General features: G+C 57.4%; 233 protein-coding genes, 6 tRNA genes, 1 other RNA gene and 4 pseudogenes (1 of these 244 only partly in view). 122 read left to right on the plus strand and 122 right to left on the minus strand.

The genetic code is table 11. From position 1 onward, the window contains the following. Nucleotides 1–259: 259 nt before the first annotated feature. The gene (locus MPAL_RS12785; RefSeq protein ID WP_012619147.1) at nt 260–778 is read left to right on the plus strand and encodes a type 1 glutamine amidotransferase domain-containing protein; all 519 of its coding nucleotides are present in this window, start codon (nt 260–262) and stop codon (nt 776–778) included. Nucleotides 779–907: 129 nt separating this feature from the next. Here the strand turns inward: MPAL_RS12785 and lon are convergent, their stop codons facing one another. From lon to MPAL_RS12810, 5 genes are all read right to left on the minus strand, one after another. Next, nucleotides 908–3,292 carry an endopeptidase La gene (gene lon / locus MPAL_RS12790; RefSeq protein WP_012619148.1) on the minus strand — a complete coding sequence of 795 codons (2,385 nt, stop codon included), beginning with the start codon at nt 3,290–3,292 and terminating at the stop codon, nt 908–910. A gap of 55 nt (nt 3,293–3,347) precedes the next feature. Then, nucleotides 3,348–3,767, minus strand: coding sequence for a MarR family winged helix-turn-helix transcriptional regulator (locus tag MPAL_RS12795; protein ID WP_012619149.1), 420 nt, complete (start codon nt 3,765–3,767; stop codon nt 3,348–3,350). A 183-nt stretch (nt 3,768–3,950) separates the two neighbouring features. After that, on the minus strand, nt 3,951–4,700 hold the full coding sequence (locus MPAL_RS12800) for an ABC transporter permease (RefSeq protein WP_012619150.1): 750 nt from the start codon (nt 4,698–4,700) through the stop codon (nt 3,951–3,953). 2 nt (nt 4,701–4,702) lie between these two features. After that, nucleotides 4,703–5,689 (minus strand): ATP-binding cassette domain-containing protein, encoded by a 987-nt coding sequence (locus MPAL_RS12805; protein ID WP_012619151.1) that lies wholly within the window; start codon nt 5,687–5,689, stop codon nt 4,703–4,705. Between the two features lie 217 nt (nt 5,690–5,906). Beyond that, nucleotides 5,907–6,476: a cache domain-containing protein gene (locus MPAL_RS12810; RefSeq protein WP_012619152.1), complete on the minus strand. Its 570-nt coding sequence runs from the start codon at nt 6,474–6,476 to the stop codon at nt 5,907–5,909. A 173-nt stretch (nt 6,477–6,649) separates the two neighbouring features. Between MPAL_RS12810 and MPAL_RS12815 the strand changes: the two genes are divergently transcribed. Beyond that, nucleotides 6,650–7,285 (plus strand): type 1 glutamine amidotransferase family protein, encoded by a 636-nt coding sequence (locus MPAL_RS12815; RefSeq protein WP_236610396.1) that lies wholly within the window; start codon nt 6,650–6,652, stop codon nt 7,283–7,285. 72 nt (nt 7,286–7,357) lie between these two features. On the opposite strand, the gene MPAL_RS12820 is transcribed toward MPAL_RS12815, so the two are convergent. Continuing rightward, a complete protein-coding gene (locus MPAL_RS12820) occupies nt 7,358–7,798 on the minus strand; it encodes an MFS transporter (RefSeq protein ID WP_012619154.1) in 441 nt (146 codons plus the stop codon). Nucleotides 7,799–8,143: 345 nt separating this feature from the next. Between MPAL_RS12820 and MPAL_RS12825 the strand changes: the two genes are divergently transcribed. The 7 genes from MPAL_RS12825 to MPAL_RS14825 all read left to right on the plus strand — a co-directional run bounded on the left by MPAL_RS12825 (nt 8,144) and on the right by MPAL_RS14825 (nt 12,542). Further along, the gene (locus MPAL_RS12825) at nt 8,144–9,118 is read left to right on the plus strand and encodes a permease (RefSeq protein ID WP_012619155.1); all 975 of its coding nucleotides are present in this window, start codon (nt 8,144–8,146) and stop codon (nt 9,116–9,118) included. A 95-nt stretch (nt 9,119–9,213) separates the two neighbouring features. Next, nucleotides 9,214–9,456 carry a thioredoxin family protein gene (locus MPAL_RS12830; protein ID WP_012619156.1) on the plus strand — a complete coding sequence of 81 codons (243 nt, stop codon included), beginning with the start codon at nt 9,214–9,216 and terminating at the stop codon, nt 9,454–9,456. A gap of 2 nt (nt 9,457–9,458) precedes the next feature. Then, a complete protein-coding gene (locus tag MPAL_RS12835; RefSeq protein ID WP_012619157.1) occupies nt 9,459–9,911 on the plus strand; it encodes a putative zinc-binding protein in 453 nt (150 codons plus the stop codon). 4 nt (nt 9,912–9,915) lie between these two features. Continuing rightward, nucleotides 9,916–10,251 carry a putative zinc-binding protein gene (locus MPAL_RS12840; RefSeq protein WP_012619158.1) on the plus strand — a complete coding sequence of 112 codons (336 nt, stop codon included), beginning with the start codon at nt 9,916–9,918 and terminating at the stop codon, nt 10,249–10,251. A gap of 42 nt (nt 10,252–10,293) precedes the next feature. Further along, nucleotides 10,294–11,379 (plus strand): ACR3 family arsenite efflux transporter, encoded by a 1,086-nt coding sequence (gene arsB, locus MPAL_RS12845; RefSeq protein WP_012619159.1) that lies wholly within the window; start codon nt 10,294–10,296, stop codon nt 11,377–11,379. 60 nt (nt 11,380–11,439) lie between these two features. Next, nucleotides 11,440–11,853 carry an arsenate reductase ArsC gene (locus tag MPAL_RS12850; protein ID WP_012619160.1) on the plus strand — a complete coding sequence of 138 codons (414 nt, stop codon included), beginning with the start codon at nt 11,440–11,442 and terminating at the stop codon, nt 11,851–11,853. A gap of 5 nt (nt 11,854–11,858) precedes the next feature. After that, the gene (locus MPAL_RS14825) at nt 11,859–12,542 is read left to right on the plus strand and encodes a tetrahydromethanopterin S-methyltransferase subunit A (protein ID WP_012619161.1); all 684 of its coding nucleotides are present in this window, start codon (nt 11,859–11,861) and stop codon (nt 12,540–12,542) included. A 19-nt stretch (nt 12,543–12,561) separates the two neighbouring features. Here MPAL_RS14825 and MPAL_RS16375 read toward each other — a convergent pair whose 3' ends face one another. Then, nucleotides 12,562–12,720, minus strand: a complete 159-nt coding sequence (locus MPAL_RS16375) for a hypothetical protein (protein WP_158303686.1) — start codon at nt 12,718–12,720, stop codon at nt 12,562–12,564. An 84-nt stretch (nt 12,721–12,804) separates the two neighbouring features. Here MPAL_RS16375 and MPAL_RS12865 point away from each other — a divergent pair, with 84 nt between their 5' ends. Beyond that, complete coding sequence (locus tag MPAL_RS12865) at nt 12,805–13,587, plus strand: DODA-type extradiol aromatic ring-opening family dioxygenase (protein WP_012619163.1); 783 nt, start codon at nt 12,805–12,807, stop codon at nt 13,585–13,587. A gap of 49 nt (nt 13,588–13,636) precedes the next feature. Next, entirely contained in the window at nt 13,637–14,278 is a 642-nt protein-coding gene (locus MPAL_RS12870) for a type 1 glutamine amidotransferase (protein ID WP_012619164.1), read from the plus strand. On the opposite strand, the gene MPAL_RS12875 is transcribed toward MPAL_RS12870, so the two are convergent. Together MPAL_RS12875 and MPAL_RS12880 are read right to left on the minus strand one after the other, a co-directional pair. Continuing rightward, nucleotides 14,275–14,859 (minus strand): HVO_0476 family zinc finger protein, encoded by a 585-nt coding sequence (locus MPAL_RS12875; protein WP_012619165.1) that lies wholly within the window; start codon nt 14,857–14,859, stop codon nt 14,275–14,277. The genes MPAL_RS12870 and MPAL_RS12875 overlap by 4 nt on opposite strands. A gap of 57 nt (nt 14,860–14,916) precedes the next feature. Beyond that, entirely contained in the window at nt 14,917–16,125 is a 1,209-nt protein-coding gene (locus tag MPAL_RS12880; RefSeq protein ID WP_012619166.1) for an HD domain-containing protein, read from the minus strand. Nucleotides 16,126–16,169: 44 nt separating this feature from the next. Between MPAL_RS12880 and cofD the strand changes: the two genes are divergently transcribed. From cofD to MPAL_RS12895, 3 genes are read left to right on the plus strand one after another with little or no spacing between them, the layout of a single operon-like run. Continuing rightward, entirely contained in the window at nt 16,170–17,072 is a 903-nt protein-coding gene (cofD, locus tag MPAL_RS12885; RefSeq protein ID WP_012619167.1) for a 2-phospho-L-lactate transferase, read from the plus strand. Between the two features lie 46 nt (nt 17,073–17,118). Next, complete coding sequence (locus MPAL_RS12890) at nt 17,119–17,793, plus strand: molybdopterin-dependent oxidoreductase (RefSeq protein WP_012619168.1); 675 nt, start codon at nt 17,119–17,121, stop codon at nt 17,791–17,793. 5 nt (nt 17,794–17,798) lie between these two features. Continuing rightward, on the plus strand, nt 17,799–18,041 hold the full coding sequence (locus MPAL_RS12895) for a hypothetical protein (protein ID WP_012619169.1): 243 nt from the start codon (nt 17,799–17,801) through the stop codon (nt 18,039–18,041). 20 nt (nt 18,042–18,061) lie between these two features. Here the strand turns inward: MPAL_RS12895 and MPAL_RS12900 are convergent, their stop codons facing one another. The 5 genes from MPAL_RS12900 to MPAL_RS12920 form a co-directional block, all read right to left on the minus strand. Beyond that, nucleotides 18,062–18,334: a DNA-directed RNA polymerase subunit L gene (locus MPAL_RS12900; protein WP_012619170.1), complete on the minus strand. Its 273-nt coding sequence runs from the start codon at nt 18,332–18,334 to the stop codon at nt 18,062–18,064. Nucleotides 18,335–18,381: 47 nt separating this feature from the next. Then, nucleotides 18,382–19,101, minus strand: coding sequence for an MBL fold metallo-hydrolase (locus tag MPAL_RS12905; RefSeq protein WP_012619171.1), 720 nt, complete (start codon nt 19,099–19,101; stop codon nt 18,382–18,384). 1 nt (nt 19,102) lies between these two features. After that, nucleotides 19,103–20,362, minus strand: a complete 1,260-nt coding sequence (locus tag MPAL_RS12910) for an ATP-binding protein (RefSeq protein WP_012619172.1) — start codon at nt 20,360–20,362, stop codon at nt 19,103–19,105. A gap of 66 nt (nt 20,363–20,428) precedes the next feature. Next, the gene (gene map / locus MPAL_RS12915) at nt 20,429–21,304 is read right to left on the minus strand and encodes a type II methionyl aminopeptidase (RefSeq protein ID WP_012619173.1); all 876 of its coding nucleotides are present in this window, start codon (nt 21,302–21,304) and stop codon (nt 20,429–20,431) included. Next, nucleotides 21,301–22,428: a M24 family metallopeptidase gene (locus MPAL_RS12920; RefSeq protein ID WP_012619174.1), complete on the minus strand. Its 1,128-nt coding sequence runs from the start codon at nt 22,426–22,428 to the stop codon at nt 21,301–21,303. The genes map and MPAL_RS12920 overlap by 4 nt, the downstream gene beginning before the upstream one ends. Nucleotides 22,429–22,489: 61 nt before the next feature. Between MPAL_RS12920 and MPAL_RS12925 the strand changes: the two genes are divergently transcribed. Both MPAL_RS12925 and MPAL_RS12930 read left to right on the plus strand, forming a co-directional pair. Next, a complete protein-coding gene (locus tag MPAL_RS12925; protein ID WP_012619175.1) occupies nt 22,490–22,717 on the plus strand; it encodes a hypothetical protein in 228 nt (75 codons plus the stop codon). 12 nt (nt 22,718–22,729) lie between these two features. Then, entirely contained in the window at nt 22,730–23,011 is a 282-nt protein-coding gene (locus MPAL_RS12930) for a hypothetical protein (protein ID WP_012619176.1), read from the plus strand. 26 nt (nt 23,012–23,037) lie between these two features. Here MPAL_RS12930 and MPAL_RS14830 read toward each other — a convergent pair whose 3' ends face one another. Further along, a complete protein-coding gene (locus tag MPAL_RS14830; protein ID WP_012619177.1) occupies nt 23,038–25,278 on the minus strand; it encodes a CHASE4 domain-containing protein in 2,241 nt (746 codons plus the stop codon). A gap of 223 nt (nt 25,279–25,501) precedes the next feature. Between MPAL_RS14830 and MPAL_RS12940 the strand changes: the two genes are divergently transcribed. The 5 genes from MPAL_RS12940 (at nt 25,502) to MPAL_RS12955 (ending at nt 28,057) form a co-directional block, all read left to right on the plus strand. Beyond that, nucleotides 25,502–25,574: transfer RNA gene (locus MPAL_RS12940), tRNA-Asn, on the plus strand. Between the two features lie 16 nt (nt 25,575–25,590). Further along, nucleotides 25,591–25,665 (plus strand) — tRNA-Ile (locus MPAL_RS12945). Nucleotides 25,666–25,731: 66 nt separating this feature from the next. Continuing rightward, nucleotides 25,732–26,763 carry a hypothetical protein gene (locus tag MPAL_RS12950; protein WP_012619178.1) on the plus strand — a complete coding sequence of 344 codons (1,032 nt, stop codon included), beginning with the start codon at nt 25,732–25,734 and terminating at the stop codon, nt 26,761–26,763. A gap of 14 nt (nt 26,764–26,777) precedes the next feature. Beyond that, nucleotides 26,778–27,088: signal recognition particle sRNA (ffs, locus tag MPAL_RS15415), an RNA gene on the plus strand. A 12-nt stretch (nt 27,089–27,100) separates the two neighbouring features. Further along, nucleotides 27,101–28,057: a malate dehydrogenase gene (locus MPAL_RS12955; protein WP_012619179.1), complete on the plus strand. Its 957-nt coding sequence runs from the start codon at nt 27,101–27,103 to the stop codon at nt 28,055–28,057. An 11-nt stretch (nt 28,058–28,068) separates the two neighbouring features. Here the strand turns inward: MPAL_RS12955 and MPAL_RS12960 are convergent, their stop codons facing one another. The 3 genes from MPAL_RS12960 to MPAL_RS12965 are packed head-to-tail and all read right to left on the minus strand — an operon-like array spanning nt 28,069 to nt 29,138. Beyond that, nucleotides 28,069–28,326: an elongation factor 1-beta gene (locus MPAL_RS12960; RefSeq protein WP_012619180.1), complete on the minus strand. Its 258-nt coding sequence runs from the start codon at nt 28,324–28,326 to the stop codon at nt 28,069–28,071. Nucleotides 28,327–28,329: 3 nt separating this feature from the next. Further along, the gene (locus MPAL_RS15420) at nt 28,330–28,491 is read right to left on the minus strand and encodes a zinc finger domain-containing protein (RefSeq protein WP_012619181.1); all 162 of its coding nucleotides are present in this window, start codon (nt 28,489–28,491) and stop codon (nt 28,330–28,332) included. 41 nt (nt 28,492–28,532) lie between these two features. Beyond that, nucleotides 28,533–29,138 (minus strand): amino acid kinase family protein, encoded by a 606-nt coding sequence (locus MPAL_RS12965; RefSeq protein ID WP_174255662.1) that lies wholly within the window; start codon nt 29,136–29,138, stop codon nt 28,533–28,535. Between the two features lie 233 nt (nt 29,139–29,371). Here MPAL_RS12965 and MPAL_RS12970 point away from each other — a divergent pair, with 233 nt between their 5' ends. Both MPAL_RS12970 and MPAL_RS12975 read left to right on the plus strand, forming a co-directional pair. Further along, nucleotides 29,372–31,564: an adenosylcobalamin-dependent ribonucleoside-diphosphate reductase gene (locus tag MPAL_RS12970; protein WP_012619183.1), complete on the plus strand. Its 2,193-nt coding sequence runs from the start codon at nt 29,372–29,374 to the stop codon at nt 31,562–31,564. A gap of 91 nt (nt 31,565–31,655) precedes the next feature. Then, on the plus strand, nt 31,656–33,338 hold the full coding sequence (locus tag MPAL_RS12975) for a phospholipase D-like domain-containing protein (protein ID WP_012619184.1): 1,683 nt from the start codon (nt 31,656–31,658) through the stop codon (nt 33,336–33,338). 10 nt (nt 33,339–33,348) lie between these two features. On the opposite strand, the gene MPAL_RS12980 is transcribed toward MPAL_RS12975, so the two are convergent. Both MPAL_RS12980 and MPAL_RS12985 read right to left on the minus strand, forming a co-directional pair. Continuing rightward, nucleotides 33,349–33,693 (minus strand): transcriptional regulator, encoded by a 345-nt coding sequence (locus MPAL_RS12980; protein WP_012619185.1) that lies wholly within the window; start codon nt 33,691–33,693, stop codon nt 33,349–33,351. Continuing rightward, entirely contained in the window at nt 33,690–33,920 is a 231-nt protein-coding gene (locus MPAL_RS12985) for a MarR family transcriptional regulator (RefSeq protein WP_012619186.1), read from the minus strand. The genes MPAL_RS12980 and MPAL_RS12985 overlap by 4 nt, the downstream gene beginning before the upstream one ends. Before the next feature lie 68 nt (nt 33,921–33,988). Here MPAL_RS12985 and MPAL_RS12990 point away from each other — a divergent pair, with 68 nt between their 5' ends. Then, nucleotides 33,989–34,378, plus strand: coding sequence for a nucleic acid-binding protein (locus MPAL_RS12990; protein ID WP_012619187.1), 390 nt, complete (start codon nt 33,989–33,991; stop codon nt 34,376–34,378). On the opposite strand, the gene MPAL_RS12995 is transcribed toward MPAL_RS12990, so the two are convergent. The 3 genes from MPAL_RS12995 to MPAL_RS13005 all read right to left on the minus strand — a co-directional run bounded on the left by MPAL_RS12995 (nt 34,338) and on the right by MPAL_RS13005 (nt 37,728). Next, entirely contained in the window at nt 34,338–36,359 is a 2,022-nt protein-coding gene (locus tag MPAL_RS12995; protein WP_012619188.1) for a GAF domain-containing protein, read from the minus strand. The two genes, MPAL_RS12990 and MPAL_RS12995, sit on opposite strands and share 41 nt — an antisense overlap. Before the next feature lie 103 nt (nt 36,360–36,462). Beyond that, the gene (locus MPAL_RS13000) at nt 36,463–36,768 is read right to left on the minus strand and encodes an MscL family protein (RefSeq protein WP_012619189.1); all 306 of its coding nucleotides are present in this window, start codon (nt 36,766–36,768) and stop codon (nt 36,463–36,465) included. 159 nt (nt 36,769–36,927) lie between these two features. Further along, nucleotides 36,928–37,728 carry a cohesin domain-containing protein gene (locus tag MPAL_RS13005; RefSeq protein ID WP_048145416.1) on the minus strand — a complete coding sequence of 267 codons (801 nt, stop codon included), beginning with the start codon at nt 37,726–37,728 and terminating at the stop codon, nt 36,928–36,930. Between the two features lie 311 nt (nt 37,729–38,039). Between MPAL_RS13005 and MPAL_RS13010 the strand changes: the two genes are divergently transcribed. Further along, complete coding sequence (locus tag MPAL_RS13010; protein ID WP_048146102.1) at nt 38,040–38,333, plus strand: DUF3467 domain-containing protein; 294 nt, start codon at nt 38,040–38,042, stop codon at nt 38,331–38,333. Nucleotide 38,334: 1 nt separating this feature from the next. Beyond that, complete coding sequence (locus MPAL_RS13015) at nt 38,335–38,967, plus strand: type I 3-dehydroquinate dehydratase (protein WP_052292281.1); 633 nt, start codon at nt 38,335–38,337, stop codon at nt 38,965–38,967. On the opposite strand, the gene MPAL_RS13020 is transcribed toward MPAL_RS13015, so the two are convergent. Genes MPAL_RS13020 through MPAL_RS13055 form a run of 8 tightly spaced genes read right to left on the minus strand, consistent with a single transcriptional unit; the run spans nt 38,960 to nt 46,796 of the window. After that, nucleotides 38,960–39,955, minus strand: a complete 996-nt coding sequence (locus MPAL_RS13020) for a chorismate synthase (protein WP_012619193.1) — start codon at nt 39,953–39,955, stop codon at nt 38,960–38,962. The two genes, MPAL_RS13015 and MPAL_RS13020, sit on opposite strands and share 8 nt — an antisense overlap. Next, entirely contained in the window at nt 39,952–41,325 is a 1,374-nt protein-coding gene (gene aroE / locus MPAL_RS13025) for a shikimate dehydrogenase (RefSeq protein ID WP_012619194.1), read from the minus strand. Before aroE ends, MPAL_RS13020 begins: the two co-directional genes overlap by 4 nt. Beyond that, on the minus strand, nt 41,322–42,593 hold the full coding sequence (gene aroA, locus MPAL_RS13030) for a 3-phosphoshikimate 1-carboxyvinyltransferase (RefSeq protein WP_012619195.1): 1,272 nt from the start codon (nt 42,591–42,593) through the stop codon (nt 41,322–41,324). Before aroA ends, aroE begins: the two co-directional genes overlap by 4 nt. After that, complete coding sequence (locus tag MPAL_RS13035) at nt 42,593–43,399, minus strand: prephenate dehydratase (protein WP_012619196.1); 807 nt, start codon at nt 43,397–43,399, stop codon at nt 42,593–42,595. The genes aroA and MPAL_RS13035 overlap by 1 nt, the downstream gene beginning before the upstream one ends. After that, on the minus strand, nt 43,396–44,247 hold the full coding sequence (locus MPAL_RS13040; protein WP_012619197.1) for a prephenate dehydrogenase/arogenate dehydrogenase family protein: 852 nt from the start codon (nt 44,245–44,247) through the stop codon (nt 43,396–43,398). The genes MPAL_RS13035 and MPAL_RS13040 overlap by 4 nt, the downstream gene beginning before the upstream one ends. Next, nucleotides 44,237–45,223: a 3-dehydroquinate synthase II gene (locus MPAL_RS13045; RefSeq protein ID WP_012619198.1), complete on the minus strand. Its 987-nt coding sequence runs from the start codon at nt 45,221–45,223 to the stop codon at nt 44,237–44,239. The genes MPAL_RS13040 and MPAL_RS13045 overlap by 11 nt, the downstream gene beginning before the upstream one ends. Beyond that, complete coding sequence (locus tag MPAL_RS13050) at nt 45,220–46,002, minus strand: 2-amino-3,7-dideoxy-D-threo-hept-6-ulosonate synthase (protein WP_012619199.1); 783 nt, start codon at nt 46,000–46,002, stop codon at nt 45,220–45,222. The genes MPAL_RS13045 and MPAL_RS13050 overlap by 4 nt, the downstream gene beginning before the upstream one ends. Continuing rightward, nucleotides 45,999–46,796, minus strand: a complete 798-nt coding sequence (locus MPAL_RS13055; RefSeq protein ID WP_012619200.1) for a 2-amino-3,7-dideoxy-D-threo-hept-6-ulosonate synthase — start codon at nt 46,794–46,796, stop codon at nt 45,999–46,001. The genes MPAL_RS13050 and MPAL_RS13055 overlap by 4 nt, the downstream gene beginning before the upstream one ends. Before the next feature lie 325 nt (nt 46,797–47,121). Here MPAL_RS13055 and MPAL_RS13060 point away from each other — a divergent pair, with 325 nt between their 5' ends. The 3 genes from MPAL_RS13060 to MPAL_RS16380 all read left to right on the plus strand — a co-directional run bounded on the left by MPAL_RS13060 (nt 47,122) and on the right by MPAL_RS16380 (nt 48,688). Beyond that, on the plus strand, nt 47,122–48,162 hold the full coding sequence (locus MPAL_RS13060; protein WP_158303687.1) for an AI-2E family transporter: 1,041 nt from the start codon (nt 47,122–47,124) through the stop codon (nt 48,160–48,162). Between the two features lie 18 nt (nt 48,163–48,180). Continuing rightward, nucleotides 48,181–48,265 (plus strand) — tRNA-Leu (locus MPAL_RS13065). 75 nt (nt 48,266–48,340) lie between these two features. After that, nucleotides 48,341–48,688 carry a hypothetical protein gene (locus MPAL_RS16380; protein ID WP_158303688.1) on the plus strand — a complete coding sequence of 116 codons (348 nt, stop codon included), beginning with the start codon at nt 48,341–48,343 and terminating at the stop codon, nt 48,686–48,688. A gap of 249 nt (nt 48,689–48,937) precedes the next feature. On the opposite strand, the gene MPAL_RS13075 is transcribed toward MPAL_RS16380, so the two are convergent. Further along, nucleotides 48,938–49,702, minus strand: a complete 765-nt coding sequence (locus tag MPAL_RS13075) for a TrmB family transcriptional regulator (protein WP_012619202.1) — start codon at nt 49,700–49,702, stop codon at nt 48,938–48,940. A 63-nt stretch (nt 49,703–49,765) separates the two neighbouring features. Between MPAL_RS13075 and MPAL_RS13080 the strand changes: the two genes are divergently transcribed. Both MPAL_RS13080 and MPAL_RS13085 read left to right on the plus strand, forming a co-directional pair. Beyond that, complete coding sequence (locus MPAL_RS13080) at nt 49,766–51,010, plus strand: MFS transporter (RefSeq protein ID WP_012619203.1); 1,245 nt, start codon at nt 49,766–49,768, stop codon at nt 51,008–51,010. Nucleotides 51,011–51,304: 294 nt separating this feature from the next. Then, nucleotides 51,305–51,967, plus strand: coding sequence for an SOS response-associated peptidase (locus tag MPAL_RS13085; RefSeq protein WP_012619204.1), 663 nt, complete (start codon nt 51,305–51,307; stop codon nt 51,965–51,967). 554 nt (nt 51,968–52,521) lie between these two features. Here MPAL_RS13085 and MPAL_RS14835 read toward each other — a convergent pair. Further along, nucleotides 52,522–54,090 (minus strand): carbohydrate-binding protein, encoded by a 1,569-nt coding sequence (locus MPAL_RS14835; protein ID WP_012619206.1) that lies wholly within the window; start codon nt 54,088–54,090, stop codon nt 52,522–52,524. Nucleotides 54,091–54,858: 768 nt separating this feature from the next. Between MPAL_RS14835 and MPAL_RS16385 the strand changes: the two genes are divergently transcribed. Then, nucleotides 54,859–55,065: a TIR domain-containing protein gene (locus MPAL_RS16385; RefSeq protein ID WP_012619207.1), complete on the plus strand. Its 207-nt coding sequence runs from the start codon at nt 54,859–54,861 to the stop codon at nt 55,063–55,065. Continuing rightward, the gene (locus MPAL_RS13095) at nt 55,062–55,973 is read left to right on the plus strand and encodes a tetratricopeptide repeat protein (protein ID WP_012619208.1); all 912 of its coding nucleotides are present in this window, start codon (nt 55,062–55,064) and stop codon (nt 55,971–55,973) included. The genes MPAL_RS16385 and MPAL_RS13095 overlap by 4 nt, the downstream gene beginning before the upstream one ends. Nucleotides 55,974–56,075: 102 nt before the next feature. Here the strand turns inward: MPAL_RS13095 and MPAL_RS16390 are convergent, their stop codons facing one another. Then, the gene (locus MPAL_RS16390) at nt 56,076–56,243 is read right to left on the minus strand and encodes a hypothetical protein (protein ID WP_158303690.1); all 168 of its coding nucleotides are present in this window, start codon (nt 56,241–56,243) and stop codon (nt 56,076–56,078) included. A 191-nt stretch (nt 56,244–56,434) separates the two neighbouring features. Between MPAL_RS16390 and cbiM the strand changes: the two genes are divergently transcribed. Next, nucleotides 56,435–57,079 (plus strand): cobalt transporter CbiM, encoded by a 645-nt coding sequence (cbiM, locus tag MPAL_RS13100; protein WP_012619209.1) that lies wholly within the window; start codon nt 56,435–56,437, stop codon nt 57,077–57,079. Further along, on the plus strand, nt 57,072–57,404 hold the full coding sequence (locus tag MPAL_RS13105; protein ID WP_012619210.1) for a PDGLE domain-containing protein: 333 nt from the start codon (nt 57,072–57,074) through the stop codon (nt 57,402–57,404). The genes cbiM and MPAL_RS13105 overlap by 8 nt, the downstream gene beginning before the upstream one ends. Before the next feature lie 117 nt (nt 57,405–57,521). Here the strand turns inward: MPAL_RS13105 and MPAL_RS16010 are convergent, their stop codons facing one another. Next, the gene (locus MPAL_RS16010; protein ID WP_174255663.1) at nt 57,522–58,007 is read right to left on the minus strand and encodes a hypothetical protein; all 486 of its coding nucleotides are present in this window, start codon (nt 58,005–58,007) and stop codon (nt 57,522–57,524) included. Between the two features lie 334 nt (nt 58,008–58,341). Continuing rightward, on the minus strand, nt 58,342–59,058 hold the full coding sequence (locus MPAL_RS13115; protein ID WP_148208248.1) for a hypothetical protein: 717 nt from the start codon (nt 59,056–59,058) through the stop codon (nt 58,342–58,344). Nucleotides 59,059–59,110: 52 nt separating this feature from the next. Between MPAL_RS13115 and MPAL_RS13120 the strand changes: the two genes are divergently transcribed. The 9 genes from MPAL_RS13120 to MPAL_RS13155 all read left to right on the plus strand — a co-directional run bounded on the left by MPAL_RS13120 (nt 59,111) and on the right by MPAL_RS13155 (nt 69,821). After that, the gene (locus MPAL_RS13120; protein ID WP_012619211.1) at nt 59,111–59,554 is read left to right on the plus strand and encodes a hypothetical protein; all 444 of its coding nucleotides are present in this window, start codon (nt 59,111–59,113) and stop codon (nt 59,552–59,554) included. Between the two features lie 27 nt (nt 59,555–59,581). Next, entirely contained in the window at nt 59,582–61,783 is a 2,202-nt protein-coding gene (gene katG / locus MPAL_RS13125; RefSeq protein ID WP_048146108.1) for a catalase/peroxidase HPI, read from the plus strand. Between the two features lie 14 nt (nt 61,784–61,797). Continuing rightward, nucleotides 61,798–62,943: a radical SAM/SPASM domain-containing protein gene (locus MPAL_RS13130; RefSeq protein WP_012619213.1), complete on the plus strand. Its 1,146-nt coding sequence runs from the start codon at nt 61,798–61,800 to the stop codon at nt 62,941–62,943. Then, entirely contained in the window at nt 62,940–63,452 is a 513-nt protein-coding gene (locus MPAL_RS13135; RefSeq protein WP_012619214.1) for an AsnC family transcriptional regulator, read from the plus strand. The genes MPAL_RS13130 and MPAL_RS13135 overlap by 4 nt, the downstream gene beginning before the upstream one ends. Then, complete coding sequence (gene ahbB, locus MPAL_RS13140; RefSeq protein ID WP_012619215.1) at nt 63,439–63,927, plus strand: siroheme decarboxylase subunit beta; 489 nt, start codon at nt 63,439–63,441, stop codon at nt 63,925–63,927. Before MPAL_RS13135 ends, ahbB begins: the two co-directional genes overlap by 14 nt. Beyond that, nucleotides 63,924–65,123, plus strand: a complete 1,200-nt coding sequence (locus MPAL_RS13145) for a radical SAM/SPASM domain-containing protein (RefSeq protein WP_012619216.1) — start codon at nt 63,924–63,926, stop codon at nt 65,121–65,123. The genes ahbB and MPAL_RS13145 overlap by 4 nt, the downstream gene beginning before the upstream one ends. A 125-nt stretch (nt 65,124–65,248) precedes the next feature. Next, nucleotides 65,249–65,581 (plus strand): hypothetical protein, encoded by a 333-nt coding sequence (locus MPAL_RS16015; RefSeq protein ID WP_148208249.1) that lies wholly within the window; start codon nt 65,249–65,251, stop codon nt 65,579–65,581. 41 nt (nt 65,582–65,622) lie between these two features. Continuing rightward, nucleotides 65,623–68,415 carry a 6-bladed beta-propeller gene (locus tag MPAL_RS17130; protein ID WP_012619217.1) on the plus strand — a complete coding sequence of 931 codons (2,793 nt, stop codon included), beginning with the start codon at nt 65,623–65,625 and terminating at the stop codon, nt 68,413–68,415. A 374-nt stretch (nt 68,416–68,789) separates the two neighbouring features. Then, nucleotides 68,790–69,821 (plus strand): SMP-30/gluconolactonase/LRE family protein, encoded by a 1,032-nt coding sequence (locus MPAL_RS13155; protein WP_012619218.1) that lies wholly within the window; start codon nt 68,790–68,792, stop codon nt 69,819–69,821. A gap of 214 nt (nt 69,822–70,035) precedes the next feature. Here the strand turns inward: MPAL_RS13155 and MPAL_RS13160 are convergent, their stop codons facing one another. Beyond that, nucleotides 70,036–71,547, minus strand: coding sequence for a serine hydrolase (locus MPAL_RS13160; RefSeq protein ID WP_012619219.1), 1,512 nt, complete (start codon nt 71,545–71,547; stop codon nt 70,036–70,038). 1,021 nt (nt 71,548–72,568) lie between these two features. Between MPAL_RS13160 and MPAL_RS13165 the strand changes: the two genes are divergently transcribed. The 3 genes from MPAL_RS13165 (at nt 72,569) to MPAL_RS16395 (ending at nt 75,795) form a co-directional block, all read left to right on the plus strand. Beyond that, on the plus strand, nt 72,569–74,989 hold the full coding sequence (locus tag MPAL_RS13165; RefSeq protein ID WP_012619220.1) for a methyl-accepting chemotaxis protein: 2,421 nt from the start codon (nt 72,569–72,571) through the stop codon (nt 74,987–74,989). Between the two features lie 12 nt (nt 74,990–75,001). Continuing rightward, a complete protein-coding gene (locus MPAL_RS13170; RefSeq protein ID WP_012619221.1) occupies nt 75,002–75,556 on the plus strand; it encodes a chemotaxis protein CheW in 555 nt (184 codons plus the stop codon). An 89-nt stretch (nt 75,557–75,645) separates the two neighbouring features. Further along, nucleotides 75,646–75,795 (plus strand): hypothetical protein, encoded by a 150-nt coding sequence (locus MPAL_RS16395; RefSeq protein WP_012619222.1) that lies wholly within the window; start codon nt 75,646–75,648, stop codon nt 75,793–75,795. Nucleotides 75,796–75,917: 122 nt separating this feature from the next. Here MPAL_RS16395 and MPAL_RS13175 read toward each other — a convergent pair whose 3' ends face one another. Next, nucleotides 75,918–76,229, minus strand: a complete 312-nt coding sequence (locus tag MPAL_RS13175) for a winged helix-turn-helix transcriptional regulator (protein WP_236610397.1) — start codon at nt 76,227–76,229, stop codon at nt 75,918–75,920. 160 nt (nt 76,230–76,389) lie between these two features. Here MPAL_RS13175 and MPAL_RS13180 point away from each other — a divergent pair, with 160 nt between their 5' ends. The 3 genes from MPAL_RS13180 (at nt 76,390) to MPAL_RS17395 (ending at nt 79,319) form a co-directional block, all read left to right on the plus strand. Next, nucleotides 76,390–78,303 carry a heavy metal translocating P-type ATPase gene (locus MPAL_RS13180; protein WP_012619224.1) on the plus strand — a complete coding sequence of 638 codons (1,914 nt, stop codon included), beginning with the start codon at nt 76,390–76,392 and terminating at the stop codon, nt 78,301–78,303. Between the two features lie 144 nt (nt 78,304–78,447). Next, the gene (locus tag MPAL_RS17390; protein ID WP_330217433.1) at nt 78,448–78,918 is read left to right on the plus strand and encodes a DUF63 family protein; all 471 of its coding nucleotides are present in this window, start codon (nt 78,448–78,450) and stop codon (nt 78,916–78,918) included. Continuing rightward, nucleotides 78,852–79,319 carry a DUF63 family protein gene (locus tag MPAL_RS17395; protein ID WP_330217451.1) on the plus strand — a complete coding sequence of 156 codons (468 nt, stop codon included), beginning with the start codon at nt 78,852–78,854 and terminating at the stop codon, nt 79,317–79,319. The genes MPAL_RS17390 and MPAL_RS17395 overlap by 67 nt, the downstream gene beginning before the upstream one ends. 71 nt (nt 79,320–79,390) lie before the next feature. On the opposite strand, the pseudogene MPAL_RS13190 reads toward MPAL_RS17395, so the two are convergent. Together MPAL_RS13190 and MPAL_RS13195 are read right to left on the minus strand one after the other, a co-directional pair. Beyond that, a pseudogene (locus MPAL_RS13190) lies at nt 79,391–80,504 on the minus strand (IS256 family transposase). A gap of 223 nt (nt 80,505–80,727) precedes the next feature. Then, entirely contained in the window at nt 80,728–81,063 is a 336-nt protein-coding gene (locus MPAL_RS13195) for a winged helix-turn-helix transcriptional regulator (protein WP_012619225.1), read from the minus strand. 539 nt (nt 81,064–81,602) lie between these two features. Here MPAL_RS13195 and acgM point away from each other — a divergent pair. The 3 genes from acgM (at nt 81,603) to MPAL_RS13205 (ending at nt 83,621) form a co-directional block, all read left to right on the plus strand. Further along, the gene (gene acgM / locus MPAL_RS13200; protein ID WP_201763850.1) at nt 81,603–82,646 is read left to right on the plus strand and encodes a radical SAM/SPASM domain protein, ACGX system; all 1,044 of its coding nucleotides are present in this window, start codon (nt 81,603–81,605) and stop codon (nt 82,644–82,646) included. Between the two features lie 131 nt (nt 82,647–82,777). Then, entirely contained in the window at nt 82,778–82,873 is a 96-nt protein-coding gene (locus MPAL_RS17660) for a hypothetical protein (RefSeq protein ID WP_394295851.1), read from the plus strand. Then, nucleotides 82,842–83,621, plus strand: a complete 780-nt coding sequence (locus MPAL_RS13205; protein WP_201763851.1) for a zinc-binding dehydrogenase — start codon at nt 82,842–82,844, stop codon at nt 83,619–83,621. Before MPAL_RS17660 ends, MPAL_RS13205 begins: the two co-directional genes overlap by 32 nt. A 296-nt stretch (nt 83,622–83,917) precedes the next feature. Here MPAL_RS13205 and MPAL_RS15425 read toward each other — a convergent pair. From MPAL_RS15425 to MPAL_RS13220, 3 genes and pseudogenes are all read right to left on the minus strand, one after another. After that, a pseudogene (locus tag MPAL_RS15425) lies at nt 83,918–84,813 on the minus strand (IS5 family transposase). A 218-nt stretch (nt 84,814–85,031) separates the two neighbouring features. After that, nucleotides 85,032–85,583, minus strand: coding sequence for a hypothetical protein (locus MPAL_RS13215; RefSeq protein WP_158303691.1), 552 nt, complete (start codon nt 85,581–85,583; stop codon nt 85,032–85,034). 65 nt (nt 85,584–85,648) lie between these two features. After that, nucleotides 85,649–86,596: a class I SAM-dependent methyltransferase gene (locus tag MPAL_RS13220; RefSeq protein WP_012619229.1), complete on the minus strand. Its 948-nt coding sequence runs from the start codon at nt 86,594–86,596 to the stop codon at nt 85,649–85,651. A gap of 25 nt (nt 86,597–86,621) precedes the next feature. Here MPAL_RS13220 and hmgA point away from each other — a divergent pair, with 25 nt between their 5' ends. Next, nucleotides 86,622–87,845, plus strand: a complete 1,224-nt coding sequence (gene hmgA, locus MPAL_RS13225; RefSeq protein ID WP_012619230.1) for a hydroxymethylglutaryl-CoA reductase (NADPH) — start codon at nt 86,622–86,624, stop codon at nt 87,843–87,845. Here hmgA and rimI read toward each other — a convergent pair. Continuing rightward, entirely contained in the window at nt 87,835–88,299 is a 465-nt protein-coding gene (rimI, locus tag MPAL_RS13230) for a ribosomal protein S18-alanine N-acetyltransferase (protein ID WP_012619231.1), read from the minus strand. The two genes, hmgA and rimI, sit on opposite strands and share 11 nt — an antisense overlap. 98 nt (nt 88,300–88,397) lie before the next feature. On the opposite strand from rimI, the gene MPAL_RS13235 reads away from it, so the two are divergent. The 5 genes from MPAL_RS13235 to argB all read left to right on the plus strand — a co-directional run bounded on the left by MPAL_RS13235 (nt 88,398) and on the right by argB (nt 93,234). Further along, nucleotides 88,398–89,654 carry a DUF1015 domain-containing protein gene (locus tag MPAL_RS13235; protein ID WP_012619232.1) on the plus strand — a complete coding sequence of 419 codons (1,257 nt, stop codon included), beginning with the start codon at nt 88,398–88,400 and terminating at the stop codon, nt 89,652–89,654. An 85-nt stretch (nt 89,655–89,739) separates the two neighbouring features. Further along, nucleotides 89,740–90,726 carry an N-acetyl-gamma-glutamyl-phosphate reductase gene (gene argC, locus MPAL_RS13240; protein WP_012619233.1) on the plus strand — a complete coding sequence of 329 codons (987 nt, stop codon included), beginning with the start codon at nt 89,740–89,742 and terminating at the stop codon, nt 90,724–90,726. Nucleotides 90,727–90,734: 8 nt separating this feature from the next. Beyond that, complete coding sequence (locus MPAL_RS13245; RefSeq protein ID WP_012619234.1) at nt 90,735–91,220, plus strand: CBS domain-containing protein; 486 nt, start codon at nt 90,735–90,737, stop codon at nt 91,218–91,220. Next, complete coding sequence (gene argJ / locus MPAL_RS13250) at nt 91,217–92,368, plus strand: bifunctional glutamate N-acetyltransferase/amino-acid acetyltransferase ArgJ (protein ID WP_012619235.1); 1,152 nt, start codon at nt 91,217–91,219, stop codon at nt 92,366–92,368. Before MPAL_RS13245 ends, argJ begins: the two co-directional genes overlap by 4 nt. After that, nucleotides 92,365–93,234 (plus strand): acetylglutamate kinase, encoded by an 870-nt coding sequence (argB, locus tag MPAL_RS13255; RefSeq protein ID WP_012619236.1) that lies wholly within the window; start codon nt 92,365–92,367, stop codon nt 93,232–93,234. The genes argJ and argB overlap by 4 nt, the downstream gene beginning before the upstream one ends. Nucleotides 93,235–93,256: 22 nt before the next feature. Here the strand turns inward: argB and MPAL_RS13260 are convergent, their stop codons facing one another. The 11 genes from MPAL_RS13260 to MPAL_RS13310 all read right to left on the minus strand — a co-directional run bounded on the left by MPAL_RS13260 (nt 93,257) and on the right by MPAL_RS13310 (nt 102,257). Next, the gene (locus MPAL_RS13260) at nt 93,257–94,102 is read right to left on the minus strand and encodes a hypothetical protein (protein WP_012619237.1); all 846 of its coding nucleotides are present in this window, start codon (nt 94,100–94,102) and stop codon (nt 93,257–93,259) included. After that, the gene (locus MPAL_RS13265) at nt 94,099–95,094 is read right to left on the minus strand and encodes a polymer-forming cytoskeletal protein (protein WP_012619238.1); all 996 of its coding nucleotides are present in this window, start codon (nt 95,092–95,094) and stop codon (nt 94,099–94,101) included. The genes MPAL_RS13260 and MPAL_RS13265 overlap by 4 nt, the downstream gene beginning before the upstream one ends. 18 nt (nt 95,095–95,112) lie before the next feature. Further along, nucleotides 95,113–96,348, minus strand: coding sequence for a 2,3-bisphosphoglycerate-independent phosphoglycerate mutase (locus tag MPAL_RS13270; RefSeq protein WP_012619239.1), 1,236 nt, complete (start codon nt 96,346–96,348; stop codon nt 95,113–95,115). A gap of 138 nt (nt 96,349–96,486) precedes the next feature. After that, entirely contained in the window at nt 96,487–97,083 is a 597-nt protein-coding gene (locus MPAL_RS13275) for a 30S ribosomal protein S3ae (RefSeq protein WP_012619240.1), read from the minus strand. A gap of 18 nt (nt 97,084–97,101) precedes the next feature. Further along, entirely contained in the window at nt 97,102–98,622 is a 1,521-nt protein-coding gene (locus MPAL_RS13280; RefSeq protein WP_012619241.1) for a serine--tRNA ligase, read from the minus strand. Next, nucleotides 98,601–98,825, minus strand: a complete 225-nt coding sequence (locus MPAL_RS13285; RefSeq protein WP_012619242.1) for a KEOPS complex subunit Pcc1 — start codon at nt 98,823–98,825, stop codon at nt 98,601–98,603. Before MPAL_RS13285 ends, MPAL_RS13280 begins: the two co-directional genes overlap by 22 nt. Continuing rightward, nucleotides 98,822–100,030 carry a DHHA1 domain-containing protein gene (locus MPAL_RS13290; RefSeq protein WP_012619243.1) on the minus strand — a complete coding sequence of 403 codons (1,209 nt, stop codon included), beginning with the start codon at nt 100,028–100,030 and terminating at the stop codon, nt 98,822–98,824. The genes MPAL_RS13285 and MPAL_RS13290 overlap by 4 nt, the downstream gene beginning before the upstream one ends. Nucleotides 100,031–100,045: 15 nt before the next feature. Next, on the minus strand, nt 100,046–100,504 hold the full coding sequence (locus tag MPAL_RS13295; protein ID WP_012619244.1) for a 30S ribosomal protein S15: 459 nt from the start codon (nt 100,502–100,504) through the stop codon (nt 100,046–100,048). Between the two features lie 304 nt (nt 100,505–100,808). Further along, nucleotides 100,809–101,228, minus strand: coding sequence for a Zn-ribbon domain-containing protein (locus tag MPAL_RS13300; RefSeq protein ID WP_012619245.1), 420 nt, complete (start codon nt 101,226–101,228; stop codon nt 100,809–100,811). 15 nt (nt 101,229–101,243) lie between these two features. Beyond that, nucleotides 101,244–101,609, minus strand: coding sequence for a DUF2073 domain-containing protein (locus MPAL_RS13305; protein WP_012619246.1), 366 nt, complete (start codon nt 101,607–101,609; stop codon nt 101,244–101,246). Nucleotides 101,610–101,618: 9 nt separating this feature from the next. Beyond that, the gene (locus MPAL_RS13310; protein ID WP_012619247.1) at nt 101,619–102,257 is read right to left on the minus strand and encodes an Era-like GTP-binding protein; all 639 of its coding nucleotides are present in this window, start codon (nt 102,255–102,257) and stop codon (nt 101,619–101,621) included. A 167-nt stretch (nt 102,258–102,424) separates the two neighbouring features. Here MPAL_RS13310 and MPAL_RS13315 point away from each other — a divergent pair, with 167 nt between their 5' ends. Genes MPAL_RS13315 through MPAL_RS13335 form a run of 5 tightly spaced genes read left to right on the plus strand, consistent with a single transcriptional unit; the run spans nt 102,425 to nt 106,310 of the window. Next, nucleotides 102,425–102,988 carry a CBS domain-containing protein gene (locus MPAL_RS13315; RefSeq protein WP_012619248.1) on the plus strand — a complete coding sequence of 188 codons (564 nt, stop codon included), beginning with the start codon at nt 102,425–102,427 and terminating at the stop codon, nt 102,986–102,988. An 8-nt stretch (nt 102,989–102,996) separates the two neighbouring features. Continuing rightward, nucleotides 102,997–103,755: a CBS domain-containing protein gene (locus tag MPAL_RS13320; RefSeq protein WP_012619249.1), complete on the plus strand. Its 759-nt coding sequence runs from the start codon at nt 102,997–102,999 to the stop codon at nt 103,753–103,755. 1 nt (nt 103,756) lies between these two features. After that, entirely contained in the window at nt 103,757–104,698 is a 942-nt protein-coding gene (locus MPAL_RS13325) for a CBS domain-containing protein (RefSeq protein ID WP_012619250.1), read from the plus strand. Between the two features lie 5 nt (nt 104,699–104,703). Beyond that, on the plus strand, nt 104,704–105,537 hold the full coding sequence (locus MPAL_RS13330; protein ID WP_012619251.1) for a CBS domain-containing protein: 834 nt from the start codon (nt 104,704–104,706) through the stop codon (nt 105,535–105,537). Then, nucleotides 105,534–106,310: a CBS domain-containing protein gene (locus MPAL_RS13335; RefSeq protein WP_012619252.1), complete on the plus strand. Its 777-nt coding sequence runs from the start codon at nt 105,534–105,536 to the stop codon at nt 106,308–106,310. The genes MPAL_RS13330 and MPAL_RS13335 overlap by 4 nt, the downstream gene beginning before the upstream one ends. Nucleotides 106,311–106,736: 426 nt before the next feature. Here the strand turns inward: MPAL_RS13335 and MPAL_RS14845 are convergent, their stop codons facing one another. From MPAL_RS14845 to MPAL_RS13420, 18 genes are all read right to left on the minus strand, one after another. Continuing rightward, complete coding sequence (locus MPAL_RS14845) at nt 106,737–110,900, minus strand: PKD domain-containing protein (protein ID WP_012619253.1); 4,164 nt, start codon at nt 110,898–110,900, stop codon at nt 106,737–106,739. Nucleotides 110,901–111,357: 457 nt separating this feature from the next. After that, the gene (locus tag MPAL_RS14850) at nt 111,358–113,103 is read right to left on the minus strand and encodes a carbohydrate-binding protein (RefSeq protein ID WP_012619254.1); all 1,746 of its coding nucleotides are present in this window, start codon (nt 113,101–113,103) and stop codon (nt 111,358–111,360) included. A gap of 195 nt (nt 113,104–113,298) precedes the next feature. Then, nucleotides 113,299–115,428, minus strand: a complete 2,130-nt coding sequence (locus tag MPAL_RS13350) for a DUF2298 domain-containing protein (protein ID WP_148208250.1) — start codon at nt 115,426–115,428, stop codon at nt 113,299–113,301. Next, on the minus strand, nt 115,392–116,570 hold the full coding sequence (locus MPAL_RS13355) for a tubulin/FtsZ family protein (RefSeq protein WP_148208251.1): 1,179 nt from the start codon (nt 116,568–116,570) through the stop codon (nt 115,392–115,394). The genes MPAL_RS13350 and MPAL_RS13355 overlap by 37 nt, the downstream gene beginning before the upstream one ends. Before the next feature lie 105 nt (nt 116,571–116,675). Further along, complete coding sequence (locus tag MPAL_RS13360) at nt 116,676–117,899, minus strand: phosphoglycerate kinase (protein WP_012619257.1); 1,224 nt, start codon at nt 117,897–117,899, stop codon at nt 116,676–116,678. Then, complete coding sequence (locus tag MPAL_RS13365; protein WP_012619258.1) at nt 117,896–118,537, minus strand: V-type ATP synthase subunit D; 642 nt, start codon at nt 118,535–118,537, stop codon at nt 117,896–117,898. Before MPAL_RS13365 ends, MPAL_RS13360 begins: the two co-directional genes overlap by 4 nt. 7 nt (nt 118,538–118,544) lie before the next feature. Then, nucleotides 118,545–119,939, minus strand: a complete 1,395-nt coding sequence (locus tag MPAL_RS13370) for an ATP synthase subunit B (RefSeq protein WP_012619259.1) — start codon at nt 119,937–119,939, stop codon at nt 118,545–118,547. Beyond that, the gene (locus MPAL_RS13375) at nt 119,936–121,702 is read right to left on the minus strand and encodes an ATP synthase subunit A (RefSeq protein ID WP_012619260.1); all 1,767 of its coding nucleotides are present in this window, start codon (nt 121,700–121,702) and stop codon (nt 119,936–119,938) included. Before MPAL_RS13375 ends, MPAL_RS13370 begins: the two co-directional genes overlap by 4 nt. Continuing rightward, nucleotides 121,693–121,995, minus strand: coding sequence for a V-type ATP synthase subunit F (locus MPAL_RS13380; RefSeq protein ID WP_012619261.1), 303 nt, complete (start codon nt 121,993–121,995; stop codon nt 121,693–121,695). Before MPAL_RS13380 ends, MPAL_RS13375 begins: the two co-directional genes overlap by 10 nt. Further along, entirely contained in the window at nt 121,995–123,050 is a 1,056-nt protein-coding gene (locus MPAL_RS13385; RefSeq protein WP_012619262.1) for a V-type ATP synthase subunit C, read from the minus strand. Before MPAL_RS13385 ends, MPAL_RS13380 begins: the two co-directional genes overlap by 1 nt. A gap of 12 nt (nt 123,051–123,062) precedes the next feature. Continuing rightward, nucleotides 123,063–123,638, minus strand: coding sequence for a V-type ATP synthase subunit E (locus tag MPAL_RS13390; protein ID WP_012619263.1), 576 nt, complete (start codon nt 123,636–123,638; stop codon nt 123,063–123,065). Nucleotides 123,639–123,649: 11 nt separating this feature from the next. Further along, entirely contained in the window at nt 123,650–123,931 is a 282-nt protein-coding gene (locus tag MPAL_RS13395; protein WP_012619264.1) for a H+transporting two-sector ATPase subunit C, read from the minus strand. 2 nt (nt 123,932–123,933) lie between these two features. Beyond that, the gene (locus tag MPAL_RS13400) at nt 123,934–125,883 is read right to left on the minus strand and encodes a V-type ATP synthase subunit I (RefSeq protein ID WP_236610399.1); all 1,950 of its coding nucleotides are present in this window, start codon (nt 125,881–125,883) and stop codon (nt 123,934–123,936) included. 4 nt (nt 125,884–125,887) lie between these two features. After that, nucleotides 125,888–126,217, minus strand: a complete 330-nt coding sequence (locus MPAL_RS13405) for an ATPase (RefSeq protein WP_012619266.1) — start codon at nt 126,215–126,217, stop codon at nt 125,888–125,890. 43 nt (nt 126,218–126,260) lie between these two features. After that, on the minus strand, nt 126,261–126,779 hold the full coding sequence (locus MPAL_RS13410; protein WP_012619267.1) for a hypothetical protein: 519 nt from the start codon (nt 126,777–126,779) through the stop codon (nt 126,261–126,263). Beyond that, nucleotides 126,776–126,907, minus strand: a complete 132-nt coding sequence (locus MPAL_RS17135; protein ID WP_012619268.1) for a hypothetical protein — start codon at nt 126,905–126,907, stop codon at nt 126,776–126,778. Before MPAL_RS17135 ends, MPAL_RS13410 begins: the two co-directional genes overlap by 4 nt. A gap of 74 nt (nt 126,908–126,981) precedes the next feature. Continuing rightward, the gene (locus MPAL_RS13415; RefSeq protein ID WP_012619269.1) at nt 126,982–128,916 is read right to left on the minus strand and encodes a type II secretion system F family protein; all 1,935 of its coding nucleotides are present in this window, start codon (nt 128,914–128,916) and stop codon (nt 126,982–126,984) included. Then, nucleotides 128,913–130,562 (minus strand): type II/IV secretion system ATPase subunit, encoded by a 1,650-nt coding sequence (locus MPAL_RS13420; RefSeq protein ID WP_012619270.1) that lies wholly within the window; start codon nt 130,560–130,562, stop codon nt 128,913–128,915. Before MPAL_RS13420 ends, MPAL_RS13415 begins: the two co-directional genes overlap by 4 nt. 136 nt (nt 130,563–130,698) lie before the next feature. On the opposite strand from MPAL_RS13420, the gene MPAL_RS13425 reads away from it, so the two are divergent. Both MPAL_RS13425 and MPAL_RS13430 read left to right on the plus strand, forming a co-directional pair. Next, nucleotides 130,699–131,592 carry an RAD55 family ATPase gene (locus MPAL_RS13425; protein ID WP_012619271.1) on the plus strand — a complete coding sequence of 298 codons (894 nt, stop codon included), beginning with the start codon at nt 130,699–130,701 and terminating at the stop codon, nt 131,590–131,592. Beyond that, nucleotides 131,589–132,293, plus strand: coding sequence for a KaiC domain-containing protein (locus tag MPAL_RS13430; RefSeq protein ID WP_012619272.1), 705 nt, complete (start codon nt 131,589–131,591; stop codon nt 132,291–132,293). Before MPAL_RS13425 ends, MPAL_RS13430 begins: the two co-directional genes overlap by 4 nt. Before the next feature lie 201 nt (nt 132,294–132,494). Here the strand turns inward: MPAL_RS13430 and MPAL_RS13435 are convergent, their stop codons facing one another. Genes MPAL_RS13435 through lonB form a run of 5 tightly spaced genes read right to left on the minus strand, consistent with a single transcriptional unit; the run spans nt 132,495 to nt 137,547 of the window. Then, on the minus strand, nt 132,495–132,740 hold the full coding sequence (locus MPAL_RS13435) for a pro-sigmaK processing inhibitor BofA family protein (protein ID WP_012619273.1): 246 nt from the start codon (nt 132,738–132,740) through the stop codon (nt 132,495–132,497). A gap of 39 nt (nt 132,741–132,779) precedes the next feature. Beyond that, a complete protein-coding gene (locus MPAL_RS13440; protein WP_012619274.1) occupies nt 132,780–133,031 on the minus strand; it encodes a pro-sigmaK processing inhibitor BofA family protein in 252 nt (83 codons plus the stop codon). A 1-nt stretch (nt 133,032) separates the two neighbouring features. Further along, nucleotides 133,033–134,316 carry a TldD/PmbA family protein gene (locus tag MPAL_RS13445; RefSeq protein ID WP_236610401.1) on the minus strand — a complete coding sequence of 428 codons (1,284 nt, stop codon included), beginning with the start codon at nt 134,314–134,316 and terminating at the stop codon, nt 133,033–133,035. Then, nucleotides 134,303–135,631, minus strand: coding sequence for a TldD/PmbA family protein (locus MPAL_RS13450; RefSeq protein WP_012619276.1), 1,329 nt, complete (start codon nt 135,629–135,631; stop codon nt 134,303–134,305). The genes MPAL_RS13445 and MPAL_RS13450 overlap by 14 nt, the downstream gene beginning before the upstream one ends. Beyond that, nucleotides 135,631–137,547: an ATP-dependent protease LonB gene (gene lonB / locus MPAL_RS13455; RefSeq protein WP_012619277.1), complete on the minus strand. Its 1,917-nt coding sequence runs from the start codon at nt 137,545–137,547 to the stop codon at nt 135,631–135,633. The genes MPAL_RS13450 and lonB overlap by 1 nt, the downstream gene beginning before the upstream one ends. Nucleotides 137,548–137,630: 83 nt before the next feature. On the opposite strand from lonB, the gene MPAL_RS13460 reads away from it, so the two are divergent. The 9 genes from MPAL_RS13460 to MPAL_RS13500 all read left to right on the plus strand — a co-directional run bounded on the left by MPAL_RS13460 (nt 137,631) and on the right by MPAL_RS13500 (nt 146,146). Further along, nucleotides 137,631–138,476, plus strand: a complete 846-nt coding sequence (locus MPAL_RS13460) for a ribose-phosphate diphosphokinase (RefSeq protein WP_012619278.1) — start codon at nt 137,631–137,633, stop codon at nt 138,474–138,476. Next, nucleotides 138,425–139,462: an RNA 3'-terminal phosphate cyclase gene (gene rtcA, locus MPAL_RS13465; RefSeq protein WP_236610402.1), complete on the plus strand. Its 1,038-nt coding sequence runs from the start codon at nt 138,425–138,427 to the stop codon at nt 139,460–139,462. The genes MPAL_RS13460 and rtcA overlap by 52 nt, the downstream gene beginning before the upstream one ends. Then, nucleotides 139,459–139,941: an NOB1 family endonuclease gene (locus tag MPAL_RS13470; RefSeq protein ID WP_012619280.1), complete on the plus strand. Its 483-nt coding sequence runs from the start codon at nt 139,459–139,461 to the stop codon at nt 139,939–139,941. The genes rtcA and MPAL_RS13470 overlap by 4 nt, the downstream gene beginning before the upstream one ends. Before the next feature lie 22 nt (nt 139,942–139,963). Then, nucleotides 139,964–140,584, plus strand: a complete 621-nt coding sequence (locus tag MPAL_RS13475) for an orotate phosphoribosyltransferase-like protein (protein ID WP_012619281.1) — start codon at nt 139,964–139,966, stop codon at nt 140,582–140,584. A gap of 83 nt (nt 140,585–140,667) precedes the next feature. Further along, a complete protein-coding gene (gene thsA, locus MPAL_RS13480; protein WP_012619282.1) occupies nt 140,668–142,251 on the plus strand; it encodes a thermosome subunit alpha in 1,584 nt (527 codons plus the stop codon). Nucleotides 142,252–142,375: 124 nt separating this feature from the next. Next, nucleotides 142,376–142,460, plus strand: a tRNA-Ser gene (locus tag MPAL_RS13485). 117 nt (nt 142,461–142,577) lie between these two features. Further along, the gene (locus MPAL_RS14855) at nt 142,578–144,359 is read left to right on the plus strand and encodes a hybrid sensor histidine kinase/response regulator (protein ID WP_012619283.1); all 1,782 of its coding nucleotides are present in this window, start codon (nt 142,578–142,580) and stop codon (nt 144,357–144,359) included. 4 nt (nt 144,360–144,363) lie between these two features. Next, nucleotides 144,364–144,933: a flavin reductase family protein gene (locus tag MPAL_RS13495; protein ID WP_012619284.1), complete on the plus strand. Its 570-nt coding sequence runs from the start codon at nt 144,364–144,366 to the stop codon at nt 144,931–144,933. Between the two features lie 7 nt (nt 144,934–144,940). Beyond that, on the plus strand, nt 144,941–146,146 hold the full coding sequence (locus tag MPAL_RS13500; RefSeq protein WP_012619285.1) for an NAD(P)/FAD-dependent oxidoreductase: 1,206 nt from the start codon (nt 144,941–144,943) through the stop codon (nt 146,144–146,146). On the opposite strand, the gene MPAL_RS13505 is transcribed toward MPAL_RS13500, so the two are convergent. The 8 genes from MPAL_RS13505 to MPAL_RS13540 form a co-directional block, all read right to left on the minus strand. After that, a complete protein-coding gene (locus MPAL_RS13505) occupies nt 146,147–146,854 on the minus strand; it encodes an ABC transporter permease subunit (protein WP_012619286.1) in 708 nt (235 codons plus the stop codon). Further along, nucleotides 146,851–147,789 (minus strand): ABC transporter ATP-binding protein, encoded by a 939-nt coding sequence (locus MPAL_RS13510; protein WP_012619287.1) that lies wholly within the window; start codon nt 147,787–147,789, stop codon nt 146,851–146,853. Before MPAL_RS13510 ends, MPAL_RS13505 begins: the two co-directional genes overlap by 4 nt. Nucleotides 147,790–147,833: 44 nt before the next feature. Then, nucleotides 147,834–148,133 carry a DMT family transporter gene (locus tag MPAL_RS13515; RefSeq protein ID WP_012619288.1) on the minus strand — a complete coding sequence of 100 codons (300 nt, stop codon included), beginning with the start codon at nt 148,131–148,133 and terminating at the stop codon, nt 147,834–147,836. Between the two features lie 28 nt (nt 148,134–148,161). Beyond that, nucleotides 148,162–149,154 (minus strand): hybrid sensor histidine kinase/response regulator, encoded by a 993-nt coding sequence (locus MPAL_RS13520; protein ID WP_012619289.1) that lies wholly within the window; start codon nt 149,152–149,154, stop codon nt 148,162–148,164. A 96-nt stretch (nt 149,155–149,250) separates the two neighbouring features. Then, complete coding sequence (locus MPAL_RS13525) at nt 149,251–150,276, minus strand: Coenzyme F420 hydrogenase/dehydrogenase, beta subunit C-terminal domain (protein WP_012619290.1); 1,026 nt, start codon at nt 150,274–150,276, stop codon at nt 149,251–149,253. A gap of 5 nt (nt 150,277–150,281) precedes the next feature. Continuing rightward, the gene (locus tag MPAL_RS13530; protein ID WP_012619291.1) at nt 150,282–151,028 is read right to left on the minus strand and encodes a GltB/FmdC/FwdC-like GXGXG domain-containing protein; all 747 of its coding nucleotides are present in this window, start codon (nt 151,026–151,028) and stop codon (nt 150,282–150,284) included. Beyond that, a complete protein-coding gene (locus MPAL_RS13535; protein ID WP_012619292.1) occupies nt 151,028–152,536 on the minus strand; it encodes a glutamate synthase-related protein in 1,509 nt (502 codons plus the stop codon). Before MPAL_RS13535 ends, MPAL_RS13530 begins: the two co-directional genes overlap by 1 nt. Next, nucleotides 152,533–153,585: a class II glutamine amidotransferase gene (locus tag MPAL_RS13540; protein ID WP_012619293.1), complete on the minus strand. Its 1,053-nt coding sequence runs from the start codon at nt 153,583–153,585 to the stop codon at nt 152,533–152,535. The genes MPAL_RS13535 and MPAL_RS13540 overlap by 4 nt, the downstream gene beginning before the upstream one ends. A 104-nt stretch (nt 153,586–153,689) precedes the next feature. Here MPAL_RS13540 and glnA point away from each other — a divergent pair, with 104 nt between their 5' ends. Continuing rightward, on the plus strand, nt 153,690–155,018 hold the full coding sequence (glnA, locus tag MPAL_RS13545) for a type I glutamate--ammonia ligase (protein WP_012619294.1): 1,329 nt from the start codon (nt 153,690–153,692) through the stop codon (nt 155,016–155,018). Between the two features lie 173 nt (nt 155,019–155,191). On the opposite strand, the gene MPAL_RS13550 is transcribed toward glnA, so the two are convergent. After that, nucleotides 155,192–156,607 (minus strand): DUF4346 domain-containing protein, encoded by a 1,416-nt coding sequence (locus MPAL_RS13550; RefSeq protein WP_012619295.1) that lies wholly within the window; start codon nt 156,605–156,607, stop codon nt 155,192–155,194. A gap of 43 nt (nt 156,608–156,650) precedes the next feature. Between MPAL_RS13550 and MPAL_RS13555 the strand changes: the two genes are divergently transcribed. Together MPAL_RS13555 and truA are read left to right on the plus strand one after the other, a co-directional pair. After that, nucleotides 156,651–157,316, plus strand: a complete 666-nt coding sequence (locus MPAL_RS13555) for a PHP domain-containing protein (RefSeq protein WP_012619296.1) — start codon at nt 156,651–156,653, stop codon at nt 157,314–157,316. Beyond that, complete coding sequence (gene truA / locus MPAL_RS13560; protein ID WP_012619297.1) at nt 157,313–158,155, plus strand: tRNA pseudouridine(38-40) synthase TruA; 843 nt, start codon at nt 157,313–157,315, stop codon at nt 158,153–158,155. The genes MPAL_RS13555 and truA overlap by 4 nt, the downstream gene beginning before the upstream one ends. Here truA and MPAL_RS13565 read toward each other — a convergent pair. Next, a complete protein-coding gene (locus tag MPAL_RS13565; protein WP_148208252.1) occupies nt 158,087–158,614 on the minus strand; it encodes a hypothetical protein in 528 nt (175 codons plus the stop codon). The genes truA and MPAL_RS13565 overlap by 69 nt on opposite strands. Before the next feature lie 219 nt (nt 158,615–158,833). Here MPAL_RS13565 and MPAL_RS13570 point away from each other — a divergent pair, with 219 nt between their 5' ends. From MPAL_RS13570 to MPAL_RS13630, 14 genes are all read left to right on the plus strand, one after another. Next, nucleotides 158,834–159,715 (plus strand): thiamine pyrophosphate-dependent enzyme, encoded by an 882-nt coding sequence (locus MPAL_RS13570; protein ID WP_012619299.1) that lies wholly within the window; start codon nt 158,834–158,836, stop codon nt 159,713–159,715. Continuing rightward, on the plus strand, nt 159,709–160,821 hold the full coding sequence (locus MPAL_RS13575) for a transketolase C-terminal domain-containing protein (protein WP_012619300.1): 1,113 nt from the start codon (nt 159,709–159,711) through the stop codon (nt 160,819–160,821). Before MPAL_RS13570 ends, MPAL_RS13575 begins: the two co-directional genes overlap by 7 nt. Next, entirely contained in the window at nt 160,814–161,341 is a 528-nt protein-coding gene (locus tag MPAL_RS13580; RefSeq protein ID WP_012619301.1) for a 2-oxoacid:acceptor oxidoreductase family protein, read from the plus strand. Before MPAL_RS13575 ends, MPAL_RS13580 begins: the two co-directional genes overlap by 8 nt. Next, a complete protein-coding gene (locus MPAL_RS13585) occupies nt 161,338–161,583 on the plus strand; it encodes a 4Fe-4S binding protein (RefSeq protein ID WP_012619302.1) in 246 nt (81 codons plus the stop codon). The genes MPAL_RS13580 and MPAL_RS13585 overlap by 4 nt, the downstream gene beginning before the upstream one ends. 145 nt (nt 161,584–161,728) lie before the next feature. Next, nucleotides 161,729–162,604: a substrate-binding domain-containing protein gene (locus tag MPAL_RS13590; RefSeq protein WP_012619303.1), complete on the plus strand. Its 876-nt coding sequence runs from the start codon at nt 161,729–161,731 to the stop codon at nt 162,602–162,604. A gap of 4 nt (nt 162,605–162,608) precedes the next feature. Beyond that, nucleotides 162,609–163,412 carry a HAMP domain-containing protein gene (locus MPAL_RS13595; RefSeq protein WP_048145440.1) on the plus strand — a complete coding sequence of 268 codons (804 nt, stop codon included), beginning with the start codon at nt 162,609–162,611 and terminating at the stop codon, nt 163,410–163,412. Further along, entirely contained in the window at nt 163,409–163,636 is a 228-nt protein-coding gene (locus MPAL_RS13600) for a hypothetical protein (protein WP_012619305.1), read from the plus strand. The genes MPAL_RS13595 and MPAL_RS13600 overlap by 4 nt, the downstream gene beginning before the upstream one ends. 322 nt (nt 163,637–163,958) lie before the next feature. Next, nucleotides 163,959–164,099, plus strand: coding sequence for a hypothetical protein (locus tag MPAL_RS16400; RefSeq protein WP_158303692.1), 141 nt, complete (start codon nt 163,959–163,961; stop codon nt 164,097–164,099). A gap of 181 nt (nt 164,100–164,280) precedes the next feature. Then, complete coding sequence (locus tag MPAL_RS13605; protein WP_012619306.1) at nt 164,281–166,140, plus strand: NADH-quinone oxidoreductase subunit 5 family protein; 1,860 nt, start codon at nt 164,281–164,283, stop codon at nt 166,138–166,140. Then, a complete protein-coding gene (locus MPAL_RS13610) occupies nt 166,137–166,994 on the plus strand; it encodes a respiratory chain complex I subunit 1 family protein (protein WP_012619307.1) in 858 nt (285 codons plus the stop codon). The genes MPAL_RS13605 and MPAL_RS13610 overlap by 4 nt, the downstream gene beginning before the upstream one ends. After that, nucleotides 166,991–167,434, plus strand: coding sequence for an NADH-quinone oxidoreductase subunit B family protein (locus MPAL_RS13615; protein ID WP_012619308.1), 444 nt, complete (start codon nt 166,991–166,993; stop codon nt 167,432–167,434). Before MPAL_RS13610 ends, MPAL_RS13615 begins: the two co-directional genes overlap by 4 nt. Continuing rightward, nucleotides 167,431–167,796 carry an NADH-quinone oxidoreductase subunit C gene (locus tag MPAL_RS13620; protein ID WP_012619309.1) on the plus strand — a complete coding sequence of 122 codons (366 nt, stop codon included), beginning with the start codon at nt 167,431–167,433 and terminating at the stop codon, nt 167,794–167,796. The genes MPAL_RS13615 and MPAL_RS13620 overlap by 4 nt, the downstream gene beginning before the upstream one ends. Before the next feature lie 2 nt (nt 167,797–167,798). Next, nucleotides 167,799–168,878 carry a hydrogenase large subunit gene (locus MPAL_RS13625; RefSeq protein WP_012619310.1) on the plus strand — a complete coding sequence of 360 codons (1,080 nt, stop codon included), beginning with the start codon at nt 167,799–167,801 and terminating at the stop codon, nt 168,876–168,878. Nucleotides 168,879–168,890: 12 nt separating this feature from the next. After that, nucleotides 168,891–169,268 (plus strand): 4Fe-4S binding protein, encoded by a 378-nt coding sequence (locus MPAL_RS13630; RefSeq protein WP_012619311.1) that lies wholly within the window; start codon nt 168,891–168,893, stop codon nt 169,266–169,268. A gap of 40 nt (nt 169,269–169,308) precedes the next feature. On the opposite strand, the gene MPAL_RS13635 is transcribed toward MPAL_RS13630, so the two are convergent. From MPAL_RS13635 to MPAL_RS13675, 9 genes are all read right to left on the minus strand, one after another. Beyond that, nucleotides 169,309–170,568 (minus strand): amidohydrolase, encoded by a 1,260-nt coding sequence (locus tag MPAL_RS13635; protein WP_012619312.1) that lies wholly within the window; start codon nt 170,566–170,568, stop codon nt 169,309–169,311. Nucleotides 170,569–170,656: 88 nt separating this feature from the next. Next, nucleotides 170,657–171,934, minus strand: a complete 1,278-nt coding sequence (locus tag MPAL_RS13640; RefSeq protein ID WP_236610403.1) for a DNA methyltransferase — start codon at nt 171,932–171,934, stop codon at nt 170,657–170,659. A 65-nt stretch (nt 171,935–171,999) separates the two neighbouring features. Beyond that, nucleotides 172,000–175,401 (minus strand): HEAT repeat domain-containing protein, encoded by a 3,402-nt coding sequence (locus MPAL_RS13645; RefSeq protein ID WP_012619314.1) that lies wholly within the window; start codon nt 175,399–175,401, stop codon nt 172,000–172,002. 67 nt (nt 175,402–175,468) lie between these two features. Continuing rightward, complete coding sequence (comD, locus tag MPAL_RS13650; protein ID WP_012619315.1) at nt 175,469–176,581, minus strand: sulfopyruvate decarboxylase subunit alpha; 1,113 nt, start codon at nt 176,579–176,581, stop codon at nt 175,469–175,471. After that, entirely contained in the window at nt 176,574–177,851 is a 1,278-nt protein-coding gene (locus MPAL_RS13655) for a cysteate synthase (RefSeq protein ID WP_012619316.1), read from the minus strand. The genes comD and MPAL_RS13655 overlap by 8 nt, the downstream gene beginning before the upstream one ends. Further along, on the minus strand, nt 177,848–179,092 hold the full coding sequence (locus tag MPAL_RS13660) for a methanogenesis marker 16 metalloprotein (RefSeq protein WP_012619317.1): 1,245 nt from the start codon (nt 179,090–179,092) through the stop codon (nt 177,848–177,850). Before MPAL_RS13660 ends, MPAL_RS13655 begins: the two co-directional genes overlap by 4 nt. Beyond that, a complete protein-coding gene (locus tag MPAL_RS13665; RefSeq protein WP_012619318.1) occupies nt 179,089–179,724 on the minus strand; it encodes a (Fe-S)-binding protein in 636 nt (211 codons plus the stop codon). Before MPAL_RS13665 ends, MPAL_RS13660 begins: the two co-directional genes overlap by 4 nt. Continuing rightward, entirely contained in the window at nt 179,725–180,432 is a 708-nt protein-coding gene (locus tag MPAL_RS13670) for a GTP-binding protein (RefSeq protein ID WP_012619319.1), read from the minus strand. It abuts the gene before it with no gap. Continuing rightward, nucleotides 180,429–181,211, minus strand: a complete 783-nt coding sequence (locus MPAL_RS13675; RefSeq protein WP_012619320.1) for an ATP-binding cassette domain-containing protein — start codon at nt 181,209–181,211, stop codon at nt 180,429–180,431. Before MPAL_RS13675 ends, MPAL_RS13670 begins: the two co-directional genes overlap by 4 nt. A 103-nt stretch (nt 181,212–181,314) precedes the next feature. Here MPAL_RS13675 and MPAL_RS13680 point away from each other — a divergent pair, with 103 nt between their 5' ends. Continuing rightward, nucleotides 181,315–181,803: a helix-turn-helix domain-containing protein gene (locus tag MPAL_RS13680; protein ID WP_012619321.1), complete on the plus strand. Its 489-nt coding sequence runs from the start codon at nt 181,315–181,317 to the stop codon at nt 181,801–181,803. A 10-nt stretch (nt 181,804–181,813) separates the two neighbouring features. Here the strand turns inward: MPAL_RS13680 and MPAL_RS17275 are convergent, their stop codons facing one another. From MPAL_RS17275 to MPAL_RS13705, 6 genes are all read right to left on the minus strand, one after another. Continuing rightward, the gene (locus tag MPAL_RS17275; protein WP_012619322.1) at nt 181,814–181,936 is read right to left on the minus strand and encodes a PQ-loop repeat-containing protein; all 123 of its coding nucleotides are present in this window, start codon (nt 181,934–181,936) and stop codon (nt 181,814–181,816) included. Nucleotides 181,937–182,121: 185 nt separating this feature from the next. Then, complete coding sequence (locus tag MPAL_RS13685) at nt 182,122–182,916, minus strand: TIM barrel protein (protein ID WP_012619324.1); 795 nt, start codon at nt 182,914–182,916, stop codon at nt 182,122–182,124. A gap of 78 nt (nt 182,917–182,994) precedes the next feature. Continuing rightward, the gene (locus MPAL_RS13690) at nt 182,995–183,711 is read right to left on the minus strand and encodes a DUF1614 domain-containing protein (RefSeq protein ID WP_012619325.1); all 717 of its coding nucleotides are present in this window, start codon (nt 183,709–183,711) and stop codon (nt 182,995–182,997) included. Nucleotides 183,712–183,737: 26 nt separating this feature from the next. Then, nucleotides 183,738–184,361: a fibrillarin-like rRNA/tRNA 2'-O-methyltransferase gene (locus MPAL_RS13695; protein WP_012619326.1), complete on the minus strand. Its 624-nt coding sequence runs from the start codon at nt 184,359–184,361 to the stop codon at nt 183,738–183,740. Then, entirely contained in the window at nt 184,358–185,221 is an 864-nt protein-coding gene (locus MPAL_RS13700) for an NOP5/NOP56 family protein (RefSeq protein WP_012619327.1), read from the minus strand. The genes MPAL_RS13695 and MPAL_RS13700 overlap by 4 nt, the downstream gene beginning before the upstream one ends. Before the next feature lie 36 nt (nt 185,222–185,257). Then, the gene (locus tag MPAL_RS13705; RefSeq protein WP_012619328.1) at nt 185,258–186,469 is read right to left on the minus strand and encodes a tripartite tricarboxylate transporter permease; all 1,212 of its coding nucleotides are present in this window, start codon (nt 186,467–186,469) and stop codon (nt 185,258–185,260) included. A 115-nt stretch (nt 186,470–186,584) separates the two neighbouring features. On the opposite strand from MPAL_RS13705, the gene MPAL_RS14860 reads away from it, so the two are divergent. Genes MPAL_RS14860 through MPAL_RS14865 form a run of 3 tightly spaced genes read left to right on the plus strand, consistent with a single transcriptional unit; the run spans nt 186,585 to nt 187,304 of the window. Beyond that, the gene (locus MPAL_RS14860; protein WP_052292286.1) at nt 186,585–186,824 is read left to right on the plus strand and encodes an NHL repeat-containing protein; all 240 of its coding nucleotides are present in this window, start codon (nt 186,585–186,587) and stop codon (nt 186,822–186,824) included. A gap of 3 nt (nt 186,825–186,827) precedes the next feature. After that, a complete protein-coding gene (locus MPAL_RS15430) occupies nt 186,828–186,965 on the plus strand; it encodes a hypothetical protein (protein ID WP_083767082.1) in 138 nt (45 codons plus the stop codon). A gap of 33 nt (nt 186,966–186,998) precedes the next feature. Beyond that, on the plus strand, nt 186,999–187,304 hold the full coding sequence (locus tag MPAL_RS14865; RefSeq protein ID WP_148208253.1) for a hypothetical protein: 306 nt from the start codon (nt 186,999–187,001) through the stop codon (nt 187,302–187,304). A gap of 138 nt (nt 187,305–187,442) precedes the next feature. Here MPAL_RS14865 and MPAL_RS13715 read toward each other — a convergent pair whose 3' ends face one another. Then, nucleotides 187,443–187,763 (minus strand): DUF2769 domain-containing protein, encoded by a 321-nt coding sequence (locus tag MPAL_RS13715; RefSeq protein ID WP_012619329.1) that lies wholly within the window; start codon nt 187,761–187,763, stop codon nt 187,443–187,445. A gap of 522 nt (nt 187,764–188,285) precedes the next feature. Here MPAL_RS13715 and MPAL_RS13720 point away from each other — a divergent pair. The 10 genes from MPAL_RS13720 (at nt 188,286) to MPAL_RS13755 (ending at nt 194,243) form a co-directional block, all read left to right on the plus strand. Continuing rightward, on the plus strand, nt 188,286–188,969 hold the full coding sequence (locus MPAL_RS13720; protein ID WP_012619330.1) for a uroporphyrinogen-III synthase: 684 nt from the start codon (nt 188,286–188,288) through the stop codon (nt 188,967–188,969). Further along, nucleotides 188,966–189,865 (plus strand): RNA-guided pseudouridylation complex pseudouridine synthase subunit Cbf5, encoded by a 900-nt coding sequence (locus MPAL_RS13725; protein WP_012619331.1) that lies wholly within the window; start codon nt 188,966–188,968, stop codon nt 189,863–189,865. The genes MPAL_RS13720 and MPAL_RS13725 overlap by 4 nt, the downstream gene beginning before the upstream one ends. A gap of 71 nt (nt 189,866–189,936) precedes the next feature. Beyond that, nucleotides 189,937–190,179 (plus strand): hypothetical protein, encoded by a 243-nt coding sequence (locus MPAL_RS13730; protein WP_048145445.1) that lies wholly within the window; start codon nt 189,937–189,939, stop codon nt 190,177–190,179. Nucleotides 190,180–190,462: 283 nt separating this feature from the next. Further along, entirely contained in the window at nt 190,463–190,645 is a 183-nt protein-coding gene (locus MPAL_RS13735; RefSeq protein WP_048145446.1) for a hypothetical protein, read from the plus strand. Nucleotides 190,646–190,704: 59 nt separating this feature from the next. Next, nucleotides 190,705–191,271 carry a C1 family peptidase gene (locus tag MPAL_RS13740; protein ID WP_048145449.1) on the plus strand — a complete coding sequence of 189 codons (567 nt, stop codon included), beginning with the start codon at nt 190,705–190,707 and terminating at the stop codon, nt 191,269–191,271. 201 nt (nt 191,272–191,472) lie between these two features. Further along, a complete protein-coding gene (locus tag MPAL_RS17280) occupies nt 191,473–191,607 on the plus strand; it encodes a hypothetical protein (protein WP_269078468.1) in 135 nt (44 codons plus the stop codon). Then, complete coding sequence (locus MPAL_RS13745) at nt 191,600–191,830, plus strand: hypothetical protein (protein WP_048145452.1); 231 nt, start codon at nt 191,600–191,602, stop codon at nt 191,828–191,830. Before MPAL_RS17280 ends, MPAL_RS13745 begins: the two co-directional genes overlap by 8 nt. Before the next feature lie 28 nt (nt 191,831–191,858). Further along, nucleotides 191,859–191,981: a hypothetical protein gene (locus MPAL_RS17285; RefSeq protein WP_269078469.1), complete on the plus strand. Its 123-nt coding sequence runs from the start codon at nt 191,859–191,861 to the stop codon at nt 191,979–191,981. Between the two features lie 295 nt (nt 191,982–192,276). Beyond that, nucleotides 192,277–193,962, plus strand: a complete 1,686-nt coding sequence (locus MPAL_RS14870; RefSeq protein ID WP_012619332.1) for a C1 family peptidase — start codon at nt 192,277–192,279, stop codon at nt 193,960–193,962. Nucleotides 193,963–194,157: 195 nt separating this feature from the next. Continuing rightward, nucleotides 194,158–194,243 (plus strand) — tRNA-Ser (locus MPAL_RS13755). Between the two features lie 145 nt (nt 194,244–194,388). Here the strand turns inward: MPAL_RS13755 and MPAL_RS13760 are convergent. Both MPAL_RS13760 and MPAL_RS13765 read right to left on the minus strand, forming a co-directional pair. Continuing rightward, entirely contained in the window at nt 194,389–195,039 is a 651-nt protein-coding gene (locus MPAL_RS13760) for a TMEM175 family protein (protein ID WP_012619333.1), read from the minus strand. A gap of 1,012 nt (nt 195,040–196,051) precedes the next feature. Beyond that, nucleotides 196,052–197,260, minus strand: a complete 1,209-nt coding sequence (locus MPAL_RS13765; RefSeq protein ID WP_012619334.1) for a response regulator — start codon at nt 197,258–197,260, stop codon at nt 196,052–196,054. Nucleotides 197,261–197,384: 124 nt separating this feature from the next. Here MPAL_RS13765 and MPAL_RS13770 point away from each other — a divergent pair, with 124 nt between their 5' ends. Continuing rightward, entirely contained in the window at nt 197,385–198,614 is a 1,230-nt protein-coding gene (locus tag MPAL_RS13770) for an MFS transporter (protein WP_012619335.1), read from the plus strand. A 19-nt stretch (nt 198,615–198,633) separates the two neighbouring features. On the opposite strand, the gene MPAL_RS13775 is transcribed toward MPAL_RS13770, so the two are convergent. After that, on the minus strand, nt 198,634–199,224 hold the full coding sequence (locus MPAL_RS13775; RefSeq protein WP_012619336.1) for an indolepyruvate oxidoreductase subunit beta: 591 nt from the start codon (nt 199,222–199,224) through the stop codon (nt 198,634–198,636). Further along, nucleotides 199,221–200,990, minus strand: a complete 1,770-nt coding sequence (iorA, locus tag MPAL_RS13780; RefSeq protein WP_012619337.1) for an indolepyruvate ferredoxin oxidoreductase subunit alpha — start codon at nt 200,988–200,990, stop codon at nt 199,221–199,223. The genes MPAL_RS13775 and iorA overlap by 4 nt, the downstream gene beginning before the upstream one ends. Nucleotides 200,991–201,114: 124 nt before the next feature. On the opposite strand from iorA, the gene MPAL_RS13785 reads away from it, so the two are divergent. Together MPAL_RS13785 and MPAL_RS13790 are read left to right on the plus strand one after the other, a co-directional pair. Continuing rightward, a tRNA-Ile gene (locus MPAL_RS13785) sits at nt 201,115–201,188 on the plus strand. A 41-nt stretch (nt 201,189–201,229) separates the two neighbouring features. After that, nucleotides 201,230–201,685 carry a hypothetical protein gene (locus tag MPAL_RS13790; RefSeq protein WP_048145456.1) on the plus strand — a complete coding sequence of 152 codons (456 nt, stop codon included), beginning with the start codon at nt 201,230–201,232 and terminating at the stop codon, nt 201,683–201,685. On the opposite strand, the gene MPAL_RS13795 is transcribed toward MPAL_RS13790, so the two are convergent. From MPAL_RS13795 to MPAL_RS13805, 3 genes and pseudogenes are all read right to left on the minus strand, one after another. Next, nucleotides 201,686–202,255, minus strand: coding sequence for a hypothetical protein (locus tag MPAL_RS13795; RefSeq protein ID WP_012619339.1), 570 nt, complete (start codon nt 202,253–202,255; stop codon nt 201,686–201,688). A gap of 36 nt (nt 202,256–202,291) precedes the next feature. Further along, nucleotides 202,292–203,554 (minus strand): tRNA (N(6)-L-threonylcarbamoyladenosine(37)-C(2))-methylthiotransferase, encoded by a 1,263-nt coding sequence (locus MPAL_RS13800; RefSeq protein ID WP_012619340.1) that lies wholly within the window; start codon nt 203,552–203,554, stop codon nt 202,292–202,294. A gap of 122 nt (nt 203,555–203,676) precedes the next feature. Next, a pseudogene (locus MPAL_RS13805) lies at nt 203,677–204,573 on the minus strand (IS481 family transposase). 424 nt (nt 204,574–204,997) lie between these two features. On the opposite strand from MPAL_RS13805, the gene MPAL_RS14875 reads away from it, so the two are divergent. Together MPAL_RS14875 and MPAL_RS16405 are read left to right on the plus strand one after the other, a co-directional pair. Beyond that, nucleotides 204,998–206,779, plus strand: coding sequence for a PAS domain S-box protein (locus tag MPAL_RS14875; protein ID WP_012619341.1), 1,782 nt, complete (start codon nt 204,998–205,000; stop codon nt 206,777–206,779). Beyond that, complete coding sequence (locus MPAL_RS16405) at nt 206,776–206,964, plus strand: hypothetical protein (protein ID WP_048145458.1); 189 nt, start codon at nt 206,776–206,778, stop codon at nt 206,962–206,964. The genes MPAL_RS14875 and MPAL_RS16405 overlap by 4 nt, the downstream gene beginning before the upstream one ends. Before the next feature lie 7 nt (nt 206,965–206,971). On the opposite strand, the gene MPAL_RS13825 is transcribed toward MPAL_RS16405, so the two are convergent. Then, a complete protein-coding gene (locus MPAL_RS13825) occupies nt 206,972–207,268 on the minus strand; it encodes a hypothetical protein (RefSeq protein ID WP_048145461.1) in 297 nt (98 codons plus the stop codon). A 92-nt stretch (nt 207,269–207,360) separates the two neighbouring features. Between MPAL_RS13825 and MPAL_RS13830 the strand changes: the two genes are divergently transcribed. Next, nucleotides 207,361–207,648: a putative quinol monooxygenase gene (locus tag MPAL_RS13830; RefSeq protein ID WP_012619342.1), complete on the plus strand. Its 288-nt coding sequence runs from the start codon at nt 207,361–207,363 to the stop codon at nt 207,646–207,648. 589 nt (nt 207,649–208,237) lie between these two features. On the opposite strand, the gene MPAL_RS16410 is transcribed toward MPAL_RS13830, so the two are convergent. Beyond that, a complete protein-coding gene (locus MPAL_RS16410; RefSeq protein WP_158303693.1) occupies nt 208,238–208,408 on the minus strand; it encodes a hypothetical protein in 171 nt (56 codons plus the stop codon). 619 nt (nt 208,409–209,027) lie between these two features. Here MPAL_RS16410 and npdG point away from each other — a divergent pair. Beyond that, nucleotides 209,028–209,717 carry an NADPH-dependent F420 reductase gene (gene npdG / locus MPAL_RS13840; RefSeq protein WP_394295840.1) on the plus strand — a complete coding sequence of 230 codons (690 nt, stop codon included), beginning with the start codon at nt 209,028–209,030 and terminating at the stop codon, nt 209,715–209,717. A gap of 9 nt (nt 209,718–209,726) precedes the next feature. On the opposite strand, the gene MPAL_RS16415 is transcribed toward npdG, so the two are convergent. Continuing rightward, nucleotides 209,727–210,065, minus strand: coding sequence for a hypothetical protein (locus MPAL_RS16415; protein WP_158303694.1), 339 nt, complete (start codon nt 210,063–210,065; stop codon nt 209,727–209,729). On the opposite strand from MPAL_RS16415, the gene MPAL_RS13850 reads away from it, so the two are divergent. The 5 genes from MPAL_RS13850 (at nt 210,064) to MPAL_RS13870 (ending at nt 215,142) form a co-directional block, all read left to right on the plus strand. Next, nucleotides 210,064–211,134 carry an NAD(P)-dependent alcohol dehydrogenase gene (locus MPAL_RS13850; protein ID WP_012619345.1) on the plus strand — a complete coding sequence of 357 codons (1,071 nt, stop codon included), beginning with the start codon at nt 210,064–210,066 and terminating at the stop codon, nt 211,132–211,134. The two genes, MPAL_RS16415 and MPAL_RS13850, sit on opposite strands and share 2 nt — an antisense overlap. Before the next feature lie 72 nt (nt 211,135–211,206). Continuing rightward, nucleotides 211,207–211,353 carry a hypothetical protein gene (locus MPAL_RS16420; protein ID WP_012619346.1) on the plus strand — a complete coding sequence of 49 codons (147 nt, stop codon included), beginning with the start codon at nt 211,207–211,209 and terminating at the stop codon, nt 211,351–211,353. 335 nt (nt 211,354–211,688) lie between these two features. Then, on the plus strand, nt 211,689–212,282 hold the full coding sequence (locus MPAL_RS13855) for an acetate uptake transporter (RefSeq protein ID WP_048146143.1): 594 nt from the start codon (nt 211,689–211,691) through the stop codon (nt 212,280–212,282). Between the two features lie 993 nt (nt 212,283–213,275). Beyond that, on the plus strand, nt 213,276–213,851 hold the full coding sequence (locus MPAL_RS16035; RefSeq protein ID WP_012619349.1) for a hypothetical protein: 576 nt from the start codon (nt 213,276–213,278) through the stop codon (nt 213,849–213,851). Between the two features lie 916 nt (nt 213,852–214,767). After that, complete coding sequence (locus MPAL_RS13870; RefSeq protein WP_148208256.1) at nt 214,768–215,142, plus strand: hypothetical protein; 375 nt, start codon at nt 214,768–214,770, stop codon at nt 215,140–215,142. A 62-nt stretch (nt 215,143–215,204) separates the two neighbouring features. Here MPAL_RS13870 and MPAL_RS16425 read toward each other — a convergent pair whose 3' ends face one another. Then, on the minus strand, nt 215,205–215,351 hold the full coding sequence (locus tag MPAL_RS16425) for a hypothetical protein (protein ID WP_158303695.1): 147 nt from the start codon (nt 215,349–215,351) through the stop codon (nt 215,205–215,207). 133 nt (nt 215,352–215,484) lie between these two features. After that, nucleotides 215,485–216,401, minus strand: a pseudogene (locus MPAL_RS13875) (IS481 family transposase). Between the two features lie 109 nt (nt 216,402–216,510). On the opposite strand from MPAL_RS13875, the gene nadX reads away from it, so the two are divergent. From nadX to MPAL_RS13895, 4 genes are read left to right on the plus strand one after another with little or no spacing between them, the layout of a single operon-like run. Then, entirely contained in the window at nt 216,511–217,269 is a 759-nt protein-coding gene (nadX, locus tag MPAL_RS13880) for an aspartate dehydrogenase (protein ID WP_048146145.1), read from the plus strand. After that, on the plus strand, nt 217,266–218,114 hold the full coding sequence (gene nadC / locus MPAL_RS13885; protein WP_201763852.1) for a carboxylating nicotinate-nucleotide diphosphorylase: 849 nt from the start codon (nt 217,266–217,268) through the stop codon (nt 218,112–218,114). Before nadX ends, nadC begins: the two co-directional genes overlap by 4 nt. A gap of 26 nt (nt 218,115–218,140) precedes the next feature. Then, complete coding sequence (locus MPAL_RS13890) at nt 218,141–218,338, plus strand: hypothetical protein (RefSeq protein WP_012619353.1); 198 nt, start codon at nt 218,141–218,143, stop codon at nt 218,336–218,338. Next, a complete protein-coding gene (locus MPAL_RS13895; RefSeq protein WP_012619354.1) occupies nt 218,322–219,494 on the plus strand; it encodes an Nre family DNA repair protein in 1,173 nt (390 codons plus the stop codon). Before MPAL_RS13890 ends, MPAL_RS13895 begins: the two co-directional genes overlap by 17 nt. Before the next feature lie 183 nt (nt 219,495–219,677). On the opposite strand, the gene MPAL_RS13900 is transcribed toward MPAL_RS13895, so the two are convergent. The 6 genes from MPAL_RS13900 to MPAL_RS13925 form a co-directional block, all read right to left on the minus strand. Then, a complete protein-coding gene (locus tag MPAL_RS13900; RefSeq protein ID WP_012619355.1) occupies nt 219,678–221,348 on the minus strand; it encodes an ATP-dependent DNA ligase in 1,671 nt (556 codons plus the stop codon). A 2-nt stretch (nt 221,349–221,350) separates the two neighbouring features. Further along, on the minus strand, nt 221,351–222,127 hold the full coding sequence (locus MPAL_RS13905) for an MBL fold metallo-hydrolase (protein ID WP_012619356.1): 777 nt from the start codon (nt 222,125–222,127) through the stop codon (nt 221,351–221,353). Nucleotides 222,128–222,263: 136 nt separating this feature from the next. Continuing rightward, the gene (locus tag MPAL_RS13910) at nt 222,264–222,593 is read right to left on the minus strand and encodes a P-II family nitrogen regulator (RefSeq protein ID WP_012619357.1); all 330 of its coding nucleotides are present in this window, start codon (nt 222,591–222,593) and stop codon (nt 222,264–222,266) included. Nucleotides 222,594–222,605: 12 nt separating this feature from the next. Beyond that, nucleotides 222,606–223,808: an ammonium transporter gene (locus MPAL_RS13915; RefSeq protein WP_012619358.1), complete on the minus strand. Its 1,203-nt coding sequence runs from the start codon at nt 223,806–223,808 to the stop codon at nt 222,606–222,608. Between the two features lie 299 nt (nt 223,809–224,107). After that, nucleotides 224,108–224,515, minus strand: coding sequence for a hypothetical protein (locus tag MPAL_RS13920; RefSeq protein WP_048145472.1), 408 nt, complete (start codon nt 224,513–224,515; stop codon nt 224,108–224,110). 240 nt (nt 224,516–224,755) lie between these two features. Continuing rightward, on the minus strand, nt 224,756–225,802 hold the 3' portion of the coding sequence (locus MPAL_RS13925) for an ammonium transporter (RefSeq protein WP_012619360.1). The gene runs 150 nt beyond the window's last position; 1,047 of the gene's 1,197 nt are visible here — the last part of the coding sequence; its start codon lies off the right edge, out of view; it ends in the stop codon at nt 224,756–224,758.

Here is a 225,802-nt window from a genome sequence, read left to right on the forward strand (position 1 = left end):
GACACTTACAAGAGCCGGTCCAACGGGTTAGAAAAAATTGGACAGGAGAGTGAAAGATCCGCCGGGGATACAAATTATGGATCCTATCATCGCCCAGTGAACAGGGGGATTGACGCTGTGTGACCCGCACGGGGACCCGGGCGACTCTGATCACGGTCTGTTGAGCAGGAACAGATGAATCCGATTGATGTCTTTATATGCCTGAAAGAACACCCGTTCACCTGTTCTGGTCTCCATGGATCGGAACAGGTTTGGTGAAATGATGAGCAGAATTGCGGTAATAATCACTGATATGTTCGAGGATGTGGAATACCAGCAGCCCGCGGAGGCGTTTCGAAAAGCAGGGCACGAACTCATCCTTGTGGGGCTCAGTGCAGGATCGATCGTGAAAGGAGAGCATGGGGCCGTCGCAATGATCGACAGGGCGGTTCATGATCTCCCGGCAGATGACTTTGACGCCCTCTTCATCCCGGGGGGTTACTCCCCTGACAGACTCCGGATCGACCCCGACGCGGTCCGGTTCGTGAAGGAGTTCTTTACCGGCAACAAGCCGGTCTTTGCGATCTGCCATGCACCCCAACTCCTCATCACGGCGCAGGTGCTGAAAGGCCGGCGCCTGACCGGTTGGATGTCGATCGTGCAGGATATCAAGAACGCCGGCGCAGAATACGTTGATGAGGAGGTGGTCGTCGACAACAACCTCGTCTCAAGTAGGAAGCCGGCAGACATCCCTGCATTCATCCGCGAAGCACTCGCGATGCTTGCAAAGCAGGGGTGATCCCCGTATCTGGTTCGACATGAAACCGGGTGGGATCCGGTGGCTTGAGGGAAGTCCCCCAATCCGCCCCGGAGATCCCGGCCCGTCCTCTCTGCCTCGGTTCCGGGTCCCTGGATCTTCAGAAGACCTTTACAGGTTCTCTATCGGGGCGAAACTGTTTCCGGGGTGGAGCACAACCGTCCGGGGGAGTTCGATACCGAGCGCCTCCCGCAGCACCTCCTCGACGGTCTCCACCGGCACGAAGGCCAGTTCGCTCCGGACATCCTCAGGGACGTCCGCAAGATCCCGCTCGTTCTCCTTCGGCAGGATCACCTTCCTGATCCCTGCCCGGTGTGCGGCCAGGATCTTCTCCTTGATCCCGCCGACTGGCAGCACCGCCCCGCTCAGGGTGATCTCACCGGTCATGGCCAGGTTCGGGTCGACCGTCCTGCCAGTGATCAGGGACGAGAGGGCCGTGAAGAGGGTCACCCCCGCAGACGGCCCGTCCTTCGGCGTTGCCCCCGATGGCACGTGGACGTGGATGTCGCTCGTCATGAAGTTGAACCCGTTCTGCGTGTTCGCCAGCCGTGAGCGTATGAGGCTGAGCGAGATCGTCGCCGACTCCTTCATCACGTCCCCAAGCTGACCGGTGAGGGTGAGCTTGCCGGTGCCGGGCATGAACGTCCCCTCGATGAAGAGGATCTCCCCGCCGACCGGCGTCCATGCCAGACCGGTCACGACACCCGGGACCGGTTCCTTGCGAGCCACCTCCTGCCGGATGATCTCCTTTCCGAGGATCTCCTGGAGATTGTCCACCGTCACGATGAACGGCAGTTCGGCGGTGCCGGAGACGATCTTCTCGGAGACGTACCGTGCGGTCTTCGCCAGTTGTTTCCCGAGCCATCGGACACCCGCCTCACGGGTGTACTTTTCGATGATCACCTTCAGAGCTTCGTCGTCGATCTGGAGCATATCGGCATCGAGACCGTGCTCCTTCAGGGTCTCGGGGATCAGATGATCTTTTGCGATGGCGAACTTCTCGTTCTTGGTGTAGCCCGAGATCTCGATCAGTTCCATCCTGTCGAGCAGGGGTGGAGGGATGGTGGCGAGGGAGTTGGCCGTGGCGATGAAGAGAACATCCGAGAGATCATACGGAACCTCCAGGTAGTGGTCCGAGAACGAGTTGTTCTGTTCCGGGTCGAGGACCTCGAGCAGAGCACTCGCCGGGTCGCCGGCGTAGGACGATGCCAACTTGTCGATCTCGTCCAGAATGAAGACTGGATTCTTCGTGCCGGCTTTCTTCATACCCTGGATGATTCTCCCGGGCAGCGCCCCGACATAGGTCCTCCGATGTCCCCGGATCTCGGCCTCGTCCTTGATCCCGCCGAGGCTGATCCTGATGTACTTCCGTCCGAGCGCCTCGGCGATGCTCTTCCCGAGGCTCGTCTTGCCAGTACCGGGCGAGCCGGCGAAGAGGAGGATCGAGCCCTGCTTCTCATGCTTCAGTTTCATCACCGCGAGGTGCTGGATGATCCGCTCTTTCACCTTCTCGAGGCCGTTATGGTGGCTCTCGAGGACGCGGCGAGCCTCGCCGATATCGATGCTCTTCTTCTCCTCGGTGACCCAGGGGAGGTCGAGCAGGAGGTCGAGGTAATTCCGGATGATGGAACTCTCATGGTTCTGGCTACCACCGGTCTCCAGTTTCTTCACCTCGGTCAGTGCCTTTTTGCGCACATCATCCGGCATCCGTGCCTTCTCGATCCGGTCCCGATAGTTTCCATCACCGCCGGCACCGTCACTCTCGCCCAGTTCCTCCTGAATGACCTTCATCTGCTCACGCAGCATCGCCTCCCGGTTCGATCTGTTCACCCGTTCGGAGACCTTTTTGGCCATCTCGATCCGGATGGCGATCTCCTCCCGCGCCCGAACCAGGATCTCAAGGAACGTGACGTACCTCTCCCGGACCGAGACGATCTCTAAGAGTGCCTGCTTCTCGGCGAGGCCGACCGGTATGAAGGGCATGACGAAACCGATGATCTGGTCGATGGAGTCCATCCGGTCGATCGGCTGAACGAACTGTTCAGAGCCGTTGAAGTGGCTGCTGATCTCGTGGATCGTGGATTTTATCTCCGCCAGGATCTGGTCTTTTTGATCCTCTTCGAGATCCAAGCGATTGGAGACCAGTTCGTAGATGGCGTAGAACCGCCCGTCTCTCTCTGACAGGGAATGAACATTCACCCGGTGGACGACCTGGGCACAGACCAGGTACCCGTCCTCAGCTGGCTGCATATGCAGGACCCGGAACAGGTTGCCGATCGTATACAGCGAATCGGTGTTCACTTCTGCAGGGGATATGCCGCTCTTCACGGTCAGCCCAACTGCATACGCGACCTGTTCGTCCTTCATTGCTTTTTGCAGGAGGTCTCCGGTGGCCCGGTCGACCGGGAATTTTGTCCGGCTGTCCGGGTAGACGACGATCTCAAAGAGGGGTATGACCGGTTTTTCTAATGTATCATCAGTTCTTTCTGAGTGCATGATTTCCTCATTCATTTAGTTTTAGTTTACCTAACTAATTGGCAGGAAAAAAAAATTACCTGACCTTCCGCAGGATCTCTATCAGGAGTTCCTGTTCGTGTTCATCCAGCGAATGCACCAGCCGTTCAATCATCCGGCGCAGTGCGTTCTGCTCGGCCTCGGCAATCTTCCGTCCTTTGTCGGTCAGACGGATGTACAGGATCCTGCCGTCACTCGGGCAGGATTCCCGGTACACACACTCCATCCGGACGAATTTGTTGATCATCTCGGTGATCGTGGGTTTTGAGTTCCTCGTGATCTCAGCAAGCCTGCTGAAGGTGACATCCCCCTGTTCATCGATGACTTTCAGATAGGCGATCTGTTTCACCGTTATATCTGACAGTCCGCATTCGGAGAAGATAGAGCAGGAGCATTCGTTCCTCATTCGGTGTAGGTTTTCAAATACTTCAAGCAGATGCTCTTCTCTCTCCACCATACTCTGATCCTCAGTTAGTTAGGTTTTACCTAATTATAAAGGTGACGGTAAGGGATCTCTGTTCAGTGCTGATCTCCTTTATCATGTTCTCGAAGTTATTTCCCCGAAAAAGAGGGATCATCTGACTTCAGTGCTCAGAGAAAAAGGGAGAAGAAGACTCGGTTAACCGATCTTTTCTCTTGGTTATATTTTGATCTTCCGGAAGAGGAACGCTCCGATCACCGTCATGACCAGGGAGAAACCACCGATCACCGCAAGACAGACCACCGGGTTGATCTGGGACACCCCGGTCAGGCCGTACCGGATCCCTTCCACACCATAGGTCAGGGGATCGATGAGGATGATCGGCGTTATCCATGAGGGGAGCGAACTGATCGGGAAGAGCGCCCCTGATAGCCCGAATATCGGGAAGATGACGAAGTTCATGATCAGCTGGAAACCGGTCATATCCTCCATCCTCGACGCGATGGCGATACCAAAGGCCGTGAAGGAGATGCCGATCAGCACCATAAAGACGAGTGCGACCAGGAATCCGAGCGGGTTTGAGAGGTGAAGCCCGATGAAGAGGGAGAGGACGAGGATGATGAATCCCTGCAGGACGGCGGTCGACGCCCCGCCGGCGGTCTGGCCCAGCATGATCTCCAGCCGTGAGACCGGTGCGACGAGGGTCTCCTTCAGAAAGCCGAACTGCTTATCCCAGATGACCTGGATGCCGGAGAAGACAGAGGTGAACATCACGCTCATCGCGACCATCCCCGGGATCAGAAATCCCATATAGTCGCCGTTCATCCCAGGCAACTGCACCACGGAGTTCAGGCCGAAGCCGAGGAAGAGGAGGAAGAAGAGCGGCATGCTGATACTGCCGATGATTCGGCTCTTTGAGCGAACGTACCGCTTCATGTTCCGGAGCCAGATGGTATAGATGATATCCATGATCAGTGCCTCCCCATTCTCTGGTGTGTCCGCATCTGCTCCTTATGGTCTGCTTCCTGCTCCCGAATGGTCTTCCCGGTGAAGGAGAGGAAGACATCCTCGAGGGTGGGCTTGTGGATCGCGATCGAGGTGATCGGCACCTCCCTCTCGTTGAGGAGCGTGACGATCGTGCTGACGAACTGCTCGGCATTCTTCAGACTGACGACCACGTCATCGTTGTGGGTCTCCACCCGAATCACCCAGGGTTGCTTGAGGGCTTCGACTGCAGCTGCCGGCTGGGGGGACCTGATGGTGATCAGATCCCCGCCGAGACCGTTCTTCAGATTCTCCGGGGTGTCGATGGCGATGATCTTACCATGATCGATGATGGCAATCCGGTGACATAACCGGTCCGCCTCCTCCATGTAATGGGTCGTGAGGATGATAGTGATCCCTTTCTCCCTGGCGAGCGTGTCGATGTACTGCCAGAGATGATTGCGGGTCTGGGGGTCGAGGCCGAGGGTCGGTTCGTCGAGGAAGAGGACCGAAGGGTGATGGAGGAGGCCGCGAGCGATCTCCAGCCGGCGTCTCATCCCCCCGGAGAAGGTTTTGACGATATCGTCCCTGCGATCGTTCAGTTCGACGAGCGTGAGGAGTTCGGTGATCCGCTGGTGACGGGTCTCTGCCGGGATGCGATAGAGTCGGCCATGGAAGTCCATATTCTCCCATGCGGTCAGTTCTTCATCGAGGCTCTGGTCCTGGAAGACGATACCGATGGCTCTCCTGACCCCGTCCGGGTCCCGTTCGATATCGATGCCGTTGATCGTGGCTGAACCGGATGTGGGGGTGAGCATGGTGGAGAGCATCGAAAGAGTCGTTGTCTTTCCGGCGCCGTTGGGTCCCAGCAGGCCGAAGATCTCCCCCTGATCGATATCGAAGGAGATATTGTCGACGGCGACCAGATCGTTGAAACGCCGGGTCAGGTTCTGGATATGCAATGCAACTGTCATGAGATCGTCTCCTCTCTGTCAATATCGGAAAGTAGTATGCTATATTACTACTCTGTTCTGTTAATATGCTTTTTATAGAAGTCCCGAGAGAGCTGAACGGGCCGGGTGCATCTCTTTGGGATGGTGACCATCAGTTCCATCCCCCGATACCATCCTCTTCGTCCCGGGTGACAGTCAAGGGTGTGCACCTGGTTCAGCGCCAGGGAAGGAAAAAAAGTTATTGCTGTTGTTTCATAGTCTTCTTTGCGATCGTGTTTACCGGCCCGTTATAGATTCCGGAGCCGAGGTACCAGGTATCGTCCACCTTCTCCACATACCCCAGTTTGGATTCGACCGAATTGTTATGTGCTGGGTTGATGTAGGCAAACTGGACAAAACCAGTTCCATTCAAGGCCATATCAGTCAGGTTCTTGATGAAGAGCCCTCCCTGTGCATCGGTCTCGTTCATACGGTTGATGCCGATCTTCTCAGGGTTGAATGGATGGGCGATGGTGGTGCCATTGAAATCATAGGCATAGATATAGAGTTCCCCTTTGACAAACGAGCCGTTCGGATTGTTAAATTCTGCAAGGGCTCTCTCTTTGCCGTTGGTCTTAGCATAGGCAACGGCGCTGTCGACGAAGGAGACGAGCGAGGTATTTGAGGTGGCGTTCGCCTGCTGCAGGAGGGTGCTGGTAGGTGCCGGTGTCGTGGTGTTGACAACGGGCTGGTTCTGTACGCAGCCGGCGACGAGGAGGGATGCGCCGATGACGAGCAAAATGAGGAACGAAAGTGATTGTTTTTTCATTCGGTTATATTGGATATATCTGCTGATAAATCTGGCAGATTTATTCCAGATGACGATGAAACCGGTCACTTGAGGTATAACAGATGCGTGTGCATACAAACCGGTTTCTCTTTTCCTGCGCTATCTATCCCATCGGGATTACTTTAATCTGGTCAGCACGAGAGAAGGTATCCATGATGCGTTCACTCTACCTTTATATCCTGGATTCGCTGGCTGACTGGGAACCCGGGTATGTTCTTGCCGAGCTTCGATCCGGTCGGTACCTCAGGGATCCCTCGTATCAGTATGACGTTATATTATGCGGCCGCTCAATGGATGCCGTCACAACCATGGGTGGATTGTATCTATCTCCTGATGTACTGATCTCTGATATCCACCCATCTGCCGGCGACGTGCTTCTCTTGCCTGGAGCGGATACCTGGCTGGACCCGTCACAGCAGCAGACCCTCGCCACCGTGGGTCGGTTGCTGGGCGAGGGGATGACTGTTGCCGCGATCTGCGGAGCCACGCTCGGGCTTGCCAGTGCCGGGTTGCTGGACAACCGTCCCCACACCAGCAACGATCTCGCGGTGCTCACCATGTTCTGCCCGGCCTACCACGGGAAAGAATACTATGTCGACGAACCTGCGGTCACTGATGGCAATCTGATCACCGCGAGCGGGCTCGCACCGGTGGAGTTCGCGTATCACCTGTTCAAGAAACTGGAGGTGATGAACCCTACGACGCTCGAAGCATGGCATGGGCTCTATTCTGTGCGGAAACCCGAATATTTCTACGCACTTATGGGGTCTCTCCCGGGTCCGCGGTAACGGCTTTCCCCTGGAGGGATCAGGCCGGGGATTTTCAGGATCAAAAAAAGTGAGATCAGGTACATCTCCTGATTAATAAGGAGTTACTGGCTCCCCTTCGGTACTGTACCCTGTATCATGTTCCTTTACGAGGAGCATCAGCACGATCCCAAGCACGACAGTGCACATCAGGAAGAAAAAAACCAGATCAAACGCCCTGGCCATCTCTGTCGAGGAGAGCATGTGGACCGCTGTCTGTGCCATCTTTGATTCGGCCGCTACTGTCGTGACCAGCATGACAAGTGCGACTCCGAGTGATGAACCCAGGTTGGACATCATTTTGATAAGGCCGGATGTTGCTCCCCGGTCTTTCAATGGCGCCTCACCCATGACGGCACTGTTCAGCGGGGCATAGGCAAACCCGGTGCCGGCCGTCGTGCCTCCGACGGTGTGGGTTGCCTCCGGCGTGGAGGAGATAGAAACCGGGGCCGATATGGCGGTGATTGTTGTCTGTGTCGTATTCGGGGATGACATACAGCCTGCGATCAGTAATAGGGATAATAAAGTATATATATAAAAATATTTGATATTCTGATAAGGTTTTTAGTAGTAATCTTAAGGCTTCTATTTCTTTCTATTAAGCCTCTCTCGTCCTCGAGAATAGTTCAATTTTTTCTGAAATAGAAAATTATATACCCCACCCAATTATATTCAATAAATGTTGAAATAATCTCCTGGACGGCACCATTCCATCCAGGCCGGCGGGAAACGATCGTTTGATGAATAATGAGGTGGACAATGCCCCCCTGCATGGGGATGAGAGAGAAAGGTGAAGATCAAAGATGAACGATACCACGATGATGATCGAGGGTGAAACCAGTGGTCTTTGAAGTGGTGCAGACGGCCGCCGACTGGCTGGCCTATACCGTCTTCGGTCTCGCCCCGACCTCGCAGGCCGGCAGCGCCCTGAACTTCTTCATCTATGACACGGTGAAGATCTTCATCCTGCTGCTGGTGATCATCTATGGGATCACCTTTCTGCGGAGTTTCTTTACCCCTGAAAAGACCCGGGCCTGGCTGGCCAAGCGGAAGGGATCGACCTTCGTCGGCAACATCCTCGCAGCCCTGCTCGGGATCGTGACCCCATTCTGCTCATGTTCTGCCGTTCCGCTCTTCATCGGCTTCGTCGAGGCCGGCATCCCGCTCGGGGTCACCTTCTCGTTCCTGATCGCGGCACCGATGGTGAACGAGGTGGCACTCGGGTTGCTCTACAGCCTCTTCGGCTGGCAGATCGCCCTGACCTACATCGCAGCCGGTGAGATCATCGCGATCGTCGCCGGGGTCGTGATCAGCCGGCTCGGGCTCGAGCGGTACGTTGAGGAGTACGTCTACCAGATCAAGGTCGGGTCGCTCGGGGCGGCTGGAGCAGCACCGACCCTCCCCGAACGGCTGAAGGAGGCTTGGGTTGGTTCGGTCGATATCATCAGGAGGATCTGGATCTACGTGGTGATAGGGATCGCCATCGGCGCCTTGATGCACGGTTGGGTGCCGGCCGGAGCGCTCGCCGCCTATGCCGGCAGGGACAACCCGTTCGCGGTGATCGTTGCGGTGCTGATCGGCATCCCGCTCTACTCCAACGCAGCGGGCGTGATCCCGCTCGTCTCGGAACTGACCCGAGCCGGAGTCGCGATGGGCACTGCCCTCGCATTCATGATGGCCGTCACCGCCCTCTCGATCCCCGAGATGATCCTCCTCCGGAAGGTCCTCAAACCGCAGCTCCTGGCCATCTTCATCGGCGTGGTTGGGATCGGAATCATCTTCGTCGGCTACCTCTTCAACTTCCTGATGGGGTGACCAGTGGGAAGACCCCGGATAGGACCATACCTGACGAACAATCGGAAGAATTGATGCAACGAAAAAAGAAACAGCGACAACAACAGGTGATTACCATGACAACGATTGAAGTGATTGGAACCGGGTGTGCGAAGTGCCACCAGCTCGAAAAGAATGTGCTGGAGACGGTGAAAGAACTGGGGCTTACGGCCGAGGTCGTCAAGGTCAGCGACATCGCCGAGATCATGAAACGCGGGGTCATCTTCACTCCGGCCCTGATGGTCGACGGGGAATTGAAGGTCTCTGGCCGTGTCCCCTCGGTGAAGGAACTGAGCGGGATGCTCACGAAGGGGAAATGAGCATGGCTGAGACGTCATGTACCTGTGGCGAGGGGAAGCGGACTGTACTCTATGGATGCTCCGATGTATCGAATACCGGGCAGCTCGCGAATGCGGCTACCGTCCGGCTGACCCAAGAGGGTAAGGGCCGGATCGGCTGTCTTGCCGGCATCGGGAGTCAGCAGAAAAGGTTCATCGCGGCCGCCAAAGCGGCAGACGAGGTGGTCGCGATCGATGGCTGTGAGGTTGCCTGCGTAAAGAAGACCCTCGAACTGGCCGGGATCATCCCTGACAGGCATATCATGGTGACCTATTTCGGGATCACGAAGTCCGGGGACCTGACCCTCCACGACGAGGAGAGCGAGCGGGTGGTCGGAGCCGTTGCAACCGACCGGAAGCAGCCGCCAACCGGTGACCTGAATGAAAAGAGCAGCGAGGGAGGCTGTGGTTGCGGCGGGGGCTGCAACTGCGGATGAACCGATGCCGATTGTGCTGATCACCTGCTCGGGCCTCTCAAACGTCGGCCGGCTCACCGAACAGGTCGGCCGCCAGATCCTCACCCGCCGGCCGGGCCGGGTCGAATGGGTCCGGGCCCAGGCAGGTCCAAAGGCGATCGCCGACGCGGTCGCTGAAGCCTCCTGCGTTTTCGTGCTCGACGGATGCAAAGACTGCTGCGGGAGCAAAAAGGCGGACGAGGCCGGTGTGAAACCCTCGATCCGGCTCATGGCCACCAAACTTGGCATCGTCAAGGACAGCCGGGCCGAGGTCCGGTACGACGAGATCGAGGCGATCCAGAACGCAACGGACCTGTTGTAGAAGTCACCCCCAAGGATCGGCATCACACCACGGAGCATTACTATGTCAAAAACCACGAAACATCTCTCATTCCTGGACCGATACCTGACCCTCTGGATCTTTCTCGCGATGGCGATTGGGATCGGTCTGGGCTATTGTATCCCCTCTGTACCGAAGGTGATCACCGGCTTCTCGGTCGGCACCACCTCGATCCCGATCGCGATCGGGCTGATCGTGATGATGTATCCGCCACTCGTGAAAGTCCGGTACGAGGAGCTCGGCACGGTCTTCCGGGACAGAAAGGTGCTCGGCCTCTCGCTCTTCCAGAACTGGATCGTCGGGCCGGTGCTGATGTTCGCGCTCGCGGTCCTCTTCCTCTCTGACCGGCCCGAGTTGATGTACGGGCTGATCCTGGTCGGGCTCGCCAGGTGCATCGCGATGGTGATCGTCTGGAACGACCTGGCCGGCGGCAGCTGTGACTACTGCGCTGCGGTAGTCGGGTTGAACTCGGTCTTCCAGGTCTTCCTCTACTCGGTGTACGCCTGGATCTTCATCACGGTCCTGCCGCCCCTGCTCGGTGTCGGCGCCGGCACGGCCGTCGTCATCACAATCGGAGAGATCGCCGTCTCGGTCTTCATCTATCTCGGTATCCCGTTCATCGCCGGCGCCGTGACCCGGTTCGCCCTGCTCCGGGTGAAGTCCCGCGAGTGGTACGAGACCCGGTTCATCCCGCGGATCTCACCGCTCACCCTCGTCGCGCTGCTCTTCACGATCATTGTGATGTTCTCCCTGAAAGGGGAGTACATCGTGCAGATGCCGCTCGATGTGGTCAGGATCGCGATCCCACTGCTCTGTTACTTCCTGGTGATGTTCCTTGTCTCCTTCTGGATGGCGCACCGACTCGACGTCGACTACGCCCGGTCGGCCACCCTCTCGTTCACGGCGGCCTCCAACAACTTCGAGCTGGCGATCGCCGTGGCTGTGGCCGTCTTCGGGATCGGTTCCACCGTGGCGTTCGCGACCGTCATCGGCCCCCTCGTCGAGGTGCCGGTGATGATCGGGCTGGTCAATGTGGCGCTGTACATCCGGAAGCGGTGGTATCACAGCGAGGGGGATGGGATCTGTCCGATCCGAAGGAGTGTACCCTGACATGATCTCGATCTCACGATCGAAAGGTATCTCAAAGGCAGCGATCCATGGAGGATCATCATGAAAAAGCGTATTCTCTTCATCTGTTCCCACAATGCGGCCCGCTCCCAGATGGCCGAGGGCTACCTGCGGGAGAAGTACGGCGACCGGTACGAGGCGTTCAGCGCCGGCACGACCGCGACCGCGGTCCATCCGCTCGCCATCCTGGTGATGGCCGAGATCGGGATCGATATATCAGGCCACCGGTCCAAGGACCTCGGCGGGTTCATCGGCCAGGAGATGGATGTCGTGGTTACAGTCTGCGATGCGGCGCAGGGGATCTGTCCGATGTTTCCCTGGGCGAAGGAGACGATCCATGCCGGCTTCTCCGATCCGGCCGCGGTAGCCGGAACCTCAGATGAACAGGTGACTGCGTTCCGGTCGATCCGCGACGAGATCACCGGCTGGATCGATACCACCTTCGGTGGGGCGTAGGGAGGATGCTGAAGGTCCGGCCGCACCCGGAGTACCCTCCCGAGGAGGGGAGGTACCTGCGGGGCAACGACTTCTCGCCGGTGGCGGTCGCGATCGTGCTGAACACCGACGAGGACAAGATCCCGCCCGAGATCGAGCATCTGGTCAGGGTCGGCGTCGAGACCGGGGCCGCCCTCTCGGGGACGGTCCAGACCCCGAACATCGGGTTTGAGAAACTGATCTGGAACATCGTTGGCAACCCGAACATCCGATTCCTGGTGCTCGGCGGCCCTGAGTCAGAGGGGCACGCCACCGGAGCCGCCCTGAAGGAACTCTTTAAGAACGGCATCGACGAGCAGTCCCGTATCGTCGGGTCCGATGCTCCGTTTCCGTTTCTCTACAACATCCCCCGTCCGGTCGTCAACCGGTTCCTTGATCAGGTCACACTCGTCGACTGCCAGTTTCAGGACGCGGCGACGATCCGCGAGGCGGTCAGGGCCTGCTTTCAGGAGCAGCCGGCCGTGTTCCGGGGGGTCATGGTCGGTGATCCCGGGGCATACCCGGAACCGTCGATCGGAGGCTCTCTCACCTGGAAGGTGACGCAGCCCTGGGCCGTGCCGAAGGACGAGAAGGAGCAGGCGGCAAAACAGAAAGCGCTCGACTTGATGGAGCGGCTCAGGGCACACAATGCCGGTCGACTTCACGAGTAACAAGGCGAAGGTCAGGGGTTCACTGCTGGGGCGGATGACAGGTGCAGTTCGATCCGGCCGGATGGAGGGTCTCCCGCTCTTTTTGGTAACAGTCCTCGCAGAGGTAGACGAGGCCGTGGTCCCGGTGGATCGCTTTCACAAAACGGGTGCCCGGAGACCCGCAGAGGCTGCAGTTCATCGGTCCAGATCTGTTCTTCTGAGCTATAAACATATGGTTCTATATCCCTCCGATCTCCACATCTGATCTTATGGAGAGCTATCGATGACCAGCGGTCGGTTGCCGGCGATCTTCGTCTCACACGGAGCCCCGACGCTCCCGTTCGAGCAGATCCCGGCCAGAACGTTCCTGCAGGAACTCGGCAGGGAGTACAGTGATCTTTCAGCGGTCCTCTGCATATCGGCCCACTGGCAAACAAGGGAACCCGCTGTCGGCACCGTGCTGCACCCCGAGACGATCCATGACTTTTCCGGCTTCCCCGACGAACTCTACCGGATTCAGTACCCTGCCACTGGGTCGCCCCCGCTTGCAGACCGGGTCGCCGGCCTGCTCCAAGGGGCCGGCCTCCCCTGCAGGACCGATCAGACCCGCGGCATCGACCATGGCACCTGGGTGCCGATGATGCTGATGTACCCGGATGCCCGTGTGCCGGTGGTCCAACTCTCGATCCAGCAGCACCTCGACCCAGCCACCCACTATGCCGTCGGTCGGGCCCTCGCCCCGCTTCAGGATGAGGGGGTGCTGATCATCGGCAGCGGCGGTGCCGTTCACCCGCTCGGGTACGCAAACCTGCGAGAGGGAGCGGACCCTGACCCCTGGGCCATCGCCTTCAACGACTGGTTGAACCGGGCCGTCACCACAGGCAACCACGACGCCCTCCTTCACTTCCAGGAACAGGCGCCGTATCCGGCCCGTGCCCACCCGTACCCCGATCATTTCATGCCGCTGCTGACGATCGCCGGCACCGCAGGCCCCGGGGCGAAGGGGACGATCCTGCACCAGAGCTGGGACCTCGGCGACCTCGGGATGGGTGCCTTTGCGTTTTAAGGGACCAAATCGCTTAATGCCACGACAACGCCAGTACTGTTGATCAACCATGAAGGTCGTAGTGGTGATGCACACGCCGGAGGAGCCGGCAGAGATGCTTGGAGAAGAGTTGACGGCGAACGGAGCCGAGGTCGAGGTGGTCAATGTCTACGAAACCGGCCACCTGGCCATGCCGGAATCAGCGACCCACCTGGTGCTGCTCGGGGGTCCGATGAGCGTGAACGATACGGCGACCCTCCCGTTCATCGGGGAGGAGCAGCAGGTGATCCGTGAGTTCGTCGCGTCAGGCAAACCGGTGCTCGGGATCTGTCTGGGTGCCCAGCAGATCGCCGCGGCCTTCGGCGGGGTGGTGACGAAGTCAGTGGAGGAGATCGGGTGGCGCATGATCGCCGGTGACAGGACGATCTTCCCGGACCGGTTCACGGCCTTTCAGCTCCATGGGGAAACCTTTTCAGTCCCGGCCGGAGGGACGCTCCTCTGCAGGGGAGAACAGGTACAGAACCAGGGATTTTTGTATAAATGTGCGCTCGGCCTCCAGTTCCACCTGGAGATGACCCCCGAGCGGATCGAGGCGCTGATCACCGATCAGTCACCTGCAGAGCAGGTGACTATCAGGGAGGAGAGCCTGGTGTATGCCGAACAGGGTCATCAGATCTGCCGTCGGGTGACCGAACTCTTCCTCTCGCTCTAATACCGGACGTAGGTCCCGTAGATCCGCTTGATCCTCCGGGCGAAGGCCTTCCACCCCTCCTTTCTGAGGATCGGACCGTCCCGGAGTTTGATATGTGAGATCCGGATCTTCTTGCCGGCGAAGTCATAGACTCCGTCCACAGCGAACTCCTCCTCTCCATCGCATTTCTGATACAGGGGGATCGTGATCCGCCCGTTGTGGACCGAGGCCTTCACGACGACATCCTCGACCGCCCTGGTCCAGAGGGTGTCAATCTCCGAGGCAGCGGCGATGATCGGCCGCTTGGCGCCGACCTCGATGGCCGTCACCTCGACGCCGACGGCTGTCTCGTCGTCCAGCTCAGCTACGAGCATGTCGCCGAGCGAGATCTTCTCGTCAGGGAGGAGATCGATCACACCGAGCCGGGACTGCGACTCTGCGCTGATCACCGTCTTCACATTGATGGGTTCGGGTTCTTTCTCCCGCGGCATATGATAGATGTGGCCACAGGCACCGCACTGGACCAGCAGATCAGCGGCCTCGCGGAGCACCTGATGCGACGACTCCTCGCCGCAGGCAGGGCAGCATGCACGGATACTCATGCGGTACCTATTGGGGAGGGGGGTATATGAGCATGATTGCACCGGTCGGTCTTTGACTCAGAGGATGAGCTTCCCCTGGGCGGTCGGTTTTCTGATGTGGAGGATAGCAGCCGCCGCCAATCCGACCTGCTCTGAAACTGCGGCCGGGGCGTACACCCCGAGCCTCCACTGCCCCTGCCGGGTCTCGTTCAGGGTCTTCAACATCGGGGAGAGTTCCTCGAGCTGCACAGTCAGATGCCGGTGCCTGACCTGAACGGCCATCGACATCTCGTGCGGGAACTCGGGGATGTCGACCAGCACCTCCTCCTCCCTGACCCCAGCCTGATCGGCGATTGCAGCTGCGATCGCCCGTTCCTCGTGCTGTGGCCGGACCGCCGGGAGGGCAGCGGTATTGATCTGGTCCTTACCAACGTACAGCGCCCGCTTGAAGAGATCCCGCTGGAGCAGCCGGGCCACCAGGAGCTGCGCCCTCTGGGCGGCGGAGTTCCTGAGTGTCTGGATGCAGGCCCCATCGTCCATCCGGACCAGAGCCGCCATATCAGTCTGGTCAACGCCGGTACTGATATGGTAATAGAGCGCCAGCCCGAAGATCCCCTCGGCGATCCGTCCTACATGATGAAAGTAGACCGCCGGGCGCATCAGGGTCCGTGCGATCAGCAGGGACTCGGCGGCATTGATCCCGCTCTCCCGCAGGACCATGCCCCTGTCGGTCAACATCACCGATCGGATCAATCGGTGGGCGTCGACGGTGCCGTATGGCACCCCTGTGTAGTGGGCATCCCGCAGCAGATAGTCCATCCGGTCCACGTCCAGGTCCCCGTGGATGATCCCGCCGAGCGGGTGCTCCCCCTCGATCAGGGCGCAGACCGCCTCAGGATCGATCCCGGCGTCATTTATCAGATCCCAGGTACCGGTGCTGACCAGAACCTCCCTGATATGGTGATGGCTCCGCCCGGTGTACTCCTCCATGAACGGTTCGATCGCATGGGAGTACGGACCGTGGCCGATGTCGTGGAGCAGGGCCGCGGTCTTCACCAGTAGTGTCTCCTCGGCAGGGAGGTCCAGCTGCCGCGCCATCAGCCCAGCCAGGTGCATCGTCCCGAGCGAGTGTTCGAAGCGGGTGTGGTTGGCCCCAGGATAGACCAGGTACGAGAACCCAAGCTGCCGGACTGCACGAAGCCGCTGCATCACCGGGGCGTCGAGGAGTGGGAGGAGGTGGTCATCCACCTCGACATACCCGTGGACTGGGTCTTTGATGATCTTCATCGTCGATAGATACTCTAGAGAGCGGCGGGATAAACATATTCGTAATGATCACAGTGCTGTCCGGGGGCACCGGCACCCCAAAACTCCTCCGTGGACTTCATGCCCTGGTCCCCGATGAAGAGATCACAGTCGTCGTGAACACCGCCGAGGACCTCTGGATCTCAGGCAACCACCTCTCGCCCGATGTCGATACCGTCATCTACCTGTATGCCGGGCTGTTGAACACCGATACCTGGTGGGGGATCAGGGGAGATACATTCCTCACCCACGAGGCTCTCGTCCCCCTATCAGCGAACGAGTTCATTGCGATCGGTGATCAGGACCGGGCTGTGCACATCGCACGTGGAGAGATGCTTCGGAACGGGTCCACCCTGACCGAAGCGACCCGGCATCTCTGTCGTTCCTTCGGGGTTAAGGCGCGGGTGCTCCCGATGTCCGATGCACCGGTCGGGACGATGGTGGCTACCGAGAACGGGCTGATCCACTTCCAGGAGTACTGGATCCGGCACCATGGCCAGGTCCCGATCACCAGCGTGGTCAGGCAGCCTGAGCGGTTCGAAGCCTCGCAGGCCGTCCTTGAGGCCCTGATGGAGTGCGATGCGGTGATCGTCGGCCCCTCGAACCCGGTCACCAGCATCGGCCCGATCCTCGAGTGCATCTGGGTCCCGGATCTCCTCAGGGAGAAGCCGGTGATCGCAGTCAGTCCATTCATTGGGGATGCCCCGATCAGTGGACCGGCTGCGGCTCTGATGAAGGCCTCCGGGGTTGAGCCCTCGTCGCTCGGGACCTTCGGGCTGTACCGGGACTTTGTCGACATCTTCGTGCAGGACATCCGCGACCCGGTCGCCGTCCCCGGGGCGGTCCGGTGCGATACCCTGATGAAGGACCAGGAGAAGAGCACCGCCCTCGCCGCTGAGGTGCTCTCCCTGATGAAGAGCCTCGCCTGAGTCGAGCACCTCAACCATTAAATCCCCGGTCCGCCATTCACTGCCCATGGCACCTGCCCGCCTCTACCGGCTGGTCTTGGTCGTGGCGATCGTGATCGTCGGGGCAGTCTACCTCGCCGACCTCGCCCAGGACCGGTCGGCTACCAGACTCCCCTCCGCCGAGATCGCGGCCTACGAGGGGCAGCCACTGACCCCGATCGAGGGGATCCGGGAGAATTCGATCAAGGGACCGCAGCAGGTCGACATCGGGACCTACCACCTCACGGTGAGCGGGCTGGTCACCAAACCACAGAATTATACCTACCAGGAGGTGCTGGACCGGTTTCCCCACTACGAAAAGGTCGTCACCCTCCACTGCGTCGAGGGGTGGGACGCCACTCTCCTCTGGCAGGGGGTACTGGTCAGTGACCTGCTGAACAGTTCTGTGCCGGACGATCAGGGGTCGATCGTGATCTTTCAGGCGGCGGACGGGTATACGACCTCTTTCCCCAGATCGTACTTCACCGACCGGCCGATCCTGCTCGCCTACCAGGTGAACAATCTGACCCTCCCTGCCGAGCGGGGGTACCCGTTCGCCCTAGTGGCTGAGGATAAATGGGGATACAAATGGATCCGCTGGGTGACCGGGATCGAGGTCTCTGATGATACAGGTTACCGTGGGTACTGGGAGCAGCGTGGGTACGCCCCCGATGGCGATCTGAACCGGTCGTTCTTTGGATGAGCGTTATGAGACGAACCGTGCTGAAGAAGTACATCGCGAACCTGCTGCTCCTACTGATCGCCCTCTACCTGCTCACCGGGTTTGGGATCGCCAATCCCGGGCTGGTCACGCCGTTGACCTTTGGCCTCCTCGGAAAGGCCCAGGCTCAGGACATCCATACGCTACTCTGGGGACCGTTTATCATACTGGTCCTCCTCCACCTGTACATGACCGCGTCATGGGGTGGGAATCCAAAAAAAGAGCATTGAATCGGAAAGAAACAGGTAGGTTACTCTGCTGCGTCCAGGTCCTTGAGCAATTCGTCGCAGAACCCCGAGAGCCTGCCGCAGGCCTCGCGGATCACGGCTATCGGGGATTTTTCGCCCTTGGTCGTGATGAAGAGTTCAGGGTCTGAAAACTGGTATTTGATCCGGTATCGTGCCACATCGACCTCAGGATCGGTCAGGATCTCCTCGGTCAGTGCGTTCATAAAGGTATTGCCCTCTCCTGCGATCAGAAGGCGTGCTTTATCCTTCTCCAGCTCAAGGATCTTGATCTCCATGCCTTTATGGTTGGTAGGGGAAGAAGGATATAGGTATGGGTGATGCCTCAGAAGGAGAACATCTCGCCATCGTGCCCGGCATGGGGTGTGTCGAACGGGATCCTGTGAGAGAGGTGGACACATCGGAACTCCTTCGCCCCGCTCTCCTCTGCGATCTGGCAGGCCTCCTCATAGTTCATGTGCTTGTGGATGTGGAATCCGGGCGGAACAATCCCGTCGATCAGGAGCAGGTCGGCTCCCTGCAACATGGCCCTGCTCGCCGGGTCGAGGTCGGCCCTGGTGTCGGCGGTGTAACAGATCACCGTCCCCTGGTGCTCGATCCGAAGGCCGGTAGTGTATGCCGGCGGATGGTTGACCGGGAAGAGGGTGATCGTCATCCCGAGCAGTTCGAACGGTTTGAACGGTGTGACCGGGTGCCTCTCGAATGGAAGGAACGAGAAGGTCTGGCCGCAGTACTCCAGCACCTCTGCCGCCCCGTAGACGGCCGGCGGCTTCTGCACCCGGTAGAACTCTCCAAATCCCATGAAATGATCATAATGGCCATGGGTCCAGATCACTGCGTCGATCTCTGGTGATCCTGCGCAGAGGAGCTGCTGCCGCAGGTCGGGCGAGGTGTCGATCAGCAGGTGGCGATCGTCCACCTCAATGAGCAGCGAGGTTCGAAGGCGTTGCTCCCCGGTTCTGTATGCCTCCATGCACTGGGGACAGGCGCACCTGATCTTTGGGGTGCCTATCGCATCCCCGGTACCGAGCAACCGAAGTTTCATCCTACACCCAGCAACAGTCCTTGATGGTGTTCCGCTTCTCGACCATCTCGACACCCTTCTCGATGTCGTCCTGGGAGATCATATGCTGACCCCGCATCAGTGCCGAGATCATCCCTTCCTTGACGATCATCCGGAGATCGGCCCCTGAGAACTTGGCAGTCTCCTCTGCCAGCTGGTCCAGGTTCAGGGACGAGTCCAGGGTTGCCGTCAGTTTGGAGAGGATCGTTCTGCGCATTCCGGTATCCGGGAGGGCGAACTCGATCACCTCGTCGAACCTCCGCCAGGCCGCGTCATCGAGCAGACGCGGGTGATTGGTGGCCCCGATCAGTACCACGCCATTCTTAACCAGGTTCACCTGGTCGATGTTCTTTAAGAGGGCGTTCACGGCCCGCTTCATCGCGCCGTGATCGTCGTTGGTCCGGCTCTTCGCGATGAAGTCGAACTCGTCGATGAAGAGGATCGACGGGGTCAGTTTTCTCGCGAGGTCGAAGATCCGGTCGATGTTCTTGGAGGTCTCGCCGAGGTACTGCGAGGTGATCATTGAGAGGCGGACCTCAAGGATCGGCATGTGCAGCACATGCGACATCGAGAGCGCCAGCGAGGTCTTACCAGTACCGGGTGGGCCGACGAAGAGGAACTTGCCCACCTCATGGATATCATGAGCCCGGAGGAAGTCCAGGTTGGCCATCGCCGTGTTGATCTTTCTGATGCTGTCCTCCTGCTCAGGGGAGAGGACCAGGTCCTCAAGCCGCTGGGTCACCTCTTCAGGGGCTGACACAATGATCAGGTCCAGCGCCCCCCGGATCTTCTCGTCATCGGCGATGATCGCGGAGATCTTCTTCTCCAAGTAGGCCCGAGTATCCTCGTACGGAATATTGGCGGCCTTGGCCTGCAGGTACGACACGTCGACCTGACGTTCCGTCTCATAGTACCAGGCGAGTGCAGGGTTCCGCTGGATCTGCGCGGTCCCTCCTTTCTTGACGAACCAGTCCGCCGCACCGGGCAGCGCGGTGATCCGCAGCCGCTGGCCGAACTCCTCGTAGGAGACGAACGGGTTCGCTTTCAGTTGTTCGGCGGCATCCGAGATCCCGAATACCTTTCTGATCATCCCTTCACTAACACTGACCGGCCGTTTCACCTCGGCAGACTTGCTGGTGACACCAAAGATCTCCCTGCAGACAGGAGTCAGATCGTTGATGTTGAGTCTCTGGTACTGGTTGTAGACCTCGGCTGTCAGGACAACCTCTGTCAGCTTCAGCATCTCATCGTCTCCGGACATAGATCTTAACCGTATCTATTCGCCGGCCCCTGCGATAAGCATATCCAATCATGCAGTGGTGACGAAGGAACCTTCTTCGGTCACGATCAGGGTGTGTTCATGCTGCGAGACCATCGAACCTGGCTGGTCATGGAGGACTGGATAGCCGTAGCAGACACCGGCCCGGATCAGCGCGTTCAGTGCCAGATCCCGCTTTTGATCGGTGATCCACCTGCGTGCAAACGGCATTCCGTTTCGATCGCTGATATCCTCCAGCACCCTCCTCGCCGCCGGCATCCTGACCGGATGGTTCCCGATCTGCTGCAGGATCTCGATCCTCTGTTCATCGTTCACCCGGCCGCTCCCGGTGGTCGCGAACGGTTCGATGGCGATCACCATTCCCTCAACCAGGGGGGTGCCCCCGATCAGCCTGATGTTCGGGATCGACGGCTGGGTGTGGATCTGGAACTGCCCAAGGCCGTGACCGGTCAGGTTCGCGATCGGTTTGAACCCTTTCGCCTCGATGGTCTGCTGGATGATCCCGCCGAGTTCGCCGGTGGTGACTCCGGGCCTTACCGCCCGGATCGCTTCGGCGAGGGCCTGCTCAGAGGCGCTGACCAGGTCGGCATGGTCGCCGAGGTTGACGGTGGTCGCAGTGTCCGCTATATACCCATCCAGGTGGACGCCGAGGTCGATCTTGATCAGGTCACCTGCGGCAAAGACCCGTTCGTCCCCGGCATATGCAGTGTCATGAGCTGCGGCCTCGTTGAACGATACGTTCAGCGGGAAGGCGAGCCCGGCCCCCTCATCGACAACCATCTGTTCGATCCCTTCGACCACATCGAGCAGTGATGCCCCGACAGTCACCATCCCACGTCCCTTCTTTAAGATCGCAGAGGCCAGCGTTCCGGCCTCTGTATAATTATCACGTATCTCGTCCTTCATAGAATCATCTCCTCTTTGCACCGGGTCAGGTTCTCTGCGCAGTCGGGTCTGACCACACAGAGATCCTCGAGCCGGACCCCGCCGATGCCAGGGAAGTAAAGCCCCGGCTCAACGGTCACGACCTCTCCTGCACCCAAGGGCCCCCCTGACGGACCGAGCGTCGGCAGTTCATGGACCGCCAGCCCGACCCCGTGGCCGAGGTTATGCGTGAACCCGGTCGTCCCGGTGGCATACCCCCGCTCGGCGAAGAGGTCGACGGCGACCCGGTGGACGGCGGCCCCTTCGGCCCCGGCCCTGATCGCACCGAGTCCCGCGGCCTTGGCGTCCCTGACGGCCGTATACATCTCCATGATCGCCGGGTCGGCCTCCCCCTTCACATAGGTCCGGGTCATGTCAGCATAGTACCCGGTCGTGTCACTCTTCGGGAAGATGTCGATCACGATCGGCTCTCCGGCGAGGAGGGGGCCGGCCCCGGCGTGGTGCGGTAGGGCACTGTCCGGGCCGCAGGAGACGATCGTCTCGGCCCCGGTGCAGCCGTACTTCTGGAGTGCGGTATGGATCGCCTGCCTCACCAGTTCGGCGGTCAGGGGCTCGCCCCCTCTCTGCAGCACGCCCTTCTTCACCTTCGCCCGGCGGATCATTCTCCTGGCCGTCTTCATCGAGGCCTCGGTCGCCTGCTGCACCATCCTGATACAGGCGATCTCCTCCTCGCTCTTGACGGCTCGCATTCGTTCAACGGTCTGGTCGTCGACGACAACCGTGCAGAGGCTGGAGAGGGGGGCGTACAGCCCGGCCGGGAAGGTCGGCGAGACGAGCAGGTTCCCGCCGGCGAGCCGGCTGATCATCGTCGCCATCGCCTTCCAGTGGTCGGGCTCCTCCTTTAAGATCTCCAGCAGGCCGGCCTCGGAGCGGGTGACCGGGAGGAAGGCTGACTCCTGCATCGCCCTCCCATACTCCATCTGTGAGACGACGATCTGCCCCTGCTCCCCTCTTCGCTTCAGATAGACCACCGGATCGGTACAGGAGAATCTGGTCAGGTAGCGCATATCAGGGTCAAGGGAGGAGCCGTAGCCGACATAGGCTGCAGCTCCGCTCTGCTCTGTCATCATATCGAGCAGCTTCATTGGGTACTATGATTCGAGGTGAAACCAGAAGTACTTTTATCATAGACGTGCAGTATCAATAATGGATGAGGCGACAAAAGGGCGGTTCAAGTGGAAGTTTTATAAACTGACGCTCGTCCTCAATGTGATCGTTCTGCTGGTTGCGTTTGGAGTGATTGCACTCTTCAAGGCGCCGTTCGATCTGAATATTCCGTTCTCACTGGGGTTATTTATCGCAGCTGTAGCGCTCTCGGCGCTCTTCATGCGGATGTACCGGGTGGAGAAGGCCTGGCTCAACAGCCAGCCTTGACCTGAGGCCCTGATGATCGACAAACTACGCGGCGAGATCGAGCTCTTCGAGCGGCATATCGAGATCGCCCGAACGGTTCGGGATCACCAGCCGATTGGGATCACCAGGCTCGCCGAACTGCTTGATCTGCCAGTGCACCGGGTCAGGTACTCGCTCCGGGTGCTCGAGCAGGATGGATACATTTCGGCATCCCCGGCAGGTGCTGTTGTAACACAGCGGACCGAGGCCCTGCTCGGGGCCCTGGATCAGAACCTGGACGACCTGATCGCGATCCTCTCCTCGATCAGACGCTGACCCCGCGTCTTTCTCATTGGCTCGTCTCACTCTTCTACAGGGACGTCACCGTTCGCTGCTGCCGGGATCAGGATCGTGAACGTGGTTCCCTCGCCCGGGGTCGAGACCACCAGGAGCAACCCGTTGTGCTGCCGGATGATCGAGAACGAGGTCGAAAGACCGAGGCCGCTCCCAGCTGTCTTGGTGGTGAAGAATGGATCAAAGATCCGCGAGACCTGTTCTGCAGGGATCCCTGGGCCGTCGTCTGTCAGGGCGATCTTCACATATCTGCCGGCGGCGAGGGGTACCACCTCGCCGCAGTCGTACTCACTGTTCTCTGCGGTTACCCTGAGTATCCCTCCGTCAGGCATCGCCTGTACCGCATTCAGGACGATATTGTTGATTACCTGGGAGATCTGGTTCTGATCCACCTCAGTGATCCAGAGATCGTCCGGGACTCTGCAGGAGCATTTGACCGGCGATCCCCTGCAGGTGAATTCTGCAGTGTCTTTGATCATCGGACCGAGGTGGACCCATCTCCGGATCGGAGCACCTCCCTTGGCAAAGGTCAGCAACTGACGGGTCAGGGCGGTGGCACGAAGGACCACCTGTTCCATCTCGGCCATTCGCTCATCGAGTGGCGAATCCTCATCGAGGTCCATCCTTGCCAGTTCGATGTTGCCGAGGATGGCTGAAAGGAGGTTATTGAAATCATGGGCGATTCCGCCGGCGAGGACCCCGATCGACTCAAGCCGCTCGATATTCAGCAGTTCCTCCTGCATCCCCATCATCTCCTCGCTCCGTTGATCCACCAGTTCCTCGAGATGATCGCGGTACTCCTTCAGTTCGATGAACGCCTGATTCTGGGCGGTCACGTCCCTGCCGACGAATTGGTACTCGGTCACCACTCCGGTTGCATCAAAGAGCCCTCTGACTGTCCAGGCCGCCCAGCGCGTGTCTCCCTTGATCTGAAACAGGATCTCAGTCTCTCCGACCGGTTCATCCGGGGTCAGGCCTTTTAGGAAGAGCACCACCCTCTCTTTCACCGGTTCCGGCATCATTGGAAAGAGAGTCCGGATCTTCTGGCCTTTTGCCTGGTCGGCAACGAAGTAGTCCTCAAAGGCCCTGTTCATGAAGGTGATTGTGAAGGTGACGTCGACCCTGCAGATCAGTTCGGTCTGATCCTCGATCACGCTCCGGTATCGCTCTTCGCTGGCCTCAGTCGCCGCCTGTGCCCGGTCGATCGTATCCAGCATCCGGTTGATCGCAGTCCCGAGTACCGTCAGTTCGTCATCGCCCATCGTCCCCCTGATCTTTTCTATCCTCTTTCGCCTGCCGTCCCCCTGCTCTGCAGACAGAACTCCCGTGGTCAGGATGTTCAGGCGACTGATGAAGTTCTTCCTGATCAGATAGATGGTGAACAGGGCAAAGAGCACTCCAAACAGTCCGATGATCTTCAGATATCCATCGATGGTGGCTGACCCGGTCCTGGTGATGGTGCGGGTGTTGTCAACTGACAGGATGAACCCGTCGTTCCCATCCAGGCTCTTGATCAGTTGATATCCCCTGATAGTCAAGTCATCCACCGGTTCTGTCACCGGCTCCCCTCTGTTCAAAGGGTGAGTCATCCTGAGAAGACGGGGATCAGCCGCTGCCTGCTCAATGGTCAGGATCGAGACAGGGATCCCTGACCTCGAACAGATTCTGGCGAGCCAGCGCTGGTCGAGCGAACGGACCATCATCATCGTTCCGGCCGGAGGGCCCTGAAAGGTGCTCGTCAGGATCGGGGCGGCGGCGATCATCACTGGCCCGCCTGGCAGGAGCAACGTCCCATTGACTGACTGATGTCCCGTTCCAGAGAAGAGGGTCTGATGGTGGGTGGCGATCGAAGCGTTGAGCCCTTCCGGAAGGTCAGCGTATTCGTCGGTCGTCAGGTTGAATCCCTGTGCATAGACCAGGTTCCCATCCCTGTCATAGATCAGCAGACCGTTCAGGTTCAGGTTGGAGAATGTCTCCTTCATCAGGTTGCTACTAGGGTAGGTCAGATCCTTTCCCCTGGCAAACTGATAGGTGTCGTCCCAGAACGCCCAGTCGACGAGATTTCTGTTCATCTCTTCAAGGTCGTTCTGCAGGGAGGAGACCCCACGGTCCATCTCGGTAATGGTATCCCCCTGTTCAAGGGCGGTGTAACTGGGCCGCAGGATGATAATGGAGAAGAGGGTGAGTGCGAGCAGGGTGGTGACAAGCATCACGGTTCCGATCAGAATGACCTTGGATTGGATCTTCATCTGCTGCTCCCGGCTACCCGGACGCCACTTCGGGGCAGGGTCTTTCTTCGGTTCTCTTCAGGCGTTCTTCCCTGCGCAGCACGAGGTTCAGATCACTCCGATGATAGTTATGAAAATTTTTGTCTCCAGAAGATATAATAGAGAGGTTAGGCACCGGACAAAAGGCGACAGTTACCTTTAATAACGCCGGGGGGCAACTCATTAAAGCACACAATGTGCTCCTGCCGCCATAACTCAGTTGGTAGAGTGGCTGGCTGTTAACCAGCATGCCACAGGTTCGAGTCCTGTTGGCGGCGTCTTTCTTTTATCCTTGGGCCCGTAGCTTAGTCCGGTCAGAGCGCCCGGCTCATAACCGGGCGGTCATGCGTTCGAATCGCATCGGGCCCACTACTCTGCCAATGATCTGCGAACAGTTCAGAAGGTATCTATACTGGACTACCGTATGTGCACACTATGGCCTGTCCTGTCTGTGGGGGGGAATGCATCCGCGATGCTCCAGCCCTGCTGGCCGGCCTCGCTGATCGGTTCTCCCCCTGTCAAGACTGTACCGGCCGACTGCTCGACAAGCGCCGACCCCCAGCAGATCTCTCGTATCTCCTCCCCTGCACCTGCGGGAGACGGTTCATCGATGAAGTCTTTGCCCACATCTATGCGGTGATGGTCGAGGAAGGAAACCTCCCCCGCACCGCACCGCTGCTGGCTGTGGGGGTGCCGCTGCTCGACCCGGCGACAGTGCTCCGGCGAGCTCCGTTTCTTCCTGCCCGTTCTCTGATCCTCCTCTCCCAGCATGTGACCGATCATTCGGCAGAACGGCTGGTCAGGGAGGTGCCTGAGGTGAAGGGGGTGATCCTGGACCGACAGGTGGTCCCGGGAGCCGTCGATCCCACCCTCGATCTGCCGGCCGACCACCATCGCCTGCTCGCCGGCTGTGATGTTGGGGCCTCGGTTGTTCCAACTCCTGCAGGGCCCCTGGTCCTCTATCGACAGCATTCGTTGATGCACATCGAGGTGCCGCGCCCAGGGAGCCCGAAGGTCCGGGCTGTCGCCTCCCGGTGCCGGACGGGAGACGACCGCCTCTTCGTCGATGCCTGCTGTGGCCCGGGAACCCTCGGGCTGGCCGCGGCCCTGTTCGGGGCGCCGGCAGTGGTGATGAACGATGCCTGGTATGCCGCTGCCTTCTGGGCAGGGTCCAACCTCCAGGTGAACCGGGCGATGCTCGGTCTCTCCTCGGTCAGCAGTGAGGTCGATCTCGCAGAACTGGCGGAGACACCGATCCGTCGAGATCCTCTGCTGGTGGCCGAGGGGACCGGGGATCTTCACCAGGTCAGCGTCTACCAGGGGGACCTGCTCAGGCTGCACCAGGTGATCGGTCCACGCCCGGTCCTGGCGGTGCTGGACCTGTTCCATAAGGAGGATCTGTATCAGACCCGTCAGATCCTCTCTGAATGGAACGCGCATGTCAGGGGAGAGATATTTATCCCCTGACGAGACAATCAATGTTGGGAACTAGCCCGGGTGGCTCGGCGTCACCTGTTATCCGAAACCGCCGCCATGCGGAGGGCGAAGTTTGAGGAAGGCTTTAACGATCTGACTGAGTCTGGTGTATCCCAACGTTGATACCTTGTCCTGCGAGGTCGGCGGACAGGATTCAATACTCCGGAGGGAGTTGCGACCTGTTGCTGCGGACACCGGTCCAGGCCCGGAAGGGAGCAGACTTACTGTAGACGTTTGGCGCCCGCGGGAGTGCGGGGTGGAGGAGGGGTCTCTAGCAAGGTCAGGCACGTACTGTCGACCGATAACGCGTTCCCATTTTTGAGGTATAATGTCCAGAGTTGCTATCATCGGAGCTACCGGCAGTGTGGGTTGTTTCGCCGCCCATCCGATATCAGAGATTCCCTATGTGAAGGAGATCCTGCTGGTCGGCAGACCGGGACGTGAGAACCTGCTCGAAGGGATCACCCGTGATTTCAAGGACTCGTATGCTGCCAGAGGCACCGACGTGGCCCTCGAATGGACCACAGATCTGAAAGATCTGGCGGGCTCCGATGTGATCGTTTACACTGCTGGTGTGGCCCGCAAATCCGGCGAGGATCGGATGGACCTGGCGGTGAAGAACGCCGGTATCGTCGCAGAGGCGGCGACCACGATCGGTGAAATCGCACCGTCTGCGCATCTCTTCATGATCACGAACCCAGTGGACGTGATGACGGCTGTAGCACTCAAATATTCGGGTATGAAACAGAAACAGGTCTTCGGACTCGGTACCCACCTGGACTCGATGCGGCTGAAGTCGCTGATCGCGGCGTACTTCAAGGTGCATGTCAGCGAGGTGCATACCCGTATCATCGGGGAGCATGGCGCATCGATGGTTCCGCTCTGGTCGGCCACGACGCTCGGGGGGATCAGAATTTGCAATCTACCCACGTTCTCGGACCTTCCCGTCGACAGGATGATCGAATCGGTCATTCAGGGGGGGGAGATGATCATCAAGTACAAGGGTTCGACCGTCTATGGTCCGGGCGAGGCGATCGCCACGCTTGTACGGACAGTGCTCGGCAATGAGAATCGTATTCTGACCGTTTCGACCTATCTGAAGAGTGAGGTGCACAACATTGGAAAGGGGGTCTGTATCGGGGTTCCTGCGCTGGTGAACCGGTCCGGCGTTACGCCGATCCCTATCACGATCGAGCCGGACGAAGTGAAAGCATTCCAGACATCGGTCGAGAAGATCCGGATGAATACCGATCTGATCTTTGATCGGCTTGAAAAAGAAGAATAAAATTTTCTGTTTTACGTCAGCGTCAGTTCGGCGATCTCAGCACGCTCGACACCCTCAATCGATGAGAGCGCCTCTTCGAGTGCATCGGTCTCGCCACCCTGATCAGAGACGACTGCCATGACCTTAAGCGCTTTTAACCCAAAGCCGATCGGCTCTTCCTGGATATCCTGGATCGAAGGGACCTTGGCACGCATCGCGGCCTTCAGTGCTTCAAGATCAACATCCGGAGACTCCGGCATCACCTTGAGGATCAGTGCTACACTGCCCATCGCTCAGGGCCCCTGGAATCCACACTGAGGGCACATGTATGGGATTGACTGCTCCCTGCACCGCTCGCACCGCTTGATCTCATATTCGCACTGGGGACATCCAAAACTGGTGCCGCCCACCTCAGCCAGAGGCGCATTGCACGATGTACATTTCTTTATTGCCATAACGTTCCTCGAAATCTGCAGTACTATCTGATCTGAGACAATTAAATACTTGTTTCTGGGGACCTGATCGCAGTGCACGGGATCTGCACCCCCCCCAGGTACTCAGTAACCCGTCCGGCGACCCGTCCGTTCACGATGGTCGTCGGGATCCTATGGGAGAGGACGAACGAAATCAGGCAGGGATCGACCTCCTTGCAGCAGTCCGGCTGCTCGATCAGGTCCACCGCCCTCCCCCCAATAGTCAGGCGATCGACCGACTTGATCAGGAGCAGGTCCAGGTGGAGTTTATCGGCCACCCAGGCCGCGATCGTGTCGGAGGTGACCTCCCAGGTGTGCGGCAGCGGGTCCTCCTCTCTGAGCAGCCGGTATGGGAGAAGGACGCTGATTCCTCTGTCCATGGACAGTCGGTCGGTGGGCTCCATCCCCTGCGAGGCGAGGTACCACCCGAACTGCTCCATGCCGGCGATCGCCATCCAATGGGCCTCATCCCCATCCAGTGACAGGGCTCTGACTTGGTCGGCGAAGGGTCCGCCCCCCGGCACCAGCAGCAGCGACCGCTCTGATCGCTGCAATTCCTTCACCAGCCGGGGAACCTGGTCGAGCAGTGATCCCCCGAGCTTCACGACCAGTGCGCTCTGCATGCTCATCGTATACAGGTGGGGAGTCTCACCCGAATATAGGATCACCCTTCTTCTGACGACGATTGACCCTATCCGTGGCAGTTGATATCGCATGGAGAAGAATTTTGTTCACCGAGAATGGAACTGGACAATTGTGTCGATGACCATTCCAATTTAACTGAAGGGAACAGAATGATCATTCAACATGGCCTGCCAGATTCTGCAATTCTGAGATATCAGGCTACAATTCGAGGTAAAATATGAATTCGTCACCTATAGTCGATAGTATTCTGTCCGCACGGTACCTGAGAGCCGGGGAGAAGTCCTTCGAGGACATCTGCCACCGGGTGGCCGCCGCCCTTGCCGCGGACGAGGCCGAGGCCGCCCGCTTCTATGAAGCGATGGCCTCTCTCCGGTTCCTCCCCAACTCCCCCACTCTGATGAACGCCGGCACTGAGATTGGGCAGCTCTCCGCCTGTTTCACCCTGCCGGTCCCCGATTCGATCGGCGGGATCTTCGATGCGATGAAGCAGGGGGCGATCATCCACAAGACCGGCGGCGGAACCGGGTACAATTTCTCCAACATCCGGCCTGAAGGGTCCCCGGTGCAGTCGACGGAGGGAGTCGCCTCGGGACCGATCTCCTTTATGCGGGTCTTCAACGCTGCCACCGAGGTGATCAAGCAGGGTGGACGCCGGCGCGGGGCGAACATGGGGATCCTGAACGTCCAGCATCCCGACATCCTGGCGTTCATCAATGCCAAGACCCGGGAGGGGGAGATCGCCAACTTCAACATCTCGGTGATGGTCGACGACGCGTTCATGCACCTCGTCTCGGAGAAGACCTTCGACAAGGTCTGGCTGGTCCACCCTCACACCGGCGAAGCGATCACCGTCGGCCAGATCTGGTCGGGGATCGTGGACGGGATCTGGAAGAACGGGGAGCCAGGCATCCTCTTCTATGACGAGATCAACCGGCACAACCCGACCCCGCAGCTCGGGATGATCGACACCACCAACCCGTGCGGCGAGCAGCCGCTCCTCCCGTACGAGAGCTGCGTGCTCGGCAGCATCAACCTCGCCGCCTGCGTGAAGGGGCACGTCCTGGACGAGGACCTCCTCAAGGAGACGGTCCGGACCGGTGTCCGCCTCCTCGACATCGTCATCGACAAGAACGTCTACCCAATCGAGGAGATCGCCGAGGCAACCCGGACGACCCGGAAGATCGGGCTCGGGCTGATGGGGGTCCACGACGCCCTCCTGATGGTCCGTCTCCCGTACGATTCTCCGGAGGCCCGGGTCTGGTGCGAGCATGTGATGAAGGTGGTCAGCGAGACAGCTGTCGACGAGTCGCGGGTGCTTGCTGAACTCCTCGGCCCGTTCCCGGCCCTCCAGGGATCCGTCTGGACAGAATTCCAGGTCAGGAATGCTGCGATGACCACCATCGCCCCGACCGGCACGATCTCCCTGTTAGCCGGGTGCTCGAGCGGCATCGAGCCGATCTTCTCGTTTGCCTACACCCGAAAGAACACGGTGGGGAAGACCTTTCTCGTCGTCAACCCGGTCTTCAAAGAGGCCCTTGAGGAGACTCTTGCGCTGCAGGGGTACAGTGGGGACGACCAGACCCATCGGGTCGATGAGGTGATCGCCCATGTCCATGAGACCGGGACGGTACAGGACCTCGTCTGGCTTCCGGTGGCGTTCCGGAGGCTCTGCAAGACCGCCCTCGACATCCCCTGGCGGGACCATGTCGAGATGCAGGCCGCGTTCCAGCGGGAGGTGCATGCCTCCATCAGTAAGACGATCAACATGCCGAAATCTGCCACCCGGGATGACTGCGCCGAGGCGCTGCTGCTCGCCTGGCGGCTCGGGCTGAAGGGGATCACGATCTACCGGACGAACAGCCGGGAGGACGTGGTGCTCACTCTCAAGGAGGCCGCCCCGTCTCCTTCCCCGGTCGCCGTCCAGACATTGTGCCCTGCCCCGACCGTCTCAATCAGCCGCCCGAAGGAACTCTCCGGGAGGACCTACCTCTGCCAATCTGGCTGCTGCTCCCTGTACGTCACCGTGAATCTCCTCAACCAGAAACCGATCGAGGTCTTCATCAGGACCGTCGGAAGCGGGTGCGAGGCGAACAGCAATGCCCTCGGCCGCGCGATCAGCACCGGTCTCCAGAATGGGGTTCCGTATCATAAGTTCGTCAAACAGTTCGCGAAGGTGAACTGTGTCTCTGCGATTCGGAACCCGTCCTCCGAGGGCTTCTCCTGTGCCGACGTGGTTGGGCGGTGCATCGAGCTCTCCGCCACCAACCAGAGCATCACGACCCTGAACAACTGGCAGATCCGCAAGACCGATCAGAAACGGCTCTGCCCGGAGTGCCAGGAGCCACTCGATTTCGGGGAAGGGTGTAACAAGGGGACCTGCAAGAACTGCGGCTGGAGCGGCTGCAGTTAATCCCGGGCGTCCGGGAGCACCTCTTTTTTTGTCCCACGGTCGGATCAAAACCGTCTGATTTTTAAAGACGGTCACTGTATAATCGATTCATATGCAGCGATGGGCCCTGGTGGTTCTGACCCTCCTGCTCTGCCTGTGGCTGTCCAGTGTGGCAGCCATTCAGATCGTGGAGTTCTGCCCGGACACCTACACCAAGAACGAGCCCGACGAGTACCTGGTGCTGGCAGGGACCGGGCCGCTCGCCGACCTGATCATCAGCGATAGTGTGGGTTCGCTCCGGTTTCCGCCCAGTGCCGTCCTCGACTCCAGGGCCGTGATCGCACGGAACGGGACAGCGTACCGGCAGACCTTCGGGGTGTCGCCTGAGTACGAGATGATGGATTCCTCTCCTGCGATCAAGAACATGGTCAGGAAGGGCGATCTCCGGCTCGGGAACGAGCATGACCAGCTGATCCTGACCGATCATGGCACAGTGATCCAGACGATCACCTGGCCAGGGGACGTGGCCCCCAAACAGGGGCAGATCCATATCTATGCGGACGGGGCCTGGGATCGGCGGATGCTGATGATCGGGCAATCACAACTGGCCCCTGCCACCTACGACAATGTGACTCTGACCGCCTTCGTCTCCCCTGACTCCTCGGCCGGAGTCTTTTATGACGCGGTGAACAGCGCCCGGCAGTCGATCGACCTGAACGTCTATGAACTGACCGACCCGGCGATCGGGGCGGCGCTGATCGAAGCAGTCGGCCGGGGGGTCTCGGTCAGGGTACTGCTCGAAGGGGGACCGGTCGGCGGGATCTCTCCGGCAGAGAAGGGGGTGATCCGGTCGCTGCAGGAGCACCAGATCCCGGTGATGCTGCTTGGTGGCGTATCTGGGGTGCATGCCCGGTACCGGTACGACCATGCCAAGTATCTGGTGGTCGATGATTCGATCGTGCTGGTCACCAGCGAGAACTTCAAGCCCGGCGGGTTCCCTGAAGAGGGGACGTCGGGCAACCGGGGCTGGGGGGTCAGGGTCTCCGATCCCCGGGTGGCGGCCTACTTTGCCGGGGTCTTCTCACTCGACTGGTCCGGTGTCGACATCGCCCCGGCCCCGGCCGGCCCGGGGGGTGGTGAGGAGGAGGCGAGCGGAACATTTCAGGCCCGATCGCCGGCGGCCACCTTCTCAGACACCACCGTCACTCCGGTGCTGGCCCCCGACACCTCCTCGTTGATCACAGATCTGATCGCCGGCGCGACCCACTCGGTCAGGATCGAGCAAGCCTACATCAAGAACACCTCGGCAGGGACGCCGAACTCTTTCCTCAAGGCGGCCATCGACGACGCCCGGCGCGGGGTGACGGTGCAGGTGATCCTGGACTCGGCCTGGTTCAATATCGATGATGACAAGGACAACGACGAGATGGTCGCCTACATCAATCAGGTCGCGGCTGCAGAACACCTGCCCCTTGAGGCCAGGCTGGCGGATCTCACCGCCCAGGACCTGGTGAAGATCCACAACAAGGGGGTGATCGTCGACGACCGGCAGGTACTGGTCTCCTCGATCAACTGGAACACCGTCTCTCCGAACGAGAACCGGGAGGCCGGGCTGATCATTGACAGTCCTGGGGTCGGAGCCTATTATGCGGCCGTCTTCGCCACCGACTGGGACGCACGGAGCGGCAGTTCGGGGGGAAAGATCGGAAGAACGGTTTTTGATCCCCTCAAGGGGGGGATTGCGGCGGTGGTGCTGGTGATGATTGCGCTGGCAGTTCGCCGGCGCCGGGCGTGATCGGTCGTTCTTATTCGAGAGTTTGATCAGAAGAGTACAGGCATTTCCCGTCCTTGGAACATTTGCAGACATCACAGAGGGTGATGGCATCCTCCTCGCCCATGACGGCGAGGGCCCAGCGGTTGATCATCTGATCGAGTTCTCCGGAGAGATCGATCTCAGATCCGCCTCGTTTCTTTGAGATATACTGCGAGATTGCAGCCCTGCTGATGCCGAGCCGTCTGGCAACCTCGCTCTGAGGAACCCCCTGGCGGTGGACGAGACGATAGACCATCTCTGCCCGCATCGGCGGGACATAGCGATGGAGCATCGCGTCACATCTCATGATATTGCATCCAGGGGGTTTTTCGTTCATGCAGTCACCGGTTGATTGACTCTACGCTGGTAGATGATCTGACGAGCATCTCGGAAGTTGAACTTTTCAATGATCAACTGGTGTTCTTTGAGCTTTTTGAGAGCGTAGCGTACAGTACGCGGTGCTAGTTTGGAACTGCAGACGATCTGTTTATGTGTCATCGCACCGGTGTCCTCCAGAATATGGAGGACCGTTCTGGACGATGGTGGAAGGTCAGTCGTTTCCATACTTATATGTTAACGCCGTTAACATATGAATCTGTCGCTGCTATATAGGAAAAGATCGAGATCAGAGTATGTTCGTCTCACAGGAACGGCTGACCCTGCTGCTGTTGCTGGGCGTAATCGGGGCGGTGGTAGGGATTAACCTGTTGATCACCGCCCTGGGGCCCGGGTACTTCGCGCACCCCTTCTCAAGCGAAGCGCACGAGGGGGACCAGGTCAGCCTCCAGGGGACGGTCAGTTCAGTTGCCTGGACTGGGACCGGCAGCAATCTCCTCCTCACGGTCAATGGGACCACTGTCTTTGTGCCAGCAGAGACGGCTGTAGCGATACAGGTGCAGAAAGGGGAGGAGGTCAGGATCATCGGGACCGTGCAGGTTTATCAGGGAAAGAAAGAGGTGATGGTCGAGGATTCTGAGGGGATCAGGATCCTCTCTGCTTCAACAGGTCAGGGACGGTATTGAACCTGGTCAGGGCGGTCAGCGCATCCCAGGCCTCCTCTTCGTCAGGGGTCAATTCTCTCCCGGTCAGGCGCTGCAGTTCGGCGGCGATCTGCCGGCGTGCCTCTGCAGCCTGTCTCTCGCCAGTGATCTCGACCATCACCACTAGGAGGTCCCGCTCGGCTGTGACCGATGCCTGGCAGTATAGATCGTGATGACCGTTCTGTATCAGCAGCCGGCACTCGATCCCTCCCTCTCCTGATCCCTGGCCGATCCTGGCGTTCGCAAGGAAGGTCCTGGTCCTGCCCAGGTCCTCCGGCTGCAGGAGATCGAGGACCGAACCCCCAGTTCTGCCGGTGAGGGTGACGAAGGCCGGGTTTGCCTCCAGGATCTCGTTCTCCCGGTTCAGCACCACCGCCGGGAACGGTCCGTGGGTGAAGAGCGACTGAAAGTGTGTCAGTTCCCTCCTCTGTTCGTCGGTCTGTCGCCGCATGGAGAGCACCCGGTCCAGCGCTGCCAGCAGTTCCCTGGCCGCGTCGGTGTCCCCATCGGTGTACGGCACCGGGCTGTTGGCGACCCCGGCGACGGCGATCAACTGGTCGTCCCTGACCAGCGGCACTCCGAGGTAGCGCTGCAGGGGGAGATGTCCTTTGGGGAGTTGCCCCTGGTAGGTGTTGACGATCACCGGCAGCCTGTCCCGGGCCGGGACTCCCCAGAGCCCCATGTCTGCTATTGTCCAAGTGAACTCGGCGTCATGGAGGGCGCACCCCTTCATCACCCCCTCGGACCAAGCCGCTATCGAGAGACAGGTGCCGGTCAGGTCTGGGAATGCGATGTATCCGATCGTCGAGCCTGTCCGGGCGATGAGCGCCGCGAGGGTCTCGCTGCAGAGTTCGCGGTCGATCTTCCCCTCACTCTGCACCAGTGAGGCGAACAGGTTGTCTCCGGCAGAGAGGCTCTGCTGCGCTCTCCCCTCCTCCCGAAGACCCGTGATCTCGGTGATCGAGGCCACCCCGCCACTGATCGTCCAGTCCTCCTTCACCACCGGGGCGGCTCTGACCAGGTACATCGCTTCGCCGGCGGTCACCTCGGCCTCGGCCTCCCGACCGGTCAGCGCCGCCCGGAAAGGTGGTTCAAACGGGGCTGCGAGGGTGTGGGGAAGCCCTTCCCAGAGAGTCCTTCCGACTAGGTCTGCCGGCCCGACTAGTTCGGTGAGCGCTTTTCCACCGGCCGCGGTGATCCGCAGGTCCTCGTCGAAGAGGATCCCGGCGGTGGCCGGGAGGGCCGCGAGCAGGTGGCGCTCGTCCTCCTCCTTTCTGACCAGCCGGTCGAGGAAATTCCGCTCTGTTGTTCTGTCGGCGAGCCTGCAGATCGCCAGCCCTTCGGTGATCATGGCCAGGGAGTACCGGAGGTACAGTCGGCCTTCCTTACCGGCAAACCAGTCTTCCTCCTCATAGATCTGTTTCCTCTGCGGGAGGTCCCGAACCCTGGCGATCAGGTCCGGGTTTCCGTCACAGAACGACGTGAACGGTCGCTGGAGCAGATCTTCGAGGGGATAGCCGAGCAGAGCTCCGGCCGCCAGGTTGGCATCATGGAGAGCCCCGGTCTCGGGGTAGAAGAAGAGGATCGCCTCGCCTGAACGGTGGTAGACCGCCCGGTACCAGAGGCCGTAGGCCTCTGCTTCGTATGATGGGAAGGCAACGGCTGCTGCGGCTACCACGATCATCACGGCCGCGACCCCGCCGCCGAGGATCGCCGGCAGGTTCGGACCGGAGAGGAGGAGCAGGAGGAGGTAGATGATGGCGAATCCCCCGGCCACCGCTACTCCCCGCTTCTGGTACCGATAGGCGAGCAGCACCGCCGGCAGCAGGAGCAGGAACGGGTGGAGTGGAGGAAGGGCACCGAAGATTGATGCGATCGTGATCAGCCAGGTGATCACGATGAGTGCGGCCAGAATGGCTGCGCCGGGATCGATCCCGCTGGAGAGGGATGTTTTAAAGGTCATGGTACTCCACTGTCCCAAATTGAGAGTTATTGACCAGTGTGGGGTGTAAACCCCTAAAAACACGCCGGTCCTCTCCCCGGCCTCTCACCAGCCGGCCCTCTCTTCAGCGCTTCTCGGTCGCGTCCTCCTTCATCAGGTACTTTACGATCATGAAGATCACCAGCGCGATGATGACGAACTCGAGCAGCACCCCAGCGAAGTCCCCAACCAGGAACTTCACCGGCCCCAGTTGGAGGACGGCCGTCTTCCAGTCCCCGTCCGGGAGGAGGGCCGCGATGATCGGCATGATCAGATCGTTGACCGCGGCGGTCACCACCTTGGTCGCCGTCACCCCCATGATGAACGCGACGGCCAGTCCGATCACCTGGTACTGCTTCAAGAACGCGACAAACTCTTCTGCAAGACTCATTCATGACACCTCGTCAGGACCATACCAGTTCAGAAGATAAGGCCGGATTAATAATGTTCGTCCGGGACGATGTGACCACGAGGGCGCTGGTGATATCTGGTAAAAAAGGGGACCCATATGGACCGGTCGCAGTCCTTATGATCCCTGGGTCGGCATTCGTCAGTAGAAATGGAAGAAGGTGTAGTTTCCTGACCCGCTGGTGGAGTGGATGATGACGGTATACCTGCCTGGCTTGAGTGTTGAGTAGGTCAGGATGTAGTTAAGGTTGTTTGCAGTAAAATACGGGGTCTTGGCCATGGTGATGATACTGCCGGTGGATGGATCGTAGACATAGATCTCGAAGGTGTTCGCAGTGCTGTACGCGAGGCCAAGAATGTCATACCTGTCGGTGCTCGTAACATCCAGATTGACGGTCTGCCATCCCCCTGAATCTATCGATCCGGTCTGATACGAGTATGTGGGAGCAGTGGTCGATGGTGTGGTGGTTTGGGTTCCGACCTTCACCTCGCCATTCACCGCGGTCGCCGTGCCGGTGAGGTCATTGCCCGACAGGTCGACGACGTTAACGACCTTGATTTCGATCGGGGAGTTGTCGGGGGTGAGGACCTTGAACTTGATATGGGCCAACGCCACATCGCCTGTTGCGATACCCTTGGTGTGATCACCCATATTGATAGTCACTATGTGGGAGCCGTACTCCTCCGCCAGATTGGTACTTCCTGTTGAGAAAGTGGTGCCCTCATACTGGAGAACTCCGTTGCTCCAGTTCAGGTCCAGCGCAATATCACTGATGAGTGGGTTTGCGTTGTTGTCAACATAGAGCGTTGCATCCACGGTGTCACCCACCGCAGCATTTGAGATCTCCGGAATATGGAACTTTACCGTCCCCGATGCGCCTGCAGTCGAGACGCAGATGAGGGTGAGAAATATGAGTACTATGATCGTCTTCTGGAACTTCATGATAGGCACTATTTCGTTAAGAATATAATACTTTCGACATTCAACAGTGAGCATATTTTCGTCAGAATATCAACCTAAATAAGTGAACGATCTTCTTCAGATAGGGGAAAAAAGTAACCAAAAATCAAAAATTCTCCAGGAACGGCCTTACTGCAGTAAGAGGGATACTTATCTCTTGATTCCGTGGCTCATACACTGGATCGCTACGTGACGATGCGTCACGGCAGGTATCGAATGGGTGGATGTCAGGGATATTCTGGTTCCTGGCCATGTCGACAGACCTTAATTCAGGCCCTGCCATACTCTATGCTATGAGTTCGCAGGAGATCTCAGTGAACATGCCCCCGGACCTCGATCCGGTCTACAGCAATATGATCCAGATCGCCTTCAAGGAGGATGAATTCACGTTCCTCTTCCTCCATCAGATCCCCGGCACCAACCAGGCCCGGGCGAAGGCGATCGTCACCATCTCTCCCCGGCATGCCAAGAGCCTGCTGGCCGTGCTCGGTAAGTCGATGCAGGAGTACGAGGAGAAGTTCGGACAGATCGACCCGCCCAAGGACCAGAAGGGCGGCCCGGTCACGACACTGCGAGGATACTCGTAGAGTGGCATCGATCGTTGTCTCGGTCACCAGGAAGGAAGATATGCCGCTGGCTGCGGCTTCAGGGGCCGACCTGATCGAGATCCGGCTGGACCTCTTCCCGACTGCCGACCTTGAGAACCTCCCCGCGCTGCTCAGGGAGGTGTCCCTCCCGCTGATCGTCACGGTCAGGAGCCGCGCCGAGGGCGGGCGGTTCACCGGCGGGCCGGAGGAATGGCGTGCCCTGGTCACCCCGTACCTGCCGGTGGCCCGGTACGTGGACATCGAACAGCGTTTCTCGTCCTGCGCCCCGGCGATCAGGGCGGCCGGTGTCAAGGTGATCGCCTCGTTCCATACGCCGACGATCCTGAAAGAAGATGAACTGGTCGCCATCGAGGCCCGGCTGCGAACCTTCGGCGATCTCCCGAAGATCGTCACGGGCGTCGGAACCCGGGATGATCTGCTGACCCTCCTCCAGTTCACCAGCAGCAGGACCGCTCCGATCTGCACCAGCATCATGGGGGAGCAGTGCCGGTTCGGGCGGGGGCTCCTCCCCCTCTTCAGTTCGATGCTGGTTTACTGTTATATCACGACCCCGGCCTCGGCCGGGCAGTACCCGGTCGGCGAGATGAGGACGATCCTCTCTCTCCTCACCTGACCAGGTACTTCTGCTGCTCGAGGAGGGCGTCGACGAGTACCAGGGCGAGCATCGCCTCGGCGACGACGACCGCCCTCGGGACGATCGAGGGGTCGTGCCGCCCCTGTATTTGTATTTCAACCGGCTTGCCGGCCCGGTCGATCGTCTGCTGTACTTTGCTGATCGAGGGGGTCGGCTTGACCGCGATCCGGACGGTGATCGGTTCGCCAGTGGAGATCCCGCCGAGGATCCCGCCGGCATGGTTGGAGCGGTAGCAGCTGTTCTCATCGATCTGGTCGTTGTTCTCAGAGCCACAGAGGGTAGCGGCGTTGAACCCCTCGCCGATCTCCACCCCCTTCACCGCCCCGATACCCATCATCGCGGCCGCGATACCGGCATCGAGCCGGCCGAAGATCGGGTCGCCGAGCCCTTTCGGGCAGCCGATGGCGGTGATCCCGATGATCCCGCCGACCGAGTCGCCGGCCGCCTTTGCCCTGAGGATCTCCTCTCTGATCTTCTCCTCGCCGGTCACCCCGTGGACCGAGAGGATCTCTCCTGCAATATGGACGCCGTAGCCGGCCAGCACCTTCACGGCCACTGCTCCGGCCGCCACCCGGGCGAGGGTCTCCCGCCCGGAGGACCGGCCGCCGCCCCGGTGGTCTCGGATCCCGTACTTCTCCTCATAGGCCCGGTCCGCGTGCCCGGGGCGGTAGACTGTTCTGAGCTGCTCGTAGTCCTTCGACTGCATCCCCTCGTTCCTGACCATCAGGGCGATAGGGGTGCCGGTGGTCTGCCCTTCAAAGACCCCGGAGAGGAGCTCGACCCGGTCCAGTTCGTACCGGGGCGACTCGAGCGGGCTCTTCCCCGGCCTCCTCCGGTCGAGCATCGGCTGGATCTCCGCCTCTGATAGGGAGAGCCGCGGCGGGCAGCCGTCGATCACCGCTCCGACGGCCGGGCCGTGGCTCTCCCCGAAGGTGGTGACCCGGAAGTTCCTGCCATGGGTGTTCATCCGATCACCCCCCTGACCAGGTCCGGACTGACCTGGATCCCGGTAAAGTGCTCAAACTGGGCGCAGGCCTGGTGGATGAACATCTCGGTCCCCGGGATGACCCAGGCCCCGGCCGCCTCGGCCTCCCGCAGGAGGGGAGTCATCCTCGGGGTGTAGACCAGATCGAAGACGGTCATCCCCTCGTCCAGGTCCGCCCTGGTCAGCAGGGTCCCGGTATCGGGGTGCATCCCGACCGGCGTGGCATGGACAACAACCTCAGGATCGAGGTCCCCGAACCTGGAGAGCGGTGCGGTGCTGCAGTCGAACCGGGCTGCGAGCACTCTCCCCCGTTCCTCGGTCCGGTTCAGGATCGTCAGGTCCATCCCGAGGCTCTTCAGAGCGTACGCAGCTGCCGCCGCAGCCCCCCCGGCCCCGATCAGCACGGCTCGTTCTCCCCGGTGCTGCTGGAGAGGTTTCCTCACCCCGAGCCAGTCGGTATTGAACCCGGCGAGTTCATCCCCGCACCTGACCACGGTGTTGACGGCCCCGATCGCCGTTGCATCCGGGTCGATGGTATCGAGCAAGGGGATCACCTGCTCCTTGAACGGGATCGTCACCGAGAGGCCGCGGAGCCTGCCGGCCCGGAAGACGGCGATGATCTCTGCGATCGAAGGCCATTCGATCCGGGTGTAGCGGTAGTCCAGGCCGAACCGGGCGAAGAGAGCCGCGTACATCTGCGGACTGATCGAGTGGGAGGCCGGGAAGCCGGCGATCCCGCAGAGACCAGGTGCCGGATCGGTGTCCAGGTCTGCGGCGAGCGCCTCCCGTTCCCCGGCGGCCGGGTTAGCCTGGAGGAGGAACGAGAGCGCACTCGCCCGGGGCTCGGTCTTCCAGGTCCCGTTGAGCAGCGCCCGAATCTCCAGCGCCACCATCCCTGCCTTCTTGCCGGTGGTGTCGACAGAGAGGTCGGCCGCCGCCCGGTAGGGATCCCCTCTGACCGCGGCCACCGTCCGGATCTCATCCATCAGCGGTTCCCCGGTCAGGGGCGGGCGGTCGGAGGTGATGGTCCGCCGGTACATCGTCTCCAGGTCTGCGGTCAGCAGCACCATCGTGGACTCGTGCCTGAGGGCGACCAGATTCTGCTGGTCGAGGAGAACCCCGCCGCCGGTGCTGATCACCGCCGGGCCGACCGGCAGTCCGGCGATCGCCTGGTGTTCACGCCTCCGAAACCCTTCCTCTCCTTCTGTGGCGAAGATCTTCGGGATCGCCATACCGGCCTCCTTCTCGATCAATCCATCGGAGTCGATCAGGGGGAGGTGGTAGAGAGCGGCGAGGGCTTCCCCAACCGCGGTCTTGCCGGTACCCCGGAGACCGGTCAACACGATCCTCATAATAATCCTCCTGCGGCGAGTGCGTTCCAGAATTTCGGGAACGACTTGCCGACACAGGCGGGGTCTTCGATCGTGACATCACCAACGGCCAGCCCGAGGACGGCGAAGGCCATCGCTGTCCGGTGGTCGTCGTGCGGGTCGATCACCCCGCCATGAAGGGGTCCGGGATGAATGGTGATCGCGTCGGCGCTGATGTCGACGGTGCAGCCGAGGGCTCTGAGGGTCCCAGCGGTCACGGCCACCCGGTCGCTCTCCTTGTACTGGAGATGGCCGACCCCGGTGATGGTTGTCGGCGAGTCGGCCAGGGCGGCCACCACCGCGAGGGTCTGGACCGTGTCAGGGGCTGTGGTCATATCGATGGAGATCCCGTGGAGGTTTTTGGTCCGCTCGATGGTGACGCCGTCGGTCTCCCTGGTGACCCGGCAGCCCATCGCTTTGAGCGCTGCAACGAAGAGCCGGTCGCCCTGCACCGAGTCATGATTCAGATTTCTGACCGTCACCTTCCCGCCGAGGGTGGCGGCCAGGGCGAAGAAGTACGAGGCGGACGAGTAGTCTCCCTCCACCGTGTACTCCCGTCCGCGGTACCGGGCCGGCTGGACGGTAAAGTGGGTGTACCCCACCCGCCTGACCGGAACCCCGAACGCGGCCATCACCGCACCGGTGATCTCCAGGTACGATCGGGAGACCGGCTGCCGGGCGACCTTCAGGTCCACCGGACGGACAGCATATGGGGCAGCCAGCAGCAGCGACGAGATGAACTGGCTGCTGACCGAGCCGTCGAGGGTCGCTTCGCCGCCGACGAGCGGCCCCTGCACGACACAGGGCGGGTAACCGTCTGCGGCCAGGTATCGGACCGAGCCGCCGAGGGTTCGGATCGCGTCGCCGAGTTCTCCGATCGGCCGCTGCTGCATCCGGGGGGAGCCGGTCAGCGTGACCCCGGCGGTGCTGGAGCAGAGGAGGGCGATCGAACTGAGCAGCCGGAGGCTCGTCCCCGAGTTCTTTAGGTCCAGGACGGTCCCCTCTGCGCAGTCGGGCCGGCCGTCGGTCCCCTGCACCCGGTAGCCTTCCGGTGTGTCGGTGATATCGGCACCGAGTGCCTGGAGTGCCCGGACTGTCAACAGGGTGTCCTCCGCGATCAGGGGGCCGCGGATCAGTGACTCCCCGTCAGCCAGGGCTGCGATGATCAGAGCCCGGTGGGTGAAGGACTTGGAGGGCGGAGCGGTGAAGGCCAGGTCCACCGGCCCGTGCTGCTGGAGTGTCTGATCCATCAGTTCACCTCCAGCAGCGGGTAGCACCCGAACTCTTTGACCGAGGTCATCTGCTTCAGCTCCCGGATCGCGTCCTCCCACCCTGTGGAGAGGACCAGGTCGATGAAGAAGACGTAGGTGCCGATCCCCCGCTTGGAGGGCCTGGACTCGATCCGTGAGAGGGTGATCCCCCTGGCTGCAAAGACCCCGAGCAGGTCGTACAGGAGACCGGCCCGGTTCTCATGCGGGTCGACCAGAATACTGCACTTCTCAGCGCCCGCGACAAGGCCGACCCGTCCCCCATCCCGCCGGCCGATCCTGACGAACCGGGTGGTGTTCGAGGTGCTGTTCTGAACCCCGGTCGCGACGATCGGCAGGTGGTAGAGGGCCGCGAGCTGCGGAGAGACGATCGCCCCGGTGCCCGGATGCTCCTGCATCGCGACGGCGCTGGCCGCGTTGCTGCTCGTCTGGACCACCGTCAGGTGCTCTGCTTCGATGAAGGTTGAGCACTGTTCATGGGTCTGCTGGTGGGCGTAGACGATCATCCCGGAGTGGAGGGGTTTTGTTGAAGCCAGGGAGTGAACGATCAGCAGGTAGGCCTCGCCGGTGATCGCCACCTGGTGCTGCTGCAGCCCGTCCAGGGTCGGGCCGACCCCGCCGGCCTCGCTGTTCTCGATCGGAACGACCCCGTCCCCCTCGCCGGCCTCGACGGCGGCGAAGATCCCGCCGATCGTCGGCATCAGCCGGACCTCCTCATCCTCTCCAGCGAGCCGGCGGGCTACATGATCACTGAAGGTCCCCTCCGGACCGAGGGCGAGGAGGGTCATCGCTCCACCAGGCATCGGATAAGGTGGTCGGTCTCGAGGGTGGCCTGAGGACCGTAGACGCTGTACTTTTTGGCGTTCTCCAGGAAGAACCGGGAGAACCGGTCGGGATCTCCGCTCTCGACCGCGTCCGAAAGGCTCTGGACCGCCTGCTCGCAGTCGGCCAGTACCGGTCCGACAGCCGGATTCATCTGGAGCATGTCTCCGTAGAGGCCGTCGTCCTGCGAGAGGAGCCTCCCGATAAGCCCGAGTTGGATCCGGTAGATCGGGCTCGTATAGGTGAGCACCTCCTCGATCTCGATCTGCTGCCGCCGCATCGTGTCGGCCATGCAGAGGGTCAGAAAGTGGGTCAGCCCCTGGACAATCGCCATCATCCGGTCGTGATGTTCGGGTGTTGTAACGGTGATTCGGGCCCCATCTCCGGCGAAAACCCGAATCATCGGTCTGTACCGCTCCTCCGGGGCGGTGGCCGGGGTGACGACGATCGTCTGCCCCTGCAGGGTCTCGACGCCGGGGCCGAACATGGGGTGGAGACCGACAACGCTGGCCTTCGATTTGATCATCGCCGCGACCGGCCCGGTCTTCAGCGAGGTCAGGTCGCAGAGGAGCTGGTCGGCCCGCAGCAGTGGCGCCACCTCCTCGATCACCCCGACCGTCGCCCGGATCGGCACGACGATCATCACGATATCGCAGGGATCGAGGAACCGATCGAGCGACTGATCGCTCTTTCGCCCCCTCACCGCGACCTCCCAGCCAGCCCGGCGGAAGACCGCTGCAAAGAAGGAGCCCATCTGGCCGGTCCCGCCAATGATTCCGACCGTCGTTCCCTTCTTCTCCCCTTCACTGCTCACAGATCTGCTCCTTCACGGCGTACCCGAAGTGGCGGCCACCCTCGGCGACCATCCCGAGCACCTGGTCGCCGGGCTTGAGGTCGACGACCGACCGGGCCTTGCCATCCAGCCCGACGAGCCGGATCGTTTCGGCGTTCTGCAGCACCAGCCCGGCCTTCACCCCGCCGGCCTCCCCCTCGACAAGCAGCAGCGGCCGCTTCTCGATCTTCAGCCTTCCGATGATCACCTCCTCGGTACCGCCGTCGGCGGCCGTGACCGTCACCAGGTCGCCGGCCCGCAGGTCGGCCAGGTAGGCGGTCCTGTTCCCGGGGGTGAGCACGTAGGCGTGGACGGCGCCGGCGTTCACCCGGAACGGCCGCGGAGCCACGTACAGGTTCTCGATCGTCTCGGCATGGACCAGGAAGAAGGCGGACGAGGTGTTCCCGACCAGCATTCCCTCCCCGTCGGCGAGGATGGAGCAGGTGTCGATGCAGACGCGGTCGCCCATCCCGAGCTGCCGGACGACTGTCAGCGTGAACGGGACGAGCGGCACCTTCGCGCCGGCCCCCCGGACCATCGCCGCGACCGTCCGGATCACCTCAGGGTCGGTGGTCATCAGCACCACGCCGGCGACTCCCTGCTCCAGGATCGTCAGGGCCAGCCGGGCCTCCTCGACACTGCCGACCGCCGCAAAGATCCGGTCCGACTGGGCGACCAGGTTCTCGAGCGGAATGACAGTCCAGTCCCCGGTGGAGACGATGACCGGCCCGAGCTTCGCCTTCTCCAGGCACGCCTCCTCGCTCGCCTTGTCCACGATCGTCACCATCGATACGTCCTTTCCGGGGATCAGATCCCCGTTGGGGGCGATCGTCGTCACCTTGGCCAACACGTTCACCTTCGCCGCATCGTCGACGACGATCGCATCGACCCCTGCCTCCAGGGCAACCGTCGCGAGGTCCTTGTTCCAGCAGGAGAGGTCGACCCAGCACTGTTTCATGGCTGCTCCAGGGCTTCCTTCGGGGGAACCAGTTCGTGGACCACGCTGCAGACCGCATGGACGAACTCGCGGGGCTGCTCCCGCTGGAAGGCGTTCCGCCCGACGCAGACCCCGGCCCCGCCGGCCGCGACCGAATCCCGGATCGCCTCCAGGGTCTCGAGGTCGCCGGCCTTCTCCCCGCCGGCGATCAGCACCGGCACCGAGCAGGCCTTGACGATCCGTGCGAACGAGACCGGGTCGCCGGTGTAGGTGGTCTTGATCAGATCGGCGCCGAGCTCCTCGGCCACCCGGACACAGTGACCGACGGCGGCCGGGCTGGAGCCATCGACCCCCTGGCCGCGGGCATAGATCATGATCAGCAGCGGCATCCCCCACCGGGTGCAGTCCCGGGAAATCTCCCCGGCTGCCTCGAGCATCTTCGACTCGTTCGGGGCCCCGAGGTTGATATGGATCGAGACCGCATCAGCCCCGAGGGCGATCGCCTCCTCGACGGTGCAGACCAGCACCTTGTCGTTCGGGTCCGGGTTCAGCGAGGTCGAGGCCGAGAGATGGACGATCAGTCCGATATCACGGCCATGCCGGCGGTGACCGGCCTTGACCATCCCCTTGTGGAGGATGATCGCATTGGCCCCGCCGTCGCTGATCCGCGAGATCGTCTCGCTCATGTTCAACAGTCCGTCGATCTGCCCCATCGTGAACCCGTGGTCCATCGGGATGATGACAGCCCGGCCGGTGTTCCGGTCGAGAATTCGTTCCATTCTGATCTCCTTTCCGATCATAATCTTTCTCCGATAATCTCCATCGCTTCAGTGGCCGACCGCCCCTCGTGGACGATCGCGGCCGCGGCCTGGACGAAGAGGGTCGGCGAGCGGTGCTGGAATGCATTCCGCCCGATCGAGATCCCCATCGCTCCTCCCTCCATCGCTCCCTCGATCAACTGCAGAGTGCTCAGGTCGTCGCTCTTCGCTCCGCCGGCCACCACCACCGGCACCGGACACCCGCCGGTCACCTCTCTGAACGAGTCCGGGTCGCCGGTGTAGACGGTCTTGACGATATCGGCTCCCAGTTCGGCGGCCACCCGGGCTGCCAGCTTCACATGCTCGACAGCGTGTTCGTCGGTGATGTTTCTCCCCCGGGGGTACATCATCGCGAGGAGCGGCATCCCCCACTCCATGCACTCGATGGCGACCCTGCCGAGGTCCTCGAGCATCTTCGCCTCAGAGTTGGCTCCGATGTTCACATGCATCGAGACGGCATCGGCCCCCATCTTCAACGCGTTGGTGACGGTGTTGACGAGCACCTTCTCGTTGGGGTCGGGGCTGATGCAGGTCGAGGCCGAGAGATGAAGGATCAGCCCAATATCCGGGCCGCTCATCCGGTGGCCGTAGAGGGCCAGGCCGATGTGGCCGAGGACGGCATTCGCTCCTCCGGTCGCCACCTGGTTCACGGCCAGGTCCAGGTCGGTGAGACCGGTGATCGGGCCGTTGCTGACGCCGTGGTCCATCGGGACGATGATCGTTCTTCTGGTCTGGCGGTTCATTATTCGTTCAAGACGGATCTGTTTACCTCTCATAAAACACACCTCGCCCCCTGTGCAGCACGCTGAACAGGGGGTTCAAAACTGATAAAAGCGATAGAACGCGTCCGCTCTGAAGGAAAGCATACCAGAAAGACGGTCGATCGCGAATTGATGCTGGCAGGAGCTGTTAACGCCCTGACCTGTCTGGTGATTCTGTGCACGGCTATCTGAGATAAAAACAGTCACCGGCGAAAAAACATTCACCACACATGAATGTATCTTTCTGTACAGAATAAGAAAAACCTGCCGGTCATCGGCCCGGTCTCCAATGGTATTATCAATCTTCTTCTCATTGGTACACCATTACAGGGGGGCTCTGGTGCAGCAACGGGATCTGATTGAACAGTGGCTGATTGTGCTGGTGATCGCAGGGATCGGGGTGCTGACCACGGTCGCATTCTTCCCGCTGCTCGGGATCGTCCTCTTCGCCCTCTCGATCGCCATGGTCTCGATGCCGCTGCACCGGCGGTTCCAGCGGTTCATGCGCCCCTCGATCTCTGCCATGCTGGTCACGGTCTGCGTCGGGCTCGTGCTGACTGTATGTACGGTGGCCACGGTGGCCGTGCTCGTCGAGAACAGCGACTTCATCCAGCTGGTGGTCCAGACGGTTCTGAACTGGGCGGTCTCCTCCCAGGGGGGTTCCATCTCCCTGGGGATCCCGATCGATGCGGCCCAGATCACCTCCGGGGTGAACGACCTGATTGCACAGTTCACCACCTCCCTCAAGTCCTGGATCGAGCAGATCCCGGACCTGTTGATGGACATCGTGATCTTCTTCCTGGCGCTGTACCTCTTCCTCGAACAGGGCGAGCGGCTCTGGCTTGAGATCTTAAAGAACATCCCGGCCCGGAGCCGGCGGGTCGCCTCCCGGTTTTCAGAGATGGCCGTCGACACGATGTACTCGGTCTACGTCGTCCACCTGGCGATCGCAGTCGTCACCTTCTTCCTCTCGATCCCGTTCTTCATGGTGCTCGGCTACGGGCATGTCCTTTTCTTCGCGGTCCTCTGCGGGGTCTTCCAGCTCGTCCCGTTCCTCGGGCAGACGGTGATCCTCCTCTTTGTCGGGGGGTACGCGCTCGCCCTCGGGGACGTCCGCGGGATCCTGCTGGTGATCTTCATCGGCTACCCGATCGCGGCGGTTCCGGACGTAGTGATGCGGCCGCTGCTGATGGGGCAGAAGATGCAGGTCCACCCCGCGATCCTGTTCATCGGGTTCTTCGGGGGGATCGCGGTGATGGGGGCGATCGGGTTCGTGCTCGGCCCGCTGCTGATGGCGCTGCTGGTCGCGGCCTACAAGATCGCGATCGAGGAGTTCGGGGCCGGCCGGGAGGGTGATAAGGATAATAACGATTCCGGGTGAGTATATAGAGGACCAGTGGCGAGGGTAGTCAAGCCAGGTCAACGGCGCTGGATTTAGGGTCCAGTCTCGAAGGAGTTCAAGGGTTCGAATCCCTTCCCTCGCATTTTTCGTATAAATCGAACCATTCCCGGCCAATCGTGGGCGAGGGACGGGTCGGAGTCTGGTCATCGATATCTGTGTGAGAGGGCACTCCTCACGATTCACGTCATTTTTTACAGAGACTGGTTCAACTGCCCGCACCACGAGCACAGGACACCGGGCATGCCAGACCGTCTTTTCGGCCACGCTCTCGAGGCGCAGGTACTTCTGGGCGAGGGGGCTGCCCTTCACGTTGCTGACGCTCAATGCGGTCACCTCCGCCTTGAAGGTCCTGGCCATCTCAAGCCCGTACCTGATGGCGGCCCTAGTGTTGTCACTCCCGTCTGTGGTGATCAGCATCTTCTTTCTATACGGTATCATGATCTTCTCCTTCCACCTGGACCTGATCAGGAGACTGTGCCCGCTCGGAAGAGTTCTGGCGTTTTAGGATACGATACGCTCTTGATCCCGGTTCATTTATCTGTGTGTCCCTTGATCGCTGGGTCAACGGTGCCATGTCGCTCAACCTCCAGTACCAAATGGTCTATGCTGTCAGGCATGGATCGGATCGTTGGGAGAGCCGGCAGGTGTGGCAAGAGATCACACAGAGATATCCGCGATCCTCACAGACTCGTGTTCAGGAAGAGATCTCAAAAGAGTGGGTTTTCCGGGAATCTGGTAGCTCTTCCGTTCAGGCTCACCTCCGCGACCTGTCGACCGGTTGAATCTCCTGCACAATTTTTCGCGACAGATAACTGGCGTAGATATCAGGACAGATAAAAATTCCCGTCAATCTCCCGTTGTCTTCCAGAATCGAGAGAGACTCCCGGCGGTCAGCCATCAGCAACAATTGCATCGAGAGCCCGTTCTTCTCTCCCTCTTCATGGTGAAAGAGGGATGCCTCAATATCACTCCCTCCAGTGAAGCATTTTATCGGCGCGAACTGGGCAAGTTCCTTTCTTCCGACGACAAGGTATACCAAAACCCGTTTTGCCGCACGGGAAATATCACTGCCATATCTGGTGATGAAGACTTCATCATTGCAGAGAAGGATAAGTTCTGATTTCGCCCGACGCAACATCATCCGAATTTGATTGTCCCGCGTCCACTCAGTACTCAGTTTATATCCCTGCATGAGCGGTTCCGGTGTCTCGGTCTCCAAGGCTTTCAGACGCTGATACAATCCGTCAAGGGATTTCACGGATTCCTGTTTCAACTGCTCGAACATCTGGAAAACATCAACCGGCGAGTACCGCACCGGCGACGTACCGGAAGAAACGATAAACCCTTTTTGGGCCAACGAGGTGAGGGTTTCGTAGATTCTGCCACGGGGAATCTTCGTCTGTTCGTGAATTTCACGGGCACTTGCCACCCGTAATGCAGACAGAATGACATACACCTTCGCCTCGTATTCACTCATCCCGATCCCTTTCAGATGCAGAAGTAACGAATCATCGATCATACGAGGAGCTACTCCATTCAGGAGCACTTTCTTAATATTACGTAATTGACAATTTTATAGGGCATGGTTATCACACCCTTTAAACCCACGAAATTTCAACCAACGAGATGGACATTACTTTTTCTCCTGCTCTCGGCCATGATGATCCTCATGGGAGGAGCAGCTATCGCGCCGGCTCTGCCATTGATCAGCGCAGCATTTCCCGATACACCAGACTCCCTCATCTCCTTAATTGTTACACTCCCTTCGCTCGCAATTGCCATCTCCGGCATCTTCATCGGTGCTCTTTCGGATAAGATCGGCAAAATGAAGATCCTTGTTGCCTCTGTTGCTATCTTCACCATCGCAGGATGTTCCGGATATTTTCTCACCTCGATACATGCACTATTACTCAGTAGAATCATCCTTGGAATCGGGATTGCCGGTATCACCTGCACGACATCCTCTCTGATCCCCTGTTATTACGAGGGACCTACCCGTGCCAAAGTTCTCGGTTATCAGGCGGCTGCTATGGGGTTCGGGGTATTAATTCTTGAAATGAGTGGGGGACTTCTCGCCGGGATCTCCTGGCATGCAGCGTTCCTGATCTACCTGATCGGTGTTGTCATTCTCGCAGGTGTACTTCTCTCGATGAAAGAGCCCGTTCTTCCGAAGATTGAAAAGAATACGGTAGAAGCCAATGAGGAGTTCCCTCTCTCCCTCCTCCTCTTAACCTACATAACCCTGTTTATGGGAAGCATGCTCTTCTACCTCATGCCTACGAAGTTCCCCTACTTTATTGCAAATCTTGATGCAGCACGGATCTTGGGCGAAAACACCGCACTTATCAGCGGTCTATTCCTTGGTATCATGGGTTGTGCCGCATCAATCATAGGTATCTTTTACGGGAGACTTGTCTGGAGATTCAACCAATACACGATCCTCGCCATCATATTCATCTGCTTTGGTATCGGGTACTGCAGTCTCGGGTTAGCCACGTCGCTTCCCGTTGTTGCTTTTTCAGTGATCTGTATCGGTCTGGGTAACGGTATTCTGATGCCGACGATCTTAACTTGGATCGCTACGATCACGCCAAAACAGTTCCTCGGCAGGGCAAGTGGCGGATTTTCGGTGGCCCTGAACATCGGCCAGTTCGCTTCCAGTCTTGTTGTCGTGCCGGTCATTGCCATTGCTGCGACAACCAGTACGATGTTCCTTGCATTCGGATCTCTGGCGTTTGTGATCGCCCTGCCATATCTTCTCGCGATGATGAAAGAACGGCATACCCTACCACAGGGAGTAGTCCGAAAAATGGAATCTGATCTATAATGAAGAACTCTTGAGGGAAGGTTACTCCCCTAGCCAACGCTGATCAGTGAGGCTGTCCACCCCGGTCCGGTTCATGGGACAGCCTCTGTTTGACGGACTTCTTTTGAAATATTCCACCCCATTCTTCCAGTTATTCGGCGTGTATCATTCCCTCTCTTCTCGAAGGCCGGGATGATCTCCGGGCTGCGATCGCTTCCCCCGAGGCTCTGCTCCCCGGCACGTATCCGTTCCATTCTCACCTGCACCGACGGATCCAGGCACAATGATTCTCCCGGAACGAGAGGAGAGGTTGTTATGTGTGGCCGGAACTCTCTCGTATGGACGGACGACCGCAGCAACCGGTTCAGAGTCCCCCTGACGAACCGGGGCGGCCGGTCCCGTTTCAATGTCGCACCGTCCCAGACGATGCCGGTGATCGTGAATGACGGTCAGGTGTTGATGGTCATGATGGCGTGGGGGCTTCTCCCGCACTGGGCGAACAGCCTGCAGGGATCGAATTGTCCCATCAACGCCCGGGCGGAGACGCTGGCCGAGAAGCCGCTCTTCCGCGGGCTGCTGAAGCAGCACCGGTGCCTGATCCCGGCGAGCGGGTTTTACGAGTGGAAGTGGGCCGGCTCTCGCAAGCAACCCTACTACTTCCGCCTGAACGAGTCGCCCCTCTTCGCCTTCACCGGCCTCTACGACGTCTGGCACGGGGCCGATGGGAATGCTTACCCGACCTACACGATCATCACGACGGAAGCCAACGAACTCGTCAACCCGATCCACAACCGCATGCCGGTGATCCTCAGGCCTGAGGACGAGGGACGCTGGCTGACCTCCACGCCGCCAGCACCGGACGAGATGACAGCGATCCTCGGGGCGTATCCCTCTGAAGCGATGGAGGCCGGCCCGGTCTCGCCCCGCGTGAACAACCCAACCGAGGACGACGAGGTGCTGATCGCCCGGGTCTTATGAGACGGTGATCTCGCGGTCATCCTGCTCGACCGCCATTCCACTCTCACCTGTCACGGAGATGTAGAGCCGGCACGAGAAATGGGAGGGAAACCCATGGTTCATATCACTATCCATCAGGAGACCAAGAATTTTTTGGGTAATCGGGGAAGAGATCTCGATGCTTTGACTATCCGGGCCATAATCGGTGTTCCACGATGCATCTCCGTCATCCTACCAGGTCCGGGAATAACGAGGGGGACAGTTGCTTTGTCGCAGAATACCCTGACAACATCTTTTTTGTCTGTTTACTCTGTTTTATTATTGTGCCGTTGATACAGAGACCTTCCCTCCTCAGCTGGTTCGAATTTCGGCGATGGCTCGGATGATAATCTTCTCCTGCATGGTCGAATGTCGACCATCAGTGGTGCATCTGCTGAGAGAGAGATCCAGCCGGTATGCCGGCCCTCCACCAGAGGGTGATCGATCTCTGAATACTCCATAGTCTCGGGGTCGATGCCAGTACCGGGGACTGAAGGTCTGTAAAAATGAATTGAAGGGGGTCTCCGAATCAATCCCTACATCTCGTTGAAGAGGATGACGATATCATTGAAGTCGATCGTTCCGTTGTGGTTGAAGTCGAACGCACTGATCGGTTCATTGTCGGCGATCCAGTCCATCTGGTTGAAGAAGAGGACCACGTCATTGAAGTCAAGGGCACCGTCGCCGTTCACGTCCTCATAGAGCCCGTCATTGTTGAGATCGTGTGGAGCGTCGACCGATGAGGGGAGGGGCAGGGGGGGGGTGGGCGCCGTCGTGGGGGCGGTTGTTGCCGGCACCGTCTGACTGTCGGTCGGTGAGACCGTGGTATTGTTTGTCACCGTGGTACTTGTTGTCACCGGAGTAGCGGTTGTTTCCGGGGTACTGGTCCCGATCGGGTCTGGCAACCCGGTTGTGAACTTCAGATAGTTCAGATTGAAGGACCCGCTGAAGTCGAGCTTCACGGTGTGGTTGCCACCTGGCAGGTAGACCGGCCGCTGTACCGTAGTATAGAGAGCAGAGGAGCCGGTGTCAGGCACCTGGATCGTTGTCACCTCTGACCCGTCGACCTCCATGTCGATGGTGGCCCCGGTGTTGGGGGAGGCGACCCTGAAATTGACGGTATAGAGCCCGGCCGAGGCGATCTTCACATTGTAGGTGAGCCACTCGCCTGACCTGATATCCCTGACCACAAACTGTTGCTCAGCTGAAGAGTACTCGATATCCACGTCATCACTCCGGTAGGCACCGCCGGAGTTTCCGGGGGTGGTGTCGTAGTAGGCGACGCCCTCGCCGCCCGGTGCATAGTCACATGCCTGGATCGAGCCAGGGATCTGCTGCGAGGTGTTCCACGGCGCCGTCGTTGGCTCTGGGGTCACCGTACTGTTGTTGAGCAGCGGCACCAGTGCGGCATACCAGCGGTCGGCAAGTTTCTTCTCACCAGAGGTCTGCGGATGGATCCCGTCGTACTGGTTGTCCTTAAATCCGTCATAGTTGGAGTACATGTCGACGACGATCACCGGCGACTGGGCGGTGTTCTTATCGGCCGCCAGCGCCGGAAGTGCATCGTTAAAGGCGATCAACTGGGAGTTCGAATTCCGGAACGCGTCGCTGGTCGGGATGATCTGCGCCATCAGGATCTCCACATTCGGGTTGGCCGCCCGGAGGGTATCGATGATCTGACCGACATTGCTGAGCCGCTCCGAGAGATCCACCTGATGGATGACGTCATTGGTCCCGATGTGGAGGAGCACGATGTCCGGGGTGTACTGGTTCAGCCATTTGGAGAGTTTACCCTGCGGGTCGTCGGAGGGGTCGCCGTTCAGTTCCATCCCGGTGGTATACCCCCCATGTCCGTCGTGGTCCTGGTCGAACGAGAACGAACTGAAGGTGGGCTCGGTCGTGGAACCGACGAAGTCGACATCGTACCCGCCGGTCTTGAGGTAGTTCCAGAGCAGGTACCGGTAACTGGGGTATGGCGAGTCGGCAGTGGCTCCGCCCCGGGTGATCGAATCGCCGAGCGGCAGGATCTTCACGGTCGCCTCTGCAGGGATGACGAGCAGCGACCCGCCGAGGAGCATGGCCAGCACGATGGAACACCAGAGCATCTCACCTCTCACGGGTCATCGCCTCGTCCGCTGCGGCCGGGGCACGTGGCAGGGATACACCGGTAGAGGTATAAAATTATAAAATATCGTTCAAAATCACCTGATTATTAAATAGTTGAGGTGTTCTATTGTTGGCCTTCCTTACATTTTGATTTTCCCGTGGATGGGATAGGGGATCATCAGAGCCGGCACCGGCCTCTTTCTCTGCTCTGTGCTGACCGAATGCCGGTTCGATTACGCTCCTGTCCTATAATTGTGTAGCGTTCTCCGCGAATGAAGCCCCTACATCGGTTACATTCAGAAGGGTTGATCCCAAACACTTCAATCATTAGGGAATATCACCCCATTCCAACTTCTCTTTTGGCGTTTTATTCCAAAAACCACTCGGGATTCCATTCTTTCACTTGTTTGAATAGTAGGGAATATGAAATTTAAAGATCTTCCCATAAATCTCGTGGATCAAGAAAAGAGAACGAAGACAGGAAACTATGCCCTAATCACTGCGGAGTTTGGGGTTGATATTTCTTCGGGCATTATTGTGCGATCGGCATGTGCCCCGATTGCTTTAAAAAAACCTGCATCCTTGGGATATTGCTGATAACTAAGAAGAAACTGCACGATATTTAATATCGTAGTTATTCGATAAAAATGTTAGAAAAAGATATTTGATGGATCTGTCCTCACAATAAAAACCTAATTTTTTGAAAAAGGCACCGGAGATCATAGGACATCTTATTATCCGCCCGGAATAAAACACCTTGAGAGACCATGCGGATCTTCATCAGTTATAGACGGAAGGATGCCCTCAAATTCGCCCGGAGCTTTGCTTCTTGGCTTCGCGATCAGGGCTGCGACCCATGGCTCGATGTCGAGAACGGCATCGCTCCTTTCTCTCCCCTTGCAGTGTCCGTCCGGGAGGGTTCCTTCAGAAAGAGTGCTCTCTCTGCTCAGTTAACAACACGGATGATGCCATGACGCTCGACAGGGAAAAAGAACGGATCTGCCAGGACCTCGGCAACAAGGCGTTGCTCCTCTTCGCTCGCGGGGACCTCGACGGTGCCATGGAACTTCACAAGGAGGAGGAACGGATCTGTCGAGACCTTGGAGATAAAGACGGCCTCCAACAATCGCTCGGCAACCAGGCAACCATCCTCTACGCCCGTGACAACTTCAACGGCGCCATGAAACTTCGAAAGGAACAGGAACGGATCTGCCGCGAACTCGGCAACCCCGAGAGACTGCAGGTCTCTCTCGGCATCCAGGCAAACATCCTTGCAGACCGCGGGGACCTCGACGGTGCCATGGAACTTCATCGGGAAGAGGAACAGATCTGCCGCAAACTCGGAGACGTCGCCTCCTTACAGGTATCGCTCGGAAACCAGGCACTGATCCTGCAGGCCAGGGGCGACCTCGACGGCGCTATGAAACTCCACAGGGAAGAGGAGCAGATCTGTCGTGACCTCGGGGACAAAGACTGCCTGCAGCAATCGCTCGGCATCCAGGCGACCATCCTCTTCGCCCGCGGAGACCTCGACGATGCCATGGCACTACTCAGGGAGCAGGAACGGATCTGCCGCGAACTCGGAAACACCGACGGCCTGCAGGTATCGCTCTACAACCAGGCGAACATCCTTCGGGCCCGCGGAGACCTCGATGGGGCCTTAGCATGTCTCAAGGAGCAGGAACGGATTCACCATGACCTCGGAAACTTTGAAGGGCTGGCGATCTCGCTCCTGAACCAGGCTGTCACCCTCGCACAGCAGGATCGGCGCAAGGAGGCGTCCCGGATGGTCGACGAGGCGCTCGCCATCGCATCGAAGGGAGGCTGCTATACCTCCCTGGAGGTACAGATCCGAAAGATCAAGGAGAAGTACAGGTTCTGATAGCAACTCTCATGGCAGTTCTGATTTGACGAAGGTTCCCGGCATATGCACAATGCCCGGTCGGGATTCATCATTCCGGAGAAGATCCAACCGCGGCCGGACCTACCGGATATCCGCCCGCTCCCTCACCAATTTTTCCAAACAGACCGAGCACCGGCCGACAGGGCCGGCACTCGGCAGGATCTGGACGGCTGCCTGTTCACGAGCCGGGGACCGTTCGGGATCAGGATGAAAAAGCAGATAGGTCCTGCCTGAACCTGCGCGGTTCATTCATCCATATATCTCTACCGGCTACGTCAAGACATAAACGTCCATGCCCCCAAGGAATATCGGTGCCTTCTCATTCCGGATCCAGTGCCTTACAGACCATTCCGATTCTGCTACAAATTTTAAATAACAATCTTTTTTAACCATTTGATGTTACATAAAATAAAATTAGTATTACGGGATGAGGTGAAATTGTGCATATTCCTGACGCATTCATACCGATCAACCAGGGCGTAGTCTATTGGATCATCGCCCTGGTCTTCGTTGCGCTGGCCCTCCGCTGGGCAAAGACTGAACTGACAGAAGAGAAGATACCGCTGGTCGCCGTGCTGGCTGCCGGGATCTTCGCGATCATGGCCTTCAACCTCCCGGTCACGATGGGGACGAGCGGGCATCTACTCGGTGGAGCGCTCGCAGCCATCCTGCTCGGCTCCCCGTTCGCTGCGGTCTTCATCCTTTCGATGGTGCTGATCGTCCAGGGAGTGATCTTCGGTGACGGCGGGATCACCACGATGGGTGCGAACATCATCAACATGGGTGTGATCGGCGGATTCGTCGGATACTACTCGTTCCACGGGTTGATGGGAGTCACCAGGAATTTTAACCTTTCAGCCTTCATCGCAGCCTGGCTCGCCTGCTTCATCCCGGCGCTCGCCTGTGCACTCGAGATGTTCGTTGCTGGCACGTTCCCCCTGGTGCCGGGAATGATCGCGATGGGTACCTATCATGCAGCGATCGGCCTCATCGAGGGAGCGATCACGGTTGTGGCCCTGCATCTCGTCATGAATGCCCGTCCCGATATTGTTGTAACACAACAGGGGGTGCCGGTCCATGGATAACCGCACCTTTCTAATCGCAGGGATCATCGTGGCAGTGCTGATTGCAGTCGTCGCAGTCTTCTTCGCCTCAAGCGATCCCGACGGGCTGGAGAGCACGGCCCTGATCATCCAGGGAGACAAGACCCTGACCAGTACCGCCCCTCCAACCGCCGAAGTGAAGGAAGATATTCCTGGCAGGTTCACCTATGAAGCCCCGATGAAGGACTACTCGCTCGGTGAGAGTCTCGGATCGGCCAGCGAGATCATCGCGATGGTTTCCGGTGTGCTCCTCTCCCTCGGGCTCGTCCTCGGGGCAACAAAGATACTTGCACATCCAAATAGATAGACGGCCTGACTTGTTGAAAACCTTCAACATTGACAATGATCGCAACTGATTGAACCACCTTCGAGAGGAGAGGGAGGATCGGTTTGATCGAGATCTCCTCCTCAATCGCAGCCGGCCCTATCGAATATCCACCTGCTCCCTTACCAACTTCTCATAACACACCGAACAGATCGCGGTCCCGCTGCCGGCTTGCAGATACCTCGCCGACTGAAGCCCGCAGACCGAGCACCGCCCGAACAGGCCGGGGTCGACCGGCTCAACCTCGTCGAGCGGGATCGCACCCGACAGGATCTGGACGCCGGCCTGCTCACGAGCCCGGGCCTGGTTATAGCAGCTCCGACAGATATGCCGGCTCTTCTCCTTCGGACCCCGGGCCTGCCGGGCCTGGTAGCGTTCGGTGTAGTGCACCACCCGGCCGCCGCAGACCGGGCACGACTCGATCAGGGGACCGCCGGCGATCAGAGAGTAGTCACCCGGGTTCACCTGGACGAGGGGTAGCACCGGCACGGCGGCCGGCTGTGGAGTTGCATCCTGGGTGGGTGTCGAGGTCGAGGCTGGCCGATCGTCCTGGACGTTTTCAGCAGTTTCAGCAACTTTCAGCACGTTTTCAGCAACTGCTGAAAAAGAACCGCTGTTTTTCTGCTCTCCTTTAGTCGATTCGACGCCGTAGGGATTTATTTCATTTTCATTCTCAGCAAATGCCGAATAACGGGAGGGGGAGAGGGGAGGCGCCCCTTGATCAATCATGTTGCCCTGTTTTTCTCGATTTGCTGAAAACGTGTGATCCTTATTATTATTAATAGAAGATCCTTCTTCATTTCCGCTGTCAGGTTCAGGATTTGCCGCTGTCTCGTTTTCAGCAGTTGCTGAAAACGTGCTGAAAACGTGTAGGGTCTGGATCGGCCCCGTCACCACCGTCGCCATCGTCTGGCCGGAGCTAGACAAGGCTACCCTTCGACCAGGAGGAATAGATCTCCCGGTTGAACGTGAAGGCCGTTTCTTTTCGGCGGATCGATGAGCCGCCATCCTGGCCGGCCGCGGAGGTGGTCCGGTCGTGGGTCCCCAGCGCCGGGCACTTCTCCAGCAACCCTGAATAATTCGCCCCGCGGGAGAAGTAGCCCACGAAGGTTCTGCGGATCGGCTGGTATGGGATCTGCGTCAACCCTACGATCATCTGGAACGTGAACTCGGTGAGGCCGGCCCGGTCGATGATGTCGAGGATCTGCGATTCTCGTTTGGTCAGTTTTGCGTCCTGGCTGCCGGCTTCTCCGTTCAGGGCCGTGAAAATGTCGCCGGCCGTCTTGAAGTCGTCCGGCGTCGCATACAGGCGGGTCATCTCGTCGTCGATGGTGCGCCGGTCCCGCTGAAAGAAGCGGAGCATCGCGGCTGACCTGATCAGGTCCGCGAGCATATCCGGGTTTCTCCGGTTCCGGGCGGAAGAGAAACAGATCCGGTGAGCGAACCGGGAGAGGTTCACCTCTACCAGGCCGAGACCCTGCAGGATCTCCCACATCGCCCGACAGATAGCAACCTGTCGCTGTTCGCCGGCCGGCACACTTAATGGTAACGGTGGTTTCGCCCCGGACGGATCCCGGTATCTCCGGCCCGGTCCGGGTGTCACGATCCAGGGAGCCGGCCCCGGGCAGACGATCATCGAGGCGGCCGGGTCGCCGTGCCAAATCGAGATCCCAGAGACCTCGCCGGGGGTGACGCTCGGTGGATTCAGCGGTGTCGGCTACGTCGGGATTCAGAACTACGCCAGTTCGTTCACCTGCGAGGATGTCGAGATCGCCCACACCCTCGACGGCCGGACCTACCTTCCGTTCGGGAAGGCAGGCGGGTGCACGGTCGCGTTTATGAACAGGGGGAGGGACGGCCAAGTCCAAAGCGATCTGGTGTACCGACGGTGCACCGCCCGGATGGCCTACCATCACGGCTTCTCCTGCTGCAACACGACCGGCGTCGGCGCCCAGGGGTATTTCCAGGTTTTCAGGTACCTGGTGGAGTATACGAAGGTTCAGTCCCTCCAGGATCCTAAAAAATACACCTGTCTTGCAGCAGATGGCGTTGATGAGGACCCCTTGCTCAAAAACCTCAACCGTAGCCGATGTAGATGGGAAGAAGAATATTTAAACCACAACAGGGGATAAAACCATCCAACGATAGAAAGTGACATGATGACTGACGACAGTAATTGCCCGGTAACGGGCGGGACAAACAAACAAGCAGCCGGAGGAGGCATGTCCAACCGAGACTGGTGGCCGAACCAGTTGAACCTCAAAGTTCTCCACCAGCACTCTCCTCTGTCCAATCCGATGGGCGAGGAGTTCAACTACGCTGAGGAGTTCAAAAAACTCGACCTTGCAGCCGTGAAGAAGGATCTGCAGGCGCTGATGACCGACTCGCAGGACTGGTGGCCGGCAGACTTCGGCCACTACGGGCCCCTGTTCATTCGCATGGCATGGCACAGCGCCGGCACGTACCGCACCGGTGACGGTCGTGGCGGCGCCGGTGCCGGCCAGCAGCGCTTCCCACCCCTCAACAGCTGGCCCGACAACGTGAACCTCGACAAGGCGCGCCGGTTGCTCTGGCCAATCAAGCAGAAGTATGGCAGGAAAATCTCATGGGGCGACCTCATGGTTCTTGCCGGCAACGTCGCCCTGGAATCGATGGGATTTCGGACCTTCGGCTTCGGCGGCGGGCGTGAGGATGTCTGGGAGCCGGAAGAGGACGTCTACTGGGGTTCTGAGAACAAGTGGCTGGATGACAAACGCTACTCCGGCGAGCGGAACCTCGAAAATCCGCTCGCAGCCGTGCAGATGGGGCTGATCTACGTCAATCCGGAAGGCCCGGACGGCAAACCGGATCCGATCGCGGCGGCCGGGGATATCCGCGAGACATTCGCCCGCATGGCCATGAACGACGAAGAGACGGTTGCGCTCATCGCCGGCGGCCACAGTTTCGGTAAAACCCACGGCGCCGGCCCTGCGTCCCATGTGGGACCAGAGCCCGAAGCGGCCGGCATCGAGGAGCAGGGCCTCGGCTGGAAGAGCAGCTTCGGCACCGGCAAAGGCGGCGACACGATCGGCAGCGGCCTCGAAGTCACCTGGACCAACACGCCCACGAAGTGGAGCAACAACTTCTTCCGGATCCTCTTCAGCTACGAATGGGAACTGACGAAGAGCCCGGCAGGTGCATACCAGTGGAAGCCGAAGGGCGACGCAGGCGCCGGCACGATTCCAGATGCCCATGACCCGTCGAAAAAACACGCTCCGACCATGCTGACCACTGACCTTTCCCTGAGGTTCGACCCCGCCTACGAAAAGATTTCACGGCATTTCTATGAGCACCCGGACCAGCTCGCGGACGCATTCGCCCGGGCGTGGTTCAAGCTGACGCACCGCGACATGGGTCCGCGTGCACGCTATCTCGGTCCGGAGGTTCCCGCCGAAGAGCTCATCTGGCAGGACCCCATCCCTGCCGTCAATCACAAACTGATCGATGCACAGGACATCCTTTTCCTCAAGGGCAAGATCCTGGCTTCCGGCCTGTCTGTTTCGGAGTTGGTTTCGACCGCCTGGGCATCGGCGTCCACCTTCCGTGGCTCCGACAAGCGCGGAGGTGCCAACGGTGCCCGCATTTGTCTGGCGCCGCAGAAGGATTGGGACGTCAACCAGCCGGCCCAGCTGGCCAGGGTTCTCAAGACGCTGGAGGGTATCCAGGACGATTTCAACAGCGCGGCATCTGGCGGCAAGAGAGTCTCGCTTGCGGACCTGATCGTTCTGGCTGGCTGTGCGGGCGTCGAGCAGGCTGCGAAGAAGGCCGGTCACGAGGTGACGGTTCCTTTCACGCCGGGACGCATGGATGCTTCGCAGGAGCAGACCGATGTGATCTCCTTCGCCGTGCTCGAGCCGAAGGCGGACGGCTTCCGCAATTACCAGAAGACCCGCTACACCGTATCGGCCGAGGAGTTGCTGATTGATAAGGCGCACCTGCTGACCCTGACCGCACCCGAAATGACGGTGCTCGTTGGCGGCATGCGTGTGCTGAACACCAACTTCGGCCAGACTCGGCATGGTGTGTTTACCAGGAAGCCGGAAGCGCTCACCAACGACTTCTTCGTGAACCTGCTCGATATGGGTACGGAGTGGAAGGCGGTATCGAACGCCAGGGACCTATTTGAAGGGCACGATCGCACGACTGGCGAAGTCACGTGGACCGGTACGCGTGTCGATCTCATCTTCGGTTCGAACTCTCAGCTCCGGGCTCTGGCCGAGGTCTACGGAAGTGCGGACGCACAGGAGAAGTTTGTCCAGGACTTCGTGGCAGCCTGGACCAAAGTGATGAACCTTGATCGCTTCGATCTCGCCAGATCGTAGTATAACCATCTTCAATGATAGAGAACCTCACGAAGGCGGATAAGGAACTCGGAGAGTGTGGCATAAGGACTGACGTTGTCAAGGGTATACCTGGTGGGGCGCCGCCACGAATCATCTCGTGGAATATCACGCTCAGGTGCCCCCTGAAGTGTGCCCACTGTTACGTGGATGCAGGTGAAAAGGAAGCGGACAGAGTACTCTCCACGCAGGAGGCATTATCTGTCATCGACCAGATCCGGGCGATAGGGAAACCGGTCGTTGTGTTGAGCGGAGGCGAACCGCTTCTTCGTGAGGATATGTATGATATCGCACGGTACGGCACGGAGCAGGGACTCCGTATGGTCATGGGCACCAGCGGGTACCTCATCGATCAGGAAACCGCGGCAAAACTGAAGGAAGCAGGAATCCGGGCTGTGGCGATCAGCCTGGACTCGAAAGACCCTGCCACCCATGACGCGTTCCGGGGCCTTGACGGCGTATGGGAGAAGGCCACGAAGGCGATCGGTCACTGCCATGATGCAGGGATCGCAGTCCAGATCAACATGTCAGTGATGCGATCTGCCATCAGCGAGGTGGAAGACCTCATCGGTCTTGGGACGTCTCTTGGTGTCCACGATTACCAGCTCTTCTTCCCCATCCCAACCGGCAGGGCACGGCAGATCGAGCCTCGCAGCCCGGAGGAATACGAGGAGATGATCCGTCGGATCCTCATCAGATACCGGGACTCCCGCATCAATATCCGGCCAACGTGTGCCCCCCAGTTCCGCAGGATAGCAGATGAATGTGGTATTGCGAACCCTGCATGGGGACGCGGCTGTCTTGCCGGTATCACGTATTGCCGGATTTTTGCAAACGGGGATGTCACCCCGTGCCCGTACCTGCCGGTGAGTGCCGGCAATGTCCGGACCACGCCATTCTCTGAAATCTGGAACAACTCCCCACTCTTTGCCGCACTTCGCGATCCCTCACGACTTACGGGAAAGTGCGGGAGGTGCAGTTTTAAGACAAGCTGCGGCGGGTGCAGGGCCCGGGCATACCGGCAGGAGGATGCAGCCTCTCCGCTCTGGTGCGACGGCCTTGCAACTCCGGATATAGTGAATGGAGAGATTTGCGGAGAAGATCCATGGTGTCCGTATCAACCACCGGATGTGATCCCATGAACAAAACCGTTGTACCGGACCCGACCGACCTGGCCATACTCAATGCCCTTCAGGATGATCTCCCGCTCGTATCCCGGCCCTGGAGAGCGATCGCGGATCGTCTGAACATTACGGAATCCGAGATGCTCGGACGGATGAAACGGTTGGATGGTTTGGGTATTATCCGGAGTATCTCCCCGGTGCTTGAATCCTGCGCTCTCGGCCTGCACGCTGCGACACTGGTTGCCCTCCATATGCCGGAGGAGAGACTGGAGGAGGTTGCAACCGTTATCAGCAGTTATCCAGAAGTGTCGCACAATTTCCAGCGGGATCATTATTACTCCCTCTGGTTCACGATATCTGGAAAGAATGAGGAGGGCATCCGGAGAGTGCTTGATGAGATTCTGCAACAGACCGGGATTCCGGCATCGGATATCCTTGACCTTCCGACGATAAAAAAGATAAAAATTGATGTGCGTTTCTCCTTTGTACCTGAACCGCACCAGGAGTGTAATTTTGGATCAGATTGATGTTTGCCTGCTCCGGGAACTTGAACGTGGTCTCCCGCTTGTTCCGGCTCCTTTTGAAGAGATAGGAAAAAGATTGAACCTCAGTGGGGCCGAAGTGGTGGAACGGATCAGGCTTTTGAAGGAAGCAGGAATCATAAGAAAATTTCGGGCCCGCATTGACCAGCGGAAAGTGGGAATCTCCGCAAACGCTCTTGTGGCGTGGAAACTGTCAGGGTCCTGCGATGAGGACAGGGGAAAACTGCTGGCAACATTTCCTTTTGTTACCCATTGCTATGAACGCAGGCCGGTACCGGGACGGTGGGAGTACACCCATTATACCGTGCATCACGGGTACAGCCGAGACAAGGTACACAATGAGATCAGAACAATTGCAGAACAGATCGGCAGTCCGGATTACCGTGTCCTCTTCAGCACCCGCGAGTTTAAGCGCATGCCGAACGTGAGGATATGGGAGGACGGGGGAAGTCTCCCATGAATCGTATTACCCAGTGCATGCATGGTCGGGGAACGGTCAGCGATGTGATGCGGCACCGCCACAAACCACAGACCACGGTGCCCAGTACCTATCTTGCATTCTCCGGGATGTACCGACCGGTGATCTTCTGGAACCTTACGGATCGCTGCAACCTGAGCTGTAATCATTGTTACAACCAGTCTGGCCCGGAACGCACGACTGAAGGAGAACTTACGACCGCTGAAGCGCTGAAGGTCATCGATGATCTCGCGGATATGGGTGTCCCGCTCATCCTGTTCACTGGTGGGGAGCCCCTTATGCGGGCGGATATCTGGGATCTGGCACAGCATGCCAGGAATCGTGGCCTTAAAATGGCCCTTAGTACCAATGGAACGCTGATCACTCCCGACATTGCCCGCAGGATTAAGGAGAGCGGGATTGAGTATGCCGGCATCTCGCTCGACGGGGCCAGGGCAGAGACTCATGACCGTTTCCGGAATTCACCCGGTGCATTTGAGCAGACACTCGCAGCGTTCGCTGCCTGTAAGGAGGCCGGGCTCCGGTGCGGGGTACGGGTCACGCTTACAAAGGAGAACTGCCGGGAACTTGAAGCGCTTGTCGATCTCGCCATCTCGCTGGGAGCTTCCCGTTTCTGCCTGTACTGGCTCGTTCCTACGGGTCGGGGAATCGATTCCTATACCCAGTTGCAGCTGGACCGGGACGAGGTGATCGAAGCCCTCAGCCTCCTCTACCTGAAAGCAAAAGAGACCGACCCCGCAACCATGGAGTTCCTCACGGTCGATGCCCCGCAGGACTGTATCCACCTGCTCGCTTCCATGGAGAAGGATCAGTCAGAGGATCTTGTTGATGCCCGCGAACTGCTGGAATCTTTAAAGGGCGGGTGCAGCGCCGGTACCCGCGTGGCAAATATTGATGCACAGGGAAACGTGTACCCCTGCCAGTTCGCCCGCTCACCGGAATTTCTCGTAGGGAGTGTCCGTAATCTGCCATTCAGCAGGATATGGGCTGACCCTGCCAATCCCGTTCTCGCTAGGTTCAGGGAAAAACAGGCTCGGTTCGGGGGTCGGTGCGAGACATGCAATTATCGGGATCTCTGCGGTGGCGGCTGCCGGGTCCGGGCTTATGCAGTGAACGAGAATTTTCTAGCAGAAGATCCCTTCTGTTTTGTCGAGAAGGTCTTCCCAAAACGACAATGAGACCTGTGGCCACTGCCTCAATCGATGAAAATCCTCACGTATCCATACCCATTTTTTTGATTTTCATGCTAGACTATTATCTCCAATTGTCCCCTAGAGTCTCCGTATGATCTTCATCGAAATTGATGACGATCTCTGGAATTTATTCGTCCCTTACTTTCCCACTAAAGCCCCCAACAGGTCGTCCTGATCCCGTTCCGTACACACCTGCAGAACGAACCGTCGACGCGGTTGTCTTCGTTGTCCGGATCACGCTGGTCGCCGTCGACAATCGGATGGAGATAGCAGGAACAGATCATCACGCCTCATCGTCGGACACGAGCTGGCTGCCCAGACCTGCAACCGAACGGCTGGACTTCGTCGACACATCTGCACCAGGCGATCAGCCGGTACAGTCTCCCAGACAATGGCTGATGTCCGGCAGGGATGCAGGAAGGGGACCCGACGGGAATCTTTAACATAAGAACCAGCAATTCAAAGGTAGTTATGGTGGTTCCAAATGAGGTCGGCATTTTTTTTATTCCTATTCTGTGTCGTGCTGCTCCTCTGTAGCATCGTCCAGGTCGTCTCTGCCGAAGGGGGATATACCTACACCGCTCAATGGGGAAATGGAGGTCTGGGATACGGGCGGTTCTCCGATCCGGAGGGTGTCGCCGTGGATGGCACCGGAGCCGTATTCGTCGCCGACCGGTTGAGCAACCGGATCCTGAAATTCACGTCGACCGGCGAATTCATCACGCAATGGGGGAGTGAAGGTTCCGGAAACGGGCAGTTCGAGAATCCCGGTGGCATCGCCGTGGACAGCGCCGGCAATATCTACGTAACCGACACCTGGAACCACCGGGTCCAGAAGTTCACATCGACCGGCGAATTCATCACGAAATGGGGCGGTGAAGGCTCCGGCGACGGACAGTTCAGCTATCCCTATGGTATCGCCGCGGACCGTGCCGGCAATGTCTACGTCACTGATACGTGGAACCATCGGATCCAGAAGTTCGATGCGACCGGCGCATTCATCACGAAATGGGGCAGTGACGGTTCCGGAGACGGGCTGTTCGAGAATCCCGGTGGTATCGCTGTGGACAGTGCGGGCGACGTCTACGTAACCGATTCGTGGAATCCCCGGGTTCAGAAGTTCAACTCGACCGGGACATTCATCACGAGATGGGGCAGCGAAGGTTCCGGAGACGGGCAGTTCGGCACATCATATGGTATCGCCGTGGACAGCGCCGGAAATGTCTACGTCGTCGATATAGGAACCCACCGAGTCCAGGAGTTCACGTCGACCGGCGAATTCATCACGAAATGGGGCGGTTATGGCTCGGGAGACGGGCAGCTCAGTTATCCGCGTGGAATCGCTCTGGACAGTGCCGGTAACGTCTACGTCGTCGACACCGGGAACAACCGGGTCCAGAAGTTCACATCGACCGGCACATTCATCACGAAATGGGGCGGAGAAGGTTCAGGAGCCGGGGAGCTCAACCATCCCCATGGTGTTGCACTTGACGACGCCGGAAATGTCTATATCATCGACACCTGGAACAACCGGGTCCAGATATTCACTTCGACCGGCGAATTCATCGCGAAATGGGGCAGCAAAGGCTCGGAAGATGGACAGTTCATCTATCCGTACAGTATCGCCGTGGACAGTGCCGGCAACGTCTACGTCGTCGACACCGGGAACAACCGGGTCCAGAAGTTCACATCGACCGGCACATTCATCACACAATGGGGCGGTGAAGGTTTCGGAGACGGGCAGTTCAACTTTCCTGGCGGCATCACCGCGGATAGCGCTGGCAACGTCTACGTCGTCGACACGGAGAACGACCGGGTCCAGAAGTTCACATCGACCGGCGAATTCATCACGAAATGGGGCGGTGATGGTTCGGGAGTCGGGGAGTTCAACTACCCCTATGGTATCGCCGTGGACCGTGCCGGCAACGTCTACGTCGTCGACACCGGGAATAACCGAGTCCAGATATTCACTTCGACCGGCACATTCATCGCACAATGGGGCGGTTCGGGTTCCAGAGACGGGCAGTTCAACTATCCGGGCGGTATCGCCGTCGACAGCGCCGGCAACGTCTATGTTGTCGATGAATCGAACAACCGGTTCCAGAAGTTCACATCGACCGGCGAATTCATCACAAAGTGGGGGAGTGAAGGTTTGGGAGACGGGGAGTTCACCTATCCCCGTGATGTTGCAGTGGACAGCGGCGGCAATGTCTATATCGTCGACGAATCGAACTCGCGGATCCAGAAGTTCTCCTGGGTCGCTCAGATTATGCCGCTCATTCCCAGTTTCACGGCGGTTCCAACTGCAGGATCTGCACCGTTGACGGTACAGTTTATCGACACCACAACCGGGGGGGCGACAGCCTGGTACTGGGACTATGGGGACGGGACGACCAGCACGGACGGAACGGTTCAGAACCCATGTCATCAGTACAGTGCTCCTGGCACCTACTCGGTCATACTGACCGCCGACAGGACGACATCGGGGAGCAGATCGATAACAAAGAAGGGGTATATAACGGTCACGGTCCCGCCGCTCGTTCCCAATTTCACGGCGGTTCCGACTGCAGGATCTGCACCGTTGACGGTACAGTTTATCGACACGACGACCGGGAGTCCAGTTCACTGGTACTGGGACTATGGGGACGGGACGACCAGCACGGACGGAACGGTTCAGAATCCACGCCATCAGTACAGTGCTCCTGGCACCTACTCGGTGACGCTGACCGCCGACAGGGTGCCGACAGGGAATAGATCGATAACAAAGAAGGAGTATATTACCGTCTCGGTACCACCGCTCGTTCCCAATTTCACGGCGACGCCGACCTCGGGGTCTGCACCGTTGACGGTACAGTTCAACGATACAACGACCGGGGGTGCGATTCACTGGTTCTGGGACTTCGGGGACGGGACGACCAGCACGGACATAACGGTTCGGAATCCTAGCCACCTGTACAGTGCTCCCGGCACCTACTCGGTCACGCTCTACGTCTTCAATGATACCGCCGGGTCACAACGGATCATAAGGACCGGGTACCTCACGGTGACCAGCCCGATGAAACAGGTTCCGGGAGGATCCGCTATGCCGCACGACCTCAACAATGACGGGCTCTATGAGGATGTGAACGGCGACGGGGCCGTTGACTTCAGCGATGTGGTCCTCTTCTTCAACCAGATGGACTGGATCGCAGAGAATGAACCGGTCAGTGCATTCGACTTCAACAGGAACGGGACGATCGATTTCAATGATGTCGTCATGCTGTTCAACACACTGTAGGGATTACAACGAACCCCTGCAGTTACATTTTTCAGACCCCCGGCCCTGGTAGTCAAGCCGCTTCGCTTCACAGATTCCCGGATAGCAGCGTACCCTGAATCGCTATACTGGTGCCAGGCAAATGGGAACCGGAAGGCCGGCTACCTGCTGAAGAACGAACGGCCGAAGTCAGTCGTGCTCGCATCATGCCAGGGCGGAGGTAGGGCTGAGGGCCTGGTGATCGAAAACAGAATAGCAATTGTTAAATTTGAAATAATCAATTCTAATCTTATCGTGGTGGTATATTGCATGGAGTCTTCGTCAATTTTCTATTTAATCTGTGCCCTGCTGCTCCTGCTGGGCAGTTTCCCGGTCGTTTCGGCTGAAGAGGGAATGTGTATTCCACACAATGGGGTAGCATCGGTTGGGGCTATGGGCAGTTCGGGGATCCATGTGGTGTCGCTGTGGACAGCGCTGGAAACGTCTATGTGGTCGACACAGGGACCAACCGGGTCCAGAAGTTCACGTCGACCGGGACGTTCATCACACAATGGGGGAGTGCTGGTACTAGAAACAGACAATTTTTCGGGATAGGAGGTATCGCGGTCGACAGCGCCGGAAATGTCTACGTAACCGATGAGCATAACTCCCGGGTCCAGAAGTTCGATTCGACCGGTATTTTTATCACGAAATGGGGGAGTTATGGTCCAGGAGACGGGCAGTTCAAATCCCCCGAAGGGATCGCGGTCGACAACGCCGGAAATGTCTACGTCGTCGACACAGTGAACAACCAGATCCAGAAGTTCACGTCAGACGGTACTTTCATCACCAAGTGGGGGACGCGGGCCTCCGGGATCGCGGTCGACTCCGACGGCAACGTCTACGTCACTGACGCAACTTCCAACCAGGTCCAGAAGTTCACCTCGGACGGCACCCACCTCCTGAACTGGGGAACTTCCGGCTCCGAAAACGGGCAGTTCAGCTCCCCTGAAGGGATCGCAGTCGACAACGCCGGCAATGTCTACGTCAATGACGTCGGGAACCAACGGGTCCAGAAGTTCACGCCGGACAGCACCTTTGTCACGAGCTGGGAGACGGGAGCCTCCGGGATCACGGTCGACTCTGACAGTTATGTCTACGTCGTCGACAGGGGTAATTGCCGGATCCAGAAGTTCGTTCCCGCTGGTTCGACACCGACCATCTCCCAAAAAAAAGAAGTCCCGGGCGGTGACGACACCCCGAATTCGACCAGCAACAGCACGTGCGATGACGTGAACGGCGACGGTGTTCTCGATTTCAACGACGTGGTCCTCTTCTTCAACCAGATGGACTGGATCGCAGAGAACGAACCGGTCAGTGCATTCGACTTCAACAAGAACAACCAGATCGATTTCAATGATGTGGTCGTCCTCTTCAACACACTGTAGGAATTGATACGAACTCCTGCATTTTTTTTTACCAACCTTCAGCCAGGTGATCGTCTCTTTCAGGAATCCCGGAGATTAGCGTACCCTGAACCGATACCAGGCGCTGAAGAACAGGACGGCCGGACTTCGTCGATGCCCCGGGCTATGTGGCCGTCTTGTCTCGAACGTCCATGACGGACTGGAGAGTACAGCTCAGAGAGCGTCGCGGTATCAATCAGAGGGATATCCGGACAAATGTCCCGTTCCGCCCGGGTAGATCGAACGGGGCGAACCATGCGCTGGTGACAGTCCCGGCATTGCCGACCGTGAAATTCACGACAGTGTTCGTCTCCTGATTGAGGAAGGTGTCCCTATCATACGGGACAAGGAACATTGGATCCGTACTGTGGCCCGGGTACACCAAAAGTCCCGTTTCATTCGTATCGACACGGAGGGTGCCGTAATAGTCCTGTGAATAGGTACCGGTGTAGGTTACGAGGGGCCGGGCAGGCTCTGCATCTGCCGGGGCGGGCGAGGCCTGGGTATAGGGGTTCAGGGCCGACGCCCCCGGCTCCAGCGCCGAGTTGATCAGAGCTTCCGTCTCGTTATACCAGTCCTTTTTGACCGTCCCGGAGAAATACAGGTCATCCCATCCTTTCGTTACTGCTGTTTTGAGGGTATACCCCTCCGGGAATCCATTCGTAAGGATCACAATTCCCATCTTCTCTTCGGGATAGAGTGTAATATACGTAGAGACGCCGCTCGAGAGATCGCCCCCGTGTTCAACCCGGACCCGCCCGTTTTCGGCAATGAAATCCCACCCTAAAGCGTATGCCATAATGCTGGTATTGGAAGAATTCATGATATTCTGCGGTTTGTGTGTCTCGTGGAGGGCCTCGGCCGCAATTACCTGCTTCCCGTCGATACTTCCTTCATTCAACTGGAGCCGGGCGTACCGGGTCATGTCGTTGATGGTCGAGCTCACCCCTCCAGCAGGACTGTTCACTTCATCGTTCATGAGCGGCCCGGCCACGGCTGTCCCGTTTGTCATGGGATAGGTATCCGCATGATCTCCTGCCAGGGCAAAGTCATCAAACCGGGCGCTCGTGTTATTCATCCCGGCAGGGACAAAGACCCGCTCAGCAACGAGATCTTCCCAGGGCATTCCAGCCCGCACTGCAGCCGCCTCTGCCGCCGACGTGATACCAATATTTGAGTATGCATAGGATGAGCGGAACTCGCCCGTAAGCGTGAGATACCGGAGCCTGTTGAGGATCTCCGACCGGTTGTATGCGAACGCGGATTGGAGTTCATCACTGCCATATTGCGGAAGCCCGGTCCGCTGCGAGAGGAGATCGCGGAAGGTGACATGTTCTGTCACCCACAGGTCAGCGAGCTGAAAGTCGGGGTTTATGGTCGCGACCTTGTCATCCCACGAGAGCTCGCCGTTTCCAACCATGGATGCGATCGATGCCGAGGTGAAGGATTTAGAGATGGATGCAAGTTGGAACCGGGTGTCGGGCGTGACCGGCTCCTGTGTCGTTATGTTCTTCACACCAAAGCACCGCAGGTAGATGACGGTGTCGTTCTGAACCACGGCCACCGCCATCCCAGGAACACCACTTCTCCGGAAGGTCTGCTCAGCATAGGCATCGAACTGCGGGATGATGGTGGCGATCTCCTGTGTCCCATTACTTCCTGTCGACAGGTTCGTATTCTGGATTGCAACCGGCTGGCCTGAGGGCAATGTTAAGCAGCCAGAAACGAGGACTATGCAGAAGAATCCTGTGATGATGAGTAGTGTTGTGAGTTTCAGTGAAATAAGAACCAGCTCTCTTTCTCTTGATTATATGGTTTTTTTCCAGCATATCATTATTGCGATTTGTGCTTGTTGCATAACTTAAATAGGGGGTTATTTCACCTCATTACCCCAGGGTAATGAGCATTTTTTTGAGGTACGCAACAGGGCATGATCACCCGGCCGACAGAACAGTTCCATTGTAAAATTGTTTTTACTATTCTGGGACCTCATCCTATATCCCGGTCCGACCGAACGCACCTGCAGAAAGAACTGTCCAGGCGGTTGTCTTCGTTGTCCGGATCACGCTGGTCGTCACCGACAACCCGATAGAAACAGCAGGCCGGATCATTACGACTCGTTGTCGAGTACAAGCCGTCGCGCCCATTCCTGCAACAAAAACAGCTGGACTTCGTCGACGGGCCGGTCCACGCGGCCTCTTTCATCCAGTCCGGTATCGGCCGGCCCGGTTTCAGACGGTGATATATCCCTGACGATAGGGGATGAGGTGATTGAAACCTCTGAACTGATCCAGCAGCCGGCATCATAATTTAGTTAATTTCAACTCTGTTGAAACTCTCCAATGATACTCAAATATCCTTTTTCTCCACCAACATGGATTGTAAATTTATCTATTTTAAGAGTTTCAACAAAGCCAAAATACTGATAAATTTGTGAATCTTGTGAACCTTAACTATATCCAGTTATAATTATAAATATTTGTGAATAGGGCAATGATCTGGAGACTGCAGAAGGTCAGTTAACGATTATAAAAAATCCTTCGCAGGTATACTCGATACCATTGACACAAGGCCCTATCAGATCAGATAATACTATATCTCTACAGTATCCAAGGCACGGTTGTCGTAATCGGGTACAGCAAAATGAACTGGAAGCATCCAAATCCACGATCTCACCAAGGGATTTTGAAGAAGAGGGCAGTACTCGCGCTTATCTGGAGGTAAGGAATATGGATCTTGAACAATGTACAAAAGATCTTGAAATAGCCAAGAAAATGGCAGGGCAGTTTGAGTTACTCTCTACAGGGATCAACCAGTTGCCGGTCCCGATTCACATCATCGATACCACGTACACAATCCTCTATACAAATGAGGCTGCTGCAGGTATCGTAGGCAAGAGAAGAGAAGAGGTCATCGGCAAGAAGTGCTTCGATCTGTACAGGTCCTCGGCCTGCAACACCCCCGAATGCCCGTGCAGGGTTGCAATGGAGAAAGGGATCCCTTATCACACCGAGATCCCGCTGGGTGAGACTATAATCGACGGAACCGGATTGCCTTTGAAAGACAGTGCCGGCACAATAATTGGTGCGATCGAGTACTTCCCAGATGTAACCGAACAGAAGAAAGCCGTCACCGATATTCTCTGGGTCGCCGAACAGGCAGAGAATGGGGTTCTCTCCGCACGGACCGACCCATCACAGCATACCGGGGACTTTCAGAAGATGGCAGTAGGTATCAATGGGATCCTCGATGCAGTCATCGGACCATTGAATATCGCTGCTGACTTTGTCGCCAAGATCAGCGCAGGGATGGCACCTGAAAAGATCACTGCGAATTATCAGGGTGACTTCAATGTTCTGATGCATAACCTGAATCAGCAGATCGATGTGATTGTGATGCGGAATACTGAACTTGATATGCTGATAGAGGCTGCAATCGAGGGTAAACTCACAACACGCGCCGATCCTTCCAAGTTCCAGGGCGGTAACAAAAAGATGATGGAGGGTGTCAATGCGATGCTCGATGCCATCATCGCTCCGTTAAATGTTGCCATAGATTATTATAATAAAATCGGTATTGGCGACATTCCGGAGAAGAGAACCAACAAGGTGAACGGCGACATCATCGAGATGCAGAGGAGCATCAACAACTGTATCGACAACATCAATGCACTCGTCACTGATGCCAATATGCTCTCGGTAGCGGCAGTCGAAGGAAAACTCGCGACTAGGGCGGACGCAACCAAACACCAGGGTGACTACAGGAAGATCATCGAAGGGTTCAACCAGACCCTCGACGCTGTTATCACACCATTGAATCTGGCTGCAGAATGCATTGATCGGATCAGTAAAGGTGATATCCCAGATAAGACAAATCGTCAGCTCAATGGTGACTTCAACACGCTTCACATCAACCTGAACAACCTCATCGACAATATCAATGCGCTCGTCACCGATGCTAATTTGCTCGCAGAGGCCGCCATAGAGGGAAAACTCGCCAACAGAGCGGATACAACCAGACACCTGGGCGATTACAAAAAGGTCATAGGGGGATTCAACAGAACGCTCGATTCTGTGACCGAGCCGGTCAATGAGGCGATGCGGGTCTCGAACGAGTTTGCCAAGTACAACTTCACCGCCAGGGTCGACAAGAACCTGAAGGTTGCCGGCGACTTCATCGCGTTCAAGGATGCCCTGGACGGGATCGGAATCTCCATCTCCACAGCAATGAAGGGGATCAGCGTCCAGATGACCGACCTCGCAGCCTCGGCAGAGGAGGCGAACGCCAGCGTCGAGGAGGTGGTCTCCGGGGCACAGCAGGTCGCCGGCAGCACCGGCAAGGTCAGTTCCAACGCAGAGTTGGGAAACCATGGGCTCGAACAGGTGCTGAAGGCGATGGAGGATCTCTCTGCCGCAGTCGAGGAGGTGACCGCCAGCACCGAGTCCGTCGCCACCCTCGCCAATAATGCAAATACGATCTCCAAGGATGGAGCGGAACTCGCACGAAAGGCCGAGCAGGGGATGGTCGGGATCACCCGCTCTACCAATGAGGTCGACCAGATCATCGGCGAGATCAAGTCAGAAATGCAGATGATCGGCAAGATTGTCGGCCTGATCTCGGACCTGGCCAACCAGACGAACCTGCTCGCCCTGAACGCAGCCATCGAGGCCGCCCGGGCCGGCGATGCAGGACGTGGTTTTGCGGTGGTCGCAGCCGAGGTGAAGTCCCTGGCCCAGGAGTCCAGGACCTCGGCAGAGTCGATCGCCGATATGATCGGGGGACTTCAGCACAAGTCCGAACTGGCCGCAAAGGCGACCGCGTCAGCGTCAAAGGAGGTCGGGGTGGGGTCGGCAGTTCTCTCCGAGACCCTGAACGTCTTCAACAGGATCGTTGCCGATGTCGAGAAGATCACCCGCTCGGTTGAAGAGGTCGCGAGCGCCTCCGAAGAGCAGGCTGCCACCGTCGAGGAGATCACGGCCAGTGTCCACGAGGTGAGTTCCCTGGTGGACGGGACAGCCAGTGAGGCGGGCGATGCGGCTGCAGCCAGCGAGGAGACATCAGCCGCGATCGATGAAGTCGGGAAGATCATCGAGAACGTGAATGTGATCGTCGATAAAGTCTCAAGAGAGATCAGTATATTCAGAGTCTGACGAGGAGGGTCCATGACAGAATCCATACGTGAAGAACATCCTGAAGCCGGGATCGTGGGAGGGGCACGGGAGGAAAGACTGCAGCAGGGCAGTATTGCAGAGAATGTACAGGTGGTGGAGTTTCTCCTCGGCAAGGAGCACTTCGCTATCGACCTCTTCGATGTCAGAGAGGTCGTCGAATACACCACCATCACAAAACTTCCAAACACTCCCTCCTATATCAGGGGGATCATCGATCTTCGAGGCGAGATCACCACGATCATCGACCTGAAGGAGCAGATGAACATCCGAGCCGATATCGAGGTCAAAGACGATGACAGCCGAATCATCGTCCTCGATGACCGGATCACCAGATCAAAGATCGGGATCATGGTCGATGACGTCTCATCAGTCTCCACCTTTTCACTGGCACAGGTCGACAAGACTGCGATCGCAGAGACCAGCGCAGACGCCCATATCATCGGCATCATCAAGAAGAAGACAAAAATCAAAGAGAAGGATATAACAGAACTGATCATCTGGATCGATATCCGACACCTGCTCGGGACCATCAACCATACGGCCTGAGCGTGAAATCCCTCCCCGATTATTTTAGAGCGACATGAAGAGATGAAAGAGTGTGACCTTCTAAAATGTGCGGCCATTCATAACTGCCGATGATACTCTTAAAGGTGGCCCTCGCCAGTGAAACGGTGGAAGAGGAGTTCCGGGCGCTCGATTTTGGGACGCTCGCCACCAGGAACGTGGTCGGCGATCTCGAATCCGGCGTGATGATCGGGGCGGCACGGACCATCCTCCTCATCTGAACGACACGCGATCTGCAGAGTTCAGAGCGATCGGATCGCTGACCAGTACGATATACTCGCAATACACATCAGGGGTTATAAAAAATCGGTTTCTTTGAACCCGCAGTTTAATTTTACTGATATCAGGGGTGCTTTCGCGCCCGTATCGGGCAGCCCGGCATATCCTGTCCGCCGTGTTCAGAGACCCAGACCAGCATCGGGATCAGATGATCCCGCAGTTCCCAACCCTCCGGTGTGAGAGAATATTTCACCGTCGGCGGCGAAGTCCCCAGGACCTTCTTGCTCACCAGTCCAATCCGTTCAAGGTTTTTCAGCGTGTCCGAGAGCGGCTTCGGACTGATACAACCAAGCTCCCGCTTCAGTTCGTTGAACCCCTTCTCCCCTTCATTGCCGAGGATCGCGATGATCAGGAGCGCCCACTTCTTCGCTATCACATCGAGAATGCCAGATAACGGACAGAAACAAATATCCTCGGGTATGGCCGGCGGTTTCTTCATGAATACTACCTACCTGTTCTGTTACTTTTCGGCTTATCAACTATTAAACGGATACTATCTACCAGAAAATTAACAATAACGATTTGGAGTTTATCTCATGGGTCATTCATGTTCAAACAATTGCACTGATGATGATGGGGCGTATGATGGCGTTTGGTACGGTTTTCCCCCGCTCCGTAATGCGCTGATAGCCGCAGTAATAGCAGTATCAGGATTCATTCTCGGTCTTCTCGGGATTATTCCGGAACTGGTCGTAACCCTGTTCTTCGTTGTCGCCATCCTCCTCGGGGCTTACCACTGGGCCCGGGAAGGATTTGAAGATCTGTTCCACGAGCATGCGATCGGCATTGAAATGCTGATGATCGCCGCCACACTGGGGTCGATCGTGCTCGAGCTCTGGGGAGAGGCCGTGACGCTGGTCGTTCTGTACGCTGCAGCCGAAGGCGTAGAACATATCACCTACGCCCGGACGCGGGCATCGATACGGAAATTGCTTGATATTGCGCCGAAGGAAGCGGTCCTGATCAGGAGCGGGGACGAACAGGTGATCCCGGCCGAACAACTCAAGGTCGGGGATATGTTCCTCGTGAAACCCGGGGCCGGCATCCCCACCGACGGCATCATCGTGAAAGGCCGGTCCAGTATCAACGAGGCCGCGGTCACCGGTGAATCCATGCCTGTAGAAAAGCAGGAAGGTATGAAAGTCTTCGCTGCAACCTTCAATGTCGATGGTGCCCTGGAAGTACGGGCGACAGCCACATTCAGTGACAATACCCTCACCAGGATGATCCACATGGTCGAAGAGGCACAGGAGCAGAAGGGGAAGACCCAGGCCTTTATTGAGAGATTCGGGCGGAAATATACGCCGGCGGTCTTCTTCGTATCGCTCATGCTCATTCTCATTCCGCCGTTTTTCGGCATCCCGTTCAACGAGCTTGCGATACGGGGCGTAGTGCTTCTCATTGCAGCAGCACCGTGCGCACTCGTCATGTCCACACCGGTTGCTGTTGCAGCCGGTATCGGGTCGGCAGGAAAGCACGGCATTCTCATCAAAGGAGGTATCCACCTGGAGAATCTCGGGAAGACAAAGGCGGTTGCGTTCGACAAGACCGGGACCCTTACGACCGGGACTCCGGCAGTGACCGATATCATCCCACTGAATGGTGATGAGCATGATGTCCTCCGGATCGCCTATACGATCGAGCGTTGCTCTGATCACCCGCTCGCCCGGGCCATTGTGATGCGTGCTGAGGTCGCTGGCATTCAGCCGCACGATGCAGTGGATCTATGCGCCCTTGCCGGCCAGGCTGCAACGGCAACCATCGACGGGACGGTTTATTATGTGGGCAAACCGGAATTTTTTACCCGCGTGAATCCTGACGCAGAGACGCAGCAGGAGATCGGCCGGCTTCGCTCTGACGGAAAGACGGTCATGTTCGTAGGGACGCAGGAGAGGATTCTCGGTCTCGTCGCGGTCAGGGATCAGGTCCGGCCGAATGCAAAGGCCACGATCGACCAGCTCCATGCGATGGGTATAGCGACGATCATGCTGACCGGTGACAACCGAATCACAGCCAATGCCGTAGCTGCCAATCTTGGAATAGATGACATCCGGACCGATCTGAAGCCGGAAGACAAGACTGCTGCAATCGAGTCGCTCAAGGAGAAATACGGATCGGTCGTCATGATCGGCGATGGCATCAACGATGCCCCGGCACTCGCCCAGGCAACCGTTGGTATCGCTATGGGTACGATCGGGACCGATGCGGCAATCGAAGCGGCCGATGTGGCCCTGATGGCCGACGACCTGTCAAAAGTACCGGAAGCCATTGCGTTCGGGAAGAAAGCCCTTGCGGTCTCCAATCAGAATATTGTCTTCTCGGTCGCGGTGCTCGCCATCCTTATCCCGGGCGCCCTTCTCGGGGTTCTCGGCGTAACGCTCGCGGTGATCTTCCATGAAGCGTCCGAACTCCTCGCGGTAGGAAACGGGCTGCGGGTTACAAAGCGGTGATGGTCACTGCTCACAACCATCATGTTCAACCTTTTCTTCATATGGCAGAACAGGATCCAGGGAAGTATCCCTCGCGAATATCGAGATAAATAATCAATGGCACGTAACAGCGGCGAACTGAAATGAAGTACCCGTGGTATAACCATGATTTTTGCAGGGAAGGATGACGGTATGATCAGCGAATTTATCATGAAGTATTACATCGATCCCATCCGGTACGGCCAGCCGTACACCCTGGTGGACACCCTGACCTATGCTGCGATTCTCATTATCGCGTTGTATCTGGTCTATCTCTGGCTGAACCGGGCCGGGATTCTGGTGGACAGGACATTTGTCCTTGCCACAGTACCGTTCATCGTTCTCGGGGGTCTCCTGCGGGTTGTCGAGGATACCGGATTCATCACGTCCGATATCCACTTCCTCCTCATCACGCCGCTGATATTTTTTGTACTGTTCTTCTTTACGGTCGCTGCGCTGCTCCTATCGCGGACTCTTGAACGTGCCGGGACCTCGCCTCATACTATATCGGGTACGCCGGTATTGGAACACTGGGTTGCTTCCTCACTGCCACATTCCTGGTATGGTACGGGCTTAGGTACTCACAGGTTGCGGTAAACATCCTTCTCATTATCCTCGCACTTGCCATCGTCGTCTCTGGCGCAGTCTGGGGATTCATGCGGTACGTGCTCAAATGGGAATATGCAAGCGATCCACTGTACTGTGTGCTGATCTTTGGCCAGCTGCTGGACGCAAGCGCTACGAGTTATGGCATCGACCTGCACCCCATGGCCTTTCGTGAATCGCAGGTTGTGGGAGGCGCCCTGATTGCATGGACCGGAACAGCATTTTCGATGTTCCTTCTGAAATTTGCAGTTCTGTTTCCCGCAGTATACATCCTCCAGCACTATCGAAAGGAGGCCCCACCGATCCTCTGGCACCTAGTCCTGTTTACCATGATCGTTGTGGGATTTGCGCCTGGTGTACGGGATATGGCCCGGATGGTATTTTTCGTATAGAGCCAGACCGGGGGAGTGGAGTAGCGTACCATACGTGCTGTAATTTCAACAAACCCCGTATCCGCGACAGATCATCTCTCCTCCATTGTCAAATACTTCCTGCCAATCACCCACTCTTCATTAATGTCCATAAAGATCGCTCCTGCAAACCTGAGGAGCGAATCATCATTGGGGAACGCACCCACAACGCTGGTTCTCCATATCAGTTCCTTGTTGATCCTCTCCATGACATTCGTTGTTCGAATCCTTTTGTGGTGTTGTTTCGAGAATGCCATGTAGTTCAATAGTCCCGGTAGGAATCATTCGATGGTGTTGCCAGCTCTCTGATATCCTCATGAATTCAGAGAATCAGCAACTTCCTGAAGTTTCTGTCCGGGTCCATATGCTTCCCTGAGTTGTTCAGCAACCTCCCGCTGATCTTTCTTCGGGATATTCCTCAAAACGGCTCTAGTTGTATGTACCTCATACATTTGCCACGATGCTCCCAGAAATGCCACAGACACTGCCGGTCTGGATTTCCTGATGACCATCAGAGATGACCAGTTGTACGCCGTTCAATCCTCGTTCTTTCATCTCATCGAAGAGCCCTGACCAGAAGATTTCATTTTCGCATGCAGCGATCCTGGCCCCCAGGATCTCTCGATATCCATCCTCCCGAACTCCACCTGTCACCAGAAGTGCCTTGGAGACATATCTGGGTCCATCTCGGACCTTAAAATACGATGCATCGACGTAAAGATATGAAATCGGTTGTTCAAACGGTCGATTGAGAAAAGCCTTCACCTGATCGTCAAGATCGTGTGCGATCCGTGAAACTGAGGATGGAGAGAGTTGTTCCACGCCCAGATGCGCGGCAATCTCCTGAACTTTCCTGGTTGAAACCCAGCGAAAATCATGGATTTTCTCGACTATCGTCCCTATAAATACGATCCGGCGATAGCCTTCACCAAGTCCCCTCTCGACACGGACATATCGCCCGAAGATCTGCGTCTCGAAGGGTTTCTCCCGGAATTGGGGTTTTGTGAGTTTAACATCCCCATAGCGAGTCGTGAGAGATTGGGATCGAGAACCGTTTCGATGGCAGTTTCTCGTTGCAGTTCGTTCATAGAGATTGGCACCCACTTGTCGATAGGCTTCGATCTGCATCACCTGGTTCAAAAACAGACACAATGCCAAAGGCCACAAGCATACAAGATGAAAATGCCTGAGAGATTTTCATATAAAACCAGGTGATGAGACTGCGCATCCCTTCGTCTTTGTCAAAAAGATAATCTTCGATAAACGATAATGGTATCGGCACTGTTTCACCTTTCTCCAATTCTAGGTTGGATACAGGGCCTTTTTACTTTTACATCACTTTTGGCATGCTATCGTCAGGACATCATAAAATGATAATGATGTTAGAAGGTTAGCAATTATGCCACTTCTGGCTCCATTCAGCCATCGAAAGTAAAACATCTGTGAGATCTTGACCTTTTTCTGTCAGGGAATATTCTATCTTTACCGGCGTGGTATTCTCCACATGTTTTTCAACAATTTCATAGATTACAAGATCTTTAAGCTTTGAAGAAAGTGTTTTCGAGCTAATTGGTTTCATGGACTTCAATAATTCGTTAAATCTCATCGGACCCTTTGCGAGATATAATTGCCGTATCAATAAAAGACTCCACTTGTCCCCGATCAGGATAATTGTTCTTTCTATAGGACAGGGTATGCCCATTAAGTTTTCCGGAAAATTGACCATGGTAGATTACCTCAAGGTTATCTGATACCGCTCGTGAAACTTTTGTTATTTATTCTTTCTTTTTCAAACTAGATGTACTTAGTAAAGCAGGTGAAATGTTGAATGCGGAATCCTGAAAATGTTTTGGTTTTTGCATCTCTACTTCCATTTACTCTAAGTACTGAGGTACAGATCATGCAAAATCTCGGAAAAATCAATGATTGGTCTCAAAAGAACTGTGGTTATTTTGCCAAGAGAAGTGCTCAGAGTTACATGAACGGCGTGCAGGGCGCATTGAATTCTCCCAGCCAATGCGGATCCTCATGCGGGTCGGGTGAAGGGGGAAAATCTGTGCCTAAAAATTCCACCTGCGGATCTTCATGTGGTTCAGGAGGCGGGAACGAGTCAGTTCCTAGACTATCACCCTGTGGTTCTTCCTGCGGTGCAGGTGACCAGTAAACAATTACCGGCCAATAATTCCAGCTCTGGAACCGATGTAACAGAGCCCGGACCTTTCTTATTTGCATATGAGTCGTGCCAAGGTACGACTAAAAGAACAGATGAAAAAAACCATGGAACAATATTTTGCATTTCAATTGCATATCACTGACCGGTGCGATCAGTGTTGCCAGCATTGTTATATCTATTCAGAAAATAGTTCTGCCCCGGTCAGGGAACTGACATATGAGCAGATTGTAGACATCATAGATAATTGTACGGATATGTGCCGGAAAATCCAGCGCATCCCGTATTATTATATAACGGGCGGAGATCCGATCTTACACAAAGACTTCTGGAAAGTCCTTGAACTGCTGAAATCGAAAAACATCCCATTCGGCATTCTAGGCAACCCATTTCATCTCAACGCAGAAATCTGTACAAAACTGAAACACCTTGGTTGTGAGCGATACCAGCTCTCCATTGACGGCCTCCGAAAGACACATGACGCAATCCGCAAACCCGGTTCTTTCGATACGACAATAGAAAAAATTGCGTATATCCGTGATGCTGGTATCATCTGTGCTGTTATGACAACAGTCTCTCATTCAAATTTACTGGAGATACCTGGAATCATTGACCTTGTTGTGAAAAACCACGTTGATGTTTTTGCCTTTGCCCGGTATTGCCCGACCAGTTTTGAAAGATGCACCCATGTTTCACCGATGCAGTATAAGGCATTGTTGAAAAAATGCTGGGAAAAATTCGAGGAGTACAAAGACAGAGGGACTACCTTTAATCTCAAGGATCACTTGTGGACGCTATATCTCTATGAAAAGGGTCTCTTCTCCATTCCCAAAGGACTTGACGCAACTACCATCTATGATGGGTGCAACTGTGGTAACTGCCACCTGACAATCCTATCGAACGGAGAAATATACGCCTGCCGCAGATTTGAAAGCAATATCGGCAATATTTTCAAAGACCGGTTATATGATGTGTTTTTCGGCAGCGAAATGGATAAAAAATACCGGGAATCCAAAAAGTTTGAAAAATGTTCAACCTGTGAACTTCTCCGTTTCTGCCGTGGCTGTCCTGCTGTCGCGTATGGATACACACATGATTTTTATGCAGCAGATCCGCAGTGCTGGAAAGGTGTGATATGATGAAAGCGGTAGTTCTTACAAAAATGTGTAAAGCCGAAGACCTGTATATCAGTGAAATTCCCGTTCCTGCCGTGAAGCCAGGATGGGTACTGGTCAGGGTAAAGGCATTCGGCCTCAACCGTTCTGAATTGATGTTACGGAGCTATGAAGCGGATGCTCCGTATATCCGATTACCACGGATACCAGGCATAGAATGTGCCGGGGGAAATTGCAGATCCTTCAGATAGTAATTTCAGAAAGGGACAGCACGTGATAGCACTCATGGGCGGCATGGGACGAAGCTTCGATGGAGGGTACGCCCAATATGCGTTACTTCCAGTCAGTCATGTATTCACGGTTGATACAGATTTCACCTGGACAGAACTCGCAGCCGTTCCCGAGACCTACTTTACTGCATACGGCTCGTTATTTGATTGCCTGCAGCTTGTTCCATCAGATACGCTGTTCATCCGGAGGGCTACCAGTGCACTTGGCCTTGCCTCCCTGCAGCTGGCCAAGAGTATAGGTTGCATTGTCTTCGCATCGACCCGGAACAAAGAAAAATATGATCTCCTGAAAATCTGCGGTGCTGATGGTGTATTGCTAGATGACGGCACAATAACACAGCAATTCCGGACCGTTTGCCCTGAAGGTATCACGAAAGTCCTCGAACTGGTCGGCCCAAATACGCTGGAGGAATCAATGACCTTCCTGACCTATCACGGCATTGTCTGCATGACCGGTATATTGGGGGATAAAGGAGTACTGGAAAATTTTGATCCGATCAAAGATATTCCCAATAGTGTTTACCTGTCTTCCTTTTTCAGTAACTATCCAACACAGGAATCTATAGACAGGATATTTGCACATCTCCGGCACTATAACCTGAAACCCATCATCGGAAAGGTGTTCCCCCTTGAAAAAATCGCAAACGCCCATCTTCTGATGGAGCAGAACGCAGCAAACGGAAAAGTTGTTGTTGTCATTGAAGAATGATTGTTGTAGGAACCATTAAGAACTGCGCGTTCAGATTTGATCAGTTCAAGCTGTTGGTCAGGGAATCTGTGCGATCAAAATTAAAGGTAGTACAGAAAATTCTTGCACTCCGAAACCTGGGATAACCGAAGGAGACAAGAAGCGTGGTGAATGAAAAACGATGGGGAAGGAAATTAATTAAGCACTGAAACCTGCTGTGTTGCATAATCCCGTCATGAGATCCACTCACCCCTATCCCCGATATTCCCCATTCACTGAGCCAATGCCAGAAGGATATTGTATCCCCTGAATTTCATCTATGCTTCGCGGAACATGCCTTCTCTTGATGATGCTCTGACCGATTCACCGAATATTCGTTTGATACTCGAAAAGAGACCTTCCACCTTCCATCTCATCCCATAGTTGACTATCTCTGCCCATGGCTTATACTCGTCCAAGTCATCCCGTTTTCGAAAATATTCTGCTCGATTTGGAGATCCACTTGATCGTCGTGATGCATTGATCCTGGTCATGATACCCGACCAAATTTCTCGTTTTTCAAGTTCATTAAAACAATGGTTCCGGTCACAGGCTCCATCTCCCAGCATACTTTTCACCGACGTTCCACCATAGTTCTGCTCACCCCGATCGAGAAACATCTCAAAGACCTGATCATCCTGTGTTGTTTTTCATCGGTCACCTCCAGACTCAGGATCTTGTTGGTCCCGACATCGATCATGGCATGAACCTTGATCCAGCCTCGGCGGACCTTCCACTTCTCACGCATCCATTCTCCGCGATTGGTTACTTTCAGACCGGTACTGTCTACAGCCACAACGAGATACCCAGAGAGCATCGCGGTATTCACTGGGACGGCAATATCCATGCGTTGAATACGTCGAAAGAGTGTCGTGTAATCTGCACTATTAAGTGCAGGAAGGAGAGTCGCACGTCGACCGATGAATCCTTCCATCTGGCGATAGAGGCATCTGCAGAAAGATATGGATACAAGCCATCCACTCGATAATCAGAGAAGGATACTGAATGGGACGACCCTGCTTTCCTCTATTCAATGCAGCGAGATCCCGATCCCAGTACTTGATGAAAGCAAAGGAGAGATAAAACTCACCACGCTTAACCAGGCGTTCATTATAGGCTTACTCCAATCGCGAGTATCGATATGCGGCTGTCCCCATCTTTTGTTCGTAGGCAGGAGTGGATGAAGGAGACGCCGCGATTTTTTAGTCTTTGAGATGAGGACATAACTTGAGTTATGCAACAATGCACAGCACATTCTCGAATATCCTGATGCTTCCCCCTGATGGTGACCAGATCAACTTATCAAGTACCCGCCATAGAGGGAGAGAGATCACAAAACTCAAAAAAAATGATCGGTCGGGAAACCATCTCCGACCATCTATGGATCCAGGGTTAAAGATCGTGTTTCGGTTGTTTTTTCAGATCATCCTCAGCATGATGACGGCCCTGCTCGCTCTTATGAGAGACGATCCGCCAGTCATCGGGATTCCTACCGTCGTCCCCTTTTCGCACCCTGGTGGTGAAATCCATATCACCTGAAGACTTCCGACCCCCCATCTCCCCGGCGCCAGGGTCAGGGGTTCTCGCCGCCCCCCCAGGGAGGACAATCTCTTCAGATCCATGAAGTTCATGACCGATCTGTTCCATCTTCTCCGTAACCTCCTGAGCCGATCGGGGAGATATTTCAGATTTTTTTATTGATGCCGATGAGATCGTCTCCTCACCCATCTCCCCATCTGGCCAGACGGCGAACCTGCTCTTGTTCATATCGGTATCACTCGAATCCTCAGGGTTCATCCCGATCCAGTACCCAAACTCTTCATCCGGGGGTTTCTCACCAGTCGACTGCTTGTCTGTGTCGGTTAAGGGATCCCGCTCCATGCCACGGAACGGGATCTCTTCAGCCTCCTTCTCCACTCCTTTCTTCTCTGTCATACATCTCACCAACCCCTGAGAAGTCACTATTGGATATAAAAGTATCTTAAAGGATAAACGAGGATTTAAAAAGATTATTCTATAGATCCAGAGACGGCAATATCATAGACCGCATGCCACTGCCCTGGGGAGTACGACCGGACCCTCCGCTCTCGGACCCCTGCAACGGGTAGATCCTTGAGTAGGGGCAGCGCCTCGCCCTCGGTTGATTCGAGCATGTACAGGTGGACCATGCCGCTGGGCCGGCAGAGGAAGATGGCGTCTGCAACGAAAGCCCCCTTGGAGAGCGGGAGGTTCATCACCACCCGATCGAACTGTCCGGGCAGGAAGATACCCTTCAGGTGGCCGGCATCGGCCAGGACCGGCAGCAGGTTCCGGCATCGGTTCAACCGGGCATTGACCTGCATCTGCAGCACCGCGGCGGGATTCAGGTCACAGGCGACGACCTGCGAGGCCCTGCCGGCCAGGGTGATCGCGAACGGACCGGCCCCGGCAAACATATCGAGCACCGCCTCACCCTCCTCCATCAAGGAGAGGAGACGTTGCCGCTCGTTGGCCAGGCGGGCAGAGAAGTAGACGGTCGAAAGGTCGAACTCGAAGTGAAGCCCGTACTCCAGGTAGACAGTCCGGGTCGTCTCCTCCCCGGCCAGCACCTCGAACTGCCGGGTCCGGTACTCTCCCTCCACCGGTGAGACCGGGTACAACACGGTATGGAGCGAGGGGCGGGAGGCCAGCAGGGTGGCCGCTCCAGCCATGTCCCGCTCCTGCAGGATCGCAATCCCCCCAATCTGTTCATGACGGGGAAGGATCGGGTGACCAGGTTGCGGAATGAACTCTGACCTGACCGCCCCGCTGATCGGCTCAGTCACTGGAAAGAGGAGATGATCCCCCTCTGCTCTGACCCGGAGGGAGAGGTCCAGCACCCCCTCATGAATCAGCCGCTGCCTGACAACTTCCCCCTCCTTCTTCACTGCCTGCAGACACCACTGGCTCACCGGCAGCACCTCATCACGATCCATCATTTATCTATACGCCCTAACACTATTCATGGATGAGTACCTCGCTGCGCTTCGGAACAGAACGCAGAAACTGTATGCCCTTGAGAAGGTCCTCCCGCCGGCAGAGGCCGTCAAGGTCAGGCGGACCTTCATCGAAGAGGAGACCGGAACCACCCTTGAACACGTCGGCGCCTACACGATGGCGATCGACCAGGCGGTCAAAAAGAATATCGAGAATATGATCGGAGCCGTGCAGATTCCAGTCGGGGTGGCCGGCCCGCTGCGGGTTCACGGCGAGTACGCAGATGGGGAGTATTACCTCCCGCTGGCCACCACTGAAGGGGCGCTCGTCGCCTCGGTGAACCGCGGATGCAGCGCGATCACTGCGGCCGGCGGGGCCGAGGTGAGGATCATCCGTGACGGAATGACCAGAGCTCCAGTCTTCGCCACTGACTCGGTGATTCATGCCCGGTCGGTCGTCGACTGGGTAGAAGCCAATCAGGACCGGATCCGGGCCGTGGCAGAGTCGACCACCTCACATGGCAGGTTGATCGGGACCATGACCAGCGTGGCCGGGACCAGTGTCTATCTCCGACTCGAGTTCGATACCAAGGACGCGATGGGGATGAATATGGCCACGATCGCCGGGACAGCGGTCAGCACCATGGTGGCCGAGGAGACCGGAGCACGCCTGATCTCGGTCAGCGGCAACCTCTGCACCGACAAGAAGCCGGCGGCCATCAATGTGGTCCTCGGCAGGGGTAAAACCGTCGTTGCCGGGGTCCATCTGACCGAAGACCTCTGCCGGACGATCTTCAAGACCTCGGCAGCCATCATCTCCGAGGTGAACATGCGCAAGAACCTGGTCGGATCGGCCCGGGCTGGTGCGCTCGGGTTCAATGCCCAAGCTGCCAATGTGATCGCGGCGACGTTCATCGCCTGCGGTCAGGACCCGGCCCATGTGGTCGAAGGGTCCTCCTGTATCACCACCGTCGACCCGGTTGAAGATGGAATCTATGTGGCGGTGACGATTCCGGCCCTCCAGGTCGGCACCGTCGGCGGCGGAACCGGCCTCGCCACCCAGAGGGAATGCCTCGCCCTGCTCGGGGCCAACGGAGGCGGCGAACCGGCCGGCAGCCATGCAAAGAAGCTGGCCGAGATCATCGCCGCTGGGGTGCTGGCTGGGGAACTCTCACTGCTCGGGGCTCTCGGGGCCGGTCACCTGGCCAAGGCCCATCAGCAGCTCGGACGGGGAGAGGTCCCTAGAACCTGAACCAGCGCATCATCACCAGGGCGTCTTCACCGTTGGCATAATACTCCGGGATCAGAAAGACATCCTGATAACCATTTTTCTCATAGAAACGCTGCGCAGTGAGGTTGGAGACCCTGACCTCGAGCTGGACCCCAGAGGCCCCCTCGACAGCGAACTGGTGCTCGGCTCTCGCCACCAGTTTCCGACCGATCCCCATCCTCCGAAACGCTCCAGTGACCGCGAAGTTACAGATGTGGCCATACCGCTCCTCTCCAGTATCCTCAAGTGCACCCGCAATGAACCCTGCCACCTGCTGCCGGTAATGGGCGACAAAGAAGTGATCCCCACAGGTCTCAAGAACCCACTCAAGGGTCGGCAGGTCCCAGGGATCGGCGAACGATTCCTCCTCGATCGCAGAGATGTGGGGGAGATCAAACGGACGTGCACGGTGTATCAACAACTGCTCGTCTGTCATGGAATATGTGGGGTAGAGATTGGTAGAGCCATCATATATGTGATTGCTATAAGTGGCCTTCGATCAAAAATATACAGAACCGACCCTGGCTGATATCTATGGTGATCCTCTATCCGTTCCCGGCAATTCGTCCCGACCCAGTACTGGCCCAACAGATCGCCTCTGTTCCCTATGATGTGGTGAGTGCAGACGAGGCGCGGGCCTGTATCCGGAAGAATGAACTCAGTTTTCTCCGCGTGATCAGATCCGATGCGGAGCTTCCCGACCTCCCCCCCAATAACGACCAGGTCTACCTGGCCGCACAACAGCGATACGACCAGATGTACGCCGCAGGCCAGATCAGGGCTGACGACAAACCCGGTCTGTACCTGTACCGCGTCGTCCAGGGAGACCAGATCTTTCTTGGCCTCGTCTGCTGCCTGGACGTCGAGGACTATATCAACGGGACGATCCGAAGGCATGAACTGACCCGCTATGACAAGGAGGAGGACCGGACCCGGCACATCGGGGCTGTCAACGCCAACACCGGCCTTGTCTTCATCCTCTATCGCGACCAGGCATCACTCGCCGACCGCCTCGCCTCGCTCGTCCCTGCACGGGCACCGGATACCGAAGTGACCAACAAGCAGGGCGAACGTCATCAGATCTACCAGATCACTGATGAAGCGACCATGGCCACAATCCGGGACCTCTTTGCAACCGTGCCGGCCCTGTATATCGCTGACGGCCACCACCGGGCCAAGTCAGCTGTGAACGTGGCGCTGAAACGACGGCAGGAAAAGACCGCCACCAAGGAGTCAGAACGGTTCATGGCTGTCCTCTTCGCCGACGACCGGGTCAAACTCCATGGCTACAGCCGGCTGGTCACCGATCTCGGCTCATATACCACCGGTACATTTATCGAAAAACTGAGGTCCCTCGGCACCGTCACCGAGTACGGCCTCGTGGAGACCAGCCGGTTCCACATTCCTCCGGCCGGTGAGACCTGCGGAAGGCACCTGCTCCACATGTACCTGGACTCGACCTGGTATGAACTCTCATTCCCTGCTGACCCGGCAGAGGATCAGATCCAGGCACTGGACGTCCAGTTCTTGCAGACCCATGTCCTCGAAACGCTGCTCGACATCAACGACCCCCGTGGGGATCCCCGTCTCTCGTACATGGGTGGAGCCAGACCGCTCTCTCATCTCACCGCAGCGGTCGACTCGGGAAAATATGCGGTCGCCTTCTCTGTCCAGCCGCTCTCGACCGGGACGGTGCTGTCGATCGCAGACAACGGCCAGGTGATGCCGCCCAAGTCCACCTGGTTCGAGCCGAAACTGCTCAGCGGCTACGTGATGCATCAACTCTCCTGAAATCGCCGGGGATCGTGCGCTGATCAGCCCGATCTCCGCATTCCCATCTAAAAACCATTATATTTTTATAAAGGCATAGTTCCTCATGGATATTGCTATCATCGGCGCCACAGGGTATGCCGGCGGGGAGTTGATCAGACTCCTGGGCATGCACTCTGCTGCAGAGGTGGTCTGTGCCACCTCACGAAGGGTAGAAGGCACCCGGGTCAGCGCGGTTCACCCCCAGCTGAACGGTTTTACGGATCTCTCCTTCACCAATCCATCCGTGGATGAGATCGAGGCAGACGTCGCGTTCCTTGCCGTCCCCCATACCGCCGGGATGCAGTACGTGCGGGCGCTGCTGGAACGGGGGATCCGGGTCGTCGACCTCTCCGCCGACTACCGCCTCCCACAAGAGATCTTCGAGAAGGTCTACGGGGTCACGCACACCGACTACTTTGCGGCACCATATGGACTGCCCGAACTGCACCGGGAGGAGATCCGGGGAAAACACTTCATCGCCAACCCCGGCTGCTTCCCGACAGGGGCGACACTGGCAGCAGCGCCGCTCGCGGCCTTCGCCGATACGATCATCTACGACTCGAAGAGCGGAGTCTCCGGAGCAGGGGACAACCCATCCGCGACCACCCATTTCCCCAACGTCGCCGACGCGATAACCCCATACAAGATGACCACCCACCGCCACCTCGCCGAGATGAAGATGGAACTGGAACGGCTCCATGCGAAGGCTGCCTGCTACTTCACCCCGCACCTGCTGCCAGTGAACCGGGGGATCCTGACGACCGCCCATATCCTCCTCCGCGACCCCCTGAACCAGGATCAGGTCGAAAGGATCTATAAGGACTACTACAAGGACGAATCCTTTGTCAGGTACCAGAAGCCCTCGATCGCAGCGGTCAGGGGCTCCAACTTCTGCGACCTGATCGTCGAAAGCGAGGGGAAACGGGTGGTCGCGGTATCGGCGATCGATAACCTGGTCAAAGGGGCCAGCGGACAGGCGATCCAGAACATGAATCTGATGTGCGGGTTTAAAGAGAACGACGGACTCGCCAGTGCAGGGCTCTTTCCCTAGGTGTTATGATGAAAGTATCTGAGATAATGACGACCAACCCCCTGGTGATCCAGGCTGATGCAATGGTCAGTGAAGCGGCAAGGACTATGCGCGAGAAGCACGTCGGCGGACTGCCGGTGCTGGATGGGACCAGGCTGGTCGGGATGGTCACCGACTCAGATCTGCTCTCGCTTTTGAAGACAGGTGACCTATCAGATGACCTCTGGCTCCCGTCACCGCTGGAGATCATCGAGGTTCCGATCAGGGAGTTCATCAACTGGGAGAAGACCAGGGGGGCCCTCCGTGATATCAGCGGGATGAAGGTGCGCGAGGTGATGAGCGTTCCAGCGATCACCATCGACCAGGAGGCCGAGATCAGCGAGGCGGCGGCGGTGATGCTCCGCGAGAAGATTGTCAGACTTCCGGTGATGGATAAGAGAACCCTGGTCGGGATCGTGACCAGGTCGGACATCGTCCAGGGCATCGGCATCGCTGGAAAGGAGGAGATCGTATGAAGTCAATCTGTGCAATCGATGGGGTCAGGGCCTGGGGTATCAAAGAAGGGAAGTACGGTCTCTCCCTGATCGCGGCCGAAGGGACCGTCGCCGGGGTGCTGACCAGAAACCTCGTCCGCGCCGGCCCGATCGAGGCGATGGTAAAGCGTATCGAGAACGGTCGGCTGGCCGGGGTGATCGTCAACAGCGGGTGTGCAAACGCCTATACCGGGGAACTCGGGTACCAGAACGCAGAGGCGATGGCTGTGATCGGAGCGGAGGTGCTCGGCACCACCCCCGACCTGATCGGGGTCGCCAGCACCGGCGTGATCGGCCGGCATCTGGACCTAGACCTGATCCGGCGGCAGGCTGCAACGGTGGCCCCACACCTCACCTCCAGTGAGGAGGCCGAGGGACGGGCAGCCAGAGGGATGATGACCACCGATCTGGCCGAGAAACATGCACTGATCAGAGGGGACGGGTTCTCCGTCGCCGGGCTCTGCAAGGGAAGCGGGATGATCGCCCCGAATATGGGGACAATGCTGGCGTTCCTGTACACCGATGCGACGGTCGAGGCACCGGCCCTGCAGCAGATGCTCCAACAGGCCGTGAACCGGTCGTTCAACCGGGTCGTCGTAGACGGAGACACCAGCACCAACGACATCGTCCTCTGCACCGCCACCAACCAGCGGGGAACCGTCGACCCGGCGTCGTTCAGTGCTGCCCTGGAGACCTGCTGCCGGTCGCTCGCGATTCAGATCGCCGCAGATGGGGAGGGGGCGACCAAGTTGATCGAGATGATCGTCTCAAAAGCCCCCTCTGAGGAGGAAGCCGCGACGGTGGCGAAGACGATCATCGAGTCACCGCTCGTCAAGACCGCGGTCTATGGCGAAGACCCGAACTGGGGACGGATCATCGCCGCGGCAGGCAGGGCAGGGGTCGTCTTCAACCCGAACCGGGTCTCCCTGTTCTCAGGAGAGGGGACAAAACGGGTCCCGCTGGTCAGGGACGGCACGATCGTCGTCGACCTGGCCGCAGCCAAGGCGAGCATGCAGGGGAAGAAGGTCGTCTTTGAACTGGAACTGAACGCCGGCACGGCTTCAGCGACCGCATGGGGCTGCGACCTGACCGAGAAGTATATCGATATCAACGGGCGGTACACCACATGAAGCGCGAGGATGTGCTGATGGAGGCACTCCCCTACATCCAGCAGTTCCATGGTCAGATCTTTGTCATCAAACTCGGCGGGCATGCGATGGTCGATCAACTGGTGCTTGAGGCCGCGATAAGGGACGTGGTGCTGCTCAGTTACATCGGGATCAGCGTGGTGCTGGTCCACGGGGGGGGCCCTGAGATCACCGACAAGATGAAGGCCATGGGCAAGGAGCCCAAGTTCGTCGGCGGCCTCCGGATCACCGATCAGGAGACCCTCGAGATCGCCCAGATGGTGCTGGTCGGCAAGATCAACGACGGGATTGTATCGCTCATCGCCAAGTGCGGGGCACGCGGCGTCGGGATATCAGGCAACGACGGTTCCCTGCTGATAGCCAAAAGAAAGGAACTACAGGTCGTCACGATCGAAGACCGGACCGAACGGGTGGACCTCGGGCATGTCGGAGAGATCGTAGAGGTCGACCCAGCGATTCTCCAGATGCTCCTTTCGAACGAATATATCCCGGTGGTTGCCCCAATAGCCATCGACCGTGAGAGCAACAGTCTAAACATCAATGCCGACACGGCTGCGGCCAAGATCGCCGTCGCCCTTCACGCCGCAAAGTTGATCAACCTGACCGATGTGGACGGGGTGATGGACGCTGAGCGGACCCATGTCTATCGACGGCTGAAGGTCGACGAGACCAACGAGATGATCAACTCAGGGGTGATCAGCGAGGGGATGATCCCTAAGGTGGAGGGGATGGTCTATGCACTGGACCGTGGCGTCGGCTCTGCTCATATCATCAACGGGAACACCGAACACAACCTCCTCCTCGAACTCTTCACCAGGGACGGGGTCGGAACGATGATTCATCCCTAAAAAAATTATTTTTTGCGATTCGTCAGAGCCGTGCCACGCAGACGAACCGGTCATAGATCGGATCGCGCTCGTTCTCAAATGCCTCGACCGTTCGACCCTGTTCTTCGCACCATTCCCGAACCAGGTGCTGTTCAGGTTCCGTGCCGACCGTAATCACGGTCTCCCTGGTCAGATTAAGAAGTTCGTCGACGATCTGGTGCCAGAGATCTGCGGTGAACGGATAGACCGCACCGAGCATGCTCCCGATTCCCCGCTCCGCAGGGGAGAGGAAGACGCTGGCCTCAGTACCGTCGATACAGAGAGTCTCTACCGGCACAAGCCGGCCGGATGCGAGGCCGAGAGCGAGCAGATGGGGATCGTTATCATAGGCGAGCGGGTGCATCCCCATCTCCCGGAGCACCGCAGACCCGACCCCTGAGCCGCAGCAGCAGTCGAGACAGGTGACTCCCTGCCCTGGCTGCCAGATCTCGGCGAGCAGGTTCTTCAACTGTAACGTTCGGGCGTCGGTCAGGTCGACAGCGGAGGGGACGACCATGGCCAGCATCTCGTCCGCATAGTACTCCCTGACTGCGGCCGCCCAGGCGTCACGACTCTCCTGATAGAGATCACCGTCCGTCTCTTCGAAGAGTTCCAACACCTCGACCGAGACGGGCCGATACAGGAAGGAGGTGCAGGTCCACCCGTCTTCGCCACAGAACGCCGCTGCGAGCGGCTGGTCCTGCTCATCGATCAGGAGTCGCCCATCTGATATTGGGCCTTCACCGATAATCTCTGAGAAGACCGGGTCGGTCATCTCTGAAAGGGTCGGCTCGATGAACCGTACCTCTGCAAGGTCAAGGATCCTGGCTGCGTTTTGAAGTGTCTTCATTCCTTCACCTGCTCCTCTGCCGGATCTGCTGCATACGCCACTGATTTCGGCTCTGGTTGTTCTTCAGATATCTCATCAGGTTCCACTTCATCTTCCTCTACCGCTTCCCCAACCGGCTCTTCATCTGATTCCTCCTCCACAATGACCGGATGCGGCACCATCCTGAGCCCGTCTACGGCCGTCATCGTGCCATCGATGCGTGCCCCTTCGTGGACAGTCAGATCCCCAGCCATGATATTTCCGAGGACATGGGCACCGGGATAGATCTCGACAGCACCCTCGGAGGAGACGAGACCATGGATCGTGACCCCTTCGTGCAGGACGATCCCGCCAGCCGCCCGCAGCGACCCAAAGATGGTAGTGTCCTGACCGACGGTGACCGAGTGGGCACGGATGTTGCCGTGCAGCCGGCATTCCTCGCCGATCTGCATCGTATCGGGCACCGAGAAGTACTCCATATCCAGCACCGCACCAGAGGGGATCACCAGCGGGTTCTCATCCATCTCCTCAGAGAAGAGATCGGCAAAGACGGTATCGGCGTCCTCGCCCCGGTCGATCCGGAGCACTGCCATCAGGTACATCAGGAAGTAGACGATCACCGGGAGCGGGTTTCTGATCGTGATCATCCCCTTCGCCTCGAACCCATGCTCGATCTGAACCTTATCCCCGATCTCCAGGTCCCCGGTCACCGAGAGCCGGCCGTGGACCTTCACCCCTTCACCGAGGAAGGCATGCTCGGTCGCAGAGAGGTTTCCGTTCACCTCCGACCAGTTCCCGATATGCACATCCCCACTCGCAGAGATTGCACCGTTGATGGTGCAGAACTCGCTGATCATCACATCGGCCCCGTGCAGTCCGTAGTCAATGGTGCTCCGGTCCCCGACGACGATCGTCTGATCGGTCATCAGCATGTGCTCCTGCAGTTCCGTCCGATCCGGGATGATACAGCAGAAGATCTGCTCGTCCCCCTGTTCACTGGTCTTGGTGGTCATTCTCTGGTTATGCCCCGTTTATGTCCCGTACTTGTGCGTCTTATCGATCAGATCCAGCAGGATCCAGAGTATGTCAGCCCCCCGGATCCGGTTCAGTCCTCCAGCGGCACAGGCTATCTCGTCATAGGCCTGCACCAGGTCAACCCTGACCCCATCTCCCCTGATCAGCACCGGCACCGGGTCTGCGCTGTGTTCTTTGATCGGGCAGGGGGTGCTATGGTCACCCATCACCGCGATGATACAGTCGTTCCGCTCGAGGAGGAGAGCCAGCGCAGCGTCGATCCGCTCGATAAAATCACGCTTCTCGATGGCATGGCCGTCATGGCCAGCCTCGTCAGCTCCCTTGATGTTCAGGAGCACGAAATCATGGGTGTCGAGAGTAGCCATCAACGTCTGGACCTTACCGGTGAGGTTGGTGGTGGTCGAGCCGGTGACGCCCTCCACCGGAATATATTCGAGACCGACGGCCTTGCCGATCCCAGTGACCAGGGTGGCGGCGGCGATCACAGCGCCTGACAGATCGTACCGCTGCTGGAACGGCTCGAACCCGCCCATCTCGCCTGCCCCGCGGATCAGCACCACCGAAGCCGGCGATTCCCCGTTCAGGACCCGTGCCCTGTTCATCGGGTGATCGGCCAGGATAGCGGTAGACTGCCGGATGAACTCGTTACAGACCGCGGCAGTCTTCTGGTCCTCCGGATTCGCCGAGACCGGCATCACCTGATGCGGAGCGACACCATCCTCTTTCGGGTCGTTCGAGGTGACGCCGGCACCAAGCCCCTCCCCGGAGAGGGCGAGGGCTGCCCGATGGCCAGCACCTGAGGCGAACGAGAAGGTGACGCCGAACGCCGAGAGGTCCACCTGATCGGTAATAGCCGCGGAGAGGAGACGGGTGTCATGGATCCGTCCGGCGCGCCGGTCGGTCACAAGACCGTGATCGTTCTGGGTCGCAAAATTGGCTCGAAATCCGATCATTCCGTGCTCCATGTGGATTCCACAGCCTTCGGCCTCGAGCGGCCCGCGGCCGGTGTAGTAACTCTCCGGGGGATACCCGAGCAGACTCAGGTGCGAGGTGTCTGAGCCGGGTCTGATTCCAGGACCGATCGTGTCCATGATCCCGGTGATCCCCTCGGCTGCAAGCTGGTCGAGGATCGGGGTCTTTGCTGCCTGCAGGGGAGTCATCCCGGCGAGTTCACCGCAGGGACGGTCCCCTATACCGTCCAGCACAAGCATGACGATCTTGTGTGCAGTCATCAGAGAAGGTTGGATGCAGAGGGAGTTATTGTTGGCGATCGGATCAGGAAGAAGAGGCAATGGAAAAGAGCGGTACTGCATGCAGCAACAGAGCAGGGGTAATCCCCCTGCTCATCGGCTGCGATCGATCACCCAGGGTTATGCGATGATAACCTTGGACTCGATCTTTGACTTGATCACTTCAATTCTGCGGATCGGGAAGATTCCCTTCACCTGTGCGAGCATATCGCGGGAGATCGAGCCGGTGACGATCCCGTCGACAACCGTTGCCCAGTCGTTCTGAGCGACAAAGGTGGCCATCTGGGCGCTGATCACGTTTCTGATCGCATGAATCTGGCTCGAGTTCGCTCCGATCAGAGTGTAGCAGGTCACGGTCAGATGAATCCGCTTGCCATCCTTGGTCGAACCCATGATATGGGAGTCGATCCGGGAGGTCCGCCGCTTGACGAGCGAGCGGAGGTAGTCCTTGGTCAGTTCATGTCCGATGAACTCGGTGTAGGCTGCATCGCCGGCGACCCGGGAGATCTTGAACTTCATCTTGATGTGCTGCTTGGCAAAGTCCTGAGCGATCTCACCGAGGGTGGTGCTCATGACCCTGCCGACAAGGTTCGCTGAGTCTGCAGCGATCGTCTCGCCGATCGGGGTGCTCCCGAATGCCTCAGGCACATATACCTTGTACCAGCTCTTTGCTTTCCAGCCTTCTACACGACGTCCAATCTGTTTCTTCTTTGCCATTCTATCACCATCTTATTTTTAGAGGAACTTGAAGAGTTCCTTCTGCTCACCAACCAGGGCAGTTACACGCTCTGGCCAGTTGTTCATATCAAACCCTTTCTGTGCAAGGAAGGCCGCAGTCCAGCGCTCAAGCCCGATGCCTGAACACCCTGACCAGCAGTCCTTTCCGGTCTGCACCTTGACGTTGAAGCCTTTCGGGTACTTGTCCCCGTTCACCGAGACGTTCTGGAACTCCAGCCATGAGTCACTGTACGGGAGAATGGCCTCGTAGTCGGTGGTTCCGATCCGCTCGTTCACTCCTTCGCCATCGAGCATCCCTTCCTGTGCCATAAACCAGGGGGTGACCTTCGCTGAACGCCACTCCAGGTTCAGGACCTCATCGAAGAGGTGCTTATACGCGGCATGGAGTTTATCGGCCGTCTCGACGACCTGCTCGGGGGTCCCGAGCCAGAGGATCTCGATCCGATGGAACTCGTCGACACGCTCAATCCCGTGGATCCCGCCGCTCTCATACCGATGGGAGGTTCCGCTCCGATCGAATATTCTGATCGGGAGGCAGTCGCTGGCCAGGGTCTGGCCCTGGACAAACGGCCAGAAGGATGGGCACTGCGCATAGCAGAGACCCCCGATCGGACCGTCGACCTTCTCCCGGATCATATCGATCGGCACCTTGCCGGTCACCTTGAAGTAATCGCCGACCTCTTCCCAGTACGCTGGATCACGGGTCTTGGGGGTGCAGACGTAGTAGATCTCTGGGTACACACCTTTGGCGTGCCCGGACTTCTCCCAGACCTCCCAGGGAACCAGCTTTGGGAAGATCATCTCAGTGAACCCGAGGGTTGTGATGATCTCCTCCATCACGATCTGCTCGAAGGCCCGGAAGAGCTGCACCGACTGGGGACCATGGATCCACTGACCACGTGACAGAGCATGCTTGATCCAGCCACGTTCGATCATCTCAGCGGTCGGATCACCATTGAAGAAGCGTTCCTTCTTCTCGCTCTCGTACAGCAGTTCCCAGTGCTCGCCCTTGCCGCCATAGGTCAGCGCCTCCATCTTCTCCTCGATCAGTTTCACGATCCGGTCTGGGATCTTCTGTTCGAGGTCGGTGGCACTGACCTGCAGCGAGAGTTCGATCTTCTCTGCGGTCACCTCGGCGCTGCTGATGAACGGTAGCGTCGGGACTTTCAGCCCCTCCGGCACCGGACCAGTGAGCGTGATCTCATACCCGGTCACCTGAATATCCCGGAGACCGAGCCGGAACCTGCCGAGGGTGGCCGTGATCTGTTTTCTAAACCGGAAGAGGGCGTCATGAACACGGGTGTACGGCCCGCTCTCAATGGTCAGCGAGAGGGTGTTCCCCTCGATCTTCCAGTCGGTGATTCTCCCGATCTCATCATCAGTCGCCCCTTTAGGTACCCCCCGCCGGAACATCACTGTGTTTGAGTCGGTGACTGTCTTCTCTACCGCCTCGGCTGCTTCCCCGGGTATCTCCCCGCTGAAGGAAAGATCAGCCGTCAATGCGAATCGTACAAACATGTCTCCTCCGCAACTCCTAGATTCATCAGATAATCGTCCACCGTCGCAATGATCGATCGCAGGTTGGTGCCGCTGACCGTACTCTCAAGGCCCCGCTCTGTGAGTGTGGTCAGGATCATCCCATGATTATCGGGGGTGACCGCAGCACCACAGCAGGCAGCATCGGGATGAACGGTCAGGATTATACCTCCGATATGAATCATACCAGGGCCTCCGTCAACTGTTCGAGAAAGCCGGGAACAGCTGCAGACCTGATGGTCGCACCCCCGCGGTGGCGGTGACCGCCGCCCGTGCCCCCATAATCGAGGGCAAGGTCAGCGAGCAGCCGGCCGAGGTCTATCTCCCTCGTCTGTGGTGTTCTGACTGACAGACGACTGGTAGGCCCTTCTGCTGCCACGACGACGACCAGGTCACCTGAGGGCAGATCACACTGGAGGGCGTCGGCCACATCTCCGACGAGCGCCGAATCAGGCACCATATAACAGCCGGCCCAGTCGCCGATCTGTTCGCGTCCGTTGATCGCTGCGATCACCTGTTGTCGGAAGCGGGCAGTGACAGCCCATGCCTCGGCGATCGAAACGGCGGACCTGAGGCAGAGGGAGGCTGCGAGCCCCCCCATCCCGGCCTTGCCGCACCCGTCGATCACAGCCGCCAGGGTGTGACCGTCCTCGATCACCTCCCGCTGGAGACCATACTGATCCCCATAGACCCGATCAAGGGCTGCGGGAGATGCCTGTTCTGCAGCCGCAAAGACGATCGCCGAGAGGAGGGGTTCCTCTGACCCCTGCTCTCCCTCATCTGCGATGATCTGTTTGACCGTCTCCTCATCGCCGCTGATCCCGGCCAGGTACGGCGAGGTGGCCAGTAGCAACTGCTCTTCCCGGGTCCGACCCGGGAGGAGGAGGCCACGCTCCGGCGAGACCACGCTGTTGCCAACCCCTTCATTGAAGATATCCCGGTTCGGTCCTTCCATCTGCTGATGATCACCGATCATCCCGAGCAGTGCAAGTCCCGCCAGGTCGCGGTTGTCCCCGAGGGCGGAGGCGACCAGATACGCACACCCTGACGCCGGGAGGACCTGCTCACCATCGAGCCCGAAGAGGTTCGGGTTCAGGTGATAGGCCCCCGGGAACCCGGGTGTGTGATGGTCGATCACGATCGTCTGGTCGGGGAGGCCTGCGCTGCCGGATCCCATATCACAGAGGATGACCGGCTGCTCCGGATCCTCAGCGAGTGCAGGGAGGCTGCCAGCTATCCTGAGCCGGAACCCGATGCCGAGCCGGTAGAGCCCATGGCAGAGGATCGCCGCTGCGGCTATCCCATCCGCATCATGGTGCCCGTACACCTCGACATACTCCTGTTTCCGCAGATGATCGGCGATCAGCGCTGCCCTCTCCCCCAGTGACATGACGACGCCTGTGGTCTACCGTGAGAGCAGAATCTCAGCGGTATCAGGTTTGTAGACCCAGCCTGCGGGGAGCTTCTTGGAGCCCACGTAGTACTTGACCAGCCGCCGAACCTTGGACTCAGTCAGCTGGAGCTGCCGCTTGTTCAGCAGGTCCTTCTTATTCTCCCCCATGTGCTTTCGCATCCGGAGTGCCTTGACTATCAGGTTCCGGAGATCCTCAGGGATCTCAGAAGCGAGCCCGTTCTCTTTTAAGACCGCGTTGATCCGCTTTCCGGTCGCCAGCTTCACATCAGGGACGCTGTACCGGTCACGGAGGATCAACCCGATCTCACTGGTCGACTTCTCGTTCTTCTTGAGTTCGACGATCAGTTTCTCAATCTCTGTGCTGTCAGTCGTGGACCAGACAGGCGCTTCTGTCCTGTGCGGCCTCACTGAGCCGGATTTACCCCTGCATCGGGCATGCATTCGTGCCATAATTCACCTCCAAATCTATCAGAGTAAGTCCAGAAAAGAGCATGTACGTATTTGTGCGTACGTCTGTTGCATCAGCTCTGTAATCCCTGAGCCCAGATCTCTGGGCAGTGCCATCCCCTGATTGTTCAGGAATCTGCAGAAAAACTGCAATCCGGCACGTCGGACTTACGTATGATTACACCGTTCACACAGTGCTACCCTACCTATTGGTGACCTGACGATAATAAGGATACTGGTGGATAGACCCTTTCCCAGCTGGTCAATCCACCGCCAGGAACGTAAGCGGGGAAGAAATATTAAAAAATTATTTTTTATCTTTTTTCTTGGACTTGCCCATCGATAGGATATCCACCGCGTACTGCCCCTCTTTTCCCAGCCCGAGCACAAGTCCCCCGTTCTGAGCGAGTTTCTCGATATTGATCTCGTACGAACCGGGTCCATTGATGCTGATGCTCTCGAGCCGATCGAATATATCCTTCTCTCGCTCTTTATGGGCCGGTCTCACCTGGACAGTCTCCTGATCGCCACCCAGTTCCTCGATCGTTCCTACAGGGCTCTTGTCTGCTTCGATCGCTGGGGCTGGCATCCCCTCCACCTGATCGACAGGGTGGTCCTCCTCCCTGACATAGAGGAACTTCTTTCCACCACAGGCCGGGCAGCCCTTGAGGATCTCAGGGGAACCATCCTCAAAGATCTTCTCACAGTGTGTGCATTTGTGGGGCATAGGGGTGTACCGTCTCTACCGTGACGAAATCCACGCACTCAACAGATCTTTCTCTTTGCGCAGCATCTTCAACTGGTTCGCCGGGCCGATCACCGTCAACTTGGCCGGGGCCTGTTGCTTGCCAAATATCCGTGAGAAGAGCCCCCCTGACGTGTTCTTCCCAGGATAGGTCTCCATCTCGATCCCCGAGAACCCATCTGGAGTGATCTCCATCATGGTCATCTCGATCAGTTTGCTCGACTCCTCTGGTGCGAGCCCCCGTTCCAGCACCACGATATTCCCTTCCATCACCTCATCAAGGATCAGGCGTATCTTCTCCATTGAGGTCATCCGTGATAGACGTTCCTCAGATATCAGATCCAACTGTACACCCTGTATCATCCTTATCACCTAGAAGAAATTGGTCATCTTTTCGTACAGCTCATCGATATTCTTGCCTTCCAGACCGGATATCATGACCACAGGGTGCTGGGGAAAGGCGCTCTTGATCCGGGCAGGGGCCGCGTCCGGGAGATCGATCTTGTTGGCGACGATCAGCACAGGCAGGTTCCGAGACTCGATAATCCCAACCATCATAATGTTCACCTGCATGAACGGGTCGAGTGTCGAGTCAAGCATATAGATGACCCCGTCGATGTCCTCGCGGAGCCAGTGCATCGCCTCGGCTACACCCTCGGTGGCCTCGCGAGCCCGCTTGATGGCCTCATCCTTCTCGATCCCGTATTCAGTGAACTCGTGGTAGTCGATCTTGGTGGTCACACCTGGGGTATCGACGATATCGATGGCGATCGAGTTGCCGTTCGCAGAGGTGATCGTAATATCCTCTCTGCGCCGTGCTCGCCGGGTCTCATGAGGCACTTCACTGACCGGGCCAAGGGCATCGCCAGTCCAGTCCCGGACGATCCGGTTGGCCAGTGTAGTCTTTCCTGCATTTGGAGGACCATAAATCCCTATCCGGGACCGCCTTCTCTTTAAAAATACCCGTAAGAACTTTGAGAGCCGCTTTCTTGCCTGTGTAAAAATATCCATTCAGCACCCCATGTACACAATCAACAACCTTGCAGATCTACTATGGTACTTCGGGATAGTTATCTCTTTTTGAACAGATCTGGAACAAAAGAATGCTCTTCCTTCCTGTAGCAAACCTTAATGAATCATAATGACTATCATTGAACGTTGACAAAGGGGGAGAATCCATGAAACAATCTTCTGATTCCATCCACCTGGAGACCCACGTGCAGTTGAAGGAGATGATGCGTCGTCATCCCGCAACAATAGACTACAACGCAACGGTAGCCAGAGCTGCAATGACCATGTGCAGTGCCGACGTCGGCAGTTGCATAGTGCTGGAGAATAACCTCCCGATAGGGATTGTAACCGAGCAGGACATCAACTGCAAGGTAGTCGCAAAGAATCATAGGCCAGGGGAGGTCAGAGTCAGTGAGATAATGAGCACCCCCCTGATCACAATAAATGCAGAGCGGACCGTCAGTGAGGCTGCCAGTATGATGGTGAAGCACCGGGTCAGGCGACTGCCGGTCGTCGACGAAATGAACAGGGTGATCGGGATCGTTACCGTTCGAGACCTGCTGTCCGTGACCAGCGAGATCAATGAGATCATGAATGATCTGATCGAGATCAATAGGCCTGACCGATATGATGGAGGGATCTGTGAGCGATGCGGAATCATGGCCACAGACCTGCTGCGTGTCGACTCTATGATGCTCTGCGGCAACTGCCGTGAGGAGGAACACCTGTGAAAGTGGCGATGGATATTGTATCAGCGGTTCCGGTATTGGGCGATCACGATCACATCACACGGGCCAGGCAGGTCCTGCGCGATGATGCGTTCCGTGAGATCTATATCGTTGATGCAAAGGGGCGGTGTACCGGGTATATCGATATCTCCGATGCACTACGGGTGAACGCGACCAGATCGAACGTGACGCTGGAAGGGTTCGTCAAGACAGCAGCGATGGTGACCCCCGAGGACACGCTGGAGAAGGTCGCAGCGACGGTGATACAATCACGGACCGACAGCACAGCAGTGGTGGATTCCAATGGAAAACTGATCGGTGGGATCCTGGTCTCCGACCTCTTCCCCATCGTGCTCTCGCGGCATGAACCAAAGGGAAAGGTCGCTGACTGCATGTCGAAGAAGGTTGTGACCGCAGAGGCGAACGATCCGCTTCAGCGGGTCCACACCCTGATCATCGAGAGCGGGTATACGGCCTTTCCTGTGTTGAAGAAGCATCTGCTGATCGGAATGATATCAAGGCGCGATCTCCTCGATGCAGGTCATTTCAGGCGTTCGCTGATGCAGTCTGGGAATGCGATGGTCGAGGAATTGATGACCACTCCAGTCATCTCGATCTCCCCTGAACAGGAGATCAGAACCGCTGCAGAACTGCTGATCAAGCATGACATCAGCAGGTTGCCTGTCGAAGAGGATGGAAAGGTGGTCGGGATCCTTGACCGGCACGATGTGTTGAACGGGCTGAAGATCCAGGCAGAGAGGACGCTGTGATATGAACCAGAATGGACGTACCAACAAACAGGGGGACAAACTATTGAAGATGCCAGGGAAGTTTGATCGTGGTCCTGTAGAATTCGAGTCCAGAATCGTCGAACAGCAGGGACAGGTGATGGGGATCGCAACCAGGGATGTGATTGCAGTTGCCCAGACCGCGACGATCATCAATGCGGTCGAGACGATGACCACCTGTGGGTTCCGCAGGTTGCCGATCGTCGACCCCGGCACCAGGAAGATGCGGGGGATCGTGACCGCGAGCGACATCATCAGCCTGATGGGTGGGGGGGATCGGTATAGTCTTGTCACGGTGAAGAACGAGGGAAACCTGATCGCGGCTCTCAACGAGAGTGTTCGGGAGGTTATGAGTCAGCAGTTCATCTCGCTGACGCCAATGGCCTCAATTCAAGATGCTATCAACCTGATCGTCGAGAAGAAGATCGGCGGAGTGCCGATCCTCGACGATCAGGGGGTCCTTCAGGGGATCGTGACCGAACGAGATCTGATGCGCCTCTTTGAGACAGAACGGAGTATGCTGACAGTGGAGGAGATCATGTCCTCCCCGCTGCGGGTGATCGGGCCTGATAGTCCGATCAGTGCAGTCACCAGAGAGATGGTGAAGCATACATTCCGACGTCTGCCGGTGGTCAGTGATGAGGTTCTCTTTGGGATTATCACCTCGACCGACATCGTCAAGTATCTGGGCACTGGCCGGGTCTTTGACCAGTTGGTGACCGGGGATGTCAGCGAGGTGATGGCACTGCCAGTCAGGGATCTGATGTCAGGGGATCTGATCACCACGACCCCGAACACCGGCATCACCCAGGCATCCAAGGAGATGCTCGATAAGGGCATCGGGGCACTCCCGGTGATCGAAAACTCCCGGTTGATCGGCCTGGTCACTGAATTCGACCTGGTTAAAGCATTTGCAGGGCGGTGAAATGCATGCATGCATCAGAAATTATGTCTGCGCCGGTCTATGTGATCGAGCCTTCAGAGAATGTGGCGAGGGCTCGGAACCTGATGTTCCGGCACAGGATCTCACGACTGCTGGTCGTTTCGAACGACATACTGATCGGGATCATCACAAAGAAGGATATAGCATACCGGCTGCGACAGTCTGAGCCATCGTGGCGGCGGCGCCCGATCGATCAGATCCCGGTCAGTGTCCTGATGATCGCAGACCCGATCACCATTGCCCCTGATACGACGATCCGGGATGTGGCCCGTCTGATGGTCAATGAAGGGATCAGCAGCCTGCCAGTGGTTGAGGACGGCACCCTGATCGGGATCGTGACCAAGTCGGACCTGATGAGGTCGGCATTGGTGGGACGGATCCACGGGGCCGTCGGGGATCTGATGGAGGACGCAACAACAGTCAGCAGGTATCACTCACTTGACCATGTGGTGAACCTGATCAGCGAACGGAACGACAAGGTGGTAGTGGTCAACAACGACGGGTCACTGGCCGGGATCATCACCGAGAGCAATCTGGCCTTCTTCGAATATCCAGCAGGTGACGTCCTGGATAAGGATGTAACGATGCTCCGCAGGGAGGAGCCGGCTGGAAGGAAGGCTTATCGGCATGTCAGGGATGTCACCTTCATCGCAGAGGACGTGATGTCAAGCCCGGTGGAGACGATCAGAGCCGACAATCTGGTAGGGGAGGCGGTAGCCTGGATGAGAGAGAGAGCGATCAACAGTCTTGTAGTGACAGATAATAATGAACTCAGAGGAATTCTCAAGAGAGACGACATTATACAGGAAGTAGCACGATGAACGGAGAGTTTTCAATTCAGGATATCATGGCAAAGCCAATCACCATCGCAAAGTCCGCAGTGATCACCGAAGCCCTCGACAAGATGCTGAACGAGGGAACTGACCCTCTGATCGTCACCCAGGGGAACGTAGTCGCCGGCACAGTCTCACGGAAGGCGATTGCCGAGGCACTCGGGTCCAAGAAGAACGCCACCATCTCACCATCCAAGATCCATGTCGCCAATGTGATCGAGGAGGAGTTCACCTCGGCGTACCCTGACCAGGGACTCGAAGTACTGATCCCACTGCTCCAGCACTACAAACTGATCGTGGTGCTGGACAAGGACCACCGGCTGATCGGGCAGGTGACCGCGGCCAACCTGCTCAAGGTGATGGTTCCGCAGGTGCCGCTCACAGGGGTGATCGAGAAGGTGAACTCGATCAATGCCGATGAACGAGTCGTCCACCTCCGCCGGCGGATCATCGACGACAACGAGAGCCGGTATGTGGTGACTGACAGCGAGGGGCTCATCGGGATGGTCACCGAGACCGACGTGGCCCGTTCAATGCGGGAGTTTCGCGAGGAGATCCCTGACAAGCACCAAGACCACCGGATCAGGAATCTGATCGTTCGGGATATCATGTCCTCACCTCTGATATCAGTGGACGCCGGTGTCGACACGGCCACGGTGGCGCAGTTGCTGTTGGCACGCTCGATCAGCGCAGTGCCGGTGGTCGAGGGAGGTAGAATTGCCGGAGTTGTAACCCGGCGTTCACTGGTCAATGCCCTCTGATCTCATTCTCTTTTTTAATGAACGACACCAGTCAATGACTCACGAATCACGGATTCTAGTCTATTTTTTATTGAACTCTATTGTTCTCAGATGATACTCCATATCCTCCATTTTTTACCTTCCAGGAGAATCGGAAAATTGTCGACACTCGATCAGAAGAAAGGGATCTCTGGCAGGTCGCCTTCGATACAGGTCTCTGACAATCTCTACTGAAATAAGTGAAAAAGATCTATGACCGGCAGGGAGGATCAGAGAGACTATTTTGAATAGGAAGACTCTCTGGTTTCTGTGATGTGTTCAGGGTGTATCAAGATCTGATTTGCGGGATAACTCTCTACTGATTACAAACTTGGAGAGATCGGACTGGAAAAGAACTGGTTGAGAAAAGCGCGAAAATAAAAAAAATGGTCCCTGGTGAGCAGATGCTCACGAGACTGTGACAGTGTGCGTTGCGGTCCTTGTTGAACCGTTCGCATCAGTCACCGTCAGGGTGATGGTGTACGTCCCTGCGTTGTTGTACCAGATTCTGTTCAGGCCGATGTTCTGGCCTGAGAAGGTCTGGCCGTTCCCACAGTTCCACTTCCAGGAGACGGGGTTGCCGCCAGTGGTGGTGTCTGTGAGTGCAACGGAGAGTGAGTGTTTTCCGGAGGTTGGGCTAACGGTGAAGCTAGCCGCCCCAGTGGTTGGCTGTGTGGTTACGGTTGTGGTTGGCTGTGTGGTCACGGTCGTGGTTGGCGTTACACCAGACCCGATCGTGATGTAGTCAAGGTTCATCCTTGAGGCACTGAAGGCAACCTTGACAACATTCCTACCCTGTTCGAGGTGAAGTGTACCTGCAGAGGTGAAGGAGTTGTAGGTGTCGAACGAGCCGGTGGATGCAACACTGACAGGGGTCGAAGAGCTACCTGCTGAGACAGTCACCGTCTTTGTGGTTCCGTCTGGGTTGGCTGCTCTGAGGGTAACTGGGTAGTCGCCGTCTGCTGCTGCTTCGACTGAGTAGGTGAGGTATTCGCCGCCGATGACGTAGGCAACAGCGTAGCCGCTTGCGCCTGCTTCGATGTCAACATCGTCAGTGCGGTATGCCCCGCCTGCGTTGCCGGAGGTGGTGTCATAGTAGGCGACGTTCTGTCCACCGAGGTCATAGTCCTCGGCCTGGACAGTGCCAGGTACGTTGTGTGGCCCGTTGTAGGGCTGACCCTGGGTTGCCGTTGTTGTAACAGTGGTCGTTGGTGCAGCGGAGACGTTGATCGTCTTGCTGGCAGTGCTGGTCTGGGTTCCGTTCGTGACGGTCAGACTCAGGGTGTAGGTGCCAACAGCACTGTAGATGTGGTTGATGTTCTGGCTCGATGCGGTGAATCCGTCACCAAAGTCCCATGACCATGCGGCCGGGTACCCGGTGGATGCATCGGTGCCGGTGACTGCAGTTCCGAGCTGGACAGTCTGTGCGTTAACATTGAAGGCTGCCTGGAGAGTCTGCGGTGCAGCGGTGACGGTTATCGTCTTCGATGCAGTGTTGGATCTGCTTGAGGTGGAGTTGACTGCCTGCAGCTGTACCGTGTAGGTGCCTGCTGTTGTGTAGGTATGCGCTGGTGGATTCTGCAGGGTTGATGTAGCCCCATCGCCGAAGGTCCAGACCCATACATCTGCATTGGTCGACTTGTCAGCGAACTGGACAGAGAGTGGTGCAACGCCGGTTGTCGGGGTTGCGGTGAAGTCCGCGACTGGAGTGATGACTGGTGCTGCGGAGACGGTGATCGTCTGCAGTTTCATGTCCCCAGCTCCAGCTGCATTCGAGGCGGTCAGAAGAACGCCGTAGGTGCCTGCAGTGGCAAAGGTGTGTGATGGGTTCTGGACATTGCTGGTCGAGAAGTCATCAGTGAAGGTCCAGCTCCACGAGGATGGAGAGTTCGACGAGGTGTCGGCGAACTGCACGGTCAGGGGCGCCTGTCCGGCTGCCGGAGCGAACGTGAAGTTGCTGACCGGCTTGCTCAGTGAGATGACCGAGACCACCTTGGACTTGGTGCTGGTTCCGACACTGTTCTGAGTTGTCAGGGTAACGGTGTAGTTCCCTGCGGTTGTGTAGGTGTGGCTTGGGTTCTGTGCTCCGGAGATAGATCCATCGCCGAAGTTCCATGCCCATGCAAATGGATTGTTTCCGGACAGGTCAGTGAACTGAACGTTCAGAGGTGCAGCGCCGGTGCTCGGGGTTGCACTGAAGTCGGTGACCGGTGATGGTGCACTGACGTTGATCAGAGTCGGGGCGTAGACATAGTCTGATGCACCGAGGCTGTTGGCCACCACGAGGTAGACTGCGTACTTGCCTGGGGTGGTGTAGGTGTGGGTGATATTCTGTGAGGTTGAAGTGGTGCCGTCACCGAGGTTCCAGTACCATGCAGTTGGCCGCTCTGAGGAGGTGTCATTGAACACGACGGTGAACGGTGACTGTCCTGAGACCTGTGCTGATGCAGCACTGGCTTTGGTAACTGCAGTTGTGTTTGCATTGAAGCTGGCAACCGGGTTGCCGAGCGGGGTTATGGTTACATCATTGATCTTGTAGTTGGTTCCCTTTGCATTGGTTGTGGTCAGCCTGACCGAGTAGGTTCCGGCGTTCTGGTAGGTGTGCACCGGGTTCATTTCAGTCGAGGTGGTTCCATCATCAAAGGTCCAGAGGAACTGGGTCGCATTGCCACCAGCGTAGGTGAACTGAACCTGAGATGGTGCTGCAAAGCTGGGTGATGTAAAGGTGAAGTTTGCATTTGGAATTCCACTAACACCAGAGACCGTAACGGTCTGTGCTGCTGCTGCACTTGAACCACCCGCGTTGGATGCGATCAGTACAACACTGTAGGTGCCCGGGGTTGCGAACGTGTAGGTCAGGTTCGCATCGGTTCCCTGCTGCACTCCGTTGATCAGCCACTGGAAGGTGGTTGGTGCTCCGGTTGAGGTGTTGGTGAATAAGACGGTCAGCGGTGCTTCGCCATCTGTTGCGTTCTTAGTGAAGCTCGCAACCGGTGCTGCAGTTACTGGAGCAACCGTGACAGTGAAGAGGTTCAGCTTAGAGTCCGATCCTGCTGCGTTCGTGACGGTGTGGTAGACCCAGAAGGTCCCTGGCACGCTGAACGAGCGGGAGACATTGGCCTGTGTCGGCACCGGCTGTCCGTCGCTGAAGATCCAGTTGTAGGAACTTGGTGAACCTGACGAGGTATCATTGAAGTAGACCGGCTGGCCGACGAGAATGGTCACAGGGTTCTGTGCGTAATTGTCAGCAGTGGATCCATTGATCTTGAAGTTCGCGCTTGGAGTTGTAGGTGAATTAACAGTTATCGTGCCTGTAAACGGAGTGGAAACTCCTGCCCCGTTTCTGGTCTGCAGAGTGACGGTGTAGGTGCCTGCAGCGGTAAAGGTGTGAGTCGCGTTCTGGACGGTCGACCCCTGGGTTCCGTCACCGAAGTTCCAGAGCCAGCTGGTCGGAGCAGCAAGGCCACCATCTGAGGTGTCGTTGAACTGAACTGACAGTGGTGCGGTTCCGGTTGAGGGTGTTGCAACAAAGTGTGCAATCGGTGTTGATGGGCCTGCTACGTTAATCCAGATCGAGGACAGGTTGCTGCCCTGTGCATTGGTTGCATTCAGGATGATCTGGTACTGCCCCTGGTTTAAGGTGAGGGACGGGTTCTGCTCAGTCGAGAAGACTGTACCGTTTTTGGTCCATGACCAGGACGATGGCACCTTGGTCGACTTGTCGGTGAATGAAACTGTCATCGGTGCAGTGCCATTCAGATAAGCGGCATTAGCGTAGTCTGGTGTTCCTGCTACTGAACTGTTCTCAACGCCATTATTCGAGGCGGTGAACGCTGATACAGGGGCAATCCCTCCATTGACAACTATTGTAAGTGAATTTGATGTTTTCTGACCATTGACGTTACCTGCAGTCAGATAGACCACGTAGGTACCGGCCTGAGTGAAGGTGTGGGTCGCGTTCTGGGTTGTGATCAGATCGCTTGCATCACCAAAGTTCCAGGACCAGGTAGTTGGAACACCGGTAGAGGCATCGGTGAATGTCAGGGCGTCTCCAACATTGACTGTTGCGTTAGAGAATGTGCTCGCACTCCCGGTCGCTCCGAAGACACCATAGGTGTTTCCGTTCAGACCGATATTGAACTGCGGTGCTACATCTTGAACAGATGCAACCGTAATGCTTGGAAGCGTGTATCCATTGACAGTCATTCCACTTGTGTTAGATGCGTATCCAGTTGCATTCTGCACATTCAGAGCGACGACATAGGTCCCAGCTGCTGTATAGGTGTGCGTTGGATTTGCATCAAGGGAGATCGAGCCATCGCCGAAGTCCCACGCCTGTGATGTGATGTTGTCATACGAGGTATCGGTGAACTTAACTGAATCACCGGCAGTGATGCTGCTGTGGTCTACCGTGAAGTTCACGATCGGCCCTATGCCTCCGTATCCTTTATCATTGGTATGGTCTGCTGTTGCCGAGGCGGCGAACGCCCCTGGAATCAACAGGCAGGCCATGATTACCATCAGAGAGACTAGGAACAGTCTGCCTGATGGATTACTCTTGGGTAATCTCATATCAATAACCTCCTTTGGTTCATAGTAGATTTAACCATCCCAAACGGTTTAAACGTTTCCATTTAATCGATTTCATTTATATACATTTCCTGATCCGAACTCTCTCGATTGGTCAAAAAGTACGATTACTCACGTTTTTTGGCCATAATTCACCTCCGACTCTCCTCAACGAAGGGAGGATCTCTCCTGACACCTCACCTCCCCGCCAAACCCGGATGAAAGCTTTGCAACCCCGATGATTTAGCAGTTCTCTCAATCTTCCCTGGCCCAGAGTTCATCTCCATCGGCCCCTGGAGAAGGGGCACGTTGACAGAGGAATTGAAGACTCCAAATAGACCTGAGAGACATTAAGGGATATAAGAGTAACTCAGACCAAGCCCCGGTCAGCCGAAAAATCCGGAGAAGAGACGCGCAAATGCGCGATGAGAGAGGGGGAGATCAGGGGCGTCGGCCCCGGTCAGAGCTGGTTGAAGAGGAGGACGATATCATTGAAGTCGATCTGTCCATCCCGATTGAAGTCGAATGTGTTGATAGGCTCATTTTCGGTGATCCAGTCCATCTGGTTGAAGAAGAGAACCACATCATTGAAGTTCAGTGACCCGTCGCCGTTCAGATCCTCGTACAATCCATCGCTGTTCAGGTCCCGGGGCAGTTCAGTCGCCCCTGGAACTACCTGAACCGCCTGGCCGGTGGTGAAGCTGACCTGATCCAGATTCAGCCCATCGCCGACGAAGGAGAGATTCAGGTGGCGGAGGCCGGCCGTGAGCGGGAGGGTCGTGGAGACACTAGTATATTGTTCCGACCCGCCGGTGTTGGGGACCTGCACGGTTCCGACCTCCTGGCCGTCCACCTGGATGGTGATCGCCTTCCCGTTGCTCCAGGTTGCTGTCCTGAACGTTGCGGTGTATGAACCGGAACTGGCAACATTCAGTGTGTACTCGAGCCACTCGCCGTCCCGGATCCAGCCGATGTCGGTGATCCCGCCGGCAGTCTCTATGTCCACGTCATCGCTCCGGTAGGCTCCGCCGGCGTTTCCAGTGGTGGTGTCATGATAAGCTATACCCTCCCCACCGAGATCGTAGTCCTCGGCCTGGAGCACCCCTGGGACCTGGTGCGAGCCGTTATACGGCGCCAGTGTTGGGATCGGTGTTGGGATCTCTCCAAACGTGACACCTTCCGTCTCCCAGGTGGTCATCGGGACCGTAAAGACATATGGACAGATGGCGTTGTAGTCAATGTCCATCTTGATACGGAACGTCCCGTCAGGCCGGTTGCCGGATGCACCAGCCCCCATACTGTTCAACGCGATCCAGTAACGGTTGTTCGGATCGGTCATGTTGTAGCCGACGATCGTCACGGCATGGCTAGCCCCGTGGGAAGGATCGTACGGTTTCCCTGCGAATGGTGACGGATTCCAGACTGCATCCTCGCCCTGGTAATACCAGAAGTTACTGAAACTGACGACCGCATCGGCGTTCGGCATTACAAACCCGAGATAGAGTGCTTTACCGCTATCGAGTGTCCCCTTGATATTCGCGATCGCCGCACTATCCCCAACCCCAGCCGTTGGAATCCTCTGCTCAGTGATCGACGTGATCGGATAGTTCGGTACGGTCTGAATATCGGCCGCTGCAACCGCTGCCTTCATTCTGGCCTCAGAGTAGGCCGTCCCATCCTGGAAGCTCGCATTGGTGTTGGACCAGGGAACCGCAATCTTCTTCTCCGAATAAAACCCGACAAAATCCCCGAGTGTCCCGCCCTCACCAGCCCAGTTAGGGCCAGACCCCCCATTATAGTTCGAATCCAGGTACTGGATCGAGAGCCGGTCCTTGATCGATTGTTGCTCGGAGAGAGCAACTTCCAGCACCCCAGTGCTGGCCCATACCCAGCAGTTCCCGATCGGATTCTGGTTCCGCTCAGTGACATTGTAAGAGATCACAGAGAGCAGGTTCTGCTCGGTCTGAAACGATGCCATCATCCTTCGTAAGAAACTGGGTTGTGGTGCCTCCGGGGCCATGTTGTATTCATCAATCCACCGCTTCAACACCTCAGGGGATGGGTGCATGAACGGATCGGCAGACTGCACCTGATCCCCGGAGACGTTCGTTGCAGACAGAGTCACTGGATCAGCAGCCGAGACCACACCCACGGCGGCGAGGATCAGCCCGATCACGAGGATATTATATAATGTGTGTCGTTGCATGGACAGGTACCTCGGAGGAGTCCAGACCCGGGTGTCATCTCCCGGAGAATCCAAGATCTGACCGGCCAGCGGAATCCATAATAATGAACGATCTTTGCCCTTGCAGGATAATCAACTGTTGGGTGGTGACATCCAGCGTAGAACATCGCTGTTGATGTTATGATCGACCTCGTCATGTGACTACCGCCATTCTGGCTACGCTGACCCCGTTGTTGAAAAGATCGTCACCCCGTTTCCGGTATAGATCGGCGTCAACCCGGTGTGCGGAAGGCTCAAGTTATAGGTATCCCCCTCCAGCGGCCCGACATACAGGTACCGGCACCCATACCAGTCCATCAGCGAAACCGTATCATCTGGCGACTCGTAGATCTTCTGTATATCCCCCATCCGCTGGAAGTACCAGTTGTCGGGGTTTCCTCGCCAGAGGTATTCATTGAAGAGCCAGCCGACCTCTGTCGGGATCCCGGTGAACGAGGAGATCCGCGAATAGTAACTGTGTTCGTTCTTTGCGGCCTCGATGATGCAGGGTATATCGGTCCTGTTCCGAAGAAAAGCGATCGCAGCAGCATCGGCCGGATGATCATAGGCCAGGTACGCCGAGCCGTCGAGGGTGTACGCCCCCCCTTTATGCGGCTGATAGAAGAGATGACTGTCGAAGTCGAGCCCGAGTACCGGCGGTGTGATCAACAGTATCATCAGCACCACCGCAATCACACCCCGCCAGCGAGCAGGGGAGAGAAGGGGATGAGACAGTCGGGAGGCAACGGCAGTGCCGGTGAGGGCGAGCGTCCCCGCCCCGATCAGCAGCCAGGCGGCCCAGTAGAGTTTGAAGACCGTGTTCATCCGAAACGAAGCGGTCGTGGTGAACGTCGACTCCAAGTATACATACTCGCAGAGGACAACCAGCAGCAGTCCAGTCGCCGCGAAGATGCCAGCGGGTTCGTAGGTTCTGCGGGTGATCAGATAGATGAGCGGGACCAGCGCCACCGCGGCAGCCGGGTAGCCTGCGAGCGCAACTGGAATGGCTATGAACAGCAGGTACGGGCGTGCCCGGATATCCCTGGCCAGCACCAGGTAAAGCAATCCAAGGAAGATCCCATGGAAGAGAAGGAATTGAACGACCCCAGAGGGAGGGTGGGCCGCTCCCCCGATGAAGAAGAGCCCCATTGTCCCGGCTGTCTTCATCATCAGGTAGAATGGGAGGTAGAGTAGGGCTGCTGCGATGGGAACCCCAACGGCCAGCCAGATTAGCGGTCCGGGTGAACGTATACCCCTCCGCAGTATATGAGTAATTCTCTCCACAAACGTCCCCTCCTCATTCTGCAGGGCCAGCAGCACCCCAACACCCACCGTCAGTGGCCCGTAGACCAGAACGTCCCAAGAGTTCATCGGCGCCATCGAACCGAGCGAGAGCGTCAGGAGACCGCAGACAAGAAGTTTGGAGCGGCTGGAGAGCGTGGACCAGTGGTACCAGCAGAACGCCAACAATAACAGCAGAAACGCCTGGTTGAACTGGGCCATCACATGAGCATGGGCGTCCCCCCAGAGGTACGAGAAGAGTGGATACTCGTCGATCGCACCGGAGATAACCCGGCTACTCTCCCAGAAGACATGGTGCAGTTCTTGCCCAGAAACGATCCTGATCAGGAACTCCGGGTCAGGAAGGGCGAGGAGGAGGAGCGGCAGCCAGGGGAGACGAGGGACAATCAGCCGACCCAGTGCCAGCAGGTTGATCACCGTCAGCGCAAAGACCGTCGGCAGGATCAGGTTGAAGACGACCGTCGAGGGGATGCCGGTTACCACTCCAAGCGCCCCCATCATCCAATGGCCAAGATAATAATAGATGTTCATCGACCCGCCAGCGAACCAGGGGTCGAGCGGCGGTACCACCGGTGTCCTGATGATCGACGCGAGGATCGCATGGTCCATGAACTTCTCGCTGGTACTGATCATCGGAGTTTGAAACCGGAACTCCAGCAACAACAGAAAGGCAGCACCACCGGCGACCAGGAACTGAAGATCGACTCCACGAAATCTCCAGGAATACTGCCGGGTCACTGCTTGCCAGATGACCAGGATGATGAATGGGAGGAGCGCCAGGTGGAGAGGAAGGTGCACCAGCCCACAGTACCAGCTGATCGCGGTGAAGAGGAGGAGACCTCCGTTCAGAGAGAATGGAACCGCCCATGTGGGGGCGATCTTTCGCATCTGCGGGTACAGCGCGGCAGCGAAGAGGAGGAGGAGGACAAGCCAGAGGAGGACCTCCAGCCCTTCGACCAGCAGGGCCATCAGGGTTCGTCGCCCTGTAGATGGGCCATCTCGCACTCCTTTCTGTATCGATCCCGGATCTCCTTGACCTGCTCAACCCGCGGAATGCTGGAGAGGCCCGAGAGGATCACGATCACCCCGAGGTATGAGGACCGGGAGATCGGATAGTCGCCGGCCCTGACCTCCAGCCCTCCGATCGACTGGTCCATCCACCGCTGTACGGTCTGGTACCCCTTCAGAGAGATCGCAGAACTGGGTCCAGCCACCAGCACCAGCGCTTTCTCAGCCCCAGTCAGATCGCAGGGGATGGAGAGCTCCTTGTACACAGCCCTCTTGGCCAGGTCCACCACCCGTGAGGCCTTCTTGTACTGGTCATCACTCTCGATGACGGTCGGTTTTGACTTTTGTATAATATTCGATTTGAAGAATCGGGTCAGTTGCTGATCCGGGAGTTTTTCGACCGCATAACCGATCGCACAGATCCCCATTCCAGTGATCGTATTCAGCACCTCCCCAGCATCGAGCACCGTCTGGGCTGACTCGATCCCCTGCTGATCGAGCTCGCCGGCCCGCAACAGGAGACTGATCCGACGTGCAATATTTTCGTTCAACTCTGCATAGACCCCACCCGGAGTCTCGGGTTCAAGGATCCTGGATGCGATCTGATCGGGGAGGATCCCCCGGAGGCCCTGTGAAGAGGAGGGCTGTGACATCCGAGCATGCCAGGTCTCGTTGTCAAAGAGGATCACCCCATCGACCAACCGTTCGAGCATCTCCAGATCATCACCGGCCTTGGCCTGGATGCAGGCACCTTCCTCAAGACAGGGGAGGACCGCCAGGGCAAAGACAGGGTCAGAGAACGAACGCCGGCATTCATGGATCAGGGCGGGAGCGGCGTCCACCATCTTTCCCCCCAAACCGACACAGATCAGGACCGCATCGATCCCAGCCATATCCTCTCGCATCACCTGGGAGAGGACCTCCTCGGCGTTGACCACCCGTTCAGGCCGGGCACGTCCGACCAGAGGGAAGAACATCCGGGCCTCCTCTGGCAGGGACACCAGGGACCGGAGAAGATTGGGATCGATATCGATGACGATCCCCTCAACACAGGGGAGACCACTCTTCCGATCATGCCGGTGAAGGGTGTCCACGATCCGGGAACCAGCCCCTCCAAGTCCGATTGCTAATATACGCACCAGTTGCCACCTCTCGTACTGCAACTGTATGATCGTTGTAAGGCATATGTCCATCGAAAGAAGACCGCATAAGGGGCAGCAAAAAAGGGGAGGGACCGGAGAATCTCAACCAAAGATCTTCTTGGATCCCTGCAGTGCGTCCACTGCCGGGAGCACTTTCCCAGTCAGGAACTCAATACAGGCCCCGCCACCGGTCGAGATATGAGTGAACTGATGCTCTAGCCCCATCTTCTCGATCACGGCCGCGGTATGCCCTCCACCACAGACCGAGAACTCAACTGACGCCGCCGCTTTCAGCAGGGCCTGGGTGCCGATGGCGAACTCGGGCTCCTCGAAGACCCCGGCGGGGCCGTTGAAAACGACTGTACCTGCACTGCCGATCTCGGCGGTCAGGGCGGTGATCGCCTCCAATCCGAGATCCAGGATCGGTGTCTCCTCGGGAATTGCAGAGACCGGATACTCGACACGCTTCCCCTGCTCCCTGACCGCTACATGGGTCGGGAGAACGATCCGATCGGCGAACCCGGCGAGCAGTTCCCTGGCGATCTCGATCTGTTTCGTATACTTGAGCTGCTGGATGAGCTGCAACGACGGGGTGCCGATCGAGAGGCCGGCCGCCGCCAGAAAGACGTTGGCCACAACTCCGATCACGATCACCCTGTCGGCAATTCCGTTTTCAAGCACATGCTTGGCAACATCGACTGAGTCATCCACCTTTGTCCCCCCAAGCACCATCACCACTGGGCGCGGGGCTCCGTGAAAGACCCTTGAAAGGGTCGACACCTCCTTCTCCATCAACAGACCAGCGGCCGATCGCATCATCATCGGAAGACCGACGACCGTCGGCTGGGAGCGGTGAGCAGTCCCAAACGCATCATTGACGAAGAAGTCCGCCATCCCGGAGAGGTTCTTGACGATATGTGTCTTCGCAGCATCCTCCGCCGGCAGGATAAGGTTCTCCTCAGCATTGAACCGGACATTCTCGAGCATCAGCACGTCCCCATCCCGCATCGCCGCGATCGCATCCCGGGCACACTGGCCGAAGATATCGTTCACATAGATGACTGGACGGTGAAGCAGATGCTCCAGTTTTTTGGCATGCATCTCGAGGGTCGTGAAATCCTTCTTCCCCGGCCTTGACTGGTGGGTGATGATCACCACCCGACTCTTTTTGAGCGCCTCGATCGTCGGGATATGCTCCCGGAACCGTTTATCGTCGAGGATCTGATTCGAGGTCGGATCGATCGGCGAGTTGAGGTCAAGGCGGAGAAGGACCACCCTCCCTGAGCAGCCGAGTGAGGCGAGTGTACCGATCTCCGTACTGATCACCCGTTCGCCTTTGCCATGCTCCGGGCCTTGATCTTCTTGAGCCTGAAGAGCTCTTCGCGCTCCATCTCATCGAGCCGCATCTTGATGAAGTCTCTGGCTGCCTTCTGTTCAGGGATCACCTTGAACTCGAGCGCGTTGACCCGTCGTTTGGTCTTCTCGATCTCCTCAAGCAGCCGCTTCATCGTCGTCTCGATCTCGGCACTCTTCACGATCGACTCCACCAGATCCTCAAAGGACGTGGCGGTGTCATCGATCGTCGAATTGGTGCCGAGCACCCCGTATCCGCGGTCGATCATCCGCTTCTTCACCGAGGTGGAGGTGATCTGGGGGACCACGACCCCCATGATATTCTTGCTCTTCAGCGTGATCATCGGAACCTGCTGGACAGAGAACGCAGCGGCCTTCACCCCAAGAGAACCCTCAACAGTGTTGGCGACCGCCATCATCTCAACGGCCTTGGCATAGTTCGTATTCAGCTGGCTCCGCGTGGTCTTTGCCTCCTCAAGCACCTTGAAGAACTCGAGGATCAGCCCATCGCGCTTCATCTTCAGGATCTTATACCCGCGTTCAGAGAGTTTGATCCGCCGTTTCAGGCCGATAAGTTCTGAACGGGTGGGTTTGATATCTCGAAGAGCCATGGGCCATTCACCTCTTCTGCGCAGCGCCTGCGTTCTTGAACTGAGGGTGGTACTTCGCGATCAGGTCACGGTCGATACGGGTCAACTGTTCCACTGGCAACGATGAGAGCAACTCCCAGCCGAGGTCGAGGGTATCAGCGATCGTCCGGTCCTCGTCAAAGCCCTGCCTGACGAACCGGTTTTCGAAGAGATCCGCGAACTCGAGGAAGGTCCGGTCACGCTCAGAGAGCGCATCCTTTCCAACGATGGCCACCAGACCACGGAGATCGTTTCCTTCTGCATAGGCGGCATACATCTGGTCAGAGACCTTCTTGTGATCCTCACGGGTATGCCCCTTGCCGATACCAAGGTTCATCAACCGGGAAAGGGATGGCAGCACATTGATAGGCGGATATATCCCCTTCCTGTGCAGTTCACGAGAGATGACGATCTGACCTTCAGTGATGTACCCGGTCAGGTCAGCGATCGGATGCGTGATATCATCACCCGGCATCGTAAGGATCGGAATCTGAGTGACCGAGCCCTTCTGTCCCTTGATGATCCCAGCCCGTTCATACAGGGACGCGAGATCGGTGTACATGTACCCCGGATACCCACGTCTGCCTGGCACCTCTTCACGAGCTGCCCCGATCTGACGGAGCGCCTCACAGTAGTTGGTCATATCAGTCAGGATCACCAGCACGTGCATACCAAGCTCAAAGGCCAGGTACTCTGCCGTGGTGAGAGCCAGACGCGGCGTGATGATCCGCTCGACTGCCGGGTCGTCAGCCAGATTGAGGAAGACAACGGCGCGCTCCAGCGCGCCGGTCCGCTCAAAGTCCTGCATGAAGTAGTTGGCCTCTTCCTGGGTGATACCCATCGCGGCAAAAACAACTGCAAACTCCTCGGTCGAACCGGGAACCTTAGCCTGTCGTGCGATCTGCAGCGCCACATTGTTGTGTGGCAGCCCTGCCCCCGAGAAGATCGGGAGCTTCTGACCCCGAACCAGGGTGTTGGTCCCATCGATCGTCGAGATACCGGTCTCAATGAAATCCGACGGTGATGCCCGTGCATATGGATTGATCGCAGCGCCGGTGATGTCGAGCCGTTTCTCAGGGACGATCTCAGGACCGCCATCGATCGGCTTACCGCTGCCGGAGAGGATACGCCCGAGCATATCTCTGCCGACCGGCATCTTGATCGTTTCGCCGGTGAACCGGACCCCAGAGTCCTTGCCGATACCGGTGGTCGTCTCAAAGACCTGGACCACGACGAGGTCATCACTGGTGTCCAGCACCTGACCCCGCTTGATCGTTCCGTCGTAGAGCACGATGTTGACCAGTTCTTCATAGCCGATCGGCTCTGTCTTTTCGATGAAGACCAGAGGTCCGGCTATCTTGTTAATTGTCCGATACTCCTTCATGCTCCAGCCCTCAGTGCATTGAATTCTGCTTCCATATCCTTGAGGATCTTCTCAAGCAGAGGTTCGTAGTCTGCCGTGAATTTGACCTGTGACAGTTCGTTCTTGGACTTGACTGCAATGATCTGCTGTGGAGAGACCCCGACGGTCTGTGCTGCGTACGAAAGGTCTGAGAAGGTCTTGATCGACTTCAGCATATCATACTGCTTCTTCATCGAACAGAAGGTGTCGACTGCGTCGTAAGCGTTCTGCTGCAGGAAGATCTCCCTGATCATCCTGGCCACCTCGATCGTGATCTGCTCTGCCTCTGGCAGTGCATCAGACCCAACCAACTGCACGATCTCCTGAAGCTCAGCCTCCTTCTGCAGGATCTCCATCGCCCACGACCGGATCTTATTCCATTCAGGAGAGACTTCGCGGTCATACCAGTCATGGAGGGTGTCCAGGTACAGGGAGTACGAATCCAGCCAGTTGATCGCCGGGAAGTGACGCCGCTGCGAGAGCTTGGCATCCAGTGCCCAGAAGACCTTGACGATACGGAGAGTGTTCTGCGTCACCGGCTCGGAGAAGTCGCCGCCAGGCGGCGAAACCGCACCGATCACAGAGACCGAACCCTCCTGACCGTTCAGGGTCTTGACCAGCCCTGCACGCTCATAGAACTCTGAAAGGCGGGCTGCAAGGTATGCAGGGTATCCCTCCTCACCAGGCATCTCTTCAAGTCTGGATGAGATCTCACGCATCGCCTCTGCCCAGCGGGAGGTCGAGTCTGCCATCAGGGAGACATCGTAGCCCATATCCCGGAAGTACTCGGCAATCGTGATCCCGGTGTACACCGATGCCTCACGGGCCGCAACTGGCATGTTCGAGGTGTTGGCGATCAAGATCGTCCGCTCCATCAGCGGCTTTCCAGTCTTTGGATCCTCAAGTTCTGGGAACTCAGTCAACACCTCGGTCATCTCGTTGCCACGCTCGCCGCAGCCGATGTAGACGACTATCTCTGCGTCACTCCACTTGGCCAGCTGCTGCTGCGTGACCGTCTTACCGGAACCAAAGGGACCGGGGATGGCTGCAGTGCCACCTTTTGCGATCGGGAAGAGCCCGTCGAGGATTCGCTGACCGGTGATCAACGGGATCGTCGGGTTCATCTTCTCTGCGACAGGCCGCGGGATCCGGACAGGCCAGCGCTGCATCATCGTCAGTTCGGCACCGTTGTCGAGGACACAGACGACCTCTTCGACGGTGAAGGTGCCGGGGGTGATCGTCGTGATCACACCCGCCTTCGTGTTCGGCGGAACCATGATCTTATGGACGATGTTCGTCTCCTGGACCTCGCCGATGATCGCGCCCGGAGAGACCTGGTCGCCGACCCTGGCCAGTGGTTTGAACTCCCACTTCTTCTCTCTGCTGATACCCGGGGCACTGACCCCGCGCTCGATGAAGTTACCCATCTTGTCCATCAGGACTTCGAGGGGGCGCTGAATTCCATCATAGATCGAGGTCAGCAGACCGGGTCCGAGTTCAACAGCCAGGGAGAGACCGGTGTTGCTGACCGGCTCACCGGGCTTGATCCCTGAGGTGTTCTCGTACACCTGGATGATCGTGTTGTTCCCTTCGATCTTGATGACCTCGCCCATCAGTTCTTCGTTCCCGACCTTCACCACATCATACATATGTGCATCAAGGTCGACCGCAGTCACCACAGGTCCTGCGATACGCTTGAGAACGCCTTTTCCTTCGATTTTTCCTTCTTTAGCCTTTACTTCCACAGATCAACACCCACCGATCGTTTTATCTTCTCTCGTAAGGACATGTCACCCTCGGAGCCGCCGATGGCGATCACCGTGGGCCTGACCGAGTTCTCAAGCGTGCTTTGGAGACGGCGGGGAAGCCGTTCCATATCCGTGCTGTTCAGCACGAGAATCCCCACCTCGGGGTCCTGGAGCACACTGGTGATATGTTCATGCAGCCTCTCGTCATCAGTCGCCGCATAGGTCTTTCTGATGCCGGCGAGCCGAAAACCGAGGATAAATTCACTGTTCCCTATCACTGCGATTTCCATCAGATCACCAGGTACTCCATTATCCGTTCACCCGAAAGGTTCGACTCCTTACCTCGGGCGAGGGCCCGAAGGTTGAACACCTCGTACTTCTTCTTCTCAAGGTAGACCAGGATCGGTGCAACGGAGAATGGATACCGCTTAGACATCCGGTCCATCTGCTCAAGTTTGATCCTGGTCAGCACATTCTCGATCTCATGGATCGGCAGTCCCTCACGGAATGTCTCCAGTGCATCGATCAACGACTGAAGATGCGTCCGCTTCTTCAGCGCATCGATCAATTCATCATTGGAATCCACTGCTCCGAGGCGTGCCAGCTCGTCGAGCGAGAAGTCACCGCCGGGGATCATCAGTTCTCTGACATCCTCGGGCATACCACCCGCCCGAAGTCGAAAGAGCGACTGAAAGTTCCGGGTATCGATCTCGAGCTGCAGGTACTGGAGGAACTCCCTTCCTCCTTTAATACCACCCCTGGCCACAGCGATCAGGTCGACATAGTACTTCTTGTATAACTCATTTTCAAGCCGTGCAAATGACCCGCTCTCGATGACCCTGCCGTACTCCTGTTCAAGCACTGGATAGAGACGCCATCCTTTCAGCAATTCCACGATCCGGTCGGGTGACTCTTCGGCCAGCAGCCGGTCGAGGAAGATCTTGTCCAGTTCGCCAGCAGGGATCACAACCTCCTTGATCTTGTTGACCGAGAAGCCCTGCTGTTTGCCACGGAGGATGATCAGCACGTTTCCGATATCCCAGCTTCGGAGATAGTTCGCCGTGAACTGCATCAGCGAGCCCTGGGTGATCCCAAGCACACTCTGATTCTCCTTGGCAAGGTTCCAGGAGAGTGCGATCTCGATCAGATCGATGCCGTGAAACACGCCACCGAGTTCGTCGATCTCAGGCTTGTATTCTGACTCTCCGATAAACCGTGCGATCTCCGGAAGGGACATGTTCTGCATCCTCAGGTAATCTTCCTTTGGAAGCAGTTTCGCCTTCCGTACACGCAGCCGCGTGGAGGTATAGATATAGGGAGCCGGCCCCGACGTTACCTCTGTCATCGGCCACTCCCCTTATCCGAACAGGATATCAGACGCATTTTTCAGCCCTGATTCCCAGACTCTGTCAAGGAATGTCCTGTAACTATAGTCGACCTGCAACAGACCGTCCCTGCTCTCTGCGATGATGCCTCCGTCGATATCGACAGGACTGCCCGCCACAAATCCAGGGTACGAACCCTCCTTGAGGAGTGTCTGTACCATAGGGAGGTCACGTGCGCTGGCATGGATCATACCTTCGCCGATCTCTGCCCGAGCCTGTTGGAGAAGGGACGACAGTGCAGCACGGTGGAAGTCGGGGGATGCACCCCGGACCTCCAGAAGAACGGCTGCATAGACCTGATCGAGCAGTGATTTCTCTGCATTCAACTGCGACCGCTTCACAAGAAGATTGGCGGCAGAGACTTCCTGATTGATAATCCGGGCTTCCTGCCGCGCCACATCCTCGTCGACTGCGGTCTTGATCTGGTCTGATTTGACATTGGCAGCCGCAAGAACCTGGGCCACTTCAGTCTCTGACTCTTTTCTGATCGCCTCTGCCTCTTTCCGGCCCTTCTCTGTTATCTCATCGATGACCGCTTCGAGTCCCATGATCGATGCTCCTACTGGAATAACAGCAGCAGTGATACCACGAGACCAAAGATAACGATTGTCTCCGGGATGACCGTGAAGAGCAGTGCAAGACCGAACATGTCCTTGTTCTCTGCGGTCGCGCCCATTGCTGCCGCACCGATACCCATCTCACCGAGACCGGTACCGATACCGGCAAGCCCAACGGCGAGACCGGCACCGACTGCCTTCATTCCCAACTGCGATGCCTTGACCATTTCGATAGTCATTACTGCTGTTCCTACTGCTGCTGCTGGATCTGTTGTTACTACCATGTTTAATCCTCCGTAAATCTTCTTTTCATCCCGAATGGGTTGTACTTTTTGCCTCCACCTTTATAGAATTTGGTGAAGAATTCGACGTAATGCAAACGAATTGAGTTTAAGCCGCCGCCAAGGATACCCAGGGCGATATTCAATATGTGACCCAACAAAAAGACCACAATACCGACGATGATCAGAACCACACCAACTACACTGAGTGACTTTAACTGTGGTTCGATGATCAGTCCGATTGAAATATAATTGACCACCATTGCGATGGCAACCGATGAGAGCCCGACTGCGGTCAGACGAGTATATGAGAGCACGTGCGAGATGATCGTCGGTAACTCCATCAGATCGAGCAGGGACTCCTGTCCGATCGCGACGATACCATAGAGGATCATCAGTGCACCGATGAGCCCTGCCGGATTCAGACCCAAAAGAACCTGTCCCAGGCCACTCAGATCGGGCATCAGCGGAATCGGGAACATCGACCAGATCATAAGCACAATGCCCCACATGACCGCAAGCCATCCTGTCTGGGCGATGATCGCCTTGTTTCTGTGTTTGCCGTGGTCCATGTTCCCATGGTTCACAATAGAGATCCCGCGCCCAAGTGTGATATGAATCAACCCGATCCAGACTGCCAGGACCAGCAACGGTACCGCTGCAGGCCCTTCGCCGCCGGTCGTCCCGATCTGGAGAGCACGGCTGAAAGTGATTGAGTGCCATGGGAGTTCAAACCCTAAGAATTCGCTGTTCAACAGACCAAAACCGATCGATATGACACAGGAATTCCTGAATACATCGAGGAGTTGTCTTCCACCCTCTCCCTTCAGAACCTTCCGAAGGGCATAACTGATTATCAGCAGGATCAGCCCGTACCCGACATCTCCCAGGATCATACCAAAGAAGAGGGGGAAGACGATCGCCATCATCAGCGTCGGATCGATCTCGCGGTAATCCGGGCGTGCGTAGACATCCATCAACAGTTCGGTCGGGTGTGCAAACGATGGATTGTTATACTTCACCGGCACGGAGTCCTTCTCAGGGTCCACCGGGAGTTCCTCAATATAGACGCTGCCACGGGTGACCTGCACCAGTCCTGAGGTGAGGGCGTCGACCTTATCAGAAGGAACCCAGCCCTCCGCCACAAACGTCTTCTCTGTTGTCGCAAACCGCAGCGGTGCCTCTGCACGCTCGACGTCTGCAGAGAGCATCTCGTCACAGGCCTGCAAGAATGTGGCATGCTGTGCTTTGAGGCTCTCAATCTGATGGTCGATCGTGCTGATCTGACTCTGCAGCGAAGTTATCTCCTGCGTGTACCGCGATGCTGCCTCAGTGGGGGCTCCTTCATCAGTCGGGATCTTCACCGGCTGGAACCCTGCATCCGCAAGCAGCCGCTCTGTCTCCTCCTTATGGGCTATCTCGACAAAGACCACAATAAAGTGCTCGCCCTTCTTCCCGGTCAGGTATTTCTCATGGGGAAACGGGATCTCAATATCCTCTCCAATATACCCGGCAATCGGGGCAATCACGGTGTAACCGCGGTACAGATCGAGGTCCAGGGGAACATTCGTAAACGGAATCAGTTCAGCGACCCGTTGTTCCCGCTCCTTAAACTGTGCATCCAAGGAGTTTCGCTTCGCGACCAGCCCTTCTGCCTTCTCCTCGATCGCGGGAAGATCCCGGGCGATCTGGCTTCTGATCGTTGCAGTCGAGACCTTCTGAACCTCATCACCCTCGTCGAGGCCAATATGGACCGCGTTCTGCGCTGCCCGAAGTCGGATCAACTCACTTGAGGCCTCGGTCGCACCTGCAAGGGGCATCCCGATCTTAAATCCCTCATATTCAGGAGCAGCCTGGTCGACAAAGTCCTCGATATGGAAGAGATCATGCCTGTACAGTTCTGCGACGATCGTCCCCATCTGCTCCTTCGCACCAACGACAAGCAGACGGCTCATCGATCTAGGCCTTAACATGCACCTGCTCCTTGAACCTCGATACAAGCAATGAAACAGCCTGATCAAGGTTTTTCTGCCCCTTTGCTGTCAATTGGGCAGCGCGTGCATCACCCTCCCTTATGATCGCGGCATGTCTCTTCTTTGCTTCGGTATGCGCATCGACAAGCCTCTTCTTCCTGTACTCTTCGGCATTAAGGGTAGCCTTGGTAATCAGATTATCGGCCTCCAGCTCTGCATTGGAGAGATTGCGCTTCCTCTCAGCCTGTGCTTCACTTATCAGTGTACGATAGTCATCTTCAGTCTTCTTAATGCTCTTAAGAACATCTATTTTCATCCATCCCTCCTCTTATGAGTACTGTATATAGCGAAAATTATCTTTATAATTGTTGTTTCCTCTCAGCCGAAAGCGGACCAGTCATAGGGAGATCAACGTCGGTGACCGGCAACCTCTCCAGAATCTCATATGAAACGCCGGCAGAGAGGCCAGTAAGCTGGACCCCCTGAACCGTGCCGGAGAGGTTGATACCTGATAATTCATCTGATCCGCAGAGCAAGTGCTGGTCAGGATGAGTCCCTCGCTCTATTGCGCAGGAAAGGCTTACATAGGGACCTGCAGAGACGATGAACCGCAACCGTGCGGAGCCGGGATGACCCCTATTCATCACCATGAGTGGCATCCGGAAGGTTCTGACCAGTTCTATCAGCATCAACGCGGGTCTGATCAGACCACCCTCCGGGGCAGAGGCCACGATCAGGTCCCCTTGTTCCACCCCCTGCACCACCTCTTCATGAGAGGTCTCGATACAGAGAGGAAATACTGCGAGCGCCCTTCCAACCACGCAGAAGGAGTGCCCACCACGAATCAACAGATATTCATCCCCAAGGGGAACGATCATGCAGGATCGATCTCTTCAGACTGGCAGCTCGGACACATCGGCTTCTTTCCGATCCCCTTGAACCGCGTTCCGCACTCCCTGCACTTGTAATCCTTTCCCTTCACCCGATCTTCCAGTTCAACATCCATTGGTCCGCCCACTGAGCACATTCAAAATACACCATCGAAACGTCTTCATCAGAGATGATAAGAGTATCGATACTTCAGACGACTGTGTTGAACGCGATCAGGGCGATGATCACCATGATACAGGCATGCTTCACACCGGATCCGATCGAGGACTCGCCCATCTGCCCTGCGATCAACCCTGAAAAAAAGCCCTGCAGCAAACATGCATGGTAGAGCAACCGGTCGAAGGTCTTGATCGGGATCGAGCCAAGGCCAGAGAAGGCACCCCCTGCCTGAGAGACGGAACCGGGCTGGATTCCGCCGAGCACCGGCAGAAACTGGCTGGAGAGGACCCCAACAACGAAGATGAAAACCATGAACGAGAGGTAGACGATAGCCGTATAGATGAACATCTCACCCAGCCGCTCTTTTTTGAGGACATCCGACATCCTGGCATCACTGGCCGCGATGTTCAGCACCTCGTTGATCTGCCCGCTCATCTCGCTGGCCTTGGTGATCAGTACCACCATTCTCGCGATGATCGGGGTGGTGATCCGCCGTTCAAACCGCATCAGCGCCTCAGAGAAGTTAGCCCCCCACTCCATGTCCCGCTTGATCCGCTTGATCTCGTAACCGAGCACCCCGAGGTTCGCGTTGACCATAATGGAGATCGCCTGTGCCATCGTCAGTCCGACCTGGTTGATCCCGGCCATCCGATCCAGAAACTCGGGGATCGAGGATTCGATGCCCCCCAACTTCCGATTCCACCCCTCAAAGAAGACCGAATACGGGACAAGGATGATCAGTACTGCGATGACGATATGGTCGTCGACCAGATCGAGATAAGTCTCCAGGTCAGGAGCGCCCTGAACCATCAGCAGGTGAACGAGTACATAGATGATCCCGATCGGGACACTGATGTAGAGGATTCTGGACGGTTTCATCACAAATGCCTGCAATGGACTGGAAAGGAAGGCCTTCACCTGCCGCCACTTGTCGTACCTGGCCAGAGTTGCGAAGAATGGCTCTTCATCGGTCGTCTCCCTGACCCGAACATCAGAGAACTCATGGAGGAGTTTTTTCTGGGTGAACCGGGAGACCACCTCGCTCTTGATCGAAACCAGATCTATCATCACCATGAAGAGGGAAGTCCCGACCGGGAGCATCACATAGGTGACCATAGAGAGCTGCAACACTGCAGACCCCCCCATCATCCCCATCACCACCATGATGATGATCAGAAAGAGGGGGCCGGCGACGAAGAGGGTCACGTATGACTCTGCAACCAGCGAGAGGAAACCGAGGAACTGTTTCTGTTCAAACCGAGCCTCCTCCTGGAAGAGATGAACCCTTGTCGAGAGGAATGTGGCCATATCCCCGCCACTCTCGATCACCGAGAGGAGATCCTGAAGAAAGTCCTTCAACTTGGTCGACGGGGTCGTCAGGTTCAGCCGCCGAATCGCCGAGACCTCGTCCAGACCGAAGAAGTCTGCGTCCCTGACGATCTGTCTAAACTCAAGTGCCACCTCACCATAGATGTTGGAATGATCGGAGATCGAGCGGAAGATCACCATCAGTTCCCCACCACCCTTCCGCATTGCATACATGTAAGCAACCGCGTTGTGGAGGGTCAGGTTTATTTTGGTCGAACGGGTCCCTTTCTGGAGTCCGGGCCACTGAAGGGCGATAAAATAGGTGATGGCGGCGGCGATCGAGAAGGCCAGGGTCCCGACACCCACCTGCTCGATGATCCCCATTGGGATCGGACCGATCGAAACCGGCAGGTGAACGCCGGTAATCGGCGTGGTCATCGTGGTTCCGCTGGCCTTCTGCATCGCAATCACCAGGCCGGAGATCACAAACCCGACAACCGCAAAGAGGATCCCTACCCCTATCGATCCCCCGATCGCATTGACCAGATAGTGCTCCACCGTCACCCCGGCACGGCTTGAGATCAGATCCGTGTTCAGTGTCTGCCATTTGATCGGGTCACGCGCCACCCAGTCCTGAACAAACCGCCACGACCTCATTCAAGTATCCTGCGAAGATCAGTCTTGACGCGCATCACCCGCTGTGCATCGATGTAATAGGCCTGGAAGATTCGTGACACAGACCGGTAATCCCGGATATCCTGATCATGCATCGCCATCAACAGTTCCTTTCGAAGGGCGATCTCCTCATCGAGCTGGTCCCGTGACCATCCCCGCCGCTCGGCGATCGAGGCATAGACCTGTGATCTTCCGGTGTACGCGATCACATCTCTGATCGGGTCATAGGTGAAGACATTGTTCACCCGGAGGTTTCCGGTCGACGGATCGATCCCGACCACCTCGACGATCTCCTGACACCGGCGCACCCTGGCTGTACCCTGGTAGATCAGCCCCTGAATCGAGATCACATTCAGCGCCTGCACCATGTTCCGAGGAACATTCAGCGGTTCGCTCTCAAGACGGTGGATGGCCGCATCCACACTCCCTGCATGCATCGTCGAGAAGGTGGTATGGCCAGTGTTCATCGCCTGGAAGAGGGTCTGGGCCTCGTTCCCTCGGACCTCCCCCACAATGATGTACTCAGGCCGCTGCCGCATCGCAGACTTCAGCAGGGCGAACATATCGATCGTCGATGAACTCTCAGCCACCGACTCCCTGGTCACCGAAGCGATCCAGTTGTCATGGTACAGCGTAATCTCACGGGTATCCTCGATCGAGACCACCTTTGCAAGCGGGGTGATGAAAAGCGAGACGGCATTTAAAGAGGTGGTCTTCCCTGATGCTGTGCCCCCGATGAAGAGGAGACTCTTGTTGTTCTCAATCGCAAGCCAGAAATAGACCAGAGCATCTGCATTGAAAGTATGATACTCCATCAGTTCAATCGGAGTGAACGGCTCCTCACGGAACTTTCGGATCGTGAACGATGTCCCCCGGGAGGTGACCTCCTTTCCGAGTGCCAGCTGCAACCGTGACCCATCCGGAAGCGTCGCATCGATTAAGGGACTCCCGATCGAGATATGCTTTCCTGAACGCTGAGCCAGTTTAATGGCGAGGGAGATAAGCGACTCCTCGTCGAACTTGATGTTGGTCTTGATGTTCCGGTATTTCCGGTGATAGAGGAAGAGAGGAATATTGGTCCCATCACAGGATATATCCTCGATATGGGGGTCCTTCATCACCGCATCGATACGGGACCAGCCAAGGAAGTTCCGAATAAGGAAGTACTGGAGTTTGAACATCGTCGACTGTTCGAGTACCAGCCCGTACTCGACCAGAAGACCATTCATCTTCTGAAAGAGGAGCTGGTTCTTGTCAAACCCGATCTCATCGTCAGTCAGGATCAGCACATCACGGAGATCCTCAAAGATCCGCTCGATCAGTTCATACTCAAACGGGGAGAGTTCGGGTTCATAGAGCACATATTCATCCTGCTGGGTCTTTCTGTTATGGACGATATTCACCTGGGAGCACCCTTCGTCGACCCAGTAGCTCTCGATCAGTTCATACTCATTCGGGAGGGTCCGATCCACCAGAGATCCATGGACAGCCGGGTCATACTCGGCGATCCTCTTATCATCAGTGACCTTACTCTTCAGGGATGAAAAGAATGATTGCGACTTTTGAGGTCCGGATTCCTTAACCTCTCCGCTTTTGAACCCGCTGATCAGATCGCGTAACCCTGTCAAGTGTCCAGCTCCGGAACTGTTACCTCAGGTGTGTGCATTCAGGCTACATCAACCTACCCAATGAGATCATCATTCGTTCATCCTAGCAGCAGAAGGATCTGAATCTGCAGCGACAGATCAGGGGTGGGGATTGTCGATGACAGAAGATGACAGAACATTAATCCAGACACCCTGCATACTAAAAGAAGAAAAGTCATGGAGGTCATCAGTGGCTGATAACAAGCGTATGCCCACCGGGATCACATCATTTGATCCGGTGATGGAGGGAGGAGTACCACCAGGGTCTGTGATCCTGCTACTCGGAGATATCGGGGCCGGTTCCACTGAGTTCGTCTACAGTTCAGTGATAAATCTCTCTGTCATGAAGAAGAGCCCGAGCAACCAGCGGCAGATGCTCCCCGAAGAGATCAGGTACATCACGTTCACCAAGATGGAGGAGGACATCCGGCGGGATATCAACCTCTCCTTTGACCCTGAGATCACCGCCGGGCTGGGTGACGGTGTTCACTTCGATGATCTCTCTGAACAGTACTTCGATGCGAGCACAGTGCCTGGCGACTGGTACACCGAACGAGACCTGATGACCCGTCTGAAACGCCGTTCAGAACACAAATCCACCCTGGTGCAGCTGGCAACAGTGCTGAGTACGGTGGCAGAGAACAGTCTGGTCATCCTCGATTCGCTAACTGATATCGCAACCAGTTACAGTGATACCGAAAACTGGAAGGAACTGACAGCGTACCTTCGTGGTCTGCAGCGGGTCTCAAAACGCTGGAACACGACCATCTATATGCTACTGACCGAAGGGATCCTGAACCGTTCGCAGATCCAGGAGATCGCCGATATCACCGATGCAGTCATCCTCTTTCGATGGGAGGAGAGCGTTGCCGCCCGGCGACAGCGGGTGATGTATTTTCAGAAGTTCCGCGGGGTGATGCCTCACCTCGAAGAGAACGACCTGGTGAAGTTTTCGGTCAGAATATCGCCGAAGATCGGCTTTGAAGTCTCGAATATCAGGGTGATCATATGAGCGTGGACGAGGAACGGGTCAGGATGGGGATCGACGGACTCGACGAGATGCTGAGCGGTGGCCTGATCCCGGGGAGTTTTGCTGCGATCGTCGGGACCTACGGAACAGGAAAGACGACCTTCGCCCTGCAGTTCATCTGGGAGGGACTCATCCGTGGGGAGACAGCCATCTACATCACCCTTGAGGAGAGTGAAGAGTCTATCGTCAGGTACATGCAGGTGAAAAGCTGGGATATCGACCAGTACCGGAACACCACGTTTTTTGTCCTGAAGCTCGACCCGACCAACTTTAACCTCTCAATAAACTCGATCAGAAATGATCTGCCGCCCCTGATCAAGAAGTATAATGCCAAGCGGGTCGTCTTCGACCCGATCTCTCTCTTTGAAGACCTCTTCGACACTGACTCTGCACGCCGGCATGAACTCTTCAGATTCGTCGATATGCTAAGAAGCGAGGACTGTACCGTACTGATGACCAGCGAGGCCGACAAGGACAACCAGTATTCCAGCCGGCATAACCTGATCGAGTACCTGGTCGACACGGTGATTCTACTCAGGTACATCCGCTCCAATGAGTCATCACAGGTCCACCTGGCCCTGGAGGTCGTGAAGATGCGACTATCAGCCCATTCCCGTGAGATCAAACCCTACGAGATTCTCAGCGACAGGGTGAATGTTTACTCTGAGGCGAATGTCTTTTGAACACGAAGCCCCTTCAGGGGAGGGCGAGTGGTTGCTTGCTGCGAACCCTGAAAGGGTGAGGAAGAAGCAACTTGCGACTCCCTGATAAGGGAGGAACGCTCTTTTCAAATCACAATGTCGTTTCAGTTTACCGCGAACCCCAAAAGAGTGAGCATGAGTGCTTTTTTCAGATACAACAAGTTAAAAAATAGGGGAATAATCCTAGAAGGCGATCCCGGTCAGATGAAGCAGAAGAACGACCAACAACCCGGGAATTCCACCGAATCCAACGACAAGCACGGTGATCAGATTGACTGATACCGGGGGAAAGAGGAAGAGGTTGACCAGCACCAGGACGATCACCCCAACTACCGCATGAACCAGCAGGTACAGCAGGTTCTTCATAAAATAATAGAGTCCAGCTGCCAGGATGATGGCCAGAACCAGGACGAGCAGTTCCACAAACATGAATGATAAATCGAGACCTGACTGTATAATCCCTTCGAATCAGATGGTGATACCAGCCAGGTGCAGAATAACAACGATCAGCAGCCCCGGAAGGCCCCCAAATGCACAGACCAGCACCGATGCGACATCGATCGGGATAGCCGGGGTGAAGACATCGAAGTAGTTCAACCCATAGAGCACTATGATACCGACGATCGAGTTGATCAGCAGGGTCAGTGACTTCTTTAAAAAGTAGTAGATGACAACAGCCACAACAAAGGCGAGCAGCACCGTTAGCACTGATGCTATCATTCTAGGTACCGATGAGGTGCTGAGTATTCAACCGAATAGACGGGACGATCATCGATCCGACGGTCCGCACATGCCCTGATACGCCGGCGATCTCATGCAGCATCGAGAAGACGTTCCCCGCCAGCATCGCCTTGCGAATCGGGGCTCCAAACTCGCCATTCTCCATCCAGCAGGGGTTGGAGATCTCCACCGAGAAGTCACCTGACATCGGATTTGCAGTGTGAGCGCCAACCACATCTCGGACATAAACCGCCCGTTCCTGCTCGATCGACTGCACCTCGCCCTCGATGATCAGCGAGTGGAACCCTATCGACGGATTGCCACCATAGCCGCCCCTGACAGCACTGCCTGTGGAGGTCGCTTTGTACCGGTATGCTGTCCGCAGGTCATAGGCGTACGAACGGAGAATCCCATCCCTGACGAAGTCGAGCCGGCTGGTCGGCACCCCTTCATCATCCCAAAACGTGGACCCTGGCCCATGGAGGCGGTGCGGGTCGTCATAGATCTGCAACGAGGGGACCCCCACCGCCGCGCCGAGTTTATCGGCCAGAAAGGACCTGCCGGCATGGACGCTCCGGCCGGAGAGGGCCGGCAGAAAGACAGTCCCGAGCAGTTCGGCGAAGGCGGTCTCAGAGAGGATGATGTCGTAGGTGCCGGTGGCGAGATCGTCGCCTCCGACCGAATGAGCTGCGAAGAAGGTGGCCCGTTCCCCGATCGCGGCCGGGTCGATGTCGAGGAATGCAGAACTCTGCCCCTCGTACCCGGTCGACTGGCCGCTGATCGCCTCACAGGAGAGGGCTATATCTGAATCAGGAACCGTGTACTCGACCCCATGGGTGTTGGCCAGCGTCGTCGTCGCATTCGAGAGGACTGCCGAGGCGCTGGTCACCGTAGCCGGATGGGTGCCGGCCCCCTCCAGCACCCCATCCAGCAGTTCCTGGAGCTGCCTGGCATCGGGGGAGAGGGAGGGATCGTAACAGAGTGGCGTCCGGTCCAGAACTGCAGGGCCGGGAAGGCCGTTCCAGGCCTGCCCGGTGGCAAGCCGACCACTAGCCAAGGCCGCGGTCAAGCACTCCTTCCATCGGGAGGGATCATTCGTCGAGGAGGTACCGATCCTCCCGCCGACGATCGTCCGGATCCCGAGCCCACACTCATGGGAGGCCTCGGCCACTGCGACCATCCCCCGCTTGAAGTCTGCCGATACCATCTCCCCTTCGACGAAGTAAACCTCGACCTCATCTGCATGACGTGCGCCTTCGCGCAGCACCTCTTCAATCACTGCCACTGCCACCCACCACCGCATCGATCAGAAGAACATGGGGAGCCCCATCCGAGACGGGCACGCTCTGCCCGCCCTTTCCACAGTATCCCTGTCCCATCGTCCGGTCGTTACCGATCAGCACGATGTTGTGGAGAGTTGAGAGGATCTCCCCTGAGAGCGAGACATCCCGGACCATACCAGTCTTCTCTCCATTCTCGATCATATAACCATACTCTGCATTGAACTGGAAGACACCCCGTCCGGGGTCCACCTGTCCGCCACGGGAACCACAGAGGAGGATCCCGTCCCTGCACTCTGCAAGGAGCTCGTCGTACGAGGAGTCCCCGTTCTCGATGAACGTGTTGGACATCCTTACCTGCGGGACCTGCCCTGGCATCGCACGGGCATGGCCGGCGATCCCGTCGCCAACCGCCGCGAGCGTCTCCAGGTTATGGAGGTACGCCGAGACCACGCCGTGGCTGATCATCTCGGTCCGCACAGGCAGCACCCCCTCCGCATCGCATGGTTCAAACCCGAAGAGGTAGAGGGAGGGATCGTCGGCGATCGTCAGTGTTTCGTTGCCGATCCGTTCACCGATCCTTCCCTTCAGCACCGAACTCCCCTCATGGATCAGATCCCCTTCGCTGGCATGGCCGACCGCCTCGTGGGCGAAGACTCCAGCCAATTCCGGGTCGAGAACGGCACGGAGCGACCCACCCTTCGGGACCTTCGCAGTGAGAAGGGCGATCGCCGTCGCTGCAGCCTTGCTCCCCATCTCCTCGCGGTGACGGAGGTTGAAGCCGCTGATCGTATGTTCCCGCTCGTACCCCATCTGCATCATCCCCTGCGCTGAGGCGACGGCCAGCACATTGAACCCGGACCGAACCTGTTCAAACTCCAGTTCGGTTCCATGGCAGTCGGTGAACCGGACCCGTTCGTGCCGCTCGATGTAGGTGGCCCGCGTGTTCACGATCCCAGGAACCCGGGCCGCCTGCTCGATCGCACCGAGCAGGGCCGTCTTCTCCTCAAGATCCACCTGCAGTGGATCCTCGGCTATGGGAGGGCCGACCTTCACCCCGTGGGGAGCATCCCCAAGGGTCACCTCCTCCCCAGTGATCGCCGCGATCTCCCGGGCCTTCTCGAGCAGTTCAGTGACGCGGGCAGGGGTAGGACGGAACGAATCGAGTGAGTAAACGCCCCAGCCCTTCGGTCCGAGCACCCGGATCACTGCCTGATCAAAGAACGAGGTCCCTGCCGACTCCACGACACTGTTATCGATATCGATGTGGGTGGCCTCGCCACGCACATGCCTGATATCATAGTATCGGATCCCGTCCATCAGATCACCGTTGGACGGATTCCGGTCTTGTCGAGGAGGTTGGCGGCCGGCCGCGAGGCCATGTTCTTAATCTTGGAAAGGAAACCCGCCTCGTTCTCCGGGACCAGGGCCTCCTTCAGCACGTCCTCGATATGATAGACCGGAACGATCTCGATCATTGAGCGGTACCGCTCCTCGATCATCACATCGTTCATGTTCGAGGCCGGGATCAGTACCTTCTTGATCCCTGCCTTGGCCGCAGCCTCGATCTTGTAGGTGACCCCCCCAATCGGAAGGACGTCCCCACGAACCGAGAGCGACCCGGTCATCGCGAGATCCTGCCTGACCGGGATCCCCTCGATAGCACTGATCACAGCCGTGGCCACACTAACCGATGCCGAGTCGCCGTCCACACCACCGTAGGTGCCGATGAACTGGATATGGATGTCAAGCTTCTGGATGTCCTGCCCGGTGAACTTCTTGATGATCGCTGAGACATTGGTGATCGACTCCTGGGCGATCTCCTTGAGCAGCCCGGTGGCGATCACCTGGCCGAACTGGCTCTGGCTGAGGGTGACCTCGGCCATGATCGGGAGCACCGAGCCCGAGTCGGCCCCGGTCACGGCAAGCCCGTTCACCCGACCGATGCTTGTCCCCTTCACCACCGAGAGATCATAGTCCTTCAACCGCCGGCTGTTCTCATCAGAGATCTGATCCTCGATCGAACGAGCGGTCTCCTTGGCTGCAAGCACGTGGGCAGCGGTCGTCAGTTCGACCCCATCCTGCCTGGCCAGGTCCCCGGCCACCCGGATCAATCCACCCATGTCACGCAGTTTCAAGGTCAGGTGCCCTTTGCGCCCTGACCGGCGGCGGCCCTCTCTGAGCACCTCTGCCATTGCACCCTGGTCGAAGTGTGGGATCTTGCCGTCGTTCTTGATCTCCTGGGCAATGAACCTGATGAACTTCTCACGGTTCTCAGGGGTCTCCTCCATCGACTCGGACATGAAAACCTCGTAACCGTACCCCCTGATACGGGACCGGAGGGCCGGATGCATCCCCTGGACCGCGTCCAGGTTGCCGGCTGCGATCATCACGAATCGGCACGGGACCGGTTCGGTTCTGACCATCGCACCGCTTGAGCGTTCACTTTGCCCGGTGATGGGAAATTCACCCTCTTGCAGTGCTGTCAGCAGGTTCTGTTGTGAACCCGGCGAGAGGGTATTGATCTCATCGATGAAGAGCACACCTCCGTTAGCACGGTGGATCGCCCCAGACTCCACACGGTCATGGGCAGGGGTCTCAAGCCCGCCGCTCTGGAACGGGTCATGCCGAACATCCCCGAGCAAGGCGCCGGCCTGGGAACCGGTCGCATCGATGAACGGAGCTGTCGCGGTGGTATCATTGGAGACGAGCAACTTTGGGATCATCGCCTCATCCTTGGGAGTGCTGTACCGGAGAGCCATGAAGACGAAGGCTGCAGCGATGATCCCCATCAGCCACTGCATCGTGATGAATGAGTAGCCGATGATCCCGACCATCAGCAACATCATCAACGTGTTCCGGAACTGCGCCCGCTTCTTGGCCTCAGCTTTATGAGCACCGACGATCTGCTTTGCCTTTCCTGCAGGGACGGTCCTGATGATAGGATTGTTTGAGTCCTCGGCATTGGGGTAGACCAGCAGGTCCTGCAGCTCCTCTTTGGGGAGCAGTTCAGCCATTGCTTTTGCAAGCATCGACTTCCCGGTCCCCGGGCTACCGATCATCATCACATGACGGCGTTGTATCGCCGCCTTCCTGATCACCTCAACCGCATGCTCCTGACCGATCACCTGATCGATCAGATGCGCCGGTACCTCAATCTCGGATGAGGTCTCCACCTGCACGTTCTCTAAAATGGTATCCTCGTGCGTTGGCTCCTCATTTACAGTACTGTCCATTATGATTTTTCCCTCTTCAATCCTTCTTAATTTATATAATTTATGCATGATTGTTTAAGTACTTTCAGCTAAGGTATGATCACATGAAGGTAATCAGTACAGAGCGTTCACAGGTGCTCGGTGCGCGTGTAGCAGCCAGTCTGGGCGTTGAACTGGTAGACGTCAAATTTTCCCAGTTTCCTGACGGGGAATCGTATCTGAACAGAAGCAGCCTCGACGATCAGACCGTGATTATTGGGAGCGTCACTGACAACAATGCCCTCGTCGAACTGCTGCTGCTGATCGACGCCTGCGATACCTCGGAGAACACCCTGATCCTCCCGTACATGGCATATGCACGTCAGGACCAGCGGTTCAAGGACGGTGAACCGATCTCTGCCCGGGCCGTAGCCCGGGCAGTCAGTAGAGGGGTCAGCAGGGTGAAAACGATCAACATCCATCAGGAGGAGGCGCTCTCGTACTTTGATGTCCCTGCAGAGGATCTCTCGATGGCACCAGATATCGGAAGACACCTGCAGGTGATGGGGTTGACCGATCCGTTGCTGCTGGCCCCTGACGAGGGAGCGGCCAGGTTTGTCGCTGATGTTGCAGCTGCCGACGGGTGGGACTGTGATCATCTGCAGAAGACACGACATTCGGGCGATCAGGTCACCATCGCACCCAAGTTGTTGCCGGTGGAAGGAAGGGAGGTCGTTATCATCGATGATATTATCTCTACCGGAGGGACGCTGGCCACGGCTGCCGGGATGCTAACTGTCCAGGGGGCATCCCGTGTCGACGCGATCTGCGTCCACGGGGTGCTGACAGGCGGAGCCTATGCTCACCTCTGTGCATCAGGGGTCGGCCAGGTGATCGCCACAGATACGATCGAACGGGGATGCAGCCGGATCACGGCCGCGGACTGCATCGTTCGAGCCCTGCAGGACTGATGCTTGCGATCGACGGCGCCTCTCTCGAAGGGGGCGGTCAGATCATCAGAACGGCGGTGGCCTGCGCTGCACTGACCGGCCAATCGATTGTGGTGGATCATATCCGGGCCAGGCGATCCAACCCGGGGCTGAAGAACCAGCACCTGGCCGCCATCCAGGCAGTGGCCGCCACCTGCGAGGCAGAGGTCCAGGGGGCGATGATGGGATCCAATCAACTGATCTTCCGGCCGGGATCCCCAAGGAGAGCGGAAGTCACGGTCGACACGGGGACGGCCGGGGCGATTCCGCTGATCATCCAGGCCTGGCTGCCGGTCGCGATGCTCCATGGGGGATCGCTCACGGTGACCGGCGGAACCGAGGTGCGAGGAGCGCCGACAATCGACTATCTGGAGCATCTGCTGTTGCGGGTGCTCAGGCACCACGGGGCGGAGGTCACCCTCGATATTCAGCAGCGGGGGTACTTCCCGGCAGGGGGCGGGACGGTGAAGGTCACGGTCGCCCCATCCACCCTCGACCCGATCAGGATCAGCGAATCACTCAGACGATCGACCGGCATCTGCTCCTCGGCCGCTGGCCTCCCGGGCCATGTTGTCGAGCGACAGATGTCCGCGGCAGAGAGAGCGATGCGAGGGATCCCAGATATCGAAATCCCGAAGCGGTTGAAAGATCTGCGGACTGGAGGTTGCCCGGGGTCGTCGTGCACAGTATGGGCCGGCACCCACGGGGGGAGCATGCTCGGAAGGCCGGGACTTCCCGCCGAGAAGATTGGGGCTGGAGCGGTTGCGAACCTACAGGAAGAATGCGCCGTAGGCAGCGATGTGGACCAGTACCTCGCCGACCAATTGCTCGTCTATCTGGCGGTCGCCGGAGGACAGTATACCTCCAGCAGGTTTACGCTTCACGCCAAGACGATGCTCTGGCTCCTCAATCTCTTCAGGTATCGAATCCGGTATTCCGGTGATACCATCACGGAGTTCTCTGCATGAAATTTGTGCTGGACGCCTCGTTTTTCTTCGCCGGGGCAGAGACGGATCGGCTCCCCAGGCAGGTCAACCAAGAGATGGAACTGTACACAACGCCTGAGGTGGTGGACGAGGTGAAAGATCTCTCTTCCCGCTGCAGGCTCGAGGCGCTGACTGAAGTTGGGCTGAAGGTGATGACACCTTCAAAGGAGGCATGCCATCGGGTCGACCTTGCTGCAGGAGTCAGCGGGGATCGGCCGGTCCTCTCCCCGACCGACATATCTCTGCTCTCCCTCGCACTCGACCTAGTCGCTATCCTGGTGACCGACGACTTCGCAGTTCAGAACACGGCAAAGGTTGTAGGGGTCGCAACCGCGGCCATCCAGCAACGGAAGGCCAGGTACAGGCGATGGCGGTTCCGATGCTCAGGGTGTGGCAGATATTACGATGAGATCGGAGAATGCCAGGTCTGCGGAGCAGAGATCAAAAGAAAACTTAAATAGATTCCTTTTGTACCTCTCTCGTATGTCATCCCTCGATGAATTGATACAGAAAGCAAGGATGCTCCTCTCTGAGGGGCACAGTCCCGGCCAGATAGCCGATGAACTGAGCCTCTCGATGGAGACCGTCACCTGGCTCTTGACCCAGAAGAAAGGGGATACAGCACCGAAAGACGTCCATATTGACTGGACGGTGGTCAGCAGCAATGGGCATCTCCTCGATGGGATCGCCTCGCTAATGATCGAACGATATTACTGCGCCCACCCCTTTGAATCCGTAGAAGGGCAGTGCCCTTCCCTTGGGAGTAATGCAATTGTTGGGATTGCACTGTCGGGGGTTCCGCTCGCAACCCTGATCGCCCAGAAAGAGCAGATGAAGCTGGCCATTTACCACCCGGCCAAGCATAGTAGTGGTGAGAATCCGGTCGGATCGATCAGCGGAAACTTCTCACAGGTAGGCGGAGAGAATGCGATCATCGTCGACGATGTGATCACCTCAGGGAGGACGATGCATGAGGTGGTCAGGTACCTGCGCAGGCACAAGGCAACGCCGCTCGCCATCTGGGTTCTCTTCGACAAGCTCGGGATCAAGGAGGTCGAGGGCGTTCCAGTCTATTCGGTCTTCACAATCTCGCGTATAGACTGAGTATTACCATCATTCCTGCAGGATCATACCAATAATTTATATAGAAGTTCAATTCAATTTTTTACCATATTGGAGGATTAATAATGCTTGCAGGACAGCCAGTCATCATTCTAAAGGATAATGTTGAGCGAACCAGAGGGCAGGAGGCCCAGCGCTCGAATATTGCAGCAGCAAAGGCGATAGCCTCGGCAGTGCGGACCACGCTCGGTCCCCGTGGGATGGACAAGATGCTGGTAAGTTCTACCGGCGATGTGGTCATCACCAACGATGGGGCAACGATCCTGCACGAGATCTCTGTCCAGCACCCCGGTGCCAAGATGGTGATCGAAGTCGCAGAGACACAGGACGACGAAGTCGGCGACGGTACCACCACCGCGTGTATCCTCGTTGGTTCCTTGATGGAACAGGCAGAGCAGATGCTCGTCAAACAGATCCACCCGACGATCATCGCCCAGGGGTACAGACTCGGGATGCAGAAGGCACTTGAGATCCTGAACACCATGGCACTGAAGATCGACGCGACGGACCGTGATGCACTGCTCAAGATTGCAGACACCTCGATGACCGGCAAGTCGATCGAGTCGGTCAAGGGAAAACTGAACGGGATCGTCGTCGATGCGGTGATGAGCGTTGGGGAGACCAAAAACGGTAAAGTCGTCGTCGATCGTGATGACATCATGATCAAGAAGCAGACCGGCGAGAGCATGGACGATGCTGAACTGATCCGTGGGATTGTCATCGACAAGAGCCGGGTCTCAGAGCAGATGCCGTCTAAGGTCGTCGAGGCGAAAGTCGCCCTGATTGCATCACCCCTCGAAGTGACCAAGACTCAGGTCAAGTCCAAGATCAAGATCACCGACTCTGCACAGATGAATGCATTCGGGGCCTCTGAACGCGAATCCTTGAAGAAACTCGCAGATGCCGTAATCGCCGCTGGCGCAAATGTGCTCCTCTGTCAGAAAGGGATTGCAGATGCAGTCCAGTTCTACCTAGCCAAGGCCGGAGTTCTCGCCGTCGACGACGTCAAGGAGAAGGATATGAAGTATGCGGCCAAGGCATTGCATGCGACGATCGTCAACAAGACCGAAGACCTGACCGCTGCAGACCTTGGGTACGCTGCACTGGTCGCAGAGAAGGAGGATGCAAATCTGATCACCATTTCCGGCTGCAAGAATCCAAAGGCGATCACCATCCTGCTCCGTGGTTCGACCGACTACCTGATCGATGAACTCGAGCGTGCCGTCGTCGACGGGACCAGCGTGGTCGCCGATGCGATGGAGGACGGAACCTTTGTGGTTGGTGGCGGCGCCATCGAGACCGAACTGCTGTTGAAACTCAGAGAGTATGCAGAGTCAGTCGGTGGTAGAGTCCAAATCCCGCTCGAAGCGTTCGCAAATGTCTTCGAAGCGGTCCCCCTGACCCTCGCCGAGAATTCAGGCTACAACCCCCTCGACAAACTGGTTGCGCTGAAGTCGGCACACTCCAATGGACAGAAGTTTGCCGGGCTCAATGTCTACACCGGCGAGATCGTCGACATGTTTGAGGCCGGAGTCATCGAACCACTGCGTGTCAAGAAGCAGGCGATTCAATCAGCCGCAGAGACAGCGAGCATGCTGATCCGTGTGGATGACATGATGATCACCCAGAACCGGGCACCAGGACAGTAAGGGTACCCGGTGGTATGAGGATGGCCCACACCCTCATCTGGTGTACAGGGATCTGAGTATCATCTCGATCCCTATCCACCACTATCTTTTATATAAATCGGAGACAAATTTAGTAAGTCGGCGTGCCGAGGTAGTCTAGTCCGGTAAGGCGGTGGCCTCGAAAGCCACTGGTGCTTGGCACCTCGGGAGTTCAAATCTCCCCCTCGGCGTTTGTTCTTTGAGATCTGCTCCGTTCCTGAAGATAAACCAAAATAGGCATATTTTTCTATCAGTATCGTCCAGATCGTACTCAGAACAGGGTACCTCCCTGCAATTGAAGATGACCCATGATTGCGCTGCTCCTCGTGGATGACGAACCCACCCTGCTCGAAGTGGCCCGTCTCTTTCTTGAACGTTCAGGGATGATTACTGTTACTCCCGCTGAATCTCCAGGAGGAGCGTTAGCACTGCTCAAAGAGACCCCATTCGACGTGATCGTCTCAGACTATGAGATGCCCGGGATGAATGGAATAGAACTTCTCAAGATCATCAGGTCAACAGGGAACACCATTCCATTCATCATCTTCACAGGAAAAGGGCGGGAGCAGATCGTCATCGAGGCCCTGAACCAGGGAGCCGATTTCTACCTCCAGAAGGGTGGAGACCCCCGTTCACAGTTCGCCGAGTTGGAGCACAAGGTGAAGAGGGCGGTTGCACAGCAGAAGAGCGACCTGGCTCTTCGTCAGAGTGAAGAGCGGTTCCGGCTGCTGGCTGAGAACGGGACCGATATGATCTCCTGTCATACCCCAGACGGGACTTACCGATATGCTTCACCGGCCTGCATACATCTCCTTGGGTACCAGCCAGAGGAACTGATTGGCCACGCCGCCTATGAGTTCATCCACCCCGACGATATTCCAAAGATCCGCGAGTGTGCAGAGAAGGCCGTTATCGATTCTTCACCATCCCTAACAACCTATCGGATCAGGCGAAAGGACGGGAGGTACTGCTGGGTCGAGTCGACCCACCGGCTGATCAGGATACCAGGACAGGGGCTGGAGACCCAGGTCTCATCACGGGACATCTCCGCACGGAAGGTTGCAGAGGAGCAGGCATGGTTCCAGATGGAACTGCTCAACCATATTAGCCAGGCGGTGGTCGTGACCGATCCAGAGGGGACGATCGTCTCCTGGAATCGAAGTGCCGAGGTGCTCTATGGCTGGAAGGCAGGAGAGGCCAGAGGGAAGAGGAGAGATGTCCTGATTGCCACGCTGACCGATGAACCCTCAAAAGAACGGATCACCCAGGCCACCCAGGGAGGAGAGAAGTGGAGTGAGGCGATCGCAGTCAGGCGACGTGATAACCTGGTGGTAAACGTCAGGATGAGCTGGTGTCCCCTCCATAACCAGAATCAGCAGCAGATCGGAGCGGTCTGTGTCTCTGAAGAAGTGAACCCCCGAACTGACAGGACAAACCTGTACCTCGACATCATGACCCATGATATCAACAATGCAGTTATGTCGGCCCTCGGGTACGCCGATTGTCTCTCTGGGATGCTCGATGAGAACGAAGCCTCGATGACAACAAAACTCCAGACCTGTATCCGCCATTCAATTGAGATCATCGATAACATCTCGACAATCAGAAAGATCGCCGAGGAACAGAAAACCCCCCATAATATCGATCTGGATCAGGTGATAAAAACCCAGATCACTCACTTTCCAGGAACACCGATTCACTATAACGGTCAGAGAACGATTGTCTCTGCAGATGACCTGCTTGGAGGGGTGCTGACCAACCTGATAGGGAACAGCAGAAAGTTCGCCGGTCCAAAAGGAACGATCACCATCAGGGTCGAACCGACTGATCAGGAGTACCTGGTCTCTGTGGAGGATAACGGCCCGGGTATCCCTGATAACAAGAAACAGTTGATCTTCAACCGGTTCCAGAGGGGTGCAGGCGAGGAGAACAGAAAAGGGCTCGGGTTGTACATCGCACAGATGCTGGTCGAACGGTATGGGGGAAGGATCTGGGCTGATGACCGGGTGGCAGGTGAGCCCGGTGAAGGGGCAGCGATCCGGTTCACCCTACCAGTGGCAAGGGATTTAACCGGCTGTGAAGAGATATGAGCATATGAAGAGATCGATCGGTGCAGAGACATTCCTCTGTGTGCACCCGGACCTGATCGTGGGCACCTATGACCATCAGGGTAGGCCGAACATGATGGCCGCTGCATGGGGGGGAATCTGCAGCTCAGATCCGCCGAGCGTTGGAATCTCGATTCGGCCATCCCGGTATACCCACCAGTCGCTCCTTGCAAAGCGAGAATTTACGATCAGCATCCCCTCAGAGCACTATGTCGCCGAGGCCGATTATGTGGGGATTGAGTCAGGAAAGACAGTCGATAAGTTTGCGGTGACTGGACTGACCCCCAAAAAGAGCGACCTGGTCGACGCCCCGTACGTGGACGAGTTCCCGGTGGTCATCGAGTGCAGGCTATCAAACACCCTCGAACTCGGAGTGCATACGCTCTTCATAGGCGAGATCCTGGATGTGAAGGTGGACGAAGCAGGGCTCTCCCCTGAGGGAAAGCCGGACCTGACAAAGATCAGACCGCTCGTCTATGACTCGATTGAAATGGGGTACTACGGGCTTGGAGAGTTCCTCGGTAGGGCATTTTCAAAAGGGCGCTCATTCAAGTGATTCTGGCATGAACCGATCAACATCATCCCGAAACACCACTGCAGATGTTGTTGTGGTGGGTGCCGGCCCCGCCGGTGTCACAGCTGCCTACTTGTTGGCAAAGGACGGTCACCAGGTGTTGCTCATCGACAAGGCAACGTTCCCCCGGAAGAAACTCTGTGCCGGGTGTCTGACCGAGAAGACCCGAGACCTGCTCAGCCGGACCTTCGGGTTAACAGAAACTTATATGATCAGGGAGGGAATCGTCGCTGCAACCGCCGATCACTATCAGATCTCCTGTAGAAGGGAGATGATCTGCAAGCGGAACACATCGATACCCTTCACGTTTGTAGACAGGACTGCGTACGACGCGAAACTTCTGGCCGCCGCAGAGGAAGCAGGGGTGACGGTGATCACCGGGTGCGAGGTGACCAGCGTGGACCCTCTCATAGGTCTGGTGATGACCAGGGATGGAAGGACGATCACCGGCAGGTATCTGATCGGTGCCGACGGGGTGAACAGCAGGGTCAGACACGCGTTTCCTATCACCCCTGAAGATAAAAACCGATGGTTCCAGAACCTGGCCAGCACGGTGGAGATTAAGGTCCCTCGCTCCCGGCTGGCCCCGCCGTTCAGTGGGATCGATCACCCGATCCTCTTCTTCGACCTCCCAGGATGGAAGGCGGGCTATGGCTGGGCCTTCCCCGGAGAAGAAGAGGTGATCCTTGGCATCGGCGGGCTGAAACAGGGTGGGGAGAGAAGGGTCGCTGAGATCTTCAAAACCTGCCTGGCAGCCAAGGGACTTGAAGATATGGTTTCCCACCCCCAGGGTTGGGCCCTCCCCTATGGCAACTTCATACGGAATCCAACCTTTGGAGTGGCCCTGCTGGTCGGGGACGCCGGGGGGTTCGTTGAGCCGTTCCTCGGCGAAGGAATCTTTTATGCACACCGGACTGGCGAACTGGCAGCTGCAGCAGTGCACAGGGCCCTCTCAGAGGGGGGCGATGCGGCAGACCATTACCAACAACTGATCAGGTCACTGATCTGTCCTGAGTTAAAGGCTGATCTCCGGGGACGTAACCTGCTCTTCCACCTAGTCCATCGCCTGCCGGTTCCACTGATCAGGGTGATCATCACCCACTCAGATAATCTACTGATCGGACTGATTCACGGTCGGCGATCATGGCAATGGCTCCGCCCTGCCGGGAACCTCCACCAGCGGACCGAACCCTGATCAGGGGAGGGTCATCACGATCCGCTCGCGGGAGAGGAGTCTGGTCAAAACGGTCGTTGCCAGCAGCAACAGCAACGCCACTAGGAGCACGGCCCCTTCCGTCACCCAGGTGATCTCCCCGGTCGCGGAGGCCAGGGACCGTGCGGTGCTCAGCAGGGTGACCATCACCAGGATCACGACGATCCCGATCACCCGGTTCTCACGCATCCCGAGTAGCAACTGCGAGAGGCCAAGCAGGCCAACGACGGCGGCGATGGTGCACGGAACTACCACCAGTAGATGGACGAGCAGTTCACCCGACCAGAATCGACCTGGACCTTCCCCGGCCAGGGGAACGAAGAAGGCGGCGCCGGTCATCAGCCCTGCGGAGACAAGGGCTATCAGGTAGGCCGGGATCACCGCCCCGAGCACCTTTCCTGCCCAGAGTTCCTGAAGTGTCAGCGGCGAGCAGAGCAGGGTCTCGATCGACCCATCCTGTTTCTCCCGCAGGAAGGTCTGTCCTGAGAAGAGGTACCCGGAAAAGATCCCAAGCATCAGCACCACCGTGAAGAGGAGCGTGTCGAGACGTTCTCCACCTGAAGCACCTGCCGCAGGCACCGACATCCCGCCAAAGATCACGGCAAAGACCAGGGCTGAAAGGAGCAGGCTCCTTGTATGCAAGATCTGATAGGTCTCCTTCTCTGCCACCACCAGCAGAGATCGAATCATGTTTTATCACCTCCGGTGACTGCCAGGTACGCATCCTCAAGCGATTCACGCTTGAAATACCCTTCTTCTACCTGAATACCGGCGTGGACAAGACAGCCGAGCAGACCAGCAGACCCTGAAGTGCCCTGCAGAGTGACATGCATCATCCCATCCTCCTCCAGTCGAGCCTCCACCACACCAGGACAGGTTCTCAGCACCTCTACAGCAGCCACGGTCTGCTCCCGCCGGGAGAGGACGATCAGAAAGACCCGCTGCTGGTGACCCCGTCGAATCCCCTCGACGGTGTCGATCGCCCGGATCCGCTGGTCCTGCAGGATCGCAACCCGTGAACAGACCCGCTCCACCTCGTCGAGGTGATGGGAGTTGAGAAAGACCGTCATCGACTCCTCTACCGAGAGGGTTCGGATCAGTTCCCTGACCCGCTGCTGGGCCCCGGGGTCGAGACCGGAGGTCGGTTCGTCCAGAAAGAGGACCGCAGGGTGATGGAGAATAGCTCGGGCGAGGCCGAGGGATCGACGCATACCGGTGGAGAAGGTGCCGACCAAGTCCGACCGGCGGTCGAGGAGACCGACCAGGGAGAGGACCTCCTCCACCCGCTGCGCCGGGTTGGGGACACTGTACAGTCCGGCGTAATAGCGCAGGTTCCGTTCGGCGGAGAGACGGTCGGTCATCCCGTTCTGTTCGAGGAGCACACCAACCCTCCGCCGTTCACGATCATGTTCAGCCAGCGAGACCCCAAAGACCGTGGCTTCCCCCCGGTCAGGGCGAATCAGCCCGAGCAACAGCCGCATCGTGGTCGTCTTCCCCGCACCGTTCGGGCCGAGGAACCCGAAGATCTCCCCACTCTGGATCGAGAACGAGACCTGGTCAAGAACGAGATGCCCATCAAAGGACCTGCTCAGGTTTCGTGCCTCAATCACCGGATCTGATACCATCGATACGAAGTCGCCGGCTGTTGATATAAGAGGTGCTCCCGGGCTCACTGCTGGACAGTCAGGTTCAGCCCTGCGATCCCTGCCAGGATCAGCAGAATGCAGAGGAACCGGGCCAGGCCGCGGGGCTCGTTGAAAAGGATCATCCCGGCGATCACGGTCCCGGTCCAGACCGCATAGGCGGTCCCGAGAGGGAGAGACCTGGTTGCAAGGGAGAGGAAGTAGACGCTCAACCCCATCGTCACCAGGGTGATTAGCGTGGGAAATGGCCGGGTGAACCCATAGGGGTACTGGTTAGCACCGCCCAGACCGCCTCGAAGATCCCCGCGATCATCAGGTAGGCCCATGGGAGAGAGGAAGGGGACACGGTCGCATTCACCCCCTGTGGACACCGTAGGGAACCGTGATCTGAAACCGGGCACCGGACTGCTGGTCCGGAGCTACCGAAAGGGTGATGCCGGTCACCGAGAGGGACGCCACAGCGAGGAAGAGATCATACCCGGACATATGAAGGTATCCATATTCCAAGAGCCGGTTCCGGTCCTTCTCCGGGATGGGAAGGCCGTCGTCCTCCCAGACCAGCACCAACCCCGCACTGGTCCTCTCCACGGTCAACCGGACCAGGGTGACCGGGGATCGGTGGATGACAGCATACGAGAAGAGGGCCGCGCAGACCTCCGGGAGGTGCTGTTCGGCGAAGAGACTAACCTCCCCCACTGCAGAGGCATCGAGGGTGACTCCAGAGCCGGCCTGTTTTGCGGCCGCGATGAGAACTGGAGCCAGCGACTGCCACCGGGCCTCGCCAGCGCCCAGGTCCTGATACGAACGAGTAAAGGTGATGTTCCGGTTTATCGTCTCTGCTGCTTTCTCGATCTTCTCCAGGAAGAGTTGCGCCGATTGATCAGGGACCATATCGTGAAGAAGCTCTGCATACCCGCTCAGCACCATGATCTGGTTCAGAATGTCATGCCTGACCCGAGCGGTGATACTGCTGACTGTAGCGTTCGCCACCTGTTGCGCAGCGACCTGCCTCTGTCGATCGGTGATCAGGTGCAATGCTCTCTGTAGGATCTGGATTCTGGTGTCTGGATCCCCTCCGCTACATAAACAGAGGTCAGCCCCTGCAACAAGCCCTTCCGCACAGACCTGTTGTTCATCTGAAAGCAGGATGAACGGAGTCTGATCACCGGCGCTGCGGAGTGGTCCGAGCAGTGCTATCCCGCCGTCTGAAACAATCAGATCGAATCGTTCCTGAACGAGCACGAGCGCCGCCTCGGCACTGACGCAGGGAGTGAGATCGTAGCTCCTGTCCAGAGCAATCGATCTGAGCAGATCCGGGTCATCACTAACGAAGAGAACCGAAACCATGGTATTTTTCCTGTCTTTGCATTCCATGAGATGAATACACGCCAGATAAGAGTGGCGCGTTCAGACAACTAAAAGTCTTTGCTAAAATGGGGTACATCAGGGGTGATGAGATCGCCTGATCTTGATCCCTGCCAGTTTTTCAATCGCACAGGTGTCGACCTCGCCTTCGAGTAAGAGCCGGTTGTGATCGAGGGCACTCTGCACAAAACCTGCACCAGTCTTTGTCCTGACGAGCAGTGTCGTGCACCCCTCCGGGGATCCCACCGAACCGGCAGAGAGGTCGGCGTCGACGCCGGTCAGGTCATTGCAGGTGTGACAGCCCGGCCGAACACAGTCGGCAAGGTCCTTGAGCGGGATCGTGATCGCGTTCCCATCTTTCAGGAGTACCTCGAGCACGCCCTTCACATCCATCTTTCTGATCTGCCAGGGCTCGATCGAGAACTCATGGACCAGTTTTCCTTCCATCAGCCTCTGGTAATCGAACGACTCGGTGCAGAAGAGACCGATCAGCAGACGTATTGCCCGGGCATACGGACGGAGCAGGTCATGCTCACTCGACCGCATCTGTTCGACGGCCTGAACCACGCAGGGTACCCCGACGATGGCGATCCGCTTGTACTTCCGCGTAACCACCGCCTCCTTCAGCGCAGCCAGCAATGGCACCCACCAGTTGTACCGAGAGCCGGCACCGGTGATCAGCGCCTCGGATGAGGTGATCACTGTTGAGTGCGGAAGCATCGTCCACTGATCGGCCGTCACGGTCACCACCGCATCGATCAGCCCCTCCTCAAGGGCATTGACGAGGATGGCCGTCACGGCCCCTCCACTCTGTCTCCCCTCGATCTCAAACGCGGCCCTGGCCGCATGCATCGAAAGAACTGGTCCGATCGACTCCTCAGCATGCGGTTGAACGCGTGGGCAGACCGCATAGCAGGCCCCACAGGGGACCCCATCATTGGCCGCCTTGCAGTAGCCATTGTTTCGGGGATGGTCTGATGATCCTGTTCCCTGGTCCATACAGAGCGCATCGGCAGGGCAGACCGCCACACAGGCGCCACAGCCTGCACAGAGACCCTTCTCCCAGACAGCCCCGCTCAGATCCTTGTAACTTCTCTCTTCCATCGCCATCACTCGTTTGTGTATTTGCCTGCAAAAGGCCGTCCGCTCACCGGTACAATCCGGGTATACGCTGCACTCAATAACGGGGCCGCATCGATCCCAAAGTGGTCCGCAAACTGCCGAATCAGCGGTGCGATCCGCTCACGGTCCTGTTCGGACAGGACTGTCTTCATCGCCCCGACCCCCAAGTACTGGTCATCGACATCACCGCGTATGATGATCTCCCCGCCATGGATGCCGGACCCAAGACCACGCTCTTCAACCGGAACGCCACCATGAAGACCGAGTACCAGCACGGTCCCGCCTGCCATGTACTCACCTAGGAACGCACGGGAGTACTCCCCGATCACCAGGGTCGGGCGCTTCTCCTGGTACTGCTTCATATGGATTCCGCCGCGGTAGCCGATATGCCCGCGGACGAATATCGTACCGCCCCGCATACTGTGGGCGACCGCATCGCCAGCACTCCCGTGGACCACGATCGTGCCGCTGTCCATCGTGTTTCCCGGAGCATGTTCGCAGTTGCCATGGACGATCACCGTTGGTCCGCTCATGAACATTCCAAGGTCTCCTCCAGGGACCCCGTGGATCTCGATCACCACGTCATCGCCCCGGAGGCCGTCGGCGATGAATCGCTGCCCGAGCACATGCTCGAGCACGATCCGTTTCACCCCTGCAGCGACCGCCGCCCGGATCTGTTTGTTCAGGGGGGTGTAATGCATCCCTGCTGCATCGATGGTCACGCTCTCCATCATCACGCCCCCACCGGTTTCACATCGAGCACCTTCATCATCGATTCGTCGAGCATATACCCGCGGAGCCGATCCCGGTTGCCGCGGAGGCTCTCAATGCTGTTGATTCCAGCCGCACCCATCAGGTCCATGATCTCCAGGGTCCACCCCTGGATCAGGTTGGCAACCTGCGTCGCCCCAACCTCGGGGTCAAGCCGGTTCACGAGATCTTGCCGCTGAGTCGCGATCCCCCAGGGGCAGAGGTTGCGATAACAACTACCGCAGACCCTGCATCCGAGCGCGACCAGCGCTGCTGTCCCGATATAGACAGCGTCTGCACCGAGGGCGATCACCTTCGTCACATCGGTTGAGTCCCGGATCCCGCCGCTGGCAATGATCGAAATCTCGTTTCTGATCCCCTGTGACCGAAGTTTGGCATCGACCGCGGCTACGGCCGCCTCGATTGGGATACCGACATGATCCCGGAAGACCCGCGGAGCAGCCCCGGTACCGCCGCGGAACCCGTCGATCACCACTGCATCCGCCGAAGATCGGGCGATCCCAGCTGCGATCGCGGCCACGTTGTGGACCGCGGCGATCTTCACAAAGACCGGCTTCTTCCACTCGGTCGCTTCCTTGAGCGCCCTGACCAGTTGAGCCAGATCCTCGATCGAATAGATGTCATGGTGCGGTGCCGGACTGATCGCATCACTGCCAACTGGGATCATCCTGGTCAGCGAGACCTCCTCATTCACCTTCTCACCGGGGAGGTGGCCGCCGATCCCCGGTTTGGCCCCCTGTCCGATCTTGATCTCGATCGCTGCTCCGCGTTCCAAGTAGTTGATGTCAACCCCGAACCTCCCTGAAGCAACCTGGACGATCATATGTTTCTGGAACGGGTACAGGGTCTTATGGAGACCACCCTCGCCGGTGCCCATGAAGGTGCCGGCCTTCTCTGCGGCCTTCGCAATCGCTGTCTGGGCATTCAGGCTGATCGCCCCGTAACTCATATGCCCGATCATGATCGGAGTTTCAAGCTGCAGGTTCGGTGCCAGCGTGGTCAGCAGGTCAACCTCTCCATCATGCTCCCGGACAGAAAGCCGGGCTGGTTTTTTTCCGATATAGGTCCGGAGTTCCATCGGTTCACGGAGCGGGTCGATCGACGGATTCGTCACCTGACAGGCGTCGAGGACCAGCCGGTCGAAGATGATCGGATAGGAGCCAGCATTCCCCATTCCGGAGAGGATGATCTTGCCGGTCCGGGCTTGATTGTAGATCGACTCCCGTACCTCTCGCGTCCAGACCGGATGGGTCCGATAATCAAGCGGCTTCTCTTTGAGTGAGATCGCATCGCGGGGGCACATCGCAATACACCGGTGGCAGGCCGTGCAGTTCCGCGGGTTGACGATCGCGATCCGCTCCTCCTCCTTCTGAAAAACCCCATACGAACAGTTGTCGACACACCTGCCGCAGAGCATGCATTGATCTGAATCAATCGAGACTTTGTACCTGAGTGGGAGACTCCCGATCATGCCACGACCCTCCCGATGATCGGGTCGCCTGCTCTCGGAGTGAAGACGTCGTCGATATCCGGATCCATCGCACGGATAGCTGCCTCTTCACTGGAGACATACAGCTTCGAACCGTTCTCTGCCCCGACCAGCGGACGGAGCTTGGAGCGATCGGTGAACGCGACCATTGTATCCTGGTCGGCTACCACAATGGCGAACGGTCCGTTCATCATCGCCGAGGCATAGGTGAGCCGGATCGCCCGGTCGAGTTCCTGCTGCTTCGGCACTTCCCGGTCGATCTCGTCCCAGAACGGCGGGGCAAGCGCACGGACGGTCATCTCCTGTGAGAGACCATGCTGGCGGGCCAGCAGATCGACCATGTAGGCAACGACCTCGGTGTCGGTGAACATCGAGCATTGATACCCAAAGCTCTCGATATATCGCCGGTTGGTCCCGTACGAGGTGATCTCACCATTGTGCACGACCGACCAATTCAACAGATTGAACGGGTGAGCCCCGCCCCACCAGCCTGGAGTATTGGTCGGGTAGCGGTTGTGTCCCATCCAGATGTAGCCTGAGTAGTCCTCGATCCGGTAGAAGTCGGCAACCTCTTCTGGCCATCCTGCGGCCTTGAAGACACCGAGGTTCTTGCCTGAAGAGAAGATCAGGGCTCCGGTCACCTGGGTGTTCACCTTCATCACCAGGCTGGTCACAATATCCTCTGCAGGTGTGGAACTGCGTGTCATCAGGCTGGTATCCGGGGCGAAGAAGTACCGCCATGGCGTGTGCACCCTGCGCAGACCCTGCTGTTCATAGGTCGGGATCTCCTCGTCATGGATGATGGTACCCCACTGACTGAGCAGTGCATCGACCGCCTTCTTGTGCTCATGCACATTGTCGAAGAAGACGTGCAGTGCATAGTAGTCCTTGAACTCAGGATAGACGCCATAGGCGACATAGCCAGCTCCTTCGCCGCTCCCCCGCTCGTTCATCATGGAGAGCGCCGATTTTATATGAGAACCGTCCATCAGGGACCGGTTCCGATCGATAACACCAATTATCCCACACATGGCAACCACAAAATACTCTCGATAGAGTTCAACATTATACAGTATTCTCTTAATACCTATATTACAGTAGGTATAAGTAGAATTGGGTAGAAGTTTTCTTCCATATGTCTGGAGACGTAGTATCCGGGATGCTGGAACGGATCGATGCGGATCTGATAAAATTCATCAGACTGCAGTTCACCGATATCCTTGGAATCCCAAAGAATGTGGCCATCCCTGTGGAGCAGGCAGAGAAAGCACTCACTGAGGGAATATGGTTTGATGGTTCATCTATAGAAGGTTTTACCAGGATCGAGGAGTCCGACATGTTGCTCAAGCCGGACCCTGCGACCTACGCGATCCTTCCGTGGAGACCACAGGACGGCAGAGTGGCACGGTTCATCTGTGACCTTCAGACCTACGGTGGCAAGCCTTTCGAGGGCGACCCACGGTATGTGCTGAAGAAGACCCTGGCAGAAGCCGCAAAGATGGGCTTCTCATTCAACACAGGCCCTGAACTGGAGTTCTTCCTCTTCCAGATGCAGAACGGCAGACCCACCACCGAGTTCGTCGACAGGGGTGCGTACTTCGATCTGGCTCCGAACGATGCAGCAGAGGATGTCAGGCGGGAGATCGTTCTCGCCCTCTCTGATATGGGCTTTGAGATCGAGGCGTCGCACCACGAAGTGGCCGAGAGCCAGCATGAAATCGATTTCAAGTACAGCGATGCTCTGGATACCGCAGACAAGGTGATCACCTTCAAGTTTGCAGCCAAGGCGATTGCACTCAAGAGCGGAATGCATGCGACATTCATGCCCAAGCCGATCGGCGGAATCAACGGTAGTGGTATGCATACCCACGGTTCGCTCTCAAAGGACGGAAAGAACATCTTCTTCGATCCAAATGGCGACAAACAGCTCTCAGACACAGCACGTTATTACATCGGTGGGCTGCTCCACCATGCCCGTGCCATCACCCGGGTCGCCAACCCGACGATCAACTCGTACAAGCGGCTGGTGCCAGGCTATGAAGCCCCAGTCTATGTCTCCTGGTCTACAGCCAACCGTTCAGCCCTGATCAGGGTGCCGGCAGCCCGTGGCAACAGCACCAGGGCAGAGTTCAGATCCCCTGACCCGACGTGCAACCCGTACCTGACCTTCGCCTCGATGCTCGCGGCTGGGCTCGACGGGATCAAGAACAAGATCGAGCCACCGGAGTCGACCGATGTGAACATCTTCCACATGACCGCAACAGAGCGGAAGAATCTTGGGATCACGATGTTGCCAGGCAGCCTCTACGAAGCCCACGAGGCACTGCTCGCGGACCCGGTCATCACCAACACTCTAGGCAACCACGTGGTCAGCGGTCTCAGTGCCATCACCACCGCAGAGCACGACTCGTTCAGGATGGCCGTGCACCCCTGGGAGATCGAGCGCTACCTCAACACCTTCTAATCTTTTTTTAATAACAGTGAAACCAATATCCTTGACTGATTAAAGACGAAGGAAAATGAATTACTCTTGAATTAGGATGGTTCATCTGCTTCCTCCATCCTTTCTAAACAAAAATTCGAAGAATCCAGATATTATCAACGATCAGGTTTTCAACAAAACAATACTGCCTGATGTCAGAAGGGACCGTCCTGTTCAAACGACCGTCCGAAGCTGAGCGCCAGTTCGGCCTTGTACAGCTCCTTTCCGAGATAGGCGGCATGGTCGAGGAGGGAGACCAGACCCTCTGCCTGAATCTCAGCAAAGACCTCCTCCCAATGAGAACCAACAAAGGCGGTCCCGTTGTGTACGGCCACGATCTGGCCGTCCTCGATTCCGATCCTGAAGTTCCCGGCCGGATCATAGGTGAGATCCGCGGCGAGGGGTGACACCTCGATCCGCTGCTGGTAGGCGAGTGGGGGCTCCCGCCGCCGCCGCTTCTCCTTGATCACCAACAGATCGAGGCCGACGTCCTTGGGATAGGGCCGGCACCGGACCAGCATCATCATCTCAGTGGCCCGCCGCATCTCCTCGACAGCCCCATGCGTCTTGTCCGAGTGTTCACTGGCAAAGACCAGAGCAGCGTGAACCTCAAGCGCCATCCCGGCCAGCAGGGCCTGTACCCCAACAGAGTCGGCATCGATCAGCTCGGTGACGTTCCCTGCGCCGAAGAAAAGCGGATACCCTGGTTCCTCCGGGAACTCCCGGAGCGACCGGACCAGCCCTGACCCGACTGGCTGGAGGAGAGGATCCGCGATCAGCGAGACAATCCCGGCCTCTTCGGCGAGGGCCAGGTTCTCGACCAGGGACTGATAGCGTGGTACCACCACAGCCGCGACACCGGCGGACGCCACCTCTGCACCGACCAGCGGAATGTTCTCCTCGTGGAGCGAGAGGACCAGGTCAGCCCGGAAGAGAGCGGCTCTAATTAACGCAGGGTCCTGCGAGTCCACGGCCAGTGGCCCCTCGATCGACTCGACCGCTGAAAAGCACCGGCGAACATCCTCCGGGGTCGCATCGAACCCGAATCCCAGGTCGACGATGTCAGCACCACGGGAGAAGAGGTCGGTGACCACGGCTGCCAGGTCAGGCTGCCGGGGGGCGTCCATCACCTCGGCCAGCACTTTCATCCGCGAGCCGCCACCGATCTTCACCCTCCGGATCAGCAGGTCTGGAATGGCCGACCGCTCCAGTCCAGCCAGTTTTCTGCCGGCCTCCTCCTGGCGTTGAAGTCGGATCAGTTCATCAGCAGGAAGCGTCCGCGAAAGTTCAAGTGAGCCGAGTCTGGAGAGGATCAGGGGGAGGTCGGCAGCATGCCTTGGACCACGGAAGACCGGCACCCCGGTCTCCTGCTCAACCTGAACAAAGGACGCGGTACACATCCCTGATACGATCACGAGATCGTACTGTCGCTCTTTGAGCAGGGAGAGGAGCTGTAGTGGAGTCAGAAACGAGGCGATCTCCCCAGTCACGACCACCTCAGCATCAAACCCTGTGGCAGCCTCACTGACGAGTTGATAGGTCGCTGCACCGGTCGGTAGAAGAACAGGCATACGTCTCCTTAATAGTGAGAAGGATAAAAAATAGTACTGTTTGATGCTCAACTGTGACCTGCATATCCATACCAACCACTCACGCGACGGCGAGTCGAGCGTCGAGGAGATCCTGCTTCAGGCAGAGAAGGTCGGGCTGGATGCAATTGCAATCACTGATCATGATACGATGGACGGGGCCTGGTACGCGGCTAAAATCAAAAGTCGTGTGCTTGTAATCCCCGGGATCGAAGTCTCGACAGCACAGGGGCACCTGCTCGTACTCGGAGGGACCAGCGTGATCCCGCCCAGCCTCGACGTGATCGAGACAATACGACTCGCCAACGCCCAGGGTGCTGTGACGATCCTGCCCCATCCGTTCCACATCTGGAGGCATGCCGTCGGGCTGAAAGTGAAGTCCGCTCTTGAGGCGGTCGACGCGATCGAGGTCTTCAATAGCCGGTACATCGTCGGGCAGGCGAACAGAAAGGCCGCACGCGGGGCACGCAGGGTTCACAAGCCAGCTGTTGGTGGTTCAGACGCTCATCATGCCCGGTACGTCGGGTTTGGAAGGACAACCATCGATGCTGAGAGGACCGTCGAATCTATCCTCGAAGCGATTCGGGCCGGAAAGACCGTGCCCGGTGGAAGAATGACCCCACTGCGGACCTATACCCGGCAATCGATCAAAAGTACCTGGCGGCGTGTCCGGCGCCATGTCCACCGATGAGGCTGGCATTCCAGCTCTCGTACGACGGGAACCAGTTCCGGGGGTCCCAGCTCCAACCTGCCTACCGGACGGTTGAGGGGGAGCTTATCACCGCCTGTCAGCGGGTCCAGCTCTTCGATGATCCTTGCAAGGCAGGGTTCGCCCTGGCTGGCAGGACCGACCGGGGTGTGCACGCCCGGGGCCAGGTCGGTGCCTTCTCAACACCGTTCCCCGAGCGGGCGGTGGAGGCGCTCAACGGGCAGCTCTCACCCGACCTATGGTGTAACGGGTTCGCCGAAGTGCCTCCCTCGTTCCACCCGCGCTTCGATGCCATATCACGCACATACCGCTACTTCTTTGCCGACTGGCCCCTCGATATCAGAGCGATGGATCAGGCCGCAGCGGCCCTGATCGGGACTCACGACTTCTCACGACTCGCACGGGTGAGGGAGAAGAGCCCGATCCGGACCGTCAAGTCGGCCCGGGTTTTCCAGGACAGAGGGATACCGGTCTTTGAAGTGACCGCCCACACCTATCTCTGGCACATGGTCAGGTGCATGGCGGCGGCGCTCCTCCTGATCGGAACCCACGAACGGGAGCCAGAACTGATGGAGCGGCTCCTCTCTGGGAAATGCAGAAGAAACCCGCCGGCAGCCCCGGCTGATGGATTGGTGCTCTGGGACGTGGACTGTGGGGTCACCTTCACCCCGACTGAACCCGACCCACGGAGCAGGGACTGGATTGGTTCGGCCAGGCGGGAGGCGATGGTCCGGGAACGGATCATTGGCCTCCTAGACCGGAGTGGCGTTGACCGACGGGGGAAGGAGCCGGGCGATGATAGCGGACGGGACCTGCTCTGAGGTCCGGACTCCAAGGGAGAAACTAGCATCACTGTCAACAAGGCCGTTGTACGTCGCATCGAGCTTGAAGGAGAACGAAAGGAGCGGATAGCCAAGTATCGTCACCGCGGCCTGTTTCTGCGTGATCTCCTTCTGCTCCCCGACCTTGATGTCATAAGGAACCTTGTCGACCGAGAGGCTAACATGGTCGGCATACGGAATCGCAACGATCAGGATATTACCGATCTGCACTGGGTTGGAGTTCGGGAAGGTCACGTCATAGGTGACAGTATACGGATAGTGTGCTGCCTGTTCCGACCCACCGATCGTGATCCCGATCGAGATGAAGGCGACGATCAGGGTGATCAACACAAGGCCGATCAGGGAGAGACCCAGGTACCATCCCCAGCGAGATCGTACACTCCTCTTCTGGGGAGCCGGGACAGAAGGAGGAGGGGGGCGGGCAGAGACTGGTTCCATGGAGGGAGTTATCTGAGGAGAAGAAGGTCCTGTTGATGGGCCCTCGGTGGATTTTGTTGCGCTCTCGGCCTCTATCTTTTCATCAATCTCAAAGATCATATCCTGATCGTCCATTCCCATGCCTCTCTATAATCAGTAGTGTCGTGAGCGCCGTATTAAGGTTATGTGACGGTAATTATCATTATAAAAGATGATAGATATATACTACCAGTGACCTACATGAGTGAACTACCGAAAGAGGAGTACCTGAAGAAATGCACCTCTGCCTGTGCAGGGTGCAGTTCTACCCTCTGCCTCCGTTATGTCCTGAAGGCCGCAGGCCCGGACACGGTGCTGGTGGTCCCCGCATGCTGTACGAGCGTGCTGCAGGGGATCTACCCGACCACGGCGATGAACGTCCCGGTTTACAATGTAGCGTTTGCAGCGGCCGCTGCGTGCGCTTCAGGGATGAGCACGGCCTTTTCAGCCACAGGCAAAAAGACCAATGTGATCGCCTATGCCGGCGACGGCGGAACGGTGGATATCGGGATCCAGGCACTATCAGGGGCCCTGGAGCGTGGGACAAACTTTCTCTATATCTGCTACGATAACGAAGCATACGGCAACACCGGGATGCAGCGGTCAGGGGCGACCCCGATAGGGGCCAGGACCACGACGACCCCCGGCGGAAAGCTCGAGACCAAGAAGGATATCGACCGGATCGTCGCTGCCCACGAACCGCCCTATATGGCGACCGCATGCAGCGCCTATCCCCAGGATCTATATAAAAAGGTGAAGAAGGCGCTCTCGATACAGGGGCCGAAGTTCATCCATATCCTCGCTCCATGCCCCCCAGGATGGCGGTACCCCACAGAGAAGACGGTCGAACTCGGAAAACTGGCCGTCAGGACCGGGGTCTGGATGCTGTACGAGCGGGAAGCAGGAAAACTGACGATCAATGGTATCTCCAAGGCCGCGATGAAGAAACCGCTCCCCCTTGAGGAATATCTCTCTGCCCAGGGCAGGTTCAAGGGTATCTCGGTGGAGGCTATCAGGGAGATGCAACTCACGCTTGAACGAAACCAGCGGCGCCTCCGTAATGAGGAGGAAGGACTATGCTGACGATAGCAACCGGCAACAAAGCAGTGGCCTCAGCGGCTCGTGAGGCCCAGCCTGATGTCGTGGCTGCGTATCCGATCACACCGCAGACCGAGATCGTCGAACAGATCGCGAACTACGTGACCGACGGTTCGATGAGAAGCCAGTACATTCCAGTCGAGAGCGAACATTCTGCGATGGCAGCCTGCATAGGGGCCTCGGTCACCGGTGCCCGGACCTTCACGGCGACCAGTTCACACGGGCTGCTCTACATGCACGAGATGCTCCACTGGGCGGCGGCTTCGCGCCTCCCGATCGTGATGGCAAATGTGAACCGTGCGCTCGGCCCGGGATGGAACACCTGGGCGGAGCACTCGGACGCCTTCTCACAGCGGGACACCGGCTGGCTGCAGGTCTATGTGGCCACTGTGCAGGAGGCCTACGATGCGACGCTGATGGCCTTCCGGATAGCAGAGCACCATGACGTGCTGCTACCCGTGATGGTGAACTTGGACGGGTTTTCGCTCAGCCACATCACGCAGTCGCTCAAGACGGTCAAGCTCGGGGACTTCATCCCGCCGATCGATCTACCGCATCGAATCGATACCACCCACCCGGTCGGCTACGGTCCGATGACGGGTCCTGACCAGTATTTCAAGTTCAGATGGGACATCGAACGATCGATGCGCGACGCGGTGAAGGTGATCGCTGATGTAGAGTCCGATTTCGCCAGCCGGTTTGGCAGGCAGTATGGGCAGACCGAGGAGTACCGGTGTGAAGACGCGGATGTGGTCCTCATCTCGATGGGAACACTCGGTAAGGAGGCCGAAATGGCGATCGATATCCTCAGAGATGAGGGGATCAGGGCAGGGGGGATGCGTCTCCGCTGGTTCAGACCGTTCCCGAAGCTTGACCTTGCCGGCCGGGAGGTCGTGGTGATCGACCGCGACTACTCATTCGGATTCGGCGGGGTGCTGGCCCATGCAATCCGATCGACCTGCAGGACGGATCTCTACAGTGTGATCGCCGGCCTCGGTGGCCAGGAGGTCACCTATGATGACATCGCAGAGTTTGTCAGGTCCAGGAAAATAGGGACTGAATTCTGGTTTGGGGTGACGCCAGATGTTTGAAATTCGGATCCACTCACGGGGTGGACAGGGTGGCGTGACTGCAGCCAAACTTCTGGCCCAGGCGGCGTTCAATGACCACAAGTATGCAACTGCAGCCCCGTTCTATGGGGCAGAGCGGCGGGGAGCACCGGTGGTCTCGTTCGTCCGGATCAGTGATGAGCCGATCAAGGTGTACAGCCAGATCAGGTCTCCTGACCTGGTCGTGGTGCTTGACAGCAGTGTGATGGACGTGATCGATGTGCTCAACGGGATCAAACCAGACGGGACGGTGCTGATCAACAGCGCCCATGCCGTGACGATGGATGGTCACACCACTCATCATGTAGACCTTACCGGGATCGCCCTCTCGCTCGGACTGGTAGTCGCGGGGTCACCGATCCTGAACACGCCGGTGCTCGGTGCCCTGGCAAAGTTGGGGATCGTCTCACAGGAGTCCGCCAGGAAGGCGATCCGCGGGACGTTCACTGATGAGCGGAATGTGAAGGCAGCAGAGCAGGCCTATGCAGAGGTGACGGTATGAGAGAACGGCTAGCATTGAGCACCCCCGGAGAGGGGGCCGCGGGAAAGACCGGATCATGGCGGGTCTTCCGTCCAGTCGTCGACAAGGAGAGATGTAACACCTGCGGGCTCTGCGGGATGTACTGTCCAGACGGGGTGATCAGCGAGGACCTGACGATAGACCTGGAATTCTGCAAGGGCTGCGGCGTCTGCGCCAATGAATGCCCGAAAAAAGCAATAACGATGGAACGCGAAGAGCGTTAATCTCCCACCCTCTTTTTTAATCATACGATCGAAGACCAGATCCAGCCTCTGCCAAAATGTTAAATATATAGATTTATAATTCAATATATATTATATACAACAATACTATATGCACCCTCCACCGAGATCTGGGTAGAGGGTTATAATGAACAGACCTACTTTCAGTTGGATCAACAAAAAGAGACGGCACCCCGAATTCCTGGTGATGACAACTCTGCTGCTCTGCCTCATCGGACTTCTCTCTGCTGCAGGATGTCTGGCCACCTCGACATCCGTGGAGACGACGCAACCCATCGCACTGACGACCAGCGGAGCACCGGCGCTCTCTTCTGTCCTCTCGGAAGCCGGCCTCAGTGCAGCTAGGCAATATCCGGGGCTGACTCTGATGGTGAAGAACACCTCCAGCGATCAGGGAATCATGGACCTGGTCGGCGAGAAAGCCACCATCGCCCTGACAAACCGGACCCCAACCAGCAGAGAATACGCACAGGCAAGGATACAGGGAAAGAATCTCCACCTGACCCTGATAGGCTACGACCCCCTGACAGTGATCGTCCATCCAGCTAACCCAATCACCTCCATCAGCAAAGACGATCTCGCCAGGATCTTCTCAAATGGAACAATAACCGAATGGAACGCACTCGACACCGGATCTGCCGGACCCCTCCACTCATACCAGGACGCCAATGAAACACCCGACATCCAGTGCCTAATTCAGGGCATCACCGGGGTGAACTGCACTCATTCAACCGCAATTTCCACAGTATCAGCCGTTCGAGCAGTTGCGGCAGACCCTGACGGGATCGCCTGTATTCACGGGTCGGCACTCACTCCCCAGGTGAAGAGTCTAACGATTGAAGGAAATGAGGGGAAGGGCTGGGTTAAAACCGGAACAGCAGATCCCCTCTACCTGATCACCGATGGCAGTCCATCCCCTGCCGTCCTGCAGGTGATCAGCGAACTCTTCTCAGGCACCAGCACGGCGACGATGAAAGCAGAGGGACTGGTCCCGATCGAATGAGGTGATGAAGATGAAGATACAGTACAAACTGATGCTCTCGTTCTCGGTGCTCGCCGTGGTCTTCCTGATCGCAGGGGTGATCATCAGTGCCAATGTCACCGGGATGAACGCGCTCGACAAGCGGATCAGCACCGACCTGACCATCAACCAACAGGCGATCGCCTACCAGAATGCAGCCAGGGACGTCCAGACCGGAACATTCCTCTATCTGCAGGGGGAGACCGGGATGGGCAACCAGATGATCAACGAGGGCGAACTACAGATGGTGAAGAGCCGGCTCGCCCTGAACGCCTCCCTCACCGATCCCAAGATGATCGCAGACCTGAGCGATACCAGAGACCTGGAACAGCAGGTGCTCGACAGTTCCCACCAGACCCTCTCGATCGCAGCCGGCGATGATCCAGACCGTGACCAACAGATCAGGGATCGGATGAACGCGCTCGACGCCATGGTTGTGGCTCTGAACACTAGGATAGCCACCTTCGTCGGAGCGACCGATCGACAGGTCAGCACCGCCATCGATGCCTCTGCGGCCTACGGAGCGGCCACGGTCCAGATGATCGTCATGGGACTAGGACTCGTCCTCATCCTCTCACTGCTGATGGCGATCGTGATGGCCCGCCATCTGACTGGCCCGATCACCAGCCTGACCGAAACCGCAGACAGGGTCAGCCGTGGAGATTTGGAAAATAAGATCGAGATAAAAACAGGGGACGAGATCGAGAACCTCGCCGACTCGTTCACCAGGATGATCAATGCCTACAAGATGATGGAGGCGATGAGTATGATGAACGAGGAGGAGGCATGACCCTGGAGCAACAGGTTCTCGCCGTACTGGCAGCCGAACTCGGCCCCTCGGCGCCGAAGTTTCTGAAGAGGCAATGCACCTACCACCTGAAGAAGGAATCCTCCCGGCTGACGTCACGCGATCTCGAGGACCTGGCCAACTGGACGTTCATCGGAATCAAACTGATCCTCAGCGAGACCACCGCCGAGAAGGTGAGAAAGAACCTGCTCTCACTGAAGAACTGAACTCACCAGAATCATCTCCCCCAACTCTTCGCTCAGAGACCCGGCCTCTTTTCAACAGTCCAGGTCACACACCAAGGGAACCCCCTCATGACCGGGGAGGGTCCCCCGAATCCGGGCACCACAGAGACCGGGAGATCCGCGACCTCCTACCTCAGGATCAATCGCCGGCCCCTGCCTTTTTGACCCCGCTGTCATCCCAGTGGCTGGGAATCATGTCCTAGCCGATGTTCGCCCCGATGATGTAACTGTCAGGGGTGACAGTCCGGTCAATGTATCCCCTTCGCATGCATCATGAACAGACCTGGCCAGACTACTCCTCAGGGTGAGTGAGATCGAAGTACATGGAGAAATTCCGGAACGGGATCAGCAACAGATGCCCCGGCGCGACCGGATGAAGATCCGATCGCGCATACCAGTGAAGGGAAGGAGAGAGAATAGCCTCCTCAAAGGGGTCACAGAATAGACAGGATGCTGGTAGTATATCTCTTCCAGGAGAGGAACTGTTAAAATATTTTCCGGTCACCGATCAGCCAGCATGACACCGATGTGTTATGATTAATAATGATAAATACAAATAGGAAGTAGAGTGGGTTCACGTGGAGCTGCTATTATTCCTGATACTCTTTCCGTTGATCATCGCATTGATGATGTACGCACTGCCTGAGCACGCACTCAAGCACCTGCTCGTACGCATCGGAGCGCTGGTGATCGGCGTTGCCTCGGTCTACCTGGTTGTGACCTCGTTCGCACAGGGCGCTATATTCTCGACGTTCGCTTCAGAGCCGGCTGGTCAGATCATGTTCGTGATCGAGATGCTGATGGCTCTCTTCATCCTGTACATGGGGGTACGGTACAAAAATTACCTGGCCGTGGCTCTAATCCTTATACAGTCTGCGATGATGATCTACTTTGAGACCACCTATGCAGAGCACCTGACAGCGATCCATAACCTGTTCGTCGACGATTTCACCCTGATCATGGCGCTGATCATCGGGATCATCGGGTCCCTGATCTGTGTCTACTCGATCCGGTACATGCAGGTCTTCCATGAACATCACCCAGAGGTGACCGACAGAAGAAGGATGTTTTTCTTCGTCCTCTTCGCATTCCTCTCGGCGATGTTCGGACTTGTCTTCTCGAACAACCTCGTCTGGGTCTATTTCTTCTGGGAAGTGACGACGCTCTGTTCGTTCGTGCTGATCGGATACACCCAGACCGAAGAGGCGATAAAAAACTCGTTCCGGGCCCTGTGGATGAACCTCCTTGGTGGTCTCGGGTTCGCTGCAGCGCTCCTATACCTGGCAGCCATGCCGGCAGCAGGCGGTATTATCGAGCTCGACCGACTGGTCGGGGCCGGCCAGGCCGTGGCCCTGATCCCGGCGGTGCTGATCTGCTTTGCCGGACTGACTAAGTCCGCCCAACTGCCGTTCTCGTCCTGGCTGGTTGGGGCAATGGTCGCACCGACGCCTGTCTCGGCCCTGCTCCACTCCTCGACGATGGTCAAGGCAGGGGTCTATATCATCATCAAGATGGCCCCGATCCTGCAGGGTTCCCTTCCAGGGCTGATGCTCGCCCTGGTCGGCGGGTTCACGTTCCTGCTCGCCTCTGGGATCGCCATCTCCCAGTCCAACGCCAAGAAGGTGCTCGCCTATTCGACGATCGCAAACCTCGGACTGGTGGTGGCCTGTGGCGGTATCGGGACCTACGAAGCAGTCTGGGCAGCGATTCTGTTGATCATATTCCATGCGATCTCCAAGTCGCTCCTCTTCCTTTCGGTCGGGACCGTCGAACACCAGATTGGATCCCGGGACATCGAGGACATGGAGGGGCTGATCGCCCGGATGCCACGGGTGGCCACGATGATGATGGTCGGAATCGCCGGGATGTTCCTAGCCCCGTTCGGGATGTTGATCAGCAAGTGGGCAACACTCCGTGCGTTCATCGATGTGCAGTTCGGCCTGATCCTGGTCGCGATCGTCGCCTTCGGGTCGGCAGTGACGCTCTTCTTCTGGACCAAATGGATGGGCAAACTGATCGCCGTCCCCACTCCCCAGAAGAACCAGGAGGGGGGCGTCGGCAGAGAGGAGATCGGAGTACTGTACACCCTGACGGTGCTGACCGTCGGGGTCTGTCTGCTTTTCCCGCTCATCTCCTCGGTGCTGATCGAGCCATATGTGCTCGCAGCCTATGGAAAGGTCACCCAGCTTGGACAGGACAATGTGATCATCATGCTGTTGATGCTCTTCATGATCCTGCTCCTGCCGCTCTCGATGCGGTACTACGGAAAGGACCAACATCACCTAACTCCATACATGGGCGGACGAGCCACCAACGCAGATATGCAGTTTAAGGGGACATTTGGCGTGTATAAGCCGGCAACCATGCACAACTACTACTTGAAGAACCTTTTTGGTGAGACAAAACTGATGAAAGTCGGCGTGGTCCTCTGCACCGGGTTAATCGTGCTAATGGCCGGTGCCGTCTACACGGGGGTGCTGTTATGACCTCAGTCCTCTACGCTGTGATCTTTCTGCTGATCGCCCCGGCCCTCGGCGGGCTGCTGGCAGGGGTCGATCGGAAGATCACCGCACGGATGCAGGGGCGGATGGGCCCGCCGGTGGTGCAGCCGTTCTACGACGTGCTGAAACTCTTTGAGAAGGAGCACGCGGTGGTCCATACCTCACAGAACTTCTATGTGTTCAGTTACCTGATCTTCATCGCCTTCAGCGGGGCCCTCTTCTTTGCAGGAGGGGACCTGCTGCTGGTGATCTTCGCCCTGACCCTGGCGCATGTCTTCCTCATCCTCGGGGCGTATGCAGCTGCATCGCCGTACGCATTCATTGGAGCCGAGCGTGAGCTGGTCCAGGTCATGGCCTACGAGCCGATGGTAATCCTGGTCGCCGTCGGGATGTACATGGTCGTGCACAGTTTCTATGTCAGTGCCCTGGCCACCACCGCGGTACCGCTGATCCTGTACCTGCCTGGGGTCTTCATTGGGTTTGCCTATATCCTGACGATGAAACTTCGGAAGTCACCGTTCGATATCTCGACCTCGCACCACGCCCATCAGGAGATCGTGAAGGGTGTCACCACCGAGTTCTCAGGGTCGACGCTCGGGATGGTCGAGATCGCCCACTGGTACGAGAACATCCTGCTGGTCGGGATGGGCTACCTGTTCTTTGCGTTCAACCCGCTGATCGGGGTGGTGGCGATGATCATCCTGTATTTCATAGAGATCTTCATCGACAATACCTTCGCACGGGTGAAGTGGGCCTGGGCCCTGAAGAGTATCTGGCAGGTGACCGCAGTCTTCGGACTGATCAACCTCGGTCTGCTCTACTGGAGGGCCCTGATATGACCTATATGAAGAAGTCACCCTGGATCATCCACTACGACGCCTCCAGCTGCAATGGCTGTGATATCGAGGTACTGGCCTGCCTGACACCGATGTACGACCTCGAACGGTTCGGAATCATCAACACTGGCAACCCCAAGCACGCCGACATCTTCCTCGTCACCGGGGGGGTCAACGAACAGAACAGAGCAGTGATCAAGAACATCTACGACCAGATGCCTGAACCCAAGGTCGTCATCGCCCTTGGAGTCTGCGCCACCAGTGGCGGGGTCTTCCGCGAGTGCTACAACATCATCGGTGGGATCGACAAGGTGATCCCGGTGGATGTTTACCTGCCCGGCTGCCCGGTCCGGCCTGAACAGATCATCGACAGTGTCGTCAAGAGTCTTTCGATCCTTGAAGAGAAACAGCGGCAGCTCGCTGCCAGAGGGAAGAGTGCATGAAGACTGAAGAACAGACCACCGAGGTGATCGAGGTCCCAACGCTGCAGAAACGAGTGAAGGAGATGCTCGATCAAGGTTACCGGCTGGTGCAAATCGGGTGCACGAACACCGGTGAAGCATATGAGATCAACTACTCGTTCGATAAGGACTATCACTTCGTAAACATGCGGATAGTCATCGCCCCGGGGACCGAACTGGCCAGTATCAGCAGCAGTTATCCAGGTGCATTCATCTACGAGAACGAGATCCATGACCTGTACGGGATCACTGTCACCGGTATGAACATCGACTTTGGAGGAACGCTCTATACGACGTCGATCGCCCACCCATTCGGCATAACCATCCAGAAAAAGGACGAATAATCATGTCAAAAAGAACAATCATCCCATTCGGGCCGCAGCATCCGGTCCTCCCCGAGCCGATCCATCTAGACCTGGTGCTGGAGGACGAGCGCGTGATCGAGGCGATCCCCTCGATAGGGTATGTCCACCGCGGTCTTGAGAAACTGGTCGAGAAGCGGGAGTACCCGGACATGGTGTACATCGCAGAACGGATCTGTGGGATCTGCTCGTTCATTCACAGCCTCACCTACTCACAGGCGATCGAGCAGGTCATGGGGGTTGAGGTTCCAGATCGGGCTCGATACCTCCGGACGATCTGGTCCGAGTACTCCCGTCTTCACTCGCACCTGCTCTGGCTCGGCCTCTTTGCAGACGGGATGGGGTTTGAGTCCCTCTTCATGAACGCCTGGAAGCTCCGCGAACATATCCTCGACGACATGGAGGCGACAACCGGCGGACGTGTGATCCAGGGGGTCTGCAAAGTCGGCGGGGTCAGAAAGGATGTCTCCAACCAGAAACTGAAGGAGATGGCAAAGGGACTCAACGGGATCAAGCATGAACTGCGAGACCTGACCAAGGTCTTCTCACATGACGACTCGGTCGGTCACCGGCTCAGGAACGTGGGGGTCCTGCCACAGGATCAGGCCTACCTGCTCGGGGCCGTCGGGCCAGTCGGACGGGGAAGCGGATTGAACATCGATATGCGGATGCTCGGGTACGCGGCCTACGACGAACTCTCGTTCAAGCCAGTGACCGAGTCCAGTGGCGATTGCCTGGGCAGGTGTTTGGTCAGGGCCAACGAACTCTTCACCTCGATCGATCTGATCGAGCAAGCTGTCGACAAGATTCCTGACGGTCCGGTCGATGTGAAGGTGACCGGCAGCCCTGACGGGGAGTTCTTCTCACGGACCGAACAGCCGCGTGGCGAGGTGGTCCACTATGTGAAGGGAAATGGAAAGAAGAACCTGGTCAGGTTCCGGGTCAGGACCCCGAGCTTCACGAACATCCCGCCGCTGGTCGAGATGCTCAAAGGGTGCGAACTGGCCGATGTGCCGATCATCGTCCTCTCGATCGACCCCTGCATCGGCTGCGCAGAGCGGTAATCTGGTGATATTATGGGACTCTTCACATTTGCAAAGACCGTAACGGCAACACTCCTCAAGAAGCCGGCGACGCTGAACTACCCAGCACGACCCGCAAAGAAGTCCGACCTCTCCCGTGGACACCTGACGATCGATGTCGACTCGTGCAAATGGTGCGGGCTCTGCTCCCGCCGATGCCCGACGCAGGCGATCAGTGTGGACAGAAAAGGGAAGACCTGGGAGATCGACCGATTCCGGTGCGTGGTCTGCAACTCCTGCGTGGAGATCTGCCCTGCTCACTGCCTGACGATGGAGAACACTTACCTGCCGCCTGTCACTGAGGGGGTCAAGGAACTCTTCAGACCAGCCGTGGTTGAGACCGAACCAGAGACCGAGAAGGCAGAGGGTTGATCCCCTGGCTGTTCCCACCCGATTTTTGGATAGTATCTTTCTATAATTCTTGATCTTTTTCGAGCAGGGAGAGGAGAGCCGCACTCATCGCCCGGATACCGTTCTTGATCACACCCTCTGCATCGGGTGAAAATCTGCCGCTGTGCAGAAAGGCCGGGGGCTGAGGACTATTCGGGCCGACACTGCCTACCCGGAAATAACAGATCGGAATCGGGGGGTCGACCACCCCGAATGCTCCGAAGTCCTCACTGCCGGAAGACGGCGGGACGGCGATCACCTGCTCCTCACCGACCACCTCCCGGATGGCCGCTATCACTCTGTTGGTTAGCGCCGGGTTGCAGACCATCGGCGGGGCCGACTCATCGAGCAGGGTCAGCACCGGGAGGTGGTCCTCCGGGACACCAGCACCGCGGGCGACGGCGGCGACGATCCGTTCGATCGCTCGGATCAGGTGATCCCGGACCTCGGGCGAGAAGTACCTGAAGTTCAGGGTCAGGTCGACCTCTGCTGGGATCGCGTTATGCTTAGAACCCCCATGGACCGACGAGACGGTCAGCACGGCGAAGGCCTGTGGATCGATCTCACGGGAGACGACGGTCTGAAGAAGGAGGATCGTCTCTGCAGCGATCACGACCGGATCGATCGTCAGGTCAGGATGAGCTGCGTGCCCCCCGACACCGAAGATCTTCAGGTCGAGCGACTCGGCCCCTGCCGAGGAGACCCCCTCGGTGTAGATGACGGTGCCGACCGGGTAATCGGCTGCCACATGGAGGGCGAGGAGGGCGTCCGGCCTGCCGATCATGGTGTACAGCCCGTCCCTGACCATCGCCGCAGCTCCAGATACCCGCTCCTCTGAAGGTTGACCGACCAAGATAAGTCGGCCAGTCCACCGGCCCTGCAGGGTGACCATCACCCTCGCGACGCCGGCGAGAATCGTCATATGCAGGTCATGCCCGCAGGCATGCATCACCGGCACCTGCCGGCCGTTCCAGTCGGTGGTGATCTCGGTGCTGGCATAGGGGAGACCAGTCTCCTCCAGAACCGGGAGGGCATCCATGTCAGCCCTGACCAGCACAGTCCTGCCCGGACCGGCGTCGAACACCCCGGCGATCCCAAACCCACCAATCCCGGTGATGACCTGATACCCAGTGGCCTCCAGAGAGGCTGAAAGAGTCTTCGCGGTCTGCTCCTCCATCTCAGAGAGTTCCGGGTGCTGGTGGAGCGTTCGGTACAGGGAGAGGAGGGACAGGTACTCACGTTCGATCACCAGGTCCACCAAGTCACGGCGTGCAGTCTTCAATATTCACCTCTACTCTACTCTCCCGTTGCCGTTATTAATAATAACGGCAGACGATCCGTCGCCTCCTAGAAAAGCAGGAATTGAAAAATCAAGGTTTATAGAAGAGGACGATCCGGTTGGTGTTGGTCCCGCAGGCATTGTTGGCCACACCCCAGATCTGCGAGGTCTTGGTGAACTGCTGGGTGTTGACGACGATCCCCTCACAGGAGAAGCCGGCGGCCCTGCCGAGCGGGACCACGTGCTGGTCGAGAGAGATTGTTCCCCGCCGGACCTCTCCGACCTCGAAGGCCACCCATCCGCCCGACCGGGTGACCCGGTACAGCTCGTCAAAAACCTCACCCATCACCGACGACCACCCCTCCACCGTCCGTGCCATCGTGATACCCCTGCCGATCGCCTGGGCATCGAGATCATTGAACCAGCAGCGGAGCCAGTTGTCACGGGCGTACTGGACGATGTCCAGAAACGGAGGGGAGGTGACGGTCAGGGCCACCGACCCGGACCGGATCGTCGGGGTCTCCCGTGCGTCCCCAGTCAGAAACGAGGCCCCAGCCCCGACCGATGCAAGGCCGGCCCGTTCATCTGACGAAACCCCGCTCAGCAACTGCCTGGACTTCCGCTCGATGATCACATGGACGTCTTTATAGGGGGGGACCTGTCCGCGCTTGGTATTGATTCGGCACTGGCTCTCTTGCGAGACCGCCTGGTTAGGCGGGAGCGTGTACACCGAGAAAAAGTTCTTCGAGTGGCCGGTCAACCGGTTGGTCGCGACCATCCGGATCCACCGGTCGACCTGATCCTCATCACCTGACTGGTACCGGTCGATCAGGTACCGCCGGAGGGCGACAAGCGTAGCCTCGGTCTCTGGATGGTAGAACATCGAGAGGTCCAGGTCCGCACCCACCTTCCCTTCAGGAACCTGATCCAGCCGCTCTGCCACCTCTCCCTCTTGAGGAAGGGTGAACCGGGGGGCGGTCAGGATCGCCGAGAGCGGGTTGATATCGTTCGCGATCACCTGCCTCCCCAGGAGACCGGCTTCGATCGCCGTGGTACCCCGGCCGCTGAACGGGTCATAGACCGTCTCTCCCTCGCGGGTCAGCAGCCTGATAAAGAAGCCCGGGAGCTGCGGTTTGAAGCAGGCCCGGTACGAGAGTTCATGGAGGGTGGAGGCCTGTCGCTGACGGGAGGTCCAGAACTCATTGATATAGTGAGGGACAGACTCCCCGTCGACGCTGATCATCTCGCACCGGGTTATCGGAGAAAGCGCACCGGCAGTGCTCTCATCGGCCAGCGCGAAGAGTCCGAGAAACGCCCTGACCATATCAGGAGACGCAGTCCTCTCAGTCAATGCCGGGCCTTCCATCATCAGGTATTGGGGCCGGAGAGTTATAATCCAGCATCAAAGCAGCATGGCCAGAGGCGTGCACCAGATCACTCCTCTTCCTGGATCTCCGGAACCGGTTCCTCAAGTTCAAGTTGCTCTGGTTGCTCAGACTGTTCGGTCGCGCTCTCCTCCCGAAGGAGCAGCCCTGCCCGCTTTCGAACCAGGTACGATGAGTCGGCAGCGGCATGTTCGAGGAGAACCGCAGCAGAAGGCCCACCGATCTTGGCAAGAGCACTGACCACCCCGAGCCGGATCTCAGGATCTGGATCGTTGATAAACTGGGCGAGAGGAGGGAGGGCATCCTCACCAAAACGGCCGATTTCAGACCACCGCTCCTCTGCGATCAGGTATCCTACCTCCTGGACGGTATCTGTAGGTGTCCAACCGGCAGCCGCGAGGCTCTCTGCAGAGCCGGCGCGGATCTCCTTCTCCGGATCGTTGAGGGCTTCCACCAGCGCCTCGGTGGCCCCTGAACCGAGTGCTGTCAGAGCCTCCCCAGCGACCTGTCTGACCCCATAGTCGTCGGCATCCAGCAACTGGATCAATGGTGCAGCAGCAGCAGGGTCCTGAATTTCACCGAGCGACCGGGCTGCCCGCATGACGACCTCGTCGCTCTGATCCTCGAGTGCAGTGATCAGGTCCGGCACCGCAGCCTGGTCTCCGAGCAACCCGAGTGACGCGGATGCAGATGCCCGAACGTCCTCATCCTCATCAGTCAGCAGCGTTCTGAGCAGGTCCCCAGCCCGAGGGTCATGGCTCTTGGCAAGGGCATGAGCGACCTTCTTCCGAACCCGGGCCTCTTCATGCACAGAGGCCTCGATCAGTAGAACAAAATCAGGATCCTCGGAAGGAACTGTACCGGATTCCAGCCCTCCAGACTCGTCGATAGGTTCAGGGAGCGGTGGAACTGACCGAGGGGTTGGGTTCAATTGGGTGACCTCAATCGGGGGAGGGCCTTCCTGAGGAATCGTGATCTCATGAATAGGAGAGACCTCCCCTGACAGCACGGCATGAAACTGCCTGGGAGGGAGAGGGGAGAGGGTTGTTTCTTCTTCATGAAGGCGGGCCAGCAACATCTTAGCATCCTTTTGTCGTCTCTCATCTGCAGTGTCTGAGGCCTGCATGGCAAGATCCTGATCAGCCCCGAGCGTCCTCAGGGCCCAGATCACATCCTCTGCCGTAGCACGATCACCGGACTCGAAGAGGGCCACGAGGGGGCCGATCCCCTGCCGATTTCCAATCATGCCCAAGGCCCTGGCCGCGGCCCCTCTGACCACCGGGTACTGATCATGCAATGCCCGGACCAGAACCTCGGTTGTAGCAGGGTTCCGGAGCTCTCCAAGGGCATGAGCCGCCTGACTCCTGACCTCCTCATCCTCGTCCTCGATCAGCAGGTTGACCAGCGGAGAGAGAGCTCGCTGATCCCGGATCTGACCGAGAGCGTCGGCAGCTGTGACCCTGACCTGGTAGTATGGATCCTGAAGCGCCTTGAGCAGCAGAGGCACCGATTCGATCCCGATCTGTCCGAGCACCTCAGCAGCCACCATCCTGACCGCATCGTCCTCTGCGGAGAGGCCTGGACCGACGGCGCTGACAATCACCGAGGGCTGGTCACTGGAGAGAACTCCATGTTGATCGGCAAGGTACGAGGAGATCAGCTGGGATCGTTCTTCATCATCAGGAGAATTCCGCTGGAGTGTCTCCATCAGGGAGAGGAAGGCCGACTCCTGGACCGGAGCCCAGCCGGACGCTTCATTATCCATGGAGCCGGCAGTCTCCAATCCTGGACCACCCACAACTGGAAGGACCGAAGAGGGGGTGATGGAAGGTGTCCCGTCATCCATCTGTGGGATGATCAGGTCATCTGAATCCAGCCAGGAAGAGAGAGGTTCTGGGGTCGCCAGATCATCCTCAACTGGGAGATCCCAGAATGGTGGTGCCTCAATAGTCATCGTCGTCGATTGGAGAGAGGAGAGATCGATCGGGGGCAGAGAATCATCCAGCCCAGCGAGGATCTGGTCCGCATCCTCCAGATCATCTGATAAGGGAAGGGATGGTCCATCCTCAATATCCCGGGTAAATTCAATGGATCCTCCCACCGCCGGCTCTGCCGTCATCATCTCCTCTGGCGACTGCGTCCCGGTCGGGGAGAGGAGGAGGGCCAGATCGTCCTCGACAGGATCGGGCTCACAGGGTGTGGGTGTCAACCCGGATGCTGAAATGTCCTCGGTCCATGAGATATCCGGATAGACCTCCCGTCTGATATGCAGTGGGGGAGTGATGTTGGGCCTGATCTGTTCGATATAGGTCGGTGCAGACTGTTCCCTGGGAAAGGCACCGAGCCGCATCAGCACACCGGTAGATCCGGCCCGAATGGCTGGGTTCTGGTCGTGGAGGGCCCGGATCAGAGATTTCACGGCAGGATCGCCGATTCTCCAGAGGGCCTCGGCGCTACCGGTCCGGATCCCATAATATTCATCGCCGAGGGCCGTGATCAACACCGGAATCGCAGCAGGCCCATGCCTTATCAACTGGGACCATTGCTCTGTAGCCACCAACAGGGTCAACTGCTCCTGTTCGTCATCAGGAACCCAGTTGATCCTAGCCAGGGCCTGAGCTGCCGCCATTCTGACACTGTGCGCATGGTCATTGATCGCAGCCCGAAGCGCCGGGATCGCCTGGTCGTCGACGAGGAGACCGAGCGCCTCGGCAGCTCCTGCACGGACCGTCTCCTCGGGATCAGTGATCAGCAGCCGTCGAAGGGGATCGATAGCCCGAAGATCCCCAATCGAACCGAGGGCCAGAGCGACATCCCGTCTCACCGCATAATGACTGTCTTCCAGAGCGGCCAGCAGCGGGAGGACCACGGCCTTGCGTTTCTTCACCAGTTCCGACCACTGGCCAGTCGCAAACAGGTACCGAAACTTCTCCCGCTCATCCTGTGGCACCCACCCAGTCCGATCGAGGGCCAGCGCCGCCCCGTATCGGATCCGGTACGATGGGTGCATCAGGGCAGCCAGCAACTGCGGCCTGGCCGGTTCACCCATCATCCCGAGCGCAACGATAGCCCCCTTCCGGATCTCCTCATACTCACTGTTCAGCGCTCCCATCAGGGGTAGCACTACCTGATCGCCCATCGTTGCGATCAACGTCGCGACGCCGGGAAAGGTATGGCCGGTGTCATCACCGAGGGCAGTGATCAGGGTCTCCACCGGGAGGTTGGGGATCTCCTTGAGCACCGCAGACACTCGCTGCTGAAGCTCAGCGTTTCCATGCTGGAGAGTATCGAGCAGCAGTGGAACGCTGATCCTTCCCATCGAACGGAGAATGGTACTGGCCTGCCGCTGTACTATTGGATCCCGATGAGAGAGGGCCGCAATCAGCCCGCTGACGTCCTGTCGTTCGGCCAGCTTGCCGAGGTTGGGCCTGAAGAGATCATGCAGCCACATCTATCTGTCCACCGGATTCGTGATCAAAAGAAGGAGGAGAAAGTGTTTATAAGTTTAGTTAAAGGGCTCAGAGAGCTCCGATGAACCGATCCCTGATCGCTTCCGGTGAGAGTGGGATGTTCGGTACCTGGGTGTTTCCCGGTCTGATCAGCACATGGACGAAGAGAGGGCCATCAACCTGATCGCTGCAGACCGCAGCCAGTTCCTCGGGACCCTGGACCTTGACAGTCGAAATGATACCTGCAGCCCTGGCCATCAGTTCGATGTCCACCCCGGTCGCCGCATAGGTCGGCTGGTTACCGGTCGAGCCAAACGCCCCGTTGTCCAGGCAGAAAATCCGGAGGTTTGGAGGATGGGCTGCCCCGACGGCCGGGAGGATCCCTGTCCCGAGCATACTTCCATCCCCATCGATCACCCAGACATCCCGATCGGTGACCGAGGCCAGACCGAATCCGACCGGGGTGGCCTGAGTGTAACTGCCGAGCATGTAGAAATTTTGCGGACGGTCATGGTGCACATAGAGTTCCTTGCTCGGCATCCCGATGTTGGCCACGACCGCCTGGTCGGTCAGCGCCCCGCTGATCACCCCGATCGCATCCGACCGGGTCATCACCGGCTCTCGGATCTTGCGCTGGTAGCAGATCGCTGAGGTTCGTCCCCGTGACGGAAAGGGTCCAGAGGTCGCACATTCGCCACCCCCCTCCCAGACCTTCGGGGAGATCAGGGCGACCGAAGGAGTATGATCTTCAAACGCCTCCTGGATCACCTGGTTGACCAGGCCAAGTTCGCCGGCCTCCCTGATGATCTGGTACGGGATCCCAAGCGCATCCAGCACCGCCGGAAGCGGCCGATTGAATGGGACCTGCGCCGGAATCGCCTCGTGATAAAACCCGCGCCAGCTGGCGATGATCGGGAGCGGGAGGCGGTAGGTCATCGTCAGTGACATCAGGGCATTGAGCGAGTTACCGAGGCCAGAACTCTGGATCACCAGTGCCGGCCGGGAACCCCCAAGGGCAGCACCGGCGCAGACACCGACCCCGTCCTCCTCCCGGTTCACCGGGATCTCAGGGATATGAGCGGTGAGCAGTGAGCAGAGATCCTTTGTCCGGTCGCAGGGGAGGGTCGCAGCAAGGTCGATCTTCTGTTCAGAGAGGATGGAGATCAGGTCCGTTTCATGCATGGTCATTCACCCAGGTGATTACATCTCTTCTGATTTCATCGTCAGGGTTGCCGGCAGGGACCCGGTATCCGGCCGGAGTCGGAACCAGAGTATGATCCTCAACGACACGGTCGTACCCGCCACCGGTGATGTTCAGCAGCACCCTTGATCCGGGTTCTATGGTTCCCATCTCGATCGCCTGGATCAGCGAGGCTGTTGCGACCGCTGCGGCCGGATCGAGGTCTATTCCCTCGCAGTCGGTGAAGAGTGTGCCGGCAGCCCTGGCCAGACCGTTGCTGATCGCATACATCTCCCCGCCGGTGGCCTCAAGGGCATCATAGGTCCCGCCAGGGACCCCGTACGGTGGCGTCCGGTTGGTCAGCACCGGGGCAGAGACCCATTGTTCTGCCTCCTCGGTGTATGGTGTCCCCGGGCCGACCTGAAGATCGCGGGTATGTTCCTCCCAGGCCGCCACCATCGGAACGAATGGCAGGTTCTGAGCGAGGTGAAGGATCGGGAGCCGTCCACCGAACCGCCCGTCCCGGATCAGCCGGGAGGCTGCCTCGTACGCGGCGACACCCCCGGTCCCGGATCCGACTGCCTGGACATAATGGTCGGGGATACGTCCGATCGTCACCGCCCCATCGAGCATCACCGTCCCCATCCCATCCCGGCGAGCCACGTTCCGGGCGCCTCCCTCAACGATCAGCCGGGGGTCGACGGCTGCCAGCGCCGTGCTGTACGCGATCGCATCGGCATAGTCGCCATCGACCCCGATCACCAGCGCCGCTGGAGCAGGCTCGGTGGTCCAGAGCCGAGGAAGGGCTGATTGCGGGACCACGATCACGACCGGGATACCGGTCAGGGCCGAGACCTGACAGAACGCCCGGGCCGTGTTCCCTGCTGAGGCGACGACCAGGATCCCCGCTGTTCGTTCGGTCGCACGCAGCATCGACGGGACCGCTTCGAGCTCCTTGAACGAGCAGGTGACGAGATCGGCCCCCCGTTCAGGCCAATAGCCGTTGAACCCGATGAAGAGGTGCGCAAGCCCGAGTTCCTCTGCCAGGCCGTCGCTCTGGTAGGTAACGGTCCCCCCGGTGAACGGAAGCCGGCCCCTGACCGGCAACCATGACTCATACCGGAAGATCCCGGGCTGGCCACTGAGGGAGAGAGTTCTCTCCGGGTAATCCGTCACCAGGAGCCCGGGGTGGCCGGCCGGACAGAACGAGGAGTAGCGATCCGTGATCCTCAGTCCACAGGTCGGGCACCTGAGCTGGTAATCTCCACTCATAGTGAATCGACCTTCCTGGTGAGACTGAAGGTGCCGACCCGGATCCGCTCCTTGAGCTCGGCACAGAGACGTGTGCCGCGGATCCGATCCGACTGGCGGAGGGTGATCGGCACCTGCCTTCCCTCATAAGTGATTGCACCGAGGATCCCGGAGAAGGCTGGTCCAGGGCAGACCTGCACGCAGGTTCCGCAGTTCACACACCGGTCCCGATCGATCACCGCGCCCGGACTGATCGCCCCGGTCGGGCAGAGAGTAGCCGCCCGGCAGGTCTCGCAGTGAACACAGCCGGACGGATCGTTCTGGATCCGATGATCGGTTCCCTGCCAGACCTCGCTGTACTTCGAGGCTGCGCATCCTGTCCGATCGTTGATCCCTGCGATCGGCAGATTGACTTCTGCATCGAGGACCAGCAACGGGTCGAGCGCCGCCTGGTCGAGCACCGGGATCGGAGCTGCGAGAGAGGTCAGGCACTCGGGTCCGACTGAGGTGATGAAACCCCCCATCATCTGGGGGTTCATCCCCTTCATGTCTCCATAGACCGAGAGGTTCGGTTTCTCCTGGCTGGAGCGGGTTCCCTCGCCGATCACGTACCCGGTTCCGCCGTTCAGCAACACCCTGGTCCCGGTGCCGATGAACCGTCGCTCGGGATCGTTCTCGAGCGGGTTGATCTCTCCGCAACCACTGACCGAGACCTCGGTGCACGGGCCAGCGAGACCAGTCACTGAGAAGATCGTCTGGATCGGGTCGACCGACCGGTTGATCATCGCATGGTAGTTCCGAAACGCCATCCGTGTTGCAATGATCCGGGCCAATCCCATCTGGTTCAGGGTGATCATCGTCTCCAGAGTCTGCTCTCCTGCAACAACCTCGACCGCGATCACATGGCCTGCGACGATATCCCGGAAGAGGTGGCCGCCGCCGTACCGGTGGTCGCGGTGGGCGGTCCCATAGACCACCAGATCCAGGATCCCGTTCCGCTCGTTCGGACAGGGGCCGGGGTAGGCTGGCACCCCGTTCAACAGCACCTGCTCGGCCTTCTGGAATGTTCCCGGCTTCGCCACCGAAAACGAGAGGACCGCCATCGTCCCTGACATCACCCCGAAGGTCCCGGTGGTGACGACATCCACCTTCTCGGGGGTGACCGTCTCCCCCTCTCTGATCCGGGCCTTCAGCTCGTCTGCTGTCAGCACAACCGCCGTCCCCTCCCGGATCTTTTGATTGATCTCATCGATCGTCTTCATAATATCCTGATATCCTCAAGCCGGATATGGAGTCCGAATGACTTCTGCATCACCATGTTCACCACGGCAGTATGCGAGAGGTTGATCATGCACGAGCCGGGCAGAAACCGCTGCCTCCGTCCCAGCACCGGCGGAGCCGCGAAGATCTCGGCAACCCCTTCAAAGGAGGCCACATGATAGGCCTGCACATCGTGCACATTCAGACCGGCCTCCCGTGCCACCATCGGCCCGACGGTGTGGCAGACCAGCAGGCCGGTCACGGGGTTGGCCGAGATGACCCGCAGGCCATGATATACCGGACAGCCCGGACCGGCAGGTCGGCCGGTCACGATATCCCCCTCTTGGATCCCCCATCGTTCGACCAGGTCAGCTCGGAACGGAACGATCCCCTTTCGTGCCGAGATCTCCCCGGGCAGAGGGGCCAGCACAAAGTCGTACACGGCCCCATGGACATCCTTGCCCGTATACGGCGAGGCGACCCCCCTGATCTGCGGGTCCACCGTCCCCTCCTCCCGGTAGAACGGGCAGTTCTGCATCTCCTTGCTTCCCTCTTCAACCAGAGCGACAAAACTATCGCAGCCCGCCGCACCGCAGGCCCCGCAGTCCCTCCCTGGGGGAACCCAGCCGACCATTCAGTCACCCCGGAAGAGGTGGTCGGCGTTATCGAGCTGTCTGAGCACCCCAAAGTGGTGCTGCCAGCCGATCTCCTTCTTGCCGACACAGATGGTGCAGACCCCAAGCGGGGGACTGCCACGGAGTACGATCGTCGCGGGATCGGTAACCTCTTCTGCCTGTGCGACCCGCTCGATCAGGTACCGGAGACCGGTCCCCTGCACAGCATTGGTCTCGATGATATCAACACCCGGGCTCACCTCCAGGATACACTCCCGAAAGACCTCCTTCTCTGCCTGCGAGACCAGGTCTACCCTGGTCACCACCGCGATATCGGCGAGGGCGATCATCGGCGCCATCTTCAGCGGAGTGTTGGAGCCGCTGACGGCGCTGACCACCACGACCCCGAGGGCCTGTGTCGTGAAGGGAGTACACCGGAGGCAGAGGCCAGCACTCTCATAGATCAACAGATCAGCCCCCTGCTTCTCCGCCCAGGAGAGTCCGTCCATCAGGACCATGATCCCGGTGTGATCAGGGCAGAGGTCGCCAGAGTAGACGATCCTGGTCGGGATCGAGAACTCCTGCTTCAGTTCCTGATCCTCAAAAGCTCGAACCACGTCGACCTTGAGATAGGCGATCCGATGCTCTCCCTGCAATTGCCGGATCACCTGCCTGGCCACGGCGGTCTTACCGGCGCTCGGGGGGCCGGCGATCGCGATCAGCTTCATTTGATCTCCACCCCGTCCGTGATCTGCTCGCCGGCCCGGATCCGCTCGCGGAGGGAATAGAGAAGGGTATTGATCCCTGCAACCGTAGCGAGCGCAGCCTCCTCCGATCCGTCTGACTCGATCACCTTCACGACGGCCCCACGTTGCATCACGATCCGGCGGTCTGAGAGAAGAGAGACATAGGGGTCGTGGGTGACGAAGATCACGGCACGCTTATGTTCTTTCAACGAGGCAATCACCCGGTCCTTGAAGATCCCAGCGTTCTCGATCTCGTCGAGCAGGATCAACGGGGTATCGCTGATTACGATCGCATCGGCCACCATCAGTGACCGTGTCTGCCCCCCGGAGAGGGCCGTCATACGCATCGTCCCGGTGATCGCCTCGCCGGTGAACTGGTTGGCCTGGGCAATCGTCTCCTCGATCCTTGCCGGGTCTGTACACTTCCTGGCCTGCAGATGCATGATCAGAAAGTCCTGAACTGATAGGTCGGCCAGGCACTTGGTGTGCTGGGTGATCAGAGCGATCGGCTTACTTGCAGGATCCCTGACCAGGACATCAGGGGGCAGAGCCCCGTTCACCAGTACACTCCTTCTGGTCGCGGTGTCCTGCTGGGCAAAGACCTCGATATCGTTGATCAATGCAGTCTTCCCTGACCCGGTCGGGCCCACGATCGAGATCGTGTCTCCAGGGCGGATAACGATCGCATCGAAGGTCTCCCGTTTCCCGTCCCGGCTGACGCCCGGGAGGAGGGTGATATCCCTGATTGCATATGCATCCATACCAGTCTTCTGGGTATACCGAATGAAATACTTTCTCTGAATAAATTGAATAAATAACCCAATAAGGAAAATATATTAAAATATTATCTACAATAGTAAGATAATGTTGATCAGACGTATACTTGACACCTCGTTTCAGGCCGTCCTGAACGAGGAACTGCGGCGACGGGACATGACCGTTCGGGAGCTGGCCGATGCAACCGGGATACCTGCGGCTACGCTGTACAAGATCACCGCCGGTGAACGGGATCCACGCCTCTCAACCGTCACCAGGATCATCAATATCCTTGAACCGAGAGGCAGGGACTTCATCGCCGTGGTCGCGGCCAAGTTCGTCCTCGAGGAGGTCGAAGGAGAGGAGATCACCTGCGGAGAGCGGACCTGTACAATAAAAGGCTACTCTGCCAACTCCCTGGAAGAGTGTATCATCGCTGCGGTCAGGGCTGAAAAGGAGGGAGCGAGCGGAATCGTCTGCGCCCCGGTACTGGCCTCGATCATCGAGCGGATCGTCGACATTCCGGTTTCGATCATGAAACCGCAGCCACCGACGATCATCGAGGCGATCGAGACCCTCGGAAAGCGAATCTCCTGATCATCCGAACCTAATCTTGACCCCTGAACCGGGCGGTGATCAGCACGAAGAGCACCCCGTTAGTGACCATGATCGGCATCTGCCCGATCATCAGTCCGTACCCTGACCAGAGCACCGAGCCGGTGATCATCATGCCGAGAATCACCAGGAGAGAACTCTGGTGGATCTGCACCGGATCGATTTGATCACCTGCAGGAGAAATGAGAGGGTCGAGAAGAAGCCTGCAATATAACCAAGAAGCATGATGGAGTCCATGATCATCACCTCTCTATCGATGGGGGTATAAACAACAAATTCTACACCCAGATCTTCCCCTCATCAGGCCTGATGGTACAGGTCGTCGAAGACCTGCAACTGCTGCTTGTAGATCGAATGATCGCTGTTCTTGTACTCCAAGCTGGTCTGGTTAGCCGGGTGGTTTTTGACCCACGCCATCACCTGATCGATCGGAACCCCACCCTCAGAGTGATCGAGTGGCAGGTGCTGATCGGTGATCGACCCGGTTCTGCTATTGGAGAGGTGGTGGAACCGGACCGGAAGGGCCGAAAAAGCGGTCAGCATCTCCCCGTACGGATTAGAAAGATAGTTGGCTGAGCAGTAAAGATGGGCGAAATCCAGGCAGATCCCACCAATCCGGGAGAGGTTGAGGGATTTGAGTTCCTCTGCCGTCGCCCCGAAGAACTGGAGATCCTTATGAACCGCAGGGAGGTTCTCAATAAGGAGACGCCGATCATGGTACCGGTCAATGAATGAGCGCACGTTGTTGACAACCTTCTGCCGGTCGAGATGACCGATGAAACCTGCATGGGCGACGATATAGGAAGCGTCGAGCCGGTCGGCGAATTCGAACGCATCGGCCATCCCGGCTTCGATCTGTGCCTCCCCATCCGTTACCGACATGGATCCTCCGAGCGAGGGGTCGGCAGGGTTCACCCTGTCCAGGTGGTGGGGGGCATGGACGACGATCCTGGCATCTGTCGTGGCAATCTCTTCTATCTCTCCATTCAGAATCTCTTCAGGTGCAGGGCTCACATAGACCTGGATATGGTCTATCAGTCCCTGATCAGCGAGAAGAGAGAGGACGTGGAACGTTTCGAGATCATCCGAACGCATTCCACCTCCGATCCGGTACGCACGCTGCATAACCAGAATATCAGTCATTCACCCACATGAGGGTTGCTGTCAGGAGAGTCAGGCCAGCAGCACGGCCAGCACCCCGGTAAGGAAGATCCCGTCGAAGGTGCCGGCACCCCCGATCGAGACCAGCGGAGCGCCGAGGTTCCTGTACGAGCGCCAGTTCAGCAGGTCGGCCCCGATCAGGGTCCCTATAGTCCCACCGATATAGGCGATCACCGCACTCTCCCAGCCGATTCCTCCTGCCAGCAGCAGACCGGCCAGCGCCGCGGTGATCGGGGGGATGAAGAACGGGGTGGAGATCCCGAGGCCCGGTACCGGCTCGGCCAGCAGGTGGGTGACGATCGTCACCGCGACGATGCCGATACCGATCTGCAGCAGCAGTCCAGTGCCGACCACAGCAACCGCGGCCCAACTCAGCAGCAGCGAGATCACCACCGGCACCACCGCCCCGCCAAGGTTCACGGCGACAGTCGTCGTCTCGGTGTAGACCGGAACCCGGTAGAAGAACGGTAGGAACCGGCTACCCCTGCCTCCGAAGAACCGATCGGGCGGAAAGAGCGGCGACGACCGGATCGTCGTCACCGGTATGTTGACGAAACTACCAACCAGAGTCAGCAGCACGATCAGCACCGCCTGCCAGCCAGAGAAGCCGAGCCGCGTGAACGCACTGCCAACGATGTTCAGAAAGAGGAGCGGGATCAGCAGGATGCCGATCAGTACCAGCGCGATCAGAAAGAGCAGGCTGAACGGACTTGAGAAGATCCGGGGCATACCTTTTATCTCTTCCTGCTGGATGATCAATCCTTCTCTTCAGTGCCCTTTCTGCAGATCAGAGCCGCATGGTCGGGGTGGTACGGGGCCAGCCAGTCGATGCTCTCCACGACAAGGCCGGCAGCGGTCAGGGCTGCTGCAGCCTCGGCGGCGACCTCTTTCGGATCCCTGCTGACGTCGACCGACCTGCTCTTGAGCATCAGGATCAGCCGTCCACCTGGGCGGAGGAAGATCAGGTTCGCGATGGCGATCGAGACCTGCGTCGGTTGGGCTACGTCCTGATAGAGCAGGTCCACCTGCTCGAGGAGTGGAGCGTACTGCTCGGGCCGGCCGGCATCGGCCATGATCGGGATCACGTTCTTCCGTCTCCTCGCCACCATCACCAGATCCTGCATCGGGTGCGGGGCGAACTCGACCGCGTAGACCACTTCGACATAGTCGGCGACATGCGAGACGGTGGTCCCATTGGCCGCCCCGAGGTACAGCACCTTTTGATCACCAGTCAGGTCCAGATTCCGCTCCCGGTATCGGGTGGCCAGGGCCGCGAACTTGGAGCGGTACGGGTCCCAGACCCGATATCCCTGGACGACCCGTTCGCCATAGACTCCTGACTCCCCCTCGGAGACAAGGGTCCCGTCGATCCAGATCATGCGACTCTCCCGGCCCGATCGATCGCCTGTTGCGCCTTATCGATGAAGGTCGGGTCAGGTTCGCCCCGGTACAGGTCCAAACGGGCCGCGATGGCCAGTTTAGCAGCCAGCACCCGTGAAACGCGGCCCCTGACCGAAGGTGGGGCGTTGTGGACCCGCCGGTGCTGGAATATGATTCCATGCTTGGGGGACGGGGTGCCGGACCGGATATGAGAGAAGAGAGCCGTCTTTGCCCCGAGCACCTGCACCGAACTGCCGGGTAGCCGAGCCAGGGGTTCGAGTCCGCCAGCCGTGGAGAGAAGCCGGGCGGCGACAAGCCCGCCAACCAAGGCGCTACAGTTCGGGAGGACCAGATCTGATCGAGAGGACACCTCCCGCATCAGTGCAGTCCGGGTCACCGAGAGGCGCTCGATCTCCTCCATCACCATGCCGAGCGGCCCTTTCGTCCGCGGGGCGAGCGATCCAAGGAGTTTTCGGGCGTTCATCGATTTGAACTTCCTGCTGAACTTCGGGTGTTTGACGGTGTACCAGTCAACCGCTCGTTCGGTCAAGAGATTGATCACTTCGTCCATCTGGTCGAGGGTCCGAACCATCTGGAGGAGCTCGACATCCTTAGCCTGGTACTGGACAGCGACCTTCTGCTCGGCGAGGAGAAGGCAGAGTTCCTGGAGCCGGTGCAGGTACTCGTCCCTGGTCTGGACGTATCCGCACGCGGCCGCCCACTGCCAGTCGGGGAGGATATAATCCTTGACCGGCGTTCTCAGCGTCGCAAGCCTGGCCAGTGCATCTTCGAGCCGGGCCGGCGCAGGGGTACAGACCTCTCCCCCTTCCTCACGATCCCCAAACCAGTAGTGCTGCATCTCTGAATCATAAGCGCTGCCTCCATATAGTCATGCTCAGAGTGTCAGTAACCCGAACGAGTACAGGATCACTGGAAGTAAGATCGCACCCATGCAGAAGATCTTCCGGATATCGATCAAATACGGGGCGATGCCGACCAGGGTGGCGAGGAGGAGCACCAGCAGCCCGAACGGGCCGGAGAGGAGGAGGGTGAGCAGGGTCACAAACCCGGCGACGCCGTAGTTCAGAGTCCTGCCATCGAGCACCTGCAGAGCTGATGCAGAACCGGCGAGGAGGACGGTCAGCAGGTAGCCGGCCCCGCCGGCCAGGCATCCGACCGCGGCCAGCACCAATGGTGAGGGAAGGTGGAGGGAGGCCATCGCAGCGATCACCCCGCTCCGCTCCCGGCCGAGGGCGAAGAAGGCAGCAAGGCCAACGAACGCGTTCGAGGTGGAGGCTGCCGAGGTAGCGAGGATGTACCCCCGGCGGTCCCGGTCGTAGGAGACGAACCTGGTCAGCAGCCCATTGGCAGTGGCGGTGGAGAGGCCCGGCAGCCAGCCGACCAGCACCCCGGCCAGGGCCCCGATGGCGGACTGGGAGATGATCGTCTTCAGCGGGGTGCTGATCCCCTCGAAGGTCTGCGGCGGGATCCCGGCGTGTGATGAATATAGCAAGGCTGGCAGACCGAAGAGGCCAGCGAGGAGGGGCATCAGCAGCGCCGACTCGCCGAGGGTATGCCAGGCCAGGTACCCATACCGCATCGTGAAGATGCCGAGGATCCCTGAGGTGAAGAAGATCGCCGCCCCCCAGCGAGGGGACTCGGCCGCGAGGATCATCGTCCCGACGACGGCGACGAGCAGGATCCCGATCCCCCAGTCCAGGAAGGGCTGGAGCGGCGGGAGGAGGTAGAAGCAGAGGAGGGAGAGCGGGATGGCGAAGGAGAGACCCCAGGCCGCACCAAGGGCCGAGGTCCTGACCGCCTCCTCACCGTGCCCCTCCAGGCAGAGGGCATGGGACGGCAGCACCGAGAGGGCCGTGTCGGCATCGGGAACCCCGAGAAAGGTGGAGGGGATCGTATCCAAAAACGTGTGGGTGATCAGGGCTGCAAACATCGCAGTAGCGAGCTCTTCCTCACCGAGGATGCCGGCGAGGGTGGCCTGCAGTCCGAGGAGGATCCCTGCCATGGTGTTGGCGTGGATCCCTGGCAGCAGCCCGCTGATCGTACCGAGAAGCACCCCAGCGACCAGACCGGTGATCACACCCTCCATGGATTGGCATCAGTGGCTGAGGAAAAAAAGGTTCTGAAATGTGATGGCGAGGGGTGAAAAAAACAAGAATTTATCAGAAGAGGAGGTCATTCTGAAAAAGAAGTGATGATTCCGAATGAGATCTCAGTATATATTCTGCGTTCTCCTCCTCCTCTTCTGGAGCAGTGTCCAGATTGTTTCAGCCGATGGAGAGAATGAGTACACCACACAATGGGGCAGTCCCGGCCAGGGGGACGGGCAGTTCAACGGACCAAACAGTATCACCGTGGATAGTACCGGAAAAGTCTACGTCGTCGATAGGAACAACACCTGGATCCAGAGATTCGACGCGAATGGCACATTCATATCAAAATAGGGGATTTCGGGTCAGGGAGACAGGCAGTTCGAATCGCCAGCCGGTATCGCAGCAGACAGCCGAGGAGATGTCTACGTCGTCGACATCTATAATGTCCGAATTCAGAAGTTCGATCAAAACGGCACATTCATCACAAAATAGGGCAGTTCAGGTTCGGAAGACGGGCAGTTCGACCTGGCTGCGGGTGTCGCCGTGGACAGTGCAGTTAATGTCTTTGTCGCCGATACGTATAACGACCGGATCCAGAAGTTCGCCCTGGTGACCCCTATGTCATCGTCAGGAAACGCTCCCAAAGATCTCACCAGTGATAGGCTCTATGAAGACATCAATGGCAACGGCATCTTCGACTTCAATGATGTGGTCCTTTTCTTCAACCAGATGGACTGGATTGTCGACCATGAACCCATTTCCGCCTTCGACTTCAATCAAAACAATCAGATCGACTTCGGAGACATCGTCGCGCTGTTCAACAACAGATAGGAGTCGATGAAGACCCGGAACTGTCCAGCCTTCTCGAAAATTGGAGTGTTGTCGTCAAACCTTTGGAACAGAGGAAGATTTGAACTCCCCCTATCCAAGATGGAGCATATGGAAACAGCACGGTTCCCATGTACTACCCTACTTTAAGAGCGAGGTACCCCAGATCGTGTGCTCGTACCGCTGGCCCATCTCTGACCCGCGAGTACAGAACGAGGTGTTTTTCAGACCGACCGACTGACCAAGGCCACACGTCGGACAGGCACAGGTCTTCTGGTCGCTGATGCACATAAAGGACCGGCCATTGATACAGAAGAGTTTCTCCTTCGCCTCGCTGGCACATCGGTTGTACGTCGGGCAGCCCGGGCAGGGGCACTTCTCATGCATCTCCGCGATCGCGGCCGCCTTATCCACAGAGCTCTTCCCCGAGAGCGACTGTATCGTCTCTTCAAAAACATCCATTTCGATTGCCTCGTGCCTGGAATTGGGGGAACTTATATTTATAATGGCAGGACCCGGTTCAACCTCCGGAATTTTTCAACATCCCGGCAATCCCTATCCTCGTCGTGGCGTAGGTACGTCCGTATCAGCAGGAAAGCACCGATGATCACGAGATAAAGAAGGCCGCGTTGAAGACTGGCACGTAATCGTCCGCAAACCAGTACCGGATCACCTCCAGGACTGTAAAATAGTGCTAGAACATGGCCAGGAGGATCAGCTGCAGAAGGGTCCCAAGAAGACCGATCTTCAGAAGCCCTGGAAGGCCCCCATCGAACCCTCTCTCATACACCCGTCGAACAGATCAGTAAAAGGCGCAGGCGGCGAGGAGAAAAAACCCCAGTGGAGGCATCATCTCTCCCGTAGGAGGCCTATTGCGAGGTGAACCCATAAGTTAGTGTCGCCTGATCAGAACTGGGAAGGAGAGGGGTCGTTTGGTCATCCCTGAGCGATATACTCTTATCCGGAGAGGATGATGATCCTGCAATGAAGATCGCAATCACCCGGCTTGCTGGCAAGGAAGAGAACGATGCTGCCCGGTGCAATGCATTCGGCCACACCAGTGAGGCCGTCTCCCCCCTTCGGGCCGAGGTGTACGCCGACCAGATCGAAGCGTTTGTGCAGGCGGTCACCGAGGGACAGTTCGACTGCCTCTTCTTCACCAGTGCCCTGCCAGCCCAGTTGATCGGGCCTCACCTGAACACCTGGCCGCGGGTGGTGGCGATCGGGCCGACCACCGCAGCGACACTCCAGCAGCACGGGATCCCGGCAGAGACCCTCTCGATGTTCTACTCGCGAGAGTTCGTTCCCTACCTGGGCTCCTGGATCAGTATGAAGACAATCGGGATCCCGCGTGCCGACGTCCCAAACCAGGCTCTCCTCGATTCGATCACCGGAGCCGGCGGGATCCCGCGGGAGTTCCGATGCTACGGGCTCGTGAAGACCGGAGAACCCCTCCAGACCGCTGACGCCGGGGCGATCCTCTTCACCAGTGCGATGTCGTACAGAGAGGCACGCTGGACACCCCGCCCGGATCTGCTGGTCGGCGCCATCGGCGAGGTGACGGCGGATGCGGTCAGGGCCGGCGGAACACCGGTGGATGTGATCGGTGACGGTTCCCTAGAGGGGTTCCTTACGGCACTGAACCGATTCATAGAGGAGCGATCATGAGCACCGGAACCAAGAAAACTGGGATTGTGATCATCGACAAGCCACGCGGGCCATCGAGTCACCAGGTGGCGGCCTGGGTCGGAGACCTGCTCGGGGTCGATGTCGGCCATGCCGGGACGCTGGATCCGATGGTGTCAGGGGTGCTGGTCGTGATGCTCGGCAACGCGGTCAGGCTCGCCCCGCTCCTCCTCCAACATGACAAGGAGTACGTCGCCCTGATGCGGCTACATGGGGATGCGGAACCCTCCGATGTGCAGGAGGCAGCCAGGGAATTAACAGGCAGGGTTTACCAGCGACCACCGAGGCGGAGCGCTGTGAAGCGGGCCCTCCGGATCAGGACGATCCAGGACCTAACAGTCCTCGACCAGCAGGGCCGGTTGGTACTGCTCAGGATCCGGTGCGACGCAGGCACCTACATCCGATCGCTCTGCCATCACCTCGGCCTCGTCCTCGGTGTGGGCGGGCATATGCAGGAACTCCGAAGGACCCGATCCGGAACCTTCGACGAGATGCAGGCCCATACCCTCCACGCTCTCAAGGACGCGGTTTTCAGGGCTAAAGAAGGGGACTCCTCTGCACTCGACGCGATGATCCTGCCGGTTGAGGTCGCCATTCCTGAGGTGCAGACTGTGGTGATCCGTGACTCCGCAGTCGATGCGATCTGCCATGGAGCCGTCCTCGCCGGCGTTGGCGTCGTCGGTGTGACGAAATTTAAACGTGGGGAGAGGGTGGCTGTACTGACCGAGAAAAAGGAGTTCGTCTGCCTCGGTCGGGCCCTCGTCGACGCCACCGCGATCATCCCCGGCAAACCTGGACTCGTCGTCGCCCCGGGCACGGTCTTCATGACCTCCGGCACCTACCCCCGGTGCTGGAAGAAGCATCAGACCTCATGCTGAGCCTTTAAGTATAAATAAGAACAGGCAGGATGACTGGTATCCTGACCCCCCGTTCCAGGTCAGGCACTTCTATGAAGAGGTCAAGGTCGTTTCTTCTGATCTGCTCGCTGCTGATCCCGGTGATAGGGAGCACAGTTATGGTCTCTGCAGGAGAACTGCCGGCAGCCAGCGCGACGAACACTGGTGGGCACCCGATCATGCATCCAAATCAGACCACGTTGCAGCGATGGATCGAACAGTATGATGCCACCGAACTGGTACAGATCGATCCAGTGATCAGGAACCAGGCGATCCAGTCAACCGGTGCACAATAATTTCTGTCACACCTGCCCTACACCCCAGCAGAGCGGGACCAGAATCCAATTGGAAACTGCTGGTCGGGGCCAGTACCGGAGTGATAGAGGTGGCTCACGACATCGACAACCAAGTATACGACCGGCTCTCGATCCAGTACCTCGACTCGAACTACAACGGTGGATCCGGATCTGACTGGGCTGGGGAGAGCGGACCCCTGACAGAGTTCGTCCAGTTCTATAACCAGATGCGAATCACGGCCCCCTGGTCCAACACCAATGCAGACTTCCAGGATGGAAGAGAATGGTGCTCGGTGAACAGACAGGCCTCTGGGTCTCGGCCTCATCGATCCAGACCATTCCCCATTATGATATCTCCAGCATCACCGAGCAACGGATCGAGACCCGGAAGGTGAGTCAAGCCGGTGCAATCGCCGATATCAAGACGGTGCTGGATCAGAATCAGGCCGTCTATCTCGGATTTTGACTTCCAAACCTGGTGGCCTGGGATGATTTTGATACATTCAGGGACACCAAGAGGAAGATATGGTCTGGGACCCGTCCCCATATCATGGGCAAACCTGGAACAGCAACGCCAGCGGTGGCCATGCCGTCCTCTGTGTCAGTTATGATGACACAGACTCCAACAACCGCTACTGGATTCTCGTCAACTCCAGGGGGACCGCCGATGGCAGCCGGCCGCACGGCATCTTCCGTATGAAGATGGATGTCGATTACAGTGCTACCTATTTATGGACTGTACAATCTACCCGCGATGCAATGGGAGACCGAGTCAGTGACATTCAGCGCTACCCCGCGGACCACGGTCACCACACTATACCGACAACCATACCGACCATCACAGTCACTCCAATGCCCACCTACACGATCACCACCATGCCGACGACCATCCCCACCGCCATCGTCACTCCCACCATTACGACCGGACCTGACACCCCAACATTTGCCGGCATCTGGGAGACCACCTACGGCCAGATGAAACTGACCGTCGCCGGGAGGCAGGTTCACGGAACCTATGGATACTGGGGAGAGGAGACCGGAACGATCGGTGGTACTCTCTATGACAGCGGGCAGACCCTGTACGGCACCTAGTTCGACTCACTCGGATACAACCCGCCTAGAGGCAGTGGTCCTCTCACCCTCACCGATGATGGGGTCGCCTTTCAGGGCCAGTTCTTCTCCAACAACTGGATGTACAGTGGCTGGTGGGAGGGTATCCAAGCACTACCCCAACCCCCACACTGGCCTCAGCCACCGTCGGATTCTCCCCGACCGCAGCGACGGTGACGAGTGGTGGGGAGGGTCCCGCTCGATCTGGACCTCTCCACCATCGAGGATGGGATCTGGGCCTACACGATTAGAGTCAGCACTGATGACCCCTCGGTTGCGGTGATCACAACAGCAGAGCCCCCCTCTGGGCATGGATGACCAGCGTCTCGACACTTCCGCATCGACCGTCACCATCAGAGGCTCGGACCTCTTCGATCAGATCTGGAGACGGGTGGAGAACATTCCGTTGGGGCATATGACGATCCAGGATAAAAATACGGGAATGACCGGGCTGAAGGGGACGGTGACTCGCCTGAGCGACGACGTGGGGGAACCGAACAATCAACCGACCTGGACCATGTCGGGCTGTACGAAGATCTGAATGGGATGGGGGCCTGGACTTCAACGATGTGGTCCTCTACTTCAACCAGATGGACTGGATCAACAAGCATGAACCGGTCAGTACGTTCGACTTCAATACGGATGGTCAGATCGACTTCAATGATATTGTCAGACTCTTTGGCATGATCTGAACACTCGTTTTTCCGATTCATCTTTGACTACCATTCTATCCTCCTGAACCGGTTCCATCTTCAGGAGAACCTGTCGCGATGTCAAAATAGTAGTATATAAATATAAACCAAGATTAATACAAAATCAACTGCCTTTATTAATTACATAGCATTAGGCTGATGCAATAAATATGCAGCCAGTATAGGTCTTATTTGAAGAGAAAATATCAAAATTAAGAATTTTCAGGGCGCTGTTCCAGGTTGTGTTTGTCCCATGAACAGATTCCAATCCATACTTCTCTTCTGCTGTCTATTCATGATTCTCTTCAGTGAAGGTGCAGTCTCTGCAGCAGAAACCCTGGCATCCAACGAATCGGTCACAACACTCAACCCGATCATGCACCCAAACCAGACGACCCTGCAGCGGTGGATCGAACAGTATGAGGCTGCTGAGACTGTGCCGATAGATCAGACGATCAAAGACCGGGCGATCCAGTCAACTGGTGCACGGTCGCTCCTCTCGGATCTGCCCTATATCGCTTCCGAGCGGAATCAGAATCCGATTGGGAACTGCTGGGTCTGGGCCGGCACTGGTGTACTTGAAGTAGCTCATGCAGAACAGACCGGGATCAAAGACCGACTCTCGATCCAGTACCTCGACTCGAATTATAATGATGGATCCGGCCCTGACTGGGCTGGTGAGGGAGGGTCCCTGACCGATTTTGTCCAGTTTTATAACCAGCAGCATATCGCAGTCCCCTGGTCCAACTACAACGCGAACTTCCAGGATGGACAGTTATGGTCCTTGAAGAATATGCAGACCTGGATTCCTGCCGCATCGATACAAACCACCCCTCATTATGACATCTCCAGCATCACTGGACAGAAGGTTCAAACCAGGGGGGTCAGTCAGGTCACAGCGATCACCAATATCAAGGCGGTGTTGGATCAGAACCGAGGTATTTATCTCGGTTTCAAACTCCCAGACGAGGCGGCCTGGGACGATTTTGAAACCTTCTGGAACGATCAGGGGGAGGATGCTGTTTGGGATCCGTCTCCATATGTCAGTAGAACGTGGGACAGCAACACCGGTGGTGGTCACGCTGTGCTCTGTATTGGTTATGATGACACGGACCCCAACAATCGTTACTGGATCCTCGTCAACTCCTGGGGGACTGCCGGGGGCAAAAGGCCAAACGGCATCTTCCGAATGAAGATGGATGTCGATTACAGTGCTACCTATTATGGACTGTACAATCTGCCCGCGATGCAATGGGAGACCGAGTCAGTGACATTCAGCGCTACCCCGCAGCCCGTCTTCACGATCACCACAGTCGCCCCCATACCAGCGTCGCTCGGACTTTCCCCGAAAAATAACACAATGAAGAGCGGGGGAAACCTGTCACTCGACCTGAACCTCACCCCATCAGTGAACGGCCTGTCTGGGTATATCATCACGATCACCAGCGATAACCCCCAGGTGGCCTCGATCACCAGTGCAACGCTCCCCGCCTGGGCTGGTATGACCAGTATCTCGACACTCCCGTCATCGACCGTCACCGTCATGGGCTCTGACCTCTCCGATCAGGTCCACGGAGCAGCACAGACCATCCCCCTGGCCAACCTGGGGATCACGACCGGAAAGGCAGGGACGGCCACACTGACTGTGAAGGTGACCGGGCTCAGCGACGACAGTGGACACCCCATCCTGACCACCAGCGTGCCGGCTGTGATCACAGTGCAGGCGCCGAATATCTCCTCCGGAGTGATTCCAATCCAGTCAAATGGAGACCTGCTGATAGGCAACCAGCCCACCGACCCGGATCATGACGGGCTATACGAGGATCTGAACGGGAATGGGGTGCTGGACTTCAATGATATCACGCTCTTCTTCAATCAGATGGACTGGATCAGTGGGCATGAACCGTTAGGGGCGTTCGACTTCAATGGAAACGGTCAGATCGACTTCAATGATATCGTCATCCTCTTCAATTCACTTTAATGAAGAGGTCACCGCCAATAACAGTGGTGCTCATTGCAAGTGAACAAACAGACGGACCTCTAGGCCCTGATCACAGCCACCGAGGAGAGAGAGAACTGTCAGACTACTCCATAAAATCCTCACCGACCTCCTTGGGGGATCAGAACAAGGCATACCATTAAAAAAATAGACCGTGAAGTATACTAGGACATTTCTGCTGAGGTAGTCTAGTCCGGTAGGGCGCAGGCCTGGAAAGCCTGTGGGGCGTTTGCCCCTCGGGAGTTCAAATCTCCCCCTCAGCGTTCTTTGTTTTCATCACTGTTTCTTCCAATAGCAGAGTGGCTCAACTTCGAGTCAACAGTGTTTCGGAATCTGCTGCTCAGGCTCCTGATCACCTGGACTACCGGAATTTTGGTGGCAAGATCTCTCATATTCGATCCCATATCTTCATTTTTCTGCACCAGACAAAGTTACACTCACCCGGCCTATCCCCAGTTTGATGAGTGGTAGGGTCATATAAACCGCCGAACTCCAAGTGAACCCAGCGAGGGCGAGGAGAATACCAACGAGTGCTACAATCGGGATGGTGAAAATACGAAAGCGTACTCTCCGGATGAAGAGAGCCTCCACTGTCGGTTTTACGAGACGATGTCCGGCCGTCGCATAGAGCCACTGGAAGAACAGACCCATACTGATAGCAAAGAGGTTAGCATCAAAGACGATAGCCCCGAGCGAGGCCCCGGGGAAGTCCCCTGAAAAAGAGGTCGAGAAGGGCAACAGGGCAACAAACATCAGGGTGATCAGGTTGATCCAGACGAATATTTTGTCGACATGCCAGATGAAGTGAAAATTGGTGTGATGAGAGAGCCAGATGGCCCCGAGGATCAGGAATGCCAGAACATAATGGAAGAAGTCGGAACCGAGCGATAGGAGAACATGGATGGCATACTCGTTGGACTGAACAATCGTCGCCTTATCGGGCAAATCCACCCCGAGGACAAGAAGCGTCATCGAGAATGCAAAGATGCCATCCGAGAGTCCTTCAAGCCGCCCCTTGGTGAGGTGCATCTCATTGTCGAACTCATTCTCTTCTTCCATAGTGAACTGAGTAAATTTGGGGGTATTGGAGGTTTAATCTCTCGGTCATCCGGATGAAAAAAGAGCGGCCGGGTGAACCAATGAGATGCAAGACCTGACTCATCGACCGGCCAGATTCATATTGAGAGATTCTTTGTATCCCCTCTCCACAGGTCGAACTGTTCATTGAAGATGAAGAGAAACTCACGCACCCGCCTCTCCTTCACAAGATAACCCTGTTTTACAAGCCCGAACAGGTCGGTCCATGCTGTCTAATAGACAACACCGGAACGGGACATTATCTCTCTAATGGTGAAGTACTCGTCGCTGTACTCCATCATATACCAGAGAATTTCCACCTACCTCTGGTTGATATCCCGGGTAGCCCTGATGATCGCCTTCATTTCATCCTGTTCGCTCTGTTTCCTCTCGATAAAAGCGAACAGATCCTTTCGCGCATCTTCGATGAACCTGATGTGTACTGGATGGAGTAGGTTCGATCCACCTCGTCGTATTCAGTGTACAGGTATGCAAGGGCGTATCTCTATTTGGACTGGAGGATAACCCGGGAGAGCGGCATGTACTCGAAGAGCCAGTAGCCATGTGAGACGTCCATTTCCTGTGGGTCTGATCTTCTAAATACTAATTTTAAACATATTAGTATTTTATGAGTATTTCAGTCAGAAGGCATCCGACATCATCTCATCCATAGTATTTTTGAGCAGTGGAACCTGTCTCTTCCTCAATAACATTAGGAATATCCGTCCTTTCACCATTCCCAGCCTGGTTCATTTCTGGAGGTTCGTCATCTCCTAGGGTTGGGCCTGTTAAATACTAATTCTACAGAGTTTAGTATTGAGTTAGTATTTCGATCAAGTACGATATCATCGTTGATGTTTAAAAAAATCGATTACATATCGGACTGAGGAGGTTTAGAAGAATCCAGATGGGTGAGCAACCATCACCTGAAGGCAGTGTGGTCTCCCGGATACACCTATCTGCCGACCACCCACCAGGCAACCCAGTACATCAATCAGGACTGCTGGGGATGGGAAACCGGATTCATCAACGAATTGTTCTCCTCCTTCAGTTTTTGCGCCGCTATCGCAGCCAGTCTCTGATCGATTGCTGAGATCCGGGCTACACCATATTGGGGACTGATTGTGATATGCTCTGAGAATTGTCGCTCTCCAATCATCACAGTCCGGAAGATCGAACCGGTCTCCTCCCGTTCCATCGCCGCGAGGATCTGGTCGAGGTCGACAGGGAGGAACGATTGCAGGTCCACCTCTTCACCACTGTTGATCAACACGTCGATCGCGGCCTCATTGAAGTAGGTGATCTGGCCGACAGGGTTCACCTCAATGACCGGGTTGATCTCAAGGTGAGGGAAGGCCGCGAGCTGTGTCATCTCGCGTTTGATGACCAGCGTTCGGGTGATGTCGGTCAGCTCGATGATATGGCCGTACTCGTGGTGGGCCTGGTCAAGAGGGGCGATGTGCACGTCACAGTCGATCGGGGCCCCGTGTTTTTGGACGAACCGAATCCTGAGCTCCGATCGCCCATGGTCCCGGAGGTCGGCCCGGATCTGTTCGCCGGCCTGCTCGTATTCTTCCTCACCAGGATAGAGCTGCCGGAGATGGCAACCGACCAGTTCCTCCTCCTGATAACCGAGCATCCCTGCCAGCGAGCCGTTCACCCACTGCAACCGCATGCCCCGAATCAACGCAATCCCATGGGCCGAGGCCGAGAGGATCGCAGAGAGGACCTCGTGCATCTCCCGGATCTGTCGTTCCTGTTCCCGCTCTGCGACCGCACGCCGGATCTTATGAGCCAACTCGGCGTATTGAGCCTGTGCCTCTCCCCCCTTCTGCAGATAATAGTCTGCACCCGAATTGAGCGCCTCGATCACCACCTCCTCGCGGCCATGGCCGGTGAAGATCACGAACGGGATGGTGTTCTGCGAGGCACGGAGCACCTTTAAGAACGCGATCCCATTCATCCCCGGCATCTCATAGTCTGAGATCACGCCATCAAAGGTTTCATGATCCAGGCGATCCAGTGCCTCGGTCACCGAATGGACCGCGTCGATGCTGATAGAACCAGAACGTTCCAGAAAAAGGCGGGCCAGGTCGGTCATTTCCACCTCGTCGTCCACCATCAAAAGTCTGAGCGTCCGCCGATCCAGGAGCACTCCTTCACCTCCTCTCCCAGTCCCCTTTCCAGTATAAGCAGATAGCATTGTAGCTCCTGTTGTATCGTAGAGTTCAAGAGTATTAAAATTAAATCAATAGATATTTTGTAAAGTATATATTAATCGCGGGGAGGAGAACGAGTATATAGACCACGAGCACCATGATCGATCGATGAACCAGCACCGGCAGATTCCCCCGGCAGAGAAGCGGCAGTTCCTCCTCTTTCTAATCCTCTGCTCGATCGGAGGGCTGGCCATCTTCAGCTCGACGATCAGCAAGAATCCGGTCCTCCCGATCCTCGCCCAGACCCTCGGAGCAAACCTCCAGACGATCGGGCTGATCGCTGCCGCTTCGACCGTGACCGGGATAGTAACCAGCCTCTGGGCAGGCTCTCTCTCTGACCGCTACGGCCGGCGGCCAATGCTGATCCTCTCTGGCATCGTCTTCTTCACTGCCCCGGTCCTGTACCTGTTGGTTCATACGCCGCTCGACCTCGCGCTGGTCAGGGTCTACCATGGTCTCGCCACCGCCATCTTCGGCCCTGTCGCGATGGCCTACGTCACCGACCTGACCCCGGTGAGACGTGGAGAACGGCTCGGCTACTTCTCCTCATTCCAGCTCGCCGGCAGATCGGTCGCCCCGCTTGCCGGCGGTGCAATTCTGGCCATCGGGGTCTGGCAGCTGGTGTACCTGGTCTGTGCCGTCGCCGGTGCCCTGACCCTCGCCGGAATGGTGCTACTGCCGGAACCGGATCGGATAGGCAGCGAGGAGAGGGATGAAGAGCCTGCACCCGAATCTGACACCACGAGCATGGGGTCCGCCTTCAGGGCTGTGATCAGCGACCGGACGATCCTGATCACCTCCCTGGCCGAGGCCTCAGGTTTCTTCGCATTCGGCGCCATCGAGGCGTTTCTCCCACTATACGCCCTGAACGCAGGGATCGATACTTTGATGATTGGCCTCCTCTTCCTGGTGCAGGTTGGGGTCAGAACCCTGACCAGGCCCCTCTTCGGCAAGGTCAGCGACCAGCGGGGGCGCAAGGCACAGATCACCGCCGGTCTGCTACTGACGGCCGCTACCGCCGCCCTCTTCCCGTACACCACCGCCTGGCCGGTGCTCCTCTGCCTCTCCGCCCTCTTTGGAATGGGCTTCTCGGTCGCTTCGGCTGCTACCTCAGCCTTCGTCGCGGACCTGGCACCCAGCCGTGGCCGGGGTACCGCCCTCGGGCTGATGTCGACGATCATGGACATCGGCCAGGCTGCAGGACCGATCCTGATGGGCGGGCTGCTGGCGCTCTTCTCCTACCACACGGGGTTCGGAGTGACCGGGGCAGTCGTACTCGTCTGTGCTATCCTCTTCCAGTGGTTGGCCGTTGAAGAACGGCAAAAATTAAAAAAATGACCGATCTATTTTTTATATTTCAGCAACCACCGGCGGCGTTCCGCCCGAGCAGGAACGCCTTCTGATTGATAACGACGGTCTTCGCCGGCACCGACCGCTCAACGGCCGATGACAGTGATTCCACCGCAAGCGGCAGGTGATGAGAGGCCGCACCGAGGATCACCACATTCTGGGTCAGCACCGAGCCGGCCTCGGTGGCGATGGCAGCCGCATCGAGCAGGATGACCCGAACTCCCCGGGCTCTGAGCAAGCCCGGGATCTCCGCAGCCGTCGGCATCGGCAGATTCCGCAGAAAGACGGAGGTCGGTGGGACCAGATGATCGTTCACGATAGCGACACCGCCCTCCCGCAGAAAGTGGCTGTACCGCAGAGCCTCAAGCAGGTCGAACGCGATCAGTAGGTCCGCCTGTCCTGGGGCGATCAGGGGACCATACCGGCCGTCGATCCGCACCTGACACTCGACAGACCCGCCCCTCTGAGCCATCCCATGTGTCTCTGCACCCCGAATCGTCCTCCCTTCGATGATACAGGCCTCGCCGATGATGTTGGAGGCGAGAATCGTCCCCTGCCCCCCAATACCGGCGATGATGATATCATAACTCTCTTTCATCGTCTCCCTCCGCGTGCGATCGCCCCGAAAGGACAGATCGCTGTGCAGACCCCACAGCCACTGCAGAGATCGTTGACAACGGCCTTCCCGTCCTCAAACTCTATCGCCGGACAGCCGAACCTGATACAGGCCCGACAGCCGGTACATCGGTCAGTGAGAATCGCGTAGATCCCCCGCTTCACCTTAGCCCGCTTCTCGGTGATCACACAGGCCTGTCTGGCGATGATCACTCTCACCCCAGACCGCCCCTTCGCCTCTTCAAAGGTCCGGAGCATCCCGGTCAGGTCATAGGGATCGATCGTCTCGACAAACCGTGCTCCACAAGCCCTGGCCAGTGCCTCGAGCGAGAGCGGGGGCACCAGCGTGCCAGTTGCCGTCACCCCGGTGTTCGGGTTCGGCTGATGGCCGGTCATCGCGGTGATCCGGTTATCCAGAATCACAACGACCATGTCAGCCCCATTGTAGACCGCGTTGATCAAACCCTGGACACCGGTGTGAAGGAACGTCGAATCTCCGATGGTGCAGACCACCGGCCTCGTCTCCCCAGAGTGGGCGATCCCGCTCGCGACCGTGATCGAGGCTCCCATGCAGATCGTCGTGTCGACCGCTCCGAGCTGCAGTCCGAGGGTGTAACACCCGATGTCGCTCGGGAAGATCCCATCGGCAAAGACTTTCTTCATCGCATAGAAGGTTGCCCGGTGCATGCACCCAGCACAGAGGATCGCCGGCCGCGGTGGCAGGTTCTGTTCCGGGGTCACCGCCGGAAACGGGGTCTGATCGAGGAACCCGGCCCGAACCAGGATATCAGCGACCAGTGCAGGCGAGAACTCCCCTTCATATGGCGAGCATCCGTCCTTCTTCCCATGAACCCTGATACAACCGGCCACCTGCCTGACCACCTCCTCGATAACCGGGGCCAGCTCCTCGACAACCAGCACCTCCTCATGCTCCTGGACGAAACGGCCAAGCCACTCCTCGTCGATCGGATACGCCCTGATCACCATCAGCGAGACATCCTCAGGGAGCACCTCCTGCAGGTACGAAGCCGCGATCCCGCCGGTGATCACTGCACGTCGCCCCCGAATCGTCCCGGTGTTGTACCCCTTCTTCACCAGAGCTGCAGCGAGGGGCTGTTGTTTTTTATTCAGTTCCTTATGTAACACCCTGGTATGGGCCGGGATCACGACATACTGGGCTGGATTCCTGGTGAACGAACCGGTCCGGTGCTCGGTCGCGACCTCACCGAAGGTGACGTCCCCCTTGGAATGACAGATCCTCGTCGTCGGCCGGAAGAGCACCGGAAGGTGAAACTCCTCGGAGAGGACGAACGCGTCCTTCATGAGGTCATGAGCGTCCTGCACCCCGGTCGGGTCCAGACAGGGAATCCGGGCGAAGTGAGCGTACCGCCGGCTATCCTGCTCGTTCTGAGAACTGTGGGCAAACGGGTCGTCGGCACTGAGCACCACCAGCCCGCCGATGACTCCGGTGTAGGCACTGGTCATCAGAGGGTCGGCGGCCACGTTCAGACCCACATGCTTCATCGTGCAGAGGGCCCGGAGCCCGCACCATGCGGCCCCAAGTGCATTCTCAAGCGCGACTTTCTCATTCACCGACCATTCGATGTAAGCATTCCCCCGCGCTTTTGTACGCAGAGTGTCGATCACCTCGGAGGACGGCGTCCCTGGGTACCCGCTTGCAAAGTCCATCCCTGCTTCGAGGCATGCATGGGCAATGCCTTCATTTCCAAGAGCGTATCGTTTTTCCATGCTCATTTTCCCGTTTTTCTGATTCTCTTTCTGAGGGGAACAAAGGGATCGTGACTGCCCTCGCCCCGCGGAACATATGATAATCTATAAGAACTTCAAGAATTTATCTAATAGGGTAACAGTTGGGCCCGTAGCATAGCCAGGTGGTGCGCCCGGCTGATAACCGGGAGGTCATGTGTTCGAATCACATCGGGCCCATCTCTTATTCTCTTATATCTGATGCAACCCTACGATTCCGTATGCAATTACGCCAGATGCTGGTGCTGGGAGTGGGAGTGATCGCTGCGGCGGCTCTGTATTTCTTTGAACCGATCTATGGGTATATCATGCTGATCTTCACTGCGGTGATATTCATGGGCATGAAGATCATGGAGGACAGTCTGGGCCTTCCCGATGTCACCTGTAACCTCCGCGATGATGCAAAAGCGGTGGTGATGATCAACCGAGGCAACGCTTCGATCACCGGCGGGCACGTGGCACTGGTCCCACTGAACATCGAGTTCGACCTGCCGGCTCTGGTTCCCGACCAGCGCTTTGAGTATCCACTCACCGAGATGGTTGTGGAGGCCAAAGCCGTTGTACACTACAGCACAGTCGATGGACGGAGCCTCTCCGGCTCGTTTCCACTCTCCGCGCTCGGCGAAGGGGAGGAGGACCTGCTCAAACCCACGTTCCCCCTCTTCGGCTGGAAGTGATCAGATCTTTGTCTGATCGTTCAAAAACGAGAGCACCACATTGAGGGCGGCGACGAGCGTCTCCTCCCCGTCCAGGTTCTCCTTCAGGGCCCGGTAAAGCATGAAGAGTAACTCATATCCGTAGATCGCGAGCGCCTCGTCCGGCGTGATCGTCTGCAGATAGGAGTCGGCGATCCCGCCGGCGGATGAATACATCAACTCTGCAAAGGTGCCGTCCTCCCGAAGCACGCAGAACTGGTCGTCGATCTTCTTTTCAGGATTGTCAGGGCGGAACGGCATCGGATCTGTTCGCCCGAGCACCAGCACCTTCTGTGCGTAGTGCCGGGCATCGAAGACCTCGCCGTCGAGACCGATCTTGCCTCGTTCGAGTACATTGAGACCGATCGCAGGGATCAGAGAGGCCGCTCGAACTCCCATCCTCCCAAGGAGAGCACCCTCACGAGCCCGAACCTCAGCACCCTTCACCTCGATCAGATCCCCGCTCTCAACGACCAGGTCCGAGAGGCGGTTGAAGCCCTGCTCGATCACGGTCAGCGTCGTCTCTATATTTTCAGGTATCTGGTCAGCCATACCAGATCGTCTGCTGGAGAGGGGATAATACGATCGTCAGACCAGGGAACCGATGAAGTAGTAGGTGCAATCTTGCTCGATCTGTACCCTGCACTTCATCCCAAAGGGGAGGGGTTCCGGGATGACGATGTTCTGATAACGCTCGTCCCGGGTGATCACCGAGCCTAGCTTGCGCTGCTCGGTGACGACGACGCCGACCTCCTCTCCAATCCACCGACTGTTCTTCTGGTGGTAGAGTGTAGTAACATGGTCGTTAACAGCCCGTGACCGATCCTTCTTCACCGAGTCCTGCAGATCTGGCAGGTCGGCTGCGGGAGTGCCAGGCCTCCCTGAGTACCTGGTCATGTTCACCTTGTTCGGAGAGAGAGCGGTGATCATCTGCAGGGTCTCTTCAAAGTCCTGATCGGTCTCGCCGGGAAACCCGACGATCAGGTCGGTCATCAGGGTGAGGTCAGGATGGACCTCACGAAACGCTCTTAGGATCTGCTGAACGTCGGAGGCGGTGTAACTCCGGTTCATCGCAGCCAACACCCGATCCGAGCCCGACTGGATCGGGAGGTGAAGGAACTGGAAGATTCGGTCCGACTGGTAGGCTGCAATCAGATCATCCAAGATAGGGAGAACCGTGGCCGGGTTCATCATCCCGAGCCTGAGACGGTAATCACCCGGAAACGCCGTGATTCCCCGAAGAAGGTCGGGGAGGCTCCGCCCGAGGTCGAGCCCCCACGAGGAGAGGTCCTGACCGGTCAGCTGCACCTCGACAGCCCCGTTATCGACCGCTTGCTGCACCCTGTTGTAGATATCCGGCGGCTGGAACGACTGGAGCGGCCCGCGGGCATTTCTGGTGATGCAGTAGGAACACCGACCGGCACACCCCTGCCCCACCTGCACGACCCCTATCGCCGACGGAACCGTAGTGTTCACAAGGGTATAGGCCGCCCGGATCTCCTCTGGGGGGATCACCTTAGGGGAACAGACCTCACAGATCGCATCCATCTGCACGGCCGGCATACACCCGGTCAGATAAAGGTCATGGCCGCTGTACCGACGCATCTGCCTGAGCATCAGCCGTTCGGTCGGGCCGATGACGGTGCAGGTGTTCAGCACCACGGCATCCGCCTCCTCAGGTGTGGGGACGATCGTACACCCCTGCGCCTTCAGCACCTCGACCAACGCCAGGGTATCGGCGTGGTTGAAGGTGCACCCATACTCCTCCAGGTAGACATCCTTCCCAACAAGGCTGTGAAGAGCGCTGATACAGGCACCGGTGCTGGTGCAAAGAGAAGAGAGGCGTTGCATCTGCAGGATAGCTCGTCGACCTCAGAATATATAAGGAAACGGGTCGTTCCAGCGAATGTACAGTCCTGAAAGTATTTCTCACAGATCTTAACTTAAGATAATTTGAACGTTTCATCAAGTCACTAACCGAAAACCCTGATACCAATACCGAGGATAGCCTCTTGAGGTAATCTTCTCCAGAACGCGAGTTCCGGAGATTCAAGATTATCAAAATCCAAGCTGCCGTGAGGTCGGTTATTGTACCAGACAATGAATTCATCAAGAGAAGCAAACTTATATCGGAACCTATTATAGATATTGAACCATTTCTCAATTTTCCCATTTGTTTGGAGATGTTTTACTCGAGCAAGAATTGGTCGGATATCATGAGTTCCGAGATATTGTTTGAATTCACTGTCCCAATCTCCATTCTCGTCTCTTCGATGCGCCCCAAACTCGCTGCCATGATCCATAATCAGTTCACGAAGTGGGCATATTGGCTCATATTCCTGAATTACTCCTTCAACAACAGTTATTATTTTTTTTTCCGTGTTGACTGTAACAGATTCATCGATTGCCAAGATCTTTCGTGAAGGGTCATCCAGAACCGCACAGATCTTAAGTTCACTGATTGCATCTTTGTGCCAATCGATGTGTCCGGCTGACATGCTATGCTTTCGCTCATACCGCACCTATTTCCGCTGTTTTCGTTTTGATACTTCAACCCCTGGCGAGTCCCCGATCCATCACGTATCTGTGTATCCAGTTATGAGAAATAATTAGGCCATAGACCTTCAGGATGAGTGTTTCCAACATCCTTGCTCCGTACTGGAATCGTCCGTACGCTTCGTCTATCACGGTTGATTCCTCAGTGGTTACCGGTTTCTTCGGCGACCCATTGCCTCTCCGATGATTGGAACTACCCCTGTTTCACGATACTGTTTCCAGAGTTGGTCCACGCGCCTCCTCGCTATGTGCTGGATCTTCGCTATTATCCCAGAGAATTCTTTCTTTTCCTTCTGATGGATTATCCACCGTATCTTCTTCTAGGTCAACTTCATCGTTGAACTCGTCTTCGGTTCAACGTCAGATATAGGAAATACTTTCGGGACTATACATCTCTTATTTTGACGATTCTGTATATAAACTCCTTTTAAACAGATGGCTGTTTCTGGAGGTTAATAGATAACCTCACAATTACGTTTTATGCACTTTACTCCCGCTATTATCTCTGGGATTGATAGAGATTACTCCTCAACCTGCAATATGGATACATTTAAACCATTTAAAGATTAGTCACTTATTTGAGCGGTCCTACTGAACTCTCCGCCGGCAACAGAGCTGGGAAATAGCAGGATACAGGCATACTTCATCCGAAAGGATGATCTCCTGCAATGATGATCCTCCCTGAGCTCTTTCCCTCATGAGGGTGAAGAGGTTCGCTGCCAAATATACGGAGTTTGAGTGACGCACACCTCGACTACGAACCAGGAAGTGTTCGGCAGGATCATTGACCTGCTTCAGCAGTACGCACCACGGGGGATGCCGATTCTGAATATCGCCCGGGAACTCGATATCGACCGAAAAACAGCTGCTAAATACCTCGAACTCCTCACACTGAGCGGCGATGTCAGCGTGGAACGGTTCGGACAGAAGAAGTTCTACCAGCCGTCACGGCGCATCCCACTGCCGGAGATCTTCGACCACCTCCACCACGCGATCGTGATCCTGGATAGCGACCTGCAGATCCTCATGGTGAATACGAGTTTCATCGTCACCCTCGGCATCCATCCTGGCCACAATCTTGTCGGCGTCCCGCTCTTTGAACTCGATCTTCCGATCTTCTCCGAACTCTCAGTCCGGCGGAACATCGAACGGGTACAGCACTCCCAAACGCATCTTACCGAGATGCAGATGATCGACGAGCGGACGAATCAGGTCTATCTCGTCGACTTCGCGCCGATCAGCTCGCAGACCAGCCGCCCAGGGATCATGGTCAGCCTCAGGGACATCACCGCGCTGAGGAAGGCCGAGACCGATCTGGAGGACTCGGAGAAGAAGATCGCGACTCTCTTCGAGTCGGTTCCAAGCGGGATCATCATCTTCTCTGCCAACGGGACTATCCTGAACGCGAACCGCGCTACGTTGCGGGTTCTCGGGCTGCGCACCCTCGCCGAACTGAAAAACGCGAACGTCTTCGACCTCGCCTGTCGCCGGGAGAAGATGGAGTCACTGATCCAGCTGGGGCAGGAGGCTGAGATCGAGCTTGCATGCGACTTCGATCGGTTGCTGCAAGAACGGCAGATCCTGGGCACAAAGCATGGCATTGCCTTCTTTGATGTGGCCTTCACCCCGATCCTGTCTGGTACCCGAGGTCAGCCGAACGAGTATGCCATCCTCTTCAAGGACATCACAGCAAAGAGGCGTGCAGAAAAGGAGTTGAAAGAGCGGTACAGAGGGATCTCCAGCAATCTTCCGGGGGTTGCGTACCAGTTCTATGCGAGAGATACAGGAGAATGGGGAGTGTATTACGTCGACGAACGTTCGATGGAGATCTACGGTGTTCCCATCGCACCCCTGGATAACTGGTTCCAGCGGTTCGGTGCCTGCATCGCACCCGAAGACCAGGCGCGATGGTTCGAATCGATCTGGGATGTCATTGCGAGGGTGGCACCATGGGACTTCGAGGGCCGTTTCATCAGATCGACGGGGGAGGAGATGTTCATTCGGGGTGTCTCGCAACCTGTCAGGTTGAAGAACGAGACAGTCTGGAACGGGATATTCTTCAATATCACCAAACGTAAACAGGCAGAGAAGGCATTGCAGACGAGTATCTTTCAGGAGACACGGTACCGCTCCTTCTTCGAGGATACCTGTAATGGTGTCCTGATCTACGAGCCGATCGAAGGGGGGAACGATTATATTATCAAGGACGTCAACAGGGCAACGGCGATCCTCCTCAGAACGGAGAAGCAGGACCTGATCGGGAAGAGACTCTTTGTGGAGTTTCCCGACCTACCAGATCCCTCGGTGCGTGAGATGTTGATCCGGGTGCTGACCACAGAACAGCCGGAGTTCGTCCCGCCGCTACGGTACCGGAACCGTGAGGACTTCCCCTGGATCTCGCACTACGTCTTCAAGCTCCCGTCGGGTGAACTCGCCTCCTTCATGATCGACGTCTCTGGAATGCTGGAGGACATGACGGGGTCATCAGACCCCATGGTGGATACCCGCTCCGACCTGTGATCGCGGACCTGACCCTGGAGAACATCCTGAGCAGGTGTGAATGGCAGGGTGCTGGCGGGCGCGGGCATCATAACGGCCACGACGATGCCGGGGAGGGCGAGCAACGCGACAGCGGCAAGAATGATAACAACCCGGCGTGTCATGGGGGTCATCTCCGAGACTCCGGATGGCGGGAGCGAATATAGGCGTTATTCATGCGAACCAACGGTGCCGACAAGCGGGGGGAAGCATCACCGGCTGCAGGCCGCCCACGTCCATGCGGTGGAGGATGGGTGAGAGAAAGTCCTGACCCTTCGTGGAGTTGATCATGAAACCGGGGGGAGAGTAGGGGTTGAAGACTGGCACCACGACGAGATCCCTGCCCCACACCGCGCCCTGCCCGTAGAGGAAGCAGGAGAATCGGACCATATCGATCTCAATCTCCGGGTGGTCGTGATCAACCCCATCGACTACCTCCGCGTCGCCGGCGAGGGTGGTGATGGTTCTCAACGCCTGGGGATAACATCTGATCGGGTGCGTAGATTTATCAACTCTGCAAAAGGATCATCGATGTTGCCAACCGGCATTGGGAGAGATATCATATGATGACCATTGTTGCCAGATGCAGCGTAAAAGCAGATAAGGTTGAGGATCTCGTAGAACTTGCCCAGGATTTAGTCAAAGCGAGCAGAAGCGAAGCAGGAAACATCTCTTATGACTTCTATGCAGATCTCGCAGATCCCACGAAGTTCACGTTTGTTGAGGTCTGGAAAGATCAGGCCGCAATCGACCTCCACAACACAACCCCCCATTTCCGGGGCTTTGTGGACAAAGCAGGACCCTTATTTGCCGGTCCGCTTGACATCACCCTGTATCGAAAACTCACCTGAGATACCGTCTCCAGAGACGGAAAAATATCTTTCACCTCTTTTTCTTCTTCATGTAATATCAATCAATACCTTCCAAAAATATAGGTGATTTTCTTAAAAAAGTGTAAAGATATTGTAAAAGTTTTGTGAAACTTTGCTGTGTTGCATAACTCAATTTTGGCTCGAATTGGACTTATTTCACCCAATTTTCCCAAGGTTAACTGGCTCTTTTCGGTAGTGGCTCTAGATGTAATCGATAATTCATTTCAGAAAATCTGAACGAAATTCATTGAGCAATCGCCCCCCGCGTTGCAAATACCCCACCTATTGAAAATATTTTTATTGGCCGTTGTTTCCTGGGCCACTACCCAGTTTTCGAGTTATGCAACACAGCATGAAACTTTGGATAGGCCCCCTCCAAGATCCCCCTTCCCTCCATGTGCCTATGATGCGCTGATGCCTGATCTAACTATTGAAATATTCCCCCCAGCAAAAGTACATCGGGAAATCATCCTGTTAATGAAATTAAATGCGATAATACCGTAAAATTGATCGTACCAGAAGGGGATATCAGATCTGGTGAATCCAATGAAATTCCCACTTTAGTAGATCATAATGTCTTAAAATGGTTACTCTTCGACTCAGTACTCACGTTGACCACCTTCCAGTGAACAAAGCAGGAGATGGCAGAGCGGGGAATAACTCCGGTTGAAAATACCAGTTCAATTCTCAGAAACCCCCTCATTGCCCTGTTCTTCTCCTCGGAGATCACGTACGTCATCAATGAACTCCGAAAACGAAACGATCTCAGATTATTTGCCCATATCAATCAGATCCCTTCGGCTGACGATATGTATCGGTTTCTCAACCGTATGGATGAAGCACAATTTATCACCCTGATCAATGCGTTGCTTCGCACACAGTGCAAAAAACCACGGAAAAAAACACCGCAGACAATTGTAGACTCACAAGAGTCGGAGACCTGTCTATTTCGGGATGTCTGCTTCTCCCTTATGGGTGAACCGGATATTCGAAGAACCTACAGATTCATCTCAATTTCGCTTCTCCCTGAAAGGCGAACCAGAATTTGAGAGAACCTGGTATTTGTCAGCTGTCAGATTTTCGACTGTAATCTGGATCTACCAGGCGGAGAACGGTCTCGGAAGATCCTGAGCCTCATCCTCGACTGACTGGGATCCGTTCATCGGCACTCAGCACAGACCTGCGCTCACGATCGGTTTACGCTGTAAATCATACAGAATGCTGAGTACGTAGGGTGTATACCCCCAGCACTGGAACAGGTATGCCGTGTTTTATATTTAAATTGAGGGGTCTACTGGTCCCCTGTAAATCGTATCTTTATGTGTGGATAAAATCCCATTCAGTATTATAAGAACAGGGTGTGTGAATTGGTAAAGATTGCAGTAATTGGTGGAACCGGTGGACAGGGCCTCGGGATCGCGACCCGGTTCGTAGTGGCTGGGGAAGACGTAATCATCGGCTCGAGGACGATGGAGAAGGCCCAGGCAGGTGTGGACAAGGTAAAGGAACTGCTCGGCGATGTCAAGAACATCAGGGCCGCAGAGAACCCCGACGCGGCCAAAGAGGCCGATATGCTGATCCTGACCGTACCGCTGATGGCTCAGAAGGACACGCTCCTCTCGATCAAGGAGGGCGCAGCCGGCAAGCCGTTAATGGACGCTACAGGACCCCTGGAGTCCTGTATCGGTGGTTCGGCCACGAAGTGCCTATCCCTCACCGAGGGTTCCGCGGCGCAGCGGGCACAGTCGATCTTACCAGAGGCGAAGGTGATCTGTGCGTTTAACAACATCTCGCAGACCTGGTGGATGCAACTCAAGGAGCCGATCGACTGCGACTGTCTGATCTGCGGCGACGACAAGGACGCCAAGGCCCTCGTGACCCCGCTGATCGAGAAGATCCCCGGCATTAAGGTAATTGACTGTGGGATGCTTGAGCGGGCCAGTATCATCGAGAAGATCACACCGCTCCTGATCGGGCTGAACATCCGGAACAAGTGTCAGTTCGGCGGGATCCGGATCACGGGCCTCGACAAGGGTCGGATCTGCTAGGAATCTCAATTAACTACGGCTGGAGTGCTTTTGAGGAGTCATGCCTGCATGCGGGCCAAAACCTGGCTCCGAAGAAGCACCGGCCGGCATCACTGAAAAAATCACGCCATTGATCGAGATGATCCCGGGGATTCGGGTGATCGACTGTGGCGCGCGCTCGAGCGGGCGAGCATCGTCGAGAAGATCACGCCGCTCCTTATGGGGTTGAACATCCGGAACAAGTGTCAGTTCGACGGGATCCGGATCACCGGCCTCGACAGGGGCAGGGCCTGCCAGTACCGACATAAAAACCTGCAGTATACGCTCAATCAGCAATTGAGAAAAATTTGAACCGGAGGGAAAAAACATGAAAGCATTCGTAATGAAGAGGATTGGAGAAGTTGGTTGGATGGAGAAAGATAGACCTGCGTGCGGTCCACTGGACGCCATCTGCCGGCCACTTGCCCTTGCACCGTGCACGTCCGATGTCCACACGGTCTGGGAAGGAGCCCTCGGCGACCGCCACAACATGACCCTCGGGCACGAGGCCCTGGGTATCGTTGACGAGGTGGGAAGTGAGGTCAAGGACCTCAAGAAAGGCGACCGCGTCATTGTGCCGGCCATCACACCGGACTGGGGCGATGAAGCCTCACAGCGTGGGTACCCCTCGCAGTCGACTGGAATGTGTGGCGGCTGGAAGTTCTCGAACTTCAAGGACGGTGTCTTCGCCGAGTTCTTCCACGTGAACGAGGCGGACAACAACCTCGCAAAACTCCCTGAAGGCATGTCCCTCGAGGCAGCCGTCATGATGCCTGACATGATGAGCACGGGCTTCATGGCCGCTGAGAACGCGAGGATCCCGATCGGTGGCTCGGTCGCGGTCTTCGGCATCGGACCGGTCGGCCTCTGCGGTATCGCAGGAGCGAAACTTCGGGGAGCCGGACGGATCTTCGCCATCGGAACCCGAGCCAAACCCATCGAGGTCGCGAAGGCATACGGCGCGACCGATATTATCAGTTACAAGAACGGCGACACCGTTAAGCAGATCATGGATCTGACCCATGGAGCGGGCGTCGACTCTGTCATCGTCTCCGGCGGCGGACCTGACATCCTCGTGGACGCCATTAACGTGGCCAAGGCCGGGGGTGCCATCGGGAACAACAACTACTTTGGCAAGGGTATGTTCGACAAGGATTACCTGCCAATCCCTCGTGTAGGCTGGGGCTTTGGTATGGCCAGCAAGGACATCATCACTGGTCTCTGCCCCGGCGGAAAGGTCCGGATGGAGCGGCTCGCCGAGATCATCAAGTACAAGCGCATGGATCCAGGGCTCATGGCAACTCATGTCTACAAAGGCCTCGACAAGGTCGAGGATGCGCTCATGATGATGAAGAGCAAGTCTGGCGATCTGATCAAGCCTGTCGTCATCTGCGAGTAGGAAATCAGTGAAAACTCCCGACTCTGAGTGCAACAATCGCTCACCTTTTTTTTGGCGTCTACAGGGTCTGTCATGGAACAGCGCGACATCTCGGAACCCTTCGAGCAAAAGGGGGGTGTCCTCTTTCTGGACCTTGAAGTCAGGGTGGCCGAGAAGTCCTGTTACGCACTCCTGGTCTGGAACGGGATCTTTCTGAAGGACCCGGTGACGGGAAAATAGATGGGTGAGGTGTTCAGTTCCTAGTTCCGATCGAGGTCGAGCAGACACTCGTTACGCCTCCGTGGAATCATCAGACGGTAAGCGTCGCGATGACGAGATCTAGCTCCTCACAAGGAGGCCTTTCTGAATCGAAGCCTCGCGGAACCTCCTGGGAAACAGGGGAGACGGTTCCCCTGTTCCCGGACTCCGGAAGAGCTGGTGAGGGGATGTACCCGTAGATGTTAAGCACGGGGATGGAAATGTCCGTGGGCGGCATGAGCGATTGAATACCCCTCCCTCCGGACTGAATGCAGTTAACCATACTGGATTATACCAACGAAAACGATGTGATTGGGATGAGTGAAACGATAGGAACTCCAGAATACACCGGGGTCAAGATACATGACCCAACCTCGACTGCGGGTCCGATCGGGCTGCTCGCGTTCGGGATAGCGACGGTCCTGCTGAGCTTGGTGAACGCCGGGTATTACTCACTGGGATCGTCGATCGTCATGATAGGCGCGTACGTGGGATTCGCCATGGCGATCACCGGGTACATGGAATGGAGGAAGGGGAATACGTTTGGTGCAGCAGCGTTCGTCACCTTCGGCTTCTTCTGGCTCACCTTCGTCGGCCTGCTAATCCTGCCTAAACTCGGTCTCGCCGACGCAGCCAGTCCAACGGCGATGGCCGCGTACCTGTTCATGTGGGCGCTCTACGCCTTCGTGACGTTCATTGCCACCCTGAAGTACAACCGGGCGCTCCAGTTCATCTTTGCGACTGTGACCATCCTCTTTGTCCTGCTGGGGCTGGGATATCTGACAGGAAATACGCTCTTCACGACGATCGGAGGTTACGAAGGGATCATCTGCGGGCTCTCTGCGGTGTATACCGGGTTCGGACAGGTGCTGAACGAAGTGTACGAGCGCGAGGTTGTCCCGTTAGGATGAACGCGAAGTCGGCGCCGGATGGACCCAAGGATGTCCATCTAGGCCCGCACGGTAGTGCGGGTGGTCGTGGATGACACCCCGCAGGTCATCGGGACAGACGATCGGTTCTGCAAGGTGATCGGAGACCAAAAAGAGACGGTGATGCCGTATCCCAAAGAAGGGTCAACTACCCACGAATAAAGTTGTGGAGTATGACCTCGGACTTCACCGTCGGCGTGCACCTCCATCTTCCGCTTCTCTTAGGGGTGGACAGAATACGGTAGGCTGGTTGACATCAGCCCTTCTCGTGATATTTCATCATGGTATTGATATCCGCGTGGCCGCAGGTCACACAGATTCACTCTGCCTGACTCTTCCGGTCCTTTCTGGCTGTATGACCATAGGCTGAGCACTGTTACAAGATATATTCTGGATCGACAAATTGGTGGAGATACCTGCTTCGTGTATCTTATGCCGGACAAACCTTCCGAGTTCGTAGAACCCCCATTTGCCGATCACAAGTCTTCATGCTTTTCAAACCAAACCCACGTGGCTATATCCTCAAGGTCCATTATGTCGGCATTTTTCCCGATTAGAATATTGCGTACGTTCTTTGGAGACCTCATAATAGTATATTTGAAGCATTTTTTTGCTCTTCTTTCTGGAACAGGATGAAATCAACCTGCATGGGGTGGGAACGGAGTATGATATGAAAAGGATAGTGACTACCAACAAAAACCAATGATACCAGCCGATTTGGTCGGTGCCGCCGAGATTCAGGGGGACGCGGAGGCAGTTGATGATGGGGGAAGAGACGGATAGTGGCCTGTACTGTACAGGGGACTATCACCCGGCGTTCTCTCAAGGAAAGATCAGATCTGGTCTTATTGGAAGTGGGGCCGGTCTTCGAAAAACAGAGGATTCAAAACACACACCCGCAAGGGGTGTGACGCAGCGCCGCTGCCTCAATTCCGAACACATTGATTAAATATACATATCTACGTAATCTAGAGCATGGCCAAAAAGAAGCGCCGAACTGATACCTCTCTCGATACCTCCCTTTTCAAGCGAGCGATGGCGTACGGAGCAGAGAACGGACTCTCCCTCAGTGATCTCATAGAGCAAGGCCTCCGGCTCCGGCTCGATGGTCCGCCCGTGCCGGCTGAAGAGAGCAGCCTCTCTGCTTCCCCCCCCCACCTCGAAGCCCTGGTTGATCGCCGAATTCAGGAGCAGCTCCCGCACCTTGTCCAGGCCTGGCTCGAATCCGCACGCGGCGAGGAGTGTCCGGAGCGCCTGATAGTCCCGCACGTGCTTGAGACAGCAGAGGCCGTGGACATGCCCCTGGAGGCTGCAGTGGACATACCCTCGGGGACCGTGGACATACCCCTGGGGATCGTGGAGCGGCTCCAGCAGCAAAGAATGATTCAGCTGGAGAAGACCACGGGTGTGGACATACCGACGCTCCACCTCATTCGACTCGGCAAACAGACCCGGCTCCCAAAGGAGACCATGGAGAAACTGGTTGCCGGGCTCGAACTGGTCGAATCGAATCCTGTTTCCGATTATGAGTTGGAGGGGATGCACGGTTGAAATGGTGAATGTCGCAGGGTGGGGACGCACGGACAGGTAGAGCGGCAGTCTCCGGCCTGATCCCCAGCGGAAAGACCTCGTACCGGTCGACACCCCGGTACCGTAGGGGACGGATGATGGTATGTATGTTCTGCTGGTGCGTGATGGATTCGGGGGATTTATGGGAGAATACCAGCTCATTACTCGTCCGTCTCTCACCGAGAATCTGGCACCCACTGTCACGGTCGTCCGGTCAGGAACTGACGCCGCCTCAACTGGGACGGTCCCCGCGAATGTGACACCCACACGCTCGATGAACTGGAACCAAAGACAATGGACCAGATGCCCTTGGCCTTGATCGGGCTTGGCTAGCAGGGGCTGTGGTCTTGGGGATTCTGGTTATTTTTCGTCGTTCGAGTATCCCCTCCCTGCGATGATCCGACGGTCCTGCGTTGCCGGGTGGGGATAGCAGTCGATAATGAGCCGGTATCCGTTGAAACTACGGAGCAGTTAGAAGAGACAGAGGCGAATATCAAGGCTGGAAAATATAGGCAACTTGAACAAGGACACCTTTTTAACATAGCTCGTTTTGAGACATCCTGATTTCTTTCCTCCAAACGTGGTTTGGTCTCAGTTATCCGTTGTCAGTCCTCTCAATTTTTTCTCATTGTGACCGGTTTTTTCCGGATCTCGAGAGCTACCGCTCTTCGAGTGCCCTTCGTTAAATAGTTCTGATTTGTGCGAGATTGTAATCGAAACATGCAAAAAGGTTCTGCAGACTTACCCTTGCCACAGTCATGACCAGAAGATGTCCAGCGTGGAAGCCATCAACCAGGGAGCCTGCTGACCCCGGGGAGTAGGATTATTATCAGGAACATCGACTTATTAAATGGTGATCCCCGTCGAGGGATGGGAGTGGAGAAATACTATGTGTGAAATGTGTGAAATGTTGAAAAAAACGGCCACTGACTTGGAAGTTACTCTGATCCATGTCGGCGATCGCCTTCCCTGCTATGATGGACAGGCGTATGAGGTGCGCCGGGCTGAAGTTCTGCCAGCACCGGTGGGTGAAAGGGTACCGCCCGGAGTGGCGATGCAAGGGGTGGAACTGGTGCCGGTCGGTGTCGATGGCGCCGACGGAATACAGATCCCGATCATCACCGATCCACACGGCCGTGTTATCTGTATTTACGGTTGGGAGGGGCAATACCAGCCGGTTGAATCCAACCAGATACCATGGTGCAGTATGCGCACAGGACGCCTGTGCGTCGCGCTTGACGGGTGGCCATACCTGCCTCCCGGGATCGAGTGACCGCAGTACCCGAAGGATTCCCCCGCCGGCCGGTGATGCCTGATCTCAGGCCGGCCTGGAAGTCAGTCTGTGTCAACGACTGTATCAACAAAGATCGTCAACTGGATCATCAGCATCGGAGCCTGCCCCTTCTCCACCGCGAGGAAGACGCCTGATATATCCAAAAGCCGGAATTTGTTGGTCAATGTACAGTCCTGAAAGTATTTCACACAGATCTTAACTTAAGAGGATAGCTTTTATTCCCTTCTTTAGACGATTCCGTATATAAACTCCTTTTAAACAGAGGGCTGTTTCTGGAGGTTAATAGCTAACCTCTTAAGATAATTTGAACGTTTCATCAAGTCACCAACCGAAAACTCTGATATCGATACCGAGGATAGCCTCTTGAGGTAATCTTCTCCAGAAGGCGAGTTCCGGGGATTCAAGATTATCAAAATCCAGGTTGCCATGAGGTCGGTTATTGTACCAGACAATGGATTCATCGAGAAGCAAACTTATATCGGAACCTATTATAGGTATCGAACCATTTCTCAATCTTCCCATCTGTTTGGGGATGTTTTACTCGAGCAAGAATCGGTCGGATATCATGAGTTCCGAGATATTGTTTGAATTCACTGTCCCAATCTCCATTCTCGTCTCTTCGATGCGCCCCAAACTCGCTGCCATGATCCATAATCAGTTCACGAAGTGGGTATATTGGCCCATATTCCTGAATTACTCGTTCAACAACGGCTATTGTATTTTCCGTGTTGACTGTAGCAAATTCATCGATTGCCAGGATCTTTCGTGAAGAGTCATCCAGAACCGCACAGATCTTGAATCCACTGATTACATCTTCATGCCAATCGATGTGTCCAGCTGACATGCTATGCTTTCGCTCATACCGCCACCCATTTCCGCTGTTTTCGTTTTGATACTTCAACTTCTGGCGAGTCCCCGATCCATCAGGTATCTGTGTATCCGGTTATGAGAAATAATTAAGCCATAGATCTTCAAGATGAGTGTTTCCAACATCCTTGCTCCGTACTGGATTCGTCGGTACACTTTGTCTATCACGATTGATTCCTCAGTGGTTATCGGTTTCTTCGGCCGACCCTTGCCTCTCCGATGATTGGAACTACCCCTGTTTCACGATACTGTTTCCAGAGTTGATCCACGCGCCTCCTCGTTATGTGCTGGATCTTCGCTATTATCCCGGAAGATTCTTTCTTTTCCTTCTGACGGATTATCCACTGTATCTTCTTCCGGGTCAACTTCATCGTTGAACTCGTCTTCGGTTCAATGTCAGATATAAGAAATACTTTCAGGATTGTACAGTCATTCCAGCGAACACAATCCTTAACCGCTGACGCCCACCACATGTACACAATGATCAGGATAGGGTTGCTTGGCTGTGGCAATATCGGGCATCTCATCGCCAAATACAGGGAAGGCGTCGAGATCGTCGCACTGTATGATATCCTCCATGAGAGGGCACTGGACCTGGCCACCTGTTGTAATGGCAGACCCTATCAGGACTTCGACGAGTTCCTCAACGCAGATATGGATTTAGTCGTCGAGGCAGCCTCGGTCAGGGCCGTGATGCGGTATGCAGAGCAGATCCTTGTAAGCGGCAAGGATATGATCGTCATGAGTGTCGGAGCCTTCTCAGATCAGGAGTTCTATTCCCGGATCCGTGAGATAGCGATCGAGCACCATCGAAAGGTCAGGATCCCAAGCGGGGCGGTGATGGGGTTGGACAATGCAAAGATCGGGCAGATCGGTGGGATCGACCGGGTACTCCTCCGGACCACCAAGAACCCGAAGTCGCTCGGCCTTGAGCTGACCGAGAAGACCGAGATCTTCCATGGCAGGGCCGGGGACTGCATCAGGGCCTTCCCAAAGAACCTGAACGTCTCGGTAGCCTTGACGCTGGCTTCAGGCAAGGACGTGGACGTCGAGCTCTTCGCCGACCCGGCCGTGGACCGGAACATCCATGAGATCACCATGGAAGGGAAGTTTGGGGACGCCTACATCCGGGTCAGAAATATCCCAAGCCCGGACAATCCAGCGACCAGTTACTTAGCGGCCCTTTCGATTCTGACACTCCTGAAGAACCTGGACGAGCCGATCGTGGTGGGCACGTGAAGGTGACGGTGGAGTACCTGCAGCGATTTCTAGAAGAAGACGCACCGTTTGGAGATATCACCACTGAGGCGATCGTACCGCCCGAGACGACCTGCAGGGCACTGGTCAGGGCGAAGGAGGACGGGGTGATCGCAGGACTTGAGGAGGCGATGATGCTCTGCTCTGCAGAAGGTATTATGGCCACCCCCCTTGTTACGGACGGTTCGATGGTCACGGACGGCACCGGGGTGCTCGACCTGACCGGCAGGGCCGCATCAGTGCTGCTGGTCGAACGGACCGTGCTGAACCTGATGGGAAGGATGAGTGGGATCGCGACCGGGACCGCGGCCTGCTGCAGCCTCGTAAAGGCCGTCCAGAGCCAAGCCCGGATTACGGCAACGAGAAAGACCGTTCCCGGCCTCCGGCTACTGGATAAGAAAGCTGTGATCCTCGGTGGCGGGGAACCGCACAGGTTCTCGCTCAGCGATGCCGTACTGATCAAGGACAACCACCTGGCTCTGGTCCCGGTCGCCGAAGCGATCGCCCGTGCCAGGCAGTTCTCCTGCTACAAGACGATCGAGGTCGAGGCTGAGACGACTGCGGCGGCCGTAGAGGCGGCCCGATGTGAGGCAGATCAGGTTCTCCTCGATAACATGCCAGTTGAAGTGGTCGGTGAGACTTTGGCTGCACTGGAAGCAGAGGGACTACGGAAGCAGGTGCAGATCGAGGTCTCCGGTGGGATCACAGCCGACAATCTGCAGGCGTACGCCCGTCTCGGGGTCGACCTGATCTCGATCGGAGAGCTGACCCACTCAGTCAGAAACCTCAACCTGAGCCTGGACATCCTGCCAGAGAAGAGAGCCTGATATAACAGAAGGGCACAAGGAGCAGTATGGCTGATATCTGGCAAGCGATCAGGGCGATCACCCCCGGCGACGAGTTCCGGGTCTGCCCTGCCTGCGGATACAAACTCGGTTTTCATACATCTCTTCTCAGAACGGAGGGAGGACTGCTGGTGATCCTGATCTGCCCTGAATGCGGTGCACGATTCGATACTGGGTGGATGGTCCCGGATGGAAGAAGTGCCTGACGGGGGGATGCGGTGTGCGGTCTGCAAGGGGAAGGGGCTCTGCGGGCTCCCCCGCTGCCCGATCGTCAGCAGGTTCCATACCCAGGCTGCGCTGACCCCGGTTTCGTCGTACATGGGGGCCTCCCCCTCGGTCTTCGTCGGCAGTTACAACTACCCCGAGGTCCGGGGCGGGCCGCTGCTGATCGGGGACTCGGACAAACCGACTGACTGGATCAGGGCAGGTCTCGACATCGAGGAGATCATCGGCCTCCGAGCGGCCACCATCAATGCGAAGGCAGCGATCCCGCGGATGAAAGCGAGCATGCAGGAGATCGCTCTCTCTTCCCACCCGCTTGATGTCGAGGTGACCTTTGAACGCCCGGTCTCCTTCGACCTGAAGTTCGACGGGGTGCTGACTCCAATCGGGCGGAGCGGGACCGTCGAGAACCTGGACGTGATCGACAACGCCACAGTCCCGCGGGTGGTCGACCGGGTCACCTCCGACACTGATCTCGGTGCCACGGACGGGGTTCAGGAGCTTTACACCTCCTCGATCGATGTCTATCAGATCCAGAATATCCTCTCGGCCGGACTGCTCGGCAAAAAACCGACGGTCGTGCCAACCAGATGGGCGATCACCGCCGTCGACGATATGCTTGGAAAAGCACAGAAGAAGGAGATCGGTCGGTTCCCCCCGATCGAGGAGGTGCTGGTCTTTGGAGGGAAGCTCTATGGCAACCAGATCGCCGTGTTGCTGGCACCGGGTGGGTGGCGGTACGAGATGGTCGAGCAGTGGCGGAAAAACAGCCTCTGGGCGGGCACGGCCGACGTGATCGTGGCCGACGGTGAAGGAGAGAAGGCGAAAAAGGGCTACTCACCGATCGCAGGGGCCTACTACTCGGCCCGACTCGCAGTGAACGAGTATCTAACCGGGATCAGACGAACGGCGCAGATCCTGGTGGTCAGGTCGGTCTCAGGCGAGTACTGGGCGCCGCTCGGAACCTGGGTGATCCGTGAGGCGACGAGAAAGGCGATGCAGTCACCGCCGGAGCGGTACCAGACGGTGGCCGAGGGAGCCGTAGCCGTCAGTAGAATCATCGGTGACGAGGCTTGGGTCTCGGCGAGCACATTGCTGCCCAGGCTCAAGACGCAGCGGCGACTGCAGGACTTCTTTTAAAAAGTGTTGAACGCACCTTCTTTGACCAATCGTAGACTCAAAAAAGGTGAAGAATAGTCCATTTAGGATTGGATGCGTTCAAGACCTTCGAAAAATCTTATCAATTTTTCTCATATCCGCTTTCCCCTTTTTGGGGAACCAGATATTTTGAAACCTGAAAGGTATCAACCGTCAGGTTTTCGACTATAACGTGAACTCAGGCTGTCCGTTCGCCTGGGTCTTCTGCGCCAGGTACCGAGTGGTGAGGCTCTCAAGGGTCTCGATCTCCTCTACCGCCTTGTCGTCTCTGACCTGGACAAAACGCGGGAATCTGAGGGCGTACCCACTCTCGTACGACGGGGACTTCTGGATCTCGGCGTAGCCGACCTCGAAGATCACCGTTGGTTCAAAGGTGACGGTGTTCCCTGATTCAGCAATCACCTGGTCTTTGAAGAGCGTGTACAGCTCCTGCAGCTGCTCGTCTGATATGCCAGTGGCCACCTTGCTGACCGCCCGGAAGACCCCCTGATCCAGACAGGCAAGTAGAAACGAACCGAAGGTCCTGGCGCGCCGTCCTTCGCCCCATTCAGCACCGATGACGACAAGGTCGAGGGTCTCCACCTCGGGTTTGATCTTCACCCAGTGCTTCCCCCGGACTCCTGGGGAGTACAGGGAAAGGAGATCCTTGAGCATCACCCCTTCGTGCCCCTCGGCCATAGCCTCCAGGTAGAGAAGGTCGACCGCCTCGGCACTGGAGAGCACCTGCTGCGGGGCGAGGTACTCCGGACCGATCGTTGCTGATAGGATCGCACGCCGGCTCTGGAATGGCAGGTCGATCAGGGTCTCGCCATCGCGGTACAGGATGTCGAAGACCCTTGGAACCAGGGTGATCGCCTCCCGGGCGGCCGCGATCCCGTGCTTGCGCCGGAAACGCCGGAGCACGGTCTGGAACGGGAGCGGCCGGCCGTCAGCCCCGATAGCGATCACCTCGCCGTCCAGAATCACGTCATGGTCTGTGGCTCCGAGCAGGGCCTCGCCGACTTCGGGAACGGCATCGGTCACCTCCTCGAGTTTCCGGGAGTAGATCCGGCAGGTCTTCCCCTCTTTATGGAACTGGAACCGGGTTCCGTCGTACTTGAACTCCACGGCCACCTCGCCGTGAGCAGCCAGCATCTCTGGGATCGTCGTCCCTGCCTGAGCGAGCATCATCTTCACCGGCCTGAACGGGGCGATGCTCAGGTGGATCAGTCCCTCCTCACCCTCTCTGGCCCGAAGGGCCACCTCGCCGAGGTCATTGAGCGCCTGCATCGCATGCTCGACCTGCGCCGGTTCGACCGTGTAGGCCTCAGCGATGGCATCCCGGACCGTCCCCTCCCCGATACCGATCCGAAGCTCGCCGAGGATCAGTCTGGCCAGATACCGCGCCTCGAAGGGGGATACGTTACCGAAGAGTTGTCGGAGGACCAGCAACCGTTCGCGCTGGGACCGGCCTCCTGCAGAGGCAGCGATCCGGGTGCAGGCCGCGTAGACCTCGGCGAGACTCGGGTCCTCGGTGAAGAAGGCCGTCTGCTCCTTAGTGGCAAGGAACTGTTCGATAGCAAGCCCTGCATCTCCGGTTCTGTTGATCAGGTCGACCAGGGCCGTCTTCTTCGTCCCTGCCACGTAGGCCACCGCCTCGTAGAGCAGGTTCGGACCGATCCCGAGCTTCTGCGGCGACCAGTCAGGGAAGATCTTTCCCATCAGGAACCGGATGAAGATCGGTAGGTCCTCTCCAGAGAGGGACGGGAGAATGACGCTGATCGCATGCTTCATTTCGAGGCGGCCGTTCTGTGCTTCGAGGGCGGCGCAGGTCTGAGCAAAGATCGAGAACTGCACGCTCAGATCTCCATCGGGGCCGAAATCGTCTCCTGCAGGGCGACCTGCAGGGCAACATCATCGACGAAGAGGCCGAGCGCGACCCGGGCACACTCCTCAGCGATCGCAGGGGTATTGTTGGTCTCGGAGAGGTGAGCCAGCATCACCGCACCGATGTCATGCCCGAGCAGCTGCAGACAGGCGCTGGCCTGCTCATTGGAGAGGTGGCCGCGGCGTGACCGGATTCGCCGTTTCAGCATCGCCGGGTACGGTCCGTCCTCGAGCATCTGGGGGCAGTGGTTGCTCTCCAGGACCAGGCCGTCACACCGTCTGAAGAGTTCAATCACCTCTCCAGAGAGGACGCCGGTGTCAGTACAATACCCAAGTCGGGAACTCTTTTCTTCGATACAGTACCCACACGGGTCCTGAGCGTCGTGTGAGATTGAAAATGGCTCGATAGAAAAATCTCCGATCTCGAGGGTCGTCCCGGGATGGCAGGTGATCGTCGTGACCGTCTTCTTGGAGACCTTCCGGTGGAGAAAGAATTCGGCCAGGGTTCCACCGGTCGCGATGATCGGAAGGTCGAACCGCCGGGCCATCACGTCGAGACCTCTGATATGATCGGTATGCTCATGCGTGACAAGAATTGCCTCAATCGAGCCGGGATCAGCCCCGACCAGGGCGAGGCGAGTCTGAATCTCCCGGGCTGCGAGCCCTGCATCGACCAACAGCGAGCCGCTCTCGCCTTCGATCAGCATACAGTTGCCCTTGCTGCCACTTCCAAGGGCAGTGACCTTCATAGAGTATCGTTGGAGAGGGAGAAATATCAGGGTTCTGTTCGTCACAGAGAGTGGGAAAAAAGGGATCGGTCCTTCGGACCGAATATTTACAAAAGAGTTCTTCGAGAGGAGGTGGCTGAAACATTAGGGAGAAGAGTTATTTTACTTCCTCCCCCGTCCTGACCCGGACCGACCGCTCCACCGGCAACACGAAGATCTTTCCGTCCCCGATCTTGTCGGTCCGTGCTGCCGCACAGATCGTTCCGAGTGCCTTGTCGACGTCCTTATCCTCGACGACTATCTCAATCTTGATCTTCGGGAGCATATCGACCGACATCTTTCCCCCGCGGAACTGGAGTGAGATCCCCTTCTGTTCGCCGCGACCTCTCACCTCGGTGACGGTCATTGCGTAATAGCCCTGGTCCTCCAGGGCTTTCTTGACAAAGTCAAGCCGTTCCGGCCTGATGATTGCATTGATCATCTTCATCGTCTGTTCACCTCAGTTGGGGATCCGCTCCCCATGCTGGGAGATGTCGAGACCGACATATTCCTCATCTTCAGAGACCCGGAGACCCATAATCTTGTCCACAATCGTTGCAAGAATGTAGGTGACCACAAACGCATACGCAACCGCCGCGAAGGCACCCATCGCATTGTGGATGAACTGGTCGACGTTCCCATAGATCAAACCAGTGTACTTGTTCACTGCGGCCGTGGCGAAGATACCAGTTGCCAGGGCACCCCAGAGACCACCCATCCCATGGATAGCCCAGGCGTCCAGAGATTCATCAAGACCCCGCCCGATCCGGAGGAGCATGCACCCATAGCAGAGCACACCGGCAACCGCACCGATCACAAGAGCCGCCTTGGTGTCGACGAACCCGGCTGCAGGGGTGATGGCGACCAGACCTGCGATCCCACCGCTGACCATCCCAAGCGAGGATGGTTTGCCATGGATCCAGGAAGCGCCGAGCCAGGCCAGCGCACCGATCGCAGCCGCAGTGTTAGTAACTAGGAATGCACTCCCAGCGAGACCGTCTGCGGTCAGGGCCGAACCCGAGTTGAATCCGAACCACCCAAACCAGAGCATGGTAGCACCAAGTAGGGTCATCGGGATGTTGTGCGGCTCCATGGCATACTTCCCGAAACCAATCCTTTTTCCGATCACCAGTGCAAGGGCCAGTGCCCCAAACCCTGAACTGATGTGAACGACCGTGCCACCGGCAAAGTCGAGTGAACCGAGAGTCATCGCCCAGCCACCACCCCAGGCCCAGTGGGCCAGCGGATCATAGACCAGCGTGGTCCAGAGCAGCCCGAGCACAATAAACGAACTGAGTTTCACCCGCTCGGCACAGGCCGAGGTCAGGATCGCAAGGGTGACCGTCGCAAAGACCAATTGCCACATCACGAAGAGTATCGGTGGGTAGATCAGATCCCCAGCATCCATGCTGACGTTGTTCATCAGAACATAGTCCAGATTGCCGATGAACCCACTGATATCCGGGCCAAACGCGAGTGAGTAGCCGCAGATCACCCACTGCACACTCACCAGCGCGAACGCGAGGAACGAGAGAGCAATCATCGAGATGAAATTTTTTCGTCTAACCATGCCGCCGTAAAAGAACCCGACGCCCGGGGTCATGACGAAGACCAGGGCCGTCGCGGCCAGTATCCATGCAGTTGCACCTGAATCCAATACCATATTAATACCTCATAATTCTGTGATCATCTGGTAATTGTGATGCGTAGTCAACAGACTAAATAAGCCTGCTGCCTCCGTAGGGTTCAAAGGCTGTACCAACCTTTGATGGAAGGAAGTTAACTTCCTATATATATAAAATTAACTAAAATCGCACGAGACGGAACACCTGGGTTCAACATATCAGATGAGAGGAGGATGACAGAAAAATTGAGAATATATCAGATCCTGATCAAAAGGAGCATCCGGAAGAGAGAGAGATCTATCCTTATTAGCAACCGCGCAAAAAAAAGAGGAGAGAATCAGCGCCGGTATCCATGCACTCCGGAGAGTAGGATCAACAGGGCGCCGAGAAAAAGCGGAATCCAGCCCCATGAGAACTGGACTGATTGGGCCAGCGTCTGGGCGACGGCACTGGCTGCACCCCCGGCCTTCAGCTGCCCGATCTGGGTCTGGAACTGGTAAAGTTCATACCCAACCACCCCCAACGAAACAAGCCCGGTGGCCAGCAGGTACCGGTACTTTCTAATGATCGTCAGCACCAGCGAGACGATCGCGATGATCAACAGGATTCTGCCGAGCGTATTCCCGGCAAGCATCATCGTGACCATTCCCATCGGTGTACTCATAACCGGCGAGAAACATCCGATGACCAGCAGCAGCCCCCCAGCTAGGCCGAGCAGTTGCGTACGTCCCTTCACAATCTTCACAGTACCAACTGTCGTTCAGAGAGCGTAAAAATCTGCTGTTTTCAGGGTTCGACAGGGATCGGCAGCGGATCGTGGTCATCGACAGAACAGAAGACTCAGAGAGGTGCATCCCGTTCAGATCATCTGACGACGAAAAACTGATCCGGTCCCCGGTGCCGGCCACCCCCGTACATCTGATCAGCGGCAAAGGGAAGGGATCATTCCCGCCCGATTTCTTCCATAGGAAGGGAAGGGGTCATTTCAGATCCGTTCCCCATGCTGGGATATGTCGAGGCCGACATACTCCTCATCTTCAGAGACCCGGAGACCCATCGTTTTGTCCACCACCCAGCCGATCAGATAACTGGCCACAAAGGCATAGACCAATACCACCCCGGCAGCGAGCACATTATGAAGGAACTGATCGATATTCCCCTCCAGCAGTCCGGAATACTTATTCACTGCGACCGTCGCGAAGATCCCAGTCGCCAACATTCCCCAGAGCCCCCCAACCCCATGGACTGCCCAGGCGTCCAGGGACTCATCATAACCGATATTTATCCGGAAGAGCATCGCCTTGTAGCAGAGCACCCCCGCCACTCCACCGATCACCACCGCGGCGAGCGAGTCGACGTAACCTGCAGCCGGGGTGATGGCGACCAGACCTGCCACCGCCCCGGTCACCATCCCGAGGGAGGAGGGACGGTTATGGAGCCAGGAGGTGAAGAGCCAAGCAAGCGCCCCGACAGCAGCTGCAACGTTGGTGACCATGAATGCGTTGGCAGCGATCCCGTCAGCCGCCAGGGCGGATCCGGCATTAAACCCGAACCACCCGAACCAGAGGATCGCAGCTCCGAGCAGGGCCATCGGGATGTTGTGTGGTTCCATCGAGTATTCACCGAACCCGACCCGTTTCCCGATGACGAACGCCAGTGCAAGGGCGCTGAACCCGGAGTTGATCTCGACGACCGTGCCGCCGGCGAAGTCGATCGAACCGAGCATCTGTTCCCAACCGCCGCCCCACGCCCAGTGGGCCAGTGGGTCATAGACCAGCGTGGTCCAGAGCAGAGCCAGTACGATGAACGAAGTGAGCTTCACCCGCTCGGCACAGGCCGAGGTGATCACAGCCAGCGTGACCGCGGCGAAGGTGAGCTGGAAGGCCGCAAAGAGGATCGGAGGATAGGTGCCGGCACCGGGGTCGAGGCCGACCCCGTGTAGCCCAATAAACTGCAGCCCGCCGATCACTCCGCCAATGTCAGGGCCGAACGCGAGCGAATAGCCGATGAATACCCACTGGACGGTCACAAC

Origin of the sequence: Methanosphaerula palustris E1-9c, assembly GCF_000021965.1 — an archaeon.
Lineage (GTDB): Archaea > Halobacteriota > Methanomicrobia > Methanomicrobiales > Methanospirillaceae > Methanosphaerula > Methanosphaerula palustris.

What these genes read in the sequence shown, in the direction of transcription:
- MPAL_RS12785 (WP_012619147.1), top strand. Translation starts at nt 260, where the DNA reads ATGATGAGCAGAATTGCGGTAATAATCACTGATATGTTCGAGGATGTG.
- lon (WP_012619148.1), bottom strand. Translation starts at nt 3,292, where the DNA reads ATGCACTCAGAAAGAACTGATGATACATTAGAAAAACCGGTCATACCC.
- MPAL_RS12795 (WP_012619149.1), bottom strand. Translation starts at nt 3,767, where the DNA reads ATGGTGGAGAGAGAAGAGCATCTGCTTGAAGTATTTGAAAACCTACAC.
- MPAL_RS12800 (WP_012619150.1), bottom strand. Translation starts at nt 4,700, where the DNA reads ATGGATATCATCTATACCATCTGGCTCCGGAACATGAAGCGGTACGTT.
- MPAL_RS12805 (WP_012619151.1), bottom strand. Translation starts at nt 5,689, where the DNA reads ATGACAGTTGCATTGCATATCCAGAACCTGACCCGGCGTTTCAACGAT.
- MPAL_RS12810 (WP_012619152.1), bottom strand. Translation starts at nt 6,476, where the DNA reads ATGAAAAAACAATCACTTTCGTTCCTCATTTTGCTCGTCATCGGCGCA.
- MPAL_RS12815 (WP_236610396.1), top strand. Translation starts at nt 6,650, where the DNA reads ATGATGCGTTCACTCTACCTTTATATCCTGGATTCGCTGGCTGACTGG.
- MPAL_RS12820 (WP_012619154.1), bottom strand. Translation starts at nt 7,798, where the DNA reads ATGTCATCCCCGAATACGACACAGACAACAATCACCGCCATATCGGCC.
- MPAL_RS12830 (WP_012619156.1), top strand. Translation starts at nt 9,214, where the DNA reads ATGACAACGATTGAAGTGATTGGAACCGGGTGTGCGAAGTGCCACCAG.
- MPAL_RS12835 (WP_012619157.1), top strand. Translation starts at nt 9,459, where the DNA reads ATGGCTGAGACGTCATGTACCTGTGGCGAGGGGAAGCGGACTGTACTC.
- MPAL_RS12840 (WP_012619158.1), top strand. Translation starts at nt 9,916, where the DNA reads ATGCCGATTGTGCTGATCACCTGCTCGGGCCTCTCAAACGTCGGCCGG.
- arsB (WP_012619159.1), top strand. Translation starts at nt 10,294, where the DNA reads ATGTCAAAAACCACGAAACATCTCTCATTCCTGGACCGATACCTGACC.
- MPAL_RS12850 (WP_012619160.1), top strand. Translation starts at nt 11,440, where the DNA reads ATGAAAAAGCGTATTCTCTTCATCTGTTCCCACAATGCGGCCCGCTCC.
- MPAL_RS14825 (WP_012619161.1), top strand. Translation starts at nt 11,859, where the DNA reads ATGCTGAAGGTCCGGCCGCACCCGGAGTACCCTCCCGAGGAGGGGAGG.
- MPAL_RS16375 (WP_158303686.1), bottom strand. Translation starts at nt 12,720, where the DNA reads ATGAACTGCAGCCTCTGCGGGTCTCCGGGCACCCGTTTTGTGAAAGCG.
- MPAL_RS12865 (WP_012619163.1), top strand. Translation starts at nt 12,805, where the DNA reads ATGACCAGCGGTCGGTTGCCGGCGATCTTCGTCTCACACGGAGCCCCG.
- MPAL_RS12870 (WP_012619164.1), top strand. Translation starts at nt 13,637, where the DNA reads ATGAAGGTCGTAGTGGTGATGCACACGCCGGAGGAGCCGGCAGAGATG.
- MPAL_RS12875 (WP_012619165.1), bottom strand. Translation starts at nt 14,859, where the DNA reads ATGAGTATCCGTGCATGCTGCCCTGCCTGCGGCGAGGAGTCGTCGCAT.
- MPAL_RS12880 (WP_012619166.1), bottom strand. Translation starts at nt 16,125, where the DNA reads ATGAAGATCATCAAAGACCCAGTCCACGGGTATGTCGAGGTGGATGAC.
- cofD (WP_012619167.1), top strand. Translation starts at nt 16,170, where the DNA reads ATGATCACAGTGCTGTCCGGGGGCACCGGCACCCCAAAACTCCTCCGT.
- MPAL_RS12890 (WP_012619168.1), top strand. Translation starts at nt 17,119, where the DNA reads ATGGCACCTGCCCGCCTCTACCGGCTGGTCTTGGTCGTGGCGATCGTG.
- MPAL_RS12895 (WP_012619169.1), top strand. Translation starts at nt 17,799, where the DNA reads ATGAGACGAACCGTGCTGAAGAAGTACATCGCGAACCTGCTGCTCCTA.
- MPAL_RS12900 (WP_012619170.1), bottom strand. Translation starts at nt 18,334, where the DNA reads ATGGAGATCAAGATCCTTGAGCTGGAGAAGGATAAAGCACGCCTTCTG.
- MPAL_RS12905 (WP_012619171.1), bottom strand. Translation starts at nt 19,101, where the DNA reads ATGAAACTTCGGTTGCTCGGTACCGGGGATGCGATAGGCACCCCAAAG.
- MPAL_RS12910 (WP_012619172.1), bottom strand. Translation starts at nt 20,362, where the DNA reads ATGCTGAAGCTGACAGAGGTTGTCCTGACAGCCGAGGTCTACAACCAG.
- map (WP_012619173.1), bottom strand. Translation starts at nt 21,304, where the DNA reads ATGAAGGACGAGATACGTGATAATTATACAGAGGCCGGAACGCTGGCC.
- MPAL_RS12920 (WP_012619174.1), bottom strand. Translation starts at nt 22,428, where the DNA reads ATGAAGCTGCTCGATATGATGACAGAGCAGAGCGGAGCTGCAGCCTAT.
- MPAL_RS12925 (WP_012619175.1), top strand. Translation starts at nt 22,490, where the DNA reads ATGGATGAGGCGACAAAAGGGCGGTTCAAGTGGAAGTTTTATAAACTG.
- MPAL_RS12930 (WP_012619176.1), top strand. Translation starts at nt 22,730, where the DNA reads ATGATCGACAAACTACGCGGCGAGATCGAGCTCTTCGAGCGGCATATC.
- MPAL_RS14830 (WP_012619177.1), bottom strand. Translation starts at nt 25,278, where the DNA reads ATGAAGATCCAATCCAAGGTCATTCTGATCGGAACCGTGATGCTTGTC.
- MPAL_RS12950 (WP_012619178.1), top strand. Translation starts at nt 25,732, where the DNA reads ATGGCCTGTCCTGTCTGTGGGGGGGAATGCATCCGCGATGCTCCAGCC.
- MPAL_RS12955 (WP_012619179.1), top strand. Translation starts at nt 27,101, where the DNA reads ATGTCCAGAGTTGCTATCATCGGAGCTACCGGCAGTGTGGGTTGTTTC.
- MPAL_RS12960 (WP_012619180.1), bottom strand. Translation starts at nt 28,326, where the DNA reads ATGGGCAGTGTAGCACTGATCCTCAAGGTGATGCCGGAGTCTCCGGAT.
- MPAL_RS15420 (WP_012619181.1), bottom strand. Translation starts at nt 28,491, where the DNA reads ATGGCAATAAAGAAATGTACATCGTGCAATGCGCCTCTGGCTGAGGTG.
- MPAL_RS12965 (WP_174255662.1), bottom strand. Translation starts at nt 29,138, where the DNA reads ATGAGCATGCAGAGCGCACTGGTCGTGAAGCTCGGGGGATCACTGCTC.
- MPAL_RS12970 (WP_012619183.1), top strand. Translation starts at nt 29,372, where the DNA reads ATGAATTCGTCACCTATAGTCGATAGTATTCTGTCCGCACGGTACCTG.
- MPAL_RS12975 (WP_012619184.1), top strand. Translation starts at nt 31,656, where the DNA reads ATGCAGCGATGGGCCCTGGTGGTTCTGACCCTCCTGCTCTGCCTGTGG.
- MPAL_RS12980 (WP_012619185.1), bottom strand. Translation starts at nt 33,693, where the DNA reads ATGAACGAAAAACCCCCTGGATGCAATATCATGAGATGTGACGCGATG.
- MPAL_RS12985 (WP_012619186.1), bottom strand. Translation starts at nt 33,920, where the DNA reads ATGGAAACGACTGACCTTCCACCATCGTCCAGAACGGTCCTCCATATT.
- MPAL_RS12990 (WP_012619187.1), top strand. Translation starts at nt 33,989, where the DNA reads ATGTTCGTCTCACAGGAACGGCTGACCCTGCTGCTGTTGCTGGGCGTA.
- MPAL_RS12995 (WP_012619188.1), bottom strand. Translation starts at nt 36,359, where the DNA reads ATGACCTTTAAAACATCCCTCTCCAGCGGGATCGATCCCGGCGCAGCC.
- MPAL_RS13000 (WP_012619189.1), bottom strand. Translation starts at nt 36,768, where the DNA reads ATGAGTCTTGCAGAAGAGTTTGTCGCGTTCTTGAAGCAGTACCAGGTG.
- MPAL_RS13005 (WP_048145416.1), bottom strand. Translation starts at nt 37,728, where the DNA reads ATGAAGTTCCAGAAGACGATCATAGTACTCATATTTCTCACCCTCATC.
- MPAL_RS13010 (WP_048146102.1), top strand. Translation starts at nt 38,040, where the DNA reads ATGAGTTCGCAGGAGATCTCAGTGAACATGCCCCCGGACCTCGATCCG.
- MPAL_RS13020 (WP_012619193.1), bottom strand. Translation starts at nt 39,955, where the DNA reads ATGAACACCCATGGCAGGAACTTCCGGGTCACCACCTTCGGGGAGAGC.
- aroE (WP_012619194.1), bottom strand. Translation starts at nt 41,325, where the DNA reads ATGAGGATCGTGTTGACCGGTCTCCGGGGTACCGGCAAGACCGCGGTT.
- aroA (WP_012619195.1), bottom strand. Translation starts at nt 42,593, where the DNA reads ATGGATCAGACACTCCAGCAGCACGGGCCGGTGGACCTGGCCTTCACC.
- MPAL_RS13035 (WP_012619196.1), bottom strand. Translation starts at nt 43,399, where the DNA reads ATGACCCTCCTCGCCCTCGGTCCGGAGGGGACCTTCAGTGATCATGTA.
- MPAL_RS13045 (WP_012619198.1), bottom strand. Translation starts at nt 45,223, where the DNA reads ATGAAACAGTGCTGGGTCGACCTCTCCTGCTGGAACAAGGACCTCGCG.
- MPAL_RS13050 (WP_012619199.1), bottom strand. Translation starts at nt 46,002, where the DNA reads ATGATCGGAAAGGAGATCAGAATGGAACGAATTCTCGACCGGAACACC.
- MPAL_RS13055 (WP_012619200.1), bottom strand. Translation starts at nt 46,796, where the DNA reads ATGAGAGGTAAACAGATCCGTCTTGAACGAATAATGAACCGCCAGACC.
- MPAL_RS13075 (WP_012619202.1), bottom strand. Translation starts at nt 49,702, where the DNA reads ATGATCGATGATTCGTTACTTCTGCATCTGAAAGGGATCGGGATGAGT.
- MPAL_RS13080 (WP_012619203.1), top strand. Translation starts at nt 49,766, where the DNA reads ATGGTTATCACACCCTTTAAACCCACGAAATTTCAACCAACGAGATGG.
- MPAL_RS13085 (WP_012619204.1), top strand. Translation starts at nt 51,305, where the DNA reads ATGTGTGGCCGGAACTCTCTCGTATGGACGGACGACCGCAGCAACCGG.
- MPAL_RS14835 (WP_012619206.1), bottom strand. Translation starts at nt 54,090, where the DNA reads ATGCTCTGGTGTTCCATCGTGCTGGCCATGCTCCTCGGCGGGTCGCTG.
- MPAL_RS16385 (WP_012619207.1), top strand. Translation starts at nt 54,859, where the DNA reads ATGCGGATCTTCATCAGTTATAGACGGAAGGATGCCCTCAAATTCGCC.
- MPAL_RS13095 (WP_012619208.1), top strand. Translation starts at nt 55,062, where the DNA reads ATGACGCTCGACAGGGAAAAAGAACGGATCTGCCAGGACCTCGGCAAC.
- MPAL_RS16390 (WP_158303690.1), bottom strand. Translation starts at nt 56,243, where the DNA reads ATGAACCGCGCAGGTTCAGGCAGGACCTATCTGCTTTTTCATCCTGAT.
- MPAL_RS13105 (WP_012619210.1), top strand. Translation starts at nt 57,072, where the DNA reads ATGGATAACCGCACCTTTCTAATCGCAGGGATCATCGTGGCAGTGCTG.
- MPAL_RS13115 (WP_148208248.1), bottom strand. Translation starts at nt 59,058, where the DNA reads ATGATCGTCTGCCCGGGGCCGGCTCCCTGGATCGTGACACCCGGACCG.
- katG (WP_048146108.1), top strand. Translation starts at nt 59,582, where the DNA reads ATGACTGACGACAGTAATTGCCCGGTAACGGGCGGGACAAACAAACAA.
- MPAL_RS13130 (WP_012619213.1), top strand. Translation starts at nt 61,798, where the DNA reads ATGATAGAGAACCTCACGAAGGCGGATAAGGAACTCGGAGAGTGTGGC.
- MPAL_RS13135 (WP_012619214.1), top strand. Translation starts at nt 62,940, where the DNA reads ATGAACAAAACCGTTGTACCGGACCCGACCGACCTGGCCATACTCAAT.
- MPAL_RS13145 (WP_012619216.1), top strand. Translation starts at nt 63,924, where the DNA reads ATGAATCGTATTACCCAGTGCATGCATGGTCGGGGAACGGTCAGCGAT.
- MPAL_RS16015 (WP_148208249.1), top strand. Translation starts at nt 65,249, where the DNA reads ATGACGATCTCTGGAATTTATTCGTCCCTTACTTTCCCACTAAAGCCC.
- MPAL_RS17130 (WP_012619217.1), top strand. Translation starts at nt 65,623, where the DNA reads ATGAGGTCGGCATTTTTTTTATTCCTATTCTGTGTCGTGCTGCTCCTC.
- MPAL_RS13165 (WP_012619220.1), top strand. Translation starts at nt 72,569, where the DNA reads ATGGATCTTGAACAATGTACAAAAGATCTTGAAATAGCCAAGAAAATG.
- MPAL_RS13170 (WP_012619221.1), top strand. Translation starts at nt 75,002, where the DNA reads ATGACAGAATCCATACGTGAAGAACATCCTGAAGCCGGGATCGTGGGA.
- MPAL_RS16395 (WP_012619222.1), top strand. Translation starts at nt 75,646, where the DNA reads ATGATACTCTTAAAGGTGGCCCTCGCCAGTGAAACGGTGGAAGAGGAG.
- MPAL_RS13180 (WP_012619224.1), top strand. Translation starts at nt 76,390, where the DNA reads ATGGGTCATTCATGTTCAAACAATTGCACTGATGATGATGGGGCGTAT.
- MPAL_RS17390 (WP_330217433.1), top strand. Translation starts at nt 78,448, where the DNA reads ATGATTTTTGCAGGGAAGGATGACGGTATGATCAGCGAATTTATCATG.
- MPAL_RS13195 (WP_012619225.1), bottom strand. Translation starts at nt 81,063, where the DNA reads ATGGTCAATTTTCCGGAAAACTTAATGGGCATACCCTGTCCTATAGAA.
- acgM (WP_201763850.1), top strand. Translation starts at nt 81,603, where the DNA reads ATGAAAAAAACCATGGAACAATATTTTGCATTTCAATTGCATATCACT.
- MPAL_RS17660 (WP_394295851.1), top strand. Translation starts at nt 82,778, where the DNA reads ATGTTACGGAGCTATGAAGCGGATGCTCCGTATATCCGATTACCACGG.
- MPAL_RS13220 (WP_012619229.1), bottom strand. Translation starts at nt 86,596, where the DNA reads ATGATGGATCGTGATGAGGTGCTGCCGGTGAGCCAGTGGTGTCTGCAG.
- hmgA (WP_012619230.1), top strand. Translation starts at nt 86,622, where the DNA reads ATGGATGAGTACCTCGCTGCGCTTCGGAACAGAACGCAGAAACTGTAT.
- rimI (WP_012619231.1), bottom strand. Translation starts at nt 88,299, where the DNA reads ATGACAGACGAGCAGTTGTTGATACACCGTGCACGTCCGTTTGATCTC.
- MPAL_RS13235 (WP_012619232.1), top strand. Translation starts at nt 88,398, where the DNA reads ATGGTGATCCTCTATCCGTTCCCGGCAATTCGTCCCGACCCAGTACTG.
- argC (WP_012619233.1), top strand. Translation starts at nt 89,740, where the DNA reads ATGGATATTGCTATCATCGGCGCCACAGGGTATGCCGGCGGGGAGTTG.
- MPAL_RS13245 (WP_012619234.1), top strand. Translation starts at nt 90,735, where the DNA reads ATGAAAGTATCTGAGATAATGACGACCAACCCCCTGGTGATCCAGGCT.
- argJ (WP_012619235.1), top strand. Translation starts at nt 91,217, where the DNA reads ATGAAGTCAATCTGTGCAATCGATGGGGTCAGGGCCTGGGGTATCAAA.
- argB (WP_012619236.1), top strand. Translation starts at nt 92,365, where the DNA reads ATGAAGCGCGAGGATGTGCTGATGGAGGCACTCCCCTACATCCAGCAG.
- MPAL_RS13260 (WP_012619237.1), bottom strand. Translation starts at nt 94,102, where the DNA reads ATGAAGACACTTCAAAACGCAGCCAGGATCCTTGACCTTGCAGAGGTA.
- MPAL_RS13265 (WP_012619238.1), bottom strand. Translation starts at nt 95,094, where the DNA reads ATGACCACCAAGACCAGTGAACAGGGGGACGAGCAGATCTTCTGCTGT.
- MPAL_RS13270 (WP_012619239.1), bottom strand. Translation starts at nt 96,348, where the DNA reads ATGACTGCACACAAGATCGTCATGCTTGTGCTGGACGGTATAGGGGAC.
- MPAL_RS13275 (WP_012619240.1), bottom strand. Translation starts at nt 97,083, where the DNA reads ATGGCAAAGAAGAAACAGATTGGACGTCGTGTAGAAGGCTGGAAAGCA.
- MPAL_RS13280 (WP_012619241.1), bottom strand. Translation starts at nt 98,622, where the DNA reads ATGTTTGTACGATTCGCATTGACGGCTGATCTTTCCTTCAGCGGGGAG.
- MPAL_RS13285 (WP_012619242.1), bottom strand. Translation starts at nt 98,825, where the DNA reads ATGATTCATATCGGAGGTATAATCCTGACCGTTCATCCCGATGCTGCC.
- MPAL_RS13290 (WP_012619243.1), bottom strand. Translation starts at nt 100,030, where the DNA reads ATGTCACTGGGGGAGAGGGCAGCGCTGATCGCCGATCATCTGCGGAAA.
- MPAL_RS13295 (WP_012619244.1), bottom strand. Translation starts at nt 100,504, where the DNA reads ATGGCACGAATGCATGCCCGATGCAGGGGTAAATCCGGCTCAGTGAGG.
- MPAL_RS13300 (WP_012619245.1), bottom strand. Translation starts at nt 101,228, where the DNA reads ATGCCCCACAAATGCACACACTGTGAGAAGATCTTTGAGGATGGTTCC.
- MPAL_RS13305 (WP_012619246.1), bottom strand. Translation starts at nt 101,609, where the DNA reads ATGATACAGGGTGTACAGTTGGATCTGATATCTGAGGAACGTCTATCA.
- MPAL_RS13310 (WP_012619247.1), bottom strand. Translation starts at nt 102,257, where the DNA reads ATGGATATTTTTACACAGGCAAGAAAGCGGCTCTCAAAGTTCTTACGG.
- MPAL_RS13315 (WP_012619248.1), top strand. Translation starts at nt 102,425, where the DNA reads ATGAAACAATCTTCTGATTCCATCCACCTGGAGACCCACGTGCAGTTG.
- MPAL_RS13320 (WP_012619249.1), top strand. Translation starts at nt 102,997, where the DNA reads ATGGATATTGTATCAGCGGTTCCGGTATTGGGCGATCACGATCACATC.
- MPAL_RS13325 (WP_012619250.1), top strand. Translation starts at nt 103,757, where the DNA reads ATGAACCAGAATGGACGTACCAACAAACAGGGGGACAAACTATTGAAG.
- MPAL_RS13330 (WP_012619251.1), top strand. Translation starts at nt 104,704, where the DNA reads ATGCATGCATCAGAAATTATGTCTGCGCCGGTCTATGTGATCGAGCCT.
- MPAL_RS13335 (WP_012619252.1), top strand. Translation starts at nt 105,534, where the DNA reads ATGAACGGAGAGTTTTCAATTCAGGATATCATGGCAAAGCCAATCACC.
- MPAL_RS14845 (WP_012619253.1), bottom strand. Translation starts at nt 110,900, where the DNA reads ATGAGATTACCCAAGAGTAATCCATCAGGCAGACTGTTCCTAGTCTCT.
- MPAL_RS14850 (WP_012619254.1), bottom strand. Translation starts at nt 113,103, where the DNA reads ATGCAACGACACACATTATATAATATCCTCGTGATCGGGCTGATCCTC.
- MPAL_RS13365 (WP_012619258.1), bottom strand. Translation starts at nt 118,537, where the DNA reads ATGGCTCTTCGAGATATCAAACCCACCCGTTCAGAACTTATCGGCCTG.
- MPAL_RS13370 (WP_012619259.1), bottom strand. Translation starts at nt 119,939, where the DNA reads ATGAAGGAGTATCGGACAATTAACAAGATAGCCGGACCTCTGGTCTTC.
- MPAL_RS13380 (WP_012619261.1), bottom strand. Translation starts at nt 121,995, where the DNA reads ATGGAAATCGCAGTGATAGGGAACAGTGAATTTATCCTCGGTTTTCGG.
- MPAL_RS13385 (WP_012619262.1), bottom strand. Translation starts at nt 123,050, where the DNA reads ATGACAGAGGTAACGTCGGGGCCGGCTCCCTATATCTATACCTCCACG.
- MPAL_RS13390 (WP_012619263.1), bottom strand. Translation starts at nt 123,638, where the DNA reads ATGGGACTCGAAGCGGTCATCGATGAGATAACAGAGAAGGGCCGGAAA.
- MPAL_RS13395 (WP_012619264.1), bottom strand. Translation starts at nt 123,931, where the DNA reads ATGGTAGTAACAACAGATCCAGCAGCAGCAGTAGGAACAGCAGTAATG.
- MPAL_RS13400 (WP_236610399.1), bottom strand. Translation starts at nt 125,883, where the DNA reads ATGAGCCGTCTGCTTGTCGTTGGTGCGAAGGAGCAGATGGGGACGATC.
- MPAL_RS13405 (WP_012619266.1), bottom strand. Translation starts at nt 126,217, where the DNA reads ATGAAAATAGATGTTCTTAAGAGCATTAAGAAGACTGAAGATGACTAT.
- MPAL_RS13410 (WP_012619267.1), bottom strand. Translation starts at nt 126,779, where the DNA reads ATGATCGTTCCCCTTGGGGATGAATATCTGTTGATTCGTGGTGGGCAC.
- MPAL_RS17135 (WP_012619268.1), bottom strand. Translation starts at nt 126,907, where the DNA reads ATGGATGTTGAACTGGAAGATCGGGTGAAGGGAAAGGATTACAAGTGC.
- MPAL_RS13415 (WP_012619269.1), bottom strand. Translation starts at nt 128,916, where the DNA reads ATGAGGTCGTGGCGGTTTGTTCAGGACTGGGTGGCGCGTGACCCGATC.
- MPAL_RS13425 (WP_012619271.1), top strand. Translation starts at nt 130,699, where the DNA reads ATGACAGAAGATGACAGAACATTAATCCAGACACCCTGCATACTAAAA.
- MPAL_RS13430 (WP_012619272.1), top strand. Translation starts at nt 131,589, where the DNA reads ATGAGCGTGGACGAGGAACGGGTCAGGATGGGGATCGACGGACTCGAC.
- MPAL_RS13435 (WP_012619273.1), bottom strand. Translation starts at nt 132,740, where the DNA reads ATGTTTGTGGAACTGCTCGTCCTGGTTCTGGCCATCATCCTGGCAGCT.
- MPAL_RS13440 (WP_012619274.1), bottom strand. Translation starts at nt 133,031, where the DNA reads ATGATAGCATCAGTGCTAACGGTGCTGCTCGCCTTTGTTGTGGCTGTT.
- MPAL_RS13450 (WP_012619276.1), bottom strand. Translation starts at nt 135,631, where the DNA reads ATGGACGGGATCCGATACTATGATATCAGGCATGTGCGTGGCGAGGCC.
- lonB (WP_012619277.1), bottom strand. Translation starts at nt 137,547, where the DNA reads ATGGACAGTACTGTAAATGAGGAGCCAACGCACGAGGATACCATTTTA.
- MPAL_RS13460 (WP_012619278.1), top strand. Translation starts at nt 137,631, where the DNA reads ATGAAGGTAATCAGTACAGAGCGTTCACAGGTGCTCGGTGCGCGTGTA.
- rtcA (WP_236610402.1), top strand. Translation starts at nt 138,425, where the DNA reads ATGCAGCCGGATCACGGCCGCGGACTGCATCGTTCGAGCCCTGCAGGA.
- MPAL_RS13470 (WP_012619280.1), top strand. Translation starts at nt 139,459, where the DNA reads ATGAAATTTGTGCTGGACGCCTCGTTTTTCTTCGCCGGGGCAGAGACG.
- MPAL_RS13475 (WP_012619281.1), top strand. Translation starts at nt 139,964, where the DNA reads ATGTCATCCCTCGATGAATTGATACAGAAAGCAAGGATGCTCCTCTCT.
- thsA (WP_012619282.1), top strand. Translation starts at nt 140,668, where the DNA reads ATGCTTGCAGGACAGCCAGTCATCATTCTAAAGGATAATGTTGAGCGA.
- MPAL_RS14855 (WP_012619283.1), top strand. Translation starts at nt 142,578, where the DNA reads ATGATTGCGCTGCTCCTCGTGGATGACGAACCCACCCTGCTCGAAGTG.
- MPAL_RS13495 (WP_012619284.1), top strand. Translation starts at nt 144,364, where the DNA reads ATGAAGAGATCGATCGGTGCAGAGACATTCCTCTGTGTGCACCCGGAC.
- MPAL_RS13500 (WP_012619285.1), top strand. Translation starts at nt 144,941, where the DNA reads ATGAACCGATCAACATCATCCCGAAACACCACTGCAGATGTTGTTGTG.
- MPAL_RS13505 (WP_012619286.1), bottom strand. Translation starts at nt 146,854, where the DNA reads ATGATTCGATCTCTGCTGGTGGTGGCAGAGAAGGAGACCTATCAGATC.
- MPAL_RS13510 (WP_012619287.1), bottom strand. Translation starts at nt 147,789, where the DNA reads ATGGTATCAGATCCGGTGATTGAGGCACGAAACCTGAGCAGGTCCTTT.
- MPAL_RS13515 (WP_012619288.1), bottom strand. Translation starts at nt 148,133, where the DNA reads ATGGGCCTACCTGATGATCGCGGGGATCTTCGAGGCGGTCTGGGCGGT.
- MPAL_RS13520 (WP_012619289.1), bottom strand. Translation starts at nt 149,154, where the DNA reads ATGGTTTCGGTTCTCTTCGTTAGTGATGACCCGGATCTGCTCAGATCG.
- MPAL_RS13525 (WP_012619290.1), bottom strand. Translation starts at nt 150,276, where the DNA reads ATGGAAGAGAGAAGTTACAAGGATCTGAGCGGGGCTGTCTGGGAGAAG.
- MPAL_RS13530 (WP_012619291.1), bottom strand. Translation starts at nt 151,028, where the DNA reads ATGATGGAGAGCGTGACCATCGATGCAGCAGGGATGCATTACACCCCC.
- MPAL_RS13535 (WP_012619292.1), bottom strand. Translation starts at nt 152,536, where the DNA reads ATGATCGGGAGTCTCCCACTCAGGTACAAAGTCTCGATTGATTCAGAT.
- MPAL_RS13540 (WP_012619293.1), bottom strand. Translation starts at nt 153,585, where the DNA reads ATGTGTGGGATAATTGGTGTTATCGATCGGAACCGGTCCCTGATGGAC.
- glnA (WP_012619294.1), top strand. Translation starts at nt 153,690, where the DNA reads ATGTCTGGAGACGTAGTATCCGGGATGCTGGAACGGATCGATGCGGAT.
- MPAL_RS13550 (WP_012619295.1), bottom strand. Translation starts at nt 156,607, where the DNA reads ATGCCTGTTCTTCTACCGACCGGTGCAGCGACCTATCAACTCGTCAGT.
- MPAL_RS13555 (WP_012619296.1), top strand. Translation starts at nt 156,651, where the DNA reads ATGCTCAACTGTGACCTGCATATCCATACCAACCACTCACGCGACGGC.
- truA (WP_012619297.1), top strand. Translation starts at nt 157,313, where the DNA reads ATGAGGCTGGCATTCCAGCTCTCGTACGACGGGAACCAGTTCCGGGGG.
- MPAL_RS13565 (WP_148208252.1), bottom strand. Translation starts at nt 158,614, where the DNA reads ATGGAACCAGTCTCTGCCCGCCCCCCTCCTCCTTCTGTCCCGGCTCCC.
- MPAL_RS13570 (WP_012619299.1), top strand. Translation starts at nt 158,834, where the DNA reads ATGAGTGAACTACCGAAAGAGGAGTACCTGAAGAAATGCACCTCTGCC.
- MPAL_RS13575 (WP_012619300.1), top strand. Translation starts at nt 159,709, where the DNA reads ATGCTGACGATAGCAACCGGCAACAAAGCAGTGGCCTCAGCGGCTCGT.
- MPAL_RS13580 (WP_012619301.1), top strand. Translation starts at nt 160,814, where the DNA reads ATGTTTGAAATTCGGATCCACTCACGGGGTGGACAGGGTGGCGTGACT.
- MPAL_RS13585 (WP_012619302.1), top strand. Translation starts at nt 161,338, where the DNA reads ATGAGAGAACGGCTAGCATTGAGCACCCCCGGAGAGGGGGCCGCGGGA.
- MPAL_RS13590 (WP_012619303.1), top strand. Translation starts at nt 161,729, where the DNA reads ATGAACAGACCTACTTTCAGTTGGATCAACAAAAAGAGACGGCACCCC.
- MPAL_RS13595 (WP_048145440.1), top strand. Translation starts at nt 162,609, where the DNA reads ATGAAGATGAAGATACAGTACAAACTGATGCTCTCGTTCTCGGTGCTC.
- MPAL_RS13600 (WP_012619305.1), top strand. Translation starts at nt 163,409, where the DNA reads ATGACCCTGGAGCAACAGGTTCTCGCCGTACTGGCAGCCGAACTCGGC.
- MPAL_RS13605 (WP_012619306.1), top strand. Translation starts at nt 164,281, where the DNA reads ATGATGTACGCACTGCCTGAGCACGCACTCAAGCACCTGCTCGTACGC.
- MPAL_RS13610 (WP_012619307.1), top strand. Translation starts at nt 166,137, where the DNA reads ATGACCTCAGTCCTCTACGCTGTGATCTTTCTGCTGATCGCCCCGGCC.
- MPAL_RS13615 (WP_012619308.1), top strand. Translation starts at nt 166,991, where the DNA reads ATGACCTATATGAAGAAGTCACCCTGGATCATCCACTACGACGCCTCC.
- MPAL_RS13620 (WP_012619309.1), top strand. Translation starts at nt 167,431, where the DNA reads ATGAAGACTGAAGAACAGACCACCGAGGTGATCGAGGTCCCAACGCTG.
- MPAL_RS13625 (WP_012619310.1), top strand. Translation starts at nt 167,799, where the DNA reads ATGTCAAAAAGAACAATCATCCCATTCGGGCCGCAGCATCCGGTCCTC.
- MPAL_RS13630 (WP_012619311.1), top strand. Translation starts at nt 168,891, where the DNA reads ATGGGACTCTTCACATTTGCAAAGACCGTAACGGCAACACTCCTCAAG.
- MPAL_RS13640 (WP_236610403.1), bottom strand. Translation starts at nt 171,934, where the DNA reads ATGATGGAAGGCCCGGCATTGACTGAGAGGACTGCGTCTCCTGATATG.
- MPAL_RS13645 (WP_012619314.1), bottom strand. Translation starts at nt 175,401, where the DNA reads ATGTGGCTGCATGATCTCTTCAGGCCCAACCTCGGCAAGCTGGCCGAA.
- comD (WP_012619315.1), bottom strand. Translation starts at nt 176,581, where the DNA reads ATGCATGAAACGGACCTGATCTCCATCCTCTCTGAACAGAAGATCGAC.
- MPAL_RS13655 (WP_012619316.1), bottom strand. Translation starts at nt 177,851, where the DNA reads ATGAGTGGAGATTACCAGCTCAGGTGCCCGACCTGTGGACTGAGGATC.
- MPAL_RS13660 (WP_012619317.1), bottom strand. Translation starts at nt 179,092, where the DNA reads ATGAAGACGATCGATGAGATCAATCAAAAGATCCGGGAGGGGACGGCG.
- MPAL_RS13665 (WP_012619318.1), bottom strand. Translation starts at nt 179,724, where the DNA reads ATGGTCGGCTGGGTTCCCCCAGGGAGGGACTGCGGGGCCTGCGGTGCG.
- MPAL_RS13670 (WP_012619319.1), bottom strand. Translation starts at nt 180,432, where the DNA reads ATGAAGCTGATCGCGATCGCCGGCCCCCCGAGCGCCGGTAAGACCGCC.
- MPAL_RS13675 (WP_012619320.1), bottom strand. Translation starts at nt 181,211, where the DNA reads ATGGATGCATATGCAATCAGGGATATCACCCTCCTCCCGGGCGTCAGC.
- MPAL_RS13680 (WP_012619321.1), top strand. Translation starts at nt 181,315, where the DNA reads ATGTTGATCAGACGTATACTTGACACCTCGTTTCAGGCCGTCCTGAAC.
- MPAL_RS17275 (WP_012619322.1), bottom strand. Translation starts at nt 181,936, where the DNA reads ATGATGATCACCGGCTCGGTGCTCTGGTCAGGGTACGGACTGATGATC.
- MPAL_RS13685 (WP_012619324.1), bottom strand. Translation starts at nt 182,916, where the DNA reads ATGCGTTCGGATGATCTCGAAACGTTCCACGTCCTCTCTCTTCTCGCT.
- MPAL_RS13690 (WP_012619325.1), bottom strand. Translation starts at nt 183,711, where the DNA reads ATGCCCCGGATCTTCTCAAGTCCGTTCAGCCTGCTCTTTCTGATCGCG.
- MPAL_RS13695 (WP_012619326.1), bottom strand. Translation starts at nt 184,361, where the DNA reads ATGATCTGGATCGACGGGACCCTTGTCTCCGAGGGGGAGTCAGGAGTC.
- MPAL_RS13700 (WP_012619327.1), bottom strand. Translation starts at nt 185,221, where the DNA reads ATGCAGCACTACTGGTTTGGGGATCGTGAGGAAGGGGGAGAGGTCTGT.
- MPAL_RS13705 (WP_012619328.1), bottom strand. Translation starts at nt 186,469, where the DNA reads ATGGAGGGTGTGATCACCGGTCTGGTCGCTGGGGTGCTTCTCGGTACG.
- MPAL_RS14860 (WP_052292286.1), top strand. Translation starts at nt 186,585, where the DNA reads ATGAGATCTCAGTATATATTCTGCGTTCTCCTCCTCCTCTTCTGGAGC.
- MPAL_RS13715 (WP_012619329.1), bottom strand. Translation starts at nt 187,763, where the DNA reads ATGGATGTTTTTGAAGAGACGATACAGTCGCTCTCGGGGAAGAGCTCT.
- MPAL_RS13720 (WP_012619330.1), top strand. Translation starts at nt 188,286, where the DNA reads ATGAAGATCGCAATCACCCGGCTTGCTGGCAAGGAAGAGAACGATGCT.
- MPAL_RS13725 (WP_012619331.1), top strand. Translation starts at nt 188,966, where the DNA reads ATGAGCACCGGAACCAAGAAAACTGGGATTGTGATCATCGACAAGCCA.
- MPAL_RS13730 (WP_048145445.1), top strand. Translation starts at nt 189,937, where the DNA reads ATGAAGAGGTCAAGGTCGTTTCTTCTGATCTGCTCGCTGCTGATCCCG.
- MPAL_RS13735 (WP_048145446.1), top strand. Translation starts at nt 190,463, where the DNA reads ATGGTGCTCGGTGAACAGACAGGCCTCTGGGTCTCGGCCTCATCGATC.
- MPAL_RS13740 (WP_048145449.1), top strand. Translation starts at nt 190,705, where the DNA reads ATGGTCTGGGACCCGTCCCCATATCATGGGCAAACCTGGAACAGCAAC.
- MPAL_RS13745 (WP_048145452.1), top strand. Translation starts at nt 191,600, where the DNA reads ATGGATGACCAGCGTCTCGACACTTCCGCATCGACCGTCACCATCAGA.
- MPAL_RS14870 (WP_012619332.1), top strand. Translation starts at nt 192,277, where the DNA reads ATGATTCTCTTCAGTGAAGGTGCAGTCTCTGCAGCAGAAACCCTGGCA.
- MPAL_RS13760 (WP_012619333.1), bottom strand. Translation starts at nt 195,039, where the DNA reads ATGGAAGAAGAGAATGAGTTCGACAATGAGATGCACCTCACCAAGGGG.
- MPAL_RS13765 (WP_012619334.1), bottom strand. Translation starts at nt 197,260, where the DNA reads ATGCTATCTGCTTATACTGGAAAGGGGACTGGGAGAGGAGGTGAAGGA.
- MPAL_RS13770 (WP_012619335.1), top strand. Translation starts at nt 197,385, where the DNA reads ATGAACCAGCACCGGCAGATTCCCCCGGCAGAGAAGCGGCAGTTCCTC.
- MPAL_RS13775 (WP_012619336.1), bottom strand. Translation starts at nt 199,224, where the DNA reads ATGAAAGAGAGTTATGATATCATCATCGCCGGTATTGGGGGGCAGGGG.
- iorA (WP_012619337.1), bottom strand. Translation starts at nt 200,990, where the DNA reads ATGGAAAAACGATACGCTCTTGGAAATGAAGGCATTGCCCATGCATGC.
- MPAL_RS13790 (WP_048145456.1), top strand. Translation starts at nt 201,230, where the DNA reads ATGCAATTACGCCAGATGCTGGTGCTGGGAGTGGGAGTGATCGCTGCG.
- MPAL_RS13795 (WP_012619339.1), bottom strand. Translation starts at nt 202,255, where the DNA reads ATGGCTGACCAGATACCTGAAAATATAGAGACGACGCTGACCGTGATC.
- MPAL_RS13800 (WP_012619340.1), bottom strand. Translation starts at nt 203,554, where the DNA reads ATGCAACGCCTCTCTTCTCTTTGCACCAGCACCGGTGCCTGTATCAGC.
- MPAL_RS13830 (WP_012619342.1), top strand. Translation starts at nt 207,361, where the DNA reads ATGATGACCATTGTTGCCAGATGCAGCGTAAAAGCAGATAAGGTTGAG.
- MPAL_RS16410 (WP_158303693.1), bottom strand. Translation starts at nt 208,408, where the DNA reads ATGACGTACGTGATCTCCGAGGAGAAGAACAGGGCAATGAGGGGGTTT.
- MPAL_RS13850 (WP_012619345.1), top strand. Translation starts at nt 210,064, where the DNA reads ATGAAAGCATTCGTAATGAAGAGGATTGGAGAAGTTGGTTGGATGGAG.
- MPAL_RS16415 (WP_158303694.1), bottom strand. Translation starts at nt 210,065, where the DNA reads ATGTTTTTTCCCTCCGGTTCAAATTTTTCTCAATTGCTGATTGAGCGT.
- MPAL_RS16420 (WP_012619346.1), top strand. Translation starts at nt 211,207, where the DNA reads ATGGAACAGCGCGACATCTCGGAACCCTTCGAGCAAAAGGGGGGTGTC.
- MPAL_RS13855 (WP_048146143.1), top strand. Translation starts at nt 211,689, where the DNA reads ATGAGTGAAACGATAGGAACTCCAGAATACACCGGGGTCAAGATACAT.
- MPAL_RS16035 (WP_012619349.1), top strand. Translation starts at nt 213,276, where the DNA reads ATGGCCAAAAAGAAGCGCCGAACTGATACCTCTCTCGATACCTCCCTT.
- MPAL_RS13870 (WP_148208256.1), top strand. Translation starts at nt 214,768, where the DNA reads ATGTGTGAAATGTTGAAAAAAACGGCCACTGACTTGGAAGTTACTCTG.
- nadX (WP_048146145.1), top strand. Translation starts at nt 216,511, where the DNA reads ATGATCAGGATAGGGTTGCTTGGCTGTGGCAATATCGGGCATCTCATC.
- MPAL_RS13890 (WP_012619353.1), top strand. Translation starts at nt 218,141, where the DNA reads ATGGCTGATATCTGGCAAGCGATCAGGGCGATCACCCCCGGCGACGAG.
- MPAL_RS13895 (WP_012619354.1), top strand. Translation starts at nt 218,322, where the DNA reads ATGGAAGAAGTGCCTGACGGGGGGATGCGGTGTGCGGTCTGCAAGGGG.
- MPAL_RS13905 (WP_012619356.1), bottom strand. Translation starts at nt 222,127, where the DNA reads ATGAAGGTCACTGCCCTTGGAAGTGGCAGCAAGGGCAACTGTATGCTG.
- MPAL_RS13910 (WP_012619357.1), bottom strand. Translation starts at nt 222,593, where the DNA reads ATGAAGATGATCAATGCAATCATCAGGCCGGAACGGCTTGACTTTGTC.
- MPAL_RS13915 (WP_012619358.1), bottom strand. Translation starts at nt 223,808, where the DNA reads ATGGTATTGGATTCAGGTGCAACTGCATGGATACTGGCCGCGACGGCC.